Source organism: Sneathiella chungangensis (assembly GCF_009882935.1).
Classification (GTDB): domain Bacteria; phylum Pseudomonadota; class Alphaproteobacteria; order Sneathiellales; family Sneathiellaceae; genus Sneathiella; species Sneathiella chungangensis.
The window spans coordinates 1-229,007 of sequence record NZ_WTVA01000014.1 but is presented as its reverse complement, the minus strand read 5'-3'; the positions used below and the strand labels follow the sequence as shown (position 1 = coordinate 229,007).

220 protein-coding genes, 2 tRNA genes, 1 other RNA gene and 2 riboswitches (1 of these 225 running past the window's edge) are annotated in these 229,007 nt (G+C 54.3%); of the genes, 93 read left to right on the top strand and 130 right to left on the bottom strand.

Annotated elements, in window-relative coordinates; genetic code table 11:
- On the bottom strand, positions 1-386 hold the beginning of the coding sequence (locus GQF03_RS12825; RefSeq protein ID WP_161339677.1) for a TetR/AcrR family transcriptional regulator. The gene continues 436 nt to the left of window position 1, outside the view; 386 of the gene's 822 nt are visible here — the first part of the coding sequence; it begins with the start codon at positions 384-386; its stop codon lies beyond the left edge, outside the window.
- 382 nt (positions 387-768) lie between these two features.
- Here GQF03_RS12825 and GQF03_RS12820 point away from each other — a divergent pair, with 382 nt between their 5' ends.
- Together GQF03_RS12820 and GQF03_RS12815 are read left to right on the top strand one after the other, a co-directional pair.
- Positions 769-1,782 (top strand): phenylacetate--CoA ligase family protein, encoded by a 1,014-nt coding sequence (locus tag GQF03_RS12820; RefSeq protein WP_206376391.1) that lies wholly within the window; start codon positions 769-771, stop codon positions 1,780-1,782.
- On the top strand, positions 1,779-2,537 hold the full coding sequence (locus GQF03_RS12815) for an enoyl-CoA hydratase/isomerase family protein (protein ID WP_161339675.1): 759 nt from the start codon (positions 1,779-1,781) through the stop codon (positions 2,535-2,537). The genes GQF03_RS12820 and GQF03_RS12815 overlap by 4 nt, the downstream gene beginning before the upstream one ends.
- 94 nt (positions 2,538-2,631) lie before the next feature.
- Here the strand turns inward: GQF03_RS12815 and GQF03_RS12810 are convergent, their stop codons facing one another.
- Positions 2,632-4,071, bottom strand: a complete 1,440-nt coding sequence (locus GQF03_RS12810) for an amidase (RefSeq protein WP_161339674.1) — start codon at positions 4,069-4,071, stop codon at positions 2,632-2,634.
- 292 nt (positions 4,072-4,363) lie between these two features.
- On the opposite strand from GQF03_RS12810, the gene GQF03_RS12805 reads away from it, so the two are divergent.
- From GQF03_RS12805 to GQF03_RS12780, 6 genes are all read left to right on the top strand, one after another.
- The gene (locus GQF03_RS12805) at positions 4,364-5,551 is read left to right on the top strand and encodes a substrate-binding domain-containing protein (protein ID WP_161339673.1); all 1,188 of its coding nucleotides are present in this window, start codon (positions 4,364-4,366) and stop codon (positions 5,549-5,551) included.
- Between the two features lie 91 nt (positions 5,552-5,642).
- Positions 5,643-6,446: an ABC transporter ATP-binding protein gene (locus GQF03_RS12800; RefSeq protein ID WP_161339672.1), complete on the top strand. Its 804-nt coding sequence runs from the start codon at positions 5,643-5,645 to the stop codon at positions 6,444-6,446.
- Positions 6,443-7,162, top strand: coding sequence for an ABC transporter ATP-binding protein (locus tag GQF03_RS12795; protein WP_161339671.1), 720 nt, complete (start codon positions 6,443-6,445; stop codon positions 7,160-7,162). Before GQF03_RS12800 ends, GQF03_RS12795 begins: the two co-directional genes overlap by 4 nt.
- Positions 7,155-8,186: a branched-chain amino acid ABC transporter permease gene (locus GQF03_RS12790; RefSeq protein WP_161339670.1), complete on the top strand. Its 1,032-nt coding sequence runs from the start codon at positions 7,155-7,157 to the stop codon at positions 8,184-8,186. Before GQF03_RS12795 ends, GQF03_RS12790 begins: the two co-directional genes overlap by 8 nt.
- A gap of 11 nt (positions 8,187-8,197) precedes the next feature.
- The gene (locus tag GQF03_RS12785; protein WP_161339669.1) at positions 8,198-9,292 is read left to right on the top strand and encodes a branched-chain amino acid ABC transporter permease; all 1,095 of its coding nucleotides are present in this window, start codon (positions 8,198-8,200) and stop codon (positions 9,290-9,292) included.
- Positions 9,293-9,669: 377 nt separating this feature from the next.
- On the top strand, positions 9,670-10,527 hold the full coding sequence (locus tag GQF03_RS12780; RefSeq protein ID WP_161339668.1) for a fumarylacetoacetate hydrolase family protein: 858 nt from the start codon (positions 9,670-9,672) through the stop codon (positions 10,525-10,527).
- A gap of 47 nt (positions 10,528-10,574) precedes the next feature.
- On the opposite strand, the gene GQF03_RS12775 is transcribed toward GQF03_RS12780, so the two are convergent.
- Positions 10,575-11,291 (bottom strand): GntR family transcriptional regulator, encoded by a 717-nt coding sequence (locus GQF03_RS12775; RefSeq protein ID WP_161339667.1) that lies wholly within the window; start codon positions 11,289-11,291, stop codon positions 10,575-10,577.
- Between the two features lie 167 nt (positions 11,292-11,458).
- Between GQF03_RS12775 and GQF03_RS12770 the strand changes: the two genes are divergently transcribed.
- The 4 genes from GQF03_RS12770 (at position 11,459) to GQF03_RS12755 (ending at position 16,434) form a co-directional block, all read left to right on the top strand.
- On the top strand, positions 11,459-11,950 hold the full coding sequence (locus GQF03_RS12770) for a GlcG/HbpS family heme-binding protein (RefSeq protein WP_161339666.1): 492 nt from the start codon (positions 11,459-11,461) through the stop codon (positions 11,948-11,950).
- Positions 11,951-12,084: 134 nt separating this feature from the next.
- The gene (locus tag GQF03_RS12765; protein WP_338401313.1) at positions 12,085-13,992 is read left to right on the top strand and encodes a TRAP transporter permease; all 1,908 of its coding nucleotides are present in this window, start codon (positions 12,085-12,087) and stop codon (positions 13,990-13,992) included.
- A gap of 24 nt (positions 13,993-14,016) precedes the next feature.
- Positions 14,017-14,979 (top strand): TAXI family TRAP transporter solute-binding subunit, encoded by a 963-nt coding sequence (locus tag GQF03_RS12760; protein ID WP_161339664.1) that lies wholly within the window; start codon positions 14,017-14,019, stop codon positions 14,977-14,979.
- Between the two features lie 408 nt (positions 14,980-15,387).
- Positions 15,388-16,434: a TRAP transporter substrate-binding protein gene (locus GQF03_RS12755; RefSeq protein ID WP_161339663.1), complete on the top strand. Its 1,047-nt coding sequence runs from the start codon at positions 15,388-15,390 to the stop codon at positions 16,432-16,434.
- 89 nt (positions 16,435-16,523) lie between these two features.
- Here the strand turns inward: GQF03_RS12755 and GQF03_RS12750 are convergent, their stop codons facing one another.
- Complete coding sequence (locus GQF03_RS12750) at positions 16,524-17,318, bottom strand: IclR family transcriptional regulator (protein ID WP_161339662.1); 795 nt, start codon at positions 17,316-17,318, stop codon at positions 16,524-16,526.
- Positions 17,319-17,492: 174 nt separating this feature from the next.
- Here GQF03_RS12750 and GQF03_RS12745 point away from each other — a divergent pair, with 174 nt between their 5' ends.
- The 5 genes from GQF03_RS12745 (at position 17,493) to GQF03_RS12725 (ending at position 22,348) form a co-directional block, all read left to right on the top strand.
- A complete protein-coding gene (locus GQF03_RS12745; protein WP_161339661.1) occupies positions 17,493-18,401 on the top strand; it encodes a CoA transferase subunit A in 909 nt (302 codons plus the stop codon).
- Entirely contained in the window at positions 18,391-19,203 is an 813-nt protein-coding gene (locus GQF03_RS12740; protein ID WP_161339660.1) for a CoA-transferase subunit beta, read from the top strand. The genes GQF03_RS12745 and GQF03_RS12740 overlap by 11 nt, the downstream gene beginning before the upstream one ends.
- Positions 19,196-20,413, top strand: a complete 1,218-nt coding sequence (locus GQF03_RS12735) for a CaiB/BaiF CoA transferase family protein (protein WP_161339659.1) — start codon at positions 19,196-19,198, stop codon at positions 20,411-20,413. The genes GQF03_RS12740 and GQF03_RS12735 overlap by 8 nt, the downstream gene beginning before the upstream one ends.
- A 124-nt stretch (positions 20,414-20,537) precedes the next feature.
- Positions 20,538-21,074: a TRAP transporter small permease gene (locus GQF03_RS12730; RefSeq protein ID WP_161339658.1), complete on the top strand. Its 537-nt coding sequence runs from the start codon at positions 20,538-20,540 to the stop codon at positions 21,072-21,074.
- On the top strand, positions 21,071-22,348 hold the full coding sequence (locus GQF03_RS12725; protein WP_161339657.1) for a TRAP transporter large permease: 1,278 nt from the start codon (positions 21,071-21,073) through the stop codon (positions 22,346-22,348). The genes GQF03_RS12730 and GQF03_RS12725 overlap by 4 nt, the downstream gene beginning before the upstream one ends.
- A 244-nt stretch (positions 22,349-22,592) precedes the next feature.
- Here the strand turns inward: GQF03_RS12725 and phnE (GQF03_RS12720) are convergent, their stop codons facing one another.
- The 12 genes from phnE (GQF03_RS12720) to ehuA all read right to left on the bottom strand — a co-directional run bounded on the left by phnE (GQF03_RS12720) (position 22,593) and on the right by ehuA (position 35,153).
- Positions 22,593-23,351: a phosphonate ABC transporter, permease protein PhnE gene (gene phnE / locus GQF03_RS12720; RefSeq protein ID WP_380743729.1), complete on the bottom strand. Its 759-nt coding sequence runs from the start codon at positions 23,349-23,351 to the stop codon at positions 22,593-22,595.
- Between the two features lie 56 nt (positions 23,352-23,407).
- The gene (gene phnE / locus GQF03_RS12715; protein ID WP_161339733.1) at positions 23,408-24,196 is read right to left on the bottom strand and encodes a phosphonate ABC transporter, permease protein PhnE; all 789 of its coding nucleotides are present in this window, start codon (positions 24,194-24,196) and stop codon (positions 23,408-23,410) included.
- 2 nt (positions 24,197-24,198) lie between these two features.
- Positions 24,199-25,011, bottom strand: a complete 813-nt coding sequence (gene phnC / locus GQF03_RS12710; protein ID WP_161339656.1) for a phosphonate ABC transporter ATP-binding protein — start codon at positions 25,009-25,011, stop codon at positions 24,199-24,201.
- A gap of 20 nt (positions 25,012-25,031) precedes the next feature.
- Positions 25,032-26,078, bottom strand: coding sequence for a phosphate/phosphite/phosphonate ABC transporter substrate-binding protein (gene phnD, locus GQF03_RS12705; RefSeq protein WP_206376397.1), 1,047 nt, complete (start codon positions 26,076-26,078; stop codon positions 25,032-25,034).
- 472 nt (positions 26,079-26,550) lie between these two features.
- Complete coding sequence (locus GQF03_RS12700) at positions 26,551-27,285, bottom strand: maleate cis-trans isomerase family protein (protein ID WP_206376399.1); 735 nt, start codon at positions 27,283-27,285, stop codon at positions 26,551-26,553.
- 5 nt (positions 27,286-27,290) lie between these two features.
- Positions 27,291-28,460, bottom strand: coding sequence for a M24 family metallopeptidase (locus GQF03_RS12695; protein ID WP_161339654.1), 1,170 nt, complete (start codon positions 28,458-28,460; stop codon positions 27,291-27,293).
- 44 nt (positions 28,461-28,504) lie between these two features.
- Positions 28,505-30,817 (bottom strand): molybdopterin guanine dinucleotide-containing S/N-oxide reductase, encoded by a 2,313-nt coding sequence (locus GQF03_RS12690; protein WP_161339653.1) that lies wholly within the window; start codon positions 30,815-30,817, stop codon positions 28,505-28,507.
- A 4-nt stretch (positions 30,818-30,821) separates the two neighbouring features.
- Entirely contained in the window at positions 30,822-31,805 is a 984-nt protein-coding gene (locus GQF03_RS12685; RefSeq protein WP_206376402.1) for a diaminopropionate ammonia-lyase, read from the bottom strand.
- 228 nt (positions 31,806-32,033) lie between these two features.
- Positions 32,034-32,702 (bottom strand): ectoine/hydroxyectoine ABC transporter permease subunit EhuD, encoded by a 669-nt coding sequence (gene ehuD / locus GQF03_RS12680; RefSeq protein ID WP_161339651.1) that lies wholly within the window; start codon positions 32,700-32,702, stop codon positions 32,034-32,036.
- A gap of 3 nt (positions 32,703-32,705) precedes the next feature.
- Positions 32,706-33,374: an ectoine/hydroxyectoine ABC transporter permease subunit EhuC gene (gene ehuC / locus GQF03_RS12675; protein WP_161339650.1), complete on the bottom strand. Its 669-nt coding sequence runs from the start codon at positions 33,372-33,374 to the stop codon at positions 32,706-32,708.
- Between the two features lie 74 nt (positions 33,375-33,448).
- Positions 33,449-34,297 (bottom strand): ectoine/hydroxyectoine ABC transporter substrate-binding protein EhuB, encoded by an 849-nt coding sequence (gene ehuB / locus GQF03_RS12670; protein ID WP_161339649.1) that lies wholly within the window; start codon positions 34,295-34,297, stop codon positions 33,449-33,451.
- 79 nt (positions 34,298-34,376) lie between these two features.
- Complete coding sequence (ehuA, locus tag GQF03_RS12665) at positions 34,377-35,153, bottom strand: ectoine/hydroxyectoine ABC transporter ATP-binding protein EhuA (protein ID WP_161339648.1); 777 nt, start codon at positions 35,151-35,153, stop codon at positions 34,377-34,379.
- Positions 35,154-35,613: 460 nt separating this feature from the next.
- On the opposite strand from ehuA, the gene GQF03_RS12660 reads away from it, so the two are divergent.
- Positions 35,614-36,078: an Lrp/AsnC family transcriptional regulator gene (locus GQF03_RS12660; RefSeq protein WP_161339647.1), complete on the top strand. Its 465-nt coding sequence runs from the start codon at positions 35,614-35,616 to the stop codon at positions 36,076-36,078.
- Positions 36,079-36,181: 103 nt separating this feature from the next.
- Here GQF03_RS12660 and GQF03_RS12655 read toward each other — a convergent pair whose 3' ends face one another.
- The 5 genes from GQF03_RS12655 to GQF03_RS12635 all read right to left on the bottom strand — a co-directional run bounded on the left by GQF03_RS12655 (position 36,182) and on the right by GQF03_RS12635 (position 41,190).
- Positions 36,182-36,544, bottom strand: coding sequence for a diacylglycerol kinase (locus GQF03_RS12655; protein ID WP_161339646.1), 363 nt, complete (start codon positions 36,542-36,544; stop codon positions 36,182-36,184).
- Positions 36,517-37,239 carry a phosphatase PAP2 family protein gene (locus GQF03_RS12650; protein ID WP_161339645.1) on the bottom strand — a complete coding sequence of 241 codons (723 nt, stop codon included), beginning with the start codon at positions 37,237-37,239 and terminating at the stop codon, positions 36,517-36,519. The genes GQF03_RS12655 and GQF03_RS12650 overlap by 28 nt, the downstream gene beginning before the upstream one ends.
- Positions 37,170-39,053, bottom strand: coding sequence for an LTA synthase family protein (locus tag GQF03_RS12645; protein WP_161339644.1), 1,884 nt, complete (start codon positions 39,051-39,053; stop codon positions 37,170-37,172). The genes GQF03_RS12650 and GQF03_RS12645 overlap by 70 nt, the downstream gene beginning before the upstream one ends.
- A 99-nt stretch (positions 39,054-39,152) precedes the next feature.
- Entirely contained in the window at positions 39,153-40,523 is a 1,371-nt protein-coding gene (locus GQF03_RS12640) for a sensor histidine kinase (protein WP_161339643.1), read from the bottom strand.
- Positions 40,516-41,190: a winged helix-turn-helix domain-containing protein gene (locus GQF03_RS12635; RefSeq protein WP_161339642.1), complete on the bottom strand. Its 675-nt coding sequence runs from the start codon at positions 41,188-41,190 to the stop codon at positions 40,516-40,518. Before GQF03_RS12635 ends, GQF03_RS12640 begins: the two co-directional genes overlap by 8 nt.
- Before the next feature lie 283 nt (positions 41,191-41,473).
- Between GQF03_RS12635 and GQF03_RS12630 the strand changes: the two genes are divergently transcribed.
- The 9 genes from GQF03_RS12630 (at position 41,474) to GQF03_RS12590 (ending at position 51,504) form a co-directional block, all read left to right on the top strand.
- The gene (locus GQF03_RS12630; RefSeq protein WP_161339641.1) at positions 41,474-42,616 is read left to right on the top strand and encodes a CaiB/BaiF CoA transferase family protein; all 1,143 of its coding nucleotides are present in this window, start codon (positions 41,474-41,476) and stop codon (positions 42,614-42,616) included.
- Positions 42,617-42,696: 80 nt separating this feature from the next.
- A complete protein-coding gene (gene dctP / locus GQF03_RS12625; RefSeq protein ID WP_161339640.1) occupies positions 42,697-43,689 on the top strand; it encodes a TRAP transporter substrate-binding protein DctP in 993 nt (330 codons plus the stop codon).
- A 20-nt stretch (positions 43,690-43,709) separates the two neighbouring features.
- Positions 43,710-44,246, top strand: a complete 537-nt coding sequence (locus GQF03_RS12620) for a TRAP transporter small permease (protein ID WP_161339639.1) — start codon at positions 43,710-43,712, stop codon at positions 44,244-44,246.
- Complete coding sequence (locus tag GQF03_RS12615) at positions 44,246-45,532, top strand: TRAP transporter large permease (RefSeq protein ID WP_161339638.1); 1,287 nt, start codon at positions 44,246-44,248, stop codon at positions 45,530-45,532. Before GQF03_RS12620 ends, GQF03_RS12615 begins: the two co-directional genes overlap by 1 nt.
- Positions 45,533-45,663: 131 nt before the next feature.
- Positions 45,664-46,605 (top strand): DnaJ C-terminal domain-containing protein, encoded by a 942-nt coding sequence (locus GQF03_RS12610; protein ID WP_161339637.1) that lies wholly within the window; start codon positions 45,664-45,666, stop codon positions 46,603-46,605.
- Positions 46,605-46,949 (top strand): chaperone modulator CbpM, encoded by a 345-nt coding sequence (locus GQF03_RS12605; protein WP_161339636.1) that lies wholly within the window; start codon positions 46,605-46,607, stop codon positions 46,947-46,949. The genes GQF03_RS12610 and GQF03_RS12605 overlap by 1 nt, the downstream gene beginning before the upstream one ends.
- Positions 46,946-48,796: an ATP-dependent zinc metalloprotease FtsH gene (gene ftsH, locus GQF03_RS12600; RefSeq protein WP_161339635.1), complete on the top strand. Its 1,851-nt coding sequence runs from the start codon at positions 46,946-46,948 to the stop codon at positions 48,794-48,796. The genes GQF03_RS12605 and ftsH overlap by 4 nt, the downstream gene beginning before the upstream one ends.
- Positions 48,797-48,906: 110 nt before the next feature.
- On the top strand, positions 48,907-49,791 hold the full coding sequence (locus tag GQF03_RS12595) for an MBL fold metallo-hydrolase (RefSeq protein WP_161339634.1): 885 nt from the start codon (positions 48,907-48,909) through the stop codon (positions 49,789-49,791).
- A gap of 42 nt (positions 49,792-49,833) precedes the next feature.
- On the top strand, positions 49,834-51,504 hold the full coding sequence (locus GQF03_RS12590; protein WP_161339633.1) for a bifunctional protein tyrosine phosphatase family protein/NAD(P)/FAD-dependent oxidoreductase: 1,671 nt from the start codon (positions 49,834-49,836) through the stop codon (positions 51,502-51,504).
- Here GQF03_RS12590 and GQF03_RS12585 read toward each other — a convergent pair.
- The 6 genes from GQF03_RS12585 to rocF all read right to left on the bottom strand — a co-directional run bounded on the left by GQF03_RS12585 (position 51,501) and on the right by rocF (position 57,223).
- Positions 51,501-52,097, bottom strand: a complete 597-nt coding sequence (locus tag GQF03_RS12585) for a LysE family translocator (RefSeq protein WP_161339632.1) — start codon at positions 52,095-52,097, stop codon at positions 51,501-51,503. The genes GQF03_RS12590 and GQF03_RS12585 overlap by 4 nt on opposite strands.
- A gap of 53 nt (positions 52,098-52,150) precedes the next feature.
- Entirely contained in the window at positions 52,151-53,509 is a 1,359-nt protein-coding gene (locus GQF03_RS12580; RefSeq protein ID WP_161339631.1) for an MATE family efflux transporter, read from the bottom strand.
- 48 nt (positions 53,510-53,557) lie between these two features.
- The gene (locus GQF03_RS12575) at positions 53,558-54,004 is read right to left on the bottom strand and encodes a MarR family winged helix-turn-helix transcriptional regulator (RefSeq protein WP_161339630.1); all 447 of its coding nucleotides are present in this window, start codon (positions 54,002-54,004) and stop codon (positions 53,558-53,560) included.
- 55 nt (positions 54,005-54,059) lie between these two features.
- Positions 54,060-54,947, bottom strand: a complete 888-nt coding sequence (locus GQF03_RS12570) for a fatty acid desaturase (protein ID WP_161339629.1) — start codon at positions 54,945-54,947, stop codon at positions 54,060-54,062.
- 282 nt (positions 54,948-55,229) lie between these two features.
- The gene (locus tag GQF03_RS12565) at positions 55,230-56,288 is read right to left on the bottom strand and encodes an ornithine cyclodeaminase (protein WP_161339628.1); all 1,059 of its coding nucleotides are present in this window, start codon (positions 56,286-56,288) and stop codon (positions 55,230-55,232) included.
- 2 nt (positions 56,289-56,290) lie between these two features.
- Positions 56,291-57,223 carry an arginase gene (gene rocF, locus GQF03_RS12560; protein WP_161339627.1) on the bottom strand — a complete coding sequence of 311 codons (933 nt, stop codon included), beginning with the start codon at positions 57,221-57,223 and terminating at the stop codon, positions 56,291-56,293.
- A gap of 127 nt (positions 57,224-57,350) precedes the next feature.
- Between rocF and GQF03_RS12555 the strand changes: the two genes are divergently transcribed.
- Positions 57,351-57,815: an Lrp/AsnC family transcriptional regulator gene (locus GQF03_RS12555; protein ID WP_161339626.1), complete on the top strand. Its 465-nt coding sequence runs from the start codon at positions 57,351-57,353 to the stop codon at positions 57,813-57,815.
- Positions 57,815-58,807, top strand: a complete 993-nt coding sequence (locus GQF03_RS12550) for an LLM class flavin-dependent oxidoreductase (protein ID WP_161339625.1) — start codon at positions 57,815-57,817, stop codon at positions 58,805-58,807. Before GQF03_RS12555 ends, GQF03_RS12550 begins: the two co-directional genes overlap by 1 nt.
- 134 nt (positions 58,808-58,941) lie before the next feature.
- Here GQF03_RS12550 and GQF03_RS12545 read toward each other — a convergent pair whose 3' ends face one another.
- The 16 genes from GQF03_RS12545 to GQF03_RS12470 all read right to left on the bottom strand — a co-directional run bounded on the left by GQF03_RS12545 (position 58,942) and on the right by GQF03_RS12470 (position 77,921).
- Positions 58,942-60,507 carry a bifunctional aminoglycoside phosphotransferase/ATP-binding protein gene (locus tag GQF03_RS12545; protein WP_161339624.1) on the bottom strand — a complete coding sequence of 522 codons (1,566 nt, stop codon included), beginning with the start codon at positions 60,505-60,507 and terminating at the stop codon, positions 58,942-58,944.
- A complete protein-coding gene (locus GQF03_RS12540) occupies positions 60,507-62,234 on the bottom strand; it encodes a SulP family inorganic anion transporter (protein ID WP_161339623.1) in 1,728 nt (575 codons plus the stop codon). The genes GQF03_RS12545 and GQF03_RS12540 overlap by 1 nt, the downstream gene beginning before the upstream one ends.
- Positions 62,235-62,245: 11 nt before the next feature.
- Positions 62,246-63,436, bottom strand: a complete 1,191-nt coding sequence (locus tag GQF03_RS12535) for an acetate/propionate family kinase (RefSeq protein WP_161339622.1) — start codon at positions 63,434-63,436, stop codon at positions 62,246-62,248.
- On the bottom strand, positions 63,433-64,827 hold the full coding sequence (locus GQF03_RS12530) for a bifunctional enoyl-CoA hydratase/phosphate acetyltransferase (RefSeq protein ID WP_161339621.1): 1,395 nt from the start codon (positions 64,825-64,827) through the stop codon (positions 63,433-63,435). The genes GQF03_RS12535 and GQF03_RS12530 overlap by 4 nt, the downstream gene beginning before the upstream one ends.
- Positions 64,828-64,860: 33 nt before the next feature.
- The gene (locus GQF03_RS12525; protein ID WP_161339620.1) at positions 64,861-66,771 is read right to left on the bottom strand and encodes a PHA/PHB synthase family protein; all 1,911 of its coding nucleotides are present in this window, start codon (positions 66,769-66,771) and stop codon (positions 64,861-64,863) included.
- A 106-nt stretch (positions 66,772-66,877) separates the two neighbouring features.
- The gene (locus tag GQF03_RS12520; RefSeq protein ID WP_161339619.1) at positions 66,878-67,639 is read right to left on the bottom strand and encodes an ABC transporter ATP-binding protein; all 762 of its coding nucleotides are present in this window, start codon (positions 67,637-67,639) and stop codon (positions 66,878-66,880) included.
- Complete coding sequence (locus GQF03_RS12515) at positions 67,636-68,490, bottom strand: ABC transporter ATP-binding protein (protein WP_162858478.1); 855 nt, start codon at positions 68,488-68,490, stop codon at positions 67,636-67,638. The genes GQF03_RS12520 and GQF03_RS12515 overlap by 4 nt, the downstream gene beginning before the upstream one ends.
- Positions 68,487-69,422, bottom strand: coding sequence for a nickel transporter permease (gene nikC / locus GQF03_RS12510; protein ID WP_161339618.1), 936 nt, complete (start codon positions 69,420-69,422; stop codon positions 68,487-68,489). The genes GQF03_RS12515 and nikC overlap by 4 nt, the downstream gene beginning before the upstream one ends.
- Complete coding sequence (locus GQF03_RS12505) at positions 69,419-70,477, bottom strand: ABC transporter permease (RefSeq protein ID WP_161339617.1); 1,059 nt, start codon at positions 70,475-70,477, stop codon at positions 69,419-69,421. The genes nikC and GQF03_RS12505 overlap by 4 nt, the downstream gene beginning before the upstream one ends.
- Before the next feature lie 11 nt (positions 70,478-70,488).
- Positions 70,489-72,036, bottom strand: a complete 1,548-nt coding sequence (locus GQF03_RS12500) for an ABC transporter substrate-binding protein (RefSeq protein WP_380743725.1) — start codon at positions 72,034-72,036, stop codon at positions 70,489-70,491.
- Positions 72,037-72,236: 200 nt separating this feature from the next.
- Positions 72,237-73,199 (bottom strand): 2-hydroxyacid dehydrogenase, encoded by a 963-nt coding sequence (locus GQF03_RS12495; RefSeq protein WP_161339615.1) that lies wholly within the window; start codon positions 73,197-73,199, stop codon positions 72,237-72,239.
- A 1-nt stretch (position 73,200) separates the two neighbouring features.
- The gene (locus GQF03_RS12490; RefSeq protein WP_161339614.1) at positions 73,201-73,401 is read right to left on the bottom strand and encodes a hypothetical protein; all 201 of its coding nucleotides are present in this window, start codon (positions 73,399-73,401) and stop codon (positions 73,201-73,203) included.
- An 11-nt stretch (positions 73,402-73,412) separates the two neighbouring features.
- A complete protein-coding gene (locus GQF03_RS12485) occupies positions 73,413-74,756 on the bottom strand; it encodes an amidase (protein WP_240958743.1) in 1,344 nt (447 codons plus the stop codon).
- A 2-nt stretch (positions 74,757-74,758) separates the two neighbouring features.
- Positions 74,759-76,123, bottom strand: coding sequence for a TRAP transporter large permease (locus GQF03_RS12480; RefSeq protein WP_161339613.1), 1,365 nt, complete (start codon positions 76,121-76,123; stop codon positions 74,759-74,761).
- A 41-nt stretch (positions 76,124-76,164) separates the two neighbouring features.
- On the bottom strand, positions 76,165-76,752 hold the full coding sequence (locus tag GQF03_RS12475) for a TRAP transporter small permease subunit (RefSeq protein ID WP_162858477.1): 588 nt from the start codon (positions 76,750-76,752) through the stop codon (positions 76,165-76,167).
- A 59-nt stretch (positions 76,753-76,811) separates the two neighbouring features.
- A complete protein-coding gene (locus GQF03_RS12470; RefSeq protein ID WP_161339611.1) occupies positions 76,812-77,921 on the bottom strand; it encodes a TRAP transporter substrate-binding protein in 1,110 nt (369 codons plus the stop codon).
- Positions 77,922-78,265: 344 nt separating this feature from the next.
- Here GQF03_RS12470 and GQF03_RS12465 point away from each other — a divergent pair, with 344 nt between their 5' ends.
- From GQF03_RS12465 to GQF03_RS12455, 3 genes are all read left to right on the top strand, one after another.
- Positions 78,266-80,710 carry a Lon protease family protein gene (locus GQF03_RS12465; RefSeq protein ID WP_161339610.1) on the top strand — a complete coding sequence of 815 codons (2,445 nt, stop codon included), beginning with the start codon at positions 78,266-78,268 and terminating at the stop codon, positions 80,708-80,710.
- Positions 80,703-81,542: a hypothetical protein gene (locus tag GQF03_RS12460; RefSeq protein WP_161339609.1), complete on the top strand. Its 840-nt coding sequence runs from the start codon at positions 80,703-80,705 to the stop codon at positions 81,540-81,542. The genes GQF03_RS12465 and GQF03_RS12460 overlap by 8 nt, the downstream gene beginning before the upstream one ends.
- Before the next feature lie 73 nt (positions 81,543-81,615).
- Positions 81,616-82,839, top strand: a complete 1,224-nt coding sequence (locus tag GQF03_RS12455) for an amino acid permease (protein WP_206376405.1) — start codon at positions 81,616-81,618, stop codon at positions 82,837-82,839.
- 111 nt (positions 82,840-82,950) lie between these two features.
- On the opposite strand, the gene GQF03_RS12450 is transcribed toward GQF03_RS12455, so the two are convergent.
- Together GQF03_RS12450 and GQF03_RS12445 are read right to left on the bottom strand one after the other, a co-directional pair.
- Positions 82,951-83,757, bottom strand: a complete 807-nt coding sequence (locus GQF03_RS12450) for a glycosyltransferase family 25 protein (RefSeq protein ID WP_161339608.1) — start codon at positions 83,755-83,757, stop codon at positions 82,951-82,953.
- Between the two features lie 36 nt (positions 83,758-83,793).
- Positions 83,794-84,471 carry a gamma-glutamylcyclotransferase gene (locus GQF03_RS12445; RefSeq protein ID WP_161339607.1) on the bottom strand — a complete coding sequence of 226 codons (678 nt, stop codon included), beginning with the start codon at positions 84,469-84,471 and terminating at the stop codon, positions 83,794-83,796.
- An 87-nt stretch (positions 84,472-84,558) separates the two neighbouring features.
- On the opposite strand from GQF03_RS12445, the gene GQF03_RS12440 reads away from it, so the two are divergent.
- Positions 84,559-85,008, top strand: a complete 450-nt coding sequence (locus tag GQF03_RS12440; protein ID WP_277346487.1) for a DUF1499 domain-containing protein — start codon at positions 84,559-84,561, stop codon at positions 85,006-85,008.
- On the opposite strand, the gene GQF03_RS12435 is transcribed toward GQF03_RS12440, so the two are convergent.
- Together GQF03_RS12435 and GQF03_RS12430 are read right to left on the bottom strand one after the other, a co-directional pair.
- Positions 85,005-85,739, bottom strand: coding sequence for a sulfotransferase-like domain-containing protein (locus tag GQF03_RS12435; RefSeq protein WP_161339605.1), 735 nt, complete (start codon positions 85,737-85,739; stop codon positions 85,005-85,007). The genes GQF03_RS12440 and GQF03_RS12435 overlap by 4 nt on opposite strands.
- Before the next feature lie 54 nt (positions 85,740-85,793).
- Positions 85,794-86,999 carry an acyl-CoA dehydrogenase family protein gene (locus tag GQF03_RS12430; protein ID WP_161339604.1) on the bottom strand — a complete coding sequence of 402 codons (1,206 nt, stop codon included), beginning with the start codon at positions 86,997-86,999 and terminating at the stop codon, positions 85,794-85,796.
- A gap of 124 nt (positions 87,000-87,123) precedes the next feature.
- Between GQF03_RS12430 and GQF03_RS12425 the strand changes: the two genes are divergently transcribed.
- On the top strand, positions 87,124-87,528 hold the full coding sequence (locus GQF03_RS12425) for a rhodanese-like domain-containing protein (protein WP_161339728.1): 405 nt from the start codon (positions 87,124-87,126) through the stop codon (positions 87,526-87,528).
- Between the two features lie 44 nt (positions 87,529-87,572).
- Here the strand turns inward: GQF03_RS12425 and GQF03_RS12420 are convergent, their stop codons facing one another.
- Positions 87,573-89,573 (bottom strand): AsmA family protein, encoded by a 2,001-nt coding sequence (locus tag GQF03_RS12420; RefSeq protein WP_161339603.1) that lies wholly within the window; start codon positions 89,571-89,573, stop codon positions 87,573-87,575.
- Between the two features lie 146 nt (positions 89,574-89,719).
- Between GQF03_RS12420 and GQF03_RS12415 the strand changes: the two genes are divergently transcribed.
- A complete protein-coding gene (locus tag GQF03_RS12415; protein WP_161339602.1) occupies positions 89,720-90,418 on the top strand; it encodes a DUF1194 domain-containing protein in 699 nt (232 codons plus the stop codon).
- A gap of 19 nt (positions 90,419-90,437) precedes the next feature.
- Here GQF03_RS12415 and GQF03_RS12410 read toward each other — a convergent pair whose 3' ends face one another.
- The gene (locus tag GQF03_RS12410; RefSeq protein ID WP_161339601.1) at positions 90,438-91,052 is read right to left on the bottom strand and encodes a flavin reductase family protein; all 615 of its coding nucleotides are present in this window, start codon (positions 91,050-91,052) and stop codon (positions 90,438-90,440) included.
- Positions 91,053-91,353: 301 nt separating this feature from the next.
- On the opposite strand from GQF03_RS12410, the gene GQF03_RS12405 reads away from it, so the two are divergent.
- The gene (locus tag GQF03_RS12405) at positions 91,354-91,938 is read left to right on the top strand and encodes a GNAT family N-acetyltransferase (RefSeq protein WP_161339600.1); all 585 of its coding nucleotides are present in this window, start codon (positions 91,354-91,356) and stop codon (positions 91,936-91,938) included.
- Here the strand turns inward: GQF03_RS12405 and GQF03_RS12400 are convergent.
- From GQF03_RS12400 to GQF03_RS12385, 4 genes are read right to left on the bottom strand one after another with little or no spacing between them, the layout of a single operon-like run.
- Entirely contained in the window at positions 91,906-93,996 is a 2,091-nt protein-coding gene (locus tag GQF03_RS12400; protein WP_161339599.1) for a hypothetical protein, read from the bottom strand. The two genes, GQF03_RS12405 and GQF03_RS12400, sit on opposite strands and share 33 nt — an antisense overlap.
- Positions 93,993-96,761 (bottom strand): DUF4159 domain-containing protein, encoded by a 2,769-nt coding sequence (locus GQF03_RS12395; protein ID WP_161339598.1) that lies wholly within the window; start codon positions 96,759-96,761, stop codon positions 93,993-93,995. The genes GQF03_RS12400 and GQF03_RS12395 overlap by 4 nt, the downstream gene beginning before the upstream one ends.
- 4 nt (positions 96,762-96,765) lie before the next feature.
- Positions 96,766-97,665, bottom strand: a complete 900-nt coding sequence (locus tag GQF03_RS12390; protein ID WP_161339597.1) for a DUF58 domain-containing protein — start codon at positions 97,663-97,665, stop codon at positions 96,766-96,768.
- Between the two features lie 3 nt (positions 97,666-97,668).
- The gene (locus tag GQF03_RS12385; protein WP_161339596.1) at positions 97,669-98,667 is read right to left on the bottom strand and encodes an AAA family ATPase; all 999 of its coding nucleotides are present in this window, start codon (positions 98,665-98,667) and stop codon (positions 97,669-97,671) included.
- A 110-nt stretch (positions 98,668-98,777) separates the two neighbouring features.
- Between GQF03_RS12385 and GQF03_RS12380 the strand changes: the two genes are divergently transcribed.
- From GQF03_RS12380 to GQF03_RS12365, 4 genes are read left to right on the top strand one after another with little or no spacing between them, the layout of a single operon-like run.
- Positions 98,778-99,362 carry a DUF1285 domain-containing protein gene (locus tag GQF03_RS12380; RefSeq protein WP_161339595.1) on the top strand — a complete coding sequence of 195 codons (585 nt, stop codon included), beginning with the start codon at positions 98,778-98,780 and terminating at the stop codon, positions 99,360-99,362.
- Positions 99,343-99,996: a CoA pyrophosphatase gene (locus tag GQF03_RS12375; protein ID WP_161339594.1), complete on the top strand. Its 654-nt coding sequence runs from the start codon at positions 99,343-99,345 to the stop codon at positions 99,994-99,996. The genes GQF03_RS12380 and GQF03_RS12375 overlap by 20 nt, the downstream gene beginning before the upstream one ends.
- On the top strand, positions 99,993-100,274 hold the full coding sequence (locus GQF03_RS12370) for a DUF6111 family protein (protein ID WP_161339593.1): 282 nt from the start codon (positions 99,993-99,995) through the stop codon (positions 100,272-100,274). The genes GQF03_RS12375 and GQF03_RS12370 overlap by 4 nt, the downstream gene beginning before the upstream one ends.
- A 7-nt stretch (positions 100,275-100,281) precedes the next feature.
- Complete coding sequence (locus GQF03_RS12365) at positions 100,282-101,502, top strand: CCA tRNA nucleotidyltransferase (RefSeq protein WP_161339592.1); 1,221 nt, start codon at positions 100,282-100,284, stop codon at positions 101,500-101,502.
- Here the strand turns inward: GQF03_RS12365 and GQF03_RS12360 are convergent.
- Positions 101,488-102,348, bottom strand: coding sequence for a hypothetical protein (locus GQF03_RS12360; RefSeq protein WP_161339591.1), 861 nt, complete (start codon positions 102,346-102,348; stop codon positions 101,488-101,490). The two genes, GQF03_RS12365 and GQF03_RS12360, sit on opposite strands and share 15 nt — an antisense overlap.
- Positions 102,349-102,475: 127 nt before the next feature.
- On the opposite strand from GQF03_RS12360, the gene GQF03_RS12355 reads away from it, so the two are divergent.
- Together GQF03_RS12355 and GQF03_RS12350 are read left to right on the top strand one after the other, a co-directional pair.
- Positions 102,476-102,736: a hypothetical protein gene (locus tag GQF03_RS12355; protein WP_161339590.1), complete on the top strand. Its 261-nt coding sequence runs from the start codon at positions 102,476-102,478 to the stop codon at positions 102,734-102,736.
- Positions 102,737-102,829: 93 nt separating this feature from the next.
- Positions 102,830-103,888 carry a bifunctional transcriptional activator/DNA repair enzyme AdaA gene (locus tag GQF03_RS12350; protein ID WP_161339589.1) on the top strand — a complete coding sequence of 353 codons (1,059 nt, stop codon included), beginning with the start codon at positions 102,830-102,832 and terminating at the stop codon, positions 103,886-103,888.
- A gap of 6 nt (positions 103,889-103,894) precedes the next feature.
- Here GQF03_RS12350 and GQF03_RS12345 read toward each other — a convergent pair whose 3' ends face one another.
- Genes GQF03_RS12345 through GQF03_RS12335 form a run of 3 tightly spaced genes read right to left on the bottom strand, consistent with a single transcriptional unit; the run spans position 103,895 to position 106,050 of the window.
- On the bottom strand, positions 103,895-104,599 hold the full coding sequence (locus GQF03_RS12345) for a transglycosylase SLT domain-containing protein (RefSeq protein ID WP_161339588.1): 705 nt from the start codon (positions 104,597-104,599) through the stop codon (positions 103,895-103,897).
- Between the two features lie 48 nt (positions 104,600-104,647).
- Positions 104,648-105,169, bottom strand: a complete 522-nt coding sequence (locus tag GQF03_RS12340) for a GNAT family N-acetyltransferase (protein ID WP_161339587.1) — start codon at positions 105,167-105,169, stop codon at positions 104,648-104,650.
- A gap of 5 nt (positions 105,170-105,174) precedes the next feature.
- Positions 105,175-106,050, bottom strand: coding sequence for an N-formylglutamate amidohydrolase (locus tag GQF03_RS12335; RefSeq protein WP_161339586.1), 876 nt, complete (start codon positions 106,048-106,050; stop codon positions 105,175-105,177).
- A 124-nt stretch (positions 106,051-106,174) separates the two neighbouring features.
- Here GQF03_RS12335 and GQF03_RS12330 point away from each other — a divergent pair, with 124 nt between their 5' ends.
- On the top strand, positions 106,175-106,549 hold the full coding sequence (locus tag GQF03_RS12330; RefSeq protein ID WP_161339585.1) for a response regulator: 375 nt from the start codon (positions 106,175-106,177) through the stop codon (positions 106,547-106,549).
- A gap of 104 nt (positions 106,550-106,653) precedes the next feature.
- Positions 106,654-106,730 (top strand) — tRNA-Val (locus GQF03_RS12325).
- 74 nt (positions 106,731-106,804) lie between these two features.
- Here the strand turns inward: GQF03_RS12325 and GQF03_RS12320 are convergent.
- Positions 106,805-107,347: a hypothetical protein gene (locus GQF03_RS12320; RefSeq protein ID WP_161339584.1), complete on the bottom strand. Its 543-nt coding sequence runs from the start codon at positions 107,345-107,347 to the stop codon at positions 106,805-106,807.
- Positions 107,348-107,680: 333 nt separating this feature from the next.
- On the opposite strand from GQF03_RS12320, the gene GQF03_RS12315 reads away from it, so the two are divergent.
- Positions 107,681-108,304, top strand: coding sequence for a hypothetical protein (locus tag GQF03_RS12315; RefSeq protein WP_161339583.1), 624 nt, complete (start codon positions 107,681-107,683; stop codon positions 108,302-108,304).
- 14 nt (positions 108,305-108,318) lie between these two features.
- On the opposite strand, the gene GQF03_RS12310 is transcribed toward GQF03_RS12315, so the two are convergent.
- From GQF03_RS12310 to GQF03_RS12300, 3 genes are all read right to left on the bottom strand, one after another.
- The gene (locus GQF03_RS12310) at positions 108,319-108,780 is read right to left on the bottom strand and encodes a DUF3237 domain-containing protein (RefSeq protein ID WP_161339582.1); all 462 of its coding nucleotides are present in this window, start codon (positions 108,778-108,780) and stop codon (positions 108,319-108,321) included.
- Positions 108,781-109,047: 267 nt separating this feature from the next.
- Positions 109,048-109,920 carry a mechanosensitive ion channel family protein gene (locus tag GQF03_RS12305; RefSeq protein WP_161339581.1) on the bottom strand — a complete coding sequence of 291 codons (873 nt, stop codon included), beginning with the start codon at positions 109,918-109,920 and terminating at the stop codon, positions 109,048-109,050.
- Between the two features lie 27 nt (positions 109,921-109,947).
- On the bottom strand, positions 109,948-110,784 hold the full coding sequence (locus tag GQF03_RS12300) for an AsmA family protein (RefSeq protein ID WP_161339580.1): 837 nt from the start codon (positions 110,782-110,784) through the stop codon (positions 109,948-109,950).
- A gap of 173 nt (positions 110,785-110,957) precedes the next feature.
- On the opposite strand from GQF03_RS12300, the gene GQF03_RS12295 reads away from it, so the two are divergent.
- The 4 genes from GQF03_RS12295 (at position 110,958) to GQF03_RS12280 (ending at position 117,070) form a co-directional block, all read left to right on the top strand.
- Positions 110,958-112,124 (top strand): MFS transporter, encoded by a 1,167-nt coding sequence (locus GQF03_RS12295; RefSeq protein WP_161339579.1) that lies wholly within the window; start codon positions 110,958-110,960, stop codon positions 112,122-112,124.
- 74 nt (positions 112,125-112,198) lie between these two features.
- Positions 112,199-113,341 carry a CaiB/BaiF CoA transferase family protein gene (locus GQF03_RS12290; protein WP_161339578.1) on the top strand — a complete coding sequence of 381 codons (1,143 nt, stop codon included), beginning with the start codon at positions 112,199-112,201 and terminating at the stop codon, positions 113,339-113,341.
- 111 nt (positions 113,342-113,452) lie between these two features.
- Positions 113,453-116,686, top strand: coding sequence for a coiled-coil domain-containing protein (locus GQF03_RS12285; RefSeq protein WP_161339577.1), 3,234 nt, complete (start codon positions 113,453-113,455; stop codon positions 116,684-116,686).
- Positions 116,687-116,701: 15 nt separating this feature from the next.
- The gene (locus GQF03_RS12280) at positions 116,702-117,070 is read left to right on the top strand and encodes a DUF4870 family protein (RefSeq protein ID WP_206376406.1); all 369 of its coding nucleotides are present in this window, start codon (positions 116,702-116,704) and stop codon (positions 117,068-117,070) included.
- 31 nt (positions 117,071-117,101) lie between these two features.
- Here the strand turns inward: GQF03_RS12280 and GQF03_RS12275 are convergent, their stop codons facing one another.
- Together GQF03_RS12275 and typA are read right to left on the bottom strand one after the other, a co-directional pair.
- A complete protein-coding gene (locus tag GQF03_RS12275; RefSeq protein WP_161339576.1) occupies positions 117,102-117,323 on the bottom strand; it encodes an acyl-CoA carboxylase biotin carboxyl carrier protein subunit in 222 nt (73 codons plus the stop codon).
- A 113-nt stretch (positions 117,324-117,436) separates the two neighbouring features.
- On the bottom strand, positions 117,437-119,257 hold the full coding sequence (gene typA / locus GQF03_RS12270; RefSeq protein WP_161339575.1) for a translational GTPase TypA: 1,821 nt from the start codon (positions 119,255-119,257) through the stop codon (positions 117,437-117,439).
- Positions 119,258-119,498: 241 nt separating this feature from the next.
- Between typA and GQF03_RS12265 the strand changes: the two genes are divergently transcribed.
- Both GQF03_RS12265 and GQF03_RS12260 read left to right on the top strand, forming a co-directional pair.
- A complete protein-coding gene (locus tag GQF03_RS12265; protein ID WP_161339574.1) occupies positions 119,499-120,671 on the top strand; it encodes a M20 aminoacylase family protein in 1,173 nt (390 codons plus the stop codon).
- Positions 120,672-120,711: 40 nt separating this feature from the next.
- A complete protein-coding gene (locus tag GQF03_RS12260) occupies positions 120,712-121,503 on the top strand; it encodes an enoyl-CoA hydratase (protein ID WP_161339573.1) in 792 nt (263 codons plus the stop codon).
- 21 nt (positions 121,504-121,524) lie between these two features.
- Here the strand turns inward: GQF03_RS12260 and dgcA are convergent, their stop codons facing one another.
- The 5 genes from dgcA to GQF03_RS12235 all read right to left on the bottom strand — a co-directional run bounded on the left by dgcA (position 121,525) and on the right by GQF03_RS12235 (position 126,760).
- Complete coding sequence (gene dgcA / locus GQF03_RS12255; protein WP_161339572.1) at positions 121,525-122,511, bottom strand: N-acetyl-D-Glu racemase DgcA; 987 nt, start codon at positions 122,509-122,511, stop codon at positions 121,525-121,527.
- Positions 122,508-123,506 (bottom strand): N-acetyltransferase DgcN, encoded by a 999-nt coding sequence (gene dgcN, locus GQF03_RS12250; protein ID WP_161339726.1) that lies wholly within the window; start codon positions 123,504-123,506, stop codon positions 122,508-122,510. Before dgcN ends, dgcA begins: the two co-directional genes overlap by 4 nt.
- A gap of 37 nt (positions 123,507-123,543) precedes the next feature.
- Positions 123,544-124,134 carry a gamma carbonic anhydrase family protein gene (locus GQF03_RS12245; RefSeq protein WP_161339571.1) on the bottom strand — a complete coding sequence of 197 codons (591 nt, stop codon included), beginning with the start codon at positions 124,132-124,134 and terminating at the stop codon, positions 123,544-123,546.
- Between the two features lie 73 nt (positions 124,135-124,207).
- Positions 124,208-125,977, bottom strand: a complete 1,770-nt coding sequence (locus GQF03_RS12240) for a putative bifunctional diguanylate cyclase/phosphodiesterase (RefSeq protein ID WP_161339570.1) — start codon at positions 125,975-125,977, stop codon at positions 124,208-124,210.
- 402 nt (positions 125,978-126,379) lie between these two features.
- Complete coding sequence (locus tag GQF03_RS12235; RefSeq protein ID WP_161339569.1) at positions 126,380-126,760, bottom strand: c-type cytochrome; 381 nt, start codon at positions 126,758-126,760, stop codon at positions 126,380-126,382.
- Positions 126,761-127,118: 358 nt separating this feature from the next.
- On the opposite strand from GQF03_RS12235, the gene GQF03_RS12230 reads away from it, so the two are divergent.
- Complete coding sequence (locus GQF03_RS12230; protein ID WP_206376407.1) at positions 127,119-127,892, top strand: DUF6969 family protein; 774 nt, start codon at positions 127,119-127,121, stop codon at positions 127,890-127,892.
- Positions 127,893-127,954: 62 nt separating this feature from the next.
- A complete protein-coding gene (gene spbR / locus GQF03_RS12225) occupies positions 127,955-129,085 on the top strand; it encodes a SpbR family protein (RefSeq protein WP_161339568.1) in 1,131 nt (376 codons plus the stop codon).
- A 57-nt stretch (positions 129,086-129,142) separates the two neighbouring features.
- On the opposite strand, the gene GQF03_RS12220 is transcribed toward spbR, so the two are convergent.
- Positions 129,143-129,628, bottom strand: a complete 486-nt coding sequence (locus GQF03_RS12220; RefSeq protein WP_161339567.1) for a thioesterase family protein — start codon at positions 129,626-129,628, stop codon at positions 129,143-129,145.
- Positions 129,629-129,734: 106 nt separating this feature from the next.
- Here GQF03_RS12220 and GQF03_RS12215 point away from each other — a divergent pair, with 106 nt between their 5' ends.
- Positions 129,735-131,132, top strand: a complete 1,398-nt coding sequence (locus GQF03_RS12215; RefSeq protein ID WP_206376413.1) for an FAD-binding oxidoreductase — start codon at positions 129,735-129,737, stop codon at positions 131,130-131,132.
- A gap of 41 nt (positions 131,133-131,173) precedes the next feature.
- Positions 131,174-131,878, top strand: coding sequence for an HAD family hydrolase (locus GQF03_RS12210; protein WP_161339565.1), 705 nt, complete (start codon positions 131,174-131,176; stop codon positions 131,876-131,878).
- Positions 131,879-131,890: 12 nt separating this feature from the next.
- Here the strand turns inward: GQF03_RS12210 and GQF03_RS12205 are convergent, their stop codons facing one another.
- A complete protein-coding gene (locus GQF03_RS12205) occupies positions 131,891-132,700 on the bottom strand; it encodes a pentapeptide repeat-containing protein (RefSeq protein WP_161339564.1) in 810 nt (269 codons plus the stop codon).
- Positions 132,701-132,892: 192 nt separating this feature from the next.
- Here GQF03_RS12205 and GQF03_RS12200 point away from each other — a divergent pair, with 192 nt between their 5' ends.
- Entirely contained in the window at positions 132,893-133,534 is a 642-nt protein-coding gene (locus GQF03_RS12200; protein WP_161339563.1) for an HAD-IA family hydrolase, read from the top strand.
- A gap of 29 nt (positions 133,535-133,563) precedes the next feature.
- On the opposite strand, the gene GQF03_RS12195 is transcribed toward GQF03_RS12200, so the two are convergent.
- On the bottom strand, positions 133,564-135,810 hold the full coding sequence (locus GQF03_RS12195; protein WP_170078528.1) for a CHASE2 domain-containing protein: 2,247 nt from the start codon (positions 135,808-135,810) through the stop codon (positions 133,564-133,566).
- Positions 135,811-136,094: 284 nt separating this feature from the next.
- Here GQF03_RS12195 and GQF03_RS12190 point away from each other — a divergent pair, with 284 nt between their 5' ends.
- The gene (locus GQF03_RS12190; RefSeq protein ID WP_161339561.1) at positions 136,095-140,222 is read left to right on the top strand and encodes a T1SS-143 repeat domain-containing protein; all 4,128 of its coding nucleotides are present in this window, start codon (positions 136,095-136,097) and stop codon (positions 140,220-140,222) included.
- Here the strand turns inward: GQF03_RS12190 and GQF03_RS12185 are convergent.
- The 17 genes from GQF03_RS12185 to ygfZ form a co-directional block, all read right to left on the bottom strand.
- Complete coding sequence (locus GQF03_RS12185) at positions 140,219-141,082, bottom strand: adenylate/guanylate cyclase domain-containing protein (protein WP_161339560.1); 864 nt, start codon at positions 141,080-141,082, stop codon at positions 140,219-140,221. The genes GQF03_RS12190 and GQF03_RS12185 overlap by 4 nt on opposite strands.
- A gap of 33 nt (positions 141,083-141,115) precedes the next feature.
- Positions 141,116-141,454 carry an immunoglobulin domain-containing protein gene (locus tag GQF03_RS12180; protein ID WP_206376414.1) on the bottom strand — a complete coding sequence of 113 codons (339 nt, stop codon included), beginning with the start codon at positions 141,452-141,454 and terminating at the stop codon, positions 141,116-141,118.
- Positions 141,455-141,480: 26 nt separating this feature from the next.
- Entirely contained in the window at positions 141,481-142,359 is an 879-nt protein-coding gene (locus tag GQF03_RS12175) for a haloalkane dehalogenase (RefSeq protein WP_161339559.1), read from the bottom strand.
- Between the two features lie 140 nt (positions 142,360-142,499).
- Positions 142,500-142,658 (bottom strand): hypothetical protein, encoded by a 159-nt coding sequence (locus tag GQF03_RS12170; protein ID WP_161339558.1) that lies wholly within the window; start codon positions 142,656-142,658, stop codon positions 142,500-142,502.
- A gap of 113 nt (positions 142,659-142,771) precedes the next feature.
- On the bottom strand, positions 142,772-142,984 hold the full coding sequence (locus GQF03_RS12165; RefSeq protein ID WP_161339557.1) for a DUF4169 family protein: 213 nt from the start codon (positions 142,982-142,984) through the stop codon (positions 142,772-142,774).
- Positions 142,985-143,078: 94 nt separating this feature from the next.
- On the bottom strand, positions 143,079-143,330 hold the full coding sequence (locus GQF03_RS12160) for a ribbon-helix-helix domain-containing protein (protein ID WP_161339556.1): 252 nt from the start codon (positions 143,328-143,330) through the stop codon (positions 143,079-143,081).
- Positions 143,323-144,942: a fumarate hydratase gene (locus tag GQF03_RS12155; protein ID WP_161339555.1), complete on the bottom strand. Its 1,620-nt coding sequence runs from the start codon at positions 144,940-144,942 to the stop codon at positions 143,323-143,325. Before GQF03_RS12155 ends, GQF03_RS12160 begins: the two co-directional genes overlap by 8 nt.
- A gap of 54 nt (positions 144,943-144,996) precedes the next feature.
- A complete protein-coding gene (locus tag GQF03_RS12150) occupies positions 144,997-145,482 on the bottom strand; it encodes an SspB family protein (protein ID WP_161339554.1) in 486 nt (161 codons plus the stop codon).
- A gap of 96 nt (positions 145,483-145,578) precedes the next feature.
- Positions 145,579-145,913: a transfer-messenger RNA gene (gene ssrA / locus GQF03_RS12145) on the bottom strand.
- Between the two features lie 16 nt (positions 145,914-145,929).
- The gene (locus GQF03_RS12140) at positions 145,930-146,448 is read right to left on the bottom strand and encodes a dihydrofolate reductase (RefSeq protein ID WP_162858474.1); all 519 of its coding nucleotides are present in this window, start codon (positions 146,446-146,448) and stop codon (positions 145,930-145,932) included.
- Positions 146,449-146,453: 5 nt separating this feature from the next.
- On the bottom strand, positions 146,454-147,248 hold the full coding sequence (locus GQF03_RS12135) for a thymidylate synthase (RefSeq protein WP_161339553.1): 795 nt from the start codon (positions 147,246-147,248) through the stop codon (positions 146,454-146,456).
- Positions 147,249-147,355: 107 nt separating this feature from the next.
- The gene (locus tag GQF03_RS12130; protein ID WP_161339722.1) at positions 147,356-147,697 is read right to left on the bottom strand and encodes a DUF1491 family protein; all 342 of its coding nucleotides are present in this window, start codon (positions 147,695-147,697) and stop codon (positions 147,356-147,358) included.
- Between the two features lie 9 nt (positions 147,698-147,706).
- Positions 147,707-147,910, bottom strand: a complete 204-nt coding sequence (locus GQF03_RS12125; RefSeq protein ID WP_161339552.1) for a hypothetical protein — start codon at positions 147,908-147,910, stop codon at positions 147,707-147,709.
- Entirely contained in the window at positions 147,907-148,482 is a 576-nt protein-coding gene (locus GQF03_RS12120; RefSeq protein WP_161339551.1) for a DNA-3-methyladenine glycosylase I, read from the bottom strand. Before GQF03_RS12120 ends, GQF03_RS12125 begins: the two co-directional genes overlap by 4 nt.
- Positions 148,483-148,494: 12 nt before the next feature.
- The gene (locus GQF03_RS12115; protein WP_161339550.1) at positions 148,495-149,217 is read right to left on the bottom strand and encodes an MBL fold metallo-hydrolase; all 723 of its coding nucleotides are present in this window, start codon (positions 149,215-149,217) and stop codon (positions 148,495-148,497) included.
- 11 nt (positions 149,218-149,228) lie between these two features.
- Positions 149,229-149,600, bottom strand: coding sequence for a VOC family protein (locus tag GQF03_RS12110; RefSeq protein WP_161339549.1), 372 nt, complete (start codon positions 149,598-149,600; stop codon positions 149,229-149,231).
- 87 nt (positions 149,601-149,687) lie between these two features.
- The gene (ygfZ, locus tag GQF03_RS12105; protein WP_161339548.1) at positions 149,688-150,572 is read right to left on the bottom strand and encodes a CAF17-like 4Fe-4S cluster assembly/insertion protein YgfZ; all 885 of its coding nucleotides are present in this window, start codon (positions 150,570-150,572) and stop codon (positions 149,688-149,690) included.
- A gap of 133 nt (positions 150,573-150,705) precedes the next feature.
- On the opposite strand from ygfZ, the gene pyrC reads away from it, so the two are divergent.
- A complete protein-coding gene (gene pyrC, locus GQF03_RS12100) occupies positions 150,706-151,800 on the top strand; it encodes a dihydroorotase (protein WP_206376415.1) in 1,095 nt (364 codons plus the stop codon).
- Positions 151,801-151,853: 53 nt separating this feature from the next.
- Here pyrC and GQF03_RS12095 read toward each other — a convergent pair whose 3' ends face one another.
- Positions 151,854-152,243, bottom strand: a complete 390-nt coding sequence (locus tag GQF03_RS12095; protein ID WP_161339547.1) for a VOC family protein — start codon at positions 152,241-152,243, stop codon at positions 151,854-151,856.
- A 241-nt stretch (positions 152,244-152,484) separates the two neighbouring features.
- On the bottom strand, positions 152,485-152,748 hold the full coding sequence (locus GQF03_RS12090) for an usg protein (protein WP_161339546.1): 264 nt from the start codon (positions 152,746-152,748) through the stop codon (positions 152,485-152,487).
- Positions 152,749-152,915: 167 nt separating this feature from the next.
- Between GQF03_RS12090 and acuI the strand changes: the two genes are divergently transcribed.
- A complete protein-coding gene (gene acuI / locus GQF03_RS12085) occupies positions 152,916-153,905 on the top strand; it encodes an acrylyl-CoA reductase (NADPH) (RefSeq protein ID WP_161339545.1) in 990 nt (329 codons plus the stop codon).
- Positions 153,906-153,916: 11 nt separating this feature from the next.
- Here the strand turns inward: acuI and cysQ are convergent, their stop codons facing one another.
- Together cysQ and GQF03_RS12075 are read right to left on the bottom strand one after the other, a co-directional pair.
- A complete protein-coding gene (gene cysQ / locus GQF03_RS12080) occupies positions 153,917-154,687 on the bottom strand; it encodes a 3'(2'),5'-bisphosphate nucleotidase CysQ (RefSeq protein ID WP_161339544.1) in 771 nt (256 codons plus the stop codon).
- Between the two features lie 107 nt (positions 154,688-154,794).
- Entirely contained in the window at positions 154,795-155,841 is a 1,047-nt protein-coding gene (locus GQF03_RS12075) for an acyltransferase family protein (protein ID WP_161339543.1), read from the bottom strand.
- A gap of 127 nt (positions 155,842-155,968) precedes the next feature.
- Here GQF03_RS12075 and fdhD point away from each other — a divergent pair, with 127 nt between their 5' ends.
- Positions 155,969-156,838, top strand: coding sequence for a formate dehydrogenase accessory sulfurtransferase FdhD (gene fdhD / locus GQF03_RS12070; protein ID WP_161339542.1), 870 nt, complete (start codon positions 155,969-155,971; stop codon positions 156,836-156,838).
- Complete coding sequence (mobA, locus tag GQF03_RS12065; protein WP_161339541.1) at positions 156,831-157,460, top strand: molybdenum cofactor guanylyltransferase MobA; 630 nt, start codon at positions 156,831-156,833, stop codon at positions 157,458-157,460. Before fdhD ends, mobA begins: the two co-directional genes overlap by 8 nt.
- Here the strand turns inward: mobA and GQF03_RS12060 are convergent.
- Both GQF03_RS12060 and GQF03_RS12055 read right to left on the bottom strand, forming a co-directional pair.
- Entirely contained in the window at positions 157,457-158,377 is a 921-nt protein-coding gene (locus GQF03_RS12060; protein WP_206376416.1) for a DMT family transporter, read from the bottom strand. The two genes, mobA and GQF03_RS12060, sit on opposite strands and share 4 nt — an antisense overlap.
- Before the next feature lie 92 nt (positions 158,378-158,469).
- Positions 158,470-159,381, bottom strand: coding sequence for a LysR substrate-binding domain-containing protein (locus GQF03_RS12055; protein WP_206376417.1), 912 nt, complete (start codon positions 159,379-159,381; stop codon positions 158,470-158,472).
- 101 nt (positions 159,382-159,482) lie between these two features.
- Between GQF03_RS12055 and GQF03_RS12050 the strand changes: the two genes are divergently transcribed.
- The 5 genes from GQF03_RS12050 (at position 159,483) to GQF03_RS12030 (ending at position 164,448) form a co-directional block, all read left to right on the top strand.
- On the top strand, positions 159,483-160,976 hold the full coding sequence (locus tag GQF03_RS12050; protein ID WP_161339539.1) for a CoA-acylating methylmalonate-semialdehyde dehydrogenase: 1,494 nt from the start codon (positions 159,483-159,485) through the stop codon (positions 160,974-160,976).
- Between the two features lie 63 nt (positions 160,977-161,039).
- Complete coding sequence (mmsB, locus tag GQF03_RS12045) at positions 161,040-161,927, top strand: 3-hydroxyisobutyrate dehydrogenase (RefSeq protein ID WP_161339538.1); 888 nt, start codon at positions 161,040-161,042, stop codon at positions 161,925-161,927.
- Positions 161,924-162,727, top strand: coding sequence for an alpha/beta fold hydrolase (locus GQF03_RS12040; RefSeq protein ID WP_161339537.1), 804 nt, complete (start codon positions 161,924-161,926; stop codon positions 162,725-162,727). Before mmsB ends, GQF03_RS12040 begins: the two co-directional genes overlap by 4 nt.
- Before the next feature lie 62 nt (positions 162,728-162,789).
- A complete protein-coding gene (locus GQF03_RS12035; protein WP_161339536.1) occupies positions 162,790-163,707 on the top strand; it encodes a DMT family transporter in 918 nt (305 codons plus the stop codon).
- 3 nt (positions 163,708-163,710) lie between these two features.
- Positions 163,711-164,448: an enoyl-CoA hydratase/isomerase family protein gene (locus GQF03_RS12030; protein WP_161339535.1), complete on the top strand. Its 738-nt coding sequence runs from the start codon at positions 163,711-163,713 to the stop codon at positions 164,446-164,448.
- A 40-nt stretch (positions 164,449-164,488) separates the two neighbouring features.
- On the opposite strand, the gene GQF03_RS12025 is transcribed toward GQF03_RS12030, so the two are convergent.
- The 4 genes from GQF03_RS12025 to GQF03_RS12010 are packed head-to-tail and all read right to left on the bottom strand — an operon-like array spanning position 164,489 to position 169,868.
- Positions 164,489-165,202 carry a type 1 glutamine amidotransferase gene (locus GQF03_RS12025; RefSeq protein WP_161339534.1) on the bottom strand — a complete coding sequence of 238 codons (714 nt, stop codon included), beginning with the start codon at positions 165,200-165,202 and terminating at the stop codon, positions 164,489-164,491.
- Position 165,203: 1 nt separating this feature from the next.
- Positions 165,204-167,942 carry a formate dehydrogenase subunit alpha gene (gene fdhF / locus GQF03_RS12020; RefSeq protein ID WP_161339533.1) on the bottom strand — a complete coding sequence of 913 codons (2,739 nt, stop codon included), beginning with the start codon at positions 167,940-167,942 and terminating at the stop codon, positions 165,204-165,206.
- On the bottom strand, positions 167,939-169,648 hold the full coding sequence (locus GQF03_RS12015) for an NAD(P)H-dependent oxidoreductase subunit E (protein WP_161339532.1): 1,710 nt from the start codon (positions 169,646-169,648) through the stop codon (positions 167,939-167,941). The genes fdhF and GQF03_RS12015 overlap by 4 nt, the downstream gene beginning before the upstream one ends.
- 16 nt (positions 169,649-169,664) lie before the next feature.
- Entirely contained in the window at positions 169,665-169,868 is a 204-nt protein-coding gene (locus GQF03_RS12010) for a DUF3553 domain-containing protein (protein ID WP_161339531.1), read from the bottom strand.
- A gap of 121 nt (positions 169,869-169,989) precedes the next feature.
- Between GQF03_RS12010 and GQF03_RS12005 the strand changes: the two genes are divergently transcribed.
- The 6 genes from GQF03_RS12005 (at position 169,990) to GQF03_RS11980 (ending at position 176,422) form a co-directional block, all read left to right on the top strand.
- Complete coding sequence (locus GQF03_RS12005; protein WP_161339530.1) at positions 169,990-170,628, top strand: histidine phosphotransferase family protein; 639 nt, start codon at positions 169,990-169,992, stop codon at positions 170,626-170,628.
- 227 nt (positions 170,629-170,855) lie between these two features.
- The gene (locus GQF03_RS12000; protein WP_161339529.1) at positions 170,856-173,585 is read left to right on the top strand and encodes a hybrid sensor histidine kinase/response regulator; all 2,730 of its coding nucleotides are present in this window, start codon (positions 170,856-170,858) and stop codon (positions 173,583-173,585) included.
- A complete protein-coding gene (locus tag GQF03_RS11995) occupies positions 173,582-174,037 on the top strand; it encodes a chemotaxis protein CheW (RefSeq protein WP_161339528.1) in 456 nt (151 codons plus the stop codon). The genes GQF03_RS12000 and GQF03_RS11995 overlap by 4 nt, the downstream gene beginning before the upstream one ends.
- Before the next feature lie 19 nt (positions 174,038-174,056).
- On the top strand, positions 174,057-174,422 hold the full coding sequence (locus tag GQF03_RS11990; RefSeq protein ID WP_161339527.1) for a response regulator: 366 nt from the start codon (positions 174,057-174,059) through the stop codon (positions 174,420-174,422).
- Complete coding sequence (locus GQF03_RS11985) at positions 174,423-175,589, top strand: chemotaxis-specific protein-glutamate methyltransferase CheB (protein ID WP_206376418.1); 1,167 nt, start codon at positions 174,423-174,425, stop codon at positions 175,587-175,589.
- On the top strand, positions 175,586-176,422 hold the full coding sequence (locus GQF03_RS11980; protein ID WP_161339526.1) for a CheR family methyltransferase: 837 nt from the start codon (positions 175,586-175,588) through the stop codon (positions 176,420-176,422). Before GQF03_RS11985 ends, GQF03_RS11980 begins: the two co-directional genes overlap by 4 nt.
- A 132-nt stretch (positions 176,423-176,554) precedes the next feature.
- Here GQF03_RS11980 and ctrA read toward each other — a convergent pair whose 3' ends face one another.
- Positions 176,555-177,256, bottom strand: coding sequence for a response regulator transcription factor CtrA (gene ctrA / locus GQF03_RS11975; RefSeq protein ID WP_161339525.1), 702 nt, complete (start codon positions 177,254-177,256; stop codon positions 176,555-176,557).
- Between the two features lie 188 nt (positions 177,257-177,444).
- Between ctrA and fliI the strand changes: the two genes are divergently transcribed.
- A complete protein-coding gene (gene fliI, locus GQF03_RS11970) occupies positions 177,445-178,776 on the top strand; it encodes a flagellar protein export ATPase FliI (protein ID WP_161339524.1) in 1,332 nt (443 codons plus the stop codon).
- A gap of 35 nt (positions 178,777-178,811) precedes the next feature.
- A complete protein-coding gene (locus GQF03_RS11965; protein ID WP_161339523.1) occupies positions 178,812-179,234 on the top strand; it encodes a flagellar FliJ family protein in 423 nt (140 codons plus the stop codon).
- Positions 179,235-179,331: 97 nt separating this feature from the next.
- Here the strand turns inward: GQF03_RS11965 and trhO are convergent, their stop codons facing one another.
- The gene (gene trhO, locus GQF03_RS11960; protein WP_161339522.1) at positions 179,332-180,237 is read right to left on the bottom strand and encodes an oxygen-dependent tRNA uridine(34) hydroxylase TrhO; all 906 of its coding nucleotides are present in this window, start codon (positions 180,235-180,237) and stop codon (positions 179,332-179,334) included.
- A gap of 132 nt (positions 180,238-180,369) precedes the next feature.
- Here trhO and GQF03_RS11955 point away from each other — a divergent pair, with 132 nt between their 5' ends.
- Positions 180,370-180,723, top strand: coding sequence for an MmcQ/YjbR family DNA-binding protein (locus GQF03_RS11955; RefSeq protein WP_161339521.1), 354 nt, complete (start codon positions 180,370-180,372; stop codon positions 180,721-180,723).
- Here the strand turns inward: GQF03_RS11955 and GQF03_RS11950 are convergent.
- The 14 genes from GQF03_RS11950 to GQF03_RS11885 all read right to left on the bottom strand — a co-directional run bounded on the left by GQF03_RS11950 (position 180,720) and on the right by GQF03_RS11885 (position 197,001).
- The gene (locus GQF03_RS11950) at positions 180,720-182,513 is read right to left on the bottom strand and encodes a hypothetical protein (RefSeq protein WP_161339520.1); all 1,794 of its coding nucleotides are present in this window, start codon (positions 182,511-182,513) and stop codon (positions 180,720-180,722) included. The genes GQF03_RS11955 and GQF03_RS11950 overlap by 4 nt on opposite strands.
- Positions 182,514-182,530: 17 nt before the next feature.
- Positions 182,531-183,340 carry a MinD/ParA family protein gene (locus tag GQF03_RS11945; RefSeq protein ID WP_161339519.1) on the bottom strand — a complete coding sequence of 270 codons (810 nt, stop codon included), beginning with the start codon at positions 183,338-183,340 and terminating at the stop codon, positions 182,531-182,533.
- On the bottom strand, positions 183,337-184,449 hold the full coding sequence (locus tag GQF03_RS11940; RefSeq protein WP_161339518.1) for a flagellar biosynthesis protein FlhF: 1,113 nt from the start codon (positions 184,447-184,449) through the stop codon (positions 183,337-183,339). Before GQF03_RS11940 ends, GQF03_RS11945 begins: the two co-directional genes overlap by 4 nt.
- 12 nt (positions 184,450-184,461) lie before the next feature.
- Positions 184,462-186,576 (bottom strand): flagellar biosynthesis protein FlhA, encoded by a 2,115-nt coding sequence (gene flhA, locus GQF03_RS11935; RefSeq protein WP_161339517.1) that lies wholly within the window; start codon positions 186,574-186,576, stop codon positions 184,462-184,464.
- A gap of 36 nt (positions 186,577-186,612) precedes the next feature.
- Positions 186,613-187,983, bottom strand: coding sequence for a sigma-54-dependent transcriptional regulator FlbD (flbD, locus tag GQF03_RS11930; RefSeq protein WP_161339516.1), 1,371 nt, complete (start codon positions 187,981-187,983; stop codon positions 186,613-186,615).
- A 20-nt stretch (positions 187,984-188,003) separates the two neighbouring features.
- On the bottom strand, positions 188,004-188,780 hold the full coding sequence (locus tag GQF03_RS11925; protein ID WP_206376423.1) for a MotA/TolQ/ExbB proton channel family protein: 777 nt from the start codon (positions 188,778-188,780) through the stop codon (positions 188,004-188,006).
- 14 nt (positions 188,781-188,794) lie between these two features.
- Positions 188,795-189,184 (bottom strand): flagellar motor switch protein FliN, encoded by a 390-nt coding sequence (gene fliN, locus GQF03_RS19115; protein ID WP_174238731.1) that lies wholly within the window; start codon positions 189,182-189,184, stop codon positions 188,795-188,797.
- An 11-nt stretch (positions 189,185-189,195) separates the two neighbouring features.
- Entirely contained in the window at positions 189,196-189,882 is a 687-nt protein-coding gene (locus tag GQF03_RS11915; protein WP_161339515.1) for a FliH/SctL family protein, read from the bottom strand.
- Between the two features lie 13 nt (positions 189,883-189,895).
- Entirely contained in the window at positions 189,896-190,909 is a 1,014-nt protein-coding gene (gene fliG / locus GQF03_RS11910; protein WP_161339514.1) for a flagellar motor switch protein FliG, read from the bottom strand.
- Between the two features lie 14 nt (positions 190,910-190,923).
- Positions 190,924-192,621, bottom strand: coding sequence for a flagellar basal-body MS-ring/collar protein FliF (gene fliF, locus GQF03_RS11905; protein ID WP_161339513.1), 1,698 nt, complete (start codon positions 192,619-192,621; stop codon positions 190,924-190,926).
- A gap of 246 nt (positions 192,622-192,867) precedes the next feature.
- Positions 192,868-193,167: a CtrA inhibitor SciP gene (gene sciP, locus GQF03_RS11900; protein ID WP_161339512.1), complete on the bottom strand. Its 300-nt coding sequence runs from the start codon at positions 193,165-193,167 to the stop codon at positions 192,868-192,870.
- A gap of 151 nt (positions 193,168-193,318) precedes the next feature.
- A complete protein-coding gene (gene flgE, locus GQF03_RS11895) occupies positions 193,319-194,641 on the bottom strand; it encodes a flagellar hook protein FlgE (RefSeq protein ID WP_161339511.1) in 1,323 nt (440 codons plus the stop codon).
- A 62-nt stretch (positions 194,642-194,703) separates the two neighbouring features.
- Entirely contained in the window at positions 194,704-195,396 is a 693-nt protein-coding gene (locus GQF03_RS11890; RefSeq protein ID WP_161339510.1) for a flagellar hook assembly protein FlgD, read from the bottom strand.
- Between the two features lie 45 nt (positions 195,397-195,441).
- Positions 195,442-197,001 carry a flagellar hook-length control protein FliK gene (locus tag GQF03_RS11885; protein ID WP_161339509.1) on the bottom strand — a complete coding sequence of 520 codons (1,560 nt, stop codon included), beginning with the start codon at positions 196,999-197,001 and terminating at the stop codon, positions 195,442-195,444.
- A 521-nt stretch (positions 197,002-197,522) separates the two neighbouring features.
- On the opposite strand from GQF03_RS11885, the gene flgK reads away from it, so the two are divergent.
- The 7 genes from flgK (at position 197,523) to GQF03_RS11850 (ending at position 204,504) form a co-directional block, all read left to right on the top strand.
- Entirely contained in the window at positions 197,523-199,619 is a 2,097-nt protein-coding gene (gene flgK / locus GQF03_RS11880; RefSeq protein WP_161339508.1) for a flagellar hook-associated protein FlgK, read from the top strand.
- 10 nt (positions 199,620-199,629) lie between these two features.
- On the top strand, positions 199,630-200,589 hold the full coding sequence (locus GQF03_RS11875; protein WP_161339507.1) for a flagellin: 960 nt from the start codon (positions 199,630-199,632) through the stop codon (positions 200,587-200,589).
- Between the two features lie 58 nt (positions 200,590-200,647).
- Positions 200,648-201,796: a tRNA 2-thiouridine(34) synthase MnmA gene (gene mnmA / locus GQF03_RS11870; RefSeq protein ID WP_161339506.1), complete on the top strand. Its 1,149-nt coding sequence runs from the start codon at positions 200,648-200,650 to the stop codon at positions 201,794-201,796.
- 89 nt (positions 201,797-201,885) lie between these two features.
- Positions 201,886-201,962 (top strand) — tRNA-Met (locus GQF03_RS11865).
- A 165-nt stretch (positions 201,963-202,127) separates the two neighbouring features.
- Positions 202,128-203,300 carry a thiolase domain-containing protein gene (locus tag GQF03_RS11860; protein WP_161339505.1) on the top strand — a complete coding sequence of 391 codons (1,173 nt, stop codon included), beginning with the start codon at positions 202,128-202,130 and terminating at the stop codon, positions 203,298-203,300.
- Positions 203,300-203,695: a Zn-ribbon domain-containing OB-fold protein gene (locus GQF03_RS11855; protein ID WP_161339504.1), complete on the top strand. Its 396-nt coding sequence runs from the start codon at positions 203,300-203,302 to the stop codon at positions 203,693-203,695. Before GQF03_RS11860 ends, GQF03_RS11855 begins: the two co-directional genes overlap by 1 nt.
- A 35-nt stretch (positions 203,696-203,730) precedes the next feature.
- Positions 203,731-204,504, top strand: coding sequence for an SDR family NAD(P)-dependent oxidoreductase (locus GQF03_RS11850; protein WP_161339503.1), 774 nt, complete (start codon positions 203,731-203,733; stop codon positions 204,502-204,504).
- Positions 204,505-204,510: 6 nt separating this feature from the next.
- Here GQF03_RS11850 and GQF03_RS11845 read toward each other — a convergent pair whose 3' ends face one another.
- A complete protein-coding gene (locus GQF03_RS11845; RefSeq protein WP_161339502.1) occupies positions 204,511-206,580 on the bottom strand; it encodes a hypothetical protein in 2,070 nt (689 codons plus the stop codon).
- A gap of 10 nt (positions 206,581-206,590) precedes the next feature.
- Positions 206,591-206,905 carry a putative quinol monooxygenase gene (locus GQF03_RS11840; protein WP_161339501.1) on the bottom strand — a complete coding sequence of 105 codons (315 nt, stop codon included), beginning with the start codon at positions 206,903-206,905 and terminating at the stop codon, positions 206,591-206,593.
- 75 nt (positions 206,906-206,980) lie between these two features.
- On the opposite strand from GQF03_RS11840, the gene GQF03_RS11835 reads away from it, so the two are divergent.
- On the top strand, positions 206,981-207,358 hold the full coding sequence (locus GQF03_RS11835) for a hypothetical protein (RefSeq protein WP_161339500.1): 378 nt from the start codon (positions 206,981-206,983) through the stop codon (positions 207,356-207,358).
- Here GQF03_RS11835 and GQF03_RS11830 read toward each other — a convergent pair.
- The 5 genes from GQF03_RS11830 to GQF03_RS11810 form a co-directional block, all read right to left on the bottom strand.
- On the bottom strand, positions 207,355-207,882 hold the full coding sequence (locus GQF03_RS11830; protein WP_161339499.1) for a molybdopterin-guanine dinucleotide biosynthesis protein A: 528 nt from the start codon (positions 207,880-207,882) through the stop codon (positions 207,355-207,357). The two genes, GQF03_RS11835 and GQF03_RS11830, sit on opposite strands and share 4 nt — an antisense overlap.
- A 92-nt stretch (positions 207,883-207,974) precedes the next feature.
- Positions 207,975-208,460 (bottom strand): VOC family protein, encoded by a 486-nt coding sequence (locus tag GQF03_RS11825; protein WP_161339498.1) that lies wholly within the window; start codon positions 208,458-208,460, stop codon positions 207,975-207,977.
- A gap of 86 nt (positions 208,461-208,546) precedes the next feature.
- Positions 208,547-209,770, bottom strand: coding sequence for an MFS transporter (locus tag GQF03_RS11820; protein ID WP_161339497.1), 1,224 nt, complete (start codon positions 209,768-209,770; stop codon positions 208,547-208,549).
- 6 nt (positions 209,771-209,776) lie between these two features.
- Positions 209,777-211,330 carry a benzoate-CoA ligase family protein gene (locus tag GQF03_RS11815; RefSeq protein WP_161339496.1) on the bottom strand — a complete coding sequence of 518 codons (1,554 nt, stop codon included), beginning with the start codon at positions 211,328-211,330 and terminating at the stop codon, positions 209,777-209,779.
- Between the two features lie 105 nt (positions 211,331-211,435).
- Complete coding sequence (locus GQF03_RS11810) at positions 211,436-211,900, bottom strand: flavodoxin domain-containing protein (RefSeq protein WP_161339495.1); 465 nt, start codon at positions 211,898-211,900, stop codon at positions 211,436-211,438.
- 95 nt (positions 211,901-211,995) lie between these two features.
- Between GQF03_RS11810 and GQF03_RS11805 the strand changes: the two genes are divergently transcribed.
- The 3 genes from GQF03_RS11805 to boxB all read left to right on the top strand — a co-directional run bounded on the left by GQF03_RS11805 (position 211,996) and on the right by boxB (position 216,044).
- Entirely contained in the window at positions 211,996-212,913 is a 918-nt protein-coding gene (locus tag GQF03_RS11805; protein ID WP_161339494.1) for a helix-turn-helix transcriptional regulator, read from the top strand.
- A 61-nt stretch (positions 212,914-212,974) separates the two neighbouring features.
- Positions 212,975-214,618 carry a 2,3-epoxybenzoyl-CoA dihydrolase gene (boxC, locus tag GQF03_RS11800; RefSeq protein WP_161339493.1) on the top strand — a complete coding sequence of 548 codons (1,644 nt, stop codon included), beginning with the start codon at positions 212,975-212,977 and terminating at the stop codon, positions 214,616-214,618.
- Position 214,619: 1 nt separating this feature from the next.
- A complete protein-coding gene (boxB, locus tag GQF03_RS11795) occupies positions 214,620-216,044 on the top strand; it encodes a benzoyl-CoA 2,3-epoxidase subunit BoxB (protein ID WP_161339492.1) in 1,425 nt (474 codons plus the stop codon).
- Positions 216,045-216,065: 21 nt separating this feature from the next.
- On the opposite strand, the gene GQF03_RS11790 is transcribed toward boxB, so the two are convergent.
- A complete protein-coding gene (locus GQF03_RS11790; RefSeq protein WP_161339491.1) occupies positions 216,066-216,377 on the bottom strand; it encodes a cupin domain-containing protein in 312 nt (103 codons plus the stop codon).
- Between the two features lie 69 nt (positions 216,378-216,446).
- The gene (locus GQF03_RS11785; protein ID WP_161339490.1) at positions 216,447-217,103 is read right to left on the bottom strand and encodes a glutathione S-transferase family protein; all 657 of its coding nucleotides are present in this window, start codon (positions 217,101-217,103) and stop codon (positions 216,447-216,449) included.
- 161 nt (positions 217,104-217,264) lie between these two features.
- Between GQF03_RS11785 and speD the strand changes: the two genes are divergently transcribed.
- Positions 217,265-217,678: an adenosylmethionine decarboxylase gene (gene speD / locus GQF03_RS11780; protein WP_161339489.1), complete on the top strand. Its 414-nt coding sequence runs from the start codon at positions 217,265-217,267 to the stop codon at positions 217,676-217,678.
- Complete coding sequence (speE, locus tag GQF03_RS11775) at positions 217,678-218,529, top strand: polyamine aminopropyltransferase (protein ID WP_161339488.1); 852 nt, start codon at positions 217,678-217,680, stop codon at positions 218,527-218,529. Before speD ends, speE begins: the two co-directional genes overlap by 1 nt.
- Before the next feature lie 4 nt (positions 218,530-218,533).
- Here speE and GQF03_RS11770 read toward each other — a convergent pair whose 3' ends face one another.
- Together GQF03_RS11770 and GQF03_RS11765 are read right to left on the bottom strand one after the other, a co-directional pair.
- A complete protein-coding gene (locus GQF03_RS11770) occupies positions 218,534-219,970 on the bottom strand; it encodes an L-serine ammonia-lyase (protein ID WP_161339716.1) in 1,437 nt (478 codons plus the stop codon).
- Positions 219,971-220,062: 92 nt separating this feature from the next.
- Positions 220,063-220,155, bottom strand: a riboswitch (glycine riboswitch).
- Between the two features lie 3 nt (positions 220,156-220,158).
- Positions 220,159-220,245, bottom strand: a riboswitch (glycine riboswitch).
- A gap of 86 nt (positions 220,246-220,331) precedes the next feature.
- On the bottom strand, positions 220,332-220,694 hold the full coding sequence (locus GQF03_RS11765) for a hypothetical protein (protein WP_161339487.1): 363 nt from the start codon (positions 220,692-220,694) through the stop codon (positions 220,332-220,334).
- Between the two features lie 543 nt (positions 220,695-221,237).
- On the opposite strand from GQF03_RS11765, the gene GQF03_RS11760 reads away from it, so the two are divergent.
- On the top strand, positions 221,238-222,209 hold the full coding sequence (locus tag GQF03_RS11760; protein WP_161339486.1) for an NAD(P)H-dependent flavin oxidoreductase: 972 nt from the start codon (positions 221,238-221,240) through the stop codon (positions 222,207-222,209).
- Positions 222,210-222,291: 82 nt separating this feature from the next.
- Here the strand turns inward: GQF03_RS11760 and GQF03_RS19200 are convergent, their stop codons facing one another.
- The gene (locus GQF03_RS19200; RefSeq protein WP_161339485.1) at positions 222,292-222,483 is read right to left on the bottom strand and encodes a (2Fe-2S)-binding protein; all 192 of its coding nucleotides are present in this window, start codon (positions 222,481-222,483) and stop codon (positions 222,292-222,294) included.
- A 120-nt stretch (positions 222,484-222,603) separates the two neighbouring features.
- Positions 222,604-223,071: a bacterioferritin gene (bfr, locus tag GQF03_RS11750; protein ID WP_161339484.1), complete on the bottom strand. Its 468-nt coding sequence runs from the start codon at positions 223,069-223,071 to the stop codon at positions 222,604-222,606.
- 107 nt (positions 223,072-223,178) lie between these two features.
- On the opposite strand from bfr, the gene GQF03_RS11745 reads away from it, so the two are divergent.
- Complete coding sequence (locus GQF03_RS11745) at positions 223,179-223,664, top strand: MaoC family dehydratase (RefSeq protein ID WP_161339483.1); 486 nt, start codon at positions 223,179-223,181, stop codon at positions 223,662-223,664.
- A gap of 5 nt (positions 223,665-223,669) precedes the next feature.
- Here the strand turns inward: GQF03_RS11745 and GQF03_RS11740 are convergent, their stop codons facing one another.
- Both GQF03_RS11740 and GQF03_RS11735 read right to left on the bottom strand, forming a co-directional pair.
- On the bottom strand, positions 223,670-224,116 hold the full coding sequence (locus GQF03_RS11740; RefSeq protein ID WP_161339482.1) for a PaaI family thioesterase: 447 nt from the start codon (positions 224,114-224,116) through the stop codon (positions 223,670-223,672).
- Positions 224,106-225,317 (bottom strand): acyl-CoA dehydrogenase family protein, encoded by a 1,212-nt coding sequence (locus GQF03_RS11735; protein ID WP_161339481.1) that lies wholly within the window; start codon positions 225,315-225,317, stop codon positions 224,106-224,108. Before GQF03_RS11735 ends, GQF03_RS11740 begins: the two co-directional genes overlap by 11 nt.
- Positions 225,318-225,432: 115 nt before the next feature.
- Between GQF03_RS11735 and GQF03_RS11730 the strand changes: the two genes are divergently transcribed.
- From GQF03_RS11730 to GQF03_RS11720, 3 genes are all read left to right on the top strand, one after another.
- The gene (locus GQF03_RS11730; protein WP_161339480.1) at positions 225,433-226,320 is read left to right on the top strand and encodes a LysR family transcriptional regulator; all 888 of its coding nucleotides are present in this window, start codon (positions 225,433-225,435) and stop codon (positions 226,318-226,320) included.
- A gap of 55 nt (positions 226,321-226,375) precedes the next feature.
- Entirely contained in the window at positions 226,376-227,125 is a 750-nt protein-coding gene (gene rsmI, locus GQF03_RS11725; protein WP_161339479.1) for a 16S rRNA (cytidine(1402)-2'-O)-methyltransferase, read from the top strand.
- A 113-nt stretch (positions 227,126-227,238) separates the two neighbouring features.
- Entirely contained in the window at positions 227,239-227,670 is a 432-nt protein-coding gene (locus GQF03_RS11720) for a CBS domain-containing protein (protein ID WP_161339478.1), read from the top strand.
- A 6-nt stretch (positions 227,671-227,676) separates the two neighbouring features.
- Here the strand turns inward: GQF03_RS11720 and GQF03_RS11715 are convergent, their stop codons facing one another.
- Complete coding sequence (locus tag GQF03_RS11715; protein WP_161339477.1) at positions 227,677-228,585, bottom strand: patatin-like phospholipase family protein; 909 nt, start codon at positions 228,583-228,585, stop codon at positions 227,677-227,679.
- Between the last annotated feature and the right edge of the window lie 422 nt (positions 228,586-229,007).

The following is a 229,007-nucleotide window of genomic DNA, read 5'->3' as shown; positions in this document are numbered from 1 at the left end:
AGAGCCTGATATATATGGTGGACGAACTTCGAAAGGGTCGTGGTGGCGATATCCATTTTATCTTCGAAATAGAGGTAAAATGTCCCTTGAGAAACGCCTGATTCCTTGCATATGTCGACTATACGCAAATCGTGAAAAAACGTATCTTGAAGCAGCTTCGCTGTGGCAATCATCAGCCTGAGCTTTGTGCGCTCCCCTTTTTTTAAGCCGTCGTCCTTGGTTTGTTTTTCCAAAACCTTGTTGAAGGGAATATATTGTTGCATATTCTCGTTGCTCCCTGATGCATCGCCTTCTGTATATATCTTTTGTTGTGGAAATTGAACCGCGGAAAGAAACAGCACTTGCAAAAATGGCGATGCTTGCAATATAAATAAATATGATGTCATGTTTTGTAAATGTCAATATCAATCAGAATCCCGGTGATTGGTTTGAATTGATTTTCAAACAGATGATTTGATCAAAAAGGAATAAATTATGGCGTTAGTTGAGGGCGCAGATTTTGTCAAATTGGAGGAGCTTTCGGCCCTTCGCCAAAGTTCGTGGGAGCGACAGATTGAGTATGTGTCGAAGTGCTCTGCTTTCTTTCAGCAGCAATGGGAAGGGAGAACACCGCCTCGTTCCTTAAAAGACATTGCGGCGCTTCCGCTATGCGATAAGGGAATGTTGCGTATCTCTCAGGCAAATCATCCTCCCTTTGGAGACTACCTTGCGGCTCCGGATGAAAGCGTCAATCGCCTGCACAGAACATCCGGCACAACGGGGCAGGCGATGAACCTGGCTCTGTCTGCGCGGGATAGCCATGTCACGGCGGTTGTCGGCGGGCGCAGTCAACGGGCGGCGGGGCTCGGCCCCGGGCATCGCGTCGTTCACTGCCTGAATTATCAGATGTGGATGGGGGGGCTCACGGATCATATGACACTCGAGCAGACGGGCGCCCTCGTCGTGCCGTTTGGCGTTGGCAGTACGAAGCTCCTTATTCAGACGATCCTTGACCTCAAAATAACAGCCATTTCCTGCACGCCGTCCTATCCGGCTGTCTTGGAGCAGGTGATTGCAGAACACTTTCCCGACATAACGCCGCGTGATTTGGGGCTGAAGCTTGGATTGTTTGGCGGTGAAGCCGGTTTGGATAGCCCTGATTTGCGTCGCCGGCTGAAAGGGATCTGGGGAATGGAGCCTCGCAATGCAAATTACGGCGTATCGGATGTCTTCTGTAATTTTGCCAGCCAATGTGAACATGACACGGATCTCCATTTTCTCGGCGCTGACGTCCTGTATCCCGAATTGATCGATCCGGACACGGCGGAAGTGCTTCCGATTCAGCCCGGGATAAGCGGCGAACTCGTCCTTACGCATCTTGAAAGAGACTGTCAGCCACTGGTTCGTTTCAGGACGGGGGACGTGCTGAAGATAACCGCGACCGATCCCTGCAAATGCGGTCGCACCGGTTTCCGATTTCGGGTGATCGGACGGAGTGACGATATGGTTGTTGTTCGCGGCATCAATGTCTTTCCGACCATGGTTGCCGCCGTCATCAATGGAAACGACCGGCTATCGGGAGAATACCGCATACGTCTTAATGGCTCGGGTCCATATTCACAGCTCCCCCTGGAAGTGGAATTGGCCTCCAAGGCGGCATCCGGAGAAGAGCTGGCGGCCGAGGTTGAACGGCAGATTAAGGAAAAGCTTGGTGTGACCGCATCGGTGACACTGGTTGATCCAGGCGGGCTTCCCCGGACGTCGGGGAAAACAAAACGAGTAGTAAGAGAGGATTTGGCATGAATAACGCCGTGAAACTTCATGTCGAGGGCGGCGTGGCCGACATTCGACTTAATCGGCCGGAACGACTCAACGCGATAAATCCCGATCTTCTTCATGGTTTTGCCGATGCGCTTAAGGCGGCGCAGTCCGACCCGAAGGTTGGCGTTATCTTGATACGAGGCGAGGGCCGGGCCTTCTGCGCTGGTGATGACCTCAAGGAGTTTGGCCAGCAACGGGCAGGGGAACGCGAGACACGCCGATTTATCGAAGATATCCAGGTGATTACCGACTTGATAATGAACGGCGAGAAAATCGTCATTGGCGCGATACATGGTTGGGCCGTCGGTGGGGGTCTGGAATGGGTGATCAACTGCGACATGGCAATTATGTCTGAAAGCTGCAAATGCTTCTTTCCGGAAATTAACCTTGGGCTGTTCGTTACTGGGGGCGTGAGCTCCTTGTTGCCAAACCAGGTCGGGCTTCAAAAGGCAAAGGAGCTCATTTTGCTGGGAGAGCATATTACGGCGCAGCAGGCGCTCGACATGGGGCTCGTCTGCCGCGTTGTCCCGGATGCCGATCTGGAAAAGGCAGCTCGTGAACTTGCCGCCAAAATTGCGGCCCTTCCCAAAATTGCGCGGGAGAGTGTTAAAAAGGTTCTGAACCGGAGCTTCCAGCTCCCCATAAGTGAGGCGATGGCCCTCGAAACCAACGCAACAGTCAAATGCTTCCTCGATCCAGAAGCAATGACGCGTATCGAGGGAAAGCTGGATAAGTAAGTGATAATAAATTTCCCCTATGCCTACTAATATCTTTCAATAAAGAGGCATAGGGGGATCTTCTCTTAATCACAAGACAGATTTAATCCTCGCGCTACAAGGCTTTGGCAAGAGCTGGGAGGCGATCTCGCCAAGGTTGAGCGCGTTCAATCTGTCCGGCGAGTTGTAAGAGAATGTCTTCGCCGCCAAATCGTGCGGCAAACTGAACCCCTACAGGAAGACCTTGGCTTGTCCAGTGAAGAGGCAATGTTATTGCCGGTTGCCCTGTCACATTATAAAGCGGGGTATATGCTGAAAAATCCCAGACATGGTCTGTATATCCTTCGCCCGTTGTGTAATCGAAGGATGAGCGGGGTAAGGGCGGCTGAGACAGCGTTGGCGATAAAATAACATCGTATTTTTCATGAAACGAAGCAAGCCGTCGTCCAATCTCGTGGGTTTTTCGCGACGCAAGATAGAAATCTGCACCCGTCGCGTTAAGGCCAGCTTCCAGAAATGACCAGATTGCGGGCAGGAAATCAGATTCACGAACATCCGGGAGGCCTTTAAGCTTCGCTTTGGATTTGACATTCGCATACATTCCAACACCAAGAATTACAGTAGTTGCGTGCGCCAATCCATCTTCTTCCCAATGAATGCCAAGGTCCGTTTCTTCAACAATATGGCCCATTGATTCACATAATTTTGCCGCCTGGGTTGTCGCTGTGATGCATTCCGGATGTACATCCGTGTCGATTGGAGGACGGTTGCAAAGTGCTATTCTCAATTGCTTGGGGTCGCGTTTCGTCAATTCGAGATAACTGGCTGGCGCCGGGGGAGCCCAATAGGGGTCACCGTAGTCCGGCATTGCGGTCGCATCGAGCATGGCCGCGCTGTCGCGAACCGACCAAGTGCAGACATGTTGTGTGCTCATCCCGATTAATTCATCGCCGACATCCGGCCCATATGTGACACGGCCTTTTGACGGCTTTAGTCCAACCACTCCGCAGCAGGAGGAGGGGATCCGGATTGACCCCATGCCATCACTTCCATGGGCGGCGGGAACTATGCGAGCCGCGACGGCAGCAGCCGACCCGCCGCTGGAACCGCCTGATGTATGTTCTGGAGACCAGGGATTAGAAGTCGGGCCAAACAACGTATTATAGGTATCCGCAGCGAGGCCCATTTCGGGTACATTTGTTTTCCCGAACATGACCAATCCCGCTTTTTTATATCGGAGTGTTACTTCACTGTCGAAGTCCGGCGTGGTGGCCATGAATGCGTTGCCGGCCGTATTCTCCGTTCCCTTATAGGACGCGCGAAGATCTTTCAGGAGGAAAGGAACACCCTCAAATGGTCCATCGCCAACACCATTGCTAATCTGATCGCGGGCTAAGTCTTCAAACAAATTAATGACAGCGTTAATTTCTGGATTGATGCGTTCGAGGCGGCGAAGGGCGACATCCAGCAGTTCGGTAGGCGTCACTTCCTTGTTTTTGACAAGTTCACCGAGGCCAACGGCATCCGTATTAATGTAATCTGATTCGCTGATCATTTTGTTGTATCCCACTTCCAGAGAGCGTTGATGGTGGCGCATCCATTGAGTTTTTATCCTTACCAAATAGACGCAACGGCTTTATTCACGAAATTTTTCAAAAGCGAGTTAGGTGGTTGTTATTACATGAATGTCGCTTGAAGAATCTCCTCTTGAATAACTTTTCCACAAATAATTTTTGTTAGAAAAATTAACGGTTGTAAAAAACAAAAACTGATGTCATGTTTATCATTATGTTATTATTGCAGTCAACAGTCAATTGCGGCAGTCGCAGAAATCGGAGGAGATGTAGATGAAGCGCATTTTAGTAGCAGCAGCCATGCTGTTTGGGGTCACGATGCAGGCACATGCGGAGGATCCGATCAAAATTACTGTTATTCAGGATGTCACTGGTAGTGCCGTGCTGGAATCCTATGCCAATCAGGTCTATCGCGGATTTGATTTGGGTATTCAGTGGGCAACGGAAGGCACGGGAAAAGTTCTCGGTCGTGATATCGAGGTTATACGAAAAGATACAACGATCAAGCCGGATCGGGCGAGAGCGCTGTTGGCGGAAGCTTATGAAGACGGATCTGTCATCGTGGTCGGCTCGACGTCATCCGGTATCACGAAATCAATGTTGCCCGTGGCTCAGGATTATGAAAAAATCCTCCTTGTTGCGCCCGCTGTCGCCGATTCCATCACCGGCGAGGACTGGAACCGTTTTATTTTTAAATCTTCCCGAAACAACTCTTTCGATATGCAGGCCCAGGCAATTGCGATGCGCCTCGATGAAAATACATCCATAGGCATTATCGGTGAAGATTATGCCTTCGTGCGGGATGGTGCGGCCGCTTTGAAGGAAGCCGTCAAAAAGTATGGCGCAACTGTTGCGGCAGAAGAGTTTGTGGAAGTAAATGCGACCGATCTTACACCGGCACTGGAACGGATTGCGCAGAAGATGGAGAATGTGAAAGGCAGAAAAATCCTTTTTGCATATTTTGGGTTTTTGCCCAACTATATGGGCAAAATCATGAACTGGGGACCGGAGCGACATGACATTGAACCAACGTCTATTGTCACGACTTTGCCCACGCTTGAATCGTTCAAGTCGGTGCCGGGAATGGAAGGTGCCGCCTTCTATTATTACGATTTGGAAAATAATGAGATTAACGACTGGTTCGTCGCCGAGCATCAAAAACAATTTGGCACACCGCCGGATTTCTTCACTGTGGAGGGTTTTGCCGCCGCATCTGCTGTCGTGACGGCCTTGAAGAAAGCAAACTCGACGGAAACAGAGGACCTGATTGCAGCGATGGAAGGAATGGAATTTCCATCTGTTCGCGGGCCAAGAACCTTCCGTGCTGAGGATCATCAAGCGATGATGCCAATGTATCATGTGAAACTTGCCAATGAAGAAGGTGTTGCCTGGGCGGTACCAAAACTTGTTCGCAAGATTGAACCCGAAGAGTTCGATATTCCTATCCGCAACAAAAGATAGTGAGTGGCGCGCCGGGATGCTTTTTATGTTCCGGCGCGCAAATTTTTTAGTGATTAGTAGTTAGAAATTGTCGTTACAAAGGATCGCTTTTATGGTTTCCGCACCCAACATTGCTGACCATTGCCCAGTTATCGAAACCAAAAATCTTTCGGTCAGTTTCGGCGGGCATTTAGCGGTCAGTGATGTTTCCTGTTGTTTCGAAGAAGGGACATTGACGGCCATTGTTGGGCCGAATGGTGCGGGTAAAACGACTTATTTCAATCTTATTTCGGGTCAACTTAAATCGACGTCCGGACATGTCTTTCTTAACGGTGAGGAAATTACCCAATACCCGGTGGCCCGTCGGGCACAATGCGGCATCGGACGCGCCTTTCAGCTGACCAATCTGTTTCCGGAGCTAACCGTCCAGGAAAATATCCGCCTGGCGGTTCAGTCTATGGCGAAGACCCGGGACAGTTTTTTGACCCTTTGGAGTAGCCACACAGAACTAATCGAAAAGGCGGATCACTTCCTGGAGCTTGCCGGTCTTGGACAATATGCCAAGGCGAATGCCTCAACTCTGAGCCATGGCAATCAGCGTAAACTTGAGGTCGCCATACTGATGGCTCTCGAGCCTCGTGTTTATATGTTCGATGAACCAACAGCCGGGATGAGTGTTGATGAAGTGCCAATCGTTCTTGATTTAATCAAGCGCGTAAAGTCTGAGGGAAACAAGACGATACTGCTCGTGGAGCATAAACTTGATGTCATCCGTTCACTCGCTGATCGCATTGTCGTTTTGAACAATGGTGAAGTTGTGGCAGATGGGGATCCGACAACGGTTATGGCATCAGATATTGTTCGTGAAGCGTATCTCGGTCGGGCAAGGCAGGATAGAGTAGGAGCCGCCAAATGACGCAGCCAATTCTGCAGCTGGAAAACGTCCATACCTATATTGAACAGTATCACATTCTTCAGGGCATTACATTTGACGTGGCAGAGAATGGGTTCACTGTTATCGTCGGTCGCAATGGCGCCGGGAAAACAACGACGCTGCGGACAATCATTGGATTATGGCAGGCCAAATCTGGAACCGTGAAACTGCGCGGGCAGGAAATTCAGGGCCAGGCAACCTCTGAAATAGCGCGGGCAGGCGTCGCCTACGTCCCCGAGAATATGGGGATTTTCGGCGACCTTTCGGTTCGCGAAAATATGATCCTAGCGGCCCGGCGTGGAAAGTTCGATACGGATCGCCTTGAATGGATTTTCGGTTTGTTCCCACCGATAAAAAAATTCTGGAACCTCGCGGCGGGAAATCTGTCCGGGGGCCAAAAGCAAATGCTTGCAATCGCGCGCGCCATCATCGAGCCAAGTGATTTACTTCTCATTGACGAGCCGACCAAGGGCATCGCCCCGGCAATCATTGAAGACATGATCGATGCGTTTCTCGAATTAAAGCGCATGCAAACCACTATTCTCTTGGTTGAGCAGAATTTTTCCTTTGCCGCGGCGCTTGGTGATGATGTCGTTGTGATAGATGACGGCCAAGTGGTTCATCGAGGTGCTATGGACACTCTCTCAAGCAACCCGGATCTTCAGCAACAGTATCTCGGACTCGCACTCAATGAATAGACAAGATATCTCAGAAACCGCCATTTCCATTGGTTCTACGACAAACCTGTTGAAGCGAGACTGGCTCCCGATCATGATCGTCATCGCCGCCGCATTAATAGCGCTGGCCTTCGTTGGATCGCCGAGCATCTGGCTGACGTTGACGTTAGCGGGCCTGGCCATGGGAATGATGGTATTCATCGTTGCCTCCGGATTGACACTCATCTTTGGCCTGATGGACGTTTTGAATTTCGGTCATGGGGCATTTGTAACCGTTGGCGCATATCTCGCCTATGCCGTGCTGACAATGATGACCGGGTTGACGGTCGCCGACAATCTGCTTTTGAACGTCCTCGCGCTAATAGCCGTTGTCGTTGTTGCTGCCGTCGGGGCGGGCCTTCTTGGCTGGATATTCGAGCGGATAATTGTTCGACGCGTTTACGGGGATCACCTGAAGCAAATTCTGATCACCATGGGCGGCATGATCGTCATTGAACAGGTTGTCATGATGATATGGGGATCGCAGGAAAAACTCATTCAGTTGCCAACTTCCTTACGCGGCGCATTCGTCATGGGCGATGCGGTAGTCGAGAAATACAGATTGCTCGTCGTTGTATTTGGATCGGTACTGTTTCTGGCGATGTATTTTTCCCTTTCCCATACGCGGATAGGGCTGCTGATAAGGGCAGGCGTTGAAGATGCCGAAATGATACAGGCGCTCGGCTATCGCATTCGCAGGCTTTTTGTGGGTCTGTTTGTAGTGGGGTCCGGGCTTGCCGGGTTCGGCGGCGTGATGTGGGTGTTCTACCGCGGGACATTGACAGCGGATATCGGCGGCGAACTTATGATTTTGGCCTTTATCGTTATTATTATGGGGGGGTTGGGATCGATTACCGGATGCTTCATCAGCGCAATTCTTGTGTCCGTTGTCGCTAACTATGTGGCGTTTCTGGTTCCTGAGATGGCAATGACCTCCACAATTATATTACTTGTGGCCGTAATCAGCTGGCGGCCACGCGGACTATTCCCCCTGACGAAACGGTAATCGGTATTGGTATGATCAATTCACTTTTCTCAAAAGACTTGCCAAGAAGCCGTATTGTTACTTGCACGCTTCTATTGCTGCTGATGGCAATGCTGGTTGCGCCTATTGCTATTGGCGGACTGACAATAATGAGCGTCTTTGTAAAGGTCGCAATTTTTGTGGTTCTTGTCGGATCCTTTGATCTGCTGCTTGGCTATACGGGAATGATCTCATTTGCCCATACGATGTATTTCGGTATTGGGGCTTATGGTACTGGCATTGCATTGAAGTCTATGGGAGCCTCCTGGGAAGCCATTGCGATTGGTTTTCTGTCAGCGGCGTTGCTTTCATTTGTGATTGCGGTTGCCGTCGGCCTCTTCAGTATGCGAACTAAAACGATCTTTTTCGCGATGATTACACTGGCCGTAGCAAATGCGTTCGCCGTTCTTGTAAATCAGTTCTACACCATTACAGGGGGGCATGATGGCTTGATTTTTCAGATACCACGTATTCTGAAACCGGCCTTTGTAATAATCCCTAGAGATGTCTTTGGTGTCCCGATTAACGGAACGACGCTGAGCTATTACGGAATACTTCTGATTAGCGGCCTTCTCTTCCTTCTAATGCTGCGAATAGTCAATTCGCCATTTGGACGGGTGTTGCAGGCTATTCGCGAAAATGAGCTCAGGGCGGAAGCGCTCGGCTTCAATGTTCTCGGTCACCGTGTTGTTGTAAGTTGCATTGCGGCGGTTCTCGCCTGTGTCGCAGGTGCCTTGAATGCGCTATGGCTGAGATTTGTTGGGCCGGAAGTCACTCTTGATTTGCAGGTAATGCTGGATGTCTTGCTGATCGTGGTGATCGGCGGGATGGGAACTCTCTATGGCGCTGTAATTGGCGCCGGGGTCTTCGTTCTCGCCGAAACCTACTTACAAAGCGCGATTGCCTACATCGCCCCCATGATACAAGAAACCCCTATGCTTTCCGTAATCATACATCCTGACCGATGGGTATTCTGGCTGGGGATTCTTTTCGTCGTGAGTGTTTACTATTTCCCCGAAGGCATTGTCGGCCGCCTTCGTAATAGGGCAATAAAACGAGCCGCCACTAAAAAGTGGATGAGGTGGTGAAAAGAAGAAAATTACTTGTCGCTTGATCCGCCATTATTACCCACCGGGCATGACAAAAAATACCCTTTCAGCTTTCTTTATGAAATTCAGAAGATCTTGTTATTGAATCGGGGTATCGATATCAGTCACATGACGGCTCGACATAGTGGAGGAATTTTTGTGCCAATTTACGGCAGGCGGAGACGAGCTCCTGTAAGTATGGCTGCACTTTCATCGTTATCTGCAACGAAATAGGGATGAAGCAGGAACGAGAGAGATACCAAACCCAACAAGATAATTTTTCGATTTTTATATGGAAAAGCATTAAAAATCGATTTTAATTGACTTTTTTCCTGTTTGTGATTTTCTTTGGCAAATTCAAAAAAGGAAAATCACCAATGAGACTTGCCTCATTTCTTCACGACGGCGAAATAAAATTAGGTTTATTGAAGGCCGACGGTATCGTGGATATCAGATCGCAAATCCCCGGCCTTCCGGCGTCTATAAAAGAAATCTTGCGGCAAGATAAACTTTCAGAGATCAGAAAATCTCTTGGCGATTTAGAAGACTCCGAGGCTATTCGAATTGAAGATGTAACATTTCTGCCGCCCATATCCGATGCCGAGAAAATAATTTGCATTGGCCGAAACTATGCCGCTCATGCAAAGGAAGGCGGGGCTGAGACGCCGAGTTACCCCGAAATTTTTTTACGGACCAACCGGTCAATTCTCGGGCACGACCAACCGATCATACGGCCGAAATGCTCGGACAAACTCGACTACGAAGGGGAGTTGGTCGTCGTAATTGGCAAAACAGCCCGCCACGTAACAGAGAAAGACGCTCTCGACTACGTTGCAGGTTACTCTATCTTTAACGAAGCGACCTTGCGGGATTATCAAAGAAAAAGTACGCAATGGACAATCGGTAAGAACTTTGACAAGACGGGCGGGTTCGGTCCGTGTCTCGTGACACCGGAAAAGCTGCCACCGGGGGCAACCGGGCTTTCCATAAAGACCTTCCTCAACTGTAATTTAATGCAAGATGGCAATACAGGTGACCTTGTATTTCCAATTGCAAAACTCATCGCTCTACTCAGTGAATGCATGACATTGGTCCCGGGCGACGTCATCGTAACCGGCACGCCGTCGGGGGTCGGATATGCCAGAAATCCGCCCGTCTGGATGAAGCCGGGTGATATATGTCAGGTGAGTATTGAGGGCATTGGAACTTTATCCAATCCTATCGAGGATGAATGAGGCGAATAGCATCAGGACCCGCGGCTAACGGAGCGTTTTCCGGACGCTTACATATCAAAGGACAGATCTGATTCCTCGATAATTTTTGCTGTCTTCTGATAATGGTTCAACAGTAAATCCACGGCTTTATCGGCGTCGCGATCAATCGCGGCCAGGTAAATCGCTTCATGTTCGTCCATTGGGTCTCGGGCCGGATAGCTTGCGGCGACTGCAAGCTGGCGATAGCGATCGGATTGATCATGGAGCTGCTCGCAAAACCCCAGCAGCAGACGAGATCCGCAGGCGGCGATCAACGCCATATGAAACTCCCGATGCAATCTATCCCATTCGGCATTGCGCGCGGCGCTTTTCGGGTCAATGAGACGAGGAACGCGCGACAATCTGTGATGCGCCAGAACAAGCCGCTCCTCCCACTCACTGTCGCCATTTTCGATCGACTGACGAAGGGCGGTTTCTTCAAGCCAGCATCGCGTTTTTACGAGCTCCTGTAATTCAACTTTACTGATGGCGGCAACAGAAAACCCCCGCTGTTCTTCCCGAACGACGAACCCGTCGGAGGACAGGCGGTTGAGCGCTTCTCGAATTGGGCTGTTTCCGGCTTCATAGCGAAGACGCAATTCATCTGTCCTGAGCTTTTTACCGGGCTTCAGCGCGCCACTGACAATATCCATCCGGATGCGATCATAAACAGAAGTCGCGAGTGTCGAGACCTGGCCTGAGGAATGTTTCCCGTTTTCCTTTTCGTTGGTGAGCAATTTCGCCATCGTCCAAACTCCATATTTGCAGTTAATGTTTTAGCGGTAGCGCGAAATAAAATCCATGAGGAAAATAGAATTTCCATAAAAAGCATACTCATTGCATTATTTCGAAAATACGGCGATACAGGGGATGGAAGTCGGCAATTTCCATAGAGATCATTAAGGGGGTCAGCATGTCAGATTACTATGTCAAGCATTTGGTTGTTCCGCTGCCATTGGCGACGGCAACAAAGATAGTCGATTTTGCACTTGAATTTGGGAAGGCTGCCCAACTGCTGCCTTTAACGGTTGCCGTGTTGGATGTTGGCGGAAATCTGGTGGCTTTCAAGCGGGAAGACGGTTGCGGCATTCTGCGGGGGGATGTCGCCATTGGGAAGGCCTGGGGCGCGCTTGGTATGGGTATTTCAAGCCGGACCATCCGAGATCGTTTGTCTGATCGTCCGGCTTTTCAGGGAGCGCTCAGTGCGGCGTCCCAAGGCCGCTTTATTCCGGTTCCCGGCGGTGTCTTGATTTGCGGCGAAAATGACGACGTTATTGGCGCCGTCGGGATTAGTGGGGACGCATCGGATAAGGATGAATATTGTGCGATTATGGCCGTCCAAAAGGCGGGGCTAAAGCCGTCACCGGAAAAACCGGTCGAAAACTGGAATGAAGCGGGGCTGTAAAATTGAACAGCGGTAATTCACCCGGAGTAATCGGGATAGCTTGCCAATCGCAAATATACAATTTAATCTAGTAATTTCGAAAAAAAGTTATATGATCCGTAAAAATCGATTTAATCGAATGCTAGGGGAGGTGGATCATAATATTCCGGGAGAAGGGGACGTTCGGACGTCATTTACCACGCGTCTTAGAAATTGCGATTGCCGCGGCAATTCCGACATTGAGCATTCTTTGGGCGGTGCAGGCGCCGGTGCTGCTCGGCCTGGAGGTGGCACGGGAGCAGTTCCTTGCCTGTATTCTGGGCCTATCAATTGCGCTTGCATTCGTAGGTCAACGGAATAAGGACGCGTTTTCTCTATTTTCTCTGCTCGCGTCGCTCGTCAGCCTCTTCATCTTTTTCTTCATTGGCATTGATTACACGCGTTTCCAATTTGACTTTCCTTATCTGACACCGGAGATGCAAGCTTTAGGGACCGTTGCCGTGGCTTTCTCTGCCTATGCCCTCTGGCGAATAGGGGGCTGGGTGTTTTTGCTCATAATTGGCCTGCTTGGCGTCTATAGTCTGACCGGTCATCTATTGCCAACGCCACTTACTGCATCGCAGTCCACTCTCCCGGAAATTCTGGTATATCTCGCCTTTGATCCCAATGCGATGTTGGGAACGCCGCTCAGCGTTGTGGCGACGATTGTCGTGGTTTTCATCTTTTTTGGAAAATTGCTGGTAAAAACAGGTTGCGGTGAGTTCTTCATTGATCTTGCAATGTCTGCGATGGGCAAGCAGCGCGGAGGGGCGGCGAAAATATCTATCATCGCGTCGGCTCTCTTCGGATCTATCTCAGGAAGCGCTATTTCCAACGTCGTCACAACGGGCGTTATGACAATTCCGCTTATGAAAAGATCGGGCTATTCCTCGAGCCAGTCCGGCGCGATTGAGACCATAGCGTCTACGGGCGGTCAGTTGATGCCGCCCATAATGGGCGCGGCTGCTTTTCTGATGGCGCAATCATTGGAGATTCCCTATTCCGATGTGGTCATCGCCGCCATCGTGCCGGCACTGCTCTATTATGTTTCAGTCTTTATTCAGGTGGATCTTATTGCTGCACGCGATTCCATTTCGGCGGCGGAAAAGGAAGTGCGATCCGTCAAGACGGTGCTGAAAGAAGGCTGGCATCTGATAATACCGTTTGTCGTCTTATTGACGGCGATGTTCGAATTTCGTGCGTCGGCCGAGTTGGCGGCTCTATATGGCGGTGTCACCGCTATCGTATTAGGGAGTATCCGAGAATACCGGGGGAGCCGGCTTACCATTAGAGGGCTACTGGATTGTTTTCCAGAGACCGGCAAATCGCTGGTGGAACTTACACTTATCGTTGCAGGCGCAGGCTTTGTTATTGGTTTGCTGAATTTGTCCGGGGGCGGGTTCGTTCTTACGCTCGCTCTTGTCGAACTGGGGGGCACACACATCGCCGCCTTATTGCTGGTATCTGCCGGAATTTGTATTTTGCTCGGAATGGGCATGCCGACCTCCGGTGTCTATGTTCTTCTGGCGGCTCTCGTGGCGCCTTCTCTCATTGAAACGGGCATTGAGCCTTTGGCCGCGCATATGTTCATTCTGTATTTCGGAATGATGTCGATGATCACGCCCCCTATCGCGCTGGCAGCCTTCTCGGCGGCGACGATAAGCGGCGCGAGCCCCATGCGAACGGGTTTCGAGGCCATGAAAATGGGGTGGCTTGCCTATGTCGTTCCAGTTCTGTTTGTCTTCAGTCCCACCCTGCTAATGGAGGGCAAGGTTACGGAAATCCTGTGGAGTGGCGCAACAGCCCTTGTTGGCGTTTATTTCATTTCAATCGCCGTCGTCGGCTATTTTTCAAAGCGGCAAAGTTTGTTGGGACGGCTATTGCTTCTGCTTCTGGGAGTGATAGCCCTGATTCCGGTAAAAATCGCTTTTGGCGGCGTCGCGGTTGTAATGTCTGCTGTCATCTTCGGCAGTATCTATCTGACATGGACCCACATTTCCAATAAAGGCCAACTAATCCGATAAAAATAGGGAGCAAGGAGAAATAATATGAAAAGACTAATCGCGTTCGCAATCGGCATCGCATTGAGCTGCGCAACCGCCGGGGCTGTACAGGCGGAAACCTATTCAATGGGGACAAATCAACAGGGATCCCTGTTCTATTCCATGGGCGCCGCAATCTCCAAAGTGATGGTTGAGAAAACAGGGGAGCAGTACCGGGTTGCGCCCTATGCCGGCTCTTCAACCTATATCCCGCTTATCAATACCGGGAAACTCGCCTTCGGCTTTGCCAACGGCGGCGAGGCAGCGTTTGCCTATGAAGGTATCGGGAGCTTTGAGGGCCATGCCAATACCAATCTGCGGCTTGTCGGGGTTGCCATCGCAACGCAAACGTCCTTTGCGGTGCCGACAAATTCCCCTTTCAAAACAGTATCGGATTTAAAGGGCGCACGTCTTCCTTCGGGGTATAACTCCGGTCGCACATTTCATTACTACTCCAACGCCGCCCTTGCGACAGGGGGATTGACCATAGAGGATGCCAAAAAAGTCCCCATGCCGAATTTCGTCTCCGCGATTAATGCGATGGCAGATGGTAAGGTGGATGCGGCTCTCATACCCATGAATGCCGGCGTTGGTAAAAAGGCCATGGCGACCATGAAAGACGGCTGGCGCTATATTTCATTGGTCGACTCGCCGGAAGCGCGCGCCGCTGTCTCAAAAAATCTGCCGTCTGCCCGTATTGCCAGCATGGAGCCTGATAAGAGCAAAACAGGTGTTGTGGACAGCCCCACCTATATGATCGAGGTGGATTTTTATGTCCTGACGGGAGCTGATGTTTCTGACGATGTTGTCTACCAGCTGACCAAAACGATGTATGAAAATAAAAAGTCACTCGCTGAAGCATTTGGCGCCTTCAATCGTTTTCAGCCCGACAAGATGGTCCAGGAAAACCCGGTGCCCTATCATCCGGGTGCGGTGAAGTTTTATAAGGAAGTCGGCCAGATAAAGTAGCCGGGATAACGCTTTTAGAAGATCCTGAACAAATTCTGTCTATTTCCATGGCCGCATTATTTGCGGTCATGGAGTTTCTCTGCACATTCCTGGATCCACAGTATCGCGATATGTGGATGGCTTCCGTTCCAGAGAAAAGAGCGGGCGCCTGCGACGTTTGCAGCCGTCAGGCATCTGCCAATAATCTCTCCCATCTTAGACTCTCCTTACCTGACAGGGGTATGGCACTTTTTTACGTCATTTGATCTGGTGAGATCGCATGGCGACCACCCAGCCTATGCTGCTGGGCGGGTACTCACAAAAAATGGATGTAAGCCAGAAATCCCTAAAGAGTGGTGGACAAGATTATTATGATATGTTGTACTGAGAGAACATCGTTCTATATATAGAACAATAGGAGAGGGATGAATGATAAAAAAATTAAAGACAATGTCGCGGCTTTTTGTCTTGGGAACAGGATTTCTTGGTTGTTTGGCTTCTTCGGCTGCAATTGCCGAAGACAAGGTTATTTTCAAGGTTGCCGACATATTTCCGACTACTCATTACATTCTGCTTGAAGGCACCCAGAAATGGATGGACAAGGCAGTCGAGCTGAGTAACGGGCGCATTGAGTTCCAGTATTTTCCAGCGCAGCAACTGGGTAAAGCCAAAGATATCATGAGCCTCACGAGTGCCGGTGTCGCGGATATCGGAGTTATCATTCCAGCATATGTTCCGGAAAAACTACCGCTTTCCGCCGCAGGTGAACTGCCCGGTATGTTCAATACCGCGTGCTCCGGATCGCAGGCACTGGCGGATTTGACGAAACCCGGCGGAATTCTTTATGAGCAGGAGTTCAAGCCACAGGGCTTTCATGTGCTTTATACCAATATGTTGGCTCCTTATACCGTCATGACGTCTGAGAAAGAACTGAACTCCTATAAGGATCTCGCAGGGCTGAAGCTTTATGCGTCTGGAGATGCGAAGCATGAAACGCTGACAAAGCTGGGGGCAACGCCTATTCGGCTTAGCGGGCCTGAAATTTTTGAAGCGGTTCAGCGCGGAACACTGGATGGCGCCATGCTTGCCTATATCGGGCTGCCTCCATACAGTCTTGATGAACTTATGAAATATGGACTGACTGGTGTAAACCTGGGTAGCACAACAGTCACATATGGCATGACCTCAAAAAAATGGAACAGTTTGGATAAGGAAATCCAGGACGCGTTGACAGAGGCCGCTGCGTTTGCCGGAAATGCTCTGTGCAGCTACAGCGACAGAATGAACTCTGAAGCACTGGAGGCACTGAAAGGTGGCGGTGCCAAAATCCATGTGATTGAAGGTGAGGAAGCCGCAGCCCTAAACAAGGAGCTGGAACCGGTGATTACTAACTGGACGTCCGTTCTGGAAGAAAGAGGGAAACCGGCGAAGGAAGTCATTGAGCAGTTCCGTAGCGCTGTGTCTAAATACGAGTAATAAAAATTGGGGAACGGGCCGGTATACTGTCCCGTTCCCCATTATCAGAATCTGCGCCAAACAGGTCACTTGATTGTAGTACGCTCGCGCTAGCCCGGTTGCTTGCCGCCGAGCACGACGGAGATTTCATCTGCCGTACTGCGCAGCTTATTCCCGAAATGGTCAAGAGGGCCGTTGCTGAGTGTGGAGGATGTAGCCGCGCAGGCGACAACACCAATGGGCTCTCCCGTTACATCAAAAATCGGGGCGGCGATGGCGTCAATGCCCTCCAAATTTTCTCCATGTCCAACCGCGTATCCACGCGCACGAATATTTTTGAGATCATCCATAATATCTGCTGGATTGGTAATTGTTTTTGCCGTTAGCGGAATAACAGATACCGATTTGACGAGTTCCTCGGCTTCCTTGGAAGGCAGATAGGCGAGCAGCGCCCTTCCGGAGGCACTATGGGTTATCGGAATTCTTGTGCCTATCGAAATAATGACGCGCACATCATCCGCACAATCCTGCCTGTCAATCACCAGTAACCGGTTGAAATTTACACGCTGTTCAAGCACGACGCTTAAGCCCGTATTTTCCACAAATTTCTGTAGATGTGGTCGCGATACATGTATCAGGCTTAGGTCCTGTACAATAGTTCGGACAAACTCAAGGAAAATTGGTCCCAAGGAATACTTTTTTGAATCAGTATCAAATAGAACGAAACCATGAAGCTGAAGAGTTTTTAATATAGCGTAACAATTACTTCTGGTTAAATTGAGATCTTTCGCGATTTCTGCGCCGGATGCTCGCCGGTTTGCTTTCAGGTAATGAAAAATCCGGATTGTTCGTTCAACTGCCGGTACAGAATAACGTTTAGTCTCATCAGCTTCTTTGTACGACATACGTTTCTCCAGTAAGCCCAAGAATACGCATAACTTCCGCACGCTGCTTGAGCAACAAAATTATCGATGGATCAGTTGACGGCCTTCCCAGGCAGTGATATTTGTATTGTATATAGATCATAGTTCTATATATAGAACAAAAAGGCCAGATAAATTACCTCTTGGGAGAAATTTGTGGACACTCGCACTAGTAAAATAAGCTCAGTCGATTTGGCGCTCGAGGGGCTGGAAGACGGCCAGACTTTGATTATAGGCGGGTCATTATTTCATAATAAACCCATGTTCCTCGTGCGGGAGATTATCCGCCGGAAAGTAAAGGATCTTGTCGTCGTTTCCGTTCCACAGGCGTCGATCGATGTGGATTTGCTTATTTCCGCAGGCTGTGTCGCGGAAGTGAGAGTTCCGTATATGGGGTTTGAATATCTGGGGTTGGCCCCGGGCTTTCGGAAGGCGACGAGTGAGGGCAAAATCAGCGTATGGGAATGTGACGAGACGCATCTTCTCGCAGCTCTTGAGGCGGCGGCCAGAAAACTCCCGTCTGGCATTGCAAAAGCAGGTGTCGGTACCGACGTGCATAGATTAAATCCGGATATCAAACTGGTTAAGGATCATATCTCCGGCGAGCCGATGACGGCAGTTGCCGCATTGAAACCGGATTTGGCGATTCTTCACGCAGCTGCGGGCGACAAATATGGGAACCTCCGCTATGTGGGCTATTCATTTGCGGATTTGATGGTCGCGGAAGCAACGCGGCAAGGCGGCGGAAAAATAGTCGCCAGCGTCGACGAGGTGGTTCCAAATGCGAGTTTCACAAATGACCCTTTCCGCACCAACATATCCTGCATGTTGGTCGATCATGTGATCGAGGCGCCTTACGGGGCCTATCCCTGTTCTTCTCATGGAAGCTATCAGTTCAATGAAGCGGCAATCATCGATTACCTGAAAGCAGCGAAATCCGAAAATGGGATAGCAGACTATATAAACGATCACGTCCTATCAGTGCCAAGCCACCAACATTACCTGGATAAGCACGTAAATCTACAGTCGTTAATTGAAGCGAAGGCAAAAACCTATGTCGATTGAAAGTTCACCTGTGGCCTGGCCGGAACTTGCCGCGTACGTATTGAGCAAGGAACTGGGGGATGGAGAAATCGGGTCACCCGGAGGGGCGCGTAGTGAAATTCCCCTCGCGGCGGCGCGTCTCGCTCAATTAACGCATGCCCCGAACCTGATGATCATTACCAGCGCCGCCGGATTTGTGGCAAATAGCGTTGGGAAGGCGCCGGCGCCCCTATTTCATTCCACGATGGATTATAGAAATATATATGCCGGAACCGAGACGGTTTTGAATTTTATGTCTGTCTTCTACACGCCACGAGATTGGTTTTTCGCAGGTGGTCTGCAGGTCGATAGTTTCGGGAATCTGAACATGACCGCTATTGGGGACATAAAGGCGCCGAAGCTGAAGGGGCCGGGTGGTGCGGGCCTCTCCTATGCAAGCTCGGTCGCGCGGCGATATTTTATCTATATGCAGCAGCATTCCAAACTATCCTTTGTGAACAAGCTCGATTACGTCACGGCGATGGGATATGGCAGCGGGCCGGGCGATCGCGAAGCGCTTGGTCTTGTTGGCGGCGGGCCGGCGCTTGTATTCAGCCCGATGGCCGCAATGGATTTTTGTGCTACCACCAAACGGATGCGGTTGCGATCGGTGCATCCCGGGCACACCGTGGAAGAAGTGCTGGATAATACCGGTGCCGAAATCATTGTTCCGGAGGAGGTGCCGACGACCGCTCTGCCGGATGCGGAGACATTGGAGATCTTGCGTTCAAGAGTGGATCCGTCAGGCGTGTTGCGGAATCTAAAGGGAGCAAGAAATGATTGATGTGGCGCGACAACCGCTTCAGGGAGTCAAGGTCCTTGATTTAGGGCGGGCATTGGCCGGGCCACTTTGCTCTTTGATGCTCGGAGATCTTGGGGCGGATATCATAAAAATCGAGCCGCCAGGGCTGGGCGATGACAGCCGTGCCTGGCCGCCCTTTCAAAATGGAGAAAGTACCTATTTTGTAAGCGCCAACCGCAACAAGAGAAGCATCGTACTGGACCTCGGGAAAGAAGAGGGGCGTGATGTCTTCCGTAAAATGGTAACTTCCGCGGATGTTGTGGTCGAGAATTACCGGCATGGCGTGATGGACCGCTGGGGAATTGGATATGAAGCTCTCCGCGCAATTAATCCCAAGCTCATTTATTGCGCCATCACCGGATTTGGTCGGTCGGGGCCATATGCGACAAAACCGGCAACCGACATCTATATGCAGGCATTTGGCGGATTGATGAGCGTTACCGGAGAGGTTGACGGCGGGCCCGTTCGTACCGGCGTTAGTATCTGCGATTTGACGGCGGGTATGTTTGCCTCGCTCGGGATCATGGCCGCATTGCAGGCCCGCAATATAACCGGAACGGGGCAACTTGTTGATACCTCCCTGCTGGACGGGCAGGTGGCTTACCTTTCCTATCTTCTGACCGCATTTGGCGCGACAAATGACGTTCCAGGAAAGTCCGGCTCGGGACATCCGAGTGTCGTGCCCTATCAGGCATTTGAGGCCAGTGACGGTTGGGTCTCCCTCGCGGCATTTAACGACCGTATTTGGCAGCGGGCGGCGAAGGCAATGGGGCTGGAGAACCTGATTTCGAATCCTTTATACGCCACGAACGTGGATAGGGTGAAAAATCGCGGCACCTTGATTCCGATAATGCAGGAATGCTTCCTCACCAAATCCGTGCAGGAGTGGGTGACGATCATGGAAAAGAATGATGTCCCCCTCGCTCCCGTCAACACCGTAGAGGAGGTCATGAAACATCCTCAGGTGCGTCACCGGGAAATGATTCAGGAAATTGAGCATCCGTACGCGGGTACGTTTTCAGTATTCGGTTTTCCGATGAAACTTTCAGATACACCCTGCACGTACAGATACCCTCCTCCGGCGTTGGGTCAGCACAGTGAAGAGATACTTGAAGAATTCGGTTTTTCGGATCAAGAAATTGAGGAGCTAGGCAGAAAGGCAGTTGTTTCAGCTCCAGGCAAACAAGTCTGAAACAGGCGAAATGGAAAGAGTTAGCTATAGAAACTGGAACTAGGGTGGATTCCTCCCGTTGACGACAACGACAAGAAAAATCAAGAACAGCGGTTCGGCGGACTATCCGTGAAAAGGATGCGAAATGGGGCAGCTTAATAATTTCCTCTCTAATATAGAACGATTGTTGATGATCGGGGCCGCCATTTGCCTTGTCGCGATTATGATCGTGATGGTGTCTGATGTGGTCATGCGGTATCTGTTCAGTTCCCCGATTTCCTGGGCATTTGAGGTCTTGACCAGATATCTGATGCTTGGATCCTTTTTCTTCGCGGTTTCACATACCCTGGAGAAAAACGAACATCTCTATGTGGAAATTTTCCATCGAATGATGCCGGACCGTCTTGGTCAGCTCCTACTCGGTCTGGCCTACGCCTGTACAGCGGTTGTTTTGGCCGGGGCAAGCTGGATGAGCTATCTGGTTGTGCAGGAAAATCTGCGGAACAGCGAATATACCGCCGGGGGCATAAGCTGGCCGCTATGGACATCGACGATCATTATCTCAATCGGATTAACCCTGCTCACGGCCAGAATGCTTCTCGTTTCCATAATGCGGCTGTATGTGGCGTCCGGCGCGGATACAAAGAACAAGATCTCTGATCAACTCGGAGATGCGCAATGACGACAGCAATCACCATTGCATTACTGATTGTCCTCCTTGTCATCGGATTGCCTGTCGCATTCTCCTTACTTCTCTCCGCGGCCATTGGTCTGCTACTGATCGGCGGGCCAAACCTGGTGTTGGGTATTCTGCAAACCACTCCCGGCACGGCCGTTTCAAGTTATGAACTCATCACGATACCGATGTTTATTCTGATGGCGGAGTTCATGATTGTGAGCCGGGTTGCGGACGAGATGTTTGAGCTGATTGGCCGATGGGTTCGCCGCTTGCCAGGCGGACTTGCGATCGCAACCGCTATTTCCGGCGCGGCGTTTGGGGCGGTCTCCGGCTCCAGTACCGCTGCGGCCGCGACACTTTCCGCCAGCTCCGTGCCGACAATGATTAAGCATGGCTATGACGCGCGGTTCGCATCCGGCGTTGTCGCGATATCAGGTACTCTTGCGATGCTCATTCCGCCCAGCATTGCCTTGATCCTGTATGGCCTCCTCAGTGGGGAGAGTATTGCCGTCCTGCTGATTGCCGGTATTGTACCGGGGTTGTTGGTCCTTACGGTGATTATTCTGACCGTCTTCACATTGATATGGTTGCGTCCGTCCTGGGCGCCCAAAGTTGAAGACAAATTTTCCAAGGAAAGCCATTCCGTTGCCGCCCTCCTGTTCCTGCTGCTTTTCCTGATCGTCACGGGCGCCATCTATCTTGGCATTGCCACGCCCACGGAAGCCTCCGCCATCGGAGCATTCGGGGCGCTGCTTATCGCCGTGGGACGGGGTAACACGAATTTCGGGATGCTGACGCAGGCTGTTTACCGCGCGTTGCGCACAACCGCAATGATCGGCGCAATTATCATCGGGGCGCAGGTCTTTGGTTATTTCCTGACAATCACTCAGATACCCAATCTGATTATCAGCCAGATTGGCGGCCTGGACTTTCCCTCCTGGGTTATCCTGATCGGGATCATCTTTATTTATCTGGTACTGGGAATGTTTCTGGATCAGATTGCCATTCTGATACTGACTGTCCCGATCATGCTGCCCCTGATCGTTTATCTCGGATACGATCCGGTCTGGTTCGGTGTGTTGATTGTCGTCCTGGCCGAGATCGGCCTCGTGACGCCGCCGGTCGGGATTAATGCCTTTGTTGTCTCGCGATATACCAATGTCCCGCTGGAGGATGTGTTTATCGGCGTTATCCCTCACATTCTGGCGCATTTCCTTGTGGTGCTGTTGCTGGTTTTCTTTCCTGCGCTGGTTCTTTGGCTGCCAAACACCATGTAAATCAGCCCAACCGGCCGACCCCATGGTGCGGGAATATATTGATGCGTTCCGCGTCGGGAGTATCTTCGCTGTTTGTTTACTGTAGGAACCGAGATCAATTCCTGGTCGATAGACGTTGTCCTAGTATAAGCATCGCTTTGCTAAGCGAAAGAATTTCAAGCTTCGGCGTCTCTGGATAGCACTCTTCTAGAAAGATGAATTGGAGATGACATCGCAATCATCCAAGGACGTCGTATAGGCGCCCTTAGATGATGCGCTTGCGGATTTGTGTCACGACCAGTTCAGCGGCAATCACGACGGCGAAAATGCTGAGCAGAACCGTTGAGACCTTGTCCCAATAAAAGGTGTTCAGGGCATTATTCAGGGCGATACCGATACCACCGGCCCCCACCAGTCCGAGAACCGCCGATTCACGGACATTGATGTCCCAGCGAAACAGAGCAATTGACCACAAGGCCGGCTTGACCTGCGGCCAATATCCCTTGAGCAATACGCTGGTCGCCGGCGCGCCGGTTGCCTTCAGCGCCTCGACGGATCCCATATGCACTTCTTCCAACGCTTCACCCAACAGTTTTCCGACGAACCCAACGGACCGGAAGGCAATCGCCAACACGCCGGCCAAGGTTCCCGGACCGAACACGGCGACGAAAAGCAGCGCCCAGACCAGCGAGTTGACTGAACGCGAGGAGACAAGAACCAGTTTGGCGAAGACCAGCAAGATCGGATTGGACGTGATATTCCGGGCCGAGCACAACGCCACAGGCAATGCCAGGATCAGCGCGAGGATCGTTCCCAGGCTGGCGATATGCAATGTTTCCATGAGGGCTTCATGCACGCCTTGCTGATAATAAGAAAGGTCCGGCGGCCAGAGCCGGTTCAACAGATCAAGCATTTGAGACGGCGCGTCGGCAAGAAACTCAGGGATGATCTGCACGTGGCGGGTCGAGACGACGATTGCCGCCACGACAATCAGCAAAACTAGCCAGCGCGAAAACCGCTCCATCGGTGTAAACCGTTCGAGGCGCCGGTGTGTCATCTGCACGGGGTCGTTACCAGCTATCATTTGAAGACGCCCTTCACCCATGTGCTGAAATATTCGCCGGCCATGATCACGGCAATTAGCGAAATCAGGATCGCTGCAACGAAATCGTAGTCGAACCGCTGAAAGGCCGAAAATAATGTGCCGCCAATACCACCCGCGCCGACGATCCCAACCATCGTTGAATTGCGCAGATTGGAATCGACCTGATATGTCGAGAAGCCGACAAAGCGGGACAGCACCTGCGGAACGACACTGAAAATAATGACGTTCCCAAAAGACGCGCCACTCGCCCGAACGGCCTCGACCTGCTTCAGGGAAATTTCCTCAATTGCTTCGGCGAACAATTTTGCAATGAAACCCACCGACGCGACAATCAACGCCAAGATACCGGCAAGCGCGCCGAACCCCACCGCCTTGACAAAAATAATCGCGACGATCACGGGATGGAACGATCGGCAGACGGCAATAAGCGTCCGTGCAGGCCAGGAAACCCAGGGCGGCATCATGTTGCGGGCTGCAAAAAATCCGATTGGCAGGGATAAGGTGATGCCCACGGCTGATGCGAGGATTGCGATCTCAAGACTTTCCAGAAGGCCTTCGAGCAGCAGACTCCAACGTGAGAAATCAGGCGGGACCATGCGGCCCAACATGTCGGCACCGTGACCGAAGCCGGCGATCATGCGCTCACTACTTATATCGATCAGGCTGAGCGCATAGACAAGATAGGCCAGTAGAGCCACCCAGATAATCCGGGATGGCCAATTTACCGGAAACGGGTTGCGCTTTGCGTGGGAGGTAGACGGCATGGTCATTGCAGCCAGTCCTCACCACCATAAATTTCTTTGAGATGCGTATCCGTAAGGCCAGATGGCGCGCCGTCATAGACGATATTTCCCTCAGACATGCCGATTATGCGTTGTGCAAAGCGGGTGCCGAGTGCCACATCATGAATATTGACGATAACAGGAATATCGAGTTTCCCGGCAAGACTTGCCATCAGTTCCATGATTTCGACGGACGTCTTCGGGTCGAGCGACGACGTTGGTTCGTCGGCCAGAAGGATATGCGGGGCCTGCATCAATGCCCGCGCGATCCCGACACGTTGACGCTGTCCGCCGGAGAGATTGTCGGCCCTTTGATACGCCAAATCCCCGAGGCCAACTGTGTCCAACAACTCGAACGCACGGTCGATATCTTGGGACGGAAATTTTCTAAGCCATGCTTTAAGCGGTGAAATATAACCGAGCCGGCCACAAAGCAAATTCTCTATAACGCTAAGCCGCTCAACCAGGTTGTATTCCTGAAAGACCATGCCGATCTTCCGGCGCGCGCGTCTTAGGCCCGCGCGGCTCAATTTCGTAATATCCTCGCCCTCGAAAATGATTTCACCGCGGGTCGGTTCGACCAGACGGTTAATGCATCTAAGAAGCGTACTCTTGCCAGTCCCCGATGGCCCGATGATCGCCATTATCCCACGGCTATCTACATCGAGATCGAGTCCTTTAAGGACAGGGACGCCAGCCCGGTATTCCTTCACCAAGCCACGAATTTTTAGCGCTTTCGATGCGTCCCCTAAATGATCCGCGGGGCCTGAGCCCCGCGAATTTTCCGGCAATGTCATACCATCTCCGGCCACAGTCATCAGTCAGCCTTTTTCTTTTCGGCTGCTTTCTTGGCTGCCTTCTCGGCTTCCTTCTGGGCCATCTGATCAAGGCCCTTGCGGTCATATTCCTCGCCGATTGATTTGGCAATCTGGCGTATGACGCCCCAGTCCTCTTTATAGGTTATTTCGAAGAACCGATCGGCCCCGCCGAAGGTTTTCTGCATTTCCGGCGGGAACCGGAAATCACGGAATGCTTCGCGGATCTGCTGAATAAGTTCCGGCTTAAGGTCATAGGCGTAAGCAAACGACGAAGTCGGGAACTTGGGGCTCCGATAGATAATACGGAAATCATCTGCATTTACCACACCCCGCTCTGCCATTCGCGTAAACACGTCTGACGCAACAGGCGCCGCATCGTAGTCGCCGCTATTGACGCCGAGCACTGATTGGTCGTGCTTACCAGAGTAGAGCACTTCGTAATCCTCGCCCGGTATCAGACCCTGGTCCGGGAACAGCGCGCGCGGCGCCAGATTACCAGAGTTTGAAGACTGCGACGTATGCGCGACTTTCTTACCCTTCAAATCCGGAAGCGACTGGTACGGGCTGTCTTTTTTGACGATAACAATGAGATTATAGCCTTGAAATTCTTTTTCGGTACCCTTCACGGCAAGCGGAACTGCGCCGGCAAGGTTGACCGCAAAGCCCGTCGGCCCAGTCGAAAAACCGGCAATATGCAGTCGGCCAGACCGCATAGCCTCGATTTCAGCCGAATTCGACTGCACAGTGTAATAGATCACCTTCTTGCCGGTTTTCTCCTCCAGGTAATCCTGGAATGGCTTGAACGCATCACGGTACACCGCCGGGTCTTCAACGGGGGTATAGGTGAACACAAGTGTCGACGGATCACGGAACTTTGACGGGTCCTTAGGTGCGTCAGCAACCAGGTCTCCGTCTTCGTCGCAGAATATCACATCCAAAGAACCTCTGTTCTTACATTCGTCCGCAAGGCTTGGTGAAGTCCACGCTAAGTAAACAGCTGCCATCAGGCCAAGCCCGACGGTCATTTTTGTCAGTTTGAGTTTCATAGTCTACTCCCAAAAACTACAAATGAGCCCATTTGTTATTTTTTGAAACGCCGGTTATCGGAACGCTTCAGTTTTTCTTTGTTGACGATTTTATTCGCCCTTATGACCGGAGGTCTCGCTCGCTCCAAAATTTCCTGCGCGCCGATAGTTTCCTCGGCAAGCTTTTTTTGCGCCTCGGTATCCGGTGCATATCAAAACCATAATGCTTTTGCAATAAAATGAACAGCATTGTTTGCACCCGTCGGAACCACCCCTAACACGCCTAACCCCCGGTTCTGGTGGAAGAAATTCGCTTGTCATTCAACTCTCTGTTTCCGCCTTCCTGAATGACGAGCGATATCCCCGATTACTATTTCAAAATATCTTCTGGAATTATCAGATTTGCGGTAATGACCTGCGCCGGATTTCCAATTTCATTTCCCAATGCCTGATTTTTTAATCAGGGCATGAATATCAATCACGAAATCGTTCGTTATTGGTCGAACAGCTGTCCAAATCCATTCACTTTGCTTGAATTATTCATCAGCTTCAGGCAGTGCCAGACCAGCGCCTGGTTGCTTGTGACAACCGGCTTTCCAAGTTTTTGTTCCAATTCCGCCACCACCAGGGCGGACCGAATTGCCGTACAGGAGATAAAAAGCGCGTCCGCGTCTGGATCGCAAATCTGCACCGCCGCTTCAGCAATCGCCGAAAGCGGCATACCCGTCATCTCGATATCATCTTCAAGACCAAACCCGTCAATATTGAGGATATTAAAACCTTCCGCGCCAAAGCTATCCTTGATGGCGACATTTACATCCTCGGTATAGGGCGTGAGAATGGATATTTTCCGGGCGTTGAATGCGCGCAAGGCTTCACTCGCCGCCAGGATCGGATTGGTGCAGGGAACGCCGGGCTGGGCAATCTGGATCAGGCGTTGAAGCTCGTCCCCGCCGATTGCCGCGGTGCCGGAGGTGCAACCATAGATCACCACATCTACCCCGTAACCAGGAAGAAGACCGCTGGCCGCCCGGGTGATGTCGCCGCTCATTCCGCGCAAATTCTCGATGGTTACGGGGTTGGCATTCATCACGCGGTTGGTGAAGAGATCGACACCGTCGGGCAGGATGCGGCGCAGATCCGTCTCGCTGTTATAATCGGTTGCCAGCGCAACGAGGCCGATCCGGCCCCCCGGAGCAATATCATCGAAGCTGTAATCTATATCCATATCTCTCATCCTATAACAGGGAGTTCGGGCGCGGCGCGGCGGCTGAGCATCCGGGCGCCGTCTTCGGTAATGACGATATTTTCTTCATGGACCATCTGCTTGCCGGGGGCGAATTCCATACCGGGCTCCAGTGTCAGGACAACGCCCGGCTCCAGCGGTGTTTTGTCCTCCGGAGTGTTGGAGGGCCATTCCGTCAGTTCCATTCCAAGACCATGGCCGAGCCGGCCAACGGAGTTCCCGAGCGCGCCTCCCTTTTCCATAATGTCCCACATGGCCGCCCAGACATCGCTTGTCGTGGCGCCCGGGCGCGCCGCGGCGAAACCCGCATCTGTCGCCCTGAAAACCACCTCATAGGCGCGGCGCACATCATCATCCGCCGATCCAAAGGCGTAGTTACGGTCAAAATCACAGAAGTAGCCATCAAATGTCGTGCCGGTATCGATAATCAGGACATCGCCTGTTTCGATGATGCGGTCCGTTGGTCCCATGATGATGCTGTCGTACCCGCCGGGACCGGATCCGGAAATGAGATAAGGCGTCGTATCCGCACCGCGCTGCAGAAGGTCGATCCGCATGCGATGGCAGTTCTGCCGCTCACTTTCTCCGGCCTTAAGGCTGTTCGGCAGATGCTCGAATGCATCGGAGGTCAGATCGCAGATAAAGTGGATTTTCTCAATCTCCGCCGGGGATTTCAAATAGCGCAACTGATGAAGGAGAAGAGAAGCATCTGCTATGTCGAACGCACTGAGATCCGCCAGCAGCTTTTGATAGTCTCCTGCAGGCATGCGCAATAGGCTCTCATGACCAAGCGGAACGCCAAGGCGACCGAATTTCCGCGGGAGTTGAAGAATGATATCGCGTAAGAGCGTAATGCCGTCATCTTCTGGCCTCGGGGCGGGCCAGGTATGGATATCCTCGACCCAGGTTCCCGCCATTCCCGCGGCACCAATCTCCGGAATGACGGCAATCGGCTTGCCGTTCGCAGGAAGGACAATGAACCAGGGGCGCGTCGGACTTTCCCAGAACTGCGTAAAGAAACCGGTGAAGTAGCGCACATCCGGCTCCGTGGTGAGAAGGATCGCATCCATTTCCGCAACACGCATTCTTGCTTGTGCTTTTTGCAAGCGCCTCTCGAATTCAGCCCGTTCAAAGCCACGGCTTGGCTGAGGGATCATGACGTCAAAACCTCCTTCCTTCCACTCAACACCGCTTTTCGCATTTACGCAAGTGGCGGCGGTTCATGCGCTGTTACCCGAGGCGCTTCGTCGGCAAGTAACGCAATTTCTACAAGGCAGCTCAGGGCGGAGGGGCCGGCCGCGATTTCAGATGTGGGGTGATCCCGCGTCAAAACATTCGGATTGCCATGCTTGCACAGATCAGGATCGTTTTCCCAGTCTGGATCGTACCAGGCGCCCGTCGCCATCATGACAACACCCGGGCGGACATTCTCATCAATAAGGGCAGCGCTGATGCAGGCCCCGCGCTTGTTGTAAAGCCGCACCAGGTCTTTATTCTGTATGTTACGGCTCTTTGCGTCGTTGGGATTGAGACGACATGGTTCCCGCGCGTGGATTTTTCCGGCGCGGCTATGGGTGCTCTGATCGAGCTGGCTATGCAGTCGGCGATCAGGTTGATGGGTTATCAGGTGAAGCGGATATTTCCCGGCAAGCGATCCACCGAGCCATTCAGTTGGTGCCCGCCAGACAGGATGGCCCGGCAGATTGAAACTTTCGATTTTGGCGCTGAATATCTCGATTCGGCCCGAAGGGGTCGAAAGTGGCGCATCCAAGGGGTCCGCGCGAAACTTTTCAAGCATGACGCGTGGCTTTCTGGGAGGACCGAGACGCAGGGTGCCAAGCTCCAGAAAGTCTTCGAATTCCGGCAATATATGTCCGTAGTGTTTCCCTCGCTCCCGACTCTCTTCATAGAGCTTTTTGAGCCAGCCTTTTTCATCGAGTTCACCGGTAAACTCCGACGGTAAACTTTTTCTGCCCAAGCCCTTCCTGCTTAAATGAAATGCGATTTCCGCGAAAATATCATGGTCGTTCCGCGCCTCACCAAAGGGCTCTGCTACCTTCTGCATGGCAATAAGATAGTCATCCCGGGTACTTGCGGCCAGGTCATTCCGTTCCAATGCCACAGTGGTCGGCAGCACGATATCGGCATGGCGTGCGGTTGCCGTCCAGAAAGGCTCATGCACCACTACGGTTTCGACGTTTTGCCAGGCCCGGCGCAACCGGTTTATATCCTGATGGTGATGAAAAGGGTTGCCGCCGACCCAATAAACAAGGCGTATATCCGGGTATGTGTATATCTTGCCATCGTAGCGGAAAGAGGCGCCGGGATTGATGAGCATATCGGAGATACGCGAGACTGGAATAAATCGGTTGGCGGGATTTTTCCCCGTAGGAAGCGCCGCCCATGGTAGGTATCCCCGATCACTCCCGACACCGTTTACCGCGCCAAGCCCCAGTCCGAATCCGGTGCCGGGTTTGCCGATCCCGCCGAGAAGACAGGCAAGCACCACCAGCATCCAGATCGGCTGCTCCCCGTTTTCCTGCCGGGTGAGGGACCAGCTCCCATTGAGGAAGGTTGGATTTTCCACCATCGCTCGCGAAAGCTGAATTATCTCGGTTGCCTTGATCCCGCAAATATGCGCCGCCCATTCGGCCGATTTCGGTTGACCGTCTGTCTCGCCCATCAGGTAGGGCAGGAATTTTTCAAATCCCTGGCAATATTGAGCAAGGAACTCCCGGTCATGGCGGTCCTCGCTCACCACTGTATGGGCGAGGGCGAGCATCAGGGCGACATCCGTGTTGGGACGGATCGCGATCCAATCAGCGTTCAGCTCGTCCTCGACATCGGAATTGCACGGACCAATGTTTATAAATTTGATGCCTGCCGCTTTCGCGGCGCGCATCCCTTCACTCTGGCTGTGTCGACCGACGCCGCCCGCATTCATTTGCGAATTACGTAACGCCATGCCGCCAAACGCGATGACCAGTCCGCCCGCCTCCGCAATCGACCGCCAGGAAGTATGGGTTTCGATCAATTTTGCCATCGGCCCGACTATATGCGGCAGGATAACTTCCGCCGCCGCGTAGCTGTATGAATCGCGCGCGGTCGTGCAACCGCCAAACAGATTCATGAACCGGCGGAGCTGACTCTGTGCGTGATGAAATCGCCCTGCACTCGCCCAGCCGTAAGACCCGGCATAGATCGCCTCGTGACCGAAATCGTCCCGTATCCTGCCCAATTCACTGGCCACGAGATCAAGCGCGGTTTCCCAACTGACGGGAACAAAGGCCTCCTGGCCGCGCAGGGCGCGATCTGCATTAACGCTTTTTTCCAGATAGCTCCGCCGCACCATCGGCTGAGCGATCCGGCACGGCCCTGTCCGGGTATCGAGGATGGCGCTGCGAATAGGAGAGGGGGCGGGATCATCTTCGAACGGGGTGAGTTTAACTGGCTGTCCATTTTCCAGCTCGACCCGATAAATTCCCCAATGAGAAGATGTGAGTGGCCGTCCCATGAGATTACCCGGCCTCCAATCCCTCGGTTACGAAGATGAGGCAGCGGCTGCCCGGCGGTAGCGAGAGAGGCTCCAAGGCGGCGATGGGCGCGGCGCCGCTCGGCGTGGTTCGAATGTCATAATTTGCGAGTAAGCTGACCGCCGAGTTGGCCGCCGCATCGGAAACCTGGAGAAATCCGTCGGCATCCGTTCGCAGCGATTGAAAGGCGATCAGGGACGCATCTTTGCAATCAAGACGACCCATATTGGATTCTGGCCCCTCAACCCGCGTCAGCCGCCCGTTCTTAACGCTCATCATCAGGCAAGGCGCGGCCTCAGGTTCGATGATCAGGATTTCAGGCTGCTTCGGCCAATAGTCCCGAATATGCCCCGAAACCGCCGCGGCGAGACCGCCGACACCGGCCTGAACAAGAACATGGGTGGGCCAGATATCTTTCTTGGTAAATTCCATGCGGCATTCTTCGGCAAGCACCGTATAGCCTTCCATCACCAGTGCCGGGCGCTCCGTATAGCCGTCCCAGGAACCATCGGCGAGGAGTAACCAGTCATTTTCATCTGCCGCCTTGATTGCGGCGGAGACGCTATCTTCATATGACCCGGAAATCCGGACAACTTGAGCATCAAGAGCCCGAATACGGTTAGCGAAGCCCTCCGGAACGGCAGCGGCGAGATAGATGGCCGCCTTGGCGCCGAAAATCCGCGCACCGGCCGCAACTGACAATCCGTGATTGCCCGCACTTGCGGTAATAAAAGTCATACGGCTCACCAGCTTTCGTGCCGCATCACTATCAAGATCGGTCGTTCCGGCGGCATCGGAGATCATCTGCGCGACCGCAAATGCTCCGCCGAGCGCTTTAAAGCTTCCCAGTCGCATGCGGTGGGATTCGTCCTTGATGAAAAGGGATTCAAGGCCGAAATGCCGGGCAAGGTCGGCATGACCGAGGAGGGGCGTTGGCGCATATACAGGACATTGCTGTAGTAGCGTCATGGGGCGATCCGGCGCGGTCCGAAAAAGGCGGGAGCCGGCGGTCGTATTGGGGGATTTTTTTAAACTCATAGCCTTTATAAACTAGAAAATTTTTTGACTGCCGACCGGTCATATCCCGTCGATGAATGATTAAATTTATCAGGTTCCTCTTGCATTTGACCGGTCTTGAGCATTTGATTTTCACGCTCCCGATGAAGTCGAGGATGTGATGAAAAGTGTGGGACGTCATCACGGCATTCGGGAACTCCGTCGCTGATATTTTTTCTCCAGCCACATGGCAAAATAAGCCGACGGAACCGAGACGATCAGGAAGAAGACACCAACCAGGGTCATGGGCTCGAGATATTTATAATGGCTGTTGCTATAGATATTTGCGGCGTTGAAAAGCTCGACCACGGTAATCGCCGAGAGAAGCGGTGTTTCTTTGAACATGGTGATCAGATAGTTGGCGAGCGGCGGGATCATTGGCGGAATGGCCTGCGGCAAAATAACATAGCGCATGGTCTGATAGCGGGAGTAATTCAGGGATTTTGACGCTTCCCATTGGCCCTGCGGCACATTCTCGATCCCGGCACGGAATACTTCGGAGGTGTAGGTGCTGAAATGTAAACCGAGCCCGAGGATGCCCGCGGCCAGCGGTGAGAGGAAAACGCCAAGGTCCGGCAGGACATAGAAGAGAAAATAAAGCTGCACCAGCAGCGGGGTGCGCCGGATAAATTCCGAAGTCCAGTAGATGCTGAGGGAAATTACCCGTGATTTCGACATCCTGAGTATGGCAAGCGCGAGACCAAGGACGTAGGCGAGAAGGGCGCCGATAAAGGTGGCTTCAATCGTGATAACCAGGCCCTGCAGCATTTGCGGTAATACGTCATGGACAACCTGCCAGTTCCATTCCATGGCTTAGATCCCCTTCCTGACGGTTATGTTGCGGCCCTTGTTTATTTTCTTCGCAATGAAATCGACAATCCCGACGAGGCAGGACGCGATAATGAAATAGATGACCATGATGATGAGGAATGGTTCCAGAGTCAGGGCGGTTTGCACCCGGATAATCTGCGCCATGAAGGTCAGATCCGAAATAGTGATGAGTGAGGCAACGGCGGTCAGCTTTAGTAGCTCAATTAGAAGATTGCCGAAAGTCGGGATCATCACCGGGATTGCCTGCGGCAACAATACATAGCGGTACTTCTGGTAAGTCGTATAGTTGAGCGCGACGGCCGCTTCATGCTGGGCACGGGGAACGGACTGCACCGCGCCGCGCACAACTTCCGAGCCGTAGCTGCCAAGGTTGAAGCCGCAGGCAATAATCCCGGCGAGGAGCGGAGATAAGTGAACCCCGAGAAGCGGCAAGACATAAAACATGAAAAACATCTGCACGATGGCAGAGGTTCCCCGAAAGAACTCAAGATAGATGATGGCGGCGATGCGGACGGCCGCAAATCTGGAGAAGCGCGACAATCCGACAACGAAGGAGATGATCAGGGCCACAATCGCGCTGGCGACGGTCAGCTCTATGGTCGTGATCGTACCTTGAATGAGGATCGGGCTATATTCGAGGACTTGATCCATTTGGCCACTTTCTGAATGCTGCCCCCGAGGCGAGAGCAGCATTCATCTGGTACAATAACAGGACAGATCGGCGATCAGTTGCCTGGGCAGAAGTCGTCACGTTTTACCGCAAGAGTCGCCTCGGCAGAGAAGCCATAGGGCTCGATGATCTTGGCGAATTCGCCGCTTTCCTTGAGCTCGGCGAGCGCCGCGTCATAGGCATCGCGGAATTCTTTATCCTCCGGATTGAACGCGGCTCCTGCGCATCCCATCGGAACGCCTTTCACAGGCATGACCAGTTCAATATTTGGATCGTTGGTTTTCTTAAGCAAATCTGCGGTGCCCAGTCCGGAGAGGGCAAAAACATCAACGCGACCCTGCTGCAGCATTTTGATACCACTCGGCGGGTCGGTGAATACCTTGATCTGTTCTTTCTTGACGCCGCGCTCAAGCGCATAGGCCTCTTCCGCGCAACCGGCGCAGGTTGTCATCGTCAGTTCCGGGTTGGCGGCAATATCTTCATAGGTCAGAACCTTGTGCGGATTACCGGCCGCCACCGCGAAGGCTTCTGCGCCACAGAGGTCAGGCTGGGAGTAGATAATGGATTCGCAGCGCTTGGGTTTGATATAGAGACCCGAAGTTGCCATATCGACCCGCCGGGCAAGCAAGGCCGGGATCATCGAACCATAAGCAACGACGCTGGCTTTGAGCTCCGGGACACCCAGCTTGGCCATGACTGCCCGGGCGACATCCGGTGCCGCTCCGGTCACATAGCCGTCGCCCTTGATGTCGCTGTATGGCGGTTCGTTCGCCACCGCGACCGTTGCATAACCTTGCTTGCGCAAATCATCGAGCGTTCCAGCGGACCCGACGGCGGCGAACGCCGTCAGGGCGACAGCGCCGATCGCGGCCGCCTCTACTAATTTTCGAACAGTCTTTAACATGACACACATCCCTTTCTCTCTTGACTAAAGTCTCTGTGAAATTTGATTTTCCGTTTCTTTTTGGGGATTTCACTCCTGTTCAGGAAATCTCTCCGATAATCTGCTTCAGGAAGTTACGGGTACGCTCCTCTTTCGGATTCCGAAAGATTTCTTCTGGCGGGCCAGACTCCACAATCTGTCCTTTCTCAAAGAACAAGACCCGATCGGCAAAATCCCGGGCAAAATTCATCTCGTGAGTGACCGTCAGCATGGTGGTGTCAGAGGTTTCGGCGAGCACTCTCAAGACATTGAGAACCTCCTCGACCAATTCCGGATCGAGCGCAGAGGTAACCTCATCAAACAGCATGATTTTGGGATCCATGGCGAGCGCACGGGCAATCGCGACCCGTTGCTGCTGCCCGCCGGAAAGCTGGTGCGGATAATGGTTTTGTTTTTCTTCCAGCCCGACAAGCTTGAGAAGTTCCTGGGCTTTGTTGGTGGCGTCCGATTTGTCGACGCCCTTCACCAGTATCTGCGGTTGCTCGATATTGGCGATAGCAGTGAGGTGGGGAAAGAGATTGAATTGCTGGAAGACCATTCCGACATTTTCCCGCATCTTGCGAAGATGCTTCTCGCTCGCCGGGACGAGTTCACTATTGACCTTCTGATGCCAGAGGTAGTCCCCCTCAACCATGACATGGCCGCTGTTGATCGTTTCCAAGGTCATCAATATCCGCAAGATGGTCGTTTTACCCGACCCGCTCGGACCAATCAGGGCCAGCTTTTCGCCCGCCTCGACATGCATGTCGAGATTTCTGAGAACCTGCAGTTCTCCATATGATTTCGATACATTTTTAAATTCAATGATCGGGTTCATTTCTTCATGTCTCGACTAGCCTGCATTGCTCCATCCCGTTGAAAAACTTTCTAATTCTCTGATATTCGTTGAACAGAAATCTAAAAACAAATTTTAGAAAGTAGAAATATAGATAATCGAGAAGAAATTCGGTTTTGAAAAGTTTTCATAGTGTCACACCGTAAAAATCAGAGAATAATATCTCCAATTACAATAGCTTATATGCTGGAATTTAATAGTTCGATCAAAAACGACCGAAAATTGATATAATTTATCAAATTTCATTCATAGTTGACGTGATTTTATCATTTTTACATGGGATTTAACATATGATTGGTGAAAAATTGGAATTTTAGAGATGCTTTTCTCGTGCGTAACGTGTATTGTTGACGCAAATTCCTAGGAAATGAGCTCAAGCTCCTCGATAAACACCCGGATTGAGCGGGGCCGCGAGCAATATTTTTCGATTGTGGAAAGAAAAATGACTGAATTAACGCCAAATGATTTAACGATATTGCGGTTATTGCAGGAAAATGCCAGAGAAAAACTTGAAACCATGGCTTTTGAAACTGGCATTTCAGTTGCTACCATACAACGTCGCATTAAATATTTAAAAAAAACCGGAGTTATTACGAAAGAGACCGCTCTTATCTCACCAGACTCTGTCGGTTATTTGATGACCTTCCTGATTCTTGTTGAATTAGAACGGGAGCGCATTGATCAGGTTGACGCCTTCAGGCGGAAAGTCAAAGCGGAACCCTATATCCAGCAGTGCTACTATATCACGGGGGAGGCGGACTTCGCTCTGATTGCCCTTGCCAAAGATATCCAGGACTTCGAAAATCTCACTCGCCGATTGTTCTTTGCGGACGCCAATGTGAAGCGTTTCCGCACTTCGGTCGTTATGAACCGCACCAAGGTCGGCCTGACGGTTCCCCTTGTCTAAGATGCCCATTTCGCAAAGGACGGACCGCTTACGGAATTCACAGATCCGCAATGGATCACGGTTCGGGATGGCCCCATACATTTTCCGATTTAGCAGCAGGAACTCACAATAAGAAAATAAGCGCCCAGACAGTCAGGCAATAAACAAGGGAGAGCAGAACGGCGGCGCTGGCGACGTCTTTGCTGGCCTTGGAGAGATCGTGATAATCCGCCGAAATCCGGTCAATGGCGCATTCAATCGCAGTGTTGAGCAATTCGGTTATCAAGACGGCGAACAAGCCAGAAAGGAGGAGGGCAAGTTCCACCGCGGATTTACCTGAGAATATGGCGAGCGGTACCAAGATCAAAATACCGAACACCTCCTGCCGGATGGCTTCTTCACTTCTAAAAGCCGTGCGAAAACCCGAAATCGAATTTTCGAAGGCAGCAATCAGTCGCGCTAAACCTTTTTTGCTTGCGGGAACCATGAATTTTCGCTCGTTTGTCCGATTGTGAGATAGTGGGCGATCACGACGATGATCCAGGCAAGGAGCATGGTGACGATTGTGTGGGAGAGGAAATGCCGCCCGTTCAACATCTGGAAGCCGCCCATGATCCAGCTGGTTGCGAGTGCAAATATAAGGGCAGCGACACGTTGTTTTCCTGGCGCGGCGAGAGGGACAAGCAACAAGAGCGCAAAGCCGCCCGAGGCATGGCCCGCGGGAAAACAGGCGCCGCTTTTCGCGCCGCTGAAGTCGAAAATCGGACCGTCCGTGAAAAATCCGCCAAATTCCGCAAGCTGATAGGGGCAGTGGATATTGGTGAGCTTCTTTCCCACGCCGACGATCAACGGAACGAAGGCTGCGCAAAGGATTACAAAGAACTGTCGGCGCGAGCGGAATTGCCGCAGGCTTTTCATGAAAAATGACAGTGCGAAAAGCATGACCATACTTCCCGCAAAGCCGGCCAGCAGCCATTTCGGCAGAATGTAGAATATGAACCGAAGGGCAGGCTCCCGCGCATCCACTAGCCAACCGTTTCCGTCATAAAAGGAATGGGCAAGATAATAATCAAGCCCGCTCACCCGGACGAGGTAAGGGATTACGAGGATCGCTATTGTTGTAACGACGAGGTGACGGCCCCAATCAAGGTCGTCGCGAGTTTCTTGTGATTGCGTTTCCATTGCGAGGCGCTTTCATAACTTAAAACAACGTCGGTCAATGACTTCGGTTCGACCTCGGAGGCGGCCATAACGTCCCCGCTCGCCGTCTCGATCCCGTATTTCTTGACCGGCTCGACGAAAGTAACCTTATCGTCGGCAAGGATACCGAGTTTCTGATGGGTCGCGATAAAGGCCCGCTCAGCGAAGGCTTCGTCCAGAATGTCCTGACCATAGAATTCACTCTTGTAGGAAAAACCGAGCAGCGAGAGAAGGGTTACCGGCAGATCGATCTGACTGGCGACTTTCTCGACCTCTCGCGGGGCGATCATGCCGGGGGCATAGATCATCGCCGGGATATGATAGCGTCCGGGAGGCAGCGAGCTTTTGCCCGCCGCCCCTGCGGTGTGATCGGCGACGATGACAAAAACCGTGTTCTCGAACCACGGCTCCCTCTTCGCAGATTCGAAGAACTTTCCGATGGCGTAATCCGCGTATCGCACCCCCGCGATACGGCCGCCGCCTTCCGTCGGAATACCGGCATTATTTTCAGGGAATGTATAGGGGCGGTGATTGGACGTCGTCATGACCATATACATAAAGGGATTACCCGTTTGACTGTCGGCTCTCGCTTCCGTGATTACTTTGGCAAACAGATTCTCATCAGCGACACCCCAGACGTTGGAGAAGGTGATTTCGTCATCTGACATATCGACCCGGTCGACCACGTCAAAGCCGTTATTCTCGAAGAAATAGTTCATGTTGTCGAAATAGCCGTAGCCGCCATAAATGAACTTGTTGTGGTAATTGCGGTCGTGAAAAACCTCTCCCAAAGAGAACAGGTTTTCATTCCCCGGACGCTTGACGATCGACCGGCCCGGAGAGGAGGGAATGGAAAGCGTCAGGGCTTCGAGGCCGCGGACGGTGCGGGTGCCGGTCGCATACATGTTGCTGAAATTCAGGGACTGCACGGCGAGTGCGTCGAGATTGGGCGTAAAATCCGCATTCGATCTATACCGGTTCATATATGCCGCGCTCATCGATTCCATGACGATGAAAATCACATTTTTCCGCATTTCGGGGCGCGCCGCCCTGACCAGCCGCGGAGGGGTAGCAGGAAGGTCGGAATGGGTTATGTCCTCATAGGTGATATAAAATTTCTTGTAGGCGAGTTCGTTATTTCGAAAAGCGGAGAAAAGACTGTAAATGCCATTCGCGGCAATTTCATTGGCATAGTTGTTATCGGTTACATTTTTGAAATCGAGAGAGACGGCATAGAAGCCGCCGAAAGCCAGACAGAGAAACCCGACCAACACCGACGCCTTGGACTGTAACGTTATGTTCGGAACCTGCGTCGGCAGTAATGTGTCCTTAAAGAAATAATATGCAATACCAACCAGGGTCAGGATGCCGAGGGTCAGAGGAACGATAGGGTAGGATTCCCAGATGTTCCCAAGGACCTCTCGCGCGTAGACGAGATAATCGACTGCGATAAAATTGAAGCGGACGGCAAATTCCTGCCAGAAGGCATATTCCGACGCGATGTCAAAAATAACCATGCCGGCGAAGATAACAAAACAGATATGCGTCGCGATCCGGTCTAAACGCGTGTTGAGCCACCGTGTCGGAAGCACGAGCAGATAGGCAATATAGGGCAAGATGAAGAGCGAATAGGTCGCAAGATCGAAAACGATGCCGGTCGCATATGATTTGACGATATTTGCAAAACCGAGGTTTTGGAAGGTCCAGACCGTGAATATCAACCTGATGACAAACTGAACGAGGATGAAGACGACAAAACTCGGTGCGAGCCGTCTCGCAAAATACTGCAAAGCCATTTCAATCTCTGACATAGACTAGGAAAAGTCAGAAAATAGCGACGCTCTCCTTTCCTCCGCCATTCCGGATTTATACGGTTTCGTATATCTCGTCTTTATTCAGGGAATTTGCACGATTACGCGAAGCCCAGGTTCATTGCTTTCAAGGGAAATCTTGAATTCATGCAGATCTGCAATCGCCTTGACGAGACTGAGGCCAAGACCGCTGCCAGGGGTCGTCCGGCTTTTTTCAAGGCGATAGAGCCGCTCCATGACACGGGGACGCTCGTTCGCCGGGATACCGGGTCCGTTATCCGATATTTCGAGCGCCCGGTGGTCATCGCGCCCGGAAAGAGTGATGTTGATGACAATTCCCTCGTCGCAATGGTGGATCGCGTTCTCAACCAGATTGGTGATCATCTGCGTCAGCAGATCCGCATCACCCACGAGCGAGAAATCGCAGTCTTTATCAAATTGTAGCTCAAGGCGCTGGTTTTTGTCTTCGGCCACCGGCATAAAAATGTCGACGATCTTTTGGCAAATCAGCAATAAATCAACTTTTTTGAACTGGCTTTTCCGGCCGCCACCCTCTATCTGGCTGATCCGGAGCATTGCCTGAAAAATGTCGATGATGCCATTCGTTTCATCGATAATCAGATCGACGGAATCTTGTGCGCTGCCGTCCAAAGACTTGTTCTGAGAGAGGATTTCGAGTTTCTGGCGAAGCCGTTGAACCGGGGTCTTTAGCTCGTGAGCAATATCAACGGAAACCTGACGAAGGCTCTCGACAGTTGTCTCGAGACGGTCGAGCATCGCGTTGATACTTGCCGCGACCCGGGCGAGATCGTCATGTCTTCCCGGCGCACTTGCGATCCTGTCCGAAAAGTTGCCAGCCGCCGTCCGGGCAAGGGTTTTTTCAATCAAGAAAAGACGCCGGTTATTTTTGCGGGCAAGTACGATTGCTGTGGCGAAGGTCAGGGCCAGGGATACGACAAATCCGCCCAAGAGTGATTCCAGTATACCAAACCTCATCTCCTTGATTTCGGATTTGCTTCGTCCGATTATCAAATCGCCTTCGCTGAATTCAGTGCCATAAGACACAAAAGCGTCCGGCGGATGCCGGGGAGGATCAATCAGCATTATATCTGGCGCGGCAACATCACGCCATCCAACGAAAGTTTCCATCCGGGAGACATTTCCCGCGACGGGATTTTTTGTGGAATCCGTCAGATATAGAAGGGTTCTGCCTCCCTTTGCGCCGACAGACAAAATGTTTACCTGCTCTTTTAGACCCGCAAATCCCTGGCGCCGGTAAACATCCACCAGGGTCGCTTGCATTTCGAGGACGCTGCCCCGAAGCCCTTTGCCGAGATCTTCCTCCGTTTCGTAAAGGGCGATACCGAACATGAGAATTACGGACAGAAAGAAGACGCCGCAAAGACTCAGCGTCAACCGGATTGCAGATGAATTGAGGAGACTGGATTTAATCATCGCTCAATACATAACCGGTTCCGCGGATTGTATGGAGAAGTTTCGTCTCATACGGACCATCGATCTTGCTGCGAAGGCGGCTGATATGGGTTTCCACCACATTTGTTTTGGGGTCAAAATGAAAGTCCCAGACGGATTCCAGCAGCATGGTTTTTGTCACGACGCGACTGGCGTTCCGCATCAGATACTCAAGAAGCTGGAATTCTCGCGGTTGCAGGATGATGGCGTCGCTGCCCCTCGTGACCACCCGGCGGATCAGATCCATTCTGAGATCGCGAACGACCAGTTGAGTGACTTCCGATTGCAGCGGCGGACGGCGGAGCAGCGCTGCGCAACGGGCCGAAAGCTCGGCGAAGGAGAAAGGTTTGACAAGATAGTCGTCCGCCCCGGCATCGAGGCCTTGGACACGGTCATCAATTCCGCCCACCGCCGTCAGTATAAGGATCGGGATATCGATTTTGGCGCTTCTCAGGGATTTCACGATTGAAAGCCCGTCCAGTGCCGGCAGCATCCTGTCGGTAATTATCAGATTGTAGTTTTCAGATGCGCCCTGAACAACACCATCGCGTCCGTCAGCTACCCAATCGACCGTATACCCCTCCTGCAGCAGCCCCTTTTTGATGTAATTGGCTGTTTCGACATCATCTTCGATGAGGAGTATTTTCATGAATGCGCTCATATAAGTCATTGCGGCGGGCCGATTATACGCAAAACCCGTCCGGGGTGAGATTTTTTTATGCCGCGGTCGACAATAAGGGCCGGATCAAATATGCCTGTTTTCTTGCACCGAGACTCAGCGCGGTGGTGTCGATGGCAATCCCAATATCGCAGGCCTCGGAACCATTTGGATAAAAGCGTGGGGGAAACCCGTTGAGCTTTCCGGTCATTCATGCATAGATTGGCGAAACTTGAGGGTATTCCCTCGCGGCAGCAAAATAAGGACGAGAGAAATGACGGACGCCTTACCATTGGACGGTATCCGGGTGGTAGAGATGAGCCATATGGTCATGGGACCGGCTTGCGGGCTTATTCTCGCCCAACTGGGGGCCGAGGTGATCAAGGTTGAACCCCCGAAAGGTGACAAGACCCGGGATCTCAAGGGTATGGGCACGGCCTTCTTTCCTCTGTTCAATAGGGGAAAGCGCAGTCTGGTCGTGGATTTGTCGCTGGAAAGTGATCGTGAAACCCTTCACCGGTTGCTGGCGACGGCCGATGTTTTTCTTGAGAATTTCAAGGACGGGATGCTTGCCCGGCAGGGATTGGCCGCGGCGGAACTGGCGAAAAAATACCCATCCTTGATTATCGCCGGTCATAAAGGTTTTCTCTCGGGTCCCTATCAGCATCGGCCGGCGCTTGACGAAGTCGTGCAGATGATGTCTGGGCTTGCCATGATGACAGGTACACGGGAACGGCCCCTTCGCGTTGGATCGTCGGTGAACGATATCATGGGCGGCATGTTTGGCGTTATCGGGATTCTGGCGGCCCTGCGTGAGCGCGACAAGACGGCGCGTGGAAAGAATATCCGGATCGGGCTATTCGAAAACAGCCTGTTTTCCGTTGCCCAGCATATGGTTCAGTTCGAGATGACGGGCATCCCCTCGACCCCGATGCCGGAACGTACGCATGCCTGGCCCGTTTATGACGTCTTTGAAACCAGTGATCATCAGCGGATCTTCGTCGCGGTAGTGACGGACGGCCATTGGACGGCCTTTTGCAAAACCTATGACCTGGCAGAATTTCTCACAGACGACCGCCTCAAAACGGCGACGGACCGGATTGAGGCGCGCTCCTGGACAATTCCGCAGGTCGCTGAAAAAATGAAGCGCCACTCTGTCAAGGAGTTGACGGATAAGCTGGAAATGCTCAGCATACCTTTCGCGCCGATTAATGCTCCCGAAGACTTGTTCAACGATCCGCATGTCCAGCGCCCCGGCGGCCTCGTGCATTTTGATGATAGCGACGGGAAGACCTATTGCGCGCCGGCATTGCCACTAGAGCTTGACGGGGCCGCCCTCGGGGAGGGGCTGCATGTCCCGGCGCTCGGTGAAGATACGGAAGACATATTAAAAGAACTTGGCGTCAGCGGAGGGTGAAATTCGGGCTGCTTTTTGCGTCGCTATCGCGTAATAGTAATGAACCTGAGAAAAAATCAATAACCCTGTGGGAGGGAATTATGAGAAAAATCTTAACTTTGGCGGCGGGATTGTCACTGGCGCTTGGGGCGATTAACTGGGTGGGGGACGCCGCTGCGGCAACCGCAATGCGCTGCAGCCACCAGCTTCCGCCAAACCATCATATTGCAAAAGTCATTGATCGTTGGGCCGCTGAAATCGAAACCCTGTCGGATGGTGAGATCGACGTGCAGGTGTTTGGCGCCAATAGCCTGACCGGTGCAAAAGAGAATGCAACCGCTGTTGCCAAAGGGGACATCGATTGCGCTTTTTCAATCAATCCGCAATGGGGCAAAACGCTGCCGTTGATGAATGTGACGCTGGGCCCGTTCGCGGTCAGCAGTCTTGAGGCATTGCAGAAGTGGGACGGATCGAAGGCTGCAAACTTTCTCGAAGAGCAGCTGATGACGAAGGGCGTGAAGAATGTTGTCTGGCTTTTCACGACGCGGAGCACGGCAATCACGTCGAACGGCAAACCGCTGATCGCCCCGGATGATTTCAAGGGCGTCAAGATCCGGGGCCTTGGCCCGATTCCGGATGCCGGATTCGTTGCCATGGGGGCCGCGCCTTCCGCCATGTCCGGGAGCAAGGTTTACCAGGCCCTTTCAACGGGCGTCATCGATGCGGGCCTTACGGATATTTCTGCGGCTGTGTCCCGTAAGTATTACGAAGTGCAGGACCATGTCACCGTATTGCCGCTTTTCAGTATCTATTTCCATGGCTATGTCAATCCGGCCTGGTATGACGGGCTCTCCGACAAGGGCAAGAAAGCGGTCGATGAAGCTGGGCGAAAGGCCGCCGTTTGGGCGATTGAAGCCTCGGAAGAGTCCGCCGCGGGCGCTCCGGATGAATTGGCCGCGAAGGGCATGAAAGTCCATATCGCGACGGATGAGGAGATTGAGGCGCTTAAGGCGGTGATGGCTCCCGCATTTTATAAAGCGTTCAGCGAAGCATCCGGCGAAGATGGCAAGAAATTGCTTGATCTGCTGAACTAGCTGGTGGATTTCCGTCTCTTATGGACATGAAAGACGACCGGACGGAAGAGGTGTCTTTTTCCTCTTCCGTCCCTATCCGGATCATAGAGTATCTTTGTTTTGCCGCGGCCATTTTTAGTGCGGGCCTCGTCATCTTCACGCTTCTGATGACTGGCTATAGCGTGTTTCAACGCTATGTGCTTGGAACCCCACTTACCTGGACGGACGAGATGTCCGGTTTTCTGGTGGTGGCCATTGTTATGCTGGGTGCGGCCGAAACCCTCCGGCGGGGAGAGCATATCAGCGTTGATCTGTTGTCGTCGAAAGCCGCCGGGGGCGCGAAGAAGGCGCTGGGTATCTGGAGCTATCTCGCAACGGCATTTGTCGCCGCCGTCATTTTTATCAGCGGCTGGGAGGCCGTGAAGTTTTCCTATACAATCGGCGTGTTCTCAAACGGCTATCTTGAGGCGCCGCTCTGGATTCCGCAGTCTTTTCTTCTGGTGGGGTCCGCATTGCTGTTTGTCCTCTCCCTTGTACGCATGGGCCAAAGCCTTTTCAGGCGGGATGGCGAGACCTGATGACAACAATCCTTGTCTTGCTCCTCCTGGTTTTCCTGCTGCTTACCGGTATTCCGATCTTTGTCGGGCTGGGGCTGGCCTCTGTCATTATCATGCTCCTGACAGAGGGAAGTATTTCAAGTGTCGCTGATACTTTTTTTGCCAAGCTCGACAATGGATTGCTGACGGCTATCCCCATGTTTGCCTTCATGGCCCATGTGATGATCAAGTCGAAAGTGGTCGATGACCTTTATGATGCCGCGAATGCGTTGGTGGGGCATTTCAAGGGTGGCCTTGGCGTTGCAACCGTGCTTTCCTGCACGATATTTGCCGCAATATCCGGCTCCAGTGTCGCGACCGCGCTGACCATCGGGTCGAGCGCGATACCGCAGATGCGGCGTTTCGGCTATCGTGCCCGGGATGCCTACGGGGTGATCGTTGCCGGCGGCACGCTGGGTATTCTGATACCGCCGTCCGGGCCGCTGATCCTCTATGCCATTGTTTCGGAGACCTCGATCGGCGCATTGTTTATGGCCGGATTTATCCCGGGCATCCTGATGGCGCTGATTTTTGCCTGCTTTTGCATCTCCCAGGCCTATTTTCGCAACGATGCGGCAAGCAGTGAATGGGTCGGCTGGAAAAAAAGCCTAACCGCAATCCGGAGGTCCTTTTGGTCCCTCTCCATGCCGCCACTTGTCCTTGGAGGTATTTATCTCGGGATTTTCACGGCAAGCGAAGCCGCCTCTGTCGGCTGCATTTATGCGCTTCTTGTTGGCGCGCTGGTCTATCGAAATTTCGGGTTGAAAGAACTTGCCGAAACAGCGTTCGAGACAGTGCGAACGACGACGATGCTCTTCATGATCCTCGGGGGAGCGGCATTGTTCAGCCGTGCGGTGACCATAATTCGTCTTCCCATCGAACTCATGGAGGGGGTTGTCGCCCTTGGCTTGTCTCCTGTCGGCTTCCTGATCGTCGTCATGTTGGTGATCCTTGTTCTTGGCATGTTTTTGGAGACGATTTCCATCATTCTGATTACCACACCGATCGTTCTTCCGATCCTGCTGCAGCTTGACGTCAATTTGATCTGGTACGGTATCCTGCTCATGATTAATCTCGAGCTGGCGTTGATCACACCACCAGTGGGCATGAATCTGTTCGTCATAAAGGGAATTGCCAACGCCCCCCTTGTCGAGGTGATCAGGGGATCACTGCCATATGTGATCCTGATGCTGGCGGGACTAGTTCTGGTCATGCTCTTTCCGGAGCTCGCGCTCTGGCTTCCTGATCTTGCCGGCTTCGGTCGGTAACTCCATATTTCATCCAAGATAGGGTCGCACGGGATCGGGCGATTGACGCAAATCAATACAGGGCGCCCCCGTTCTGATAAGATGATCCTGCATTCGGCGCACAATTTGATGTTTGAAGGTGGTATCGGAAGGTGAGCAATAATCCATATGACCTGCTCGGGGTGAAATCTACTGCCACGGACAAGGAAATTAAGGCGGCCTATCGTAAGCTGGCCAAGGAACTGCATCCGGACCTGAACCCCGGAGATGCGAAAGCCGAGGAACGCTTCAAGGCGATCTCCGGGGCCTATGCAATTCTTGGTGACAAGGAACAGCGGGCCCGTTTCGATCGAGGCGAGATCGATGAGACGGGTAAAGAGAAGCCCGAGCAGCAATATTACCGCAACTATGCGGGAGCGGGCCCTGAAACCCATTACTATACCTCGGATGCGTTCGGCGATTTTGGCGACGAAAGCGATCTTTTTTCTGAACTTTTCCGTCGCGCCCGATCGAAAGAGAGTGCCCGCGGGAGAGGATTCAAGGGACCGATACGCGGACAGGACGTTCACTATCAGTTGAAAGTGGATTTTCTTGATGCGGCGCGTGGCGCCAAGAAGCGCATAACGATGCCCGACGGATCAACCCTAGATGTTTCTGTTCCGGCCGGCATCCGGGATGGGCAATCGATCCGCCTTAAGGGCAAGGGGTCGACCGGGTTCAACAATGGGCCAAATGGCGATGCTTATGTCAAAATCGAAATTTCGCCGCACCGTCTGTATCGCCGCGAAGGGCGGGATATTCTGATTGATCTGCCGATATCGCTGGATGAGGCGGTGCTGGGCGCCAAAATCTCCGTGCCGACCATACATGGCAAGGTCAATATGGCTATCCCGGCGGGTGCGAGCAGCGGGCAGACGCTGCGCCTCAAGGGCAAGGGTATTGCCGCAGGTAAATCAGGGACGGATGGTGACCAGCTTGTCCGAATAAAAGTTGTGCTGCCGAAGAAAATCGATCCTGAACTCAAGGAATTCATGGAGAAATGGCGCAGCGAGAATGCCTATTCGGTGCGTCAGGAGCTTGAGGGGGCGCTGTGATGATCAGTGAGAAGGAAGCGATACAACGTCTCAAGGGCGTCAGCCAGACCCGACTTCACCTGTGGGTTAAGCGCGGCTGGGTAACGCCGGCGGAAACGGACGCCGGTTTTCATTTTCGGGAAATAGATCTCGCGCGGCTGGAGTTGATCCGCCAGTTGAACACAGATATGTCGGTGAATAACGAGGCGATACCCATTGTTCTGTCCTTGATCGACCAGATTCACGGATTGCGCTACGAGTTGAAAACACTCGCCCGCGCGGTCGAGGCGCAGCATGAGGATATACAGGGCGCCATCCTGAGGGCCTGCGATGCCGTGCGGACCCTCTCGGAGGATGGCAAATGAAGCAAATTCCCAACTGGGCCTGGATCATTATCGTCGCGATCTTTGTCTTTACCTTCATACTGGTAAATCAGATCGCCCGGCCACCGGCCGTCAATTCCGTGGCCTATAGCGACTTTAAAAAGATGGTGGCTGAGGGCGACGTTGTCGAAGTCACCCTTACGGGCGAAAAGGTGGAGGCGAAGCTCAAGTCGCCAATCACACTCCCAGATCAGCCGTCTTCAACGGCGAACCTGGAGACGGTTATGCCGAGCGGCGGTGACCCCGATCTATTGCGTCTGTTTGAGGAAAAAGGCGTGACCGTCTGGAATCATCCGGTAGAAACCGGAAATAGCTGGCTTTTGAGCTTGCTCCCGTGGATAATATTCATTGGAATATACCTATATATCATGCGCCGGATGCAGGGAAACCTCATGGACCGCTTCGGCGGGCGGAGCAGCAGCGATTTTCTTACGGGTTCTGCAGAGAAGGAGGAAAAAGCCGGCCGCCGCGTGACCTTTGACGATGTCGCGGGACAGGAGCAGGCGAAAAAGGAAGTCGCCGAACTTGTCGAGTTTCTGAAACATCCGGAGGAGTTTAAAAAGCTTGGCGCCGAGGCACCGCGGGGCGTGCTGCTGGTGGGGCCTCCGGGCACCGGCAAGACGTTGCTTGCCCGGGCGCTTGCGGGGGAGGCAGGCGTTAACTTCTTCAATATTTCGGCGTCCGAATTTATCGAAATGTTCGTCGGAGTCGGCGCGTCCCGTGTCCGGAAAATGTTTGACGAGGCGAAGAAACGCGCGCCCAGCATAATCTTCATCGACGAGCTGGATGCCGTCGGACGGGTGCGGGGGACTGGCCTCGGCGGAGGAAATGACGAACGCGAGCAGACGCTGAACCAGATCCTGTCAGAGATGGACGGGTTCTCCGGCCGTGAAACCGTGATTGTTTTAGCGGCGACCAACCGGCCCGACGTGCTCGATCCGGCGTTGCTCCGACCCGGCCGTTTTGACCGCCATGTCACGCTGGAACTTCCTGACAAATTGGCGCGAAAAGCCATATTGGAGGTTCATACCCGGAAAGTGCCGGTCGCGAAAGATGTCGATCTTGATCTTGTTGCCGCTGGCTGCCCGGGCTTTTCCGGCGCTGATATTAAAAACCTTGTGAATGAGGCGGCGATCGCGGCGGCGCGGGAGCATGTGGACGAAGTCGCGATGCGTCATTTCGACGAATCGCGTGACAAGATTATCATGGGAACCGTCCGCACGCTTGCGATACAGCCCGAAGAGCATCATCGGCTGGCGGTTCATGAGGCGGGACATACGGCCGTAGCCTATTTCCTGCCCAATGCCGACCCTCTCTACAAAGTGACGATTATTCCGCGTGGCCGTGCACTTGGGGGGACACATCTTCTGCCGACCGAAGAACGTCATACGCTCGATGAAGATTACTTGCGCGATCGTCTCGCGGTTTCCCTTGCGGGACGCGGAGCGGAGGAATTCTTCCTAGGCAACGTCAGTTCCGGCGCCGATGACGATATCAAGAACGTAACGAAGCTCGCCCGCGCCATGGTGGCGCAATGGGGTATGTCCAAGGAAATTGGGCCGATCGATCTACGCCAGAGTGAGGACCATCCTTTTCTTGGCCGGGAAATTGCCCAGCCCCGTCATTTTAGCGAGGAGATGTCGAGCCGCGTTGATGAAGCGATCCTCAAGCTCATCCGGGAAGCGGAAAAGCGAGTTCTCGACATTCTCAATGAACATAAACCGCAGATTGAGAAACTGATCGAGAAACTTGAAAAGGAGGAAACGGTCAACTGGCCGGAGATTGACGCAATTCTCGGCAGGAAGACGACGAAGAAAGAAACCGCGTAATCCAATTGCCCCGGATTATCCGCTTGATCAGGATCAATGACGGATCTGTTTTTCCTTATAATAATTCCAACCTAATGTTGCAGAATACATCAGGTCGTGAGAGGAAAATCATGAGCCAATATCCCGTCGAAATGAATGTCAAACCGGACGTCAAAGCCTTCTTTGATGAAGATACCTTTACGATTAGCTATGTCGTCAAAGATCCGATGAGCAAGGCCTGCGCGGTAATCGATCCTGTCCTCGACATTGACTATGCCGCCGGTCGTATCACTCATGGCAGCGCCGATGCGGTAATCGATTATATCAAAAAGCATGATCTGGCTCTCGAATGGATCATCGAGACCCATGTGCATGCCGATCACCTGAGCTCTGCTCGGTACATCAAGGAGCAGGTTGGCGGAAAAATTGGGATTGGCGAACATGTTCTCGTCGTTCAGGAGACGTTCGGAAAGATTTATAACGAGGATGAGCGCTTCAAGCGCGACGGGTCGCAATTTGACCGGTTGTTCAAGAATGGCGATACCTACAAAATCGGAACGATGTCGGCATTCGCACTGCATACGCCGGGACATACGCCAGCTTGCATGGTCCATGTGATCGGGAATGCCGCGTTTGTCGGCGATACGCTGTTCATGCCGGATGGCGGGTCGGCGCGGGCGGATTTTCCGGGCGGAGATGCCGCGACGCTTTACGATTCCATCCAGAAGGTTTTGGCGCTTCCCGATGAAATGCGGCTTTTCATGTGCCATGACTATGGCCCGGATGGACGGCCCTATCGATGGGAGACGACCGTTGGGGAGGAAAAGCGCGACAACATCCATTTTGGGGAAGGCAAGACAAAGGCCGATTTCGTGAAACTGCGTAACGAACGCGACCCTACCCTTGGCATGCCGCGGCTGATCCTGCCGTCGCTTCAGGTCAATATGCGCGCAGGCGAAATTCCTGCCGATCATGATGGCAATCTGATGCTAAAGGTGCCTGTCAATGTCCTTTAGCCGGCTGTCGTAGACAGAAGGTGGTCATGAAAGGGAAGAAAAATGGAAGTTAAGAAGATCAGCGGCAATCTGTCGGTCAGTGCCCAGATCCTGCCAGAGGATATCGAAGAACTCGCGAAGCTTGGCTACAAGGCGATTATCTGCAACCGGCCGGACGGGGAAGGCGCGGATCAGCCAACATTTGCTGAGATAAAAAAGGTGGCTCACAAGGCGGGACTTGAGGCTGTTTATATCCCGATTGTGTCGGGCCGGGTTCAGGACAGTGACGCCAGGTCTTTCGGCGATGCGGTGACTTCGCTCCCCAATCCCGTGCTGGCTTATTGCCGGACGGGCACGCGTTCGGCAACGCTCTGGTCCCTTAACGAGGGCGCCAAGGGGCGGCCGCTTCCGGAAATTCTGCAGGCCACGAAGGACGCAGGGTATGATATGTCCGGTGTTGTCCGTCGAATTGCCAACGGCGGCCGGACACCAACAGATGTTGCGGATGCGACCCATGACATCGTGATAATCGGCGGTGGCGCGGCCGGAATTTCCGTCGCCTCCAGTCTGATGCATCGGAAAAAAGATCTCGATATCGCCATTATCGATCCGGCGGATGTTCATTATTATCAGCCGGGATGGACCATGGTCGGCGGCGGCATTTTCGATGCCGAAGAAACGGTGCGCACGATGGGCTCGCTCATTCCGGAAGGGGTTCATTGGATCAAGGCGGCGGTTTCCGCGTTTGAGCCTGACAAAAACGCCGTCATTCTCGATGGGTGCCGAGTAGTCAAGTACAACCGGCTTATTGTGGCGCCGGGCCTGAAACTCAATTGGAATGGTGTTGAAGGGCTGGTCGAGACTTTGGGCCGGAACGGAGTGACCTCCAATTACCGCTATGACCTTGCCCCCTACACCTGGCAGTTGGTCCGCGGCTTGAAACAGGGAAGGGCCCTGTTTACGCAGCCTCCGATGCCGATCAAATGCGCAGGCGCGCCACAGAAATCGCTCTATCTGTCGGCGGATCACTGGTATCGCAATGGCGTTCTCAACAATATCGAGATCGAGTTCTACAACGCGGGCGGTGTTCTATTCGGCGTGAAGGAATATGTCCCCGCGCTGATGAACTATATCGAGAAATACCATGCAGGCCTGAAGTTCACACATAATCTGATCCGGATCGATGGCCCTGCGAAAATAGCCTGGTTTAACAAGACGGATGCAGATGGCAACAGCGAGGTTGTCGAAACCCGTTTCGATATGATCCATGTGGTACCCCCGCAATGCGCCCCGGATTTTATCCGGGTCAGCCCGCTTGCGGATGCTGCCGGATGGGTGGATGTGGATCAGACCACGTTACGCCACAAGACGTTTGAAAACATCTGGGCGCTCGGCGATGTCATGAATGCACCGAATGCAAAGACGGCGGCCGCTGCGAGAAAACAGGCCCCCGTGGTCGCAAATAACCTTCTGACGGATATGGGGGTCGTCTCCGGGGTCGCGCATTATGATGGCTATGGGTCCTGCCCCCTGACGGTAGAGCGCGGCAAGATTGTTCTTGCTGAATTCGGCTATGGCGGAAAATTGCTTCCGAGCTTTCCGACCTGGTTGATCAACGGTCAGAAGCCGAGTCGCCTTGCCTGGTTGCTGAAGGAGAAAATACTCCCGCCGGTATATTGGAAAGCCATGTTGCGCGGCCGGGAATGGATGGCGCATCCGGAAATCACTGACTAGCCGCCGAGATTGGAAAAGAGGGCGAGGGCGACGACAGCAAGCATCGCCGCAGCCATCAGCAGATTGATACGGAACTGGATTCGCGGCGCAAGATCCAGGCGCTTGATCATGATCCCGGCGGTCAGCCACAGAAGGTGAACAGGAACCCAGATGATGTTCAGAATGGCAAACTTGATCATTGTCTCGAGCATCAGCGCGTCGGGCAGGAACGGAAAGCCCGTAAAAAAGGTAGTATTTACTGCATAAGCCTTGGGATTGATGAATTGAAGCATGATCCCTGCGACCAACCCGGGCTGGCTGCTGGACTCAACGAAGGCGATCTTGGCTCCGGCTGTTGCGATCCGGAACGCGAGATAAGCGAGATACATTACGGACGCGACCAGAAGTATATTCCGGATGACAGGGACTGCGAAGACTATCGCGGCAAGGCCCGATACCACGGCCAGCGCGACGAGATTATTGCCGATAAAAAGGCCGGTAACATATCTGAGACCGGCCGATTTCCCAAAGGCGGAGCCCACACCCGCCGTGGACAGAACGCCGGGCCCGGGCGTGATGATCAGAAAAAATACCGCCAGGAAAAATGAAATCATGAAAAACAGCCCTTATGCCGAACGGGCCGTATTTACGTTGCCCACTCCTTTACTTACCAGCGGGCAACATATACAGCAAGCGCGGTGCTGGCACCATAAATTGCCATTGCGCCGCCGATCAGGGCGAATATCATCCAGTCGGGTGCCGCATAAACGGTGAGTATCCAGCCACCCAGGGCGACGACAATTAGGCGAATTGTTCCGGCGATCACCGGGCCCAGAACCTTTCCAGCCCCTTGCGAGGAAAAATAAAGGCAGAGGCCAAGACCGAAAAGTCCGTAAAAGGGGCCGACCCAGGCAAAATACAATCCGGCGGAATAGAGGACAGCTGGTGAACCGGTGAACAGGCCCGACCAGTAATTCGGGAAGAAGGCGACGAACATACCAACAAATCCGATGAAAAGACCGGCCGTCAATCCGCCCGTCCAGGCGACTTGACGGGCTCTGGCGATATTTTTTGCACCAATCGCCATGCCGACCATGGGAACGCAGGCAACACCGATTGCGAAGGCGATCGGCACCAAAAGGAACTCGAGTCGGGCACCGATGCCGTATCCTGCAAGCGCTTCGATGCCGAATTCCGATACGAGGCGAGTGAGAATGAGCACCGTCAGGACCGTCTGCAACGGCGATATGCAAGAGATGGCGCCGACTTTCAGGATATCGCGGAACATCTCGGCTTTAAGGCGCATTCCTCTTACAGTCAGCGTCACGCGCGCGCGCCCTGACATCAGGTACAGGAACAGAAATAAGGCCGCGCAGCTGTAGGCGATCACCAGGCCGAGGGCAATGCCGGACATGCCGAAGGCCGGAACCGAGCCCCAACCAAGCCCGAAAAGCCCCGCCAGAAAGAACTGTGAAAGCGCGACCACCAGAAGCGTAACCGAGGGAACCTTCATGTCGCCGCCGCCGCGAATGATCGAGGCAAGTGTGTTGGTCAGCCAGACGCCGACGGTGCCGATGAAAACGATGTCGGAATAGGCGAGTGCTTCTTCCAGCACAGACCCGGACCCGCCGAGAAGCCTGTAGATTTCAGTCCCGAATGACAGGAAGAGAATAGTGAAAAACAGCCCGGTAGCTCCGCCGATTACCAGCGCATGAACCGCAAGCTGAGCGGCGCGGGCAGGGTTATCGGCGCCCAACGCCCGACTGATCGATGAGGAAACGCCGCCGCCCATGGCGCCGGCCGACATCATTTGCTGCAACATGACCATGGGAAAGACGAGGGCCAGTCCGGCAAGGGCGGAGGTTCCGAGCAGTCCGGCATAGGCCGTTTCTGCTATTGCAACGAGGGCAGTCGCAACCATTGCAATGACGTTCGGAACGCTGAGCCGCGCGAGCGTGCTCAGGATTGGCGCCGTCAATAGAGGGTTTGGCCTGGCACTTACGGCGGATTGGGGCGTCTCAGTCATCTGTCGGTCCTTTTTGCTGTATATGCAGCTATTTCATCAAAAAAATATCTAGTCGCGAAGATCCTCGATCATCCGATCGATGGTGACGGCCATCAGGGCGCTGTCGTCGGGCCCGAGCACGTCCGCAATTCTATCCTGGGCCGCCTGCCATCCCGGGCGCGCGGCGGCATGCTTTTTCCGACCGGCGTCCGTAAGGCACAATTTGCGGCTCCGACGGTCCTGGTCATCCTGGGTCAGGACCACATATCCCTGCCGCTCCAACGGACGCAGGTTGCGGGTCAGGGTGGTCGGATCCATTACCAGTTTCTCCGCAAGGGCGCCCACGCTGATGCCGTCGAAATGGCGCAAATGTCCGAGCAGCCCGTACTGAGTGATGGTTAGTCCGTAAGGCTCCAGCAACTGGTCATAAATCTGGGTGACGCGCCGCGCCGCCTTGCGAAAGCGAAGCGCGCTGCAGGTGGGTTTGAAATCAGAATAAACGGTTTCGTTCGCCATGCAGTCTATATAGCTGCATATGCAGACAAATTCAATGCAATATAGTTTTAGGAAGTCAAACGGTGGGTGATAGCTTGCGCAGGCCCTTGAAGGAAATCAGTTTTTGGGCGTTTTCGTCCCACAGGGCAAGCCGCAAACAGGCAAAGCTTTCGCGAAGGCCAATGCGGTTCAACGATTTAAGCGCCGGCATTTCCGCGAGGCAGGCCCCGAGTCGGTAATTGGGAATGCGGCAGGAAAGATGATGAATATGGTGTATACCAATATTGCCGGAGAACCAACGGAGCGGTTGCGGCAGGTCATAAAAGCTGCTTGCCATGATCGACGCTTCGTGAATATTCCAGTCTTCCTTGTTCCGCCAGTAGGTGGTTTCGAATTGATGCTGTACGTAAAACAGCCAGACACCCGCTGTTGAAGAAAGCAGCACGACAGGGATCTGAACCATAAAGACATCCAGAAACCCAAAACTGAATCCGAGTGTCATGATAACCGCTGCAATGGCGATATTCGTCCCCATGATACCAATGAGCAGCGCCGGACGCTGCCGTACCAGATCAAGCGGCAGGCGGTATTTTATCACGAAAAGATAAATTGGCCCGATGCCCAGTAAAACTGCCGGCATTCTGTAAATTCGATACCCTAGGCGCCCCCACCAGGAGAGTGACCGGTATTCCGCAACGGTAAGCAAGCTGACATCGCCGATGCCTCGCTTTTGCAAATGACCGCATGTCGCATGATGCGTGTTATGCGAACGGCGCCAGTACTCATGCGGGGTCAACGTAACCACGCCGATCACGCGGCCGACGAAATCATTGAGGCGGGGTGATTTAAAAAAGGAATGATGTCCGCAATCATGCTGGATGATAAACAGTCGCACGGTGAATGCCGCGGCCGGAATGGAAAGCAGCAAGGCGACCCAATAGGCGTCGTCCACAATGATAATCATGGCGGCCCATAGGGCAATAAGTGGAATGACAGTTGTCAGCAGTTGCAGAACGCTGTGTTTTGCATCCGGAGCGGCGAAAGAACGGGCTGTTTCAGTCCACTTCTTGTCGAATTTTCTGCTAGCGGCACTGTTGGAGAGTGATGCGTCGGTGGAGGGCGAAACCCGGTCCTGCCCTGTATAACTGGAAATAATTTGATCATCCTATAGAAATTATGGCCAGACACTAACGTTCTATCGCCCAAAATACAAGATTAATCGGGGGCGGCCGCCATCACTTTTGCGCTATGCGACGTCTTTCGCGCGGCGCAGCATGCCAAAAAGATCGCGCGGATCGTCGGGATCGGCCAGCATGTCGAGCTGATCGAAATAGACCGTTCCGGGAAGCTTGCTTCGGATATAGCGAAGGGCGGAGAAGTCTTCAGTCGCGAAACCCACCGAATCGAACAGGGTTGTCTGCCCGGCATCACGCCGCCCCGCCAATTCACCGGAAATGACGCGCCAAAGCTCGGTTACCGGATGATCTTTCGAAAGCTGCTGGATTTCGCCTTCTATGCGCGTCTGCGGCGGATACTCGACGAAGATGTCGGATCGCAACAGAATGTCTGGATGCAATTCAGTTTTACCGGGGCAGTCGCCGCCGACGGCATTGATATGGATGCCGGAGCCGACCATGTTGTCGGTCAGAATGGTGGCGTATTGTTTGTCGGCCGTAACCGTCGTGATGATATGCGCGCCCTCGACCGCCGCTTCCGCGGAGGTGCATCTGGAAATATCGAAACCCTGCCCTTCGAGGTTCCGCGCGCATTTGTCGGTCGCCGCCGGATCAATATCGTAGAGCCGCAGCCTGGTGACATTGAGGAGCGATTTGAAGGCCATTGCCTGAAATTCGGCCTGTGCCCCGTTTCCGATTATCGCCATGCAGTCCGCCCCCTCTGGCGCAAGATACTTTGCGGCCAACGCTGACGTAGCGGCCGTCCGAAGGGCCGTCAGGATCGTCATTTCGGACAGAAGAACAGGATAGCCGTTTTCGACATTCGACAGCATCCCGATGCCGGTGACCGTCTGAAGCCCTGTCCGCGTGTTCTTCGGGTGACCGTTGACATATTTGAAGCCATATATTTCCCCATCGCTTGTCGGCATCAGTTCGATCACGCCTTCCGCCGAGTGGGAGGCCACCCGCGGTGTCTTGTCGAACAATTCCCAGCGGCGGAAATCTTCCTCGATGAAGCCCGCGAGTTCCGAAAGGAAGGTTTCGATTCCTATGCTGAGGACAAGCTTCATCATGTTATCGACGCTAACGAACGGAACAATATTGATGTTTTTCGGGGGATGCACGGTCATGGTCAGATGCTCCTTCTATGGGTATCGAGGACGCGTTGCCCGAACAGGCTGGCGACAAGCTCGACGATGAGTTTGCTGGTCTTGCCCTGCTCGTCGAGAAACGGATTCAGCTCCGCAATATCGACGGAGGTCACAAGGCCACTGTCGTAAAGTATTTCCATGATCAAATGGGCTTCACGAAAACTGACGCCCCCCGGTACCGTCGTACCGACCGCCGGGGCGATTTCGGGACATAGAAAATCGACGTCGAGGCTGACATGGAGGCGGCCATTCGCCCGGTGGACACGATCTATAAAGCGGCGCAGCGGCGGCGCCACGCCGAATTCGTCGATTGCGCGCATGTCATGCACGTCTATTCCTGTAACGGCGATCCGTGCCTGTTCCGCCGGGTCGACCGAGCGGATGCCCATCATGCAGATATTCTCCGGTCTTATGGCCATGGCAGGTGCCGGGACATATCCGTCGAAACCCGGATCGCCGATGACGTAGGTGACAGGTGTCCCATGCAGATTGCCGGTATCGGTGCTTTCCAGCGTCTGGAAATCCGTATGGGCATCGAGCCAGAGCACGAATTGTTCCTGCCCTTCCGCCGCGCCCCTGCCGGCGAGGGCCGGAAGGATGCCGGCCGCTATGCAATGATCGCCGCCCATGAATACCGGAACCTGGTCGGTGTCGAGCTCAGTATTGCAAAACTGATCGAGCGCGGAAATTAGCGCCGCATAGTCGCCAAGATGATGGACACTATTGTTGGAATGCGCAACGTCGGGGGCCGCGTCCCAGCTTAGATTGCCGTAATCGGTAACCGGATACCCAAGACGGGAGAGCCGCTCGACCATGCCAGCTGTACGCAGTGCGTCGGGCCCCATAAGGCAGCCTCTTTTCCGGCTGCCTGTATCCGCCGGGACGCCGACAAGCAATATGGATTTATCCGTCATTTCAAGAGATCCCGTACGGGTTGATTTTCATAGTGATTATTTTCTGTGTTTAACCGGCGGAAACAATTCCAAAAAATGCAAAAAATGGTAATTGTATCTAACAATATGATATATAATATTTACCATTATGGATAAAACCGACCAAAAACTCATCGCGGCGCTCCGGCAGAATGCCCGGGCGTCGGTCTCTGAACTCGCCATGTCGCTTGGGCTTTCACGCGCGACGGTGCGAACACGGATGGATAAACTGATCGAGGAAGAAGAGATCATCGGTTTCACCGTGGTGCTGAAAGAAGACCTGGCCGAATTCCCGGTTCGCGGCATCACGCTTATCGAAATCGAAGGGAAGGGAAATGAACGGATTATTTCGCGCCTGCGCGGATTTCCCGAAATCCAGGCTATTCATTCGACAAATGGCCGGTGGGACCTTATCGTGGAGTTTGGTGCGGAAACACTGGCGGACCTTGACAAGGTCCTTCGGCAGTTGCGGCTGATTGACGGGATTAATGCGAGCGAGACGAACCTCTATCTTGCGACTCACCGGACCAGCCGTGTTGCGGGGATAATAAACAATAAAAATGGTGTGACCTGATGACCCGATTGTCCGTTCTTGACCTTGCGCCGATAACCGAAGGCGGTAGTGCGACGCAATCTTTCAAATACTCGGTCGAGATAGCACAGCTTGCCGAAAAGCTTGGCTACACCCGCTACTGGTTGGCGGAGCATCACAACATCCCGGGTATCGCGAGTGCGGCGACGGCCGTACTGCTTGCGCATGTCGGCGCCCATACCGAAAAGATACGTATTGGCTCGGGCGGGGTTATGCTTCCCAATCATGCCCCGCTGATCATCGCCGAGCAGTTCGGAACGCTTGCCTCTCTCTATCCGGACAGGGTCGATCTTGGTCTCGGCCGGGCTCCGGGGACGGACGGAGTGACGGCGCAGGCGCTGCGGCGGAATTTAACCGCGAGCGTCGACACATTTCCGCGCGATGTTCTGGAGCTTCAGCAGTATTTTGCCGACCCCGAACCCGGTCAACGAGTTCTGGCGGTTCCCGGTGCCGGATTGAAGGTTCCTCTCTGGATACTGGGCTCCAGCCTTTATGGCGCGGAGCTTGCCGCACATTTCGGTCTTCCCTACGCGTTCGCCTCCCATTTCGCACCGACGGATCTTCGGCAGGCGCTTTTCATTTACCGGCAGAATTTCCAACCATCAGCCCAACTCGACAGGCCTTATGTCATGGCGGCGATGAACTTGCAGGCGGCAGATACGAAAGAAGAAGCAGAAGTGATCGTTACATCGCTGATGCAAGCCGTGCTTGGGCTTGCCAGAGGGAGACCAATTAAACTGCCGCCGCCGGTTGCGGGTTTCGCCGAACATCTGGGGATGCAGGAGAAGGCGGCGATATCGCGCTTTATGACCTACACGGCGCTTGGGGATGCCGATGACGTTTCAAGGAAGCTGACTGAATTCAAGGACGAAACGGATGCGGACGAGATTATTCTAACGGCGCAGATTTATGATCATAGCGCGCGCCTCCGGGCAATCGAAATTGCCGCCGCCGCGATGAGCGCGCTTGCATAAGGAAACCGCCATCTACCTTATTGCCGGGAAAGTATGTCGGTAGTTTTCGATTTTCCGGACCACTTCACTTCCATTTCGTTCCTTTGGACTTTAGGGAAGTTTGTTCAGACGCGCCGTTGGAAAGCTTTGTGGCTCTAGTCGATTTTCGATAGCTCTAAAATCGAAAGAGCCTGTTGCAAACTGTCGAATTCCGTCCCGCTGGCATCAATCCGGTGCCAGTTGATGTCGCCGGCACCGCGATTTACCTGTTGGTGCACGACGGTGGGAGTCGCGTCTGAGGCGTCATTTTTACGCGCCGCGACACGTTCGGCGATCAGGGACTCTTTCGCCTCGAGCCATAGCCCGACGAACGGAATGCCAAACTCCTCCGCAAGCCGTTCGAATAAGGCGCGCTCCGATTCTTTTGAAAAGACCGCATCGACGATAACCCGCTGGCCGGATTTAAGGGCGATACGCGCCTTGTGATGCAGCCGCGCATAGACCTGGTCACTGGTTTCCTGCGTGTATCTTGTCGGCGCCAGCCGTTCTGTTTCCGGAACGTCGAAAAGCGATTTTCGCTCAAGGTCGGAACGCAAATGCAGAAATCCCGGCACATGTTCCAAAATCCCTGACAGCCGAGCGGCGAGGGTAGTTTTGCCCGTTCCGGAAAAGCCGCCAACGGCAATCAGGACGGGCTGCTTTGCCTTCAGATATTGATGCGCGGTTAAGAAATATTCCCGCGCGGCCGCCTGTTCCTTTTCGGCCGCTTTGCCGCTAACCTGCCGGGCATGGTCATTGGCGACCATTGCCCTGATCCCCGCGCGGATAGAGAGGAAAAGCGGCATCGCTGTCAGCCCGTAAATATCGTCCAGCGCGCCGGAAAGATACAGATAGCGATTGAGCAACTGGTTCGCGCTCGGGCTCATGCGGCGCTGGTCAAGATCCATCAGAAGAAAAGCGAGATCGTACAGAACGTCAGTGGTTGCCAGGTTCTCGTCAAATTCGAGGGCGTCAAACAGGACCGGCTTGCCATCCAACAGGACGATGTTGCGTAGATGCAAATCACCATGACAACGCCGGATAAAGCCCCGCCGCCCGCGGAATCGCAGGCAGTAATGGGCGTTCGCCAGATGTTGCATCGCGAGTTTGCCGAATTGTGCCACCTTCTTCTTCGAAAAGATATCCGGTGCGTCTTCGAAGCTTTCCATCAACTCGTCTATCAGGACTTTGACGCGGTAAGGACCGTCCGAAACATTCACTCGTTTCGCCGCTTGGTGATACTTGAAAACGACCCCTGCCAGTTTCGCGATCAGCGTCTTATCGGTCACCGCTTCATGCGGCAACTGGTCCAGCATGTTCTTTTGTTCAAACCGTTTCATGTGAACGGCCCATTCGACGGGTTGCCCTGCGCCATCGAAAGCGAGAGACCCATCCTTTTCCTGCGTAATCGCGACAACGCCAAGATATATTTCGGGCGCGGCCGGTTGATTGATATCAAGTTCCCGCGCGCAGAATTTACGCCGCAGATCAAGCGTCGAGAAATCCATATAGGGAAATTTCACGGCCTTCTTGATTTTGTAGGCATCTTCCCCCGCAAGGAAAACCAGGGCGCCGTGGGTATCGTGAACCTCTATTATTTCGGGATTGCAGGGATAGTTATCCGGATTTTTCAGGAAGGAGATAACCTCTTCCTGTGATATGGCCGCGTCCTTTTGCGTCATTACGCGCATTCCAGTTCTTTAAATGCGTCATGCGTGCTTAAAAACACCTTTCCGGGTTTCAAATGGTCCAGAAAATCCGTTCTTTCAAGCCGATCCATTACCGGACCCTTTACCTCCGCCAGATGGAAGGTGACGCCGGCGCTTTCAAGATCCGAGATGAGCTGTTCCAGGGACTCGAGGGCACTGCCGTCGATCGCGTTAATAGCGCTGCAGATGAATACGACATGCTTGACGTCGGGTTGGTCGACGACAGCGGAAAGGACGTAATTCTCGAAATAACGGGTATTGGCAAAAAACAGGCTTTCATCCACCCGAATGGCCAGCAAATGCGGACAGGTACGCACTGAATGGCGTTTGATATTGCGGAAATGCTCCGTGTTTCCGACACGCCCGACAATGGCGATATGCGGCTTGCTGCTGCGCCAGAGGAACAGGATCAGCGATATCACCACCCCGGCGACGATACCCAATTCGATACCCTCAGCCATCACGACGATAAAGGTAACAACCCAGGCTGCGGCATCGCTCTTGCTGTAACGCCAATTGACCTTGAGCGCTTTGAAATCAACAAGGCCAAGAACGGCAATTATGATGATGGCCGCCAACACGGACTGTGGCAAATAGTAGAAAAGCGGCGTGAAGAAAAGAACCGAAAGCGCAATCAGAAACGCGGTGATGATCGCCGCCAACTGGGTGTTGGCGCCGGCGGCAAAATTGACGACCGAGCGGCTGAATCCGCCGCAAACCGGACTGCCGCCTGAAAAGGCAGCGCCGATGTTCGCGACGCCGAGGCCAACGAGTTCCTGGTTCACGTCAATTTTCTGGCGACGCTTGCTCGCGAGAACGCGGGCGATCGCAACGCTTTCAACAAAGCTTACCAGTGCGATCAATGCCGCGGAAACCGCAAGCTCCCGCCAGAGCGCAATATCAAAGCTGGGGACAGTGAGCGGCGGAAGGCCCGCTGGGATGCTCCCGACGACCGCCAGTCCCGACGTTTCGTTCCAAAGCATGTTGGCCGAAAGAACGGTCATCATTACGACGACGAGCATGGGCCCGGCCTTCACGAGAGTATTGGCAATTCCTTCTGACAGGCCGAGTTTTATCAGCAATGGTCCAAGATACTGGCGAAGGCCGAACAGGAGCAGGAGGCTGGCAACACTGATGGAAACCGTCGTTGTGTTGGCTTCAGGGATATGCTGGAAAATATAAAGGACAGCTTCATCGATGCGCGCGCCACGCGGGATGTCGAGGCCGAGAAGGTGCTTTAACTGGCTGAAGGCGATAACGATTGCGGCCGCGCTGGTAAATCCGGACATCACGGGATGGCTCAGGAAGTTGGCGAGAAAGCCGAGCTTTGCAATGCCCATTATCAAAAGGAAGACGCCGATCAGGGCGGAAAGAACCAACGCCGCAACAATATAGTCGGCTGATCCCGGGAGTGCGAGGCTGCCAAGGGCGCTCGCCACCATCAGCGATGCGACGGCAACGGGCCCGACGGCCAGCGCCCGGCTGCTACCGAAGAACGCGTAAAGAATAGGCGGGACGATACTTGCGTATAGGCCGACTTCCGGCGGCAAGCCGGCCAGGATAGAATAGGCCATTGCCTGAGGAACGAGCAGGATCGCAGTAATGATGCCGGCGGTCAGGTCACCCGGAAATTCCCCTATGCGATAGGTTCTAAGCCACGCGACTGCCGGAATAATTCTTTCGATTTTCGATTCCGCCATGAGATGCCTCGCTAATTCCCCGCCAGGAATAATTTCCGCGTTGCTTTCGCAATGACACTTTCCTCATCGGTCGGGATAACGGAGACGGTTATTGCGGAGGAATCCGTACTGATAATTGTTTTGTTGGCGGCATTGGCGCGATCGTCAAGTGCGATATCGAGCCAATTAAGATTACGGCAGATTTCAGCGCGGATAGCCGGGGAATTCTCGCCAATGCCGGCGGTGAACACGATGGCATCGAGGCCCTGAAGCGGGACAATGAGGGAGGCAATTTCACTTGCGGCGCGATAACAGAAGAGATCGACTGCTTCCTTCGCTTCCGCCCGGTCGCTTTCCAGAAGAACCTGCATGTTATTGCTGATGCCCGACACGCCGAGAAGGCCGGATTCGTTGTAGAGAAGGTGCTGTATCTGATCGGCATTCATGCCGCGTTCCTGCATTAAATAGAGAACTACCCCGGGATCGAGCGTGCCGCAACGGCTCCCCATAACCAGCCCATCGAGAGCGGTGAAACCCATGCTGGTTGCCACGCTTTTCCGGTTCTCTATGGCGCAAAGGCTGGCGCCGTTTCCAAGATGCGCAACAATGATCCGTCCGCCCGCGTCGTCACCAAGATGCTTTGTGAGTGCGCCGGAAATATATTCATAGGACAGGCCGTGAAAACCGTAGCGGATAACACCCTCCTCCATGAATCGTCTCGGCAGTGCAAAGAGTTCCGCCAAATGCGTCTGTGTACGGTGAAATGACGTATCGAAACAGGCGACTTGAATGACATTCGCATCACGGGCGAACAGTGCCTCGATCGGGGCGAGGTTATTGGGTTGATGCAATGGTGCAAGGGAATTGAAACCCTTCAGCTTTTCCAGCACTTCACGGTTAATCTGGACTGGCGCCGAAAAATCACGGCCGCCATGGACGACGCGATGTCCGATTGCAACAACCTCGTGTCCGTCGTCATGTTGTTCGACCCAGTCGAGCAAGTGCGCGGTTAACTCGTGATGATCAGAGGAGACGTCTATGGATCCAAGCGATCCTTTGTCCAGCTCCTGCCCGTTCCTGTCCACGGCCTTGAAAACAGGCGCGCGTCGAATGCTTTCGATCTTGCCGCGCACATGCGGCATGCCCGCAATTTCCGCAAGGGAATACAGAGCGAATTTGATGCTGGACGATCCTGCATTCAGGACAAGGACTGCCTCGGTCATGGTTTCACTTGCAGGAGATGATGCGCAAAAAGCTGGGCAAGCGCCGAGGAAGCGAGGCGGGACAGGGTGCCGTCCGCCCGGCTGGTAAGTATGATCGGCACCCGCGCGCCGAGCACAATACCGGCAGATTCGGCGCCGGCCAGATAGATCAGCTGCTTGGCGACCATATTCCCGGCCTCAAGATCCGGCACAACCAATATGTCGGCATCGCCAGCCACCGCGGAGGTAATTCCCTTCGCTTCCGCCGCTGATTTCGAGATGGCATTGTCAAAGGCAAGAGGGCCGTCAAGCAAGCCACCGGTAATCTGGCCGCGGTCCGCCATTTTACAAAGCGCCGCCGCATCAACGGTGGAATTGATCTTGGGATAAACCGTTTCGATTGCCGAAAGAACGGCGACTTTTGGCATATCGATCCCAAGTGCATGGGCGAGCTCTATCGCATTCTGAATGATATCCCGCTTGTCATTCAGGTCCGGATATATATTTATCGCCGCATCGGTGATGAAAAGCGGTTTCGGATAATGCGGTACGTCGAGAACAAACACATGACTGATGCGCCGTTCCGTTTTGAGGCCAAACTCACGGTCGACGACGGCCTCCATAATTTCATCCGTATGCAGCTTGCCTTTCATCAATGCCATGACGGTTCCATCGCGGACCATATCGACGGCCTTGCGGGCGGCGGCATGGCTGTGTGGAACATCGATAATCTTGACTGATCCGAGTTCCCTGTTCGCTTCCTTCGCTGCGGCGAGAATTTTTGCCGTCGGTCCAATGAGATAAGGAATAATCAACCCTTCTTTTGCTGATTCCAGTGCGCCGATCAGGGAGAGGGTATCGCAGGGATGCACGACAGCCGTCGGGATGGGATCCAGATCGTGCGTCGCCGCAAGAAGCTGCCGATATTGTTCGCCGGTTTCATGCAGATGGACCTCTGGCAGAAGAACACGCGGTCGGCGGACCTTTTCCGTTGGCGCGATCACTTCTGCCTCACCGTCTATCACAACCTCACCTTTCTGATTGGTACAATCGCAGGCAAGTATAAGACGATGTGCTTCGTCTATTTTCTCCTTCACGGTGACCCGCACGGTTACCCGGTCCCCCAAACCGACGGGTTTTAGAAAGCTGAGAGATTGTTTCAGATATATTGTCCCCGGACCCGGAAGTTCGGTTCCGAGAACCGCCGAGATCAGGGAGCCACCCCACATGCCGTGGGCAATTACCTTATGGAACATGTCGGACTTGGCGAATTCGGTATCCACATGAGCCGGGTTCACGTCTCCGGACATCACCGCAAAGAGTTCGATGTCTTTCGCCCCCAGATCACGAACTAACGTTGCCGTATCGCCAACGGAAATTTCGTCATATGTCCTGTTTTCGATATATTGCATGATCGGCCCTAAAAGGTCTGTGAGTGAACCCGCTTATTCCAGAAACACATATATTCCCGGCGCGTTTCCAACGATGTTGTATCCCATTTCTGCGAGTCCCATGGGTGGCGGCGACACCGGATCACCAGAATGCGCTTTCAGCCAGGTGCTGAACTCGGGCCACCAGGATCCGTCCTGTTCCGGCATTTCACCATACCACTCTTCCGGATCCCTATACCGATCGTCAATTTTATGAGTGCCGACGCGGTAATGACGGCGCGGATGCCCGGGCTCCGAAACGATGCCCGCATTGTGCCCGCCGTTTGTCAGCAGGAAAGTGATCTCAGTGTCTGCCAGCATATGGAACTTGAAAACCGAGCGCCAAGGGGCGACATGGTCATGTTCCGTGCCAACCGCAAAGATCGGAACGCGAATATCTGAAACCGTCACAGGACGGCCCTCAACCATAAAGCGGCCTTCTGCAAGATCGTTATTGAGGAACAGTTGCCGCAAATATTCCGAATGCATCCGGTAGGGCATCCGCGTCGCATCGGCATTCCACGTCATCAGATCATTCAGGACCGGCGCATCGCCCATCAAGTAATCATGAACGGACCGAGACCAGATCAAATCGCTTGAGCGCAGCAGCTGGAACGCGCCGGCCATTTGCTTGGTGTCGAGGAACCCCTGTTCCCACATCATGTCTTCAAGGAAGGTGATCTGACTTTCGTTGATGAACAGCATCAACTCTCCCGCTTCCGTGAAATCGGCTTGCGCCGCGAAAAGGGACAGGGTTTGCAAACGGTCGTCATGATCACGGGACATGGCGGCGGCGGCAATGGTCAGTAAAGTGCCACCAAGGCAATAGCCAACGCCGTGGACTTTTTGTTCAGGAACAATATTCCCGATCACATCCAGGGCCGTCATTATGCCGAGCTGCCGGTAATCATCCATGGATAAATCCCGGTCGTCAGGGTCCGGATTCTTCCATGAAATCATGAAAACCGTGAATCCCTGCTCTGTCAGGTATTTGACGAGAGAATTTTCCGGCGAGAGATCCAGAATGTAATATTTCATGATCCAGGCCGGAACGATCAGAACCGGCTCCGGCCGGACCTTATCGGTCGTCGGTTCGTACTGGATGAGTTCGATAAGCCGATTGCGATAAACCACTTTTCCCGGTGTTATCGCCAGGTTACGGCCGACTTCGTATTTCTGTTCGTCGGTGCGTTTCCGCCCGCTTATGGCCGCTTCGAAGTCCGCGACGAAATTCTGATAGCCGCGCACCAGATTTTGACCGTTCTCATCGATCGTTTTCTGGATAACTTCAGGGTTCGTGAGAAAATAATTTGATGGCGAGAAAATGTCGAGGATCTGGCGCGTCGCGAATTCGACGACTCTTTCATGCTGTTTGGTGACGCCACGCACCCCCGTTGTCGCGTTGTGCCACCATTGCTGGTTCATCAGGAAGGTTTGATGCAGCAGGTTATAAGGGAATGTCTGCCAAGCGTCGCCCTTAAAACGGCTATCCTGCGGTAGCGGCTCTATGCAGGGCACTGCCGTCCCATGGCATTGATCATTTTGTGCGCATTGGGCTGCATAATTCATGAGCCGGATACTCTTTTTCGCCGCTTTCTCCACAAGCTGGATTTGTTTTCCCGGCGCTGTGGCGAGGTGAAGGGCCCAATCGGCATAGGCCCCCGCAAGGGCGCTCGGCGACAGGCCGCCGGTAAAGCGGGCCGCTGTGGCATGCATCGACCGGTCGAGAATTTCCTGAATCGACGTAGAAAAATAGGAATCGCGTTCAAAAGGAGATACGGTTCGGTAATGAGGCGAAACGCTTTTGCCTGATGCTTCTTTTTTCGCCGCAGCCGGCAATTCGACCGACGCCAGCTTGGCGGGAACAGCGCCATTTGGGCCGGTTCGCGATTTACCCTTATTATTGGAGCGTGATTTCTGTGCCATGACAACTTCCATTCTTACATCCGACTTAGGAAGTATTGAAACTTGATCAATATAACGCAATCTTTTGCATTGCAGCATTGATCAGGATCAATCTGCGGGTCGCCCCTTATCCTGTCCGGCGTTTATAGCCGAGCGAGCTTTCAAGAAGATGGCGGGAATAAGGGTGCTTCGGTTTCATTTCCCGCATTTCCTCGACTGTCATCACCTCGACAATTTCGCCAAGCTGCATGACGGCAATTTTCTCACACATATGGCTGACAACGGCCAGATCATGTGAAACCATAACATAGGTGAGATTATGTTCGTGTCGTAAATCGCTCAGCAAATTCAGTATCTCGGCCTGTACAGATACATCAAGCGCCGACGTCGGTTCGTCGAGCAGCAGGATTTCCGGCTCGGGCGCGAGTGCGCGGGCAATGGCGACGCGCTGGCGCTGGCCACCTGAGAGCTGATGAGGATACCGGAATCGAAAGGCCGGGCCAAGCCCGACATCGGCCAGCAATTTTTCAATTCTCTCATCAACATCTCCAGCGCCGTGGAGCTTCAGCGTTTCACCCAAGACCTGATCAACCGATTGCCGTGGATGGAGGGACGCATAGGGATCTTGAAATACCATCTGAACTTTTTTGTAGAAGGCGCGGTTGCGTTTTCGGCCAAGTTCTTCCCCGGCAACCGCCATTGCGCCCGACCATGTCGGAGTGAGACCCACAATCGCACGGAGGATGGTGGATTTACCCGACCCGCTCTCGCCAACAAGGCCGAAGCTTTCTCCCTGGTTGACGCGCAGGCTGACATTTTTCACGGCATCGACGCGGCCCTCATTGATATCGAACCAGACACTGAGATTGTCGATCGAGATATGGCTCATGTGATACCACTCACGCTTTCCGACTCGGCCCATGCGGGATCGCGGCTGAGCACTTCCAGCCTCCGGCGGGGCTCATCCAGCTGCGGCAGCGATTTCAGAAGGCCTCTCGTATAGGGATGGGTGGCCTCGTGGAGCTTGTCGGCGGCGCAGGCCTCGACAATCCTGCCCGCATACATGATCAGCACGCGGTCACAAAAGGAGGAAACCAGATTAAGATCATGGCTGATAAAAATCAGGCCCATGCCGCGATCCCGCACCAGTTTGTCCATGATGTCGAGAACCTGCATCTGAACCGACACGTCAAGAGCCGACGTCGGCTCGTCTGCAATCAGGATATCCGGATCGGGTATCAGCATCATGGCAATCATTATGCGTTGTCCCATGCCGCCGGAAAGTTCATGCGGATAGGCGTTGAAGACCCTCAAGGGGTCCCGGATCGCAACGGCGTCCAACATCTCCATCGCTTTATCTCGCGCCAGCGCCTTTGATCCCCGGCCTGAGGTCGCATAGGCTTCCATCATTTGCCGACCGACCGTCATAACGGGGTTCAGCGAGAATTTCGGATCCTGCATGATCATCGAAATGCGCCGCCCTCGAACCTGTCGCATCTCCCGTTCGCTTAGCTTCATAAGATTCTGGCCATCGAGTGTTATATGGTTTGCCGTGACCTGTCCGGGGGGTCTGATCAGTCGTAATATGGCTCGGCCGGTCATGGATTTTCCCGAACCACTTTCCCCGACAATGCCGAGCCGTTCCTCGCCCAGCGAGAAAGAAATGCCCCGAACCGCGTCGAAAATGCCGTTTCTGGTCGGGAATTTAACCCAGAGGTTATCGACTTCCAATCTGGTCATGATCCGCTGTCCTTGGGGTCCAGTACGTCGCGAAGCCCGTCGCCCAGAAGGTTGAAGGCGAGACTCACCAGGAAAATGGCGAGTCCGGGAACCGTTGCGACCCACCAGTGATCAAGGATGAATTTCCGGCCCTCGGAGATCATGGCGCCCCATTCCGGCGAGGGGGGTTGCGCCCCGAGACCGAGAAATCCAAGTCCGGCCGCCGCTAGAATTATCCCTGCCATATCCAGCGTCACCCGAACGATCAGCGATGAGATGCAGAGCGGCCAGATATGCCGGGTGATAATCCGGAACGGGCCCGCCCCCTGCAGTTTTATGGCGCTGATATAGTCTGTATTCCGGATGGTCAGGGTTTCGGCGCGGGCGATGCGGGCATAGGGTGGCCAGGCAGTGAGCGATATCGCAATTACCGCATTTTCAATGCCGGCGCCAAGGGCGGCAACAAAGGCAAGGGCGAGAACAAGGCGCGGGAAGGCAAGAAAGATATCGGTGATCCGCATGAGGATCGTGTCGATCCAACCTCCGGCATAGCCTGCGACCGTACCCACAAAAAGCCCGGCAATGGGGGCGATAAGGGCGACGAGAATAACGATATAGAGCGTAATCCGCGCACCGTGAATCAGGCGGCTCAGGATATCCCGCCCCAGCGAATCCGTTCCAAGAAGATGCGCGTCCGTTCCAAGCGGTTGCAAGCGGTTTGCAAGATCCTGAACGAGCGGGTCGTGTGGTGCGAGAAGCGGAGCAAAAATAGCGATAAGCACCATCAGGGCCAAAATCAGCAGGCCGAACATGGCCATTGGGTTGGTGCGAAAGGAAAGCCACCCCTGGTAGAACGACGCAATGCGGGCATGGTTTCGCGATGTCGGGGTATCCGTCAGGAGCCAGGCGCGCCAGCCAGCGGTGTACCTTTCGGGTGAATTGAAGATACTCATTTCGCCCTCGGGTCAAAGAATTTGTAGAGAAGGTCTGAAAAGACATTCAGGCAGACGAAAACAAGGCCGACGACGACCGTTCCACCGAGAACGGCATTCATGTCGGCGGACAGAAGCGCCGTCGTGATATAGGAGCCGATCCCCGGCCAGGCGAATATGATTTCAGTAAGGACCGAGCCTTCAAGAAGGCCGGCATAACTGAGTGCAATCACCGTAATAAGCTGGACCTTAATATTTCCGAAGGCGTGGTGCCAGATCACCGCCCATTCAGAGAGGCCTTTCACGCGGGCTGTCGTGATATATTCCGCATTCATTTGTTCCAGCATGAAGGAGCGCGTCATCCGGCTGATATAGGCAAGACTGTAATAACCAAGCAGGGAGGCCGGCAGGATAATATGGCTCATGGCGTCCTTGAAAACGGTCCAGTTGCCGTCAAGAAGGCTGTCGACCAGAATCATGCCAGTGACCGATGGCACGACATCGACATAGAAAATGCCCACCCGGCCCGGGCCGCCGACCCAGCCAAGAATCCCGTAAAAAATCAGAAGGCCGACGAGACCTAACCAGAAGATCGGCATGGAATAGCCGATCAGCGCAACCAGGCGGGCCAGTTGATCGATCCAGCTTCCCCGCCGGACCGCGGCGAGTACGCCCAGAGGAACGCCGATAACCACGCCGATTATCGTCCCGAGCGTCGCAAGCTCCAGTGTTGCCGGGAAGACGCGTTTTATATCTTCAGCCACCGGCCGCGCATTCAGAAGCGACTGGCCGAAATCGCCGGACAGGATGTCGCGAATGTAATAGAAGAACTGAACAATTACGGGCTTGTCGAGCCCCATGGCCCGGTAGGCCGCCTCATAGGTTTCCTTGCTCGCCCGTTCGCCGACAATGGAGATCACCGGGTCTATCGGCATCACCCGGCCGATAATGAAGGTTACGAACAACAGCCCCAGCATCGTCGCGAGGATGGTGCCCATCGTCTTCAGAACGGGGATGCCGATAGTGGACAAGGGCGACTTGTTTCGCCCGTTGTCCGCTTCCGAATTTAATGCCATCTATGGTCCGGTTATTTGGTGACCGGCCAATAGGCAACCGCCGTGATAGCGCCGCCGAGATTAAGATTCTTCACATTGCTCCTGCGGCCGGTCTGTTCGATTTTCTGGAACATGACGGCGAAGGGGGCTCTCGCCTGGAATTCGCGCTGGATTTCTTCATACATCTTCTTGCGGACATCGCGGTCCCCTTCGATGACGGCCGCTTCCGTCTTCGCGGTGAGATCGCCCGGATCCCAAGCGTTCCGCCAGGCAAGGAGGCCGGTCGCTTTCGCGTCGTCTGAATTGTCCGGGTTATAAGCGAAGGTACCCGCATTTGTCTGCGGATCCGGGTAGTCCGGTCCCCATGCGCCGACATAGACATCAAGGTCGCGGGCGCGATAGCGGGTCAGCGTCTGCTTGCCCGTTCCGATGGTGATATTCAGCTTGATCCCGGCCTGAGCGAAGGTGTTCTGGATAGACTGGGCGATTTCGATACGTTCCTGCGCTTCGCGAACGCCTGCTTCTACTTCGAGATTCTCGACGCCCGCTTCTTTTAACAGGGCCTTGGCTTTCTCGAGATCAAATTTGTACGGCTTGTCCTCAATCGCCCCGAGATAGGTTTTCGGCAGGAAGGATTGATGCACCGTATATTGGCCCTTCAGGAAACTGTCCTGCATGCCGGTGTAATCAATCAGATACTTGATCGCTTCGACCACCTTCGGTTTGGAAAGGACCGGATGTTTCTGGTTAAGGGAGATATACATCAGGCGACCGCGAAGTTCGCTGTCTACCGACAGACCGTCCTTGCCCGTAATTCCTGCGACGTCTTCGGGATTGAGGTTCCGGGCGACGTCAATGTCTCCCTTTTCAAGGAGAAGGCGCTGCGTCGCGCTTTCCTGGATATGACGGACGATGACCCGCTTCATGGCTGGGGCGCCGAGATAGAAATCCTCGTTCGATTGAAGGGTGACGGATTCGCTCGGCTTCCAGCTGACGACCTTATAGGCGCCGGAGCCCGCGGAATTGGTCTTTAGCCATTCGTTTCCGAGATCGCCATCCTTTTCATGCGCCATGACAAGCTTTTTGTCGACGATGCCGCCGATCGTCGCCGTCAGGCAATTCAACACGAAGGACGTTGCGTATTTCTTGTCCGTCGTGATGCGGACCGTATTCCCCTCGGCAACAATCGTCTCGTTGATATTTTCCGGCGTGAATCCGAACTGTGTCAGGATAAAGGACGGGGTTTTTGCAAGCAGGACCGCGCGGCGAAGGGAGAATTCCACGTCTTCTGCCGTAACCGGATTGCCGGAATGGAATTTCACGCCCTCACGCATGGTAAATGTGATGGTTTTCCCGTCTTCCGAAACCGTCCAGCTCGTGGCGAGGTCGGGCTCATAGCCCTTCTCAAGGTCAAGCGGGTCGAAATTGACCAGGCGGCCATATACATTGCGAATAACATCGCTGCCGGCAAATTCGAATGATTCCGCTGGGTCAAGCGTTGTGATGTCGTCAATCCGGTTGGCGATTACCAGCATGTCCGGCGGCGTTTCCGCCTGTGCCTCATAAGCCGGTATTGCCATCGTCGTCGTTAGAAGGGTGAATAAGGCGCCCGCCGCCAGTTTCTTGAGATGTTTCATCGAATTTGCCTCTCTGTCGTTACGAAATGCATTTGCTTCCCGCGACTGTGGTCTCTGCCTTTTTTTGCCGGACAGATAACCACAGAAAAAGGTTCGCACTTTCATTCCACACTGTCGAGGAGAAATTAGGACTGATCGGGGAACTACAATTTGTCCCTGGGCGCCTTGCCAGCGAAAAAGGCATCAAGGTTGTCAAGGGCACGAAATCCCATGGCATCGCGGGTTTCAACCGTTGCGCTGCCGATATGTGGGAGCATGAAGACATTGTCGAACTCGGCGAAGGCCGGATTGCCGCCGGGTTCATTAACAAAGCAATCGAGCCCCGCCGCGTAAATCTTGCCCGATTTCAAGGCGGCAATAAGAGCCGCTTCATCGATCAGGGCGCCCCGTGCCGTATTGACGATCACGGCGTCGTCCGGGAGCGTCGCAAGTCGCTCCGCGTTCAGGATACCCTTGGTTTGTGGCGTTGCCGGGCAGTGAAGCGAGAGGAAATCGGACACCCGGAGAAGGCTGTCAATGTCCTCATGATATTGTGCGCCAACCTCCCTTTCCTTCGGCAGGCGGCTGCGGTTGAAATAATGGATTTCCATATCGAAACCCCGCGCTTTTTTCGCCATGGCCTGGCCGACACGGCCCATTCCGACGATGCCGAGCCGCTGACCGGTGACCTGCTTGCCGACCATGAAGGACGGGCTCCAGAAATTCCAGCTTGCCGAACGGACCATGCGGTCGCCTTCGACGGCCCGCCGCGCGGCGCCCAACATGAGAAGGAAAGCGAGCTCGGCAGTGGCATCCGAAAGGACATCCGGAGTGTTGGTGATGGTAATCCCGCGTTGACGCAGAGCCTCCAGATTACAGTGATCGACACCGACGGAATGATTGGCGATGATCTTGAGGCGCGGATCAAGCCGGGCTGCGACTTCCTCCGTGAACAGCTCCGAATGACAGGGGAGGATGGCGTCCACCTTCGCACTCATGGCGATGATTTCATCGGCGCTGTGCAGCCCATCTTCGTAATTGATGATGGCGTCGTAGTCCCGTACCGCCCTCTCAAGTGTTTTGTCGGACAGTTTGCGGGTGATCCAAAGAGTCGGTTTTCCGGGCATCCTACTTTCTTTTCCGCAAGGCGTCTTCCCACAGGTTGAACAGCGCCAGTGACAAGACGAATATCGCAATTATCCAGAACGGCAGTCCTCCCCAGAATCCGGCGAAACCGCTGGAGATACTGCTTGCGAGACCCAGGACGAAGGCGAACATCAGGGCGGTACCGATCACCCCGAGGATTTTCTTTTGAATATCCGACAGCATGGCTTTTCTCCTTACGCTTCGCCGAGTTTATTCTGCAGCCAATTGGCGGTCCGAAGCAAGCGATCATCCTGCTCGGACTTGGCGACCAGCTGCACGCCGATTGGCAGGCTGTTTTCTCCGACCAGCAGCGGGAGGCTGACACAGGGAAGGCCGCATAATGTCCAGATGGTCGAGAAAATCGGATCCCCGGTCCCGTTTCCGAACTTTGGCGCCTCTCCCGGTGCGCTCGCCGTCAGGACGGCATCATAGTCGTTGAAAAAGACCTCAAAATACTCATTGGCCGAGGACATGAATTCCAATGCCTCTTCATATTGGGAATGGCTGATCTGTCTGCCGCGCTCGACAATCGCTTGGAGATCCGCACTGATTTGCGCCCAATGTTTGCTGAACATCTCGTGCAGATGATCGCAGATTTCGTATTCATGGATGACGCGCTGCGCGTCCACGAAACCGCCGAACGCGCTTGGCACGGCAATTTTCTCAATCCGGTCACCGAGAGCCATCATAACTTCCTCGAGCCCTTCGCGGGCATCCAACGCGAGGCGGTCGTCGAAAGGAAGCTCAAGCCAGACGAATTCGGGTTCGACCGGCGCTTCCGCTTGGCAACCGTTCAACATGTGCGGGCGCGGGCGGGGATAACTCAGGCTGTCCGCCGGATCATATCCTTTGATCACGTCTGCAAGAAGGGCGACGTCTTCCAAGGTGCGGCCGAAAACCCCGACCTGATCGAGGTTCTTCGAGGTTTGTAAAATTCCGCGCCGCGAAATTACGCCGCGTGTCGGTTTGAACCCGTAGGTCCCGCAAAAAGATGCCGGCCGAATGACGGACCCATTGGTCTGCGTGCCGATTGCGAGTGGCACCTGAAACGCGGCAACGGCGGCGGCCGACCCGCTGGAGGAGCCGCCGGGGGAATGGGCAAGGTTATGAGGATTCTTCGTCTCGGCGGCGTGAACGAACGCAAGCTCGGTGGTGACCGTTTTGCCAAGAATGATGGCCCCCTGATCCTTGAGCCGCTCAACAATGGCCGCATCTGCACTGGGTTGCCTGCCTTTGAACACCGGCGTTCCGCGTTCCGTCGGAAGGTTTTGCGTGTCGATAATATCTTTGAGGCTGACCGGGACACCGTGCAAGGCGCCCATAGGTTTGCCTGCACGCCGCAGCTTGTCCATCTCCTCCGCCTGTGCCAATGCGGCGTCACGATCGATGTGAACCCAGGCTCCTATCTCGTCATCGGTCTCGTCGATCCGGTCGAGGCATGCCTGCACCAAATCGACTGACCGTAAAGTTCCTTCATGAATTTTCCGGACGGCCTCGGTCGCAGAAAGAGTATTCGGCATTGACAAGCTTTCGGTCATCGTCACGGGACATATTTCCCGAACAGGAAGTCAGGCAGCCAAAGGGCGATGCCCGGGAACTGATACATCAGCACCATGCACAGGATAACAATACCGAGATAGGGGATGATACCCTTGAAAATCTGTACCAGCTGAATGGCGTTGCGCAGCACACCTTTCAGGTAATAGGCGGACATGGCCATTGGCGGCGTCAGGAACGAGGTTTGAAGATTCAGCGCAACCAGCATCGCGAAGAAATAGGGATTGACGCCGAACGTGTCCAGCATTGGCAGGAAGATGGGAACGAAGATGATCAGAATTTCCGACCATTCGAGAGGCCAGCCAAGCAGAAAAATAATGATCTGCGCCATGACAAGGAATTGCCAGGGCTCCAGATTCATGCCGATGACCCAGTCGCTGATCAAGTCATGCCCACCGAGATAGGAGAATACCGAGGCAAATGTCCACGACCCGACAAAAAGCCAGCAGACCATGGCCGTTGCCTTTGCGGTCAGGAAGACACTCTCCTTAACCTTTTGCCAGGTGAGGGAGCGGTAGAGTATCGCCAGCACGAGTCCGCCTAGCGCACCCATCGCCGCCGCTTCCGCCGGCGTGGCCAATCCCCCGAGAATAGAGCCAAGAACCAACATGATCAGGACGGTCAGCGGCACGAAGGAGACAAGCAGGTCGAGGTAGATTTTGCCAACCGGCGGAATATCCTCCCGGTTCGGTTTCGGCGCGATCGACGGCTTGATAAGGACGCGGACAATAACATACAGAACATACATGCCGGCGAGGATAAGGCCGGGGAAAACGGCAGCGGCGTAGAGCCGGAGCGGGGAAAGCTCGGCGATTGCCGCATAGACGATCAGCATGATCGACGGCGGGATCAGAATACCCAGTGTTCCGCCTGCGCAAATAACGCCCGAGGCAAACTCCTTGTCGTAATTCGCCTTCGCCATGGCCGGAAATGCAAGCAATCCCATCAGCGTGACAACAGCGCCGACAATGCCCGAAGCCGTAGAGAAAACGGCGCAGGTTATCAAAGCCGCGATGGCCATGGAGCCGGGAAGATTGCGTGCGGCCATCTGCAGGGAGAAAAACAGCCTGTCAACGATATTGGCCCGCTCCACAACATATCCCATGAACAGGAATAGCGGAATGGCGACCAATGTGTCGTTCTCCATCACCGAGTAGGTATTCTGGTTGAGAAGATAGAATATATTGTTGTTGTAAAGATCGGCGAAGGTTTCGATCCCGCCCTGATAGTAGGCATAGTAACCAAAGCCGACCCCCATCGCCAGAAGCGTGAAGGCAATGGGGAAGCCCAGCAACACCAGCACGATGAAGAGGCAAAGCATGAAAATGGCGACTTCAGGGTTTGTCATGGTCGATTCTCAACATAATTACCGGGGAATGAAGGCATCGATTATTTACGGGTTTCGGACATATGCATCAGCATGTCTTCCGTCTCCCGAACGTCCTCAAGACGGTCCATCCATTTGCCGTGCTTGATTGCTTTCCAGCAACGCATTATCTCGGCCAGGCCTTGTAACATCAAAAGAAAGCCCGCCACCGGTATGAGGGTTTTAAAGAAGTAAATCTGAATGCGTGCCGGACTGTTCCAGCTCACTTCCTTGTAACGCCAGCTGTCGGCGGCAATTTCCGCTCCAAACCAGAAAAGCGCCATCATGCCGGGGAAAAAGAAAAGAATATACAGAACGAAGTCAATTCGCGCCTGCCATTCGACGGGGAGCAGGCGATAAAGAACATCGCCGCGGACATGGGAGTCCTGCGCCAGCGCGTAAGGACCCGCCATTAGAAACAGCGCCCCGTACATCTGGACCATTACATCAAAAGCCCAAACCGTAGGGGAGTTCAAAACATATCGGACAAAGACTTCGTAGGACACCGACAGCGTCAGCAGCATGATGCACCAGCCGAACGCGCGACCCACCCAGAGGCTCAGTCCCTCAATCGCGTAGATGAACTTCGTCACCCGTACCTCCCGAAACATATCGGAGAAAAAACCGAGGACTGATTTGCAGTCCTCGGTACTTCATGCAGTTTTCAGCCTCAGGAGCCGAAATAATGCTTGTAGGCGAGCTTGTAATCGGGCTGATTGAGGTTCAGATAGCCCATCACATTCTTCGCATAGGCCATCTGTGAATCAATGACCTTGGCAAAGAACGGGTCCTCCCCGCTGATGCGTTTTATAACAACGTCCCAGCCTTTGAGCTGCTCCGCCATGACGTTGTCCGGTGTCCGGTATACATTGACACCCTGCTCATCGCGAAGCTTGTTGAGATCGTCAGCGTAGCGTTTCGTGTTATGCCAGTAGAAGTTCGAATTCTCTGCCTCCGACGCATATTTCAGGATAGACTGAAGCTCCGCCGGCAGGCTTTCGTACTTCTTCTTGTTGAAGGTAATTTCGAAAAATTCCTGCGACTGATGGAAAGAGGCGAGGTGGTAGAATTTCGAAACGTCCTGCATGCCGAAGTCCCGGTCCGAGGTCGGGTTGTTGAATTCGGCCGCATCGATCAGGCCGGCTTTCATCGCCGGTTGAATTTCACCGCCGGGAAGCTGAACAACCGACATACCCATTTCAAGAAGAACATCCGCGGCGAGGCCTACAGTGCGATACTTCAATCCCTTGAGTTGAGATACGTCCTTGATCTCTTCCTTGAACCATCCAAGCGGCTGTGCCGGCATCGGACTATTGAAGAAGGAAACAACATTCAGGCCGAGATTGCTCATGAGTTCGTCGAACAATTCCTGCCCGCCGCCGTAATTAACCCAGCCGAGCACTTCCTGGGATGACCAGCCGAAGCAGGGGCCGGTTCCGAAAAGCGAGGCGGTCGGTGATTTCGAATACCAGTAGGCCGGCACGTAATGTGCGGCGTCAAGAACGCCGCGGTGCACCGCGTCCTGCATCTGACTGGTTTTTACCACGGAGTCTACTGGCAACAGATCGATCTTGAGGTCGTTGCCTGCCATGGCGTGGACCCGGTTTACGTATGACTGGGCATTCTCAAGGAAAATACCGCCGCCCCAAGCCGCTTGCATTTTCAAAGTAATAGGTTCCGCACGAGCAATTGCCGGCGCCGCGACGGTGCCCGCTGTTACTGCGGCAGCTAGCGCACTGCCTTTTAAAAATTTTCTGCGACTAACGGATTCTTTGGTCATTTTTTACCTCCCTGCAAAAATGGCCATATTTGTATGTCTCAAATATTGGCAATAAAACTAGACCATATTTTCCTAATATTCCGCAAGTCGCGAATACGCGGAGACGTTCCACCATATGAAATTTACATGATATTCTGTGGATTTAATGCGCCGACCGAAGTTTCAGGCGCGAGTCACTAAAAAGATAGGCACGAAATACCGCCTGATCATCGTCGCCACCAAAGCAGCCAAATATATAAACGAACGGCGGGTCGCCCTGTTTTGCTTGCTCATTGATTTGGCTCATATTGAATGGCAGATATTATGCTAGAGTCAGATTGTTGAACAGAGGGAAGGGCTAAGTGATGGCTGAACACAAGGCGTTGTCGGCGTCTGAATTATGCCGCAAGTATGATCTTGCGGCGCTTGGGTTCAAGGACACCTCTGAACTTGAGGATCTGTGGGAGCCTCTCGGTCAGGACAGGGCCGTCGAGGCTATACGTTTTGGCATCGGCGTTCGCCATCAGGGCTTTAATTTGTTCGCGTTCGGCCCCGCCGGCGCCGGCAAGACCGAGACAATCCTGCGGTATCTGGAGCCCGAAGCGGCGGCGAAACCCGTTCCCGACGATTGGTGTTACGTCAATAATTTCGCCGAACCGGATCACCCAAAAATTTTGCGCCTGCCGGCTGGTCGCGCGAAGGAACTTGCAAGGCAGATGGAAAGCCTTGCCGAGGAAGTCCGGGTGGTGATCGCCGCCGCCTATGAGAGCGAGGACTACCGCACGCGGCTTGATGTCATAGTCGAGCAATTTAAACTGAAGCAGGAAGAGGCCTTTGAAGAGCTTCAGAAAAAGGCCGGTGAGAAAAATATTGCGCTTGTCCGCACACCGATGGGGCTGGCGCTTGCTCCCGCTCGCGGAGGGAAAGTCATCGATCCAGCCGTTTTCTCGAAGATGCCGGGCGAGGAGCAGGAGCAGATCAAGAAAGACATCAGCGAACTTGAAGGGGACCTCCAGACCGCCGTCCGCATGCTGCCGGAGTTGGAACGCGAACAGCGCCGGGAGATTATCAAGCTCAACCGGGAGGTGACGAGCTTTGCCGTTGATCATCTGATCGATGAAAATCGCGAGAAATGGAAAGACTGCACGGCAGTCGTCGAATTTCTGGATGAAGTCCGGGATTACGTTATCAATCACAGCGATGTTTTCCGGCTGAGTAAGGATGAGGCGGTTGAAACGGCCCCCGCTCAGGTGGCCGCGAATATCGCCATTCAGCAGGACCGGGTCATTGGCAACTGTCAGGTGAATGTCCTGGTCAGTCACGATGCCAAAGGCGGCGCCCCGATTGTTTATGAAGACAATCCGACGGTTGAGAATTTGCTGGGGCGGATTGAACACCGCTCCGAATTCGGCTCGCTTGTGACCGATTTCCGTCTGATCAAGGCGGGTGCCCTTCACCGCGCAAACGGGGGATATCTTATTCTCGATGCCCGCCGACTATTGTTTCAGCCCTATGCCTGGGAAACGCTAAAACGTGAATTGAGAAGCCGTGAAATCCGGATTGAATCGCTTACGCAGATGATGTCGCTCGGCAGTATGGTAAGCCTTCAGCCCGAGACAATTCCCCTGGACATCAAAGTCATTCTTATTGGCGATCCGGTTCTTTACTATCTGCTCAGCCAGAACGATCACGATTTTCACAATCTTTTCAAAGTCCCGGTTGATTTTGATGATCGGCTTCCCGTCACGGATGACGCGGTTACGCTTTACGCGCGATATGTTGCCACGGAAGCACGCAAGAAACAGCTGATGCCGCTCAAGCGCAATGCAGTGGAACAGGTCATGCAGCGCATGACGCGCCTTACCGGCGATACGGAACGCCTCTTGAGCCATACCCGCTCGCTTTCCGATCTTTTATCGGAAGCGGACTATTGGGCTTCCTCCCGCGGGGCAAAGCAGATAACCGGGGCGGACGTCGATCAGGCAGTCAAGGCGCATATTTACCGGTCGGACCGGTTGCGGGAACGCACGCAGGAGCAGTTCGAGCGCGGCACGATGATGCTGGACACCGATGGCACAAGGGTGGGGCAAATTAACGGCCTGTCTGTTCTCCAGCTTGGCGATTTTGCCTTTGGCCGACCGAGCAGAATTACAGCGCGGGTACATCTTGGTCGCGGCCGTGTGGTAGATATCGAGCGGGAAGTGGAGCTTGGCGGACCACTGCATTCGAAGGGCGTGCTGATCCTTTCGAATTTCCTCGCGGCCCGTTATACGGAAGACAAACCGCTGTCGTTGACGGCGAGTCTCGTTTTCGAGCAATCCTACGGCGGTGTCGATGGCGACAGCGCCTCGTCAACTGAGCTATATGCACTCCTCTCGGCCTTATCGAAAGTCCCGATAAAGCAATCTCTCGCGGTCACAGGGTCAGTCAACCAGTTTGGCGAGGTGCAGGCCATCGGCGGCGTAAATGAAAAGATCGAGGGATTCTTCGATTTATGTGATTTTCGCGGCCTGACCGGAGAGCAGGGCGTGCTTATCCCAAAAGCCAATGTCAAACACCTGATGCTTAAGGACGAGGTGGTCGCCGCGGCCGAAAAGGGACTTTTCCATATTTATGCGGTTGCCAGCATCGACGAAGGGATTGAAATTCTGACAGGAGAAAAAGCCGGTGAATTGAATGATTCCGGCAATTATCCGGTGGATTCCATTAACGGAAAGGTCAAGGCGCGGCTGGAGGCTTTCGCTGATGCCGCGCGACGCTATGTCAAATCCACGGAGGACGGGAAATCTGCGGGGCCGGAAAATGGCTGAGCTTGCGCCTCCGAAATATCGCCGGGTTTTGCTCCAGATCGACGCGGCGACGCATTGCCGGGAAACGATGGGAGCGGCCATTGAAATCGCGGCGCGCCTCGGCGGCGAGTTGCGGGGTATTTTTATCGAGGACAGCGATCTTTTCACGGTTGGCGAGCTGGATTTTATACGCGAGTTTCGCCTCTCGTCTCCCATTGCGCATCATCTTGACCGCTTAACCTTGGAGGCGCAGCTTCGCGCAATGGCGCGTAGCGTCCAGCGACAGTTGGAGCAGGCGGCGCGTCATCGCAAGATTACCGTCGGGTTTCGCGCCCTGCGCGGCGAGGGGTGGCGCGGTGACATAGGAGAGTGGGGCGACGCCGATCTGGTCATCCTGGAATGTACCGGGCGTCTTCATGCCCGAAATTTCCGGGGACGTCTCAGCAGTCGTGAGGCGATAACGGAATTGCTTCACCCGACCCTGTTGCTGAAGGGCGCCAAAAGCTTGCAAGCGGACGTCACGGTTATCTGCGATTCCCTTACTGCCGCAAAGCAGGGAATTCTGGCGTCCGTCACGCTCCTTGGTGCCCCGGCGGGGAAAATTACCCTTCTTCCCGTCGGATTGAACGATGAAGACTGTGCGGAACTTGCGACGATCGCCCAGCAATACAGCGGGGAAAAGCAGGGCACGCCTCGAGTGGCGCCTGTCATGACCGGAGGTCCAGAAGTTATTGAGGCCATTTCTCCGGTAGATTGCACTGTCGTGATGATGGTCGGCGGGGCATTTCTGGAAGATCCGGCATGTCAGGAGGCACTCCTTATAAGCCGTCATCCGTTGCTTTTCGTCCGGTGACCATGGCAGATAATTACATCCTTCAGTCAACCGTTTTAGGAACGGGGCAGTTGTGGAAAAAATGGAAAAGATCGTGACTGCGAAAGTCCCTGTCGAGCTCAAGCGAAAGCTCACCCTTCCGCTATTAACGCTTTATGGGTTGGGCGTCACAATTGGCGCCGGCATATATGTGTTGGTCGGGACAACGGCGGCGCGCGCGGGTATATACGCCCCCATCTCCTTTCTGATTGCGGCCGGCGTCGTTTCATTTACCGGGTTCGCTTACGCCGAACTTTCCACGCGACATCCAGTCAGCGCCGGCGAGGCCGCTTATGTAAGGGCTGGGTTTAATTCCTCGACCCTGACCCTTGTCGTCGGATTGCTGGTGGCCGCGTCGGGTATCGTATCGTCGGCGGCGGTCTCTATCGGTGCGGCGGCATATATTGGCGAGATCGTCCCTGTGCCGCCGACCGTGATCGCGGTGGCCGTTATCCTGATCGTTGGTGTGATGGCGGCCTGGGGAATCCTGGAATCGGTAATGATTGCGGCGATTTTCACCCTGATCGAGATGGGGGGGCTCATTCTCGTCATATATTATGGCGTCAGCGCCGATCCGGAAATTCTGTCAAGGACGGCGGAATTGCTGCCGCCTTTCGAGATTTCGACCTGGGGCGGTATTATTTCCGCGAGTCTGCTGGCGTTTTTTGCGTTTGTCGGGTTCGAGGATATGGCCAATGTCGCCGAAGAAGTTGTCGAACCGCATAAAACGCTGCCGCGCGGCATCTTTCTTACCCTTCTGATCGCCTCCATCCTGTATTTTCTCGTCGTTTCGGTCGTCGTGCTCGTCGTGCCGATGGCGGATCTTGCCGGCTCCGCCGCCCCGCTTGCGCTCGTCTTCGAAAAATCCGGGGACACGACAGGGGGCATTTTTCGGACGATTGCCATTGTCGCCACGACAAATGGCGTGCTTATCCAGATTATTATGGCGTCACGCGTGTTATACGGCCTGGCGATGCAAAAGAACCTCCCGTCGTTCCTTGCGTCGGTTAGCCCGGTCACGCGGACGCCGCTTGTCGCCACGGGCGTTGTCGTCGCCTTGGTCCTGGTTTTCGCGACGCTCTTGCCGATCGCCCGGCTGGCGGAGGCCACATCCACTATTGTTCTCATTGTCTTCTGTTTCGTGAATCTCGCGCTGATCCGGTTGAAGCGAACAAGCCCGTCGCCCTCAACATCCGTTTTCGTCGTACCAATTTGGGTGCCAGTGCTTGGACTACTTTTCAGTATCGCACTTTTATTGACCGGCTTCCTTCCTGTTTAGCGCGTCAGGCGGCCAAATCGAAGACGACGGCAATGATGCCGCCTTCTGCGCATCCAATGTATTGGCCTGTTATCCTTTCAGGGCTGCGATCGGTATTTCTGCCTGCCGGGATCACTTTGCGGTGTATTTTCGATCGCGGAACCAGCTCGTCAAATATAGCAGACGTTTGCCGGCGCCGTTGCTCAGCTTGTACCAGAAGCGGTAAAAGGGGTGGAGAAGCTTCGTCAGGCCCTTTATTTGCTTGGCTTTATCAAACCGCTCATCGCCGATTGTGGAGGGTCCCTCAAGATCCGGAACGACGGGCGAGGGATGAATAAGGAATGTCTCGAGCCCCGTCTGCCAACTGCGGCTATGGACGATGTCCACTGGCACCCAATTTTTCTGCATGAAGTAAAGCAGCCTCTTCGCGGCTTTCCGGGTCAGCAGATAGGCATAGGCGCCGCTTGGCGATGTTGGTACCCGGGTGATGCTATAGCCGTTACGGAGTTCGCAGAGACGTCGATAGCCGATATCGAATACTTTGCCGTGGCCAACAAAGCGGATCAGATCCCAGGGAAGACTGGTTTCCTGTATGTCCTCAAGAACGGATTTGACGTCGTCCGCCAAGAAGACATCATCTTCGAGCACGAGTGCTTGCGGAATATCTTCGGCCACCATTTTTTCGTAGATTCTCTTGTGTGAGAGGAGGCAGCCAATTTCCCCCGCTTTCAAATCCTTGCCGAAATAGCGCCGCCGTTTCTCACGGTCATACTCAGGGAGAGTGTCGACATCGAGTTGATATCCATCGACGGCTTCAAAGAAAATGGGTGTCACCCCGACTTTCGCGAGGCGTTCCGTCATATCGGTGCGGCGTTGGATATCTTTTGACCGGTTTATGACAAATACCGGCGGCAGACCGTTGGAAGGATCGGTTTTCATGAAGCTCGCATCTGTTCGTTGACCGCTGCCGGCTTGTTACGCCATATCCGTGCGACGATCAAGCTCGTGTATCTTTTGCTGAAGTTCGTGGAGGTAGCGGTCCTTCACTTTCATTTCATCGAGATGGGCTATCGTGTTGTTGAGATAGTCGCGGCAGGTTCCAAGATGCCCCTCGCCTGAAGAAACCAGCCGCGCCGTGTCTTCGATGTCCATTTCGGCGATATAGCGGGGATGCGCACGGTTGATAACAAAGGTCAGGCCGGTGACCGTCTCATGCGGAAGGCGTATCTTGATCAGGCGGGCGTTATAGGCGCCCGAGACCATCTCCCGCATCCACAGAATATCCGTCTCGCTCTCGATTTTGTCAGGCGCGATGTGAAAAGCCCGGCCGTTGCACGAGCCGCCATGATCAAGCGCGAGCATCAATCCCGGTTTTTCCGGGCTGCCCCGGCCGATGGAGGCTTGCAGACAGAAACGCCGCCGAAATCCGTGAAGCCGCGCCGGTTGCCACTCGGTAAAATGAAAGGCGGGGTTCCAGAGAAGCGACCCGTATCCGAAAACCCAAAGACCGTTGTCGTGGGAAATCTTGGCAAGAAATTCCCGGCGGGTTGCTTCACGTTCTTCGTGGGTTAGCGCATGGAAGGGCCCTTGGCGTTTCGCTTCGCGAATTAGCTCGTCTATCCGTTCCCGGTTAAATTGTTCGCGCAACAGCATGTTATTTATTTTAACTTTTTCATCATAATTGGCTAATCTGGATTATTAATCCGGGAATACAAGGTTTTCATTAAGCGGGTGCTGACAATGTTGAAGAATCTTTTGAAGAATGTCCAGAGGCCGGAGCTTGATTTTTCATCACTTAAAAGACCCCGCAAGCCAAACACGTACCTAATGTCGCCTCCGGATTACGCCCAGTATCCGCCAAAAACCATCAGCCCGATATTCGAATTTGATGCCCCGAAACTGGCGGCGCTTTTTGAAATGGTCGCCCTGGCCGAGCCGCGCGTGGAGAAACTTAACAGCCGTGAGATTGGCAAGGACCTGCAGGTGGATTATGTCCAATATTCGAAACTTATCGGATATCCCGATACGGTGACGGCGCGATTCATCGATCTTGGGCCAGGGAAATCGACCCTCGCTGTTTTTAGCCGCGCCCATTACGGCTATCGTGATTTCGGGGTGAATGAAGCGCGGATCAAGGACTGGATGCGCAAACTCGATCTCGCTGTCAAGAAGCAGGAAAACGGCTCCTAGATTTTGTGGGCGCGAAGAGCGTCGTAGTAGGGTTGTTGCTCGACCGCAAGTTCTTCGAGATTATCTGCAAGTGCAATCTTCCGCTCTTCAAAGGGTGCGAACCCTGTGGATGCTTCCACCGATGCGTACCAATGGGACGCCCAGACGCCATCTTCCGGATGCCGCCCGCTGGCCCATGACAGCATTTCCGCGCACCAGTCAATCCCGAGGGCAGCACAGAGCTTTGCGAGCATTTCTTCCGGTTTCTTCAGAATATCCTCGGCTTCAATGACAACGGGGGTCTTGCCGGTCAGTTGTGTGAGCGCATTGAAAATCTCCAACTGGCGCCTGATGCCGATGTCCTCCGTCGTGATACGGTCCCACTTCGCCGAATAGGAGGCGATCACACGGCGCGGGTCGCGTATGAGAAAGCAGTTGAGATGATTTCGAAACACGCCGAGATCGATTTCTTCCAACATATGGTGGGTCATATGCTTGATGTAGAGTAACCTGGCACTTAAAAGCGGCGCATTGAGGTTCTCCGCAACGAGGCGCCAGTCAGTCGGCTGGCTCGCTATCACCTCTTCAAACATCGGGTGGCGAAGACCTGTCCGGGCAAGATAGTAGGCGTAGAATGGTTCGTCTACGACCTTGCATCCGGGACGGCTGGCGAAGGATCGCATCATCGCCGTCGAAATATTGCGCGGGCCGGACCACATGGAAATGCGCACGGCTTCGGCATCTTCCGTCATGGGCCGCCCTTGCTCCGTTTCCTGTCGATGTCCGTCCGGGATCGTCCGGGCCGATCAGAGACCGAGGATCAGCTTCGCCATGATGTTGCGCTGTATCTCGTTTGATCCGCCATAGATGGACACCTTGCGGGCGTTGAAGTAACGCGGCGCAACACCACTTGCGTAATCCGCACCGATCGGTTCCTCGTTCTGGCCCGGATAAAGTGGCGTAAAGGGCATCGAATAGGTCCCGACGGCCTCAAGTGCGAGCTCGACAACCTCCTGATACAGGTCCGTTCCACGGCATTTCATCAGGGAGGATTCCGGCCCCATATTCTGGCCTGACGTCAGTTTGCTCAGAATGCGAAGCTCGGTCATTTCAAGCGCCTGTATGGCAATTTCCAGACGCGCGAGTTTGGCGTTGAACGCCGCATTACTGATGACCGGTTCCTGCCCGTCGACTTCCTTCGAGGCAATGGCCCGTACTTTTTCAAGGCCGCGCTTGAGGCGTCCGGCATAGGCGTTGCCGCGCTCGAATTCGAGAAGATACTTGGCGTAGGTCCAGCCCTTGTTGACCTCTCCGATCAGGTTCTCCTTCGGTACCTTCACATCGTTGAAGAAGACCTGGTTGACTTCCTGCGCGCCCTTGACCGGCAAATCCAGGGTCTGAATCGGATCAACGGTAATGCCGTCGGATTTCATATCAATCAGCAGGAAGGAGATTCCCTCCTGCGGCTTGCCGGATGTCGATGTTCTAACAAGGCAGAAAATCCAGTCGGCATATTGCGCCAGTGTCGTCCAGATTTTCGACCCGTTGCACAGAAAATGATCGCCCTTGTCTTCGGCCTTCATCTGGAGGCTGGCAAGGTCAGAACCGGAGCCCGGTTCGGAATAACCCTGACACCACCAGACCTTGTTCTCGCGAATGTCTGGGAGAAAACGCTGTTTCTGTTCTTCGGAGCCAAACTTCATGATCACCGGGGCGCACATGCTGATGCCGAAGGGCACGACACCCGGTGCATTGGCGTTCGCCATTTCCGTGTCGAAAACATATTTCTGTGTCGTCGTCCAGCCGGGACCGCCATGCTCAACCGGCCAGTTGGGTGTCAGCCAGCCTTTTTTCGCCAATGCATCCTGCCAGCGGACATGATCCGCCTTCGGCAGATAACTGTTTCTGTTTTCCGCCATTTTCTGTTTGAGATCGTCGTCAAATTCATCGGCCAGAAACTGACGTACCTCATCGCGGAAGGAATTGTCTTGTGCGGTGAACGAAAGATCCATTTTCTCTCTCTTTTTATTTTTTATCTCGACGGACGCTATGGGCGTCATGCTATGTTGGATAATAACATTATAACGGGAATGAAAGCCAAGCTTTTGTTTCCACGAATTCGTGTGATAAGGACCAATAAAAATGAAAAAAGGCATCAAGCAACTTGTCGAGGAAGCGACCCGGGAAATCGAAACACTAACCGTTGACGAGGCGCGGGCGCTGTATGGTCAGGACGGTGTAACGTTCGTGGACCTACGCGATATCCGCGAGCTGGAGCGCGAGGGGCAGGTTCCCGGGGCCGTCCATGCGCCACGCGGGATGTTGGAATTCTGGGTTGATCCGGAAAGCCCGTATCACCGGGATGTCTTCGCCAGCGGCAACCGTTTCGTTTTCTTTTGCGCCGCCGGCTGGCGATCCGCACTTGCGACCAAAGCAGTGCAGGATATGGGTTTGCCCAATGTTTGCCATATCGACGGGGGCTTCGGCGCCTGGAAGGAATCAGACGGCCCCATCGAGGAACGCAAGCCGCGAGCCAGCTAACATAGGAAATAATGGGGACGGGCTGATATCGTCAGCCCGTCGCCTTAGTCCTTTTTGCCGCCCAGCAGGCCACCCGCAGCATCGAGCAGGTTCTTGCCGCCGCCCGATTCTTTTTCCGTGACCCCCTTGAGAACATCTTTAACGCCATCGCCGGAACCCTTGGCGCCCTCGATGAGTTTTTTGACGCCTTCGGGATTCTTGAGAAGGCCGGCAAGGTCCGGCGCGTAGCTCAGGTTATCCCAGGACCCCGTGACAAGAATGGGAACCGCAACGCCCGCCGCCTGACCGCCGCCCTGGCCTTCTGTCGTGGCCACGAGTTTCGGCTCAATTCGGTAATTGACCGTTTGCGGTGGTAGCTCCACGGTGCCCGAACCGGACAGCCGGATGAACGGGTTGAGGAGCTTCAGGTCGTTGTTGGTCAGAATTCCGTTCTTGATGACATAGGTTCCCGAAATCTCCGCGAAATCTGTCTTTTGGGCGTCACCACCCTCGGTAAAGGCGCTTGTAATGTTTCGCGCCATGGCGGCGAGATTGACACCGGAAATCGATCCATCCTCAAACAGGATTTGTCCGTCGCCGTTGAGGGCGCTCACCATTTCGGCCTGTGATTTTCCGGTCGTGGAAATATTGGTCTGAAACAGTCCCTTGCCCTCCAGTTTGGTGAAGTCCGCCGCGTCGGTCAGCAGGGGTTTAAGCTGAATGTTCTCGATGGAGAGTGACTTGTTAATTTTCAGAACCGGGTCCTGGGCATTGACCCTGACCGTCGCGCGACCTACGCCGTCATAAAGATTCATCTCGTTAAGTGCGAGGTCGAGAATGCCGTTCTTCAGCGTTGTCGCGAGCGCGCTGGCGCCGATCTTGATTTTTCTCACCAGAATTTCCTGGACCGACAGATCGAACTTCGCATTTACTGTTTTCAGCGCAGACAAATCGATGGGGGTTGAATCCCACTTTTCGGAAGATACTTTCTGCGTTGGCGCCGTTGCGGAATTGCTTCCCTCGTCTCCTTCCAGTGGAAGATATGGGTTCACATCGAGAGTCTCGAGCGCGAGCTTGCCCACGACATCCGGAACCTTGCCGCCAAGATCGACACTGAAATCTCCGACTCCGTTGATTTCATCGAAGGAAATATTGGCCTTGGAGAAACTGTATTTGGTGCCGTTGACACCAAGTTCGCCGTCTATTTTCAGGGGACCGAAGCCGGTTCCAGCCATCTCAAGAGGTGATCCTGCCCAGGCGGCAAGCTCGCGGACCGAGGGAACGTCGAGGGTTGTCGTTCCGCCAAGGCTGAGGGGCTTGGTGCTTTTGACGGATCCGTCAAAACTGAGATTGAGATGTTTCGACTCAAGTTTGACCGATGTTGCGGTTTCCAGATTTTCGAGAATGGCGCGCAAGGCGGCCACATTGACGTCTAATTCAGCCTTCTCATCATTCCAGACGGCGCTTCCCTTGGCTTCGAAAGGCTGATCCAGGCCCAAAAGGACGAGCTGAAGGTTGATATCGCGAAGATTGAGTTCGGTTCCGGATTTCTGGTCAATGTAGTTCACCATTCCGTCGACAATCCGGACATCGCCGAGATTGAGATCCGAAATGCCAAGGCCTGATCCGCCACTTTCACCGTCCGCTGAGTCAGCCGGTTTTGATGCCTCGGTTTTACCTGTTTCGAAAATCCAGTTGCCATTGCCGTTTTTATCAACTTCGAGGTTAATGACGGGCTTCGTAAGGACGAATTCATCGACCTGCACATTTCCGCCCAGAAGCGGTAAAAGATTAAGCTTGATGGCCAGGCTTTCGATGGCGGCCATTCTTGTATTCTGGGCTCCGGCGGCGTTGGAAAACGTAACATCCGTCGCGCGTACGCCCAGCGTCGGAAAGAAGGAAAGTCCGAAATCGCCGTCAATCGCCAGTTCCCGCCCGGTGGCGTCCTTGGTCGCGACAATCAGTTCCTCTTTTATCCTCTCCGTCGGAGCGATGAAGGGAAGGGCCACGACCGCACCGATGAGCAGAACCACAACTATGACAATAGCGATGATGGCTTTTTTCATTCTTCCAGTCTCCGTTAATTTTACGATTATAATTCAATAATGCCACAAAAGGCGTGCCCGGTCATTGGTCTTCGGAAATATCGTCATACTTTTGCCGTGAATTGCGTTAGATTTGAGGCAGCGCCTCTTTATCACGGACGATTGGAATGGGAAACGCACTGAAATGGCCGCGGTGGGCAGTCGCCCTCTTTTTCGCGATGGTTCCGACTTGGGTGGCTATCGCGGATGAGGTCGATATGCAGCTCGTGCTGGCGATCGATGTTTCCTCCAGCGTAAACTACGACGAATATAATTTGCAGATGCGCGGCTTTGCCGAGGCGTTTCGCAGTGATCTTGTAATCGAGGCGATTACAGCGGGTCCGCGGGGCCGCATCAGTGTTGCCGCCACCCATTGGGCGGGCCTTAACGAGCAGGGCGTAATCCTGGACTGGCAGGTAATTGCCACGGCTGCGGACGCGCGGGCCTATGCGGACCTGCTCGATAACGTTCCCCGAACCTTTCCCTACGGCGGCACGGCAATCGCCGGAGCCTTGGAGCATGCCTACTCCCTTTTCAGCCGGGACAAGAATTTCTCCAACCGGCGGGTTATTGACATTTCCGGTGACGGGGTGGTTTCCATTGGCCGTCCGCCCGAAGTCGCTCGCGACATGATTGTCGGCAACGGCGTCATCATCAACGGTCTGCCAATCTTGAATGACGAGCCGGAACTTGACGTCTATTACCGTGATCGCGTGATCGGCGGGCTCGGCGCCTTTATCGAACGGGCAAACGGGTATGAAGACTTCGCCCGCGCGATCGCTGAAAAACTTGTCCGGGAAATACGTGGTACCTGGCAGGGCGTCTGACGCTAAATGCGGGCCGTCGCTATACTTTGGGCCGGTCCATCGCGAAGACATCCTGGACATGACAGTAATCCATATAACCTAGCCGGGCGAGCGGCCGGTATTTCGTCATGTCTATCATGCCGTCGTGGATTATATCGTCACTGATATGGATGCCGACAACTTCGCCGAGAACCATGGAATTGACCACATTTGGATTGTTCGACGGAAGGACGATGGTTTTGTAATGGATGCATTCCAGATGAGCCGGGCTTTCCTTTACCCGGGGCGGCTTCACCATCACAGAGGGTTCCTTGGTCAAGCCAGAATATTCGAATTCATCGATGGAGCGGGGGAGCATGGCAGAGCTCAGGTTCATTTTCTCCCGCAGATCGTATGTCACCATGTTGCAGACGAATTCCTTCGTCGCCGTGATGTTATCCAGCGTGTCTTTGGCGCCGCCTTCGCTATGGGTGCCGTTGATGCCCATTGCGACAATCGGCGGATTCTCGGCCATGGCGTTGAAAAAGCTGAACGGCGCGAGGTTGACTGTGCCGTCCGCGGCAAGGCTACTTATCCAGCCAATGGGGCGCGGGGCAACAATGGCTTTGAAGGGACCATGTTTCAGTCCATGCGGTTCGGAAGCTTTGTAAAACATGCGGGAAATCTCCGACGGTAGAGTAGGGTTGCGCGCCCGTGTTATTTCTTGTGCATCGAAGCCTAGTCTGTGCCTTTCCAAGGCGCAAGGGATGATTTATTTCTTTCCATAGGTCAAACCTTATGATATTTGCGCATTATGACCGACCAACTGACCATAGCTCGACGACGACAGGCTGCCGCCCTTAATTGCGCTGCCGCTTAATTAGCCTTTGCTTTGGTCATTTGAGATTTCATGACGGTTCGGGGCTTCTTTGAGAGGCGTTTTTTTCGTCAGACCCCGTTAGTAATGGAACCCCGTCATGCCCCAGATTATCCACGAACGGCCCGGAGATGCCCCCCTGATTGAACCGTTGCTCGACAGATGTTTCGGGCCGGATCGATTCAAGAAAACCGCCTATGAAGTCCGCAAAAACATCGAGCCGCTTCCGGAACTGAGTTTCGTAACGTTGGAAGGCGAAAGGCTGGTCGCAACGATCCGTTACTGGCCGATCACGATTGGCGGACGGACCCCGGCATTGCTGCTCGGCCCGATAGCGGTAGAGCCTGAATTGCAGGGTAAGGGGATTGGGGTCGCGCTTATACGCAAAAGCTTGACGGTAGCCGAAGATCTGGGTCATCGGCTCATCGTGCTTGTCGGAGATCCCGAGTATTACGGGCAGTTCGGCTTCAGGAATGCGGCCGTGCTCGGTTTTCAATTGCCCGGCCCGGTGGAGGAACGGCGTTTCCTTGTCAAGGAATGCGGTGAAGGAGCGCTTGAACAAGTGACCGGCACGATCGCCGGTGCGACGCTGGACACGGAATTTGCCGGTCGCATTGCCGGTGCCCGGGAAACAGAAAAGCTGGTTTCCAGCCTAGCGGCCTTCGCGCCACCAGCCGATGCATAGGAATGACAGCGCGAGAAATAAAGCAAGAAGCGGCGGCAGCATTGCCTGACGGTTGTATCCTGTTATTTCATAATTTTCATTCGCGCGGAGACCGAACCAGTAGTCTGCCGACTGACGGTTGTCAGGCCTCGTGCGCCGGAAATCAGGGATACCCTCTGTCTTGATCCAGCGGATGCCGCCGTCTGTTTTCTTCGCCGCGGCAGCGATCTTTTCCGTGGTGGCGCGGATCTCGTGCAGTTCTTTCGGGTTTAGCGCGCCCACAGCGATCAGCGATTTCCGTATTCCGTCATCAAGCGAATGAAGGCCGCTTGTCTGTATTGGAACGGAGCCGCTTTGGGCGCCGTCCTCTCCTTCCGACAGAACAAGCTGAGTGGTGTTGCCGTCGGGATCGGTCACGGTGACTGTTGCCGGCGCGGTATCGAGTGAGCGCCGGGTGATCTTCAGAAGGTTACCCGCGATAGTGCCTTTGAGTTGCTCCTCTTCCAGCTCAGGCTCCTTCATCAGCCAGTGGGATATGCGACGGAGCAATTCCGATTGTGGCCCGCCGCCCTCAAATCCCCGTCCCCACAACCAGGCATGATCGGAAAGCAGCTGCGCAACTCGGCCATCGCCGCTGCGTTCCAGGATCAGAAGAGGCTGCTGAGAAGGGCCAGTCATCAGCGTCTCTCCTCCCAGAGCCTCCGATTCGATCATCCGGAACCAGCGACCCCAGTCCTTGTCCGCATCGGCCTTGGCCTTGAGTAATCCGGTGACCGGATGTCGTTTGCCGATGGCACTCACGGTCGGTATATAGCCCTCAGTAAAGACATATCCTGTCGGGCGGGCGGGAAGAACCTCGGACAGGGGCGTCTGATAGAGGCTGAGCGGTGTCGCAAAGGCAGGGCCTGCGGCTTCAAGAAGAGCGCCGCCATTTTTTACGTAGTTGGCGATATTGTGCAAATAGCTGGAGGGTAATACGCCGCGGCGACGATACCGGTCGAAAATAATCAGGTCAAAGTCATTAAGCTTCTTCTCGAACAGATCGCGGATCGGAAATGGGATCAGGGACAGTTCCGTAATGGGCGTTCCATCCTGCTTTTCCGGCGGCCTGAGAATAGTGAAATGCACGAGATCCACGGATGGGTCGGACTTCAGAATATTCCGCCAGCCCCGCTCCCCCATATGCGGCTCGCCGGAAACCAGTAGGACCTGTAACCGGTCGCGAATGCCATTGATTGTAATATAGGCGCTGTTGTTTTTCTCCGTCAGTTCCCCGTCAAGCGGGTCCACTTTTATTTCGACGAAATTTGCGCCGCCATGGGTGAGGGTCAATTCAAGAGTCAGCTCGTCGCCGACGCGGGCCAAGCCTGCAGCAATCGGTTCTCCGTCGAGATTTACGGAAACCGCCGCCATCTCGACAGGCTCTTCGAGACCAAAATCTTCGACACTGACGACCAGCTGCAGAGGTTGGTCGACGATCCCGAATGCAGGCGCTTTAACGACACGGAGAACCCGGTCTTTCTCGTTCGGGTCTCCCGTCAGGAGAAAATGAAGCGGCCCCTCGTTCTCGTGGATTTCTGCGCCGTCAGGAACGTCATGTATCTGACCGTCGGTAATGAAAATCGTTGCGGCAACCCGGCCCGGCGAGATATTCCGAAGCGCTTCGCCCCGGTTGGCGAAGGCATGGGTGCCATCCTCTTCTCCGATCAGTGACGTGGTTTTGTTCCTGACAGTCATCGTTTCGACCTTCAGGTTTTCGATCGCTTCCAGCTTCGTCTTCAGTTCCTCGAAAGCGGCTAGAGCGGTTTCGCCGCGTTGACCGATTTTCTGGCTGTTCGTCTCGTCCAGCACGATGAGCGCAATATCGTCGAGAAACTTTCTCTTTTCTGTTAGCAGGACCGGATTGGCCAGCATCAGTATCAACAGCGCCATCAGCGCGCCCCGCAACAATGTACCTCGCCCGCGTCTCCAGAGAGAGAACAATGTAATGAGCGCGCAGATCGCGACAAGGGCGATCAACCAGTCGACCGGAAGATACGGGTTGAAGTCGAGTGCGGAGACAAAACTTTCTTCCGTCATTGCCCCAGTCTTTCAAGAATGGCCGGTATATGGACCTGATCCGATTTGTAGTTGCCGGTGAGCGTATACATCACGAGATTGATCCCGAAACGATAGGCAAGTTCGCGCTGGCGTTCATTTCCGGGAAGGGTAGCCGCCTGATAGCGGCCATCTGAGTCGATCGCCCAGGCCGCCGCCCAGTCATTGCTGCCGATGACGACGGATGCAACTCCGTCATTGCCCTGAATGCCGCTGGTATCCTCGATCCAGACATCGCCGCCGTCATAACGTCCGGGGAAAGTCTGCATAAGATAGAAGGCGCGGGTAAGAACGTGATCCGGTGGAACCTGCTGAACCCTTGGAATGTCGAGCCGCGATGTCAACTGGCGAAGCCGGGTGTTTTCCGGGCTATTGTATAAATCAATACCATACAGGCCGGCAGCATTCTGGTTGCGTGTATCGAAAAGAACCGTGCCGCCGCCCTTAAAATAATCGTTGAGCTTGAGGATGGCCTGTTCTGATAGGGGCGGAAAATCCGGGGTGATGGGCCAGTAGATGAAGGGGTAGAAAATCAATTCATCCTGCTCAATATCTATCGGAAGCGGATCCTCCGCCTCAACCGCGGTCCGGTTTCGCAGCTGGCGGCTGAGACCGGCAAGGCCATCGTGGCTCATCTGATCGACCGTGCGATCCTGCGTCAGGATATAGCCGAGCCGCGTATCCAGTGTTGCCGCGAGTATCTTCGCATCGCCGCCAAGATTTGCTTCCTGTGCAGGTGCTTCACCGGGGATCGATGATAGGCCGAAGGAGACAGCGAAAATGAAAATGGATGCCCGGGATACTTTCCCCAATGCGGGGAGCCTGCCTTGGAGATGAAGAGAGATAATTTGATCAATCATCACAAGCAAAAGCGCCGTCAGAAGTAGGGGAAGAAGTAAGTCGACGAGAGAAGATCTTTCGAAATACCGGAAAGTGGCGGCGAACTGCGTCATGTCCACCACGGAATATGCCGCGTCAAACTGACCGATGTTGATGGCGATACTGAAATTCTCGTTGCCGTAAAGGCCCGGCGGGTGCCTCTCGTTCAGCGAAAGGCTTCCGATATCTGCCGTATTCAGAGGGTCGACAACGCCCGTCTCCGTCGTGAGCCGTCCGAATCCGTTCAGCAGCTGGAAGGGGGGCAGGCTCTGTTGTTCCGCCAAATTCTGATTGACATACTGACCGAGGTTGCCGATCTCCCTGAGCATTTCAACAAATAAGCCGGAAAGCGCCAAATTCGACCAGTCAGGCGACGCCGTCGTATGAAACAGGACAATCCAACCGGCCCCGGATTTCGCCGCCGTAACAAGCGGCGTACCGTCTTCCAGTTGCGCCCATGTTTTATCGAGAAGATCAGGGGAAGGATTGGCGAGAACCTGCTTTGTAACGGTCACGTCTTTCGGAATACTGAGGCCGGTGAACGGGCTCTGGCGCGGTATAGGCCCGAGCGGTGCTGGCTGGTTCCAGGACATGGCGCCCTGCAGACTGCGATTACCCGAGCGTAACTCGACCGGGACGAGAGCGCCCGTCGAATTTGCGAGCTTCGGACCGGCAAAGCGGATCAACACGCCGCCCTTTGCGATCCAGTCGCCAAGCGTCCGCTCTACGCCTTCCGGCAGGTTCGCCGTATCCCCAAGCGCGATAAGCGACTGCTTTTCTTCAAGCAATTCTTCAATTGTACCGCCTGTAATGTCAAAGAACGGCTCCAGCGCCTTCCTAAGATAGTGGGTTTCGTTCAATAGTGGCTGGTCGACTTGCGAGGAATCGCTGGTCACCAGTCCCACCTGCCGCCGTTGCCACCTCTGGTCCAGCAGAAAAACGGCGCCGGCATTGTTGCTGTTGGCGATTTCAAGTCGCCGGATGTCATTGCGAATCCGGTTGGGAACATTAAGTGCGACAATCGCACTGTACTCACCCTCTGGAAAGGTGACAGGTGCGGATGCCAGGATCTGTCCGTTCCCTGCCCGCGCGGTTAAAACGCTGTCCGTATTCGTCGCGCCGGTTGGCAGAGATAGCGGTATGTTGAGCTTGTCACCGTCAAACTTGGGTGTTTCTATGATTGGCGCCGCAACGACGGTTTCTTGGCGGTATATCGTAACCGGCCCCATATCATTGAGTGCGGCGAGGAAATCCTGCAGGCCTGACAGGTCAGCGCTGCGCGATATGCCGCTTGATAACCAGATAAACTCAGGGTTATCAAGTGTTTCTAGGCGCGGCAGGAGCAGGGAAAGATCGCTATAATCCGAAGGCCAGGATTTAGGCTCCAATGATGCCGCGATACCGAGCGCTTCCTGGTCGGCAAGGGGTTGCAGCGATGGAATTGCACCGCCTCCGCGCCGTGACGTCGTGACGACAAAAATCTGGCGCCCTTGACGCGTACTGTCGTTAATCAGTTTGGTTAGGGTCGCCTTAAGCCCGTCCCATGATTGAGCAGAGGTCCAGCCGTCATCAACGATCAGGACCATCTCGCCCGACCGGTTTTGCTGCTCGGGCAGATTCAGCACCGGACGGGCGATGGCAAGAATAATCAATGCCGCAATCACCAGCCGTAACAGCAGGAGCCACCATGGCGTCGTCGCGGAGGATTGCTCATCCTTTTTAAGACCATAAAGAAACCGCATTGCCGGAAAAATTACAGACTTTGGCTGCGGCGGTACAATGCGCAGCAACCACCATATCAACGGAAGCGCGAGCAATGCCGTGAGAACCCAGGGATATAGGAACGACAGGGACATCAGCGCCGCCATATCCTTATTTCCCCCTTATATTGAGGGCGGCATAGAGGCGGGCAAACGCGTCGCCCGCCGGTTTGTCGGTGCGGTGAAACGCATAGTCCCAGGAGACATTTTCCGCCAGTTTGGCGATTGCCGATCGATGCGCTTCGAACAGCGTCTGATATTCCTCACGTACGGCCTCCACCCGACCAAGGGTGAGATTATCGTCATTCGCAACCGAGAGAAACCGGGTGCGGCCTTGATAGGGAAGATCAACCTCAACCGGATCGGCAATATGAAGAATAAATCCGTTGCATCCGAGGTTGACGAAATGACGAACGGTGGCTGTGATTTCTTCCAGATCAGAGAGAAAATCGCTGATCATGACGACCGTAGATTTGTTGGATAAGCGGTTGGCCGTATTGAGGCCGGCAAGGGGCGGGCCGTCCAGTTCTGTGATACGTCCGACAAATCTGTTGAAGGACGCCGGACCCGTTGACGCTTTTTCCGTTTGTCCCAACAGTCCGAATTTTTCCCCGCTTTTCGAGAGCGAAAGAGCCAGAGCAAGACTAATCAACGTCGCCCGTGCGAGTTTTGAGTCCTCCGTCCGGCCGGAAGTAAAATCCATTGTCGGGGAGCCGTCACGCCAAATCCAGACGGTTTCCGCCGTTTCCTGTTCTTTCTGGCGAATATAGACATGCTCTCGTTTGGCGCTCTGTCGCCAGTCTATGCTGGCCGCGGAATCGTCCGGACCATATCTCTTGAATTGCCAGAAATCCTCTCCCGTGCCGGCCCGCCGCCGGCCATGCACCCCCATGTCAAAAGCATTGACTATATGTTCCGCCGCCAGAATCAATGGTGGTAGCGTCTGCGCAAGCCTTTCGGCTCTATTCCGATCATCCAATTTCGAGGCGGTCACGCGACGCGGCTTGAACATACATTACTCCAAAGGGACAGTAAGCGAGTCGATGATATCCTCCATCGTTATATTTTCTGCGCGGGCGGCATAGGACAACGCCATGCGATGGCGCAGCACGGGTTTTGCCAGGTAAACAACATCATCGATTGACGGGCTCAATCTTTTTTCAAGGAGCGCGCGTGCCCGCACCGCCAGTATGAGGGCCTGGCTCGCGCGGGGGCCCGGTCCCCAAGAGACATACTTATTCACCAAATCATTCCCGCTGTCACCCGGTCGTCCCTCGCGTACCAACTTGAGGATGGCGTCAATAACTGCGTCGCTCACGGGCATTTCACGGACGAGATGCTGGGCCTCGATCAGTTCTGCCGGTGATAAAACCTGCGTCGGACGCGCTTCTTCATTAACGGTCGTCTCAAGCAGGATACGCCGCTCTGTTTCCCGGTCGGGATAGCCGACATTAATCTGCATCAGGAAGCGATCGAGCTGTGCCTCAGGCAGGGGGTAGGTTCCCTCCTGTTCAATGGGGTTTTGTGTTGCAAGAACATGGAAGGGTGTCGGGAGCGGATAGGTTTGACCCGCGACCGTGACCATTTCTTCCTGCATTGCCTGTAGCAGGGCGGACTGCGTACGCGGGCTCGCGCGGTTGATCTCGTCCGCCATCAGGATTTGCCCGAATATCGGGCCCTTGAGAAATTTGAAATGGCGGCTCCCATCTTCCGCCGTTTCCAGAATTTCCGATCCGAGGATATCAGCGGGCATCAGGTCCGGCGTGAACTGGACCCGCTTGTCATCAAGGCCGAGGACACCGCCGAGTGTTTCCACGAGTCGCGTCTTGGCGAGGCCCGGGACGCCGATCAGCAGCGCGTGGCCCTTTGCCAGCAAGGTAATCAACGTCAGTTCAACAACCTGGTCCTGGCCGAATATGAACTCGCCAATACCGGTTTTCAGGTCAGATAACTTTCCCGAGAGGCTGTCGACTTTTTCGAGGATTTGTCGTTCGGTGTTGCCAGTTTTGTCCATGTGAGCCTGTCATCCTCAGTGAAAAACGAGTAATCTCGACTGGCAACTTGGTAGCCAGTAACGACTAACCTAAATATAGTATCAAAAAATCACGAGTTTAGGCCAAAATTATGACAACAGCGAAGACGCAGGATGGCCTTGGAGCCATAATCAAACAGATTGAAGGGCAGAAGCATCCGCCCGTCCATCTTTGGAATCCCGAATTCTGCGGTGACCTGGATATGCGTATTGCGCGTGACGGCACCTGGTTCTATCTGGGATCGCCAATCGGTCGAAAGCCACTGGTTAAGCTGTTTTCCGGCGTTATTCGCTACGATGAGGATGGAAAATACTATCTCGTGACGCCCGTTGAAAAGATCGGGATCACGGTCGATGATGCGCCGTTCGTGGCCGTTGAAATGTTTGTCGAAGGCGAGGGGCGGGAGAGAGTTATCAGCTTTCGCACCAATGTTGACGATTTCGTGATCATGGATGCGGACCACCCGTTTCGCCTCGAAATCGATCCGGAAACGAAAGAACCGTCGCCCTATGTTCGTGTTCGCGCCAATCTGGACGCGCTGATCAACCGCCCCGTATTCTATGACCTTGTAAATCTGGCTGCGGAGGAGAATATAGAGGGGGAGGCTCGTTTTGGTTTCTGGAGCAGCGGCCAGTTTTTCGAACTCGGTTTAGTGGATGACATTTTTAATAAGTAAAGAAGACAATCTGGCGGAGCGATTGCGTCGGGGACTGGAGCCTGTCCCGAGGGAGTTGTCACCCGCGTTGGAGCTGGATGGGAAGATACGCGGGGACCATGACCTTAATCCGGCAAGTGCACCGCAACGCGATCTACCCTTTACGCCGGCAGCGGTTCTGGTGCCCATTGTGCTACGGCATGAAGGGCCAACTGTCATTCTCACGCGCCGCGCAACGCATCTTACCAAGCATGCAGGTCAAATCAGCTTCCCCGGCGGCCGTTCGGATGACGGCGATGAGAACGCAGTCGCGACCGCCCTTCGTGAAACACAGGAAGAGATCGCACTCGATCCGGGGTTAGTCGAAGTTGTGGGCTCGCTGACCACATATATCACGGTAACCCGTTATTCGGTGACGCCGGTCGTTGGGCTGGTCAAGCCCGACTTCACGCTACGGCCAGAAGAAGGGGAAGTCTCAGAGATTTTTGAGGTTCCCCTTGATTTTCTGATCGATCAATCAAATCGCAGGCAGCACAGTGGTTTTCACAACGGTGTGGAAAGGTTCTGGTATGCGATTCCCTTTGGCGACTATTATATCTGGGGTGCCACCGCCGGAATGATCAAGGATTTATCAGAACGGATAATGCTGAAATGATCAGAGCAATACTATTTCATGTCATTCCTCTCCTACTTCCGTTTGTTGTCTATGCTGTTTACCTGTATTTCAATGCTCGTGCCGGCGGCGACAAGAAATGGGGAAGGACCTCGCTCGCGATCTCGACGGTCACGGGTCTCGTCCTGATGGCGGCGAGCCTGATCGCTCTGGGGTTGGTGAGTGGCGAACCCAGCGAAGGGACGGTTTATGTGCCGCCGCGCTTCGAAGATGGCCGGATCATCGATTCGCAAGTCCTGCCTGCCGAAAATAAAGAGTAGTCGGAAAATGCCGAAGAGCGCGGGGCTTGTCGATATTTCCGATTGTCCTCCGCCATGGCGAAGCTGGCCGGAGACAAACGCGGTGATTTCCGCCTTGCAGGATGAAGGAGGAGTCGTGCGCTTTGTCGGTGGTTGCGTGCGCGATGCACTTCTCGGCATTGCAAGCGAGGATATCGATATCGCGACGGATTTATTGCCGGGCGCGGTCATGCAAGGGCTGGAGAGGGCCGGAATAGAAGCGCTTCCAACCGGGCTTGATCACGGTACGATAACTGCCGTTTGCGGCAAACGGCATTTCGAGATCACCACATTGCGGGTTGATCTTGTCGGCCATGGCCGGCATGCGGATATTGCCTTTACCCATGACTGGGAAGTCGATGCGGAACGCCGGGATTTCACCTTCAACGCGCTTTATCTTGATCCGACGGGAGAGTTGATCGATCCGGTGGGAGGTCTCGCCGATTTAAAGGCGCGCCACGTCCGCTTTATCGGAAATGCCGACGACCGAATTCGTGAGGACCGTCTTCGGGTATTGCGGTATTTTCGGTTTTTTGCGCGTTTTGGCGACGATAACCCGGATGCGGCCGCCCTGAAAGCCTGCGCAAAAGCGGCTGGGGATCTCGGGGCTCTCTCGGTCGAACGCGTGCAGAAGGAAATCCTTCTACTGCTGGCAACGGAAACTCCCTTGGCGGCGCTTGAGTTAATGAAAGAAACCGGCGTGCTTGAGGCAATTACCGGCGTCCCGGTAAATCTGTCGCGTATTGCCTCCCTGCTGTCGCTGCCTGTCGAAAGCGACGCGCTGTTGCGGTTCGCGGCGCTTTTGCATTGTGATAAAGATGAAGTATCGCGTCTGTCCGCAAAGCTCCGTTTTTCAAACAAGCACAAAGAACGCCTGACGCACATGTGCGGAAAAAATATCTCGCGGGAAATGGATGAACGAGATCAGGCAATAGCGCTCTATTGGCTGGGAAAGCAGACATTTGCCGATCAGGCAATTCTCCTTTGGGCGGAACTGACGCCGGAGTGTGATTTCCGGCAGTATCTCGACAGGGCGGAACGTTGGCAAAGACCGCCATTTCCCGTAACCGGGCGTGATTTGTTGACGCATGGCGTCGCAGAAGGCGCCGCGCTTGGGCAGTTGCTGAACGACATGGAAATACGCTGGGTGGAAAGTTCCTTCCGTCTCACGAAGGAGGAGCTGCTCCGCGAATTTTTACCTGACGCCTAAAATCCAGCCCTCTTCCAGCCGGCATTTTTGTTCTTCTTCCGTTGTGAGCCAGGCCGGCGCTGAGAACGCGGATTCCGCTAGGCCATTCTTCATTTTATCCAGCAGCCAGTCACGGCAGGCAAGTACCTGGCGTGCATCCTTTATAGGATGGTCGTATTCTGCCTCATGTCGAAGGCTCGGCCAGATTTCGGTGAGGATGATGCCGTCGAGATCTTTTTCCCATTGCGTCTCGAACGGCCAGAATTTCACACGGTGGGCAATACCGGGTTGCCGGGCAAGATTGCTCAATTCCCTGAGGCCGGTCAGCGCCTGGCTCCCAACGGACCCGGTCGTGTACAGCTTCCAGACACTGGAAATGGAATGCTGCTTTTTCTTGTCTTTCAAAAATTTTTCGACGATGCGCCATTCGGTGAACTTATCAAACGCAAAAGGCGGCTTTTTGGCCGTGAGATAAGTGGACTCCGAGGTGGCCGGACATCCCCAGAATGGCCCGACGCTGCCGGAAATAATCTTGTTCAAATCCGCCGCGACATCAAACCGGTTGTTCCGATCCCGATCATCCGAGGTAAGCTCAGCGGCAATTCGTACGGCGGCAGTGCGTCCGCCACCGAGACCACAACCGGCGGGATAGCCGAAGGGAAAATCGAACCCGACACAGGCGGCACCTTTGCAAGCCCGGAGCAATTCATGAATCCTCGCCATGCAGGCGGCACGTGTTCTAAAATACTCCGCCTCAGAGCATGCGGCGCCATCCGCCCAGGCAATCCAGCAACGATCCGGCGAGGGGGTGATCCGGCCCGGGGCGGACGCCGCCGACCAATCCACCATAATAACAAGATCAAACATTCCGGCTTCTCCCAAGCTTTCCCGATCGAGAGACAGACTTTATGTTATAATGCCCTCGTGAAAAAGCCCGCGAGTGACTACATAGTGGTGGACTTGGCTCCTAATTCGAGCACTGGAGGATGACGCAATGAAACAGATCATTTTGGTATCGATGGTGACTATTCTAGTCGGCCTTGCCCAACCCGCCCTTGCGGATGAGAAAAATGAAAACCCTGATGGTATGGCGATGGAGGGCATCACGAAATTGATGGATGCTCTCGGCGCATTTATTGCCTCGATCCCGCAATATGAGGCTCCGGTGTTGAATGAGAATGGCGATATCATTATCCGCCGAAAAAATCCGGAGAAAAAGCAGGAAGACCCAAAACTTGAAGAAACATCGACATGACGGCGATGGTTATTTTACCTCGGAAAACGGATAGGCGTTAAGATGCGTTGCTTCTAAATTGCGCCCATATCGAATTTGAAGTGGAATAATACAATGACGCAAGATGCAAAATTGAATGCCGTCATGGCCCGCGACAAGGATCAGGATGGCCAATTTGTTTACGGAGTGAAAACGACGGGTATTTACTGCCGTCCTTCCTGTCCCGCCCGTAATCCGAAGGCGGAAAACATCCGTTTCTTCGATCTTCCGGAAATAGCAGAGGCGGCTGGGTTTCGCGCCTGCCGCCGGTGCCGGCCGGACCTGGTGAAAATTGCCGACCCGAGCCTTTCCCTGACGCGGCAGATTTGCCGGATAATCGAACGGCATGTAAGCGAGCAATCCGGTGAACGGCTCTCTCTCGGCCAGATCGCCGAAGAAACCGGATATAGTGAGGACCATCTTTCCAGAAGCTTCAAGAAGGTGCTCGGAATATCGCCAATGGAATATTACGACAACCGGCGAACGGAGGTATTCAAGGATAATGTCAAAGCCGGCGAAAGCGTCTCCGCCGCGGCTTATGGCGCGGGGTTCGGTTCCACCTCGCGCCTCTATGAAAAGGCCCATGCGCGCCTTGGCATGACGCCTGCGTCCTATGCCAAAGGCGGGGCGGGGGCGGAAATCGCCTATGCCTTCGCGGACTGCTTTCTCGGTCAGATGCTGGTCGCCGGCACGCGTCACGGCGTCTGCGCGGTATATTTCGGTGACAACAAAAAGGATTTGATCCGGGAGCTGGAACAGGAATTTTACCGTGCGGAGATTGCGGCTGATGTCGGGCTACTGGCGGACTGGTCGAAAGCCATTGTCGATTTCCTGCAAGGCGCATCCGCCGCGTTGCCCGAAATACCGCTGGATATGTATGGCACCGCCTTTCAGCGAAGAGTCTGGCAGGCGCTTCTCGAAATCGGACCCGGGAGAACAAAGACCTACCGCCAGCTGGCCGAGGACTTGGGAGCGCCAAAATCCGCACGGGCGGTCGGGCGGGCCTGCGCGACCAATCCGGTCTCGCTTATCGTCCCGTGTCATCGGGTGATCGGCACGGACGGCAAGTTGCACGGCTATCGTTGGGGACTTGAACGCAAGGAGGCCTTGCGGAACTGGGAGACCGCCGACTGACCACACTCAGGAGGAGGGTTCGGCGGCCGCCAGCCTCTGCATGTTTTCCTTCGTAAAGCGGCGCTGGCTTGCCTCGCGGATACGCTCCGCCAGTTCTTCGCGTTTCAACCGGTAGGCCTCGCGGGAGGCGGCCATCCGCGCGTTAGTATCCTTGCGGCGCTCCTTTTGCCAGATTTTCAGGACTTTCTGGCGATAAGGCACATTATATTTGTGATTCCGGGAATGGTAATGGGCGATGGCGACATTCCATGAACGGCTTTCCTCCCGCAGGTTTTTGAGGAGCCTTGCGGCATATTGCGTATTTTGTTCGGGATCCAGTGCCGTCTCTAAATCCTCGAACGCGTCGGGGTGATAGTAGAGATTGATCTGCATACAGCCAACATCGATATTCTGGACGCCTTTGGCTTTCAACATTTTTACTTCATCGATCGCCGCCTCCTTGCTTGGGAAATATCGACCGCGGCCCTCGGCATAAACTGTCCAGGGCCAGGCAATCATTTCCTTCTTCTCTTTGTGCCAATGGCCGCTCTCCGTCAGCGATACGGCCGTCAGAAGTCGCTTCGGAAGGCGGTATTCACTCTCTGCGGCTGTTACCGCTTTTGCGCAGGTTTTGGCGTGTTCCGGGGCTTTTGCGATAACATTTCCGGCAATCGCCGGCGCTGTCGCCAATACACTAAAAGCCAAAGTCAGTAGTCCGATCAAAATTCGCATTCACTTCCTCCTGACATCAAGGAAGCAATATCCGCGCCAGTTTTCCGATTACTCGTCCAATGTCAGATTTTTCTGCATGATCACGGTATCCACCCACCGGTCGTGCTTGTAACCGACTTCCTCCAATATCCCGACAAGCCGGAAACCGCGAGATTTGTGCAAACCTATGGATCCGCGATTGCCGGAATCGCCGATGACGGCGACCATCTGCTTTTTCCCCGCTTCCCGGCATTTCTTTATTAATTCGTCGAGCAGAGCCTTACCGACGCCGCGCCCGCGCATATCTTCGCGAATATATACCGAATTCTCGACTGTATTCCGATAAGCCGGCCGCGGACGGTAGAGGCCGGCATAGGCGAAACCGACCACTTCGCCGTCGACTTCCACAACGATATAGGGAAGCTGCTGCTGCAAAATGGCATTGCGCCGCGCCGTCATTTCCATTTCATCGGGGGGGTCGATTTCGAATGTCCCGAGCCCCGTGAGGACGCTGGCGGCATATATTTCGGTAATGGTCGCCATGTCTTCCGGCGATGATGGGCGAACAATCGGCGAAATTTCCGTCGTCATTGGCTCTATGCCGTCAGTTGGGAACTATGGTCTTCGCTTATTTCCCGGATAAACCCGGCAATGTCATTCCTGAGCCGGGTGAAACCGGAGGTCGGCGCCAGCTTTTTCTGATCCATGTAGAGGCCCCGGTTAATTTCGATTTGAAGGGCGTGGATATTCTTGTCCGGTTTGCCGTAATGGGTCGTGATAAAGCCGCCGGCATAGGGTGTGTTTTGGCCGACGTGATAACCGTAGCTTTCAAACCGGGAGAGTGTCGCGTTGAAGAGCTGGGGACCGCAGGAGGTTCCGTACCGGTTGCCGAGAATAATGTCGGGCCGCTGCGTGCCGATTGCTCCGCGCCCACGTCTGCTTCCCGGTGCCTGCGACGGCATCGAATGGCAATCGATCAGGTAGATAAAACCGAATTTCTTCTGCCCTTCCTCCAGCAGTTGGCGGAGCGCATGGTGGTAGGGGAAATAGCATTCATTGATACGCTTTTGCGCGTCCTTGAAGTCCAGCTTGTCCCTGTAAATTTCCTGGCCGGCGCCCACCACCCGGGGGATCGTTCCGATCCCGCTCGCAAGTCGGGGGCTTGCCGTCATCACATAATCTGGGAGCGGCGTTTTATACATATGCGGATCGAGTTCGAAAGCTTCGCGGTTGGCATCGCAATAGGCGCGGGGAAATTCCGCACATAAAAGGGGGGCGCCGTTTTCCGTTGCGCTCGCGAAGAGCTCGTCAACAAGGAAATCCTCCGATTGGCGTAATTTTTCGAAGTCAAGTTTCGAGCACTGGACGAAATCCGCCGGATAGTTGCGTCCGCTGTGCGGGGACGAGAAAACGAAAGGAATAAGCCATTCCTTGGGCCAGATTATTTTCGCCGGAGACGTGAAGGCGGTCATGTTTCCTTTTTCTCTCTTCTTTCGCCGGTTCTGAAAAAATATCCGGTGCCATTTTGCCAGTTGCTTTTGAATAGTATAGTCTATTTCATGAACCTATTTGAATGACATTTGTGTAGATTTTGCCATGGCCCGTATTTTACTTGCTGAAGACGATGACAATTTGCGTCCGTTTCTGGCTCGAAGTCTGGAAAATGCCGGCCATGAAGTGCTCGCCTTCAGCGATGGTGAAGATGCGTTGCCGGCGTTCGGGAGCGGCCAGATTGACATCTTGATTTCCGATCTGGTTATGCCGGGAATGAACGGAATTGAACTCGCCCGCCATGCCCGTAAGCTTGAGCCGGATATTCCTGTCATTTTTATCACGGGATTCTCCGCGGTGGCGATGGAGGCGCTGGATACGGTAGACGGGGTGAGCAAGGTTCTCTCGAAGCCGTTTCACTTGAACTCGCTGGTCGATGCTGTGCGGAACGCGCTCGATGATCGCGCTATTTCCGGATAGAACGCGAATCTTTTAATATCGCCTTTGCCGCTTAGATAGGGCTTGCATTGAAAATCGCAGCGCTTTATAAGTCGCCAATTCCCGCCGCAAAATTGCGGATATGAGGGCGTATAGCTCAGTTGGTTAGAGCGCTGTGTTGACATCGCAGAGGTCACAAGTTCGAATCTTGTTACGCCCACCATTTTCCCGATAAACAGAATAAAAAACGACCAGGCGTTGCCGCCTGGCCGAGACGAAAACAGAATTATTTGCTGCTTACTGGGCGGCAGCGTTCTTGAGGAGTGTCGGACTGCCGACCGGGAATCGGACAAGTGTCTGTTCGCTGCCTTCCTGCTGGAGGACGATTTTCCATTCCATGACAAAGACGAAGGGCGCTTTCGGCGATGTCGCGATCAGCTCCCCTGTACTGATATTGAGATACATCAGTTTATGCGGCATCCGTCCGGACTTGATTGTCAGATAAGTCGCATCCGAGCTTTCAATAACGATACCCGGTGTCGGCCAGTACTCGATATCCGTCAGGATAGAGCTTTCGTTGATCATCGATCGGAATACCGGCTCCGACACTCGATAGGCGACCTTGGCGGCAAGATTTCTTTCTTCCATTAACCGCGGTAAATACGTCCTGTCCCTCTCCGAAGGCGTGAACGCGACGACATAATCTATTATTTCCGTATCGTTTTTGACGAAATACGTCTTGATACAGGGGTAAATTCTCTCGCCGATCTGCATATAAAACAGATCTCCATACCTGATGTCCGTCAAATAAGCGGGTTTTCCGATAAGATCTACGTTCATACTTACTCCGTTCTTAAATCGCCCCGAAAATTCTTGATTTCCGACCGGTGCCCGGATTTATGTTTTTTTTGACCTTCGACCAATGCCGCCGCCGCAGGTCATTTATTGGAATTTTTTTGGCGACCCTGATTTGCGTAGTTCGAGAATGAATTAAATTATTGGAAAATTATACCGAAACTTCTCGTGGAAGTAAAAGCAATTGGCGGATATGGTTAATTCGCGCGGGTCGCCAAGAAAAAAATTTCCATCAATTCCAGGCCAGTTGTTGATTGCGATTTGCCGTTGAACAATATTAGAAGGCTAATCCATCCGGAAACCCGTTGGAGACAGTTCATGAGGATAATAGCGACACTTATAGCCGTTCTGTTGCTGGCGGCTTGCACCAAGCCGACGGTGGAAGCCAACGTCACCGCATTTTTCACGCCGGATCTCGCTAATATCAGGGGGAAAAATATCATAATTCGTGCGCAGCCGACGTCAAAGGAATCCAGTCTTGAATTTCTCAACTACCGCCCGAAAATTGCGGACAAGCTCAGATTTGTCGGATTTGTTGTCCGGGAACACTTGCCGGATCCGGATTATGTCGCCTACGTTTCCTATGGCGTCGACGGCACGGAGCCGCGTTCGACAACTACCTCATCTCCGGTATTCGGATCTTTCGGGCTTGGTGTCTATGGCGGCGGAGGCCCGTTTTACGGAGGCTCTCTTGGGCGGACATACAACACCCAGACATGGGTGGAGTATAACCGATTCATTGCGATCGATATCGTAGAAGGCAAGACCGCCAAATCCGAAAATCCGGTCCGAATTTACGAAGGACGGGCGCAATCTGCCGGTCGGTGCCCGACATTGACCGGGGTTTTTGATGAAGTACTTGATGCGTTGTTCCAGGATTTCCCGGGTGTGAACGGAAAAACGGTATTCGTCACTATTCCGTGGGACGGGTCCTGCGAATAGACCGTCTGCGCCAGTTACTCGACTTTGAAGACGCTGTATTTCGGTCCCTCCGAATTACGCTCCCCGGTGCCGACGAATAGGTGCTTGTTGAGCCATAGATGCGACGCCGCCGACGTTTCGAAGCGTGGCAGAATGCGGAAATAAAAGAGAGAGGGGTCAACTGTTTCGCCCGCCGCCATTTTTGCCATTACATCTTGCGGTCCGTGACGGAGTCCTTCATAGCGAGCATAAATCAGGCCGCCGTCTTCCGCTTCGATTGTAATGCGTACGTCGAGCTGCATAACGTCATCTTCGCGTAACAGCAGCCAGTCGGCGCCGCCGGCGTGAACGCGCCCATTGAGCAGCGGGCCCGTAATCACACCGCCGGTCACTTCAGCAATCAGCCGCCCGCCTTGTGGTGTCTTTCCAAGATTGAGGACCGGAGATTTGACCGACAGCTGCATATCGAAGGCATGGGTAAGTTTAATGTCCGACATCTGGATATCCTTGTCCGTTATGGCCGCGGCCCGTTGCCCTGCTGGCAGCAGTCGGAATAGTCATAATTATAAACGCTATAGGGATTAGGATTATTTACGGAGAACCTGGATCCGCATCCTGCCGCAATCAGGGCTATGCCAAGTATCAATATATATCTCATTCGATCCGTTCCTAACTTGTATGACGTTGCGGTCTATTCTAAGCGTTCATTGATCGGATTGTTACCGTAATTTTGTGAAATGAAGAATTTTCGGCGGTGATGGAAACTACAGGACCGGTGGTGGAACGGCCGGTCCGTTTCCTTCGTTGAGCGGCGGCAATGCAAGGCTCACACCGCCAAATTTCATCAACTCGATGTTATTGTCCTTAAGCACCTTATAAATTGTATCGTTGATGTCATACCGGTCCTCAAAATATTTGAGCCCGGGGACCCAAACGCGGGTGCCAATGATAACGCCGCCATAGGTGAAATCCTGGATGCCGACTTGCGGTGGGGTCGGGGAGTCCTCGTTGATCAGTTTCGCGATCGCCTCCTGTATCAGTTTGATGACTCTCGCCGGGTCCGTGTCGGCGGAAATGCAGAAATTGCTCTCGACGATCCGCATTTCCATTGAATTGACGATGACCTGTCCGACGATCTCCTTGTTGGGAATGGCAATCTGCTCGCCATCCTCTCCGGTAAGGAAGGTGATGCCAAGCGTGATCCTGTCGACAACGCCGCTTACTCCCTGAACGGTGATGACATTACCGACGACGAAGGGCCGTGTCAGGATGATGGCGACGCCGGCGCCGAAGTTGGAGATCGGCCCCTGAAGGGCAAGGGTTGCGCCGAACGTTACCGCCCCTGCGAGCGCAATAAGCGGGGCGATACTGATCCCGAAATTGCCAAGCGTGATAATGATGAGCATGACGATGAGGATAAACTTCACCGCGCTTCCCATAAATCGGGAGAGGGTCACGTCGATATTGCGGGCAAGCGCCATATCGAGCAGCCGGTTACCGATCCAGTTGGCAACCAGCAGCCCGAACAAGAGGAATACCACAGCACCGAGTATCTGAAATCCGTACTCGATGGCAAATTCGGTGACGATATCGACCCATTTCGAGACCGTCTCGATATTTTCGTTTACTGCGTCCATGTTTTAATCGCGTTACTAATTAAGGGATTAATCGCCAAACAGTTTTTTGATGGATTTACCGGCGCCTTCCACCGCGCCGGTCGCGCCTTTGGCCGCCCCCGTCGCGGCTTCGCCCGCTTTTCCGGCGGCTTCCCCGACACCGGTCTTGTTGACCAGATCGCCCGCATTATCGAGCAGTGTCCCAATATTCTTGCCGATACCGAGCTGCGTGATCACGCCCATCGCTTTGCCGGTGATCTCCTCGATTATTTTCGCCGCGACCTCGCCAGGGCTCGCGCCACCTTCATCCTTGCCGATATTGACCATATGAATATTGGGAAGCCGGCCTTCGACCTTCTGGTTGGCGAGGATAGGCGCCTTGACGGAAACCTGTCCGCCCGTGACGTAGAGATTATCAATAATGACCTTCGGGCCATCTTCCGAGCTGGCTTCGTCCGATTTTTCGCCGCCCAATCCCTTTTCCTTCAGGAAGGCATCCACATTATTCTGTATTGCGGTCAGATTGTTGGTCGTCTGGTTGACTTCATAAATGATCGAAGGGTTCTCCACGCGGATTTCCCGGATGTGGATCAGCTTGTCGCTCGTATCCGCGATATCAACCTCCATTGCGACACTGTCGAATTTGATGGAATGGTCTTCTTCAAAGCCGTCAGGATTACCGACACTAAAGCCTTTCAGCGCGCCTTTCCCACTCGTCAGATCAAGGTCGACATCATTCAGCACAACGTCGGTTTTGGTGACGTCAGAGCCATAGCTTTCAACCGCGGCAATGATGACCTTATCTAGATTGAAATAGAAAACGCCAACAACGATGGCAATGATTACGATCAGACCGATGATAACGCCGCCAATGATTTTGCCCATTTACTTCATGCCCCTATGTCGCCTGAACCTTTCGTGAAATTCTTAAGGCGGATTAAGCCAGAGAATATCATGATAGGCAAATTTTTATGCTGTCGGGGGGCGCGGCAGCTTTACAGTCACACCTGTCTCCCCTAGAGATATCTGGTCCCAGACTGGCGGAAAGGCGCTCCCTCGTGGCACCCCTGATCACTTTTGACCAAAAGACCGCCATGCGTCTTGCGCCCTTTTACATGGCGTTGTTCCTTATCGTTGGCTTTCAGCTGCCGTTCTGGCCGGTCTGGCTTTCCTACAAGGGCCTCAGCGCAGACGAGATCGGTATCGTTCTTTCCGCGCCGGTTTGGGGAAAAATCATATTCACGCCGATGATTACGTCGATCGCCGATTATGTCGGACGACGGCGGGCGCCGCTTGTCGTCATGTCGGCAATTTGTCTCGGGCTTTTTCAATTTTACTTTTTCGCTGAAGGCTTCTGGCAGATCTTTGTTCTTGCGCTCTCCATCGGTCTATTTACGTCGTCTTTCACGGCGCTTGGCGACAACCTTGTACTTACCATCGGCCGGACGCAGCAAATCGATTATCCGCGCATAAGATTATGGGGGTCCATCTCATTCATTGGCGGCGCCTTTTTGGGCGGCCAGATGCTGGAGGGACGTTCGCCTGATTTTATACCGGTACTGTTGGCGCTGTCTTACCTGTTACTGTTTGTTTGCTGCCTGATTCTACCGGAAATCAATGTTGGCCGAAGCGAGACGGGGAAACGGGGGCTGCGACGCTTGATATCGAGCCCGGTATTCATGATCTTTCTATTGGCGGCCGGATTGATCCAGGGCAGCCACGCGGTTCTCTATACATCCGGTACCCTGCAATGGCAAAGGCAGGGTATCGAAGATGGCACCATCGGGTTCCTTTGGGCAGAGGGCGTCATCGTCGAAATTATTCTCTTCGCCTTCGCGCGTCGGTTCTTCAAATCCTTCAGTCCGATCCAGCTTATCCTTCTCGGCGGGGCGGCGGGATTGATCAGATGGGCGGTCATGGGGTTTGCGCCCGGAGTGCCAGTGCTTATTGTCAGCCAGATGCTGCATGGCGTAACTTTCGCGGCGGCTCATCTCGGCGCCATGCGGTATATCACCGACGAACTACCCATTGAGGTTTCGGCACGTGCGCAGGGATTATATTCAGCCATATCGCTCGGCCTTGTCATGGGAGGCTGCCTGTTCCTGTCGGGGTATTTATACGAATTTTTCGCCAGCCACGCCTATTTCGTCATGGCGGCGAATTGCGCGATCGCACTTGTCCTCTGCGGGTATTTATCGCGGCTGCCGCACCGGTCGTTACTTTAGGGGATGACAGTCCATTTGGGTTCGGTTTAGATTGAAAAGAAAATTCCGGGTCTTAACAAGAAAAGGAAAGAATAATGGGACCGTTAGCAGGATACAAAATTGTTGAAATGGGCGGGATTGGGCCCGGCCCCATGTGCGCCATGCTGCTGGCCGATCTTGGCGCCGATATCGTCCGCATAGACCGTTTGTCCGATCCCGGGCTCGGCAGTATGCCAAGCTCCCGCAACAGTCTGCTGATGCGAAGCCGCCGGTCAATCGCCGTCGATACAAAGACGGAAGCCGGGCGTGAGGTCGTCATGAAACTGATCGAACAGGCGGATGGGCTGATTGAGGGATTCCGCCCTGGCGTCATGGAGCGTATGGGACTTGGCCCGGAAGAGGCACTGAAGCGCAATCCGAAGCTGGTATATGGCCGGATGACCGGTTGGGGGCAGGAAGGGCCCATGGCATTGGCGGCCGGCCACGACATCAACTATATTGCGCTTGCCGGCGTGTTGCATGCCATTGGACGAAAGGACGAAGCGCCGGTCCCCCCGCTCAACCTTGTCGGTGATTTCGGCGGTGGCGCTCTCTATCTCGCGCTTGGTCTCGTTTGCGGTATTCTCGAGGCCCAGAAATCGGGCAAAGGGCAAGTTGTCGACACGGCAATGGTCGATGGCGCCGCGTCGCTGATGACAATGTTTTACGGCCTTATGGCGGCTGGGCACTGGAAAGACGAACGCGGCGTCAATATTCTCGACTCCGGCACTCATTACTATGACGTCTATGAGACGGCCGATGGAAAACATATCTCGCTCGGCTCGATCGAGACGAAATTCTACCAGGAGCTTCTCGAAAAGACGGGCCTCGATAAGGAGGACCTGCCGCCGCAAATGGATCCCAAAAGCTGGCCGGTGATCAAGGCGCGGTTGACCGAGATTTTCAAGACGAAAACCCGGGATGAATGGGACGAGATCATGTTGGGTTCGGACGTATGTTACGCCCCCGTTCTTTCGATCATGGAGGCGACACGGCATCCGCATAATACGCACAGGAAAACCTTCGTTGAATATGACGGTGTTGTTCAACCCGCACCGGCACCCCGTTTCAGCCGTACGGAACCCTCGATACAGCGTCCGCCCTGCCTGCCGGGAGAGCATACCGAGGAAGCGATGCGCGACTGGGGGTTTGCCGCAGACGCGATTGGCGATTTGCGCGCCGCCGGAGTTATCAAGTAGTCATAATATCAGGGTTTTTTTTCGTTACCGGCGATCACCCGGATTGATCAGAAAACTTGACGTCGCGCCGGATTTGCGGAACCCTTCTACCATAGTATGGTTAGGAGAGGGATGATGTTGCAAAAACATCAGAATGTGGAATTTCGCAGCGGTGAGAATAACGCTGCAGCGAAAGCAAAGGCTGTGCCGCAAAAAATGACGGAAAATAAGGGGTTATCGGGCGCTGCAAAGCTTTTTGGCGTCGGCGTTCTTCTAACGATTGCCTGGCTTGTCGCCGTTGGCGCCTATGCCTATGCGAGAATCGGCTGGCCGGAAATTTTGATGGTCGCACCGATCGATCTCGGAATCCTGCTCCTTGGCGCATTTGCGCCGCTTGCCTTTCTGTGGTTGCTTCTCGGGTATTTCCATCGCGGCCTGGAGGCCCGATTGAAAGGTAATGCGCTTGATCAGTTGATGGCAAATTTAGGCTATCCGAGCCCGGAAGCGGAAGCACGTGTTTCCCGCCTGACTGAGGCCCTCGAGCGGCAGTCGAAAAAAGTCCAGGAAGAGACGGAAAAAGCCGCAAGCCGGATTGAGGATGCGTCGAGCCGGCTCGAAAAACAGGGTGATTCGGCCAAGTCAGCGACCGACGGATTGTTGCAGACCTCTGATCGGATAAAGGGGGAGCTTGAAGCCCGTGAATCCCAGATCAGATCGCTTATCGATCAGATCAATGAACAGGGAGCGCGGCTGAATGATGCCATCACATTACAGACGAGTAGCCTTGAGGATGCGGCGGGAGAAACAGAAACTCGCAGCGTAGCGGTGCAGAACGCCATAGCCGCACAAATCAAGGCACTGGAAGATGCTATTCGTGTCGCCGATGAAAAGTCCCACGATGTTGCGCAGATTCTTGGTGAAACCAGCGAAAAGATTTTCACGAATGCCACCCAGACTCTCGAAAAAACAGCAGAGGCGAAAGACGCGCTCGGCGAGCAGATACGAAGCCTGCAAGAGGCCGCCGATCAGCTTCGTGAAAAACTCAATGACGGAACTGCGCAACTGACCGAGCGCGGCCAGGAAATTGCCGAGGTTTCGCGGGCTTCCTCGAGCGAGCTATCGAAGACCGCCGATGTTCTTCTGCAGAGTACGACCGATCTGAGTATTGCAAGCGATGAAGGCGTCACCCGTCTGAATGCCCTTCGGAATACGCTCGCCAGCAGCGTTGCTGAGGTTGACAAGGCGCTTGAGCGGCTTGAAAGCCGCGAAGGCGGATTAATCCAGGTCGCAAAAGATGCGGAAAGCGGCGCGCGAGAATCCGCGGAAAAACTGCATCAGAACACCCAGGAACTGGCTGTCAAGTCCAGTGAGATGACGGAGCAGCTGCTGCTCTCCAGCATGAAGCTGAAGGACGAGACCATCGCGCTTGACGACGTTTTGAAAGCGACCGGCCAAAGCCTGCAGGCGATTGACCAGAGCCTGCGTCAGGGACAGGAACTGCTTGATGCCGCGGGTGAAAAATCTCTGCGGAATGCGGATCAGCTGGGTGAAAAACTGGCCGGCCACGCGGCGAGCCTCAATGAGGCGTCCGAGACGGCGGGCGCGCGGACGACGCTCATTCAAGAGCAGCTTCGCAACCAGATTGCGATTTTCGAGCAGGCGTCACAACAGATACTGGAAATGTCGCGGGAAATCAGCGAGCGCCTCGGCAAAGACGTTGAATTGCTCAACAAGGCGGGTATTGAAACCAACAGCCGTATCATGGAAGTCGGCGGCAACCTGCAGCGTCAGGCGGAGGGCTTGAAGGAAACCTCCGATGCGCTGACCAGCCGGATGCGCGAAGCCGGCGAAGAGTTGCGCCGCGAAGGCTCTGATATCGAGGTTAGTGCCGACAAGGCGTCGCGCACGCTTGCCTCCGCCAGTGAAGCCCTTGTCAAACAGCAGAAAGAGATTGGCACGTCGGCCGATCATTCGAAGGGCAAGCTCGCTGCGGCGATTGAAGAAACTATCCGCCATCACCAGGACTTCATGGCGACGGCGGAGCGGGCGACGCTGCAAGCGCGGCAATCCGGCGAAGCGGCTTATTCGCAGACTGCCGAACTTGCCAAAACCGCGGAGCGGGCATCCGCAGAACTGCGGGCCATGGGCGATCAGGCCAATGATCACATTGAACAATTGAACAAGGCGGCGGCAAAGGCCGAGAGCCAGGGCGGCAGACTTGCCGAAGTAACCCGGTCATCGCTTACCAATATCAGCGAGGCCAGCGGATCCGCGAAGGTTCATATGGAAGATCTTGCCGAGATTTCCGTCCGCGCAAAGGATCACGCGGAGGCAATGGAGGAAATCCTTCAGCAGGAGACTCTGGCGCTGGCGGAGATTGCCCGACAGCTCACAGAGCAGGTGGAAACGGTGGAGAAGACCCTCTCCGAACGCTCCTACATGCTTGATCATTCCGTCGAGCAGGCGTCCGAGGCAACAGAGCGATTCCATCGCCGGTCAGTTGAACTTGCGAAGGCCAGCGAACTGATGATCAAAGGCATTCAATATGCGGATCAGGCCCTTGCGAAGCACAAGCTGGAAATCGATGAGACGCGCCGGCACATTCATGAAGATCTCGACCGGGTGACAGAGAAAATTTCCGAGGCGAGCAATCAGGTTAAATCGGCGGGGACCGGCGCGGTGGAGCTTTTCCACGGCCAGGCGGAGGACTTGATCCGCTTTACAACAAAGGCGAATGAAAGCGCCCGCACGCTCGGCCAGCAGTTCGAAAGTCAGCACCATCGCCTGACCTTGTCTGTGAAACAGGTGGAAGAAACGCTCAGTCATACTGCGGGTCTCCTGAAAAACGAAAGCGAAGCCTTCAAGAAGGCGGCGGAAAAAGCGGCGGAAGATGCGCTTACCTCCGGCCAGCGGATTGAAAAGCAGACCTTGGGGATAACCACGGCGGCGGCCAAGGCGAAACAGGAAGCGGACCGGCTCGCGGAGAAGAAAAGCAAACTGCGCAACGAACAGTTTATGAAATCGACCGCGTTTATTATGGAGAATCTGAATTCGCTCACCATCGACCTCAACCGGATCATGGACAGCAACCTGTCAGAAGAGCTCTGGCGTCGGTACCGGAAGGGCGAGAAGGGCATTTTTACCCGCAAGCTTCTCAAGACGAGGGATGCGGAGAAGATCCGGGCGCGCTACCGCGACAATGGCGATTTCCGGCGTTTTGCCGATCAATATGTGTCCGAATTCCGCGAAATAATGACGGAGGCCGGAACGGTCGATCATTCGGAATTGCTCTCGGACGCTTTTATCACGGCGGATGTGGGCAAGGTATACCTCCTACTGCAGGAGGCGTTGGAAGGTCAAGAATAGTGAGGGGGCAAATATATGAATGACGTAACCAAATCGGTCGAGGATACGGCGCGGATGAACGGCGCCGTAAAAATGGCGCAAATTATTTATTTCATCTATTTTGCGGGCCTGATCATTCCGATTGCACATATTGTCGGCGTCGTCATGGCTTACATAAATCGCGGCGACGGACCCGCGTGGCTGGAAACGCATTTCCGGTTCCAGATCCGAAGCTTCTGGATGTTTTTCCTCTATTGCCTGATCGGGTCTCTGCTGGCCGCCGTCGGCATCGGATTATTGATCATCCTTCTGGCATATATCTGGTATATCGTCCGCTGCGCGAAAGGATTGAAATTCCTGGCGCGTGAGGAAGAAATTCCCGATCCCGCGACCTGGCTCTGGTAGATAGGCTGCTTAAAAATTGTGATGGAAGTCTTCAGACTTCCATCCGGGCGACAACCTGATCCTCGGCGACGGCATCGCCTTCGCCCACCAGGATTTCCTTGAGCGTTCCGTCTTCCGGGGCGTCAACGGGAATTTCCATTTTCATGCTTTCCAGAATGAGAATTGTATCATCCTCGTCCAGCTGTTCTCCGATTTTGGCTTCAACCTTCCAGACTTTCCCGGCAACTTCTGCGGTCACATCAATCAACGCCATCTTTTCCTCATTTGGTTATTGTTGTTCTTAAGGTCGGCACATGTTTTCACAAGACGCGATTAATCGCCACCCATTTTTTAGGCGCGAAGAGAGCCGTCCGGTTTTTGATGGGCTTAGCTTGCAATCTTCTCGCGTGAGGCTTTCTTTCTCTCATGCGGGTCGAGATGACGCTTGCGCAGGCGAATATTGCTTGGCGTTACTTCCACCAGCTCATCGTCGTCGATATAGGCAATGGCCTGTTCCAAGCTTAATTTTCTCGGTGTGGTGAGACGAACAGCCTCATCCGTGCCAGCGGCGCGGATATTGGTCAGCTGTTTGGCTTTCAGCGGATTGACCTCAAGATCGTTCGGGCGGTTGTGTTCGCCCAGAATCATGCCCTCATAGACATCGACGCCGCTACCGATAAAGAAGAAACCACGCGCCTCGAGATTCCAGAGCGCAAATGCCACGGACTTGCCTGTGGAGTTCGAGATCAGAACGCCGTTGCGCCGACCGGGAATTTCTCCCTTATGGGGGACATAGGAATGGAAAAGCCGGTTCATGATGCCGGTACCACGCGTATCGGTCAGGAACTCCCCATGATATCCGATCAGTCCGCGGGTCGGGCAGAGGAACGTGATCCGGGTCTTGCCGCCGCCGGAGGGGCGCATGTCCGTCATCGTTCCCTTGCGCAGCGCGACCTTTTCGACCACAACGCCGGAGAATTCGTCATCGACATCAACGACAACCTCTTCAAGCGGTTCAAGTGTTTCGCCGTTTTCGCCTTGGCGATAGAGCACTTTGGGCCGGCTGATGGAAAGCTCGAATCCTTCGCGGCGCATCGTTTCGATCAGCACGCCAAGTTGCAGCTCACCCCGGCCTGACACGACATAGGAATCCGCTTCGGGGCTATCCTCCACGCGGATGGAGACATTACCCTCAATCTCCTTCATTAGGCGCGCGCGGATGACCCGGCTCTGCACCTTGTCGCCATCCCGTCCGGCAAGCGGGGATGAGTTGATGGCGAAGGTCATCGAGATCGTCGGCGGATCGATGGGCTGTGCATCAAGCGGCTCGGTCTCCTCCGGTGTGCCGAGCGTATCGGCAACAGTGGTTCTGACAAGACCCGCAACCGACACGATATCGCCCGCCCGCGCGGCGGTGATTGTTTCGCGTTCCAGCCCGCGGAAGGCCAGGATTTTAGTGGCGCGTGCATCTTCGATCTTGCCGCCCTTGCGACTGAGGCCCTTGATCGGATCGTTTGTCTTGAGAACGCCGCTTTCCACCCGACCCGTCAAAAGGCGGCCAAGATAGGGGTTGCTCTCAATTGTGGTGACGAGCATCCGGAATGGGGCGTTTTCATTGACCTCTGGCGCCTTCACATGGCGGACAATGAGATCGAAAAGCGGATGAAGATTTTCCTTCGGTTCGGACAAATCCGTAACCGCCCAGCCTTCCTTGGCGGATGCATAGAGCACCGGGAAATCGAGCTGCTCTTCATTGGCGTCCAATGCGACAAGCAAATCGAAGCATTCATCCAGCACTTCATTCGGCCGGGCATCGGGGCGGTCCGCCTTATTAATGACGATAATCGGCTTCAGGCCAAGGCCAAGCGCTTTTTGCGTCACGAACTTTGTTTGCGGCATTGGGCCTTCGGCGGCATCGACCAGCACGACAACACCGTCGACCATGCTGAGAATACGTTCCACTTCGCCGCCAAAGTCGGCATGACCTGGCGTGTCGACGATGTTGAGACGGTATCCGTCCCATTCGACAGAGGTGCATTTGGCAAGGATCGTGATCCCGCGTTCACGCTCAAGGTCGTTGCTGTCCATGGCCCGTTCGGCCACTTTCTGGTTGTCCCGGAACGTGCCGCTCTGTTTCAAGAGGCCATCCACAAGGGTCGTCTTCCCATGATCAACATGGGCGATAATCGCTACGTTCCGAATTTCCATGATTTATACTTCGTCTTTATCAAAAAGCGCGCGCAGTATAGCGTTGATCCTGCGATTAGCAAGCAATCCTTTCGCAGGCGCACACAAGTTTCCTCATATAGTGGGTCCGCAGAAAATTAAAAGATGGTAATGCAGAGAGGTGAAACCAATTTTTGCCACTCGATGCTCTCGCACGGATGTTGCCATTCCTTTTAAAGGGTGGCACGATGACGAACAATTAAACCAAGAATAAGGGGAAGGGATGCCCATCTATAACAGGATCGCCGAAACACATGATGATATGCAAGCCTGGCGGCGGGACCTTCATCAGCATCCGGAACTTTGTTTCGAAGAACGAAGGACAGCGGCGATTGTTGCGGAAAAACTCCGGAGCTGGGGAATCGAAGTACATGAAGGCATCGGCGTTACCGGCGTTGTCGGCGTGCTGAAAGGACAGGGATCCAGTGCACGGACCATCGGCCTCCGCGCAGACATGGATGCGCTGCCGATGCAGGAAGAAAATGATTTCGCCCATAAATCGACGATTGACGGGAAAATGCACGCCTGCGGTCATGACGGCCATACGGCGATACTGCTCGGCGCCGCCAAATATCTCGCCGAAACCCGTAATTTTGACGGGACTGTGCACTTTATCTTCCAGCCGGCGGAGGAGGGCGGCGGCGGTGGTGACGCGATGGTCAAGGACGGCCTGTTCGAGCGCTTTCCCTGCGACGGTGTCTATGGCCTGCATAACCAACCGAGCCTTCCTCGCGGCACATTCAATGTACGTTCGGGTCCAATTATGGCCTCCGCGGATACGGCGGTGATGAAAATCCGGGGCAAGGGCGGGCACGCGGCCTATCCCCATCTTACCAATGATCCGATTGCAGCGGGGGTACAGCTTTACACGGCGCTTCAGACCATCGTCGCCCGCAATGTCGGTCCGGTTGATAATGCCGTGGTCAGCGTCACCCAGTTTCAGGCGGGCACCGGCATTAATATAATTCCGCAAGAAGCGACGCTGAGCGCCTCGATCCGGGCAATGACGGCGCAGATCCGTGACTTGATCGAGGCACGGGTTCGGGAAATCTGCGACGGGGTCGCCGCGACACATGGGGTGGAAATCAAACTGGATTACCAGCGGCGCTACCCGAGCGTTGTCAATCACGAAAAGGAAACCCAGATTGCGGCTCGCGCTGCCACGGAAATCGTCGGGCATGAGAATGTGAATATGGAGACGCCGATCCGCATGGGAAGCGAGGATTTCGCCTTCATGCTTGAGGCCTGCCCCGGCTGCTACTTTTTCCTCGGCACCAATGACGAAACGCATTTTCACGCGGTGCATCATCCGGAATATGATTTCAATGACGAGGTGCTGTCGATTGGCGCCAGCATCTGGGCCCGCCTCGTCGAGCAGCAATTACCGCGCGAGTAGCGGCTTTTCTTCAGATAAACTCAAAATAAGGAAAATAAAAATGTCTGATGTACTTCTTGAAACGTTTGAAGACGGAATTGCGACGCTGACCATGAATCGGCCCGAGGCGCGCAATGCCTTTACCCGGGAAATGATGGACGGTTTGAGCGAGAAGCTGACCCGCCTGGCAAAGGATGGTTCGGTCCGTGCCGTCGTGCTAACAGGTGCGGGCGGTGCATTCTGTGCGGGTGGAGATGTGAAGGGTTTCGCCGCCAATGCCGGCGCCAAGGTCAATATCGACGAGCGGATACAGGACCTACGCGAACGGATGGAAGTAAGCCGTCTTCTTCATGAAATGCCGAAACCCACACTTGCCGTCATTCCGGGGCCGGCCGCGGGCGCGGGTTTTTCCCTCGCCATGGCGTGCGATATGCGCATCGCGGCGGACGATGCCAAGATCACCACTGCCTTTTCAAAGGTCGGCCTCTCGGGTGATTTCGGCGGGACCTATTTCCTGACCAAGCTGCTCGGTGAAGCCAAGGCGAAGGAACTTTATTTCACCGCTGACGTGATCCTCGGCAAGGAGGCCGAGGCAATCGGTATGGTGAACAAATCAGTTCCGGCGGACGAACTTCCGGCCGCGGCGGCCGCAATGGCGAAACGGCTGGCGGAGCTGCCGACGATTGCCATCGGCTACATGAAGAAGAATATCAATACAGCGTCCGAGGGAACCCTGAGCGAGGTCCTGGATTGGGAGGCCCACCAGATGATCCGGTCATTTGAGACGGAAGATCACCAGGGTGCGGCCGTTGCCTTCGTTGAAAAACGCGCGCCGGAATTCAAGGGGCGTTAGAACCAAAGGGGATGGCCTCTGCTATCCCCAAAGTTCCCTTGATGGCGGATGCATGACGCTGCCGTCAAAGCGGATGCCATTTTCCCTGTCTTTTTCAAGCAGAAGCGGCCCGTCGAGATCGACAAAACGCGCGAAGGAGGCGAGGTGCATGGCGGGGGCCATGCCAAGGCTGGTGCCGAGCATGCAGCCGACCATAACCCCGAGCCCGAACTCCCGGGCGGCTTCCGCGAGAAGCAGGGCCTCTGTCAGCCCCCCAGTCTTGTCGAGCTTGATATTGATGTAATCATAGAGCTCCGTCACGTCGTCGAGGGTGGCCGTATCATGAGCACTTTCATCGGCGCAAATCGGGACGGGCCTCTCCATCTCGCCAAGAATTGAATCTTCGCCGGCCGGCAATGGCTGCTCGATAAGTTCGACGCCGAGGTCCGCCATTTTGGGACAAAATTCGAGCATCATATCGGCGGTCCAGGCCTCGTTGGCATCGACAATGATACGCGTCTTTGGCGCTGCGTGACGAACTGCGGCCACCCGCTCGAGATCGCCCTCGCCCGCGAGTTTCAACTTGAACAGCGGGCGGTGGCTCTGCGCCTTCGCGGCGGTGCCCATATTTTCAGCGGTATTCAGAGAGAGCGTGTAAGCCGTTATCGTCGGTCCTGGTGCCGGAATCCTCGCAATTTCATATATGCCTTTGCCGCTCAACTTTGCTTCCAGATCCCAGAGCGCGCAATCAACGGCATTGCGCGCGGCCCCGGAGGGCATAACCGTCAGCAGCCCGTCGCGGGTCAGACCGTCGCGGATATAATCTCGAATGGAGGAAACCTGACCGAGGACCGAACGGACACTTTCGCCGTATCGCGCATACGGGACGCATTCCCCGCGTCCCGTTACGCCATTGTCGGAGATTTCGACAACAACAACCTCGGCGGCGGTTTTCGCTCCCCGGCTGATGCGGAAGCTTCCCCTGATCGGCCAGCTTTCGGCGCGCGCCTCGATTTCCCGCTTGCTCATTGCAGGTTGTCGACGATCGGCGCCGTGCCGTCTTTAAAAGGATCGACAGTTGGAAGCCCCAATTCCTTCTCGACTTTCGCGAGATATTCCTGACGTTCGCCTTCCTTGAGGCCAGAAGTGTTGATGGCGACACCGACAAATTCGGCATTTTTGTTGGTGAGCTGCGCGCAGGTCAGGTTGAGCTCCATGCAGGTTTTGAGATCGGGCAATGGCTGATGCGGTAGACCGCGCATGTGGGTCCGGGTCGGCTCGTGACAGAGGATGAGGGCATCGGCCTGCGCGCCATGCAAAAGCCCCAGGCTGACGCCCGCGAAGGAAGGATGAAAGAGAGAGCCCTGACCCTCAATAATGTCCCAGTGATCGGCATCATTTGGCGGTGAAAGCTCTTCAACCGCGCCGGAGATGAAATCGGCAACCACCGCATCGATGGAGATTCCCGATCCGGCGATAAATATCCCGGTTTGACCTGTCGCGCGGAAATCCGCTTTCATGCCGCGCTTGTGCATTTCCTTTTCGATAGCTAGCGCCGTGTACATCTTGCCGACGGAGCAATCGGTCCCGACGGCAAGCAGTCTTTTCCCCTGGCGCGGCGTTCCCTTGCCAGTCGGAATGTTGCGGGTCGGATGACGCACGTCAAACAGGGCACGCCCATTTCTTGCCGCAGCCTCCTTGATTTCAGGCATGTCTCCAAGGCGGATGTGCAGGCCGCTGGCGACGTCCATGCCTGCGTCCAATGCCTCGACAATGGCGGAAATCCAGTGCTCGGGCAGAAAACCACCTGAATTGACGATACCCACTACCATGGTCTTTGCTCCGCCGGCCACTGCTTCGGCGATGGTCATGTCCTTGATGCCGAGATCGGCGACGCAGCCGGCCAGCTTCAACTGGCCGAGACACCATTCGGGGCGCCAGTCGACAATCCCTTTCGCGGTTTTCGCGGCAAGCTGGTCTTCCACATCACCCAGGAACATGAGATAGGGGTTACGCATTTCAATCATGGAATTTCTCGATCCGTTCTTTCAGAGGTTGGTCCTAAGATTTGTTTTCTAGTGCCGCCTGCTCTTTCTGCAGCTTTGCAATTTCCACCTGCACTTCCTTCAGGCAATCGTCGGAAACCCATTCCCGATGGTCACCCCGGCTATAGGCGAGAGCATTGCGATAATACATGAACGCATTTAACCGGCAACGGGCATAATTATTCTGCGTGCGAACGACTTTCGCCGGCGTGCCCATCACGATTGAATTATCGGGAATAACCGTTCCTTCCTTGAGGAAACTATGCCCTGCAACGATGCAGTTGTTGCCTATGACACAGCCATCCATGATTGTCGTATTTATCCCGATCAGGCAGTTGTCGCCGATCGTGCAGCCGTGGATGGTGCAATGATGGGTGATTGAACAATGGGAGCCGATGAAGCTGCCGGTGGAAGCACCGACATGGATCATCACGAAATCCTGAATGTTTGTATATTCACCGACAACAACTTCTTCGGATTCTGCGCGGATCACCGTATAGGGCCAAAGAGACGCCCCTTTTTCGATGCGGGCCTTTCCGTAGATGAGGGCACTTGGGTGAAGATAGGCGGCATTGTTAATGGTGACGTCCGGACCAAATTCTGACATTCATGACTCCCCTGTTTTTGTTTATTTTCAGGGATATCAGGGTCCGCGTCAAACGGATGTTGTCGGAACCCGTCTATTTCAGTTCCTGTTTCCAGGGTTGCGTCACGATCCAGTCCTTGAAGGCTTCGACATCGATCGGGCGGCTCATGAAATAGCCCTGTGCGACATCGCAGCCAAGATCTTCCAGCATCCGCCAGGTTTCCGCATCCTCGACGCCTTCGGCGACGACGGAAAGGCCGAGATTCTTGGCTAGGTCGAGCAGGGTGCGGACAATAACTTCGTCATCGGCAACATGCGACATGTTCATGACAAAGCTCTTGTCAATCTTGATCTCGTCGACCGGCAGCTTGCGCAGATAGGCAAGAGACGTATAGCCGGTACCGAAATCGTCGATTGAAAGGCAGACGCCCATGTCATGCAATTGAGTCACAATTTCCGTCGCGCGATTTACATCGGAGATAATCGCGCTTTCAGTAATCTCCAGCTTGAGCAGATGTGCCGGAAAACTTGTTGTTTCGAGAAGCCGTGCCACCATCTGGGGGAAGGCCGGATTGTGCAAAATCAGCGCCGAAATATTGACGGAGACGGATATCCTGTCGCCCGCGGCCCGCCATAGACTGGCCTGAGAGATCGCGTCTTGTAATACCCATTCCGTAAGCGCCTCGATTGAACCAGACCCTTCGGCGAGAGGAATAAAGCTGTCCGGAAACAGAAGACCGTGCTTTGGATGTTGCCAGCGCACCAGCGCTTCCACGCCGATAACCTCCTGGTCATCGATGCGGACGATAGGTTGATAATGCAGGACCAGTTGATTGCTCGCGACGGCCTCGGGAAGATCTTGCGCAAGGCGCAGCTGTTGGCGCCTCTCGATATCGTCCTCATGGGTGTAAACCGTGAAGGGCTCCTTGTCCCGTTTCGCGGCATAGAGCGCTGAAATTGCCTTGTGGAGCAATCCATCGGCTGTGTCATGATCGTCCAGCAGTGCAAACCCCATTGTCGCGCTGACGTCGGTTTTCTGGCCCTCGATAACATAGGGTTTGCGAATTTCATGCATCAGCCGCGCCGCAAAATTATCGGAGGCGGCGGAAAAATCCTGATCAACCGCGAGGAGAGCGAATTCGTCATCGCCAAGACGGCCGACAATAGAGTTATAGGGCGCGAATTTGAACAGGCGCTTGGCGACGGTTTTGAGAATTTCATCGCCGAAATCGTGACCGCGGCTTTCGTTCAGTTCCTTGAAGCTGTTCAGATCGAGAATGATCAGGGAAACCGGTACTTTTGCGGCATGGGCCTTTTCAATCGCCTTGGCCATGCGCATACGAAACTTGCTTCGGCCCGGAAGGGCGGTAAGCGGGTCTTCCTCGATAAAGGCAGACAGCTCCATTTCCAGAATGGCCGTCCGATTGTTCAGCTTGCAGAGCCGATCCGCATTGAATAAAGCAGTTTCAAGGCGGTCGGCAGAAAGGTCGCCGCGCGCAATATTTTCCGACGCGCCGTTTCGCAGGAATTGGAGCGAGCCGTCTATAACAATCACCGGCAGAAACGGCGGTTTGCCGGATACTTCGTTCAGGATTTCCCGGTATGCATCGTCGCCGCGCGTACCGTCGATAATAATGCAGTTGTAGACACCTGCTGAGATATCTTTGGCGATGGTATCATTATAGGAGGTTTCCTGAGCCAGAACCGGAATATTGATACTCTGGCAGAATTCCAGGATGTGGGTGCCCGTCTCGAGAATTAGCAGCCTCAGCTTGCTATAATTCAGCCGTAGAACACGCTCGTCCGCCTCCCCGGATTCCTCTTTCCTGGAAATATCGCGACCTGCAGGCTGCTTGGATGCCAAACCTCTTGTATTCAATGGACTATTCTCTATCGAAATAAACTTCTGCAGCGGTAAATGCCGCGAAAATTAATGCCTCGTAAATAAGGTATAACTGCAGGATGTAAAGAAGGTCTTAATTTTTATAAAATGCTTGTGAATGGCGATGAGTATAGCCGCTTCAAGGAGAATGGCGGCAGTCTCGAAAAATACTCGAAGGTTGGCCGGGCATATTCCCGGCGATGAGCCACCGAAAGCGAGACGGGAAAACCCCCGATTTTTTGCGATCCCTGTTTATGAACACCATTAAGGGCCGCTGCCAATTGGGTCAGGCAGCGGCTGGTAAAAATCATACAATTGTCTCCCGCGCGGTGACTGTGCAGATGACGATGACGATCCGCACAAGTTACCGGGGAAGCGCTATGATTACTGGAATGTCTTCAAATAAGCGATCAGGTCTTCGCGTTCGCTTTCCTTCTTGAGGCCAGCGAAGCTCATTTTCGTGCCTTTTACGACCTTCTTTGGTTTTGTAAGATATTCGTCCAGGGTTTTTTCATCCCATGTCAGGTTCGCTTCCATCATCGCCGTTGAATATTTGTAGCCTTCAACATGACCGGATTTCGCGCCGAAAACACCAAACAAATTCGGCCCGATTTTATTTGCGCCGCCTTTTTCAATGGTGTGGCATGCCTTGCATTTTTTAAAGACTTTCTCGCCTTTTGCCGCGTCTCCGTCTGCGTATGCCGACGTTGCGGCGAGCGATACAACAACCGAGAGCCCAAATGCGGCAAGTTTCATCATTTTCATATTTCCCTCCATTCGCCAAACGGCGCGGCCATATGGCCGTGAAAACGGGATAACATAATTGTTGTCACGTAAACAGGGTCATAATGTCGCGCCCGTGCGGAAACTACACGATCAATCACCTTCGCGTGAAATACTATGTCGCCGGGCTGTGCGGCGTTTATATTGGGTGATGAGATTCACGTGGCTGACTTCGGACGGATTATCGATATTGGAAATGTCGGCGGACATGGCACTGCGGAATGAGAGTCGCATCAGGTTGTTGATGTTACGGTCAGATAATTTACTGTTGCAGGAGACCGGGTAGTCTCTTGCCAACAGCATCCAGAAACTGTTTCGTAGTCGTAGAACGGAAACTAAAATGAACGAAACTGCCGATATTGAAAACGGCGTGGCGCGCGATATGACGAATGATGCGCCGGAACTCCGCAATGTATTGAGAGCTCTCCCGCGCGAACGACTTGATCGTATGAATGCCGCGGCGGATGAAATTCTCGAATGCTATCGCGTCCTGAAAAAGGGCGGCGCCAATATCGTTGGTGAAATTCTCAAGGGGCAGGGGACTTTCTATGAATGGGATCATTACCCGGAAGGCGACGTCTATGACGATGAAACCCATGCCCAATATTATTATCATGCTCATCGTGAGGGCGAGCATGGACATTTTCACACCTTTTTACGCAAAAAAGGCATGCGCGAAGATATGTCCCCCGTTCCCTATGACGGTCCCGAAGTGTGGCCGGCAGAAGAGGACGAGATCATCTGTCATCTGATTGCCATTTCGATGGATAGTGCCGGTTTTCCGATTAGCCTGTTTACCACGAATCGGTGGGTCACGGGCGAGAACTGGTACGACAAGGCTGACGTGATAGATATGCTGGATAGCTTCATCATTGATCACAGCACCCCTTCCTGGCCAGCGAACCGCTGGCTGACGGCTATGTTGCAGCTGTTTCGTCCGCAAATTGAGCTGCTGATTATCCAGCGCGATGAAAAGATTGCAAAATGGCGGGAGAAAAAGCCGGATGTGGATGTCTTCGAGGATCGTGACCTTGAGATTACAAGCTCTCTCGATATCCGTGTCGAGGACCAGATAAGGGCCATCAAAGAAGTCATCCAAGGACGGCCGAATTAAGAATATATTAACATAATTTGGCGACAGTATCTGTTCCGAATAACTCAAATACTGGAGCCAATGTGTCAAATAACGGTTCTTTAAGCCCAGCCGACGTTGAACGGTTGCTGACGGATCGCTCGGCGACGGCCCGGGCCGAAACAGTAGAAAAGATCGCCGGCGGGATGACGGGCTCGGGATTTAGCGCGTCTGAACGCCGGGAGGCCGAAGAGATTTTCCGCCTTCTCGTGAATGATGCCGAGGTTCTGGTACGCCAGACATTGGCGGAGACCTTGAAATCGGTCCCCGACCTTCCCCGGGATATTGCGAAGACACTTGCCAATGATATCGCGGATGTCGCAACCCCGATGCTCAGTTTTTCAACAGTGCTGACCGATGAGGACTTGTTCGAGATCATCAGCTCCAAGTCTGAATTTCACCAGATGGCAGTCGCCAGCCGGGAAATTGTCTCCGAAGCGATTTCGGAGAAACTTGCGGAAACCGGATCGGAGGACGTTGTCGCGACGCTGATGCGCAATGAAGGGGCCGAAATTTCCGAAGCCGCATACGAAAAGGTTCTCGACCAGTTCGGCGACAGCGAAAAAATTCAGGAACCGATGGCCCATCGGAGCAAATTGCCGATCACCGTCACGGAACGTCTGGTAACCATGGTCTCTGACAAGCTTCGAGAGCATCTGGTGACGCATCACGAGATGTCACCGGGAATGGCGACAGATCTCATTCTGGAAAGCCGCGAGAAGACGATGATCGGTTTTATCAAGGATGGAGCGAGCCATTCTGAACTGGTCGAACTTATAGACCAGCTTCACGAAAATGGCCGCCTGACCCCGACGATTATCCTGCGGGCTCTTTGCGTCGGCGATGTTGATTTCTTCGAGACCGCAATGGCGAAATACTCGAATATCGCGGTGTCCAACGTCCATATACTGGTCAACGACGCTGGCGGCATGGGTTTGAAGCAGTTATGTGAAAAGTCGAACATCCCCGGAGGCCTTCAGGAGATAATGAGAGTTGGTCTTGACGTTGCCAATGAACTCGATTTTGACGGCACGCCCGGCGATCGTGAACGCTACCGCAATCAGGTGATCGAGCGGGTTCTCACGCATTTCCAGGATGAATTCGATGGTGAGAATGTCGATTATCTTATCGGTAAACTCGGCAACGGCGCCTCGACAAGTACTCAGGCCGCATAAGGCACAATAAGTCGACCTCTCAAGATAAGACGCCGCTCAGAGATGGGCGGCGTTTTTTTATGCCTTTCGGCGTATCCCTATGACGGCGCCCACTTGCGGGGGGATGTGGGCATCTTTGTCTTTGTCTCGGCGTTCCCGGAGCGCGCTTTGAAGGAAATCCGGCATTGCTTTCGCCCGAGGGCCCGATTTGTCGAGATGCATGATCATTTGCTCTGACGTCGCGGCGAGGAACCCCTTGTCCCGATGGCGCATTTCAAGAAAGAGATGCATGCGTTTTTCATCACAATCGAGTACGCGGACAAACATCGCTAGTGGATCGCCTTCAAGCACTTCCTGTATATAGGTCACGTGGGTCTCGAGAACATAAACCGTACAATTCGCAGATTCCCGATATTTTCGCGTGAGCCCGATTTCGTCGAGGAACACGTCCAGTGACTGATCGAAAATCAGGACATAATAGGCGACGTTCATATGTTCGTTGTGATCGATCCATTCCGGTAGAACGGTCTGTTCATGCAATGGCGTCAGGGTGGAGATGTTCATTTACGCTCCCTTATTCTTCTTCCATTAACCTGATGGTAGACTATATGATACTGTCAAACAAAGAAGCTGGCCACCCCGGTCGCTGGAGGATATGAGGAACTTTTCAATGACGAACAGACATCCGGAAATGGATCAGGTGATTGCAAAGCTGAAGGATCTTCTGGGATCGCGCTGCTCGACCGCGGCGGCGGTGCGTGAGCAGCATGGCAAGGACGAAAGCTGGCATTTTCCCAAGGCGCCGGATGTCGTGTGTTTTGTGCAAAACACCGAAGAAATTTCCGAAATCGTAAAAATCTGCGCGGCGCACAAAGTGCCGATCATTCCGTTTGCGGCCGGCACATCGCTTGAGGGCCATGTCAATGCGGTCTCAGGCGGTGTGTGCATCGATATGAATGAGATGAACCAGATTTTGCGGGTAAGTCCGGAAGATCTCGATTGCACTGTCCAGCCCGGTGTGCGTCGCAAGCAACTCAACGAATATCTGCGTGATACCGGCCTTTTCTTTCCGATCGATCCGGGCGCCGATGCTTCCATCGGCGGCATGGCATCAACGCGCGCTTCTGGCACCAATGCGGTCCGGTATGGGACCATTCGGGAAAACATTCTGAGCCTTAAGGTCGTCCTTCCGGACGGACGCGTTATTTCGACGGGACACCGTGCCAAGAAGAGCGCCGCAGGTTATGACCTCACGAAGCTCTATATCGGCTCCGAGGGGACGCTCGGTATCATTACCGAAATTACGCTTCGGCTTTATGGCATCCCGGAGGCGATATCGGCGGCAACCGTTTCGTTCCCCGATATCGAAGGCGCTATCCAGAGTGTGATCCTTACCATCCAGAGTGGGATCCCGGTTGCCCGCATAGAGCTGCTCGATGATGTGCAGGTGGATGCCGTAAACCGCTATTCAAATCTCGACTTGCCGGTGCAGCCGACGCTCTTCCTCGAATTTCATGGCAGCGACGCTTATGTAAAGGAGCAGGCGGAACAGGTAAGCGCCATTTGCGCTGAATTTGGAGCGGAAGGCTTCAAATGGACGACCCAGGCAGAGGAGCGCACCAAGCTGTGGCAGGCGAGGCATGACGCGGCCTATGCGGCAATGGCGCTTCGCAACGGCGCGCAAATCTGGGCGACAGATGTTTGCGTCCCGATATCGCGCCTGGCCGATTGCATTCTCGAGACAAAAAGGGACCTCGCCGACAGTTTCCTGATCGCCCCGCTGGTCGGCCATGTCGGGGACGGGAACTTCCATCTTTCATTCGTCATAAAGAAAGAAAACCCGGAAGAGCTGAAGGAAGCGGAACGGCTCAATGGCCGCCTTATCGAGCGGGCGCTCGCCATGGACGGCACTTGCACGGGGGAGCATGGGGTCGGGCTTGGCAAGATGAAATATATGTACATGGAGCACGGAGAGGCCGTCGATGTGATGGCGGCGGTGAAGCATGCGCTGGATCCCGATAATATCATGAACCCCGGCAAGATCATTCCGGCCCGTGCCGCCGAATAGGGGTAAATTACCGTTCCTTTTATTGATTGTGGGGCCGCGAAATGCCGTCTGATGCGTTAAAGGCCATCGGCTTCGATGCCGACGATACGCTTTGGCAGAACGAATATTTCTTCCGTATGACCGAGGAAAAATTCGCAAATCTTTTAAGTGACTTTGCCGAAAGCGATCATATCACGGAACGCCTGCTGGAAGCGGAGCGGCGGAACCTGCATTATTATGGTTACGGGATCAAGGGTTTCACTCTTTCAATGATAGAGACGGCCATAGAGATCACCGATGACAAGGTCCCGGCTTCCATCCTGCATGATATTTTGCGAACGGGGCGGGAGATGTTGCGCCACCCCGTCGAGACGCTGCCGCATGTGCGCGAAACGCTTGCCGATCTCAGCGGGCGGTATCGTCTGATCCTGATCACCAAAGGGGATCTCTTCGATCAGGAACGCAAGCTGGCGCAGTCCGGTTTGGGCGACTTGTTCGATGACGTGCAAATTGTAAGCGAGAAAACGCCGCAGATCTATCAACGGATTTTCAACAGCGCCGGCCTGAACCCGACGGCCAGCATGATGGTGGGAAACTCGCTCAAAAGCGATGTGATCCCGGCGATTGAGGTGGGGAGTCACGGGGTTTATGTTCCGCACAATCTCACATGGGTTCATGAACATGCGGAGCCGCCGACGGACGAACCCCGCTTTCACAACATAGAACATCTGGGTGAGTTGCCGGACCTGATCAGCCGGCTGGGCTGATCACCCGGTGATTCAGGCACCGCAATCCCTTATCGACAGGTTTTTGGGAAGCACGGTTTCTCTGGAGCCACAAGCGACGTCGAGTTGTTCCTGTTCCAGTCCATTGGCGTCCCTAAGATTGGCGCCCGAAAGATCGGCTCCCCAAAATGTCGCGTTGGAAAGGCGTGAGCCTGACAATACCGTATTTCTAAGATTGGCCCGGTAAAAATTCGTATGTCTTAGGTCGGCTTCGTCCAGCCGCGCGTCCGTCAGGTCGGCGCGGGTGAAATTCGCATTATTGAGTTCCGCTTTCGTCATGATCGCACCGATCATTGTCGCGCGTTTGAAATTTACGTCGGTGACCTTGGCGTCGCTGAAATTCGCCTGCGACAGATTGGCGCGTTTGAAGTTGGCTTTGCGGATATCCGCCTCCTGAAACTTTCCGCCCTCGACACTTGCGCTATCAAGATCGGCACCCCGCAAATCCGTGCGTCTTAAATTGGCGTTCGTCAACAACGCCTTTTCCAAATCCGCGTCCTGCAGAATGGCATATTCGAGATCGGCGGAGACGAGTGTGGCCTTTTCCAGATCGGATCGGCGCATGTCAGTTTCTATGAGGTTCGCGTCGCTGAGATTAATCTGCTTCAGCACAGAATCGCGCAAGTTCGCGCCCTTCAAATAGGCTTCTTTCAGATCCATTGACTGGAGTTTCGCGCCGCGAAGATCGCAGCCGCCACAACTACTATTGCTCGTCAGCTTCTCCAGATCCCTTGCGTCGAAGGCCGTCGCGCTGGATGTCGCTGCCAGGAAAAGGACTACGGCGCTTACTATTGACGCTCTCATACGGATACTCCCGCCTTTATAAAAATCTTTTTTTGCCTATTTGTTCTAAGTTAGACGATCACATCGCGAATTCAATCTATCTTGACATTTGACAGGATAATTTGCGCCTGTCACTATTTATCAAAAGTAAGAATAAACCCCGGTGCCTTGGCGCGCCCCTGACCAGATTGTCAAAAAGGATTTGTTTTCCAAATGATAAAAGCCATCCTATGGGATTTCGGCGGCGTTCTGACGACGAGCCCGTTCGAGGCCTTCACCCGGTTCGAGAAGGCAAAGGGTCTACCCGAAAATTTCATCCGGACGATCAATTCAACAAACCCGAACGAGAATGCCTGGGCAAAGTTCGAACGCAACGAAGTTACGCTGGAGGAGTTTGACAAGCTCTTTGAGTTAGAGAGTGCCGCCATGGGCCATGCGGTTCCAGGCACGGAGATCATCAAACTTCTGGCGGGGGATATTCGGCCGAATATGGTGAATGCATTGAAAATTTGCGGCACCCGATTTAACTGCACCTGCCTCACCAACAATGTTGCGGCGGGTAACGGTCCGGGCATGACCAGAGATGCCGCCGCCCAGGCGGAGGTCGAAAAGGTAATGGCCCTGTTCCGTCAGGTCATTGAATCAAGCAAGATCGGCCTTCGCAAGCCGGACCCCCGTATCTATGAATATGCCTGTGAGCAGATGGCAGTCGCGCCGGAGGAAGTTGTTTATCTTGATGATCTCGGTATCAATTTGAAACCGGCCGCGGCAATGGGGATGACAACGATCAAGGTGGTGAATGAAGGGCAGGCGCTTCGGGATTTGGCGGCGGCGTCGAACCTTTCGTTTTCATGAAAGCCCGAACCAGCTCGGAATATTAGTCGCTATTTTTCTGTCGCCCGGTAAACGCCATCCCAATCTTGTGGCGGCGGATTCAGTTTGAAACCGCGAATTCGCGCACGATAAAGATTTGCAAATTTCAGCAGACGACGATTGCGCTCTTCGACAATGTCGAGTTTTTTCAGCGCTTCATCCCAGCGTTGCGACAAATACAGCGAGAGAAATCCCTCCACCACCTCTTTTGCTGCAATAAATTCCGGATTTTTCGCATGAGTTTCGTTTCCAAGAAGTCCGTAAATTTTTACCGCCTCCTCCTTGCCCTTGACGGCGATAAGATCCAGTTCGATCATCGCATAATCGGGAATAGCCTGGGCGGTGCTTTCGCCAAGAATGATGCTGAAGCCATATTCCTTCGTCTGTCCTTCAAGGCGGGAAGCGAGATTGACCGGATCGCCCAGTACGGAATAGTCGAACCGCTGTTCCGATCCGAGATTTCCGACAATGCAGACACCGGTATTGAGGCCGATGCCGACCCGAAGCGCCTTGAACCGACGGTTCTGTAACTTGGCCTCGGTTTCAAGGGCGGCATTCAGCGCCGCGAGACGGACGATCATTTGCAAGGCGGCATCCGCCGCGTCTTTAGGATGCTGAGCGTTCTCCAACGGCGCATTCCAGAAGGCCATGATGGAATCGCCCATGTATTTGTCGATGGTCCCATTGTGGCTGAGGATTTCGTCGGTCATCGGCGTCAGGAAGCGATTGATCAGATGTGTCAGACCTTGCGGGTCATGCTTGTATCCTTCGGATATCACGGTAAATTCGCGGACGTCGCAAAACATGAACGTCATTTCCCGCTCTTCGCCACCAAGGACGAGGCTGTCGGGTGAGGCCGAAAGCCGTTTCACGAGTTCCGGAGAGAGATAATGCGCGAAGGCCGTTCGAATGCGCGTTCGTTCCTGCTCGGTACCGCGATAGTTGGAATAGACCATCGTAATATAAACGATGAGCGATACGGCGAGGGTATAGCTTACATCGATCAGTACGGAATTATAGACGAAGAAATATATCGAAGAACTGATCGCGGTGACGGAGATGAATATCAGGAGCCCGAGGGTTGTCCGCGCCCCTGCGAGCGGAACAAGCAGAATCAGGGTAAGTCCCGTCATCAATGTACCCAGCCACTCGAAAATTGCGATAAACTCGGGCCGGAAGAGATAGGTTTGCGTCCAGATATTTTCGAGGAGCTGTAGATGCATCTCGACGCCGGGAAGATTGGACGTGAGGGGGGAGGCGCGCAGGTCTTTCAGTCCTGCCGCGGAGGTGCCGACCAGGACCAGCTTACCTGCCAACACTCTTTCGTCGACATTTCCGTTGATGACATCAAGGGCGGAAATATAAAGCGATGGGTCATAATTTGCATATTTGACCCATATCCGTCCCCGCGTGTCCGTCGGGACAAGCGTTCCGGCGACCTTAAAGCCGAGAATTCCGTTTTCATTGGTTTGGATAATGACATTCCGACCGGTCGCCACGCGCAACATGTCAAGTGCGAGTGACGGAATGATCTGGCCGCCAATCCGATTGGCGAGCGGTATCCGGCGGACAATTCCATCGAAGTCCTGGTCGAGACTGATCATGCCTCGTCCGGCGGCGGCCTCGTCGAGTTCGTCGATATTACCGATCAGGGCCGGATAATTCTTCAAATATTTCTTTGGGTCCTGCCCCAGAAGGGCGAAGGAAGGGATACGGCTGAGACCCAGGTTATTTGCGCCTTCACTTTCGGGACTGACGGAAATGCCAAGTACCACGCGGCTTTGTTCAATGGCATCGGCAAAGACGGCGTCAAAGGAAGGGAGGGCGCTTAATTGCTCTTTCACTTCCGGCGGCAAGCCTTCTATATTCTGCGACATCTGGTTGGGCGACAACCGGTCTGATTCGGCAAAAAGCATATCGAATCCGATAACAATTGCACCTTTTTCGGTGAGATTTCTGACGAGTTTCGCAAGATATGTTCGCGGCCATGGCCATTGGCCGAGGTTTAAAAGACTGTTTTCATCAATGTCGACGACCACAACTGGGCGTGGATATTGGGCTTCACGCGGGCGGGACTGCTGGTAAACATCAAAAATGCGGTCCCGAAAACTGGTTAAAAAAGGTGGATCGTAAATTTGCAGGAACAAGGCCGCCAGCAGCAAAAGAAACGCGGGAATTCGCCCCCCCCTCACAAAGGAAAGCCACTTGAAGATCGGTTTGCTTTTTTTTGACCTTGTTGTTCCTGCTACATTCGCCATACGGGAATTGGCCCTAACTACCGCTCTGAGTTCAATCTTTCCCATTCTATAGGAAATTTGAGGATTAACTATATTTGAGAAAAATTTTATGAAATATGTCCGAAATGTGGCATACTCCCATCATTTACGCTACCTTACTTTACTGCTTGTCTCATAAGTGTTTTTTCGAATTCGACGATGGCCAGGACGACTATTTTTAGACTGATTTGATTGCTTGAAAGCCAGATTGATATTTTTGTCGGCCGGATGATAAATGCATATCTGCCGCCTTGAGGTTACTTTAGATGAAACAGAATATAAATTCAGACCTCTTTGGCAAATCACTTGCGGATTATCAGGCGCCGGATGACGGACCGATCCGACTGGGTGATGAAATCAAACCCCTCGTTGCCGAATTCGCACGCGATGGCGTGGACCTCACCCTCACCTCCGATACCGGCGATTACATAACGATCCACGGTTATTTTTCCTCCGGATCCGGCCCGGATATTATCAGTGCTGGCGGCGCGCGCTTGCCGTCGGATCTTGTCAGCAAGCTGGCAGGGCCGGGTCCTTTGGCACAATCTACGGGCACGCAGTCCGACGCGGGTGGGCCTATTGGTGAAATAACCGCAATGAACGGGACGGTAACGGCGCGTCATGCGGACGGGACGAGCGAAGAGATGGTGGAGCGCGCCGCCGTCTATCAGGGAGATGTGATCGAGACGGCCGCCGGGTCTTCCTTCACGATTGTTTTCGCGGACGACACACAATTCTCCATGGGGGAAAATGGCCGCACGGTTCTGGATGAAATGATCTATAACCCCTCGGCGGGAAGCGGCAAGTTCGGCGTGTCGTTGCTGCAGGGGGTTTTCTCGCTCGTCAGCGGACAGATCGCCAAGGACAACCCGGAAAATGTTGATGTGCGTACGCCGGTCGGCACGATTGGTATCCGCGGTACGAGCTGGTCTGGAAACGTCAAGAGCATTGGCGAAGACTCGATCTTCACGCTCTTTACCGGCGCGATTGTCGTCACCAACGAGGCCGGATCGCAAGTACTGGACATTCCAAATCAGTCGGTGATCGTCACCAGCTTCTCCACCTTACCGAGCGTTCCGTTTATTTTGACTGGCGAGCAGCTGTTCAATATCTATGGCGAAGCGCTCAGGCTGATTAATCCGGAATGGTTTGATAACGAGGACAACTTTGATCCGGATAAGATTTCTCCGGAATCCGGCCGAAGAGCGCATAATGGGGGCGGTGCGGGTTTCCAGAAGTTCAGCGATGGCGCGATAGATGGCGGCCTTTCGATTGGCGATCTTCTCAAGGCGGCGGGCCTTCTTGACGGAACGGATCTTGATCGTTTGAACCTGCTCAACGGTGAAGAATTGACCGGCCTCGGCCCGCAAACCAGTGTCAATGTCGTGTCGGTGTTCGATCAGGCGTCCGGCAATCTTCAAAGCTTCCAGGTCTTTATCAACCTGGACCAGCCAACCAATGTTCCTGTCACCATCACCTATGAAATTCGGGCTGGTTCGGCTTCGCAATCGGACGATGGAACCCCCGGTGGTGTGGACTTCGTTGTGAATGATGGCGGTAACGGAGTTATCGTCATTCCGGCCGGATCGACGCAGGCCTCCTTTTCCGTCTCGGTCGTGGACGATGACGTCATCGAGAATCTCGAATTTTTCATTGTCGCGCTGACGGGCGCAACGAATGCGGACATTGATGTGACGTCCAGCCAGGCGCTTGTCGTGATTTCGGATGATGATGTCGGTGTCGTGACGCTCTCTGATGTTACCATCGGTGGCGAGAGCGTCGGCGTTGGGGACGGCATTTCCGTTGATGAAGGCGCTGGAGTTCTCACCTTCGAACTGACTCTGGACAAGGCCGTGGCCCCCGGCGTGACCGTCAGTGTGAATTATGTCATCGGCGGTACGACGACGTCCGGCGCCGATTTTACCTCTGCGACGGTACAGACGGCAACTTTCTTCGGTGGCGCGGCGGGTCTGGCCCCCGGCGCGACAACGACAGTCACCATTTCCCTGATTGATGATCCGTTATTTGAGGGGGCGGAGACGCTCACCGTTGCCTTTGTCGGGGGATCAAGCAATGCGACGATCGCCGGCGGCTCTGAAGCAATAACGATTTCAGTTGAAGACAATGATGACCCGGTCATCGTTGATGAGGGAACGCCTGCGGACGTGGTGGAAGCCGAAGAGGGAGATAGTGTCGAAGGCGCGTCCCTCGGTATCGCGGGCGGCAGCGGCGCAATTTCTTCCTTGTCCTTTAATGCCGTGCAGACGGATTTCAATTCGGTGAACCTGACGTCTGGTGGTTCGCCTATCGTCCTTTCAGGCCTCGGAACAAATATGGTTACGGGGTCGGCGGCGGGGCAAACCATCTTCACGGTTACCCTGAATACCGACGGAACTTATGATTTTTCACTTCTGGGTCCAATCGATCATCTCGACGGCGGTGGGGAGAATATCGCGACCATTGCATTCAGTCTGGCGATTACCGTTGTTGACGTGAACAATTCCACGGCTTCCGGCGCCTTGACGGTCGAGGTGGATGACAGTGGCCCGGTCCTCGGCGTCGCAACGAATATCAGCGTTGATGAAGACGATTTGCCGAGCGGCAGTGACTTGACCCCGGAGTCGACGACGGTGACCGGGACGGCGGCAATCGATTTCGGCCTCGATGGTCCGGGGGCGGTCGCGCTCGATATCAGCGACCTGCCGGTGATAACTTCCGCTGGTGATCCTGTGACCTATTCGCTGACGACCCTTGGCGATGGCGTGACCCAGCATCTCACCGCGACGGCGGTTCCGACGGCCGGCGCGCCGCGTCCCGTTTTCGTGCTGGAATTCGGCCCCAATGGCAATGGTGACGACTATGGATATACATTGACCCTGAATGACGTGGTTGATCATCCTGGTGCCGGGGAAGATGCCTTGGTTCTGCCCTTCAGCTACAGCGTTACGGACCAGGATGGAACTGTCGCTACCGGCTCTTTCACCGCGTCAATCGTCGACGATGTGCCGATTGCCAGCCCGGATGCCGTGGAACTGCCCGCGCCCAGCCTGCCGACCTATAATCTTGTCTTTGTCTTGGATACGTCGGGGTCCATGAGCTCGGTCGTAACGGGAAGTTCGCAGACCCGAATCCAGGTTTTGCGGGAAGCGGTCAGCAACGTTCTCGGGGAATATCAGCAAGTTTCCAGCAATCTCAATATCACGATAATCGCTTTTGCGGCCGGCTCGTCGGTTGTGTTTGAAGGCTCGTCTGTGAGCGCGGCGCAGGACTTTGTCGAAGATACCGGCAATCTGGTCCCGAGTGGATTGACGAATTATGCGGCGGCGATTGCGGATACCGAGGATGGCGCGCAAGGTGTTATCAGCGAACAGCTTAATGATACCTCGCTCGACGGTTACGCGACGACCGTCTATTTCATCTCTGATGGCACTCCGAGCAGTGGTCTGGACGTTCCGACATCTCCGACCAACGCGTGGCAACAGTTTGTAGATAACAATAGCATAGAGGTCGTTGCTGTTGGCCTAGGAACGGGTGTCAGTACCACAGAGTTGGATAAGGTTGAAAATGCCGGGGATGATCCGACAATCCTTGTCGACCCGAATGATCTTGGTACCGTTCTGGTCGATTCCATTCCTGTCGTCGAGTCGGATAATGTGGTGAGTTCCGGTTCCGTTGACCGCCTTGGCGCGGACGGCGGTATGCTGACGTCTGTTATCCACGATGGTACCGAATATGACATTCCGCAAAATGGTGATCCGCTCATTATTGAAACCAGCCTCGGCGGCAGTCTGAGCATCGATGCGGCGGGTAATTATACCTATTCCGCGCCGGATCAAGTCGATCCCGGAGAAATGGAGAGCTTCGAGTATGTGATCACGGACGGGGATAACGATACCAGCAGCGCGAGCCTGACGTTCACTTTTGTCGAGGACGGTCTAGGCGGCTTTGCGGCCTTCGCTGCTTTCGCTCTCGTTCCGAATGTTATTGATGGAACCGGTCAGGGCGAGCAGCTCTTCGGGACTATCGGGAGTGAATTCATTTCCGGATTTGGCGGCGATGATTTCCTGCAGGGTAATGGCGGTAACGATACGCTATCGGGCGGAGAAGGTGCGGATGTCTACATGTTTACACCTGTCGATACCGGCGACGTGACAATCGTTGATTTCAACGTGGCGGAGGATAGCATCAATCTCGATCAGATTTTTGATGATCTCGGTATTTTTGTCGAGGATCGCGGCAGAGGTGAGGCCTGGGAGCTTTCCGATATCGGGGGCAAGGCCACGCTCACTCTCATGGTGGGGAACGGCCCGAGCATCGTCATCGATAACTATGTTAATCCTGATATCCAGGTGCTTGATGATATCGCAGCGAAAATTGTCGTCGACGAATCCTAACGGCCATTTCGGCGCTGGCGGGCTTTAAGCTCGTTTAATTTACGCTCCTCCCAATCCTCGGAGCGGTTTCCTTGTCCGAAAATCCGAATGGCGTCGACCGCCAGTATGAAGGCGAACGGGCCGGCAGGCCAAAGAAACCACCAGTAATCAGCTGACGTGGCCATGTTGATGATGAACAGAAAAAAGATTATCGTGCCAAACGTCATGGCGCGGCGGCGAAAAGACGCCTGTCTTTTGACATAAGCGCGAAGGCTTGCATCACTGTCCGTTTCTTCGCCCTTCTCTTCTTGGACGGTTTCCGGATGACGCGGCATTACGTGGCGCGTTTCCGGTGTTTCCGTCAAGGAGAGCGAGTACACCGGGATGGGCTCGGTGATATTTTTTACCTCTTTATTTCCTAGGAATTTAAATTCGCGAGGAAGTTTGTTTTTTACCTGCTCGAAAACAGAGCCGGAAATGCAAATCCCGCCAACCGGAGCCATGGCCTCGAGCCGGGCCGCCACATTGACGCCTTCGCCAAACAGGTCGTCGCCCTCAATAATCACATCGCCAAGATTGATGCCGATGCGATAAAGCATTTGCTCTTCATCTGCAAATGGAAGGTTATCCTGGTTGATCTTGTTTTGCACCTCGACGGCGCATTGTACCGCCTTGACGACGCTGGAAAATTCACTGACCAGTCCGTCGCCCGTCATATTGACGACGCGGCCGCCGTACTGATCGATCAAGTTACGGAAGACTTCCCGTGTGGTCTTGAGCCGATCGAGTGTTTTGCCCTCATCATGGTTCATTAACCTGCTGTAGCCCGACGCGTCTGCGCAGAGGATCGTCGTGAGTTTTCTGTTAACGTCAGCCTGCATAATTTTTTCTCTCCGCGGCGTCGGCAAGGACGATCAGTGGTCCGAGGCGGTCATGAAATTTTTCTCAAGGCCCGTGGAATATTCCAGGCCGGCCGCAGTCAGAATAATCTCGTTTTCCCAGGACTCCCGCACCAATCCCTTCCTGCTCAAGGCTATCCAAACGGACTTATTATTGAGGCCGCTCGCATCCCGGCTTGCCACGACAAAATCCCCCACATGCATGTGATTGCCATGTGCATGGGGAAGGCGCGTGATACGAATATCCCCGTTCTCGCCAGCCGGGCTACTGCTGTCCGGGTCTTTGGCCAGAATCTGAAGAAGCATCAGTGTCTTGCTCTGAAGTGCGTTTAACTTGATCCGCTTTTTTTCCACAATAATTCCTGTCGCAAGGGAGTAAATCAGATACGCGCAACGAACTCAGAAATTGCCCGGCCGATCTCATCCGGGCTGTCTTCCTGAATGAAATGCAGGCCCTTCACTGTAACTTCCGTCTGGTTGGGCCATGTGCGGCAAAATTCCCGTTGTTTGCCGATCAGGATCGATCCCGGATCCGCATTAATAAACAGCTTCGCCAGATCCGCCTGAGCAAGCCAGCGGGAATATTCATCGACGATGCCGACGACGTCTTCGGGTTCACCGGCAATCGGGATTTGACGGGGCCAGGTCAGGGTCGGACGTCTGTCTTCGCCAGCGTTTCGGAAGGGGCGGATATATTCGCGCATTTCCTCATCTTCAAGTTTGCGGATGATCGAGCCGGGCAGCACCCGTTCGACGAATATGTTTTTCTCGAGTATCAGTTCCTCGCCGGCGGGGCTGCGGAAGGCCTGAAAAATATTCCGTGCGGCTTCGGGCCAGTCGTCCCAACTGGCGATCGGGCGAACAATCGCCTCCATATAGGCGATACCTTTGATTGCTGTCTGGTTCTGATACGCCCAATCAAAACCGAGCGCCGACCCCCAGTCATGAAGGACAAGCGTCACATTCTTGTTCACATCGAGATAGGCGAGGAGGTCCTGGAGGAACGCCCGATGTTCCTTGAACGTATATTTATCGGGCCCGCTGTCCAGCAGCTTTTCGGAATCCCCCATGCCAATCAGATCAGGCGCGATCAGGCGTCCGCGTCCTTCCAGATGCGGCATGACATTGCGCCACAAATAGGACGATGTCGGATTTCCGTGCAGAAAGACAATCGGGTCACCCTCACCCTCTTCGATATAGGCCATTTTAAGGCCTCGTATCGTTGCCGATTTCTTCTTGTACTTGCTTGCTGCCGTCATGATTGGCCGTTCTCCCTGATTGCCCTTATTCGATGAGTGAGCAACAAAAGCGCCAGCCCGGATCATACCGCGTGCAAGCATTGTTGCACAACAAAAGAAGTCAGGGGGTCAGTTTGAAAGGCTGACATCCCTTTTCATGTTCATGATGAGGGAGTTTGGGATTTTTTCCGGTAGGTCTTGACGATTTTCTTAACGTCATCAACGGTTAGCCCGTCCCGCTTAAGCACCGCAAGCATGACTGGATCCGAAAGCAGATCGTTCAATGTCGGTTCTGGATATTTCTGTACACGGGCTTCCATTCGTACCTCCTCTTGCGCCTGATTTCGTCACGCGCCGTAACTCTCTAGAAGAAGGTTGAGTCATTTCTATGACGGTAATCTGAATTTTATAGACGGAATGTGTAAAGAAACGGCTAATTTTCCGTCGGCGTTTCATTTTCGCCTTCGTCTCGGCCTGTTAGTTTCTTCTGATCGAGCGCGATATCGTCCCGCTGCTTTTGATCTTTATCCAGGTTTTTCTGCTCGGAAGTCCGGCCATACCGCACACGATTGCCGCGCGCCGCATCCTCCGCCTTTTTGCGGTCCCGCTTTTTCCGAAATTTATTCAGATTGACAACGTCACCCATTCTGACGACAGCCTTGTTTTTATTTTCCTGCGCTTAAGGACTATATAGGGTTGCGTCAAACAAATCCCAAGATCTTCCTTAGAAGAAAATGACGTCAATCGCGGCTTTTTCCGATTAGCTCGTGCAGGACATAGAGCCGGATGGCGCTGGAGAGATTGCCCTGCCGCGTCCTGTCGATTTCAGAGACAAGTTCGTTGACGCTGAGGCCGCGCCGTTGAGCGCTCAACTGCAGAAGTTCCCAGAACTTGCTTTCAAGCGAAACGCTGGTCCGATGCCCGGCAATGCTTACGGAATGTTTGACGATTTGCTCCGGCGCGCGCTCTTCCGCCGCGTTGTCGTTATCCATCTTTCTTTCTGGCAAAGAAGTCATTCCCCTTGTCGTCCATGACGATAAAGGCCGGAAAATCCTCGACTTCAATGCGCCAAATTGCCTCCATTCCGAACTCTTCGAAGGCCTGAACCTCCACTTTTTTGATGTTGTTCTGCGCAAGGATGGCGGCCGGTCCGCCGATGGAGCCGAGATAGAATCCGCCATGTTTTTTGCAGGCATCGACAACGACCTTGCTCCGGTTGCCCTTGGCCAGCATCACCATGCTCGCGCCTTCGGCCATGAACTGATCGACATAACCATCCATGCGGCCGGCCGTGGTCGGACCGAAGGAGCCGGAGGCATAGCCCTGCGGCGTTTTGGCGGGTCCGGCATAGTAAATGATATGATCTTTGAAATATTGTGGAAGTCCCTCGCCGTTTTCGAGCATTTCCCGGAGTTTTCGGTGGGCGAGATCGCGCGCGACGATGATCGTTCCGCTCAGGCTGAGACGCGTCTTGATCGGATATTGCGAGAGAGTTGCGAGAATCTCTTTCATCGGGCGGTTGAGGTCGATTTTTACCACATGGTCATTGAGGTCGCTATCGGTTACCTCCGGCAGGTATTTCGCCGGGTTTGTCTCCAGTTGCTCAAGGAACACGCCGTCCTTGGTGATCTTCGCCTTCACCTGCCGGTCGGCGGAGCAGGAAACCCCGATCCCGATGGGAACGCTGGCGCCATGCCGCGGCATTCGGATAACGCGGACGTCATGGCAGAAATATTTGCCGCCGAACTGCGCGCCTATTCCAATTCCTTGGGCGATTTTCAGTATTTCTTTTTCCATCTCCAGGTCGCGGAACGCCCGGCCATATTCATTCCCGCTGGTCGGGAGGGTGTCATAATATTTGGTGGAGGCGAGTTTCACCGTTTTCATTGTGTCTTCAGCGGATGTACCGCCGATAACTACGGCGAGGTGATAGGGCGGACAGGCGGCCGTGCCGAGCGACATCATCATTTCTTCAATGAAGGGGACAAGCCTTTCCGGCGTTAGCACCCCCGGGACTGCTTGATGCAGGAAGGATTTATTGGCGGAACCGCCGCCTTTTGCGACGAACAGGAAATCATAGGAATTGCCGTTCACGGCATAGAGGTCGATCTGCGCCGGAAGGTTCGTGCCGGTGTTTTTTTCCTCGAACATGCTGATCGGCGCAAGCTGGGAATAGCGAAGGTTTGTCTCGGTGTAGGTTTTATAAACACCGCGAGAGAGCTGCTCCTTGTCCGTCCCATCGGTCCAGACATACTGCCCTTTCTTGCCCATGATAATGGCTGTTCCGGTGTCCTGACATCCGGGCAACACCATGCCGGCGGCAATATTGGCATTTTTTAGAAGTTCCGTGGCGACGAACTTGTCATTCTCCGAAGCCTCATCGTCTTTCAGGATATTCGCGAGTTGCTGCAAATGCTGGGGGCGCAATAGATGGGCCACTTCATGCATCGCCTCGGCGGCCAGCAAGCTTAGCGCCTCGGGTTCAATCTTGAGAATTTCCTGGCCATCGACCTCAATCGTCGACACGTGATCCGATGTCAGCTTGCGGTAGGGCGTCTCGTCTTTGCCAAGGGAAAACATTTCCTGATAATGAAATTCGGGCATGGGCGGGCTTCCAATAATGTGATTGCGTGGCGAAATTTGATGTCGGCAGATTAGCTATTTTTTGCGGAACGCATCAAGGGTAATTATCTCGCCTTGCTTTTCAGCCTCCTTGGCGGTTTCGCCGATCGGCTGTTTGTCACCGTTTTCCTCTTGCCCGTCGTCTCGTGACACGGCCTCCTCTTCTGACGGGGATGTTGAAAATTGCAGGCCGAACTGTACGGACGGATCGGCAAAAGCGGTCAAAGCCTCAAATGGGATCTTAAGCGTTTCGCGCTTGTGGTTGAAGCTGAGATCGACAGTGAAATACTCCTGTGTCACCACCACATTCCAGAACTGGTGCTGAAGGACGATGGTCATTTCATCCTTGTACCGTTCGGCAAGATGGGCCGGGACGGAGACGCCGGGATACCGGGTCTTGAAGGTAATGTAGAAATGCTGTTCCCCGGGCAGGCCATTTTCCGCGGCATGACGAAGGGCGCCCCTGACTACATCCAGCAGAGCTGTCTCAACCATTTTCGTATAATTGATTTCGTCATCCATGGTCTGAATAACCCCCTGCCTTCGCTGCAACGCAAATCCACTCGTCGTTATCTGCGGGATGACGTAAAATATTGCGCCCGAAATAACGTAAAAATAAGTGAAGGGGCTTCTGTTGCCAGGTGCCCCTCCGAACCCCGTGTAGTGCAATTAAGCAGCTACGGCAAATGCTTCGTCATTATCGTTAGCATTTATAGATTTGACCCCGTTATACGGTGGTATCATGCCGGGCAAAAATTACATCTTTACTGCGCGCGTCGAGCCTATTTCGCCCCCATCATAAAGACAGCCGACGTCTTGCGACTACTGTCTTTATGGTGGAGGCGCCGGGTACCGCCCCCGGGTCCGCAACGGTTATTCCATGCAACGTTTATCGCCATAGTTGGTTTCCCAACACTCTCAATATAATTCTTTTTAACGGGTTTTGAAAGGGGAGGGCGTCTAAAATTCCTAATGCCGCTTACGATCAAGCGTGATAAAGCTATGATCAAACATGTCTTTCTCCGATTTTTCGTGGAATTCCCGGGATTTTTCGATCCAGTCCACGGTATTGAATTCCGGAAGAAACGTATCCCCGTCGACAACGGCATGCACCTCGGTCAGATAGAGCCTGTCCAGCCTGTCAAGGCTTTGCCCGAATATGTCGGCGCCACCGATGATGACCATTTCATCTGCTCCGATTTCTCGGGCGGCGGCCTCGGCCTTGATCAGCGCGGCGTCAAGATCATGCGCAATGATCACCTCATCGGCCGCAAAGCCGGTATCCCGCGTTACCACAATATGCGGCCTGCCTGGCAACAGGCCAGGCAGGGACTGGAATGTTTTCCGACCCATGATCAGGGGCTTTCCCATAGTCGTTTTCTTGAACCATTTCAAATCGTTGGAAAGGCGCCAGGGCAAGCCGTTATTGACGCCGATGACACGATTTTGCGACAGGGCGAGCATGGCGGAAAGCTTGATGCGCGTCATCTTGCCTAAACAGCGACCTGGGCCGGAATATGCGCGGCGGCGTGATATCCTTCCAGATTGAAGTCATCGAAGGTAAAGGCGAAAATATCCCTGACGTCCGGATTGATCCGCATTATGGGCAGTCTTCCCGGAATACGTGAAAGCTGTAAATCCGCCTGTTCGAGGTGATTGGCATAGAGATGGGTATCGCCGAAACTGTGGACAAATTCGCCGGGTTCCATCTCGCATACCTGCGCGATCATCATGGTGAGCAACGCGTAAGAAGCGATATTGAAGGGCACACCGAGAAAAACATCGGCGCTGCGCTGGTAAAGCTGGCAGGAAAGCTTGTTGTTCGCGACATAAAACTGGAACAGGCAGTGACAGGGCGGCAACGCCATATCGTCCACCTGAGCTGGATTCCAGGCGCTGACAATCAGGCGCCGGGAATTCGGGTTGGTCCTGATCTGGTGGATGAGACTCGTGATCTGATCGATAGAGCTGCCATCGGGCTTCGGCCACGACCGCCACTGTGCGCCATATACCGGGCCGAGATCGCCTTTCTCATCCGCCCATTCATCCCAGATGCGCACGCCGTTTTCCCGGAGATAACGGATATTCGTGTCCCCGGAAAGAAACCAGAGCAGTTCATGGATGATTGATTTCAGGTGCAGTTTTTTGGTTGTGAGAACCGGAAATCCCTTCGATAGATCGAATCGCATTTGATGGCCGAAAATGCTGTAGGTGCCGACACCCGTGCGGTCCGGTTTAAAAGCGCCGTCGTGGCGTACAGTGCGAAGTAGATCAAGATATTGTTGCATCAGGCGGCATCCAGCCAAATATATTGGAAGATATTGACAGAGGATAAAACATTATCCCGCCATGTGTCAGTCAAAAACTTGCCGGGCGGCGAATTTGTTCGGCACCGTCACTCCTCGATTTTTTCATCGAGGAACGCACGGCCTTCCCGATCCTCTATTTCCAGCACCCACAGATCCGGATCGTTCTTCACCCGTCTTTCTATATAGGCGTCGGCATCGGCTTCCTCAACCCAGTCGCGGCCGGTACCCTTTAGCCAGAGACGGCCACCGTCGTCAAAATTCGTCGTCGGAGAGAGCACCATACAGCCGAGCCCCAGCCGGTTTATTTTCAAGAGAACCGTGCCCGCCGTCGCGTCACCGCGCCGCGTCACCATGACGGGAACATTCAGGGTGGCGCATTTACGGATATGGGCCTTGATCCAGAGTTCGGCTTTAAGGCGGGGTTCCAGTGTACTTTCCTATTCCGTTGCGTCCTGCATTTCAGACAGCAGGATTTCGTCGCGCAATCGTAGCAGCCGGTTGCGGCCATGCAAATCGGCATTGTCCTCGCAATATTGCGCTGCCTCTTCCAGTACGGTCATGGCCCGTTGTCCATATTTCGCCCGGTAATAGGCAGCAACCCGATCGGTCAGATCGTGAATTTCGCGAATCTCCCGCCTCATGTGAGCTTCTTCACCTCCGCATGGCGGGGGCAATCGACAATATGATCGTTGACCATGCCGACGGCCTGCATGAAGGCATAAACTATGGTGGGGCCGACAAATTTGAACCCGCGTTTCTTCAGATCCTTGGAGATGGCGCGGCTAAGCTCTGTCTCGGCGGGCACCTCCGCCATTGACCGCCAGCTGTTCTGCAACGGCTTGCCATCAAGATACCCCCAAAGCAAATTCGAAAATCCACCTGCCTCCTTCTCTTCAATATCGAGAAAGAGCTGAGCTCCGGTAATCGTCCCGAGAATTTTCGCCCGGTTTCGAATGATTCCGCTGTCCTGCATCAATGCTTCAATCTTCGCCTCTCCATAACCCGCGATGATTTCCGGATTGAAATTATCGAAGGCGGCCTTGAAATTCTCCCGCTTTCGTAAAATCGTGATCCAGGAAAGACCGGCCTGAAACCCGTCGAGAATCAGCTTTTCGTATAGCGCCCGACTGTCATATTCCGGAACGCCCCATTCCTCGTCGTGATAGGCTTTATAAAATGGATCCTCTCCATACCAGGTGCAACCGTCATTCATTCACGCTTCCTTTTACTCATGGCGCCGGAGCCAGTCCTCTATCAGGGATTTGAAACGCGCGCCGTCGAAACTTCCAAAATGCCCGCCATGCACGATACGCGGGGAGAGCGCATGCAGACGCAGCATGGAGGCGTAATAGTCCTCCGCGTTGGAATGGTAGGCATCCTCAACCAGCGGGCCGTCGTAAATCGTATCTCCCGAGAAGAGAATACCGCTTTCCTTTTCAAAGAATGCCAGGCCTCCCGGCGAATGACCAGGTAGATGCATAACGCTCAGTCGGCGATCACCGAGATCGATGACGTCGCCGTCCTCCAGAAAATCCGTCACCGGGGCGGCTGAGACCGTATATAGTTCCGATTTATACGGCTCCGGCGGAAGAGCCTCGAAAATTTCGTCGGTCACATAATCTGCGAGGGAATTGGCCCGCGTCGGATGGGCAAGAATATCGGCTTCCATCCGATGCGCCGCGCGCGTTTCAAATTCGTGATGACAACCGATATGATCGTAATGGCTGTGGCTGGCGATTGCCATAAGCGGTTTTTCGGTCACCATTGGAATGTGCCTTCGCAAACTGACGACGCCCATCCCGCTGTCAATCAGGGCATCGCGGTCGCGCCCGCGTATATGCCAAATATTGCAGCGGTAGAAGGGCTTGATAAAGGGTTCGTCGATCAGGGTCACCTCATCCCCGATCTTTTTTACCCGATACCAGTCCTGGGCGGCGATACGGTGCATCCAATACTTTCCTAATCCGGCTTGAAGCAAACAGCTTCAATCTTATTCCCGTCAGGATCAAGGACAAATGCCGCATAATAGTTTTCCTCATAGTCCCTTTTGCCGGGGCCACCATTATCGATACCGCCGTTGGCAAGTGCGGCGGCATGAAAGGCGTGAATAGAGGCCCTGTCCGGCGCGCGGAACGCACAATGAAATCCTTGGGACCTGCCAATATCCGCCTGCTCGACTAGCCAGAAAAACGGATCTTTCCGGGACGGGCCATAGGCGACAGTTTCGCCGTAATCAGCAACTTTCGTAAGGCCGATCGTGGACAACACCGCGTCATAAAAGGTCTTGGATTTCTGCCGGTCGGTAATGCCTATAGATACATGGTCCAGCATTTTATCTCCCCAATTATAAATGTTCATGTTTTGTTCTATTTTTATAGTGGAATTTACCGTTCAAGGCAAGATGGATTCCGTTCTCTATTAATTTATGGCGGGAAGATTGACGTAGTCGGGCTGTATCAGCTTGACACCCTTCGGTTCAAATTTGTCGGAATCGCCGGCCAACCCCTCCAGCCGGACCAGAGCAAGCCCTTGGCCGTCCGCGAATGACCGGACCTCTGCAATCTCTCGACCCTGATCGAAAATCTTGTCCCCTTCTTGAAGCTCGCCATCGAACTCAATCCGGAAAAGCCGCTTTTTGACCTTCCCGCGGTGCTTCGTGCGGGCTGTCAACTCCTGGCCGACATAGCAGCCTTTGGAGAAGCTGACACCATTCAATTCCTCGAAATTTCCTTCCAGAAGAAAGTTTTTCTCGGGCAGGATATCGCGTCCGCCCTCGGGGATTCCGAGGCTGCTGCGGTAAGTATCATAGGCGGATTCCGTGGCCGGAATGGCGGTTGCTAAGTTGATTGCGGTATTATCAACTGATTTTGAATATAGGCGAATGCCAAGCGCGAGGTGCCGCGGGTCCGCAAAATAAATGAGACCATTGTTCTCACTGACGGTACCTAGTTTTTCGGGAAGTTCAGCGGCGGCATGGGAACCGTCGCCAAAAAGCGCATAGACTTGCCGGGTTTCCTCACTGATGGTGACATCCGCGCGGAGCTTGTAGAGTGTCAGACGGCGGATCAAATCATCCTTTCTCGCGGCCGCGCAGTCGAGTAGGTAGCTGTCCCCAGATTTCAGGATAAAAAAATCATGGAGGAATTTCCCCTGGGCGGTCAGGAGCGCGGCGTAGATACCCTGCGTGTCGCTGACTTTCTTCATGTCATTGGTGATCAGATTTTGCAGGAAGGTCCAGACGTCTTTCCCGTTGAGGACAAGGACGGAACGGCTTTCCAGCGGTGCAATAGTCAGTTTCGCCATTTGTCTTTCCAAACCAAGGGTTATTCCGCAGCCGATAATAATAGGTAAGACAGGAACGCGCGCTTGGCAAGTGGAGGCTCGCGTATTATGAAGAAACCGGCAATCTCCATTGTTCTTTAAAACGGACCCATTTATGAGCCAGACTGATTCCGGAATGACGACCTTCTCTCAGGCACCCGGGCAAGCGCCCATAACGCTTAGACGGCCCGACGACTGGCATGTCCATCTGCGGGATGGAGACATGTTGAACGTTGTCGCCGCTTACACGGCGCGCCAGTTTGCAAGGGCGATAGTAATGCCGAATCTGACGCCGCCCATAACGACGGTGAAGTATGCCAAGAGCTACCGGGATAGAATACGCGCCGCGTTGCCCGCGGACGCAGATTTCTCGCCATTGATGACCTGTTATCTGACCGACAGCATCGACCCCAAAGAGGTCGAGAGTGGGCATCAGGCCGGCGTTTTCACCGCCGCCAAACTTTATCCGGCCAATGCAACAACGAACTCGAGCCATGGCGTTACCGATATCCGAAAGATATATCAGGTGCTCGAGGTAATGCAGCGCATCAAAATGCCGCTGCTGGTGCATGGGGAAGTGACAGCGTCGGACGTTGATATCTTCGACCGGGAAGCTGTTTTTGTCGAGCGAGTCATGACGGGCCTGCTGAAAGATTTCCCCGATCTAAAAGTGGTGTTCGAACATATCACGACCGCGGAGGCCGCCGCATTCGTTTTAGAAAGCGGGCCCAATATCGCCGCGACGATTACGCCGCACCACCTCAGTTTCAATCGAAATGCGATCTTCAAAGGCGGCATCCGGCCGCATTACTACTGCCTGCCAATCGCCAAGCGGGAAAGACATCGTCTCGCGCTGCGAAAGGCGGCGACATCCGGCTCGCCGAAATTCTTCCTCGGCACGGACAGCGCGCCACACCTGGTTAAGGATAAGGAATCGGCCTGCGGCTGCGCCGGTCTGTTCAACGCGCCCTATGCGCTGGAAAGCTACGCCACCGTTTTTGAGGAGGAGGGCGCCCTTGGCAGGCTGGAGGCATTTGCGTCGGAATTCGGTCCGCGCTTCTACGGCCTTCCGCTCAATGAGGGGCGGATTGTTCTCGAACCAGTCGAGACGACAGCGGAGGAGATAGTCAAAACGCCAAATGGCGACGTTGTTCCGTTTCTTGCGGGGGAAATAGTCGGTTGGCGGTTTGCCGGCGTACTCACGTCATAAAAAAGTCATGCGATCGGAAAAACTGGCCGTGATCTCCGCAAGCCTTTTCTCCGTCAGACAGCGTGTCCCGCCGTTTCGGGGCCTGTGAAATCGACATGAATATGATTGCCGTCCGGATCGAAAATATTGACCTGAAGGATGTCAAATTCCGGCACACGCCCCATTCGATAGCCAACCTGTCGCTCCTCAAGGGTTTGAAGAAAAGATGTAAGACCACTTGCCGAAAAGGCGAAATGTTCAAGGCGCGGATCGTCTCCTGACGCCGGATTATCCACGCCGATCAGATGCACGGCCGCCTGGTCGCCGGTATAGAGCCAGGCACCCGGAAATCCGAACGGGGGACGTTTTCCAACAGTCATTCCGAGAACGCCGCAGTACCAGTCGATCATGTTCTCAAGGTTGGCGGTGCGAATATTGACGTGGTCCAGGGGGCCCAGCTTCATGCGCTTGTTCCTCTCGTAGTCGGAATGCGAATTGTAGGCCAATTATACGCCGGAACCAATTTTCACTTATTTTTATTTTAGGGGGCGCAAACATGGCGGCTGGGCGACAGCTACCGGGATTATCAAAATCCATGCGGGCGTGTTCGCCTGCTGGCCCCGAGTTCGGGGACGCCTTGCCTTTAAGTCGCGGTCAAACACGTTGTGGCGCGGGGCGGTTATTAAGAATTTGTCTGTTGCGACGTCAATGCACTTTATATTGCTCGTCGGCGAAGCGGAGTTCGTTCGGATAAATCAGCTTGTTTGATGCAAACCGCACCGAATGCAGACGGCCGTCGAGTTCTTTTTCCCAAAAATCAAGAAATTTCCGAAGCGTCGGATATTTCGGGGCCAAATCATATTCCTGCCAGATATAGGTCTGCAGAAACTCCGGGTAATCGGGAAGATGGTACAGAATTTCAGCAGTTGTCAGGACATATCCTTTTAATTTTCTCTCCATTTCTAACATGTGCAACTCCAGTTCCTTTAAAGCGACAAAGAGGAGCCATAGTGCTCAGGTTAACAATTGTAGAAGATACACATTAAAAAACAATTGCTTATGAAATTTGAGTTTCATTGACGCGGTGGAACAGGCTATAACAGGGGAAATTTCGATAAAAAATAAAGGAAAATGGCATGACGGACAGCTTCAGGGCACTGGTCATCGAAGAGCATGACGGAAAACAGCGGGCAAATTTCAAGAATCTGACGATTGCGGATCTTCCCGATGAGGATGTCCTTGTCGAGATTTCCTATTCGACCTTGAACTACAAGGATGGCCTTGCGGTTTCCGGCAAGGGGATCGCGCGGCGCCTTCCCATGGTTGGTGGTATCGATCTTGCGGGCACTGTGCTGGAAAGCAAATCGGCGGAATTCAAGCCCGGTGACAAGGTCATTGTGAACGGGTACGGCCTGTCGGAACTGCATTGGGGCGGGTATAGCCAGAAGCAAAAACTGAAATCCGAATGGCTGATCAAGCTGCCGGATTCTTTCTCGATGCAGGACGCCATGGCGATCGGCACGGCCGGCTATACTTCGATGCTTTGCGTATTGGCTCTTGAGAAGGCGGGAATTACACCGGACAAGGGCGAAATTCTCGTCACAGGTGCGGCGGGCGGTGTCGGCTCCGTCGCTATTGCGATCCTCTCCAAGCTCGGATATCGCGTTATCGCATCAAGCGGACGGGAAGAAACGCATGAATATCTGAAAAAACTTGGCGCAGCTGAGGTCATCAGCCGGGAAGAGACCATGGGCAAAGGCCGGCCGTTTGACAAGGAGCGCTGGGCTGGCGCAGTCGATTGCGTCGGCAGCAAGATCCTGGCGGCGGTCATTGCACAGCTGAATTACGGCGGCGCGGTCGCCGCATGTGGTCTTGCGGGCGGCAATGATCTGCCGACGTCGGTGCTTCCGTTTATTTTGCGCGGTGTTTCTCTGCTTGGCGTCGATAGCGTCATGGCGCCGCGGGAGAAACGCATCGAAGCCTGGTCACGCCTTGCGACCGATCTAGATAAATCTCTGTTTGCAGATATGACCCGGGTTGAGCCGATGAGCAATCTTCCAACGCTTGCCGGCGAAATCCTGAAAGGTCAGATCAAAGGCCGGGTGGTCATCGACGTCAACGCCTGAGGTGAACGGTCTTAAGGGCAGCCCTTGGCAATGAAGTAAGGATTGTCATGGCCGTCTTTCCCGTAGCGGAGCGGTGCGCCGTCGAGAGTTTCGACAACGCCGCCCGCCGCCTCAAGAATTGCCTGCCCGGCGCCGATATCCCATTCCATTGTCCGTCCGAAGCGCGGGTAAAGGTCCGCCTTACCTTCGGCCACCAGGCAGAGCTTGAGGGATGAGCCGGCAGAGATCAGCTCTTTGACTTTGAACTTTGCGATATAATCGTCGGTTTCGGGTGTCCGGTGGGAACGGCTGGCGACAACAGTCAAGCCATCGCCGGGCGCTTTGCGCGCGGCAATCGAGATGGGGGCCGTCTCGCCCTCCTGCCGCCAGACCTTGCCCGGACCTTCCGCGAAATAGGTTATGTTCCGCGCCGGGATGTGAATGACACCCATCGTCGGCTTGCCCTGTTCGACGAGGGCGATGTTGACGGTAAATTCACCGCGTTTGTGGATGAATTCCCGCGTTCCATCGAGTGGATCGACCAGCCAGAACAGTCCGCCTGACAAATCCGGTGCTTTTCCGGCGGCATGACTTTCCTCGGCCAATACCGGGATGTCGGGCGTGAGCGCGTGCAGTCCCTCCAGAATTATTTTTTCCGCCGCAACATCGGCTTCGGTCACAGGTGATTCATCCGTCTTGGATTTCACGTCGAAATCACCTTCATAGATTGTCATGATCCGGTCGCCGGCTTCCCGGGCGATTTTAACGATTGATTTAACCAATGTTGGACGGTCAAGCGCCATTATCTGGTCCTACATAAAACGAAACGGATTGAGCGCGTAACATATCGATAAAATACGCGATGTCACTCCCGAAACCGGTCGAGGGAAATAAATTTACCTTTCTATAACTATGCGACCTGTCGCCGTTTGAATTTTTTGGCGACGGCAAGCGACGGCTTTTCAATGAAGATCCAGGACAGGACCGCACAGGTCAGGGTAAGCGGAAAGGCCAATAGAATATTCAGGAACGGGTTGGTAACGCCCGTATAGGCAACCAGCTGCTGTATAGGAAAAGCGTAGATATAGATACCGTAAGAGTAGTCGCCTAATCTGTTGTAGTTACGGATGCGACCTCGCGGAAGGTAGGCGACAAGAAAAATGTTATATGCCAGCGAGAAAATGAATATCTCGCGAAAAAGGAACGTGCCGTGGAGCAATAGCGAGAGCAGAACAAAGCCGCCGCCGAGCATCCAGTTTAACGGCAACCAATGCCGACAGACAAAAAACAGGACGCCGATCATGAACGGATAGGCGAGCTTGGAGAGCGCGACCAAACGTTGCTGGGGCTCAAAATACAGGATGAGCGCGTAAGCCGTGATGAAGGCAAGCAATATAAAAAGCATGCGCCGCGGATTTTTCAAAATCCCGGCCATTCCCAGGATCATGACGGAAAAGTAACAGGTCAATTCGTGGCTTAATGTCCATAGCGGAATATTTGTCGACCCGCCGACGGGGTTTTCCTTGAATACGCCGGGAAGTCGCTGCTCAAGTGAGAAAAGCGTAAAATTCCGGATAATATATTCAGGTGCGGCGCGCAAAACCGCGTTGACTTCCGAAATGGTGACAAGCGGCGCCAATATCAGCGCCGTAATCATCAGGACGACAAGCAATGCCGGGAAGATGCGCATGATGCGGGAGAGCCAGAAACGCTTCAGGTCCGGATCACGATCATAGCTCTGCGCAATAAGATATCCCGAAATGGCAAAAAAGATGAAAACACTGATCATCCCAAGATCAATGCCGTTCAAAATGTCGGCGAGCGGCTGGCGGTTGATATCGCCTGTCGAGACCGGCCAGGCATGGGAGATCAGGACACCCGTAGCCGCCAGCATCCTGATCAGGTTCAGGTTGTTGTCACGCCCGGTCTCGATGTCAGCCAAAACGCTGGATTTCATGAATAAACGCCCTATCCGATGCGTATAATGATCTGCTATCGGAAATGACAGGCGTACTGCAGCCTGCTAAACTGGTATTTTAACACGAAACAAGAAACAAAGAAATTCCCCGGTTTTACGGTATCTTATGAAGGAATTTACGATCACTCCCGATCCCAAGGCAGCGGGTCTCAGTGAACCGTTGGACGGTATCGACCAGAACGGAGCCGAGGTACGGCTGCCCGTCGTCGTCGAAAAGCCGCTGACGTTGTTTTTGAATGGTCAGGAGATCGTGACGATGATGACGATCGGTGACTATCCGGAATATCTTGCGCTTGGATACCTGTTGAACCAGAACATGCTGCGCACTGAGGATGACGTAACCGGGATAGATTACGACGATGATCTTGGCGTCGTCGTGGTGCGGACCGGGCATGAGACCGATTTCGAAGAAAAGCTGAAGAAGAAAACGCAGACCTCGGGTTGCGCGCAAGGGACGGTTTTCGGCGATGTTATGGAGAAGTTCGAAGAGATTGTTCTTGATCCGGATGCCGTATTGAAGACCTCCTGGATCTACGGTCTTTCACGCAAGATCAATCAGCAACCGTCGCTTTATCTGGAGGCGGGCGCCATTCATGGCTGCGTTCTTTGTGAAGAAGATCGGCCACTTATCTATATGGAGGATGTCGGCCGACATAACGCTATCGACAAGATTGCCGGTTACATGTGGCGCCATGGCATTTCTCCGAAATCCAAGATTTTCTACACTACGGGCCGTTTGACGTCGGAGATGGTTATCAAAACCGTACAGATGCAAATTCCGATTGTTATTTCGCGCTCCGGCTTTACGGCTTGGGGCGTTGATCTGGCGCGCCAGGCGGGCCTGACGCTGATCGGCCGCGCCAAGGGGAAGCGGTTCGTCTGCCTGTCCGGGGCGAACCGTCTGATTTATGATGCCGACCCGTCCGCAATTCCGGATGAGCCGAGGAAGTATCGCCGCAAGGCCGCCAATGACTAAATATCCCGAGAAATTTCCCTGCCTGTTGCTTGCAGGCGGATTGTCCCGGCGCATGGGAGGCGGGGCAAAATTCCTTCAGGAACTCGGCGGTCAAAGCCTGTTGCACCGAATTATTGATACGTTGCGGCCGCAAGTTGGTGAAATGGTGCTCAATATGAATATGCGGGTGGATGATCTGGGCCCACCAGAGCTACCCATATTGCCCGACAGCGTCGGTGGCTTTGCGGGCCCGCTTGCCGGAATATTGACGGGGCTGGAACATTTCAATGCAAAGGGGTTGACGGCCAGCCATATGCTCAGCGTTCCGACCGACGCCCCGTTTATTCCGCCCGATCTCGTTGCCCGCCTGACGGCCCCGCTCGGTGATAATGGCGAGACAATCGTCATGGCAAGATCCGTTGGCCGCGTGCATCCGGTCGTTGCGCTTTGGCCACTCTCGCTTGCGGCCGACCTTCGCAGGGCACTTGTTGAGGAGGATTTGCGAAAGATCCTTGTATTCGCCGAACGCTATAATCGGATCGAGGTTGAATGGCACGACAGTGACGGAGATCCTTTCTTCAATATCAATCGTCCGGAAGATCTGGAGGTTGCCCGCGGCCGCTTGGAGAAGGGGCGGCTTTAGCGTTGCTTCGCCGGTATGTTGATGAGCGCGACACCAAGAATTGAGATGACGACACCCATTGCGACAATTAGGGAAAGCTGCTCGCCAAATATGACGAGGCCAAGCATCACACCAATACCCATCCGGAGATAGCTCTGGCTCGCTGTATTCAGGGACCCCAGCGTATTGATCAGCCGGAAATACAGAAGCAGGGCAACGGCGGTCCCGAAGGTGCCAAGCGTGGCGATTGCTGTCAGTGATTTAAGGGAGGGAGACAAGGTCCATGGCTGATCGATCACGATGCTGGCCGGGATCAGGACGACGGACGCAAAGATCATCACACCGGCGGCCGTGACCGTCGATGGAAGATGGGAAAATTTCTGGCCACGAATGGCCGCGTAGCCATAGAGCATGGCGCTAAACAGGATTGCCAACTGCGCGACAACTTCCTGACCGAGACTTTGCAATGCGTCGACCCCGATAATCAGTACTATCCCCATCAAGCCGATAATTGCTCCCGTAATCTTGCGAAGACTGACCGCCTCATGTTTCGTTACCAGCCAGGTCAGCAGGAAAACGAAAATTGGCGAGGTTGAATTCAGCACCGTCGCCAGCCCGCTTTCGACATATTGCTGTCCCCAGGCGAGCAATGTCCATGCACCAAAGCTGTTGAGAAAAGACTGGATGGCAAAGTTCTTCCAGCTGTCGAGGTCCGTCGGCAGACGATATCCCTGCCGCCATATGACTACCAGGAGAACAAGCGAGGCGACCGTTACCCGCATCGCCACAAGCGTTGTTGGCGGCAGAGTCTCGAGGCCCATGCGAATAAACATGTAGGAAGATCCCCAAAGGCTCGCCAGAAGGATAAGCAGCAGATATTCTTTTGGGCGGCTGACGGGTACTGGAGTAATGGGCCTAACCTCTGTCCAATGTCTCAAGAAGGAGCTTGAGAATATCCATTGATTGATGTTGTTGCTTCGATCGTGGTCGAACTGTGCTCAAGAAGTCGGGCGCTCGTCAACTGGAAAGCCTAACCGTCTTTTTCTCCCATGAGCTTGTTCCTCCGCCGCTGGACAACGTCACTCAGAAAGTCGCTGACGGCTTTGATCCGTGCGAGATCGTGGATGTCTTCAGGCGTATTCAGCCAGTAGCTCCGATCGATACTGATTTCCTCTGGAAGAAGCGGAACCAGCTCGGGATATTCATCAGCGGCGAAGCAATGCAGAATACTGACGCCGGCCCCGGCGAGTGTGGCCTGAAACTGAAAGACGATGCTCGAACTCTTTAAATTGACATTGGGGTTGCCGATAACGTCGCTCAGGTAAAGAAGTTGCGGGTCCGGCACCAGCTCTTCGATATAGGAGATAAAGTTGTGATGACGCAAATCCTCCCGCCTGCGTATCGGCTTGTGCTGCTTGAGATAGTCCCGCGTTGCATAGAGGCGGAGGCGGTAATCGGTGAGTTTGCGGGAAATCAGTCGGCCCGATTTCGGTCGGCCGAGGGTGATGGATAAATCTGCTTCCCGTTTGGACAGGCTGACAAACCGGTCATTCGCGACGAATTCCAGCTCGATTTTGGGATGCAGTTTCTGAAAGGCAGGCAATTCACCGGACAAAAACTGGCTGCCGAATCCCTCCGGTACGCCAAGACGCACGGTCCCGGTCAGGGTCTGGTTCTCTCCGCCGACCATATCCTGAATAGTCGCCGAGGCACTTTCCATCTGCTCCGCCTGGGGCAAGAGCCGTTCTCCGGCCTCTGTGAGGACGAATCCGCGTGAGGTCGCCTCGAATAATTTCGCATCGAGCTTCTCTTCAAGAGCCAGCACGCGCCGGCTCACCGTCGTATGATCAACTTTCAGCGCTTTAGCCACTTCCGTCAGGCGGCCTTTACGGCTAAGCTCAAGAAAGAAACGGACGTCGTTCCAGTCAAAAATGATAATCACCTATGTGCATTTTTACACAGGGAATGTGCAATCTTCTCTAATTACTTTGCATTTTTACCTATGTAAAGTCGACGAATAAGAATCCTTTGGGAGTAGATCACATGACAGAGCAATTGAAGCATTTTATCGGCGGTCAGTATGTCGCCGGCAAGTCTGGCCGTTTCGGCCCCGTTTATAATCCGAGCACCGGTGAGCATAAGGCCGATGTACCACTCGCTTCCGAGGCGGAAGTGGGCGATGCCGTTGCCAACAGCCTGGCGGCATTTCCCGAATGGGCGGCGACGTCGCCGATCACCCGCGCGCGCGTCATGTTCAAATTCAAGCAACTGGTCGAGGATAACATCGATGAGCTTGCCGCTCTGCTTGCGAGTGAGCATGGCAAGGTGCATTCGGACGCCAAGGGCTCTATTATCCGCGGTCTCGAAGTCGTCGAGTTCGCTTGCGGTATTCCGCATCTGCTGAAAGGCGAATTCTCCGACAATGTCTCGTCGGGCATTGATATGTATTCCATGCGTAAGCCACTCGGTGTGGTTGCCGGTATCACGCCCTTCAACTTTCCGGCAATGGTGCCGATGTGGATGTTCGCTGTCGCGATCGCCTGCGGAAACACCTTTGTTCTGAAACCATCTGAAAAAGATCCGTCTCTCCCCATGAAACTGGGCGAATTGATGGTTAAAGCGGGTGCACCCAAGGGCGTACTTAACGTTGTGAATGGCGACAAGCTAGCCGTTGACACGATACTGGACGATCCGCGCATCAAGGCGGTCAGCTTCGTCGGCTCCACGCCGATTGCGAAGTATGTCTATTCCCGCGCCGCTGCGGCCGGCAAGCGCGTTCAGGCCATGGGCGGTGCAAAGAACCATATGCTGGTGATGCCCGACGCTGACATGGACAAGGCCGTCGATGCGCTGATCGGCGCAGGTTACGGCTCGGCCGGCGAACGCTGCATGGCGATCTCGGTCGCGGTTGCCGTTGGTGATGCCGGGGACGAACTGGTCGAAAGGCTGGCGCCGAAAGTGCGCGGCCTGAAGGTCGGGCCGAGTGCTGCCGACGGCGACATGGGGCCGCTGGTGACCAAAGAGCATCTGGAAAAGGTCAAGGGCTATGTGGACCTCGGCATCCAGGAAGGCGCCGACCTTGTGGTGGATGGCCGCGATCTGTCCCTTCAGGGCTATGAAAGCGGCTTTTACATGGGCGGTTGTCTGTTCGATAATGTGAAAACCGACATGCGGATTTACAAGGAAGAGATTTTCGGCCCGGTTCTGTCTGTTGTCCGGGCGCCGACTTTCAATGAGGCCATCGAAATGGTCGACAAGCATGAGTTCGGTAATGGTACGTCAATTTTTACGCGCAATGGTGACGTCGCGCGCGCCTTTTCCAATAATGTCGAGGTCGGCATGGTAGGTGTCAATGTTCCGATCCCGGTGCCGCTCGCGTTCCACAGCTTCGGCGGCTGGAAGAATTCGGCCTTTGGCGATCATAACCAACATGGTCCGGAAGGCGTTCGTTTCTATACCAAGGTGAAGACGGTAACGTCGCGCTGGCCCGACAGCATCAAGGCCGGCGCCGAATTCATCATGCCAACCCATAAATAAAAAACTACGAAGGGAGCGGTCTTTGGCGTTTCCGGTCAAGACCGCCCCTAAAAGGAGAAGGATATGGCCAGAATTGGTTTTATTGGGGTCGGGAATATGGGCGGGCCGATGGCCCGCAATCTCCTGAAGGCCGGTCATTCGGTCAAGGTTTTCGATTTATCTGAAAAGGCTGTTGCGGACTGCGTGTCGGAAGGGGCGAGCGCCGCGCCAAGTGCGGCGGAGGCTGCCTCAAATGTCGGTGTCGTTGTGACGATGCTTCCCAAGGGCGATCATGTCCGCGCCGTCTATCTCGGCGATCAGGGAATTTTGAGCGCCGCGGATCAGGGAACGCTGTTTATCGATTGTTCGACGATTGATGTCTCGACATCACGCGAGGTGGAAAAGGCAGCTGCTGCGGCGGGAATGAGTATGGTGGACGCCCCTGTCAGTGGCGGTGTCGGCGGTGCGGCCGCGGGCACACTGACGTTCATGGTTGGCGGGAATTCCGGCGCGTTTGAGGCGGCAAAGCCAATCCTTGAGGCGATGGGGAAAAACATCGTGCATACCGGCGGACCTGGAAACGGGCAGGCGGCGAAGATCTGTAACAATATGATCCTCGGCATTTCCATGATCGGCGTTTGCGAGGCGTTTGTTCTCGCCGAAAAACTCGGTCTTGAGCATCAGACCATGTTTGATATCGTCTCGACCGCATCGGGCCAGTGCTGGTCGCTGACCAGCTATTGCCCGGTCCCGGGTCCCGTGCCGACGAGCCCTGCGAATAACGGCTACAAGCCCGGCTTCTCTGCGGAGAATATGCTGAAGGACCTGCATCTCAGTCAGGATGCCGCCGGCGATTTCGGCGCGTCGACAAAACTCGGCAGGGCGGCGATGGACCTCTATGAGGCCTATGTCGGGGGCGAGGGCCAGGCGGCAGACTTCTCCGGGATCGTCAATATGATCCGGAAATCGTGACGGCGGCACCTGACGTCAGGATAGCGGAAATTGCCGGTACGCGGATCGAGTATCGATCAATCGATGTTCTTGATCCGCGAAAACCGGTTCTTGTTTTTTTACATGAAGGCCTCGGATGCACGGCGTTGTGGCGGGACTTCCCTGATCGTCTCTGCCAGTCTACGGGCTGCGCAGGATTGATTTATAGCCGAGCCGGCTATGGTGGTTCGGCTGCCTGCGAACTGCCGCGTCCGCTCGATTACATGGAACAGGAGGCCGCGGATTTCCTTCCAAGGCTTCTATCGCATTTTGGCATCGAGAAACCTGTCCTTGTCGGCCATTCCGATGGTGCATCGATTGCTTTGATCTATGCGGGCTTGCCGGATATTGCGCAACCGCTTGCCGTCGTCGCAATGGCGCCGCATGTATTTTGCGAAGACATTTCCATCGCGGGAATTGAGGCGGCGAAGTGCGAATATGAAGAGTTCGGGCTGCGGAAGAAGCTAGAAAAATTCCATGGAATAAACACCGATGTTGCTTTTCGCGGCTGGAATGACGCCTGGCTCGATCCCAGGTTTAAAAAATGGAATATCGAAAAATTCCTTCCCGGTATCGCGGCGCCGGTGCTGGCCATCCAGGGGCGCGACGATGCTTATGGAACATTGGCCCAGATCGACGCGATCGAGGCGCTGGTTTGCGGTGCCTTCAAGAGGCTCATTCTCGACAATTGCGGCCATAATCCCTGGCAGGAAAAGGGCGGCGAAGTATTGGCGCGTACAACAGAATTCATTTCACGCGCAGTCAAGCGGGATCAGCGATAAATTCTTTATCACCGGTGCGAAAATTGCTTGCGGTTTGCCGCCTTTTAACTGACTAATGACCAATGAGCGTTCAAATCTCCGACAATATGCGCGGGGCGGCCTTCATGTCGATCAGCATGGCCGCCTTTGTTATCAATGACACGACCATGAAGCTTGTTGCAGAGCATCTAAGCATCTTTCAGGCGATGTTTTTGCGTGGCGTTTTTACAAGCATTTTGCTGGCCGGATTTTGTCTGTTGAAGGGCGTGCTCACCCTTCGCATCCCGAAGGGAGATCGACTGGCCGTCAGTCTTCGGCTTGTCGGTGAGGTCGGCGGCGCGGTTTTTTACCTCACCGCGCTTTTTCACATGCCGATCGCCAACGCCACAGCGATCCTGCAGGCGCTGCCGCTTGCCGTTACGCTGGCAGGGGCGATCTTTCTTTCCGAGGCAGTTGGGTGGCGCCGATACCTTGCGATTTCTGCCGGTTTCATTGGTGTGATTATGGTTGTAAGGCCCGGGTCCGATGGGTTTAACGAGTTTTCCGTCTACGCCATTATCGCCGTTCTTTTCATCGTGCTGCGCGATTTGTCGACCCGCCGCCTGTCTGCGGCCGTGCCGTCCCTGTTCGTCTCGCTACTTACGTCGATTTCCGTGATGGTCGTCGGCGCAATTTTGTCCTTCACGACAGAATGGCGGCCGGTAACGGCGGAAGGGATCAGCCTGCTGGCGCTCGCGTCCCTCTTTGTGATTTTCGGATATCAGTTCAGCATCATGGCGATGCGTGTCGGCGATATCAGTTTTTCCTCCCCCTTCCGCTATACAATCCTGATCTGGGCCATCATCCTCGGCTTTGTCGTTTTTGGCGATATCCCGGACAGTTGGACAATCCTGGGCAGCCTAATTATTGTTGGAAGCGGCGTTTACACTTTTTACCGGGAACGATACGTAATTCGAAAAATGCAAAAGGACCTGGTCGCCAACTCAATTGAAAGGACCTGATCGATGGCGCTGGTTACACGAAATGATATTGACGGGATCGCGATATTAAGCCTGAACCGGCCGGAGGCGCTTAACGCTCTCAGTCCGTCCCTGTTTGTTGAATTGCAGGCGCATGTGAAAACGCTTGCAGAACAGCAGGAGGAAATCGGCTGCGTTATTTTGCGGGGGGAAGGCCGGTCATTTTCGGCCGGTAACGATCTCAAGGCGATGCAGGCCGGGGAGCAGGCGCCCCATCCGCTGTTTCAGGTCGAAACCGTCGAGATGATCGAGGATCTGCCGCAGCCGGTGATCGCAGAGGTCCAGGGGCATTGCTATACGGGAGCTTTGGAACTGGTGCTCGCGTGCGATTTGATGATCTGCAGTGAAAGCGCGAAATTTGCCGATACTCATGGTAAATGGGCTTTGACGCCGCTTTGGGGCATGAGCCAGCGGCTGCCGCGCCGCATCGGCGTTCTGAATGCAAAGGAAATGATGTTTACCGGTCGTGTTGTGGGCGGCGCTGAGGCCTTCGAGATCGGCCTCGTGAATAAATGCGTCGCCGATTCCAGGCTCTCTGATGAGGCGCTAAAGTTGGCCCGCAGCATTGTCGAGAATTCCTGGCATACTCTTCGTGCCGACAAGATGCTGGTGAACAAGGGACAGGATTACGGCCTGAAAGACGGTCTTGAATTTGAGCGTAAAAATAGTCCGGGGCGCGCCAGCGGCGAAGAGGAACGGCTATCGGGATTTAAGAAAAGCTGATTGGATCCCGAAGCGTGCCGGGACAAGTGGAGAGGCGATATTATATCCGCCTCTCTCCCTTCAATACTTCGGCCATCCACTGGCCATATTGTTCCTGGTCATTCGGTCCCGCGAGGGAGGAGAGGGCCTGATCCGCAAGTTCGACGGAAAGCTGCACACCACGCCGCTGATTGATCAGATCCACCATAAACGGCAGCGTATGCTCGGGATGTGGCTGCAAGGAAAAACACGCCGGTGAATATTTCAGTCCGGCGAACAGACAGAAGTCGGATGTGAGAATAAGGTCCGCGCTTTCCGGCGGATCGGTTACCTGATCCTGGTGAAAGGAAAGAAGCCGCGCTTCGCTGCTACTGGTGAGGTCCGTGTAGGTCATCCGCCCGACGCCCCATCCGCCGGAGAATTTTTCGACCCGGCCGCCCATGGCCTTTGCCATAATCTGATGCCCGAAACATATACCTATGGTTGGCTGGCCGCTCGCGATCAGCTTGCGCACGCAATTCTCAAGCGGCGCAATCCAGTCGAAATCCTCGTACACCCCATGCTTCGACCCCGTGATGACCCAAGCGTCGCATTCAAGCGGATGCTTGGGCAGCTTTTTGTCTATGGCGGGGTAGGTGACGTAGTCGAAAGGTTCGTCCTTGAACAGCGCCATGAACATATCCGGATACTCACCGTACTTGACGCCAAGCGACCCGCCTACACGTCCCGTCTGGATAATTCCGACAGTTGTTCTTCTCTTCAGATCGTCGGACATTTCAGGCGGACTTCCTTTCGACATTTACGGCGCAGAATTTAACTTCCGCGATTTTTCCGAAAGGGTCAAGCGCGTCGTTTGTCAGCAGGTTAACGGCCGCTTCGGCATAGCAGAAGGGGATAAAAATCATGCCGTTCTGCACCGCGCCGTCGGCCCGTACGCGTATGTCGATTTCACCACGACGGGAGCGGACGGTCACCAGATCGCCGGCTTTCGCGCCCAGCTCCTCGATCATGACGGGCGGCATATGGACGATGGGTTCGGGCTCTACCGCATCCAGGACTTGCGAGCGGCGGGTCATCGAACCCGTATGCCAATGTTCCAACAATCGACCGGTCGTCAGGACAACCGGGAATTCCGCATCCGGTATCTCATCCGGTGAGATCAGGCTCGCCGGTACGAATTTCCCAAGGCCGTTCGCGGTCGGAAAATCCTTCGTGAAGATCAGCGGCTGACCCGGATCTCCCGGGCTTTCGCAGGGATAGATGACGGCATCTTCGGCCTCCAGCCGATCCCAACTGATGCCGCGGATGCTGTGCATTGCCTGCGTCATCTCCGCGAATACATCTTTCGGGTGACTGTAGTTCCAGTTGAGGCCGAGTCGCCGGGCAATTTCCTGTATGATCCAGAGATCCTGACGCGCCTCTCCCGGCATTGGAACGGCCGCGCGGCCCATCTGCACCTGCCGGTTGGTATTGGTGACGGTGCCGTCTTTTTCAGGCCAGGCGGAGGCGGGCAGGACCACATCGGCATAGGCGGCCGTTTCCGTGAGGAACAGGTCCTGCACCACCAGATGGTCGAGCATCGAGAGCGCTTCGCGGGCATGGTTGACATTGGGATCCGACATCGCCGGGTTCTCGCCCATGATATACATGGCGTTGATCTCACCCTTATGGATGGCCTCGGTAATCTCGACCACGGTAAGGCCCTTCTTCGGGTCAAGCGACGCGCCCCAGAATTTCTCGAATTTTTCGCGAATAACCGGATCTTCCACCGATTGGTAATCGGGCAAAAACATCGGGATCAGCGCGACGTCGGAGGCACCCTGCACATTGTTCTGCCCACGCAAGGGATGAAGGCCCGTGCCCGGTCGTCCGACCTGTCCTGTCATCAGAGAGAGGCTGATCAGACAGCGCGAATTATCGGTGCCATGCACATGCTGGCTGATGCCCATGCCCCAGAAGATAATCGCGGCCTTCGCTTTGGCGAAAACATGGGCAACCTCCCGGATGATTGCGGGGTCGATGCCCGTGACAGCTTCCATGGCTTCGGGGCTGAAGTCCTTCAGGTGAGCGCACAGCGCGTTAAAATTTTCCGTATGTTCCTTAATGTAGGTCTCATCCGTTAATCCGTCCGCGACGATCACATGCATGATGGAATTGAGCAGCGCAACATCGGTGCCGGGCTTTTCCTGCAGCATATAGGTGGCGTGGCGGGAAAGCGCCTGTCCGCGCGGATCGACAATGATCAGCTTGGCCCCCTTCTTGGCGGCATTCTTGAAAAACGTGGCGGCGACCGGATGATTAACGGTGGGGTTGGAGCCGATGACCATGATGACGTCGGCGTTTTCGGCCTCGTTAAATGGTGCCGAGACCGCGCCCGAGCCAACGGTCTCGAGGAGTGCCGCGACGGAAGACGCGTGACAGAGCCGCGTGCAGTGATCCACGTTATTGGTGCCGAAGCCGGTCCGCACCAGTTTCTGAAAGAGATAGGCTTCCTCGTTCGAGCCTTTGGCAGAGCCGAAGCCGGCCAAAGCGTTACCGCCTTTTGTGTCCCGTACTTTCTTCAACCCGTTTGCGGCGACGTCCAGCGCCTCTTCCCAGCTTGCTTCACGGAAGTGGGTGTAGGGATTGGCGGGGTCGAGGTTGGCCACATCGGCCTTTGCCACACCTTCCTTGCGGATAAGCGGTACCGTCAAGCGATCCGGATTATGGATATAATCGAAGCCGAAACGTCCCTTGATACAGAGCCGTTCTTCATTGGCGGGACCATTGCGGCCATCGGCAAAGAGGATTTTATCGTCACGTATCTTGAAGGTAAGCTGGCAGCCGACGCCGCAGAAGGGGCAAACACTGTTGACCTCGCGATCTATTCGGTGATCACCCAGAACCGACTTTTCAAGCAATGCGCCGGTTGGGCAGGCCTGAACGCATTCACCGCAGCCGACACAGGTGCTATTTCCCATGGGATCATCAAAATCAAAGACGATTTTGGAATGCGCGCCGCGGCCCGCCATGCCGATGACGTCGTTAACCTGCACATCCCGACAGGCGCGGACGCAAAGATTGCAGTTGATGCAGGCGTCGAGATTGACCGCCATGGCAGGATGGGAAAGATCCTCCGCCGGCATTTCGCGGGACGGGAAGCGGCTCGGTGCAATATGCTGCTGATCCGCCATTTTCCAGAAATGACTGTCTTTATCGTAGGACGTGGCGCGATCAGGTTGATCGGCAATCAGCAGCTCCATCACCATCTTGCGGGATTTTTCGGCACGCTCCGTCGCGGTGCGTACCTTCATGCCGTCGGTCGGTTGACGAATGCAACTGGCGGCGAGAACGCGCTCGCCCTCGATTTCGACCATGCAGGCCCGGCAATTTCCGTCCGCTTCAAAGCCGATACGGTCCGAATGACAGAGATGAGGGATCAAGGTACCTTCGCGTTTGGCGACATCCCAAATGGATTGCCCGGCCTCTGCCGTGACCGTCTTGCCATCCAGCTCGAAAGTGACGTGATCGCTCATTGCACCTCCTCCGGAAAATGTTTGAGGATCGACATCAGGCCATTGGGCGCTGCCTGACCAAGACCGCAGATCGAGGCATCGCGCATCACCGTACTGAGCTCGGTCAGCAATTCACGATCCCAATGCTCCGCCTCCATCAGCTTGAGCGCTTTCTCCGTGCCTGCCCGGCAGGGGGTACATTGACCGCAGCTTTCATCTTCGAAGAAGCGCATCAGGTTGCGGGCGACCATTTTGAGGTCATTCTTGTCCGAAATGACAATGACGGCAGCCGAGCCGATGAAACAGCCATGCTTCTCGAGCGTGCCGAAATCAAGCGGGATATCCGCCATCGACGCGGGGAGCAGTCCACCGGACGCGCCGCCCGGCAGATACGCGCGGAATTTATGGCCGTCTTTCATGCCGCCGCCAAACTCGTCGATCAGTTCCTGGGCAGTAATCCCGGCAGGCGTGATATAAACGCCCGGTTTCTTCACGTGACCCGAAAGGGAGAAACTTCTGAAGCCCTTGCTCCCGTGACGACCGCCTTTTTTGAACCATTCCGGTCCTTTGTGGATAATCTCCGGCAGCCAGTAAAGGGTTTCGACATTATTGATGAGGGTTGGCTGTCCAAAAAGCCCGACATGAGCCGGGAAGGGCGGCTTGTGACGGGGGAGCCCTCGCTTGCCCTCGATGCTTTCCAGCATCGCGCTTTCCTCGCCGCAGATATAGGCGCCAGCACCCCGACGAAGAAAGATTTGCCGGCCGCCATCGAGCTTTTCGATTTTCAGTTTTTCGATGGCGTCAGCAAGAATTCTCGCCGTTTCAGGATATTCATCGCGAAGGAAAATATAAATTTTCTCTGCTTCGACGATTTCCGCCGCAATCAGCATCCCTTCCAGAAACTGGTAGGGATTTCTGTTCATGAAATACCGATCCTTGAAAGTGCCCGGTTCGCTCTCATCGGCATTGACCGCCATATAGCGCGGGCTCGGAACCGATAACACGGAGTTGAGCTTTAGGGCGTGCGGAAAGCCTGCGCCACCAAGCCCGCGATGACTACCCTCGTTCAATGCGTCGATGATTGTATCGGAGACCAGATCGCCGGCGCGCAGTCTGGCATGGACGGCAAAACCCCCGGCCGCCTTGTAGTCATCAAACGATGTATAGTCAGGGATAGGAACAGGGGCGTCTTTCTTTACGGCTTCAATCATGTCATCTACGGCGCCGACGGTCGCATCACCGACATAGTGATCCTTGAGGCGAACAACTGGCGCTTCCGCGCAGCGGCCCATGCAGGCGCCGTGAGTGACATGGACGGTGGCGCCATATTTTCCCGCCAGTTCCTGTTTCAGCTTCATTGCACCGGCCAATTCGCAACTCAGGCTATCGCAGACCTTGATGGTTATTGCCGCCGGGGCTGCGTCGCCTTCCTTCACAACTGTGAAATTGTGATAAAAAGTCGCCACTTCATAGACTTCCGCCAAGGCCATCCGCATTTCAGCGGCAAGGGCGGTCAGATGCGGGGCGGATAAATATCCGTATGTATCCTGGATAAGGTGCAAATGCTCGATCAACAGATCCTTTTGCCGGGATCGGTCCCCCAGTAAGGCCGTGATTTCCCGTGCGGCGGCCGGATCGACCTGACGTCCTTTTTTCTGGTAGCGCGCCCTGCGCCCACCCTTGCCTGGCGCTTTTGGAACAGCAAATAGCGTTTTCCCTGCTGACATCCTATGGTCCTCCAGCCTAATTCCGGCGATCTTGATCCCGCTGCGCCTCTTCGTCGCTTATGACCACGAGATCAACCACGCTGACGATTATCATTTGCTTGCCGGCATGCGTAAAATTCACCGTGACGCGGTCCGCGACCGACGACTGAACCTGTCCGATGCCCCAGTCCGGCTCCTGCGGATGACGGACATACTGACCGGGTGAAAACCGAGCTAGCATGATTTTTCTCTTAACATGGCAGACAAGATTGTTGCATATTCACTCTATCAAATTGTTGTGCATCCGACAAAGGTTGTTCCATTTTTGTAGCGTACCGCAAACCGCGGATTTTGGAGAGAAGATGATTGACCTGAAACTTGCCTCGATGATGAGCTCTAAACTCTGCCATGATGTTATCGGTCCCATCGGCGCGGTTTGTAACGGTATAGAACTCGTCAGCGATGATGGCAATGAGGATATGCGCGCCGAGGCGCTGAAGCTTGTCAGCGAAAGTGCAGGTGAGGCTTCGGCGCGGCTGCAATTCTATCGTCTCGCGTTCGGGCTCGCAGGCGGCATGGGTCAGGAAGTGTCCATTCGGGACGCACGAAGCCTCAGCCGAGATCTGATGTCCTATGGGAAAGTCAGGCTGGATTGGCCGGACAGTGCGGGCGGCGCGGAACTTCTGCCAAAAGACGTTATCAAGATACTCTGTAACCTGCTTGTTGTTGCCGCCGGCGCGCTTCCGCGTGGGGGGGAGATTACGGTGGCGGGTGATATATCGGACACAGGCTGGACCTTCGTTTTTCGCGCAGAAGGACCGCGTGCCGTGCTGCGAGAGGATGTCACAGAAATACTCCAGAATGGATATAGCGAGGAAGCACTGACGGCGCAGAATGTTGGCGTGCAGTATCTAATGGCGCTTTGTGCAAACAATGATGCGGCTCTCGAAATTCGGGAGGTGGAAGAAAACCGGGTCGTCCTCGCCGTGCGCTCAAAATAATCCAGAATTGAAATTGATTTAATTTTGAATCCCTATTTAATTGATTATTCCTGCATTGAATATCGATATTTAAAATTTTAGAAATTGTGATTTTAGGCTAAAAAAAACGGCTTAAACCGCGTAATCCGTAACCGCTTGTTAACCTATATCCTGCATTCTGTATCTGAAAATTTCAGGGATATTGCCTTCCTGAATCTCATCTAAAGATACTGAAAGTGCGCGGGGAAATGGACGATCTTCTAAGTGAATTTCTTACGGAAACCAACGAAAGCATAGGCATAGTTGACGCGTCTCTCGTTGTTCTGGAGCAGGATCCGAGCGACGAAAGCCAAATCGACAATATTTTTCGCCTTGTTCATACGATAAAGGGCACTTGCGGCTTTCTCGGTCTTCCGCGGCTCGAGGCGGTCGCGCATGCCGGCGAAAACGTCCTTGGCAAGATCCGCGACAAGGAACTGACGGTGACTGCCGACGTCGTGACGATCATCCTGGAAGCCATGGATGTCATCAAGGATATTCTGGCGACGATCGAAGAGACGGAAGAAGAACCGGCCGGTAACGATGCCGACCTGATCGCCCGCCTAAATGATGTTGCCTTCGGAACCTCTTCCGCCGAGGCAGCGCCTGTTGCGAAAACAGAAGAAGATATTCCTGCGGGGAAGGTATCCGAAGAAGAATTGGAAGCCGCATTCCAGGCTGCTGAAGGGCCGGATGAAGAGCTGCGTCCTGGCGAAGTATCTCTTGAAGAACTTGAAGCCGCTTTCCAGGCCGCCGAAGGACCGGACGAATTGCCGGAGCCCGCGGTTGAAAAGAAAGAAGACGATGCATCGGAAACGGCAAAGCCGGCAGCCGAGCGCGCGGCGAAGGAATCGAGCATCGCCAATCAGAGTATTCGCGTGAACGTGCAGATGCTGGAAAATCTGATGACAATGGTCAGTGAACTTGTCCTGACCCGAAACCAGCTCCTTCAGATGGTCCGCGGGATGGACGACAACGAGTTTACTGTCCCCTTGCAGCGGCTCAGCCACGTAACGACGGAACTGCAGGAAGGGTTGATGAAAACCCGCATGCAGCCGATCGGTAATGCATGGTCGAAACTACCGCGTATCGTTCGTGATCTCGGCCATGAACTGGGCAAGAAAATTGACCTGGTCATGCATGGCGCGGAGACGGAACTCGACCGGCAGGTCCTTGAGCTGATTAAGGACCCGCTTACTCATATGGTTCGCAATTCGGCCGACCATGGGCTGGAAATGCCGAAGGACCGCACCGCGTCAGGCAAGCCGGAAACCGGCAAGATCATTCTTGAGGCGTTTCACGAGGGCGGCCACATCATCATCAAGATATCCGATGACGGCCGTGGCCTTAACAGTGAGAAAATCAAGAAGAAGGTCATCGAGAATGGCCTTGCGAGTGAATCCGAACTTGAAGGGATGAGCAAGCAGCAGATCCAGAACTTCATCATGCGTGCCGGTTTCTCGACCGCTGAGAAGATCACAAATGTTTCCGGGCGCGGCGTCGGTATGGATGTTGTCCGGTCGAACATCGAAAAGATCGGCGGCACGATTGCGCTTACCTCTGAAGAGGGGCACGGCTCGACGTTCACAATCAAGATTCCGCTTACCCTTGCGATCGTATCAGCGCTGATTGTCGAATGTTGCGGCGAGCGCTTCGCAATCCCGCAGACCAGTGTTCTCGAGCTGGTTCGGGCATCAACGAACAACAGCAGCGATCATACAATTGAGATGATCAACGATTCTCCGGTTCTGCGCCTGCGCGATCATCTGCTGCCACTGGTTCATCTGAATGAAATCATGCGGCTTGAGACGGCGGCCGACGAAGTGGCCGACCAGAGTGAAGTAAAGGGCGCCGAGGAGTTTATTGTTGTCATCCAGGTGGCCAGCTTTGTCTTTGGCATCGTTGTCGACCGGGTATTTGATACCGAGGAAATCGTCGTTAAGCCCATTGCGCCAATACTCAAGAATCTCTCGATTTTCTCAGGCAACACTATCCTGGGCGACGGAAGTGTGATCATGATCCTCGATCCGAACGGTATAGCCGCCGTCTCCGGCGATGCGGTCGTGAACTCCGATAGCAGCCGGGAAAAAGAGGAGACCAACCAGACACTCAAGCAGGAAGACAAAATTGCGCTTCTCGTCTTCCGGGCCGGTGGCAAGGATCCCAAAGCCGTGCCGCTCTCGCTTGTCGCCCGTCTTGAAGAAATTGATGTCGCGTCCATTGAAGAAGCAAACGGCAAGAAAGTGGTCCAGTATCGTGGCCAGCTTATGCCACTGACGACCATCGATGACAACGTCACGATCGTTGAAGAAGGCCGCCAGCCGGTACTTGTGTTCAGCGATCACGACCGCACGATGGGCCTCGTTGTAGATGAGATTGTCGATATCGTTGAAGACTATCTCGATGTTGAAATGATTTCGGAGCGGGACGGCTTCGTCGGCAGCGCCGTCATCCGTGGTAAGGCGACCGATATCGTCGATGTCGGGTACTGTCTGCAGAAATGTTTCGGCAACTGGTTCGGCGGCAACGAAACCCGACCTTTCGGTCAGGGCAGCGACAAACAGAAAATCCTTCTAGTCGACGACAGCCCCTTTTTCCGAAATATGCTTGTCCCGCTCCTGAAAACCGCCGGATATGACGTATCAACGGCGGAAAATGGTGTCGATGCATTGAAGAAGAGGGATTCCGGTGAGAATTTCGACATCATCATCAGCGATATCGAGATGCCGGGAATGGACGGGTTCACCTTCGCGGAGGAGATCAAAGGCGATGACCGGTGGAATGAAACTCCGATTGTCGCGCTCTCGTCCCACACGTCCCCGGATGATTTTGATCGTGGCCGCGCCGTGGGCTTCTCTGACTATGTCGCTAAATTCGATCGGGACTCTTTGATGTCCGCGCTGACGCAGACCCTTAAAGCAAGTGGAAGTTCAAAATGACGCCCAGCAACATGCAAGATTATGTAACGATTTTGATCGCGGATCAGCTTTTCGGAATTCCGGTACTTGAGGTCCATGACGTTCTTCGCGGTCTCAAACTGACGAAAATTCCACTTGCACCGGCGGAAGTTGCCGGCGCGCTTAACCTGCGCGGACGCATTGTAACCGCCATCGACGTGCGCAAACGGCTTGGGCTTCCGGAGCTAGAAAATGACGAAGACGGCATGAGCATCGTCGTTGAGCATCAGGGGGAACCGTATAGCCTCATGATCGATAATGTGGGAGAGGTGCTCAGCCTCGATATGAATGAGTTACAACCGACGCCCGTAACCCTGGATTCCTGCTGGAAGGAAATATCCGGCGGCGTCTATCGCCTCGAGAAAAAGCTGCTAGTGGTTCTGCAGATAGAACGCTTGCTGGATTTCGCTGGCAATTCAACCATCGCAGCATAAGAAAAAACGGAGAAGTTTAATGCCATCATGTCTGATTGTTGATGATTCCAAAGTCGTCCGCATGGTTGCCCGGCGGATATTGGAGGATCTGAGCTTTGGAATTCTGGAAGCCGAAGATGGAAAGGGAGCATTGACGACCTGTCAGGAGAAGATGCCCGACGTCATCTTGCTCGACTGGAATATGCCGGTAATGAACGGAATTGACTTTCTCAGGACTCTTCGCAGCTCGGAAAATGGCGACCAGCCGGTCGTTATCTTCTGCACGACGGAAAATGATATGGCGCATATCCGTGAAGCGATTTCTGCGGGCGCCAACGAATATATTATGAAACCCTTCGACAGGGCGATTATCGAGGCCAAATTCTCTCAGGTAGGAGTTCTCTAGGTGATCCAGGCTGATACCATAGTGACACGGCCGGAAAGGGCGGTCAGCAATCCCTACAGGGTGATGATCGTCGATGATTCCGCGGTTATCCGCGGCTTCCTCTCCAGATGGTTGGAGGCGGAAAAAGAGATTGAGGTTGTTGCAATCGCCAGCAATGGCGTCATGGCGCTGCGGGAGTTCGAACGCGCGCGACCGGAGCTGGTTATCCTCGATATCGAAATGCCTGAAATGGACGGGCTGACGGCCTTGCCGAGATTGGTCAAGCTGGATCCCGATGTACAGATAATTATGGCATCCACCCTGACGCGGCGAAATGCCGATGTCAGCTTGAAGGCGCTTTCCATGGGCGCCGCAGATTACATCGCCAAACCGGAATCGACGCGCGTCGTGGACGAGAAGGAAATTTTCCAGCGAGGACTGGTTGAGAAAATCAAGGCCCTTGGCGCGACGCGGCGAACGCGGGATCGGGCCGCCGGTAAGGTTGCCGCCCGTCCGGCCTTGAAGCCGGTCCAAACGGAACGTAAGCCGCGGGTGGTCATCGGCGCGAAAGCTCCCATTGTCCTGCGCCCCTTCAAGACAATTCCGTCGCCCAAGGTGATCGCCATCGGCGCCTCCACCGGGGGGCCACAGGCGCTTTTCAAGCTGTTCGAGGCGCTTAAAGGAAAAACGACCCTGCCAGTTTTTATCACGCAGCATATGCCGGGAACTTTTACGGCTATCCTGGCTGAGCATCTGAACAAGATATATGACAAGGACTGTATGGAAGCGAAAGATGGCGAAAAAGTTCTTGATAATCGTGTCTATGTCGCACCTGGTGATTGGCATATGACTGTTGTTAATGAAGGCGCGGTGCCTGTTATTAGGCTTAATCAGGAACCGCCGGAGAATTATTGCCGCCCTTCCGTTGATCCTATGCTGCGAAGCCTGCAGGCCGTCTTCGGCGCGCATGTGTTGACAGTGATACTGACGGGTATGGGGCATGATGGGCTGGATGGATGCAGAAAACTTGCGGAGTCAGGAGCAGTGGTGATTGGTCAGGATGAAGAAACAAGTGTGGTTTGGGGAATGCCGGGGGCGGTTGCGTCCGCAGGCCTGTGCAACAAGGTGTTGCCCTTGCAGGACATTACCGGCGCGATCGAAAATGTAATTATGGGGAGGCCCGCATGAACAGCCAGGACTTCCAGCTTTTCGGAGAAATCGTCAAGTCGCGTTCCGGTCTCGTTCTGACCGAGGAAAAAGTTTATCTGCTCGAAAGCCGACTGGTGCCATTGGCCCGCCGTCGCGGACTTGAGAGTCTGGAGGCGCTTGCCGACGAAGTGCGCCGCACGCAGGACGAGCGGTTGCTCAACGAAATCACCGAAGCGATGACGACAAATGAGACATTCTTCTTCCGTGATACGAAGCCGTTTGATATTTTCCGTGATGTGGTGCTGCCGCAGCTTCTGAAAGCGCGCGCGGCCAAGAAATCCCTTCGGATCTGGACTGCGGCCTGTTCGACTGGGCAGGAACCTTACTCAATCGCCATGCTGCTCAAGGAAGAGGCGGCCAAAATGGCCGGCTGGCGTGTCGAAATTCTGGCAACCGACATCTCTACAGAAGTGCTCGAGAAGGCGAAGGCGGGGCTGTATTCCCAGTTTGAGGTACAGCGCGGCCTGCCAATTCAACTGCTGATGAAACATTTCCAGCAGGTCGGCGAGATGTGGCAGATCGACAGCTCGATCCGCGCGATGGTGAAATTTGCGCCCAAAAACCTTCTTGAGGACCTTGGAGGCATGGGGCAGTTCGATGTTGTTTTCTGCCGCAACGTATTGATCTATTTCGACCAGCCGACAAAAGGCAAGGTGCTCGATCAGGTGCATAACATTCTGGCGGAAGACGGGGCGTTGTTCCTCGGCGGCGCCGAGACCGTTCTCGGTATCTGCGACAGCTTTAAACCAGTCGACGGACAGCGCGGCGTTTATACCTCCGTCAAGGGCGGCCTGATGGCAGCAGCCAGTTAAGGCGCCAGTCGTCGGATGCGATTTCGCATTTGATTGCGGTTAAGATAGTCGAACCTGAGAAAATTGAACCCCGCGGAATTTGATGTTCCGCGGGGTTTAATTTGTCTTCTATTTTTTCTCGCTGAGCGATGCCTAGCTTGCTTTGGCCTGCAGGCTTTCATCAGGGTCGCGCAGGACATAACCGCGGCCCCAGACCGTTTCGATATAGTTGTCTCCGGCGGTTGCCGCCGCAAGCTTTTTGCGAAGTTTACAGACGAAAACGTCGATAATCTTGAGTTCCGGCTCGTCCATACCCCCATAGAGGTGGTTGAGGAACATTTCCTTCGTGAGTGTCGTTCCCTTGCGCAGGCTGAGAAGTTCCAGCATGCCGTATTCCTTGCCGGTCAGATGCAGTCTCTGGCCGCTGACCTCGACAGATTTGGAATCCAGGTTGACGGTAAGTTTACCGGTCTGGATCGTCGATTGCGCATGTCCTTTTGACCGACGAACGATTGCATGAATACGTGCAACAAGTTCATCTTTATTAAAAGGCTTGGTCAGGTAATCATCCGCGCCGAAGCCCAATCCTTTAACCTTATCATCAGGTTCGGACATTCCGGACAGGATGAGAATGGGCGTTGATACCTTAGCCGTACGAAGCTTTTTCAAGACGTCGTAACCTGACATGTCAGGCAGGCCCAAATCCAGTATAATAATGTCGTAGTCGTAGAGTTTACCGAGATCCACGCCCTCTTCACCGAGGTCGGTCGTGTAAACATTAAGGCCCTCTGCGCTCAGCATCAATTCGATGCCACGAGCCATAGAGCTATCGTCTTCTATCAATAGTACCCGCATATATTGTACCTCCTGAACGCAACTATTATTAATAACTTAACTTAACAATTAGTTAAAACAAAAGATAAAAATTAACTATCTTTATTAACTTCGGTTTACGGCATTTACGAAACATTAAATTGTATCGGGCACAATGGCTTAACCAACGATTTCTTGGTTAGTATAAAAGGACCGGCGGAGCGTCATTCGTGCAAAATATAATTTCAGAAATTAACCGGGTTCCAACGTCTCAATATTATGGCCGTGTGGCCGCAATTCAGGGCTTGCTGGTCGAAATCGGTGGGATCCAGAGACATTTGAGTATCGGCAGCCGGGTTAATCTCCGCGCCCGTGATGGCGGCCGTGTTAAATGCGAGGTCGTGGGATTTCGTGACGAGCGTGCCTTGTTGATGCCCTTTGGCGCGCTGGAAGGCATCGGCATCGGCTGCAAGGCGGAAATTGCCGAGCGGGATCCCGTCGTTTATCCGAATGCAAGCTGGCTGGGGCGTGTCGTAAACGCCATGGGCGAACCTATTGATGGTGGGCCGCCCCTCACCGCCGGGAGTGAGCCCGTTCCATTTCGGAATGCGCCGCCACCCGCGCATGCGCGTCAGCGGGTGGGAGAGAAGATTGATCTCGGCGTCAGGGCATTGAACGCATTTATAACGTGCTGCCGTGGCCAGCGCATGGGCATTTTCGCCGGATCAGGTGTTGGAAAGTCCGTTCTTTTTTCGATGTTGGCCCGGAATACCGCGGCGGACATCAATGTGATCGGCCTGATCGGCGAACGCGGTCGCGAGGTTCAGGAATTTATCAAGGACGACCTTGGTGTAGAAGGATTGAAAAAAAGCATCGTTGTTGTGGCAACGTCGGATGAATCCGCGCTGATGCGCCGGCAGGCGGCTTATCTTACGCTATCTCTCGCTGAATATTTTCGCGACCGGGAAAATGACGTTCTCTGTCTTATGGACAGCGTCACACGCTTTGCAATGGCGCAACGGGATATTGGTCTGTCCGGCGGAGAGCCGCCAACAAGCAAGGGCTATACGCCTACTGTCTTCAGCGAATTGCCGAAACTGCTTGAGCGCGCAGGGCCGGGGGCCGGAAAAGGAAGCATTACCGGTCTTTTCACCGTGCTTGTCGAAGGCGACGACCATAATGAGCCTGTGGCGGATGCAGTTCGCGGCATTTTGGATGGTCATATCGTGATGGAGCGGCAAATCGCCGAGCGCGGCCGCTATCCCGCTATCAATGTGCTCAAGTCCATCTCACGGACGATGCCCGGATGCAATACTGACGAAGAGAACGCGATTATTACGAAAGCGAAGCAATATCTGGCAACCTATGAGGATATGGCCGAGATGATCCGACTTGGCGCCTACCGGCGCGGGACCGATCCGCTGGTGGATGAGGCTATACATTTTTTCCCCATGCTGGAGGAATTCATGAGCCAGGGGAAGCAGGAAAGAACCAGCCTTCCAGAGTGCTTTGCGGCGCTATCCGAGATTCTGGAGCGGCATCCGGAACTTGAAACCGCGTGATGCTGCATGCCTGACGCAACAACGGCAGAAAGAAAATGAAGGGATTACAAAATCTAATCCGGGTCCATAAATGGAAGCTCGATGAAAAGCGGCGCGAACTTGCCGATTTCGAAAGTCTGCGGGCGGAATTCGTCAAACAGCTTCGGACGTTGGAAGAGGAGCAGAAAAAAGAGCAGGAAGTGGCGGGGAGCAATCCTGAGGTCGGATTTTCATTCGCAAATTATGCCGCGGCAGCCAAGCAAAAACGGGACAATATAAGGGCCAGCATTGAGGAGGTGGATAGCAAGATTGCCGAACTTAATGATGAGGTGTCGGATTGCTATCAGGAACTCAAGAAATATCAGGTCGCATTAGATGCACGCGGGGTTCGGGAGAAATACGAGCGTAACCGGATCGAACAGATGGGCCTGGATGAAATCGCCATCGAGCTGCATCGGCGAAAAAGCGGCATGAAATAGCTCTTTCGGCTATTTTCTTTACATCCGATCCATTTGCCCTGCGCCCCTTAAAGAAACTGATCAGGTCAGCATCCCCATAACCGCGGCGCAGGGGCTGTTACTTGCTGCCGATATGGATTTCGTTGCGCTCTTTCGCGAGCCTGATCTGTTTCTGACGATCTGCAAACCGCTTTTTCTGATCCGGGCTCAGGCTGTCATGGCAACGCGGGCAAGACACGCCCTCGATATAAAGCGGCGAGGCCTTTTCCTCTTCGGTAATTGGGTAGCGGCAGGCGTAGCATTGATCATAAGACCCTTTTTCAAGGTCGTGATTGACGGTCACCCGCTGGTCAAAGACGAAGCATTCGCCTTCCCAACTGCTGTTCTTTTTCGGAACTTCTTCAAGATACTGCAGGATGCCGCCTTCCAGGTGATAGACATTCTCGAACCCTTTCGAGAGGAGGTAGGATGTCGATTTTTCACAGCGAATGCCACCTGTGCAAAACATGGCGATTTTCTTGTCGCGAACCGGATCGAGTTTTTCCTCGACAAATTTCTTGAACTCGCGAAAGGTTTTGGTCTCCGGATTGATGGCGCCCCTGAAGGTCCCGACTTCCACTTCATAGTCGTTGCGCGTATCGATCAACAAGATGTCCGGCTCACTGATAAGGCTGTCCCAGTCTTTCGGTTTGACATAGGTGCCGACGGCCTCACGCGGATTGAGTCCCGGTGCCCCGAGGGTCACGATCTCTTTCTTTAGGCGGACCTTCATCCGGTAAAATGGCTGCTTTTCGTAGAGCGCTTCCTTGTGCTGCAGGTCTTTGAAACGGGTATCGGCCTTGAGAAATCCGAGGAGCGCGTCAATCGCCTCGCGCGTTCCGGAGACTGTGCCGTTGATACCCTCTTCGGCAAGTAGAAGTGTTCCTTGAATGCCATTTCGCTGGCAGAGGTCGAGCAGCTTGCCCTGCAGTTCCTCGTAGTCGGGCAGGGCTACAAATTTATAGAGCGCGGCGACGACAAACATTTTCTGATTTCCAATAGTTTCGAATTTGCTCGCGAATATGGCGTAGCGGCCGCGATCTATCAAGATCGAATGTTGAGTGGCGAAAGATGAATTTATCTGCAAAATGCTCTGCAGGGGGAGGAAAAGTGAATTATGACCCGGACTGAATTTGATAGTTTTTGCGAAACCCTCCCGGCGGCCACAAATGTTGTGCAATGGGGGAATGCGTCCGTCTGGAAGATCGGAGGGAAGATTTTCGCTATATGCTCGCATTGGGGAGCGGGAGAGACGGAAAAAATCAGCTTTAAATGCAGCGATCTGGCCTATGCCATTCTTGTCGAGCAGGAGGGGATCATTCCCGCACCCTATCTTGCCCGCGCCAAATGGGTTCAAATCACCTCGGCGGACGCCATGACCGACGAAGATATCAAGCTGTATATCAGGGAGGCATATACGATTATCAGCGCCAAGCTGACAAAGGCTGTGCGGAAGGAGCTTGGTATTTAGGCCTGACTTTCAGGCTCATTCCCCCTTTCCCATTCGGCGAGAGGATCAATGGGGAAGGGGGTTGTCGTCTTGAAGATGAGCTGCCCTTTCAGGCCGGAAATTTCCATATGTTCATTGAACAACTTGCCGATATGAAGCCGCATGTCCTCCGGGACATCTTTATGGCTCCGGATCGCCAGATTAAACTGTTGTCTTTTGAACAGACCGTCAAGCTGCATCTGACCCGATTTTGAAAGATTGAGTTCAATGACGAAACGGGTCGTTTCCTCGCCTGCGACCATGTCGTCGTTACCTTGGCGCTGACGATAGAACATGCGCACCTGACGAAGGTTCGAGCCGTCGAAGAAAGGAAAGTTGAGGCTCTTCCAATCCTGTCCGCCCGCCTCGTTTTGCAACCTGGAAAATGTCGAGAAATCGTCATCGAGAGCTTGCAGTAACGGCGTGCGGCCGGCCGCCCGCAGCGCCTGCGTAAATTCCTGGCCCAGCCATTTCTCGATCGAGCCGAGATTGAGGGCCGCCATAAAGAAGAGAAGGGCATTTGACAGCTGCGCATTTGCCTGCGGCATCATCTGGCTAATGACGGTCTGGGCCACGATAGGATCTTGCCGCGCGACCAAATTTAACGCCTCGCGCAGATTATGCCATTCGCCCATAAGCGCGAGCTTTGGCTGGTGCGCACCGGGCTGCTGGATTTCCGATCCCGGTAGGGGAAAAACGGCAATCTCGTCGGCGATGGCGAACTGAACATTTGTTCCGGCCGTCGGCGGTGCCGACGTGTTGTACGAAATCATACCCATCGGCGTTTGCAGTGTAACCCGCGAAAAGCCGTTACTATTCGGCATCCTTGCGAGTGCGATGACGGTTCCCTGAAATATATCCCCGCGTGGCTGCAATGTGCCGCCCGATTGTTGTGGGCGGACGATAAGGTTGATTTTTTCGCCCGAAGCGAGCGAGATTCGATCTGTTGCGTTCCCGGCGGATTCCCTTGCCCGCGCGCTGAATATCTCTGCTTCAAATATTTGGTTTGGTGCCGCGGCCGGTCCCTGTCCTGTCGCCGGAGAGCCGGTAGTATGACCCTTAGCTGGCGTCAGAGACGGGCTATGATACCGCTGATAAACGGCAAGTCCTTGCGGATTTGCGCGAGGCGCACTATCCGCCTGAACGCCGGTCGCGCCATTCGGCGCAACGAGAGTCGCATTTTTGGGCGACGGAGGAAGCGTAGCCGCCGAAGACGTGGTCTGTGCCGGCGTGCCTTGGGCTGTCGGTTCCGGGCCGCTTTTCACGCCGGGAGAAATAGCCGCAGTCAGATTTTGCAATCCCGATTTCAGCTCGGCCGGATGCAGTTGCCCCGCCTTAATATAACCCTCAGCGGTAGAGAGCGCTTTTTCGACGGTTGGCAAAAGCCGTACTTCCAGAGGCGGCGCAAGGTCTTTGCCATTCAAGACAAGCAGCCGAGCCATTATGATATCCTGCAGCTCCGTCACTTCAAAAACGATATGGCTGCCGACGGTCAGCGGCGTTGGCGTGGTAATTCGGAAGTTGCCGAACGCGGTGTGCAAAATCACATTTTCACTTGTCGACTTTGCCATGACGATGGCGTTGACAAGCATGTCTTCGCTGAGCACCGGCGCGGCGGCCTTCGGGGGCGCGGTTCCGGCCGGCAATCCGCTCTCCTGTCCTGCCGGAGTCGCGGGACTTGCCGGGGCGACAGGTCCCTGACCGCTGGACGGTGATGTCGCCGTTCCGGCCAGAGCCGGCGGGACGCCAGAAGTTGAGCGCAAACCACTCATGTCATGCTACTGCATTGCTATGCAGTCTCCTTGATAATGTATCGGGCGAGATCATCGACGGAGCCCGCGGCGCGGCTGTTCGGATATCGCGTCATAAGCCCGGCCTGCGCGCGGATCGCGCTTGAAACTTTTTCATCAATTTCAACAATCCCCGCAAGCGGCGGTTCTATATGAAGGAAGTTCCGGCAGGCGCTCAACAGCTTGTCATAGATTTTCTGTCCTTCGGCCATCGATTTGGCCATGTTGACAAGAATGCGCAAATCGGCACCAGGCGATAGCTGGGAGGTGACTTTTATATAGGCATAGGCATCGGTAAGGGACGTCGGATCGCCGGTCGTCACCACCAGTTTCGGTCCCAACCCGTTGGACAGGGTCCTGACAGCATCGTCGATGCCGGCGCCGAGATCGAGAATGATGTAGTCGTAGCTTTCGCCAAGGGCCGCGAGATCTTCTCGAATTTTTTTGAGGTCCGGAACGGACAGGGCGCCGAGCGAACCGGAACCGGAACGTCCGGCGATCAGATCGAACCCGCCTTCCGCGCAGTCAAAAATAACGTCCTTCAGCGCCATTTCGCCGGTTACCACCGTCGCAAGGTCGCGCTCGGGCATGATGCCGAGTTGTATGTCGACATTGGCAAGACCCACATCGCCATCAAAAAGCAGAACTTTCTTTCCGGCTTTTGCAAGCGCCTGGGTGAGGCTGACCGCGAGAACGGTCTTGCCGACGCCGCCCTTGCCCGAGGCAATCGTGATCAGATTATTTCCGGCTTCCTTTGTGGCGGGATGCCTCTGTGGCCGGTTGCGAAGGGGGGTTTCAGTCTGGATCATGATTTTACCTTGTCAAATTCCTTGCCGACTTCGGATCTGGTCGGGTCTCTGAGCAGAAGCCGGGCCAGGTTTACCGGATTGATTGTGTGAAGTCCGGTGGCGACGGATGAAGATACGCTTGCATAGGAGAAGCTGAGTTTGGCGGTATGCGCCGCCGTGAAAACCCCGCCGTAACGGCGTGTGGTGTCAAGCCGCGTTATAATCATGCGCCGTGCGCCAAGTGTTGCGAAACCTTCTGCGGTATCGCTCATTTCCGCCGTATCAGTACCGGCTGCGAGAACGGCGACCGGCTCTGCTTTTGCGGCCACAATATTCCGTGTGAGACTGGTAATCTCATCTTCGTCGTAAACATTGACACCGCCTGAGTCGATCAGGATATCCGCGCCATCCGGCAGTTTATCTTGACGCAAGAGCGACTTAAGCTGCTCAGGTGTTTCCGCCACATTAAGCTCGAACCCGAGAATATCCGTATAGGCCTTAAGCTGCTCAACCGCGCCGGCACGGCTGGTATCCGTCGTGATGATATGGACGCGGCGGCCCTCCATTTTCGCGGTGGCGGCAAATTTCGCGATTGTGATGGTCTTGCCGACGCCGGGCGGTCCGACCAGCATCATGGGTGCCGTGCGATCCGAAATGCGGGATGAGTATTTGAAATGGCTGTCCAGGGCGGCCGCGAGCGCCATTTCGGTATCCTCCGTCTCAACGGCGAGAGCCGATCGACAGAGTTTTTCGGCAAGCCGCGTCGGGATCCCGTGATAGGCCATGGACTGCACAAGGGATTCCATTTTCGGTGTGATCTTTATCTCCGCGGGTTTTGCTGCATGAGGAGAGGTCGGCATGTCGACCACGACATTACCGTTTGACCCGCTTTTGAGATTTTTCTGCTCCGGTCGGCTTGCTTCGATCTTCCAGTCCCTGTCCCAGTCCGCCGCCCAGCTATTGACGTTCGACGGCGCGCGGGTCTCAATCTGTTCGATCGCCGCCGTAAGCTGAACTTCTCCGGTTTCGGTGTTCTGGCTCGAAAGAATGATGGCTTCAGGTCCCATTTCCAAGCGCAGCTTGCTGATGGCCTTTTCCATGGTTTGGGCTGTATAGGTTTTTATCCGCATCTATTGCCGCCCTCAAACCTGCGCCAGAGTTTTGAGTCTGGCCTTGGGATGAATTTCATTCTGCGACATCACGACTGTTGACGGGCGGAACCGTTCGATAATCGACCGCACATAGGGACGGATCGCCGGGCTAGTCAGCATGACCGGATTATGCCCCTGATTAGCCAGGGTATCGAACACGTCTCTCACCCTAGCAATAAATTCCTGAAGCTGGCTTGGCGCCATGGAAAGCTGACGGTCATCGCCCTGACCAATAATGGCGTTGGCAAAATTCTGCTCCCATTGCGGAGACAGGGTGATGAGCGGGATATAGCCATCGTCGGCGGTATTGACAGCAGAAATCTGCCGGGACAGCCGCGCGCGAACATGTTCCGTAATGATGTTGATATTTTGCGAATATCCGGTTGCCTCCGAAATGCCTTCCAGAATTGTCGGAAGGTCGCGGATGGAGACGCGCTCGGAAAGCAGATTCTGCAAGATACGCTGAACACCGCTTACCGAGATATGGCTCGGGATCAAATCGGCGATAAGCTTTTGGTTGACGCTTGGCAGGTCGTCGAGCAGTTTCTGCGTTTCGGCGTAGGAGAGCAGGTCCGGCATGTGATCCTTCAGGATCTCGGTCAGATGCGTCGTGATCACAGTTGCCGGATCAACGATCGTGTAACCGCGGAACGATGCCTCTTCGCGCTGGCCCGTATCGACCCAGACCGCCGGCAGACCGAATGTCGGCTCTACCGTTTCCTCGCCCGGCAGATCGATATGCTGTCCTTGCGGATCCATAATCAGGAGATTGTTGGGCCGCACGTCACCGGCGCCAGCCTCGACCTCCTTGACGCGAACCAGGTAGTTGTTCGCCGGCAGCTGCATGTTATCGAGGATGCGCACGCTCGGCATGACGAAACCCATCTCGCTTGCGATCTGGCGGCGCAGCGCCTTTATCTGGTCGGTCAGGCGATACCCCTCCGTATCATTGATCAGCGAGAGAAGTCCGTAGCCGAGTTCGAGGCGCAGATCGTCGATGGCAAGCGCAGAGGAAATTGGCTCTTCTGCCGGCACCGCGGCTTTCTTGCTCTCCAGTTTCAGCTGTTCTTCCTCAACCAGTTTGGTTTCCTGCCGTCGATTGAGAACGAAGGCGGAATAGCCGATGCCACCAGCCAGGATCATGAAGGGGATCATGGGAACGCCAGGCAGCAACGACAGGCCGACGAGCAGGAAGGAGCTGACGCCGAGGGCACGGGGATAACCGCCAAGTTGGCCAAGCAGCGCTTTGTCCGTCGTTCCGATGACACCGCCGCGCGACACCAGCAGGCCGGCGGCGACAGAAACGATCAGGGCCGGAACCTGGCTGACGAGACCGTCACCGACGGTGAGCAGCGTATAGCTGTCGGCGGCGGCGGCGAAGGTCATGCCTTCCTGGGCGACGCCGATAATGATGCCGCCGATAATATTGATGAAGGTAATCAGCAGGCCGGCGATGGCGTCGCCGCGGACGAACTTGGATGCACCGTCCATTGCGCCGAAGAAACCGCTCTCATCCTCGAGGTCCTTGCGCCGCTTGCGGGCCGTATCTTCATTGATCATTCCGGCGGACAGGTCGGCATCGATTGCCATTTGCTTGCCGGGCATGGCATCCAGTGAGAAGCGGGCCGCGACTTCGGCGATACGTCCGGAACCCTTGGTGATGACTACGAAATTCACGAGCACCAGGATCGAGAATACGATAATGCCGATCACGAAATTTCCGCCCATCACGAAGCTGCCGAAGGCTTCGATCACATGGCCAGCCGCTTCGGGACCGGTATGTCCTTCGGAAAGGATCAATCGTGTAGAGGCGAGGTTGAGCGCGAGACGCAACATCGTCGCAATCAGCAGAACGGTCGGGAAGGAGCTGAAATCCAGTGGCTTCGAGATAAACAGGCAGGTCATCAGGATCACCACCGAGAAGGTGATGGAAATGGCCAGGCTGAAATCCAGCAGCCAGCTGGGCATCGGCAGGATCAGAACAATCAGGATGCAGACAACACCGAGTGCAAGACCGATATCGCTTCTTCCGACAATTTGCGTGAACCTATGCAGAAGTTCGTTGCCTCCCCGCGAGGCTTCTGCTGTTGATTGGGTTTCACTCATTTACGACGACTTTCCAAGGTTTGATGCTACTGTAATTCAGGCGCGTGCCTGATACCGGTTTTCACCGGCCGCCGCCGGCACGTCTACGCCGTCATCGGAATAGAGTTTCAACTTGTTGCGCAGAGTGCGTATGGAAATGCCGAGAATGTTGGCGGCATGGGTCCGGTTGCCAAAGCAGTGATCCAGCGTATTCAAAATGAGATCCTTTTCCACATCCGCGACCTTACGGCCCACAAGTGCCCCGGTTGCGGCGGCGCCGTTGATCGCAATATTTGCTGTGGCCCCGGCTTGTCCGGATGGGGTTGCCGATCCGTCGGGCATCAAGATTGCATCGCCGGTGATCACATCGCCCTGACAGAGAAGAACCGCACGATGTATCGTGTTTTCAAGTTCCCGCACGTTACCCCTCCATGGATTGGCTTTCAGTTTGGCCATGGCAGTCTCATCGATTTTGCGTTCGCTGAGTCCGTTCGACTCGGAGTATTTCTTCGCGAAATGACGGGACAGGACATCAATGTCAACCGGTCGCTCGCGAAGAGGAGGGATTTTGAGCGTCACGACGTTCAACCGGAAGAGCAGGTCTTCGCGGAAAGTTTTCTCGGCAACGGCCTCCGCAAGATCGCGGTTGGATGTTGCTATGATGCGGATGTCGACGGGTACCGGCTTCGTGCCGCCAACACGGTCGATCATTTTTTCCTGGATGGCGCGCAGCAGTTTCGCCTGAAGCTGGATGTCCATTTCGCTGATTTCGTCCAGAAGAAGCGTGCCGCCGTTCGCTTCCTCAAACTTGCCGACGCGGCGTGCGATTGCGCCGGTAAAGGCTCCCTTTTCGTGGCCGAACAGCTCGGATTCGAGGAGGTTTTCCGGAATTGCAGCGCAGTTGACGCAGACGAAGGGCTTATCCGCACGGTTGCTGTGCGTATGTAGATAACTTGCCATCACTTCCTTGCCGGTTCCCGTTTCGCCATTTATCAAAACAGACGCCGATGAGGGGGCAATCTGTTCGGCAAGGGAAACGACGTCTTTCATCGTCGGATCGGCAAAGACAAGTTTGTTGTTTTCCTGCGATACCGCTTCAAGAACGGCGGCAATCAGTTCCGGATCGGGGGGCAGCGGCAGAAATTCTTTGGCGCCGGCCCGGATCGCGTTCGCGGCCGCTGTGGCATCCGTATTCACGCCGCAGGCAATCACGGGAAGATTGATCCGCTCGCTGGCGAGCATGGAGACCAAGTTCCGAATAGGCAGGTTGACATCGATCATAGCCATATCCGCGCCTTTGCCCGCACGCAAGGATGCCATCGCCATCTCGATATCGTCCACTTGGCTGACCTTGGCGCCACGCGACATTGCGATCTGGCTGGCGGCGCCAATTTGACCATTCAGGGAACCAATTATAAGCAACCTCATCGACTTACTCTCCTAAAGACTTAACTGTAGTACTGCACGCGGCTTGCGGGCGGCAGCAGGGTATTTAACAACATTTCAAGGCGGCGCGGATTTTCCTGCCGTCCGATTGACGCGGCACCAAGCATGAACACCCGGTTCAGCAACACCTCTTCGGCGGAGTTGCGTTCGAGCTTCGATGCCAGCGGGTTGAAGAACATATTGGCAAGGACTGCGCCGTAAAAGGTGGTGAGCAACGCCACGGCCATTGCGGGGCCAATGCTAGAAGGATCATTCAGATTGCCGAGCATTTGAACCAGGCCGACAAGCGTTCCGATAAGACCCATGGCCGGCGCAACCTCGGCGGCCTTGCGAAGGACGCCGGAGCAGGAATTATGTCGCGCAATCATACCATTCAGGTCATTTTGCAAGATGCGGTTTACCTCTTCCGCCGGGAGACCGTCGACCACGAGTTGCAGAGATTTCCGCTGGAAGCTTTCGGCCTCGAGAGATTGCAGGTAATTCTGCAAATGCAATACACCCTTGCCGCGACATTTGTCGGCAAGATCGAGCATGGAATAGGCGGCGAAATCCGGCGTCATGTTGCGCGTGAACAGAGTGTTCAAAATCAGCTTTTGCGCCCGGATAACATCGTTCAGAGAAAAGCTGATGGTCGTCACAAGGAAGGTTCCGCCGAGCACCAGCAGAACCGACGGCAAATTGAAGAATGAGCCGATCGAGCCGCCAAGCAGCACGGCGCCGGTAACCAGCGTAAAGCTGCCGAACAGACCCAGAACCGTTGCTAAATCAATTTTACTCACTGCGATATCCGTTTCTAGCGGCGATCCGCCTTGATGATTTCCGTCATGGTCACGCCCAAGCGGTCTTCCACGACAACGACTTCACCACGGGCAACCAGCCGGTTGTTGACATAAATATCGATGGCCTCGCCGACCTTGCGGTCAAGTTCAATCACGGCGCCACGACCAAGCTTGAGAAGCTGGCTGACACGCATCCGCGACTTGCCGAGTACGGCGGTAACATGAACCGGAATATCGAAGACGGCCTCAAGGTCGGCCGCCGTGCGGGCGATCTCGGTATCCTCCTCCGCGTTGAAGCTGCCGACGACGTTGTCGTCCGCGCCGTCATCCGCGATTGCTACATCCGTTTCCGGTGCCGGTGTTTTGCCAAGATCCTCTAGATCGAGTTCTTCATCATCTGCCACGTTCTTACTCCTTAAACCTGATCAGCTATCGGCTGATCCAAATGATCCGCTGTGTTTTTCTGCTGTGGGCCGGCGGAACGGATGAAGCGGGAAATCACTTCGTCGAGACGATGCTGAATATCGCTCAGGCGCCGTTCCGTCCCGCCATCAGCCCATTCAACCCGGCAATCGCCGGCGGCCGCCTCGTCATCGGGCAGCAGAATAATATTTCCCTGGAAGCCGGCCCGGCTCGTGATGTCATCTATTTTTTCTGCAATTCGCTGACAGATGTCGTCATTTGCCCGGATGACGATACGCGGTTCGTCATGCAGATCGGCAAGGCATTCTTCAATCAGCTTTCGCACTTCCATGTCAGGCGCCAGTTCTATCAGCGCCGGTGCAAGCTTTGACGCCAACACCAATGCCAGGCTTGCGGCTTCCTGTTTGAGAGTGTTGATTTTTGCGTCATGGGTGTCGAGAAGCTGCTTGAGCTGATGACTGATCGTGCCCATGGTGCCGGCAATGGCGGTTTCAATGCCTTCGAGAGACCGACCCTGTCCTTCGCGAACGCCGTTCTCAAAAGCCTCAGCCTTGAGCGCGGCGATGTCACTTTCCGTGAAAACGGCTTCTTCGCGCTCGACAGGCTTCGCCGCCGCCTTTCGGGAGGCGCTTTCGGAACCGAATTCGGTATCGAACAGAAATCTGTTGGTTACTGCCATTTGGGATTGCATCCTAGTAAATAAGTTCGTCTTCGCCGCCACTGTCAGCGAGCATGATTTCGCCGTTGTCGGCGAGTTCCTTGGCAATGTTGACGATCTCCATCTGCGCCTCATCGACATCCCTCAGGCGAACCGGGCCCATTGCCTCCATGTCCTCGCGCAGGATCTTGGCGGCACGTTCCGACATATTGGTGAAGAAGAGATCGCGCAGGCTTTCCGACGCGCCTTTAAGGCAGATGCCCAGGCGTTCCTTGTCGACGTTGCGAAGCAGGGTCTGCACGCCCGCCGGATCGAGCTTGAGAAGGTCTTCGAAGGTGAACATCAATGCCTTGATTTTCTCAGCTGAATCCCGGTTCCGCTCTTCCAGGGCAGAAATAAACCGCCCTTCGGTATTGCGGTCGAAATTGTTGAAAATTTCCGCCATCATTTCGTGGCTGTCGCGCTTGTTGGTTTTCGCAAGATTGCTCATGAATTCGCTGCGAAGAGTGTCCTCGATCTTGTCGAGAACTTCCTTTTGCACCGATTCCATCTGCAGCATCCGGTTGACCACCTCAAGGGAGAAATCTTCCGGCAGGGTGGAAAGAACCTTGGCCGCATGGCCCGGATTGATTTTACTCATCACCACGGCGACAGTCTGCGGATATTCATTCTTGAGATAATTGGCGAGGACCTGCTCGTTCACATTTGCGAGCTTGTCCCACATGGTGCGGCCGGCGGGGCCACGGATTTCCTCCATAATGCCTTCGACCCGGTCGCCGGACAGCGCTTTCATCAGCAGGCGTTCTGTCGCCTCATAGCTGCCGACGATGTTTCCCGTCGAGGAAATCTTGCTCGCGAATTCCACGAACAGGGCCTCCATGACACTGGAAGAAACCGAACCGAGATTGGACATCGCCTGGGAAATCTCCTTGATTTCCTCTTCATCAAGGCGCGTCCAAAGCTCCTTGGTATGCTCGTCGCCGAGCGCCAGCATCATGATGGCGGCCTTGTCGGGTCCGTTTAGATATTTTGCATCATTGATAACCATGGAATGACGTTCCCTTATGCGTCGTGATAGAGCCAGCTTCGAAGAATGGAAATTGCTTCATCCGGATGCTTGTCGACAATTTCACTGACCTTGTTCAAGGCGGAGGTTTTGACCTGACCGTCGACCTTGTCGATGTCGATCAGACTATCAACTTCGTTGAGGGTTTCGGATCTGGGCGCGCCCTCGCCTCCGGCGGCCTGGCTTTGACTATGTCCGATTGCTGGTACAGCGCCCCCACCGGGAAGGGCGGCAGCGGTTGCTGCGCCGCCACCGGGGGCGGCAAGCGCCGGTGTTGCGCCGCCCACGGCAAGCGCGCGGTTTAATAGCGGCCGTACAACCAGGAGCAACGCCAGGATCGCAACAATGACCAGAACGCCCATTTCGCCCATTTTGAAGAGGTCCGACTTGGTCAGACCCATGAAGATCTCGTCGGTGATGATTTCCTCGTCAGAGAAACTGTCGATGACTTCGACGAATGGCATGTTGACGACTTCGACGACATCGCCACGTTCCTCATCGAAGCCGATGGTAGATTTTACAAGGCGGCTGACCTGGGCGAGAGCGGCGTCATCGAGAGACTGGTAACTCCGTGTTCCGTCTGCGGCGACTTCGGTGCGGCCATTCACCAGGACCGCGACAGTCAGGCGCCGCACAGGCCCGCTTTCGCGTACCTCTGTCGTCACCGTTTTGGAAATCTCGTAGTTGACGGTTTCTTCCGTACGGGACGCCGCGTTTTTGGAGCTTGAACCGGCGCCGTTGTCGGCTCCCGCCTCGGGTAGATTATTCGCGACCGATACGGCCGGATCGTTGGAAATTCCCTCGTTCGAGGTGCTGTTCTCTTCCACCAGTTGCGAGGACCGAACGACCTGGCTGTCAGGGTCGTAGGTTTCCGATTGTATTGTACGCTGATCGAAATCCATGACGGCACTGACCTCGGCCCGGACATTTCCGGTACCCAGCGATTTCTCAAGGAGCTGCTCGATCTGTTCCTTCAGGCGGCTTTCATAGGCAATCCGCTTGAAATCATTTTGTGAGCTGAAGCCGGTGCCCGGTGTTTCCTTGCCATCACCCCGCGCCAACAGGTTGCCGTTTTCATCAACGATGGAGATATGCGATGGTGACAAGGAAGGAACGGCGGAGGCGGTCATATGCTGGATGGCGGCAATCTGGTCGTCTGTCAGACGCCCGCGGCCGTTTAGCTTCAGGACAATGGACGCGCTTGCCTCTCTCTTGTCGCGGCTGAAAACCTCGCGCTTGGGCAGAACCAGATGCACGCGTGCCGCAGAGACGTTATTCAATGCGCGGATGGTGCGGGCAAGTTCCCCTTCGAGGGCGCGGACGAAATTAACATTCTGAACGAAGCTGGTCGTGCCGAAGGTGTCAGAATTGTCGAAGATTTCATAGCCGACGGAGCCGCCTGTCGGCAGACCGGCTTCCGCCATCTTCAGGCGAACCAGAGCCACCTGCTCATCCGGGATAAGGACGTCGCGTCCGTTGGCGGAAACCTGGAAAGGGATATTGTCGGCCTCAAGCTTTGAAACGATCGCCGCCGAGTCCGCTGGCTCCAGTCCGCCGTAAAGCAATGCGTAATCCGGGCTGCTGATGCGGGTGGCCATCAACATGATCAAAGCAATCAGTCCAACCGCAACGCCACCAAGTATGATGACCCTTACTGTTCCCAAACTCTGAAGAAGCTGGCTTAATCCGTTCACGGGGTGCCCCACTCAATTAAAATATGCGTAAAATTTATTCCACTTCATGAAAGATACTGGGAGGAGATAAACAACTGGTTAACGGCAGGCAAAATTTGCCGGGTAGGTGGAAATTTTTGCCTACCCCATTTTTGCGGCATTTTCGAAACTGCGCCGCTAACTCGTCAACGTCCGGGGCTTTGGGTAAAAAATAAAAGCCCGGTACAAGGCCGGGCTTTTTTGAAAAGGGCTTAATGAGTGACTTAACTAGTCATTTTTATAAACGGACTCATTGGGACGGTAATCCTGTATCCGGGTAGTCCGAAGACCCGGCAGGCCATGTTTGTCGATCGCTTTCTGCCAGGACAGGAATTCTTCCACAGAGAGCGTATAACGCCGGCAAGCATCGTCCAGACTGATAAGCCCGCCACGAACAGCGGCGACAACTTCAGCCTTCCGCCGGATCACCCATCTCTTGGTGTCCTTTGGCGGCAGATCATGAATCGTCATTGGCTGACCATCCAGACCAATTATCCGATTTACCTTGCGGTCCATTTGCGACTGCATCTGCACACTACCTCATACTTACGTTTTGTCTTGAACTGAGATCATATGCTCTTCGATTTAACAAACAGCTAATGAGGTTGGTTAATTTTATCTTCATGGCAAGAAAGGGAAATTTCCGGCCATGAAGATAATTATCCAGACCTAGTTTTTACTATCGCTTCAAGCGGATCAGCTCTTCCAGCATTTCATCTGCAGTTGTGATGATCTTGCCCGCCGCCGAATAGGAACGCTGCGTGATGATCATACGGGTGAATTCCTCCGCGATATCGACCGTAGAGGCTTCAGTAGCGGACGAGATAATCTTGCCGGCGCCGCCTAATGTTGCTTCACGCAGAGTGAAGGTTCCGGATTCTGGCGTTTCGTCATAGGCGTTGCCGTCGCGGTTCGTCAGCCCATTCGGATTGGCGAAAGTAGCGACCGGAATTTTGTAGATCTCCTTCGACGTACCATTATCGAATTTCGCGATCACCGTGCCTTCTTCATCGATGAACACCGAATTAAAGGCACCGAACAGCGCGCCGTTCACTTCCGAGGAAACGAGCTCGGAGTTGGAGGCAAACTGGGTGAAGCCGTCTGACTGACCATCTGTACCAAAGTTCAACGTAATCGCCTGCGGGGTATCAATGCCCAGGGCAGCGGTCCAGGGGATCGTGACCGTGTTTGAAAGGGTTGTTGAACCCGCATCCAATGATCCATCTGAGTTAAAAGCGACGATATCCGAAGACAGCATGTCCTCATTACCGTCACCATCAATGTCCGACGTAATTTCGACCGTCCATTCATTCGGCGTCCCGCCTGACCCCGTCCGGAGGAAGTTAAAGGTGATGCTGTGAGCAGATCCCATGCTGTCATAAACCTGGAAGGAGCGAACAAAATGTGGGTCGACGGTTCCATTGGTCATGTCACCGGCGACATAGCCCGCGCCGTATGTGGTCTGGTCGGACGAAAGGTTGGCCTTCAGGTTAATAGTCGAAGTGGCTTCGGCGTTACCGGTAAGTCCCGTGATATTAACCGGAGACAGCGCCGCCAGGTCTGACTGGTTGGCGGGAATATTGCCATCCGGGTCTATTTCCCAGCCTTGCAGATAGTATCCTTGCGCGTTGCGCAGCAGGCCTGTTGCATCCGGCTCGAAGGTGCCCGCGCGTGTATAGACATAGTTGCCGCCCGAAGAGGTCGGATCGGCGGTTGTCGACACAACGAAGAAACCATCACCGGCAATCGCCATATGGGTTGTTGAATCAGATGCCGTGATCAGGCCCTGCTGATCAATCTGCGCACGCGGATGAACGAGAACACCGCCCGCGGAATAGGTGGTGTCGGTCGCGCTCTCCGTCACGAGGGTCGAGAAGATCGCATTGGTGCCTTTGTAACCAATCGTGTTCGTATTCGAAATATTATCCGAGATGGTCGCCATCGCCGTAGATTGCGCGGCCAGTCCCGAGACACCGGAAAACATTGCTGCTGTTAAACTCATTTTCTCTCTCCTATATTACCGCCCGCCTTATGCGTGGCGAAGGCGTATTGGGTTGGCCGCGGTCAAGCGGACGGTTCTGTTGTCTTCGGTTGTGTTACGGAAATGATGTAGCCAAGGCCGATCGGCACATCGCCGACCTTCATGACGGGTTCGCCATTGACAGTTTCGACGCTTGTCGCAATGCCTTCGAAGCTGTAGCCGACGCTGACATCATTGCCGCCAGCGGTTTCCGCCGTCACGACGAGATAATAAGCGCCATCGTCCGCCGGAGTGCCATTCGACTTGACGCCGTCCCAGTGATACTGCTGTTCGCCCGACGGGGCGCCTTCCGTCGTTTCGGAATAGACGATCGAGCCATCCTGACTATAAATATCATACTTCACGGTGGCTGCCGCGCTGCCAAGATCGATGTTCCAGGTCGCCTCGCCATCGCTTAGCGCGGACACATTCAGATTGGTGCCGATAGACTTGCCGAGATAATTGATCATTGTCGCGCCCATCAAATTCTGCTGCGACATCTGCTCGAGTTTAACAAGCGCTTCCAGATTCTGGTTGGTTGCGATCGACTGCTCGACGTTCGTGAAATTCACCAATTGGTTGGTAAATTCGGTCGAGTCCGTTGGGTTGAGCGGATCCTGATGGGTCAGCTGTGTCGTCAGCAACGTCAGGAAGTCATCGAAATTGCTGGCCAGGTTCGTTTGCGCCGTCGCGGCGGCGCTCTGTTGAAGCTGGGACGTGGAGGTTATTTCCGTCATGATTCTATACTCACTTTCTGGAAATCAATTCATTCTATTAATTATCTAAACCTGGATATCGAGGCCGCCGTCGGTATTTGACCTGTTTCCGATTGCCTGCAACGGCATATCGGACATCACGCCGTTGTCGCCGTTGTCGTCAGCCGGAAGACCGTAATTTGCAAAGTTCCGTCCCTCACCTTGGCTGTCCTGCCCGTTTTGGCGAAGACCGAAGTTGAGGCTATTGGAGCCTGTGTCAAAACCGGCATCCTGAAGCGCCCGCTCCAGGCTGCGTGCATCGCGCTGCAACAGATCGAGTGTCTCCTGCTTGTCGACTGAGACAACCGCAAGAACGCGTCCGTCATGACCGATATCGAGCTTGACTTCAACGCGCCCAAGTTCGGATGGATGCAAACTGATCTTAATCCGATCATGCCCTTCCTTGATGGCGGCGCTGATATGGGTGGAAATCTGTTCGGCAACCGGCAAATGGGCAGTAGTGCGCGCTGCATTGGCGGCTTGGCTGGCATTATTTGCCGCGGTCGCATCGACGCCCTGAACTGAGCCGGTAGGCACGGCCGGCATCGACGGATTTGTACCGTCAGCCGAAACGCCATGCGCACCAGTGGAAATGCCCTGCATTGCCTGTGGCGTCGCGGTCTCAACGTCCGCCGACGCGAAGGACGCAGCATTCACGCCCGAAGATGCCGGATTATTTGTCATGGAGGCGGTCACCAGGTTGGTGCTGCTGGCGAGGGCTGACTGGAAACTTTGCTGCTGCTTTGTTGCGGTCAGGCTGATCTTGCCTTTACCATCCTGAAGCATTTCCGCAATTTTCGCCGACAGGATGTCCTTCTCACTCATCTTTGCGGCGGCTTCCGCCCGGACAACGTCAAGGGCCTTTGTCGGCGCCACGGCCGTTTGTGTTTCTGATGAGGCCGTGACCGCTGCTTTCTCATTGCCGGCTGTTGGCGATGCGGTAGTCGTCTTGGATGATTTTGCCGGTTCGGTCTGATTTGACGCCGCAGGCGCCAGGCCGGAATTCGTCACGGCGGCTTCCGCCTTCTTCGTCTCACTTCCAGCGGTCTCGGGCTTCTTGACCGACTCTGTTGCGGCTCCGTTGGCTTTCGCTGCCTCGACCGAGTTAGGAACGTCTTCACCCGTGCCCGCGCCATACAGCTGGCCCTGTGCTGCCGTGGCGACCGGGTTTGCCGTAGCGGCAGGTGCGTTGTTGTTCGCAGATGTTGCCGCCGCCGCCGGAGGTGTCGGCAGGACCGACGCGTCAGTAGCGGCCACAGAGGAGGTTTCAGCGGTGCCCTTCGTCGTGGAGGAGGGGTCTTGCGTCTTTGTAGAGTCCGCAGGAGACGCTGCATCGGTTGTCTTGCCGGTCTCGGTGGAGGCTTCTTTATGCGTCGGCTTTTCGGCCGCGGAATTATGATTATCGGACGACTCCTTCGCCGGCGTTTCGGCAGGTGCAGGATCGGCCGCGTCCTTTCTCGCGGGAGGATCGTTTTTCGCTGCGGGCTCGTTCAGGAAATTTGCAAATTCCTCGCCGTCGTCCCGGCGCGTCTCGTTGTCGCGGCGCGGCGGCTCTGTCGTCGTTCCCAGTATCTGCCCAACATCCATGGCTCGTCTCTCGTTCTGTTATTGTGTTGCCGCAAGGCGCGGCTTGCTCGCTGTAAAATAAGCAAAGAACGGGCCAGTTTTACAAAATATGAAAAACATATATAAAACAATAGTTTATAAATATCGGATTATCACCGACGGGGAAAAATTATCCGGTTTGCGCGGCGGCTTTCCACCCAGGTAAGACAAAATTGCCGCCTTCAATGTTTACGGGGGATGGCTCCATCACCTACGCAATTCGTTCATGGCGTCCATCGATATATAAAGAGTGGGAGGAATGAGCCAATCCAAGTTGGCACCATAATTGCTTCTATATAAGGCGAAATTAGAATTTGGTGACAAAACGGTTTATCCGGACATCAAGAGAATATGAGAAAAAGTACTGAAAAACAAAAGGTTATGCGAGATTTCCGAAACGGCTCTGCTGTCAATCGGGAAATTTCGCTCGGAATGTTTTGCCATGCTGAGGGCGATTTTTCCGTATCGACCCCCACGACCCTTCCTGCTTTGGAGCAACTGTCATGAGCCTGAATGCAATCTTGAACTCCGGTATCAGTGCAATGCTGGCGCACCAGACAGCACTCAATGTCACATCAACGAACATCGCCAATGTCCAGACGGAAGGCTATGCGCGGAAAACTGTTGAATACAGCGCCATTGCGCTGAACGGAATAGGGACCGGTGTTGAAATTTCCGAAGTGCGGCGCATTACGGATGAATTCATTGCCAAGGAGCTTCGGCTGGCGACCGCCGGATCTGAACAGTACAAGGCGATGTCACAGATCTATAACCAACTGCAGTCTTTGCTAGGTGATCCGGCGGAAAACAACTCCTTGACTGGCAAGCTGGACAGCCTCAATTCCGCCTTCGCGGCGCTTACGATTGATCCGACGATGGCTGTATCGCGCACAGCCGCGCTGGACGAGATCGCCAATTTCGGTATTGAGACGGATCGCCTCCTGACGAAGATACAGTCCCTTCGTAAGGAAGCGGACAACCATATCGCCAAGGAGATCGAAACGGTCAATGACGCCATATTGCGTATTCACGAACTGAATCTTGAAATCAAATCCGGTGTCCAGAGCAATCAGCCCGTCGGCGAACTCCTGGATCAGCGGGATCAGGCGCTCTCGGAAATCTCCAAGGTCATCGACATCAAAACCTATGCCATGTCCGACGGGGCGATCGCGGTCGTTACCGATGCCGGGCAGCAGCTTCTCGATTTTCAGCCGCGCCAGCTCGTTTATTCGCCGGCCGCGCAGGTCACGAGCGAGACGGTTTTCGGTCAAGTGACACTGAATGTTTACGACACGGAAAGCAAAACGATAGCGGCCACGGGCCTTCCTCTCGATCCTGAGCTGCAAAGCGGGTCGCTGCGTGGTTGGCTCGACATGCGCAATATGGAATTGCCGAACCTTGCCGCGCAGATCGGCGCGTTGGCTGCGGGCGTCGCGGAACAGTTCAATGCCGTTCATAATGCCAATATTTCCGTTCCGCCGCCGTCCGTAATGACGGGTGGCAATACGGGCGTCTTGGCGACGGATGCGCATGGATTTACCGGTCAGGCGACCTTCTACAGCTTCGATGCCAACAACAATATTGTCGCATCCTACACCGTCGATTTCGATAACCCCGGGACGACGACGATGGCCGATGTGATTGCCGAAGTGAATGGCGCGCTGGGTGCCGGAACGCTTACGCTGACCAACGGCGCTCTGACCATGACCGCGCAAGGGGGTGCGGCGGGTATCGGAATCGGCCAGGAAACGGCCAATCCGTCTGAGAGAGGCGGCCGTGGATTTGCCCATTTCTTCGGTATGAACAATCTGGTCAGCACGAAGATCAATTCGTCATATGACACCGGACTTGCGGCGGGCGATGCTCATGGGTTCACCGGGACGGCCATGCTTGAATTCATTGGTCCGAATGGAGAGCAGCCGATTTCGATGACGCTGGATTTCGGGGCGATCGGCGGAACGATGACCGATGTCGTCAATGCTATTAATGGCGGCATTGGCCCCTATACGACAGCATCTCTGGATGCCAACGGCGCGCTTGTTCTCAACAATGCGTCCGGGTTTGGAAATTACAAGATCAATGTTCTTTCCGATACGTCGGACCGTGGCGCGACTGGTGTGAGTTTTTCGGAAATGTTTGGCGTCGGTCTTAAATATCCCTCCGACGCGGGTCTTGAATTTATGGTGGACCCGGCAATCAACGGAAATCCGCAGCAGCTCGCAACCGCCATGATCGATCCGTCCGGTACGCCGGCGTTGACGTCCGCCGACAACCGGGGAGCGCTCGCTTTTCAGAATCTTGCAACGCAATCCGTCGCGTTCGATACCATCGGCGGACTGACGGGATCAACTGTATCTCTTGGCGATTACGCGGCGCAGATCCTCGCCAAATCCGGTCTGGATGCCGCCCGGGCGGAGAGCCTGCAGAGCGACCGCGCCGCGTTGACCAATGAATTTCAAAACCGGATGCAGGAAGTTTCCGGAGTTAATATGGATGAGGAACTGTCCAATCTCATCGTCTATCAGAACGCCTATAACGCCTCCGCGCGGATTATTACGACCGCGCGAGAGATGTATGACGTCCTGATCAATCTCGTTTAGGAGAAGAGCCATGACACGCATTTCGACGTTTCAGCAGAGCCAAACACTCATCAATGAAATGCTGAGGAGCCAGTCGAAGCTGGCAGACGCTCAGCGCCAAGTTTCCACCGGCCATGTCGCGGAGTATTACAAAGACATCCATATGGATGTTTCCAACCTTGCGGGTGCAAAGTCACTGCTTTCCCGACTGGAGCAGCATGAAGCGAATAATGGCAAGGTGATGAGCCGCCTTGCTCAGTATGACCAGGCGCTGGCCGGAATGGAAAATGCGGGCGGCGATGTCCTGTCCGCGGTGATGTCGACGATCAATACGGCGTCACCCCAGGGTCTTTACGGCACGATCGAAGGGGCGTTCGAGACAATCCTGAACTTCCTCAACAGCCAGAATACGGAAGGGTATCTGTTCGCCGGCTCAAACAGCGATGTTCCGCCGGTGGGCATCACGTCGATAAATGACCTGATGGCGGCGGCGGAACCGCCAACGGATATTTTCCAGAACAATGATCTCAAGGCGTCCGTCCGCATCGATGAAAACCGGACGCTTGAAGTCGGTGTGCTCGCCGATGACATTGGTCTGGAAATCATGACCTCGCTGCAGCGACTTGCCCTTTGGGCCAATGGCACGGTTCCGACGACTGCGCCTTTACCGACAGGCCCGTCAAACAGCTTCGGATCGCCGCTTACTCAGGAAGATCAGGATTTTCTTGTGGGTGAGATTGCAAGCCTCGAAACTATGCTGGATAGCATCGCCGGATTCCGCGGTGCCAATGGTCTTAACCAGCGCACCATGGAAGATGCGACCGAGGTGTTGACGCAGCAGATCAACCAGACGAAGGTTTTCATCAGCGATATTCAGGATGTCGATGCGGCCGAAGCCATATCCAACCTCAATCAGCGGGAATTCGCATTGGAAACGTCCTATAGCGTCCTCAGCGCAATCAACCGGATGAGCCTGCTCAACTTCCTCTAGGGTCGCCGTGCGTATAAGCGCGCTTGCATATTAGGCGGCGCACTCTATATTGCCCGCCATGAATTCACTTGGATTTGACGCAGCACCCGAGGATACGCGCATTGTCGTTGCCATGTCTGGCGGCGTCGACAGCTCGGTCACGGCTGCGCTATTGAAGGATCAGGGCTACGACGTGGTTGGCATCACGTTGCAGCTTTACGACCACGGCGCCGCGATCCAGAAAAAAGGCGCCTGCTGCGCCGGTCAGGATATTCACGATGCCCGCCGGGTGGCCGAAGCGATCGGTATTCCGCATTATGTCCTCGACTACGAAAGCCGTTTCCGGGACAGCGTAATGGACGAATTCGCCGACAGTTATCTTCGCGGGGAAACACCTGTGCCCTGCGTCCGCTGTAACCAGACGGTCAAATTCCGCGACCTCCTCGAAACCGCGCAGGATCTGGGTGCGTCCGCCCTGGCGACCGGCCATTACTTGCGCCGTGACGAGGCAGGCGGCAAAGCGCTGCTTTTCCGCGGCCGGAATGCCGTTAAGGACCAGAGCTATTTTCTGTTTGCGACGACGCAGGAACAGGCGGATTTTTTACGCTTCCCGCTTGGCGATCTGACCAAGGATGAAACACGCGCCCTGGCCGAAAAATATAATCTTGCCGTTGCGGCAAAGCCCGAAAGCCAGGATATCTGCTTCGTTCCGAATGGCGACTACGCGAAAGTCATCGAACGCCTGCGTCCCGGCTCGGCCGTGCCGGGCGATATCGTCGATCTTGATGGCAGTATCCTTGGACGGCATTCAGGAATTATCAATTATACCATTGGGCAGCGCCGCGGGCTTGGCATCGCCACGGGAAGCCCGCTTTATGTCGTGCGCATTGATCCGGATCGTAACCGTGTCGTTGTTGGCCCCCAGGAAGCCTTGCTTGTCTCTAAACTCACCTTGCGGGAGGTGAACTGGATTGGCGACCTTCCGCTGGGTCTGGACGGGGCGGACGTATTCGTTAAGATCCGTTCAACTGCCGAACCTGTGGCGGCGACTGTGTTTGGCGCGTTGGATGGCTGGGCGGAAGTTCATCTGCAGATGCCGGAGCCCGGCGTTTCCGCGGGACAGGCCTGTGTCATGTATAAAGGGGACCGGCTTCTCGGCGGTGGCTGGATTGCCGGGACTGAAGCCCCGCTAAAGTTGACGGAAACCGCGTTTCAACAGGCGTTATAATTGTCATTTCCCCGCTTGACAGGACATTCTAAAAAACCTAAAAACCGGGCTTCGGCGCGCCGTTGGCGACAGCCGTATCAGTCTGTTCCGGCTCCTTAGCTCAGTTGGTTAGAGCGGTGGAATCATAATCCATGTGTCCCCAGTTCGAGTCTGGGAGGAGCCACCATTTTAAAGCCGGGGTAGAGACATTGTTTCCCCCGGCTTTTTCTATCCCCGGGACATGACGCCCGGCCTTCATATTATATCGTTGAATGTGCGTCCGCGCTTTGCTACGCTTGCCGCCCAAACATGCCGCAAAGGTGTGGATAATAATAACAAAGGTAAATTTCTCATGACCCTCAAGGGAAAGGCCTATATCGCCGGAGCATATGAGCATCCGACGCGAAAGGCGGCTGACAAATCACTTGCACAACTTCATGCTGAGGTGGCCAAAGGAGCGCTGGAAGACGCCGGTCTGACGAAAGACGACGTCGACGGATATTTCTGCGCGGGCGATGCGCCCGGCCTCGGCGGACTTTCCATGATCGATTACATGGGGTTGAAGCTTCGCCATATCGATACGACGGAAACCGGCGGCTCCTCCTACGTCATTCATGTCGCCCATGCGGCGCAGGCGATTGCGGAAGGTAAATGCAAGATCGCGCTCATCACATTGGCGGGCAAGCCCCGCTCCTCCGGCGAGGCGACGGGCACCAAACCGCGCAACTACGGAAATGATTCGCCGGACGTGGCGTTCGAATTGCCGTTTGGACCGACCATCGTCAATAACTACGCCATGTGTGCCCATCGCCACATGTACGAATTCGGCACCACCAGCGAGCAGCTTGCCTGGATCAAGGTGGCCGCGTCTCATCACGCGCAGCATAATCCAAATGCCATGCTGCAAAAGGTTGTTACGGTCGAAGATGTGATTGGGTCACCCGTGATCGCCGATCCGCTTCACCGGTTGGATTGCTGCGTTATCAGCGACGGCGGTGGCGCGCTTGTTGTTGTTGCGCCGGAAATTGCCGCGAAACTTGATCGGCCGAAAGTCAGGATTATCGGCGCGGGCGAGGCGCCCAAGCATCAGATGGGTGGCCGTGTCGACCTGACCTATTCAGCGGCGGCAGCCTCCGGACCCGCGGCTTTCGCGGAAGCCGGCGTGAGGCCGTCCGATATCAAATATGCGTCCATCTATGACAGCTTCACAATCACCGTCTTGATCCAGCTTGAAGATCTCGGCTTCTGCGCCAAGGGCGAGGGCGGAAAATTTGTCTCTGATGGAAATCTTATTTCCGGTGTTGGCAAGCTTCCCTTCAATACGGATGGCGGCGGCCTGTGCAACAATCATCCGGGTAATCGCGGTGGCATCACGAAAGTAATCGAGGCGGTCCGGCAACTGCGGGGGGAAGCTCATCCTGCCGTGCAGGTCGCAAATTGCGATCTGGCACTCGCTCATGGTACCGGCGGCTCTCTTGGGACCCGGCATGCGGCAGGCACAGTGATTCTGGAAAGGGTAGAATAATGTCAGACAAAAGAACCATACCCGCCCCGCATGTCGAAGAGGAAACGCGCCCTTATTGGGAGGGCCTCCGTGACGGAAAACTTCTCGTGAAACACTGCCGCACATGCGAGGCGGCACATCACTACCCGCGGTCTTTCTGCCCTCATTGCGGCAGTGATGATACCTACTTCAAGGAAAGTGACGGCCGCGGAAAAATCTATTCCTATAGTGTGTTCCGGGCGGTGCCTGAGCCCTATGCGATTGCTTATGTCACGCTCGCGGGGACCGATATCTCGATGATGACCAATATCGTCAATTGTGATCTGGACCGCCTGGCGATCGGGCAGGAGGTAAAACTTTGCATCGTCGATACTGAAGGCGATGGACCGCCGGTGCCGATGTTCGAACCCGTCTGATTTTTAATACCAATTTTAAGAACAAGAGGAATGTTATGATTAATCCTATGTCGTTAGAGGGGCGCAATATCATTGTCACCGGCGCGGGGCAGGGCGTCGGCGAGGCGGCGGCGAAACTAATCGTCGATCTTGGAGGGCGCGCCATTCTCGTAGATCTGCAAGGCGACAAACTTGAAGCCGTTGCCGACAAGCTCGGAGCGGGAAATGCCGAAATCTATGTCGGCAGTGTCGCCGACCCCGGATTTGTGCAGGACATGGTTGCCAAATCCGTCGCATCGAATGGAGCTGTCCATGGATTGATAAACAATGCCGGTATTGTCCGGGCCGCAATGATCAACAAGATGCCGGTCGAGACCTGGCAGCAGGTTATTGATGTCAATCTTAGCGGTGTTTTTTACTGCTTGCAGGCTGTCGGTCGGCATATGATCGAGCGTGTAAAGGACGGCGAAGAGAATCCCGGGGCGATCGTCAATATTTCGTCCGTTGCCGGTCGCCGGGGCACCGTCGGGCAGATCAACTATGGCGCGGCGAAATCAGGGGTTCTGGGCATCACCATGAGTGCGGCGAAGGAATGGGGACGTCATAATATTCGGGTCAACAGTGTCTGTTTCGGTGTCGTCGAGACGGAAATGACGGAAACAATCCGGTCCGACAAGTTCCGTGATACCTACATGGCGCAAGTGGTGCTGCAACGTTTCTCGACGCCGGAAGAGGTCGTGAAAGGCGTTTGTTTCCTGCTCTCGGATGCGTCAAGCTACATCACCGGGCAGCATCTTTCCATCGATGGTGGTTCCCATATCGGATTCTAACCGACCTTATTTCGGGCGCGACGAGCCGATCCGGTCTGTCGCGTCCATATATCCATATTGAAGGAATTGGTTCGTTCCTTGCGGTTCCATCACCGGAAGACCCTCGCTGTCCTTCGCAACAGCATATCTCATGATTTCCGCGACAACGGGCCGTCCGTAGGCGTCCCGCTCCGAAATCCTTGCGCCATCACGTGTAAATTCCTCTGAACTGCCACCGATGCTCCGTCGCCAGCCCAGAAGATTTCCGTCAATGTCATAGCGATATTCGTCCTTCCAGTTGCGGCGTACAAAAATCTGCGGATCGGCGTAGCGTGACTGGATTGCAGGATCATTGTGATCAATCAGGACAATCTGGTTATTCGCGTTATATTCGCGACGTTGATTGGCGGGAAAGAGGAAATTGATAAATGCGGGCGCCGAATAATGGTGGCCATTATGCACGAATGCGCCGATTTCTACCCGGCTGGATTTGATATCCGGTCGCTCTGGCGCATAAAACGGATCATGCCATGGAACCGTGATTTCAACGATGCTTCCGGTCTCGTTTTTCGGCGAAATGGTTATTATCTCCGCATCGCCGCGCAGAACGACCCAGTGGTAGGTAAGCGTCTGACCCTCAGGCATCTTGGTTTTTTCCGCGCTGATCGTTATAGCCTTCCCATAGGCGGTCGAGCGGATCGCCCGGGTAATCGCGCCCGGTGTATCGTGCAATGTTTCCGCGCGGAAACTGCTGAAGTCGTCAATACCCTTCCGGGGTTCGCTCTCGCCAATTACCTCGAGCTCGACCATCGGTGGAATATTGGGGATTTCGAGATTCTGGGCGATCTCGATCATCTTGAAAAGATCGATATTGAGACTGCTGAAAACCGGCGGATGCGCCGTGTAGGTAAGATAATCCTCTGCGCCATGAACCGGTTTCTGGCCAGCACGAAAGATCATCTGGACTGTCGGCGCAATCAGGTTCTGCGCTTTCAGGTAGTCTTTTACGTCCGGCCTGAATGCCGCGAGGATGCTGGCAATGGCGTTTAAAAATGGCAGGTCAGACCCGGATTTTCCGTCAGAAATAATTACGTAGGGTGTATTTGCCGTCAGTACATCGCCATGCGTTTCTCCGTAATCCGTCACTGCGGGATAGATGTAAAGATGATTGCGAATATACTGCAGGAACAGCTTTCCAATACCGGATGGCTGGGTAAGCCCGAGTCTGGCCTGACTGCGCCAAAACGGGCCCATTGTTATGGCGGTGGATGAATTGCCGAACGTGACGGCATTATAGAGGATGACGTCGTTCAGCCCATAATCGATCGAGGACCGCATGGCCTCTTCGCCGTATCGGATGAAGCTCAACTGGGGGTAGTCGTCCGGCCATAGAGTTGAATGCTGGCGGTCCCGGTTATCGTAAAGGTCTCCTGAATTCCCGGCCGCCTTCCCTTGTTGGAACCAGACATTTAGCTGCTCAGTCACGGGACTGTTGCCGATTTGAACCTTCGCGCTCCTCGGCTCTTGCCGGTCGACGTCGAAGCGGCTCAGCAATATATGAAATCTCGGGACCCATAATGTGTTGTCGAGGCTGACAAGTGCCGTTCCATCCCGCAGGGGTGATGGCGCCGTCCGATGTCCGTCCCCCCGCGGTGCCGTAGCCTGCTTCTGGATAATTTTCTCAGCCAGTTCCTGAAAGGCCGGGTCCGCCCGTGCCGCTTTCAAATTGGGATCTTTCTGGAGCATTCCGGCATTTCCAAACCCCTTGTCGATCGCGAGGGAAAGTGCTTCGAGAGAACCCTTGATGTTATTGCGTGTCGAGAGAATGGTCGCGAGTAAGTAGTAATTCTGTGGCTGATCCGGATAACGGCCGATAATCTCGCGCATTCCTTGTTCGGCGTCTTCAAAGCGTCCGGCGCCGAGCGAGCTGAACACCACGCTCAGCATTCGGGACAAGGCGGGCGCGTCAAAGACAGTGAATGCTGGTTGCGCGGCGGACGGCGAAGTTTTCTTTTCCTCCGCCGCCCCCGAAATAGGGAGGGTTAAAGCCGTTGCGCAGAGCGCCGCTTGGATCAGTATTTTTGTCCGGCGACGCATGTGATCCCGGTCAGGCCGGCGTTAAAACATGGATTGTCCGGCTCTCCAACATATCCTTTGTTTTGGCGCCGTAGGCTTTCATATGATCGGAAACGGCATGCGCCATCAGGGCGTCCATGCTTTCCCATTTCTCGATCACCGCGAAACTGTTCTCCCCGAGTTTTGCCTGAAATCCCCCGATGCCTTCCATATCAATGACGGCATTATATTCGATACAGCCTTTTTCCGCATGAACAGCCGGAACATTGTCCTTGAAGGCGGCAAGCACGGCATCCCGCTTACCGGGTTTTGCGGTGATAATGGCGATCACATTGACTGGTTGCATGTTTTTTCCTTTTTTATGGTTGTTGCATTCTGGTGAATTCTACAGCATAGCTTGGGACAAAGGCCATGATTAATCGTGCGAAAAACCGTCGAAATGAGGCAAAAGGAGCCGCGGCAAATGAAAATGAAGATGCTTCTTTTTATCGGATTTCTGGTGGCCACGACAAACTCCGTCCAATTGGCGTTCGCGGAAGACTGGCGCGAAACCGGCTGTGCCGGGGTTGTCGAAAAAGAGCTTGAGAAGCTTGATATTGAAGCACTTGGGGCTGCGCGGGTCACCTATATTGTCACCAGTCAGGGGTCTGCGGCGACCGAAGGATCTGAAGAGCTCAACGGCTGGGTGAGTTTTAAAAAATGCCGGGGCAATCTGACCGTGCGGTTGCCTGAGAGTTGCGCCATCGCGTCGATGTACACAAGCGGCGAATGCCGCATCCCAGGAATTCCGCATTATTAATCAAGGGGTTGCGGCACGCATTTATCCGCCGTCTGTTGGCGCATTTCAATCTGATGCGTGAAACTGTCGCCGTCACTAACGGTTATGCTCTCGAACCCGAGCAGCGTGAGTAGGTCCAGAAAAGTCAAATTCTCCAAAGCGCCGCTTTCTTCAAAGATCGGGGTCGTTCGGGCGCTGTTAGTGAGATCCGCGAGAAGTGCCCGGACCCTGTAAATGGTCTTAAGATGTCCATCTGTTTTGGCAACGATGATCAATTTTCGGGAATCGCCGCCCTTCGCGAAGACGGCATAGGCTGACTCATATGGTTTTGCCACCATTCCTTCTTTTATGCCGATAACGAACCCCACGCGGCGGCGCTTGTCAATATTCGGCAGCGGCGGGACCCGGGCACAATAAATTTCAATCTCTGTCGGAGCAGGATAGTAATAGCCTACGTACTTGTCCTGCTTCGCGGAAGCGGTCGCAGTCGCAGCCATAAAGATGCCGACAGATAGTCCAAGAATACCGAGCCGCCCAAACCGCATAAATCTCTCCTCAGGGTCAGATTGTCCCCGACGCACAATTTATTTGTAAAACGGAGCGTCGGACAACCTTAAATGCGGTCAAACAGATTATTTTACGCGGCGGCGTGTTCCGAATTCCATTTCTTCAGCAGTTCATGAGCCTTTGCGGCGGCAGTTTCCGGATCCGGCGTTTTTTCGGGAATTTTTGCGGTCAGTTCGATCACATAGCCGTTCGGATCGCGGAAGTAAATCGAATGGATCGATTTGTGATCGGAGATGCCGCGGGTTTCGATGCCCATTTCCTTGCCTTTGGCGAACATCTTGTGAAGGCTGTCCATATCCACCTCCAGCGCGATGTGGAGGTCATAGTCGTGCTGATCCTTGAATTCGAATTCCTGATCAGGCGCTTCGAAGAAAGCAAGAAACGATCCGTCGTCCATGCGGTAGAATGTGTGGAGAACATCCGTCCGTCGACCTGTCTTCGATTCGCTGATCGAAAGGGCGTCGGCAAGGGGAAGGCCCAGAAAATCCTCATAGAATTTTCGCGTTTCTTCAGAGTTCCGGCACCGGTAGGCGTTGTGATGAAGTCCCTTGATCATGATATTCCCCTAAAAATGCGCGCCCGTTAACACTGTTGTATTTGGCTTTCTTCACGTCAAAATCAACCCTGCTGCCGTCAACGGGTTTATCGATGGCCATTTGCCAGGGACATCGCCTCCGGCTGGGCACGGAGTTTCGCCATCGCGATAACCCCGAGCAGCGGGCCAATAGCAAGCGGAGCAAAGGCATAGTGCCAGCTTAGCAAATCGATAAAAAGCGGGATCAGATGAATGGTCGCCAGGCTGATCAGAAAGCCGATGCATGTCTGGATGGTCAGCATGGTGCCAATCATGTTTCTCGGGCTGAGTTCGATTATGCAGGTTGAAAATTGCGCGGAGTCGGCGACGATCGATATCCCCCAGATGAGGCAAACGAGGATCAGCAGGAGGGGGGAGCCGCCGAAGAGGAAACCGACGGCCACCGAACATGTCCCGCTGAACGCCATGGCGGTGATCGTGACTGTTGTCCGACCGAAGCGATCTGCTGCGAGGCCGGCAATCAGGCTCCCCAGTCCGCCAGCAGCGATCGTCGCGAATGTGCCGAGGTTGGCAAAGAATTGGCCGTTTTCCAGGTTGCTGATGCGGAAGCTTTCGAACAGAAAAAGGCCGATCCACGCCCACATGGCATAGAGTTCCCACATATGGCCGAAATAACCGAAATTGGCGAGACGGAGAGGTTTGTATGTCCAGGCATAAAAGGCGAGGGAAGGGTCAAACGGCGGTGCTTTCGGCATGTCGCTTCCAAGAGTGACGAAGGCGATTAGGCCGCTTGCGCCCACCGCAAGAAGACTGCTCGTCATCAGGGTCAGTTTCCAGTCAAGGCCGCTGGTATCAAGGAGATTAAGAATATGCGGAAAGGCGCTGCCGATCGTGAGCGCGCCGACCAGAAGGCCAACGAGAAGGCCGGTATCCCGCTTTGCCCAGGTTGAGACCATTTTCATCCCGACCGGATAAATGCCCGCCATGCAGACGCCAGTGATAAAGCGAAAGACAACGACAATTGCGGAGGTAGGGTCGAAAAAGATAATTGCGAGATTTGCACTCGCCGCGATCAGAGCCGCGGACGCAAAGAAGGTTCTGGGGGGAATGCGATCGGCGAGGCTCAGGACTGCGCTGACCAGGGTGCCGCTCACAAACCCGATAGCAACCGCGCTTGAAAATAAAGACGCCTGCAGGCCGCTCAATCCATATTGCGATTTCAGGATCGGAATGACGGCGGTCGCCGAAAACCAGAGCGAGAGAGCCATGACTTGGCATAACGCAAGCAGAAGCACGGAACGCCATTTCTGCCCCGCTGTCCAGTTCGTCATTGCGGTCTATTCCGGTTCACGAAGTTTGAACCGCTGGATTTTCCCGGTCGCTGTTTTGGGGAGTTCATCGACAAATTCGATCCATCGCGGATATTTAAACGCGGCGAGCCGATCTTTCACGAATTGTTTCAGTTCCATGCCCAAGGCATCCGCGTCGAAATTTTTCTCCTTGGCCACAATTACCGCTTTCGGTTTGATCAGCTTGTCGGCGTCGGCCTTGCCGACGACAGCGGCTTCCAAAACTGCCTCATGTTCGATGAGGGCGGCCTCGACCTCGAAGGGCGAGACATAGATGCCACCGACTTTCAGCATATCGTCTGTACGGCCGCAATAAATGTAATAGCCGTCTTCATCCTGCCTGTATTTATCTCCGGCGCGGGTCCAGGGGCCCTGAAAAGTTTCGAGGCTTTTTTCGCGCCGGTTCCAGTACATCAGGCCGCTCGACGGCCCGGAAATTTCAAGCGCGCCCATCTCGCCGGGTTTGACGGGATGTCCATCATCGTCGGTGAGCCGGATATCATATCCTTTCACAGGCTTGCCGGTAGAGCCCGGCCGGACATCGCCCGGCCTGTTCGAAAGAAAGATATGCAGCATTTCCGTGCTGCCGATGCCGTCCAGGATATCGACGCCGACCTGCTCTTGCCAGCGCGCGAGAAGTTCTGCAGGCAGGGCCTCTCCCGCTGACGTGCAAAAGCGCAGGCGATGCTCCCCCGGTTTTGGCAAAAGACCACTTGCGAGCAACATTCCGAAAAGCGTCGGCACCCCGTAAAAAATTGTCGGTGCCTGATTTCTAAGTATGTTGCATACGGCGTCGGGCGTCGGCGGTCCGTCGAGAAGAATGGCGGTCGCGCCCACTGAAAAGGGAAAGCTGAGGCCATTGCCGAGACCGTAAGCAAAGAATAGTTTCGCTGCCGAGAATGTCACGTCATCCTCCCGGATGCCGACGGTTTCCTTCGCATAAAGTTCGGCCGTCGCGCGCATGCTCCCGTGCAAGTGAACGGTCCCCTTGGGCATTCCCGTCGTGCCGGATGTATAGAGCCAGAAACACATGGCGTCCCGCATCGTTCTGGCCGGTTCGAATTCCGGCTTTTGCCCTGCAATCATATCCGAAAGGGAGTCATGTCCTGCGCTATTGCTACCGGAGACGATGACATGCCTGAGAGCGGGATGGGATTTCAGATGGCTCTCGAATCCGGCAAGCAGGTCGTCCGAAACAATAAGGGCAACAGCACTGCTGTCGTCGAGAATAAATGCATAGTCTTTTGCGGTGAAACGCGTGTTTATGGGTACCGGAATAATGCCCGCTTTGATCGCACCCAGAAAGCAGATGGGAAAATCGACCGTGTCATTGAGGCAGAGGATAATGCGTTGTTCCTGTTGGATGCCGAGCTGCTTCAATGCGTTGGCAAATCGATTGATGTTGTCGCTCAGTTCCTGATAGCTGTGCGCGCCCGATCTATCGATAACGGCGGGCTTCTGTCCGCGCCCTGCCGTCAGATTATGGTCGATTAGGTCGACGGCTGCATTGAATTCTCCCGCCGCGTCGGTTCCGATGGCCATCCCATTCCTCCCAAGAATACCGGCGCCAACGTGTTGTTGTTTTTTGCGCGCCGGAATAGTTTATATTTTTATCGGGCTCTTCGGCAAGCATGTCCTGCCGCGATCCTACGCTGTTGCCACGAGCTCCTCGAGCCATTCCTCCGCCCACTCGGCGGCGCAATCTTCCGGTAGTTCTCCTGAAGAGGCATCATGGCGCATGATTTGCCCGATGCGCTGTGCGCCGAATTTCTGAAAGGCCGCGTCAAACAAATTGCCCGCGTTGCAGAATGTCTGATGATAGGTCAGGTCTCCGAGCGCGAAAACACCGTATTTAATGCCTGAAAGATCGGGGGCCAGAGAATTCAGGTTCTCCATGAAGGCTTGTCCGTTGTCCGGCACGTCGCCCTGCCCGTAAGTCGAGGTGCATATTATAAAAGCGGAGCCGTTTGCCAGAACTTCGGCATCAAGATCATCCATCAGCAAAATTTCGGATTTCTGCCCTTTGGCCGTAAACGCGTCGGCAATTTCTTCAGCCACAAGCTCTGCGGTTCCCGTCATCGTGCTAACGAGGATTTTAATTTGATCCGGCAAATCGCTTTTCTCCAAAAACAACTACTCAAATGACGAAATAGGAAATATAATGCATTTTGTCCAGCAGATAATGATCAAATGGCGGTGAGAAACAAATGAGCAAGGTGTCACTTGAGAGCTCGCGACGGGAGAGTGGTCAGGCTGGCGATTTTCTTTCGGAGCTGGGAGCTCATGTCCGGGCGGCCAGAGCCAAGCGGGGCATGACGCGCCGAATACTTGCCCGCGACTCCGGGGTGTCGGAGCGATATCTCGCCAAGTTGGAATCGGGTGAGGGAAATGCCTCCATGTTGGTCCTCCGGCAGATTGCCGCCGCGATGGACATGACGTTGATCGACCTCGTCGCCGTCGGTGATCAGCTCAGCCCGGAAATGAGGGGGCTCTATCAGCTCGCGAAGCGGCTGCCGTCGGATCAGCTGGCCATCGCAATCGGCGTTATTCGCGAGCGGCTGGCGAAGTCCGAAGATGCGGCGAAGGGTCGCCGGATTGCCCTGATCGGTCTTCGCGGGGCCGGAAAATCGACACTTGGCGCGCGTCTCGCCGAGAAGTTGGGATATGGCTTTATTGAACTCAATAAACGGATCGAAAAAGAATTCGGTGCCGGCCTTGATGAAATTTTCTCGCTTGCCGGGCAGCCCTCCTTCAGGCGGCTGGAGCACCGCTGCCTTACGGATATCGTCACCAATCAGGACGAGGTGGTGATCGCCACCGGCGGAAGTATTGTCGCTGACGAGCAGACTTTCTCCCTTCTCTTGCGGCGCACGCATGTGATCTGGCTGTGCGCGCGGCCGGAAGAGCATATGTCCCGGGTTGTCGCCCAGGGCGACATGCGCCCGATGGTCGGTAATCGCGAGGCGATGGCGGATCTTAAGCAGATCCTCTCCGCAAGGACGCCCCTGTACAGCCGGGCCGACGCCACTTGCAATACGTCGGGCCGGACGGTCGAGGAGAGCTTGGAGGATTTGAGGCAAGTGGTGGGAGGTCTACTCAAGTTGAACGAGCGGCAAACTGCTTGACATGAATTAAAGTGCATATTAGGTAGGATAACTATATTTCATAAAATTGGATCGCGCACCCATGATTACGTTTGACCGGCATCCAGACAACTATCGCCATTGGCGCCTGTCTGTCGACGGCCCCGTTGCGACACTCACGCTGGCCGTTGACGAAGACGGCGGGCTCGTCCCCGGTTATCAGCTCAAGCTCAACTCCTATGACCTTGGCGTTGACATTGAGTTGCATGATGCGCTCCAGCGCATTCGCTTCGAGCATCCGACGGTTCGTACCGTCGTTATCACCAGTGGACTGGAGAAAATGTTCTGCGCTGGCGCGAATATTTACATGCTTGGGACATCGTCTCACGGATGGAAGGTCAATTTTTGCAAATTCACGAATGAAACCCGCAATAGTATCGAGGATTCGAGCCGTTATTCCGGCATCAGGTTCCTTGCCGCCTGCAACGGGACTACAGCCGGCGGCGGCTATGAGCTTGCGCTTGCCTGCGATGAAATCTTCCTGATTGACGACCGGTCCAGCGCGGTGAGCCTGCCGGAAGTTCCGCTCCTTGGCGTTCTTCCAGGGACGGGAGGGCTTACGCGTCTCACCGACAAACGAAAAGTCCGCCATGACCTTGCCGATGTTTTCTGCACCAATCCCGATGGCGTGCGGGGGCGCCGGGCGAAAGACTGGCGACTGGTTGACGAAGTCGTGCCGCGCAACTCCTTCGATGAGAAGGTAAAGAAACGCGCAAGGGAACTGGCGGCCGACAGTCGCCGGCCAGAGCAGGCAGAGGGTATTATCCTCCCGCCGCTGGCCAGAAAGATTGACGATCTTGGATATCATTACCGTCATGTCGATGTCACGCTTGACGCGACGCTTGGTTGCGCGACCTTGACGGTTTCTGCGCCGGACAACAACATGGCCGATACCCTCAAGACGATCCATGAGGAAGGTGCGAACTGGTGGCCTCTGGCCATGGCGCGCGAGCTGGATGATGCCATCCTGATGCTGCGCGCGAATAACGAGGATATCGGAACGATCCTTTTGAAGACACGGGGTGATATCGATAATGTTCTGCGGGTCGATGCGATCCTCGCCGAGCAGCAGGAAGATTGGTTGGTCCGAGAGGTGATTGGCATGTTGCGACGCACGCTAGCGCGCCTCGATGTTTCTTCTCGCAGTCTGTTCGCGCTTGTCGAGGAAGGCTCCTGTTTCGCAGGAACGCTGTATGAGCTTGCGCTTGCCGCCGATCGAATTTACATGCTCGACATCGCTGAAGAAGACGGCAATCCCCCGCATATTGCCTTGAGTCCGATGAATTTCGGAGCCTATGTGGCAGTGAACAGCATGTCCCGCCTGGCCCGCCGCTTTTATGAAGAAGAGACTGTCCTTAATGTTCTAAAGCAACAGGTTGCCGAGAAGATCGGGGCGATCGAGGCCGAAGAAAAGGGATTGGTGACCTTCATTCCCGATGACATCGACTGGGAGGAGGAAATCCGTCTTCTCATAGAAGAGCGGGCGAGCCTGTCTCCAGATGCGCTCACCGGGCTTGAGGCCAACCTGAGATTTGGCGGTCGCGAGACAGCTGAAACCAAAATATTCGGGCGGCTTTCCGCCTGGCAGAACTGGATTTTTAACCGTCCCAACGCAGTTGGTGAGAAAGGTGCTCTCAAACTGTTCGGCAGTGGCACAAAAGCGGAATTTGACAAAAGGAGAGTATAGGATGGCGATCAATTATCAGGAGCGAATCCCCAATAATGTCGATCTTGGCAATGACCGCCGCCTGCAGCGTGCGCTGGAGCATTGGCAGCCCCGTTTTCTGGACTGGTGGCAGGAACTGGGGCCGGAGGGATTTCAGACCAGCGACGTATATCTTCGCACCGCGACCTCCGTCGATGCCAAGGGGTGGGCGACTTTCGGCGCGGTGAAGATGCCGGATTATCGTTGGGGCATCTTCCTTGCCGATCAGGAGAAAGACCGCACCATCGGTTTTGGCGATGATTTCGGCAAACCGGTCTGGCAGCAGGTTCCGGGCGAGTACCGGTCTATCCTTCGCCGGCTGATCGTGACGCAGGGCGATACGGAACCTGCCTCCGTCGAACAACAAAGATTGCTTGGGCAAACCTGCCCGTCGCTTTTCGATTTGCGAAACCTGTTCCAGGTCAATGTGGAGGAGGGACGCCATCTCTGGGCGATGGTATATCTTCTGCACGCCTATTTTGGCCGCGACGGCCGGGAGGAGGCGGAGGATCTCCTGATGCGCCATTCGGGAAGCGAGGACAACCCGCGTATTCTAGGCACCTTTAACGAGCCGATCAGCGAGTGGCTTTCTTTCTTCATGTTCACCTATTTCACGGACCGAGACGGGAAGTACCAGCTGAAATGCCTAGCCGAATCGTCTTTTGACCCCCTCGCACGCACCTGTCAGTTCATGCTGACGGAGGAGGCCCATCACATGTATGTGGGCGAGACAGGGATCAGCCGGATCATCAGGCGAACCCTGGAGATTATGAACGAACTTAAAACGGATGATCCGGCCGTATTACGGAAGGCGGGGGTCATTGATTTGCCAACTTTGAAGCGCTTTGTAAATTTCTGGTTCTCCTCCTGCATGGATCTGTTCGGTGCGGAAATTTCCTCGAATGCGGCCATTACCTTCGCCAATGGGATCAAGGGGCGGCCGGACGAGCGAGGATATGAAGACCATATCGCGCGTGATTCGGTTATGAACATAGAAGTGCCGGATGAAAAAGGCGGCGTCCGTATTGAGGAGGTTGCCGTTCGCAGTGCAATCAACGATCAGGTGCGCAACGCCTATATCAAGGATTGCATGGTCGGCGTCACGCGTTGGAACCGGATGATCAAGAAGTCAGGTATCGACTTTGTGATTGAATTACCCTCAAGCCGGTTTCGCCGCAATATTGGCGCCTGGGCTGGCGTGCCGACCGCACCGAATGGCGAGATCATTTCAGAGGCGGAATTCAACCGCCGTCACGACGAGTTCCTCCCGTCAGAAAGCGACCGGGCATATATTCATAGCTTGATGCAGCAGGTAACCGAACCCGGGAAAATGGCGGGCTGGATCGCCGCCCCCGATCGCGGCATCAACAATTTGCCTGTCGAATATGAATATGTGCATTTGCAATAAGCGCAATTCTGATACCGGGAGTTAAATACTCCCTTCAGTCTCGATCACCAGAATACGGGCCAGCGTAAGCGGGACAGCTTTATGCTCATCGCCGGCTTCCGCATGGAAAATATCGCCGGGAGAAAGCGATAGAATTTTTTCCTGACCGTCCTCTCTTACATGCATATCGACCCTGCCATCCAACAGGACGAAGACTTCTGCACCATCATTCACATGCCAAATATAGGGTTGGTCTGTCCAGTGAAGGCGAACTGTGGCGTTCGCTATCTTTTCGATATCCAGTGCGTCCCAGGGATTTTCACCTTCAAAATCAGTTGGCTTGATGAGACGCATGTCGAATTCCTACCTGTAAAAATTCCTCAATCAAAATCGAGCCTATCTTCAACTTTTGCATCTGGATGTCTACGCCTTTGCGGATAGTAAAACCGGTCTTGTAGAAATGGTGCTGGGCCGCTCCTTTACCCCATCCCACCATAAGGTCAGTTTTGGATAGTTGTTGAACATGGCGGCGCCTTCCGGGGCCATCACAAAATAATCGATCATCGGGATGACATGCGCATCGGCGAGTGAATAGTGCGCCGCCGCCATATATCCCAGATCGCATACCAGATTTTCAAGAGCGGCCAATACCGGTGCGCTTTCTTCCAAGCCCTTGCACAAAATGGCTTCATTTGTTTCTTCGTCGAACGCCGGTTTGAAGACGCGTTCTGAAAAGACTTTTCGCACGAGCGGGATGTAGCCATAACTGTCAATAATAGAAATGATCTGCCGCATTTTGGCCCGTTCGGTCGCGTTGTCTGGCTGCATCGACGGCCCGCAAAAAGTCTCGTCGAGATACTGCGTAATCGCGTTTGTCTCATAAAGAATGAATTCCCCATGCCGGAGTGCGGGGACTCTTTTGAAGGGATGTATCGAGAGGTAGTTGCGCGGCAAATCGTCAGCGAAGGGATTGACCGGATGGGTGTCATACGCGATTCTCTTTTCCGCCAGAATGATTTTGACTATTCGGCCATAAACACTGAATTCGAAGTTGAAGAGTTCAATGGTTTTGCCGGGCATTTCTGTAGCCTCTTCATATCCTGCGCATCGCATGGCTCATCTTGCGCCGATCCGCCTTTGAAACTCAAGCCGGGTTACCAAATTTTTCTTGCGCTTGCAGGCTGTCTCGGCGATAACGCGGCACCTTATGGTATGGCACTGAAGGAGGCATTCGCGGGAAAATGCTCGAGAATGACGGTAAGATGATCGCAGCAGAACAAGACAGGCTTGATTACTTCGTCCATAAGGATGGACTTACCTTCGCCGGAACTCATTTGATTATCGATCTGTGGGGCGGTGACGGCTTCAACGATCCGGTATTGATCGAGACAACGTTGCGGCACGCTATCGATGAAGCCGGCGCGACATTGCTGCATTTTCACATTCATGCTTTCGAGCCCAATGGCCTTTCAGGGGTCGCGGTGCTCGCCGAGAGCCACATCAGTTTTCACAGCTGGCCGGAGCGGGGCTATATGGCGCTGGATATCTTTATGTGCGGAAAAACGGATCCCTACAAGGCTGTCGCCGTGTTGCAGGAGGCGTTCAAGCCGGAAACCCTGCAACTGAACGAAATCAAAAGGGGGATCGTCAATTGATGCGACTGTTTGACGAGGGACTGCATTCCGGCGTTAATCTTGCGCTCAAGGTCGACGAGGTGATTTATCGCGAGCAGACTGAGCTGCAGGACCTGATGATTTTCGAAAACAAGCAGTTTGGCCGTGTCATGTCCCTCGACGGGGCTATCCAGACGACGGAGAAGGATGAATTCATCTATCATGAGATGTTTGTCCATGTTCCGATGTTGGCGCATGGGCGGGTACGCCGGGCATTGATCATCGGTGGTGGCGACGGCGGCGCGGCCCGCCAGTTCATGAAATATCAGAATATCGAAGTTACTATGGTCGATATTGATCGGTCGGTCGTCGAGCTTAGCAAGAAGTATATGCCGTCGGTCTCCGGCGGGGCATTTGACGATCCGAGGTTAGAGCTCGTCATTGCGGATGGCTGCAAATACGTCAAGGATGCCAAGCAGCGTTGGGATGTGATCATCATCGACAGCACAGATCCGCATGGGCCTGGCGAGGTTCTCTATTCGGAGGAATTCTACCGGGACTGCAAGTCCTGCCTGACGGCGGGCGGTATCATCATTACCCAGAACGGCGTTCCTTACGTGCAGGAAAGCGAGCTCCGGACAAGCTATGACCGGCTGGGCGGTCTGTTCAGGGATGTCAGCTTTTACCTTGCGGCAATCCCGAGTTACGTCGGTGGCGTTATGGCTTTCGGTTGGGCGACGGATGATACGGACCACCGGAAAGTAAGTCTGTCAAAGCTTGCTGAACGTTATATGGAATCCGGAATCACGACGGACTATTATACGCCGGAAGTTCATCTCGCCGCCTTCGCCCTGCCGCTTCATATCCAGAAGATGCTAACGCGTCAGGACTGAAGGTTCAGCATTCGACGACATTCACCGCGAGGCCTCCCTGCGAGGTTTCCTTGTACTTGCTGAGCATGTCGACGCCCGTCTGGCGCATGGTTTCAATCACTTCATCAAGCGAAACGACATGTGTGCCGTCGCCGGAGAGCGCAAGCCGGCAGGCATTGATCGCCTTCATGGCGCCCATGGTGTTGCGTTCGATACAGGGGATCTGTACGAGCCCGCCGATAGGATCGCAGGTGAGGCCGAGATTATGTTCCATGCCGATTTCCGCCGCGTTTTCCACCTGCTCGTTGGTGCCGCCCAGGACCGCGGTAAGGGCCCCGGCCGCCATCGAGCAGGCAACGCCCACTTCCCCCTGACAGCCCATTTCGGCGGCGGAAATTGAGGCTCTTTTCTTGTAAATGGCGCCGATTGCCGCCGCGGTCAGCAGAAAATTCCGCGTGCCTTCCTTGGTCACGCCCGGACAGAAGCGCTGGTAATATTTGAGGACCGCCGGAATGACGCCCGCCGCGCCATTTGTCGGCGCGGTAACGACCCGCCCGCCTGCTGCATTCTCCTCATTGACGGCCAGCGCATAAAGGTTCACCCAGTCGAGCACGGTCAGAGGATCCCGCGACGCTTTTTCGGGGTTTTCCATGAGTTCACGGTAAAGCGCATTCGCGCGGCGCTTTACCTTCAAGCCGCCCGGTAAAATGCCTTTTCCTTCGCATCCGCGTTTGATGCTGCCAATCATCGCGTCATTCACCTGGTCGAGAAAGCTGAAGGTCTCCTCCTCCGATCGCCAGCTTGCCTCATTGGCGAGCATCATTTCGGCAATGCTCAGTCCGCTTTCCTTTCCCATGGCGAGTAACTCCTTCGCCGATGTAAAAGGGTAGGGAAGCGTGATGTTATGCCCACGGGTCTCCGCCCGGTCACCTTCGTTGTGGGAGACGACATAGCCGCCTCCTACCGAAAAATAATCCCGGCAGAACAATTCTTCCCCGTCGGAGCTATAGGCGTAAAACCGCATGCCGTTTGAATGTTCGGGAAGGAGCTGATCTTTCAGGAAATGCAGGTTCTGGTCTTCATAAAAGGGTATTTCGTGAAGACAGTTTAGGAGGATTCTGCCGCTATCTCTTATCTGCGCTACCAATGGCTGAACCTCTTCCGGGTCGATTGTCGACGGCCGCTTGCCGCTCAATCCGAGAAGAATGGCAATGTCCGACGCGTGGCCATGGCCGGTAAGCGCCAGTGATCCGTATAGTTCGATGAGCAAACGGCCGGTTGATGCAAGCAGCCCTTCTGTTTCCAGTCGATCGACAAATCGCTTCGCCGCGCGCATCGGTCCGACCGTGTGGGAGCTCGAGGGGCCGATGCCAATCGTGTAGAGATCGGTGACACTGATATTGACGTCGAGTTGGGACGTGGGGTCGGATGGCGCCGCAGGTCTGGACGGCACGACGGGCATGACATTGCCGAGACCGGAATTGGAGATTTTCGTCATATCAAGGCACCCTTTCTCACTTTGGCATGGTTGCCAATGCGTTAGATAGATGCCCCCTCTGTCCCTATACCTGAAAGATTACGCCAAACCAATTCCGGCTTACCTCTTCGGTGATGCGTCCGACCGCAGCCGCCGCATTCTCTCCAGAGCCCTCTTTCCCGACGGTACATGTGCCTGAGAGTTTCCGGGGCGGTTGCTCCTTCGGCGCCGGCCAGGCCGGTCTCTCCCATCAGGATAATCAAGGAATACCGGTCATAACCGGATTTCCGATCAACCTTAGGTATTGCAAGGCGGTCTTGTCAAGCGCATGATGTTGGCGCCCGGTCTAACGTGCGCCGTATTTCAATACCCAAAGTGGCAAAAGCGCAGCGACATCGGCACTTTTTTCGTCGAGTTCGATCGCCGTGGTCATCTTGCTTTCGTCCAGCCGCACAATACGTCCGCCAAATCGACACATTTCCGGCGAGCCGACGGGGCCGATAATACCTTCAACAGGCGTATCCAGTTTGACATGTTCGGGAACACCATTGAGCAGTAGTCCGTCCAGCGACCAGTTCTCCGTTGAGAAGCGGGCACCATCAATCTCGACGCTCAGGACAGGATTAGAGACGCGAAACGCCCCGCGCTTTTCGAATCTGTTCGCAACCGATTGCTCCAAAATTTCAGCTTGCAGCACAACAATCTCCATTTAAAGTAAACTCTTGAACCCTCTTGCAGTCTTTGTGCCAAAAAGCTCCGCCGCGAAAAGTCCTTAAAATTCTGCGGCTTTGAAGATATTGCCCTGGAATGATTGAGGTGGTCGGTATATCCGGGAGGCAAGATTGTCTCGATGGCCGGAATAAATTACCAGTCGTCGGAACTTCGCGGAGGTGTGCGATGAATCACCGTGCAAAAGAGAATCAAATATATCTAATTTGTGCGTTGGCAGGCGAATTTAGAGCCGAAATGGCAAATGGAAACCGAAGGTGTAAATTTTTTTCATATTCACCCGAAAGTAATAATATTCTGTTTTTTAAAGATTTTTCGCAATAATGCTGCAGTTGCGAAGAAAAAAAATGAAATTTTGTCAATAATGACAATTTGTCATTATTGAAAAAGCCTGCTACATAATTCCTCGAGCCGGGTAAATGGGCGGAAGATCCAAGCCAGGCTAAACTAATTGAAGCCAGGTAACTGGGCGCAAGATCCAGGCCTGGCTAAATTTTCAAATCATTCGGGAGTTTGTCTCCAAATGTCAATGCCGGCCATTCTGGAAGGGCGTTTATCTCTTCCGGTTATTGCATCTCCGATGTTTATCGTTTCCGGGCCGGAATTGGTGATTGCCCAATGCAAAGAGGGAATTGTCGGATCCTTCCCTGCGCTTAATGCGCGCCCCATTTCCCAGCTTGACGAATGGCTTTACCAAATCAAACAGGAACTCGCGGATTATGCGGCGGCGAACCTGGACAAGAAAGTCGCGCCATTCGCAGTCAACCAGATAGTTCATGTGTCGAACTCTCGGCTGGAGGAGGATGTGGCCCTGTGCGTCAAGCATGAAGTGCCCATCATCATTACCAGCTTAAGGGCGCCGAACGAGATCGTTGATGCGATTCACTCTTACGGCGGCATTATTTTACATGACGTGACGACAATCCGGCATGCCCAGAAGGCGCTGGAGGCTGGTGTCGATGGCCTCATTCTCGTATGCGCGGGCGCGGGCGGTCACGCGGGTCGACTCAGCCCTTTTGCGCTGGTCTCGGAGGTGCGTCAGTTTTTTGATGGACCCATCGCCCTTTCCGGCGCGATCGCTAATGGTCGTTCAATCCTGTCGGCGCAGGCCATGGGCGCGGACCTTGCCTATATGGGCAGCGCCTTCATCGCGACCAAGGAAGCGAATGCCGTCGAAGAATACAAGAACATGATCGTTGAGAGCACCGGCGAAGACATTATGTATACGAATACCTTCACGGGCGTTCATGGAAATTATCTGCGTCCGAGCGTTGTAAAGGCCGGGCTCGATCCGGAAAACCTGCCGGGTGCCGACAAGAGCCGCATGAATTTCGGCAGCGGTGGCACCGGAAAATCGAAGGCCTGGAAGGATATTTGGGGATCCGGACAGGGGATCGGAAGCGTCAACGACGTGCCGAGCGTAAAAGAATATGTGGATCGTTTAAAAGAACAGTATGCCCAGGCCAAGGCTGAAATTAATAATAAGGCCATGTAGACTGAATATATCCCCACCCCATCGGGGTGGGGGTAATTTCTTCGCTTTTTCCTGAAAATTCAGTGATGGACGGACCGTTGAATTACCGACGGGCAGCTGTGCCCATACCGGTTTGCGCAGTTTCGCGGATGATTTCCCGAATATGGACCGTACATTTGGCGCATTGCGGGGCCGCCCCAAGCAACTCATAGACATTGGCACAGCGCTGAGCGCCCGAGGCAACGGCGCTTTTAACATCCCGATCCGTAAATCCGTTACAGAGACAAATATACATTTAGCCCACGCTCATTTTTAAAAATGCCAATCATTCCTAATAAATAGGAAATATGCGAATAATTGTCAATAGCAATGCAAGCCAATGGCGCGGGAATGAGAATCTTATGTGAAAGATCCGTCAGGAAGTTTGTGACTGTATGTAATTCTGCAGGCCCATCTTCTCGATCAGGCCCAATTGTGTTTCCAGCCAGTCGATATGTTCCTCTTCCGATTCGAGAATATCAACCAGTAGATCGCGGGAGACATAATCCTGTTTGCTTTCGCAATCCTTGATCGCCGTCTTGAGATCAGTATGGGCGACCCGTTCCATTTTTAGGTCGCATTCGATGATCTCTTTCACATCTTCGCCGATAAGAAGTTTCCCAAGGTCTTGGAGGTTGGGAAGGCCTTCCAGAAAAAGGATGCGTTTGACGAGCTTGTCTGCGTGTTTCATCTCGTCGATGGATTCGCCGTATTCTTTCTCGCCAAGTTCCTTGAGGCCCCAGTCTTCCAGCATGCGCGCATGCAGAAAATATTGGTTGATGGCTGTCAATTCGTTTTTCAAGATGATGTTTAGATGCTTGATAATTGACGTATCGCCCTTCATGAATAGGTCCTTGCGCTAGAATGGGATGTCCCGTAACTATAGCGAAGAGGCGATGTGAAATAAATGCCAATATAAAAAGAAGACTTGATCAACAAGCGAGGCGAGGAATGTCAGACGAGCAATTTAACCCGGAAAATCACAAGTTTGCCGAAGCAAGCTACTTTGAAGACCTGTCCATTGGTCAGAAATTCTACATTCCCTCCCGCACGCTGAGGGATGCCAATTTCGCGGCCTTTCAGGCGGCCTCCGGCGACAATCATCCCATCCATTATGATGTCGAATACTGCAAATCCCAGGGACATCCGGAATTGCTGGCCCATGGATTTCAGGTGCTTATTCAGACGGCGTCGGGGGCGGGTATTTTTCCGCATGTCATCGGCGAATCCCTGATTGCCTTTATCGATCAGTCATCGAAATTTCTGGGACCGGTCTATTATGGCGATACGGTCTATCCGGAACTGGTGATTACCGCGCTCAAAGAGCAACGCACGACCGGCGTCGTGACTGTTCGTTCAACAATTCATAACCAGCGGCGCGAATTGGTTCTGGAGGGAGAGCAGCGGTATCTCGTCCGTCGGCGGTCCGCGGCGTAATTGCGCTACAGGCGAAAGTTCCGCGTAGAGGCAATCACCGTGCCACAGAGTTTCTCCTCCTCCTCTGAGATGCAATAGATATCTGCCGCGCCGACGGAAAGTGTGCGGCCGTTCTGAAGTACGCGGCCGCGTGCAATCAGCTTTTCCCCCCTGGCCTGGCCCGTCATCTTGACGGTGAAGTCGAGTGTTGCGCAGGCCCATCCTTTGGGAAGAAGGGAGTGACAGGAACTCACGGCCGCAATGTCGCCGATTGTGCCGACGACGGATGCCGGAAAGAGATCTGGCGGCGTCGAAAGCGCTTCCTGAAACGGTGCCTCGATGACAATATGGCCGGGACTGTCGTCCAGCAGACGCACCCCATGAGTTTTGACGAAGGGCAGGGACGGAAGAAAATCGGAGGGCCGTGCCAGACCCGCCGATTTTTCATCTTTTTCAGGATGGTCAGGCTGCATAGCGGCCAACAATCTGCTTGCCGAGGGACGACATATGGACCTGGTCGGGCCCATCGGCGAGGCGAACGGTGCGCGCATAGGCGAAGGCTTCGGCAAGGAACGTGTCCTGAGATAATCCCATCGCTCCATGGATCTGGATGGCCCGGTCAATTACGGTTTGCGCCATGGTCGGGGCGACGATCTTGATCATGGCGATGAGGTCGCGCGCTTCTTTGTAGGAGACGTCATCCATGCGAGAGGCTGCTTTCAGTGTCAGGAGCCGCGCCTGCTCAATCTCGCAAATGGATTTGGCGATGTCTTCGCGGACAGAGCCTTGCTCGCTCAGTTTTTTGCCGAAGGCTACTCGATTTTCGGCGCGTGCGCACATCAACTCCAAGGCCCGCTGGGCGCAGCCGATCAGCCGCATACAATGGTGAATTCGGCCCGGCCCCAACCGCCCCTGGGCGATGGCAAAGCCTTCACCTTCGCCGCCGATCAGGTTGGAAACCGGGACGCGCACATTCTCGAACAGGACTTCTGCATGACCGTGCGGCGCATCATCGGAGCCAAATACCTTGAGCGGCCGGACAATAGTAACACCCTTGGTATCCACCGGGACCAGTATCTGCGATTGCTGGGAATGGCGTGGTGCTTTCACATCGGTTTTTCCCATGACGATCATGATCTTGCAGCGCGGGTCGGGCGCCCCGGATGTCCACCATTTCCTTCCGTTGATGACATATTCATCGCCCTGCTTATCGATCGTGCATTGGACGTTCGTTGCGTCCGAGGAGGCGACAGCGGGTTCCGTCATGGCAAATGCGGAACGAATTTCGCCGTTGAGCAGCGGCACCAGCCATTCATCACGCTGCGCCTGGGTGCCGTAGCGAGCCAGCACTTCCATGTTTCCCGTGTCCGGCGCACTACAGTTGAAGACTTCAGACCCGATCAATGACCGTCCCATAATTTCGGCCAGCGGCGCATATTCCAGATTAGTCAATCCCGCGCCGTAATCCTCGAATTCCGCGAGGAAGAGGTTCCAGAGGCCTTCTGCTTTCGCTTTCTTCTTGAGGTCCTCCATCACCGGGGGGATGACCCAGCGATTGGCGGAGTTTTCGATGTAATTCGAATATTCTTCTTCCGCCGGATAGACATTGGCGTTCATGAAGTTTTCGACACGACCCGCAAGCTCGTCGACTTTCTCGGTGAAGGTAAATTTCATCTCTGTGATCCCTCTTGAAATAAAGATGTTTCTGCCCACAAGATAATCCCAATATAGAAATCACAAAAATTTATTTACATGATGAAAAACTATTCATATTAGTTATAATATAAGAATGCAGCTAAGCCATCTCGATCTCAATCTTTTCCTGACTTTCGAGGCGATATACACGCACGGAAACCTGACGCTTGCCGCGCGCACGCTGAATGTCACGCAACCGGCGGTCAGTAATGCATTGGCGCGGTTGCGGGACCGGCTGGACGATCCATTGTTCATTCATGCGGGCAAAAGGATGAATCCGACGCCGATGGCGCAAAGAATGATAGGACCGGTGCGGCAGGCGCTTCGGCTGCTGCAATCCGGGATAAGCGCCGCGGAAGAATTCGATCCCGCGCTCAGCGACAAGACAGTTCGCATCGCTATCGGCGATATCGGTGAGACAATATTGTTGCCGCGGCTTGTTGAAAGGCTGCGCCGCCTTGCGCCGGTGATGAAGATTCAGGCTTTCAATGTTCCGCGCCGGTCGATACCCCGCAAGTTGTCGCTGGGTGAAATTGATTTCGCGGTTGATATCCCTCTGCTCGCCAATACGCAACTGATGTATGACAAGCTGATGTCCGACGATCAGGTTTGTGCTGTTGGCCGACACCATCCGTTGGCTACGCAACACACACTCACGATCGACGATTATCTGGCGATGAGCCATATTCTCGTCTCCTCCCGGTCGCGCGGTGGGGGATTGGTTGATATTGAACTCGATAGAAAAGGGATGTCCCGACAGATCTCCGTTCGATTGCAGCATTACCAGGCGGCTTTTCATATGATCAAGGAGATTGATCTCGCCGTCACGGCCCCGCTGCAGCTGACACGAATGTATGATTGCCGGACCTTTCCACTACCCCTAGAAGTTCCCAAGCTCGATCTGTATCTCTACTGGCATATTTCGGCGGATCAGACAGCGGTGAACCGATGGCTCCGCCAGCAGATATTTGCGGCGCTGTAACAGTTATTCGACTTGGGAAGTTGCGCCGCGCCCCGGAATATGGTTAGTCCGGCATATGGCAGATCAATCAGACGACAGCGTTCCGACCCTATACCTGATCCCGACCCCGATCGGCAATCTTGAGGATATTTCGCTGCGGGCGCTCAGGATTCTCCAGTCGGTGGATGCGCTTGCGTGCGAGGATACGCGTCACACCCGGAAAATCTATGAGCGGCATTCGCTGGCAAGCCCATCAATCATTTTCGCCTGTCATGCCCATAACGAGGATCGGGCCGTCGGCCGAATCCTGTCGCTCCTCCGCGACGGGAAATCGGTCGGGCTGACATCCGATGCCGGCGCGCCGGGAATCAGTGACCCCGGGCAGCGCGCCGCCGCGGCGGTAATCGAGGCTGGATATGACGTCGTGGCTCTGCCCGGGCCGAGCGCTGTTATTACCGCGCTCACTGTCTCCGGAATTCCGATTCCCGCTTTTTCCTTTCTCGGATTCCTGCCGCGCCGGCCGGGCCGCCAACGGAAATTGTTTGCCGCATTTGCGGAAACTCCCTCTGCGCTGGTGTTTTTCGAATCCCCTTTTCGCGTGGGCAAAATTCTCAAAATTGCCCATGAAGTGCTCGGCGAACGGCAGGCGGCGGTCTGTATCGAGTTGACCAAGAAATTCGAAAATATCCATCGCGGCGCGCTTGGCGAGCTTGCCGATGGATTCGCCGATCAGAAGATTAAAGGCGAGGTGACGATCGTGATCGGCCCTCCTGCGCGCGCCGAGACTGGCCGAGATGAAGACGATGGTCTGGGATTATTTCCCTAAGTGCCTAATTTTTACGGTAATATTTGAGTCGCAGCGCCCCATCTGATACATTAGAAATACCGAAAGTATTTCTATTGGCGGATGCCCTTCGGCAGGCCAGAAGGAGGATCGCTATGAACGTAGCGGGTATTCTGAAAGTAAAGGGGAATAACGTCATTACGGCCGACCCCTCCGACAGCATTTCGGCTGTATCGAAAATTCTTGGTGAGAAGCGGATCGGCGCGGTGCTGATTGTCGATGGTTCCGGAAAATTATGCGGGGTTCTTTCCGAGCGGGACATCGTGCGCGGTCTCTGTGAAAGCGGGGATGGCTGCCTGAAACTTCAGGCTCGGGATCTGATGACGGCCGATCTTGTGACGACGAAACCGTCCGAGACGATTGACAATGTCATGGCACTGATGACGGAGAAGCGCATTCGCCATTTGCCGGTGCTGGACGACGGGAGTCTTGCCGGATTTATCTCGATCGGTGATGTGGTGAAAAGTCGGATGGACGAGGTCGAGAGAGAAGCGGCGGCCCTGCGGGACTATATCGCCACCGGATGAAACTCGTCAGGAAAGAACATTCAGTGCATGTTTCAGGAAGGTGAGGGAGCGTTCGGTCGCGGCCTCTCCTTCGACGATCATTTCCGCGGCCTTGTTGAATTCCAGTAATCCATGGCGCGCGAGACGGGGCGCGATCGTGATGTCGGGCGGATCGCCGGCGAGGCGGGATCGGCTCAAACGGTCCTGAACAATATTCAATGATGACATCATGACGCCAAAAATACTGGGCTCGGTGCCTGTTTTGTCGAAGAATCGGTGCTTCATCAAATTAAGGGGGGAGCGCGCATGAAACACCCGCATTTTCTTGCCGTTATCGTCCACAACGAAATCGCCTTCATTTTCCCCGATATTCGTCATGCCGAAAACATCGGCATTCAGGTTGACGGCGATTACCAGCCGTGCGCCGAGGGCGCGGCAGACAGAAACAGGAACCGGATTCGTAAGCGCGCCGTCAATAAGCCATCGGTCGTCGATCTTTTGGGGCGAGAATAATCCCGGCAGTGCATAGGAGGCCGTGATGGCCTGGGCGAGATTTCCTTCCCGGATCCAGATTTCGTGGCCGGTTCCAAGTTCGGTGGTAACGGCGGCGAAGGGAATGGGCAAATCCTCGATTCTCGTATCTCCGATTGTATCTTCGAGGAGGGTGAACAGCTTGGATCCGGAAATCAGCCCGCCTCCGGTAAGGCGGATGTCAAGCAGGCGAAACAGGCCGGATTTGCCGAGACCTCTTGCCCATTCTTCCAGGTCATCGAGTTTTCCGGCGAGATACATGCCGCCAATGAGGGCGCCGATGGAGGTGCCGCAGATATAGTCGGGCTTGAACCCCTCTTTCTCGAGGCGGCGAAGAACGCCGATATGCGCCCAGCCGCGCGCGACACCACTGCCGAGCGCCAGTCCGATTTTCGGCCGTATCATTACTGCATCGCCTTGTGTGTTACTGTTTTCTCTCTGTTTATGCCTTAACAGATAAATCTTTCCAACTCCAAATTCTCATAATTAGTCGATCATTCTGGATCGACCTGTCCGCCGTGCGGCCTGCTGAGCCGGGCGTAACGACGAATCCATTGCCCGTTTCTTCTATTAGATAAGAGTTGTATTAAGGGGGTGTTAAAGATATAATCCTGTCTTCATTTTTTTGTAAAATTACCTGTTGACGGCGTTGCCCGGATATCTATATAAGATGGGCAACGACGCAGTCGGATACGCCTGATGAAGGTCAGGATAAGTTCGGCGGCGTTTTTTTTGTCCGGTCTTTTTGTCTGTGACGGTTATTGATTGACATTGTATATTTGTTGAGAAGGGATGCCTGGGCGGCGGGGTTGTTGAATGACGACTTT

Coding starts and splice junctions, on each gene's coding strand:
- GQF03_RS12820 (WP_206376391.1), top strand. CDS start 769: ATGAACCTGGCTCTGTCTGCGCGGGATAGCCATGTCACGGCGGTTGTC.
- GQF03_RS12815 (WP_161339675.1), top strand. CDS start 1,779: ATGAATAACGCCGTGAAACTTCATGTCGAGGGCGGCGTGGCCGACATT.
- GQF03_RS12810 (WP_161339674.1), bottom strand. CDS start 4,071: ATGATCAGCGAATCAGATTACATTAATACGGATGCCGTTGGCCTCGGT.
- GQF03_RS12805 (WP_161339673.1), top strand. CDS start 4,364: ATGAAGCGCATTTTAGTAGCAGCAGCCATGCTGTTTGGGGTCACGATG.
- GQF03_RS12800 (WP_161339672.1), top strand. CDS start 5,643: ATGGTTTCCGCACCCAACATTGCTGACCATTGCCCAGTTATCGAAACC.
- GQF03_RS12795 (WP_161339671.1), top strand. CDS start 6,443: ATGACGCAGCCAATTCTGCAGCTGGAAAACGTCCATACCTATATTGAA.
- GQF03_RS12790 (WP_161339670.1), top strand. CDS start 7,155: ATGAATAGACAAGATATCTCAGAAACCGCCATTTCCATTGGTTCTACG.
- GQF03_RS12785 (WP_161339669.1), top strand. CDS start 8,198: ATGATCAATTCACTTTTCTCAAAAGACTTGCCAAGAAGCCGTATTGTT.
- GQF03_RS12780 (WP_161339668.1), top strand. CDS start 9,670: ATGAGACTTGCCTCATTTCTTCACGACGGCGAAATAAAATTAGGTTTA.
- GQF03_RS12775 (WP_161339667.1), bottom strand. CDS start 11,291: ATGGCGAAATTGCTCACCAACGAAAAGGAAAACGGGAAACATTCCTCA.
- GQF03_RS12770 (WP_161339666.1), top strand. CDS start 11,459: ATGTCAGATTACTATGTCAAGCATTTGGTTGTTCCGCTGCCATTGGCG.
- GQF03_RS12760 (WP_161339664.1), top strand. CDS start 14,017: ATGAAAAGACTAATCGCGTTCGCAATCGGCATCGCATTGAGCTGCGCA.
- GQF03_RS12755 (WP_161339663.1), top strand. CDS start 15,388: ATGATAAAAAAATTAAAGACAATGTCGCGGCTTTTTGTCTTGGGAACA.
- GQF03_RS12750 (WP_161339662.1), bottom strand. CDS start 17,318: ATGTCGTACAAAGAAGCTGATGAGACTAAACGTTATTCTGTACCGGCA.
- GQF03_RS12740 (WP_161339660.1), top strand. CDS start 18,391: ATGTCGATTGAAAGTTCACCTGTGGCCTGGCCGGAACTTGCCGCGTAC.
- GQF03_RS12735 (WP_161339659.1), top strand. CDS start 19,196: ATGATTGATGTGGCGCGACAACCGCTTCAGGGAGTCAAGGTCCTTGAT.
- GQF03_RS12730 (WP_161339658.1), top strand. CDS start 20,538: ATGGGGCAGCTTAATAATTTCCTCTCTAATATAGAACGATTGTTGATG.
- GQF03_RS12725 (WP_161339657.1), top strand. CDS start 21,071: ATGACGACAGCAATCACCATTGCATTACTGATTGTCCTCCTTGTCATC.
- phnE (WP_380743729.1), bottom strand. CDS start 23,351: ATGGAGCGGTTTTCGCGCTGGCTAGTTTTGCTGATTGTCGTGGCGGCA.
- phnE (WP_161339733.1), bottom strand. CDS start 24,196: ATGCCGTCTACCTCCCACGCAAAGCGCAACCCGTTTCCGGTAAATTGG.
- phnC (WP_161339656.1), bottom strand. CDS start 25,011: ATGACATTGCCGGAAAATTCGCGGGGCTCAGGCCCCGCGGATCATTTA.
- phnD (WP_206376397.1), bottom strand. CDS start 26,078: ATGAAACTCAAACTGACAAAAATGACCGTCGGGCTTGGCCTGATGGCA.
- GQF03_RS12700 (WP_206376399.1), bottom strand. CDS start 27,285: ATGGATATAGATTACAGCTTCGATGATATTGCTCCGGGGGGCCGGATC.
- GQF03_RS12695 (WP_161339654.1), bottom strand. CDS start 28,460: ATGATCCCTCAGCCAAGCCGTGGCTTTGAACGGGCTGAATTCGAGAGG.
- GQF03_RS12690 (WP_161339653.1), bottom strand. CDS start 30,817: ATGGGACGGCCACTCACATCTTCTCATTGGGGAATTTATCGGGTCGAG.
- GQF03_RS12685 (WP_206376402.1), bottom strand. CDS start 31,805: ATGACGCTACTACAGCAATGTCCTGTATATGCGCCAACGCCCCTCCTC.
- ehuD (WP_161339651.1), bottom strand. CDS start 32,702: ATGGAATGGAACTGGCAGGTTGTCCATGACGTATTACCGCAAATGCTG.
- ehuC (WP_161339650.1), bottom strand. CDS start 33,374: ATGGATCAAGTCCTCGAATATAGCCCGATCCTCATTCAAGGTACGATC.
- ehuB (WP_161339649.1), bottom strand. CDS start 34,297: ATGTTAAAGACTGTTCGAAAATTAGTAGAGGCGGCCGCGATCGGCGCT.
- ehuA (WP_161339648.1), bottom strand. CDS start 35,153: ATGAACCCGATCATTGAATTTAAAAATGTATCGAAATCATATGGAGAA.
- GQF03_RS12660 (WP_161339647.1), top strand. CDS start 35,614: ATGACTGAATTAACGCCAAATGATTTAACGATATTGCGGTTATTGCAG.
- GQF03_RS12655 (WP_161339646.1), bottom strand. CDS start 36,544: ATGGTTCCCGCAAGCAAAAAAGGTTTAGCGCGACTGATTGCTGCCTTC.
- GQF03_RS12650 (WP_161339645.1), bottom strand. CDS start 37,239: ATGGAAACGCAATCACAAGAAACTCGCGACGACCTTGATTGGGGCCGT.
- GQF03_RS12645 (WP_161339644.1), bottom strand. CDS start 39,053: ATGGCTTTGCAGTATTTTGCGAGACGGCTCGCACCGAGTTTTGTCGTC.
- GQF03_RS12640 (WP_161339643.1), bottom strand. CDS start 40,523: ATGATTAAATCCAGTCTCCTCAATTCATCTGCAATCCGGTTGACGCTG.
- GQF03_RS12635 (WP_161339642.1), bottom strand. CDS start 41,190: ATGAAAATACTCCTCATCGAAGATGATGTCGAAACAGCCAATTACATC.
- GQF03_RS12630 (WP_161339641.1), top strand. CDS start 41,474: ATGACGGACGCCTTACCATTGGACGGTATCCGGGTGGTAGAGATGAGC.
- dctP (WP_161339640.1), top strand. CDS start 42,697: ATGAGAAAAATCTTAACTTTGGCGGCGGGATTGTCACTGGCGCTTGGG.
- GQF03_RS12620 (WP_161339639.1), top strand. CDS start 43,710: ATGGACATGAAAGACGACCGGACGGAAGAGGTGTCTTTTTCCTCTTCC.
- GQF03_RS12615 (WP_161339638.1), top strand. CDS start 44,246: ATGACAACAATCCTTGTCTTGCTCCTCCTGGTTTTCCTGCTGCTTACC.
- GQF03_RS12605 (WP_161339636.1), top strand. CDS start 46,605: ATGATCAGTGAGAAGGAAGCGATACAACGTCTCAAGGGCGTCAGCCAG.
- ftsH (WP_161339635.1), top strand. CDS start 46,946: ATGAAGCAAATTCCCAACTGGGCCTGGATCATTATCGTCGCGATCTTT.
- GQF03_RS12595 (WP_161339634.1), top strand. CDS start 48,907: ATGAGCCAATATCCCGTCGAAATGAATGTCAAACCGGACGTCAAAGCC.
- GQF03_RS12590 (WP_161339633.1), top strand. CDS start 49,834: ATGGAAGTTAAGAAGATCAGCGGCAATCTGTCGGTCAGTGCCCAGATC.
- GQF03_RS12585 (WP_161339632.1), bottom strand. CDS start 52,097: ATGATTTCATTTTTCCTGGCGGTATTTTTTCTGATCATCACGCCCGGG.
- GQF03_RS12580 (WP_161339631.1), bottom strand. CDS start 53,509: ATGACTGAGACGCCCCAATCCGCCGTAAGTGCCAGGCCAAACCCTCTA.
- GQF03_RS12575 (WP_161339630.1), bottom strand. CDS start 54,004: ATGGCGAACGAAACCGTTTATTCTGATTTCAAACCCACCTGCAGCGCG.
- GQF03_RS12570 (WP_161339629.1), bottom strand. CDS start 54,947: ATGATTATCATTGTGGACGACGCCTATTGGGTCGCCTTGCTGCTTTCC.
- GQF03_RS12565 (WP_161339628.1), bottom strand. CDS start 56,288: ATGACCGTGCATCCCCCGAAAAACATCAATATTGTTCCGTTCGTTAGC.
- rocF (WP_161339627.1), bottom strand. CDS start 57,223: ATGACGGATAAATCCATATTGCTTGTCGGCGTCCCGGCGGATACAGGC.
- GQF03_RS12555 (WP_161339626.1), top strand. CDS start 57,351: ATGGATAAAACCGACCAAAAACTCATCGCGGCGCTCCGGCAGAATGCC.
- GQF03_RS12550 (WP_161339625.1), top strand. CDS start 57,815: ATGACCCGATTGTCCGTTCTTGACCTTGCGCCGATAACCGAAGGCGGT.
- GQF03_RS12545 (WP_161339624.1), bottom strand. CDS start 60,507: ATGACGCAAAAGGACGCGGCCATATCACAGGAAGAGGTTATCTCCTTC.
- GQF03_RS12540 (WP_161339623.1), bottom strand. CDS start 62,234: ATGGCGGAATCGAAAATCGAAAGAATTATTCCGGCAGTCGCGTGGCTT.
- GQF03_RS12535 (WP_161339622.1), bottom strand. CDS start 63,436: ATGACCGAGGCAGTCCTTGTCCTGAATGCAGGATCGTCCAGCATCAAA.
- GQF03_RS12530 (WP_161339621.1), bottom strand. CDS start 64,827: ATGCAATATATCGAAAACAGGACATATGACGAAATTTCCGTTGGCGAT.
- GQF03_RS12525 (WP_161339620.1), bottom strand. CDS start 66,771: ATGGCACAGAAATCACGCTCCAATAATAAGGGTAAATCGCGAACCGGC.
- GQF03_RS12520 (WP_161339619.1), bottom strand. CDS start 67,639: ATGAGCCATATCTCGATCGACAATCTCAGTGTCTGGTTCGATATCAAT.
- GQF03_RS12515 (WP_162858478.1), bottom strand. CDS start 68,490: ATGACCAGATTGGAAGTCGATAACCTCTGGGTTAAATTCCCGACCAGA.
- nikC (WP_161339618.1), bottom strand. CDS start 69,422: ATGAGTATCTTCAATTCACCCGAAAGGTACACCGCTGGCTGGCGCGCC.
- GQF03_RS12505 (WP_161339617.1), bottom strand. CDS start 70,477: ATGGCATTAAATTCGGAAGCGGACAACGGGCGAAACAAGTCGCCCTTG.
- GQF03_RS12500 (WP_380743725.1), bottom strand. CDS start 72,036: ATGGCAATACCGGCTTATGAGGCACAGGCGGAAACGCCGCCGGACATG.
- GQF03_RS12495 (WP_161339615.1), bottom strand. CDS start 73,199: ATGCCCGGAAAACCGACTCTTTGGATCACCCGCAAACTGTCCGACAAA.
- GQF03_RS12490 (WP_161339614.1), bottom strand. CDS start 73,401: ATGCTGTCGGATATTCAAAAGAAAATCCTCGGGGTGATCGGTACCGCC.
- GQF03_RS12485 (WP_240958743.1), bottom strand. CDS start 74,756: ATGACCGAAAGCTTGTCAATGCCGAATACTCTTTCTGCGACCGAGGCC.
- GQF03_RS12480 (WP_161339613.1), bottom strand. CDS start 76,123: ATGACAAACCCTGAAGTCGCCATTTTCATGCTTTGCCTCTTCATCGTG.
- GQF03_RS12475 (WP_162858477.1), bottom strand. CDS start 76,752: ATGTTTCGGGAGGTACGGGTGACGAAGTTCATCTACGCGATTGAGGGA.
- GQF03_RS12470 (WP_161339611.1), bottom strand. CDS start 77,921: ATGACCAAAGAATCCGTTAGTCGCAGAAAATTTTTAAAAGGCAGTGCG.
- GQF03_RS12465 (WP_161339610.1), top strand. CDS start 78,266: ATGGCTGAACACAAGGCGTTGTCGGCGTCTGAATTATGCCGCAAGTAT.
- GQF03_RS12460 (WP_161339609.1), top strand. CDS start 80,703: ATGGCTGAGCTTGCGCCTCCGAAATATCGCCGGGTTTTGCTCCAGATC.
- GQF03_RS12450 (WP_161339608.1), bottom strand. CDS start 83,757: ATGAAAACCGATCCTTCCAACGGTCTGCCGCCGGTATTTGTCATAAAC.
- GQF03_RS12445 (WP_161339607.1), bottom strand. CDS start 84,471: ATGCTGTTGCGCGAACAATTTAACCGGGAACGGATAGACGAGCTAATT.
- GQF03_RS12440 (WP_277346487.1), top strand. CDS start 84,559: ATGTTGAAGAATCTTTTGAAGAATGTCCAGAGGCCGGAGCTTGATTTT.
- GQF03_RS12435 (WP_161339605.1), bottom strand. CDS start 85,739: ATGACGGAAGATGCCGAAGCCGTGCGCATTTCCATGTGGTCCGGCCCG.
- GQF03_RS12430 (WP_161339604.1), bottom strand. CDS start 86,999: ATGGATCTTTCGTTCACCGCACAAGACAATTCCTTCCGCGATGAGGTA.
- GQF03_RS12420 (WP_161339603.1), bottom strand. CDS start 89,573: ATGAAAAAAGCCATCATCGCTATTGTCATAGTTGTGGTTCTGCTCATC.
- GQF03_RS12415 (WP_161339602.1), top strand. CDS start 89,720: ATGGGAAACGCACTGAAATGGCCGCGGTGGGCAGTCGCCCTCTTTTTC.
- GQF03_RS12410 (WP_161339601.1), bottom strand. CDS start 91,052: ATGTTTTACAAAGCTTCCGAACCGCATGGACTGAAACATGGTCCCTTC.
- GQF03_RS12405 (WP_161339600.1), top strand. CDS start 91,354: ATGCCCCAGATTATCCACGAACGGCCCGGAGATGCCCCCCTGATTGAA.
- GQF03_RS12400 (WP_161339599.1), bottom strand. CDS start 93,996: ATGACGGAAGAAAGTTTTGTCTCCGCACTCGACTTCAACCCGTATCTT.
- GQF03_RS12395 (WP_161339598.1), bottom strand. CDS start 96,761: ATGGCGGCGCTGATGTCCCTGTCGTTCCTATATCCCTGGGTTCTCACG.
- GQF03_RS12390 (WP_161339597.1), bottom strand. CDS start 97,665: ATGTTCAAGCCGCGTCGCGTGACCGCCTCGAAATTGGATGATCGGAAT.
- GQF03_RS12385 (WP_161339596.1), bottom strand. CDS start 98,667: ATGGACAAAACTGGCAACACCGAACGACAAATCCTCGAAAAAGTCGAC.
- GQF03_RS12380 (WP_161339595.1), top strand. CDS start 98,778: ATGACAACAGCGAAGACGCAGGATGGCCTTGGAGCCATAATCAAACAG.
- GQF03_RS12375 (WP_161339594.1), top strand. CDS start 99,343: ATGACATTTTTAATAAGTAAAGAAGACAATCTGGCGGAGCGATTGCGT.
- GQF03_RS12370 (WP_161339593.1), top strand. CDS start 99,993: ATGATCAGAGCAATACTATTTCATGTCATTCCTCTCCTACTTCCGTTT.
- GQF03_RS12365 (WP_161339592.1), top strand. CDS start 100,282: ATGCCGAAGAGCGCGGGGCTTGTCGATATTTCCGATTGTCCTCCGCCA.
- GQF03_RS12360 (WP_161339591.1), bottom strand. CDS start 102,348: ATGTTTGATCTTGTTATTATGGTGGATTGGTCGGCGGCGTCCGCCCCG.
- GQF03_RS12355 (WP_161339590.1), top strand. CDS start 102,476: ATGAAACAGATCATTTTGGTATCGATGGTGACTATTCTAGTCGGCCTT.
- GQF03_RS12350 (WP_161339589.1), top strand. CDS start 102,830: ATGACGCAAGATGCAAAATTGAATGCCGTCATGGCCCGCGACAAGGAT.
- GQF03_RS12345 (WP_161339588.1), bottom strand. CDS start 104,599: ATGCGAATTTTGATCGGACTACTGACTTTGGCTTTTAGTGTATTGGCG.
- GQF03_RS12340 (WP_161339587.1), bottom strand. CDS start 105,169: ATGACGACGGAAATTTCGCCGATTGTTCGCCCATCATCGCCGGAAGAC.
- GQF03_RS12335 (WP_161339586.1), bottom strand. CDS start 106,050: ATGACCGCCTTCACGTCTCCGGCGAAAATAATCTGGCCCAAGGAATGG.
- GQF03_RS12330 (WP_161339585.1), top strand. CDS start 106,175: ATGGCCCGTATTTTACTTGCTGAAGACGATGACAATTTGCGTCCGTTT.
- GQF03_RS12320 (WP_161339584.1), bottom strand. CDS start 107,347: ATGAACGTAGATCTTATCGGAAAACCCGCTTATTTGACGGACATCAGG.
- GQF03_RS12315 (WP_161339583.1), top strand. CDS start 107,681: ATGAGGATAATAGCGACACTTATAGCCGTTCTGTTGCTGGCGGCTTGC.
- GQF03_RS12310 (WP_161339582.1), bottom strand. CDS start 108,780: ATGTCGGACATTAAACTTACCCATGCCTTCGATATGCAGCTGTCGGTC.
- GQF03_RS12305 (WP_161339581.1), bottom strand. CDS start 109,920: ATGGACGCAGTAAACGAAAATATCGAGACGGTCTCGAAATGGGTCGAT.
- GQF03_RS12300 (WP_161339580.1), bottom strand. CDS start 110,784: ATGGGCAAAATCATTGGCGGCGTTATCATCGGTCTGATCGTAATCATT.
- GQF03_RS12290 (WP_161339578.1), top strand. CDS start 112,199: ATGGGACCGTTAGCAGGATACAAAATTGTTGAAATGGGCGGGATTGGG.
- GQF03_RS12285 (WP_161339577.1), top strand. CDS start 113,453: ATGATGTTGCAAAAACATCAGAATGTGGAATTTCGCAGCGGTGAGAAT.
- GQF03_RS12280 (WP_206376406.1), top strand. CDS start 116,702: ATGAATGACGTAACCAAATCGGTCGAGGATACGGCGCGGATGAACGGC.
- GQF03_RS12275 (WP_161339576.1), bottom strand. CDS start 117,323: ATGGCGTTGATTGATGTGACCGCAGAAGTTGCCGGGAAAGTCTGGAAG.
- typA (WP_161339575.1), bottom strand. CDS start 119,257: ATGGAAATTCGGAACGTAGCGATTATCGCCCATGTTGATCATGGGAAG.
- GQF03_RS12265 (WP_161339574.1), top strand. CDS start 119,499: ATGCCCATCTATAACAGGATCGCCGAAACACATGATGATATGCAAGCC.
- GQF03_RS12260 (WP_161339573.1), top strand. CDS start 120,712: ATGTCTGATGTACTTCTTGAAACGTTTGAAGACGGAATTGCGACGCTG.
- dgcA (WP_161339572.1), bottom strand. CDS start 122,511: ATGAGCAAGCGGGAAATCGAGGCGCGCGCCGAAAGCTGGCCGATCAGG.
- GQF03_RS12245 (WP_161339571.1), bottom strand. CDS start 124,134: ATGTCAGAATTTGGTCCGGACGTCACCATTAACAATGCCGCCTATCTT.
- GQF03_RS12235 (WP_161339569.1), bottom strand. CDS start 126,760: ATGAAAATGATGAAACTTGCCGCATTTGGGCTCTCGGTTGTTGTATCG.
- GQF03_RS12230 (WP_206376407.1), top strand. CDS start 127,119: ATGAACGAAACTGCCGATATTGAAAACGGCGTGGCGCGCGATATGACG.
- GQF03_RS12220 (WP_161339567.1), bottom strand. CDS start 129,628: ATGAACATCTCCACCCTGACGCCATTGCATGAACAGACCGTTCTACCG.
- GQF03_RS12215 (WP_206376413.1), top strand. CDS start 129,735: ATGACGAACAGACATCCGGAAATGGATCAGGTGATTGCAAAGCTGAAG.
- GQF03_RS12210 (WP_161339565.1), top strand. CDS start 131,174: ATGCCGTCTGATGCGTTAAAGGCCATCGGCTTCGATGCCGACGATACG.
- GQF03_RS12205 (WP_161339564.1), bottom strand. CDS start 132,700: ATGAGAGCGTCAATAGTAAGCGCCGTAGTCCTTTTCCTGGCAGCGACA.
- GQF03_RS12200 (WP_161339563.1), top strand. CDS start 132,893: ATGATAAAAGCCATCCTATGGGATTTCGGCGGCGTTCTGACGACGAGC.
- GQF03_RS12195 (WP_170078528.1), bottom strand. CDS start 135,810: ATGGCGAATGTAGCAGGAACAACAAGGTCAAAAAAAAGCAAACCGATC.
- GQF03_RS12190 (WP_161339561.1), top strand. CDS start 136,095: ATGAAACAGAATATAAATTCAGACCTCTTTGGCAAATCACTTGCGGAT.
- GQF03_RS12185 (WP_161339560.1), bottom strand. CDS start 141,082: ATGCAGGCTGACGTTAACAGAAAACTCACGACGATCCTCTGCGCAGAC.
- GQF03_RS12175 (WP_161339559.1), bottom strand. CDS start 142,359: ATGACGGCAGCAAGCAAGTACAAGAAGAAATCGGCAACGATACGAGGC.
- GQF03_RS12170 (WP_161339558.1), bottom strand. CDS start 142,658: ATGGAAGCCCGTGTACAGAAATATCCAGAACCGACATTGAACGATCTG.
- GQF03_RS12165 (WP_161339557.1), bottom strand. CDS start 142,984: ATGGGTGACGTTGTCAATCTGAATAAATTTCGGAAAAAGCGGGACCGC.
- GQF03_RS12160 (WP_161339556.1), bottom strand. CDS start 143,330: ATGGATAACGACAACGCGGCGGAAGAGCGCGCGCCGGAGCAAATCGTC.
- GQF03_RS12155 (WP_161339555.1), bottom strand. CDS start 144,942: ATGCCCGAATTTCATTATCAGGAAATGTTTTCCCTTGGCAAAGACGAG.
- GQF03_RS12150 (WP_161339554.1), bottom strand. CDS start 145,482: ATGGATGACGAAATCAATTATACGAAAATGGTTGAGACAGCTCTGCTG.
- GQF03_RS12140 (WP_162858474.1), bottom strand. CDS start 146,448: ATGACGCGCATCAAGCTTTCCGCCATGCTCGCCCTGTCGCAAAATCGT.
- GQF03_RS12135 (WP_161339553.1), bottom strand. CDS start 147,248: ATGCAACAATATCTTGATCTACTTCGCACTGTACGCCACGACGGCGCT.
- GQF03_RS12125 (WP_161339552.1), bottom strand. CDS start 147,910: ATGAGGCGGGAGATTCGCGAAATTCACGATCTGACCGATCGGGTTGCT.
- GQF03_RS12120 (WP_161339551.1), bottom strand. CDS start 148,482: ATGAATGACGGTTGCACCTGGTATGGAGAGGATCCATTTTATAAAGCC.
- GQF03_RS12115 (WP_161339550.1), bottom strand. CDS start 149,217: ATGCACCGTATCGCCGCCCAGGACTGGTATCGGGTAAAAAAGATCGGG.
- GQF03_RS12110 (WP_161339549.1), bottom strand. CDS start 149,600: ATGCTGGACCATGTATCTATAGGCATTACCGACCGGCAGAAATCCAAG.
- ygfZ (WP_161339548.1), bottom strand. CDS start 150,572: ATGGCGAAACTGACTATTGCACCGCTGGAAAGCCGTTCCGTCCTTGTC.
- pyrC (WP_206376415.1), top strand. CDS start 150,706: ATGAGCCAGACTGATTCCGGAATGACGACCTTCTCTCAGGCACCCGGG.
- GQF03_RS12095 (WP_161339547.1), bottom strand. CDS start 152,243: ATGAAGCTGGGCCCCCTGGACCACGTCAATATTCGCACCGCCAACCTT.
- GQF03_RS12090 (WP_161339546.1), bottom strand. CDS start 152,748: ATGTTAGAAATGGAGAGAAAATTAAAAGGATATGTCCTGACAACTGCT.
- acuI (WP_161339545.1), top strand. CDS start 152,916: ATGACGGACAGCTTCAGGGCACTGGTCATCGAAGAGCATGACGGAAAA.
- cysQ (WP_161339544.1), bottom strand. CDS start 154,687: ATGGCGCTTGACCGTCCAACATTGGTTAAATCAATCGTTAAAATCGCC.
- GQF03_RS12075 (WP_161339543.1), bottom strand. CDS start 155,841: ATGAAATCCAGCGTTTTGGCTGACATCGAGACCGGGCGTGACAACAAC.
- fdhD (WP_161339542.1), top strand. CDS start 155,969: ATGAAGGAATTTACGATCACTCCCGATCCCAAGGCAGCGGGTCTCAGT.
- mobA (WP_161339541.1), top strand. CDS start 156,831: ATGACTAAATATCCCGAGAAATTTCCCTGCCTGTTGCTTGCAGGCGGA.
- GQF03_RS12050 (WP_161339539.1), top strand. CDS start 159,483: ATGACAGAGCAATTGAAGCATTTTATCGGCGGTCAGTATGTCGCCGGC.
- mmsB (WP_161339538.1), top strand. CDS start 161,040: ATGGCCAGAATTGGTTTTATTGGGGTCGGGAATATGGGCGGGCCGATG.
- GQF03_RS12035 (WP_161339536.1), top strand. CDS start 162,790: ATGAGCGTTCAAATCTCCGACAATATGCGCGGGGCGGCCTTCATGTCG.
- GQF03_RS12030 (WP_161339535.1), top strand. CDS start 163,711: ATGGCGCTGGTTACACGAAATGATATTGACGGGATCGCGATATTAAGC.
- GQF03_RS12025 (WP_161339534.1), bottom strand. CDS start 165,202: ATGTCCGACGATCTGAAGAGAAGAACAACTGTCGGAATTATCCAGACG.
- fdhF (WP_161339533.1), bottom strand. CDS start 167,942: ATGAGCGATCACGTCACTTTCGAGCTGGATGGCAAGACGGTCACGGCA.
- GQF03_RS12015 (WP_161339532.1), bottom strand. CDS start 169,648: ATGTCAGCAGGGAAAACGCTATTTGCTGTTCCAAAAGCGCCAGGCAAG.
- GQF03_RS12010 (WP_161339531.1), bottom strand. CDS start 169,868: ATGCTAGCTCGGTTTTCACCCGGTCAGTATGTCCGTCATCCGCAGGAG.
- GQF03_RS12005 (WP_161339530.1), top strand. CDS start 169,990: ATGATTGACCTGAAACTTGCCTCGATGATGAGCTCTAAACTCTGCCAT.
- GQF03_RS12000 (WP_161339529.1), top strand. CDS start 170,856: ATGGACGATCTTCTAAGTGAATTTCTTACGGAAACCAACGAAAGCATA.
- GQF03_RS11995 (WP_161339528.1), top strand. CDS start 173,582: ATGACGCCCAGCAACATGCAAGATTATGTAACGATTTTGATCGCGGAT.
- GQF03_RS11990 (WP_161339527.1), top strand. CDS start 174,057: ATGCCATCATGTCTGATTGTTGATGATTCCAAAGTCGTCCGCATGGTT.
- GQF03_RS11980 (WP_161339526.1), top strand. CDS start 175,586: ATGAACAGCCAGGACTTCCAGCTTTTCGGAGAAATCGTCAAGTCGCGT.
- ctrA (WP_161339525.1), bottom strand. CDS start 177,256: ATGCGGGTACTATTGATAGAAGACGATAGCTCTATGGCTCGTGGCATC.
- GQF03_RS11965 (WP_161339523.1), top strand. CDS start 178,812: ATGAAGGGATTACAAAATCTAATCCGGGTCCATAAATGGAAGCTCGAT.
- trhO (WP_161339522.1), bottom strand. CDS start 180,237: ATGTTTGTCGTCGCCGCGCTCTATAAATTTGTAGCCCTGCCCGACTAC.
- GQF03_RS11955 (WP_161339521.1), top strand. CDS start 180,370: ATGACCCGGACTGAATTTGATAGTTTTTGCGAAACCCTCCCGGCGGCC.
- GQF03_RS11950 (WP_161339520.1), bottom strand. CDS start 182,513: ATGAGTGGTTTGCGCTCAACTTCTGGCGTCCCGCCGGCTCTGGCCGGA.
- GQF03_RS11945 (WP_161339519.1), bottom strand. CDS start 183,340: ATGATCCAGACTGAAACCCCCCTTCGCAACCGGCCACAGAGGCATCCC.
- GQF03_RS11940 (WP_161339518.1), bottom strand. CDS start 184,449: ATGCGGATAAAAACCTATACAGCCCAAACCATGGAAAAGGCCATCAGC.
- flhA (WP_161339517.1), bottom strand. CDS start 186,576: ATGAGTGAAACCCAATCAACAGCAGAAGCCTCGCGGGGAGGCAACGAA.
- flbD (WP_161339516.1), bottom strand. CDS start 187,983: ATGAGGTTGCTTATAATTGGTTCCCTGAATGGTCAAATTGGCGCCGCC.
- GQF03_RS11915 (WP_161339515.1), bottom strand. CDS start 189,882: ATGGCAGTAACCAACAGATTTCTGTTCGATACCGAATTCGGTTCCGAA.
- fliG (WP_161339514.1), bottom strand. CDS start 190,909: ATGGTTATCAATGATGCAAAATATCTAAACGGACCCGACAAGGCCGCC.
- sciP (WP_161339512.1), bottom strand. CDS start 193,167: ATGCAGTCGCAAATGGACCGCAAGGTAAATCGGATAATTGGTCTGGAT.
- flgE (WP_161339511.1), bottom strand. CDS start 194,641: ATGAGTTTAACAGCAGCAATGTTTTCCGGTGTCTCGGGACTGGCCGCG.
- GQF03_RS11890 (WP_161339510.1), bottom strand. CDS start 195,396: ATGACGGAAATAACCTCCACGTCCCAGCTTCAACAGAGCGCCGCCGCG.
- GQF03_RS11885 (WP_161339509.1), bottom strand. CDS start 197,001: ATGGATGTTGGGCAGATACTGGGAACGACGACAGAGCCGCCGCGCCGC.
- flgK (WP_161339508.1), top strand. CDS start 197,523: ATGAGCCTGAATGCAATCTTGAACTCCGGTATCAGTGCAATGCTGGCG.
- GQF03_RS11875 (WP_161339507.1), top strand. CDS start 199,630: ATGACACGCATTTCGACGTTTCAGCAGAGCCAAACACTCATCAATGAA.
- mnmA (WP_161339506.1), top strand. CDS start 200,648: ATGAATTCACTTGGATTTGACGCAGCACCCGAGGATACGCGCATTGTC.
- GQF03_RS11860 (WP_161339505.1), top strand. CDS start 202,128: ATGACCCTCAAGGGAAAGGCCTATATCGCCGGAGCATATGAGCATCCG.
- GQF03_RS11855 (WP_161339504.1), top strand. CDS start 203,300: ATGTCAGACAAAAGAACCATACCCGCCCCGCATGTCGAAGAGGAAACG.
- GQF03_RS11850 (WP_161339503.1), top strand. CDS start 203,731: ATGATTAATCCTATGTCGTTAGAGGGGCGCAATATCATTGTCACCGGC.
- GQF03_RS11845 (WP_161339502.1), bottom strand. CDS start 206,580: ATGCGTCGCCGGACAAAAATACTGATCCAAGCGGCGCTCTGCGCAACG.
- GQF03_RS11840 (WP_161339501.1), bottom strand. CDS start 206,905: ATGCAACCAGTCAATGTGATCGCCATTATCACCGCAAAACCCGGTAAG.
- GQF03_RS11830 (WP_161339499.1), bottom strand. CDS start 207,882: ATGCGGTTTGGGCGGCTCGGTATTCTTGGACTATCTGTCGGCATCTTT.
- GQF03_RS11825 (WP_161339498.1), bottom strand. CDS start 208,460: ATGATCAAGGGACTTCATCACAACGCCTACCGGTGCCGGAACTCTGAA.
- GQF03_RS11820 (WP_161339497.1), bottom strand. CDS start 209,770: ATGACGAACTGGACAGCGGGGCAGAAATGGCGTTCCGTGCTTCTGCTT.
- GQF03_RS11815 (WP_161339496.1), bottom strand. CDS start 211,330: ATGGCCATCGGAACCGACGCGGCGGGAGAATTCAATGCAGCCGTCGAC.
- GQF03_RS11805 (WP_161339494.1), top strand. CDS start 211,996: ATGAGCAAGGTGTCACTTGAGAGCTCGCGACGGGAGAGTGGTCAGGCT.
- boxC (WP_161339493.1), top strand. CDS start 212,975: ATGATTACGTTTGACCGGCATCCAGACAACTATCGCCATTGGCGCCTG.
- boxB (WP_161339492.1), top strand. CDS start 214,620: ATGGCGATCAATTATCAGGAGCGAATCCCCAATAATGTCGATCTTGGC.
- GQF03_RS11790 (WP_161339491.1), bottom strand. CDS start 216,377: ATGCGTCTCATCAAGCCAACTGATTTTGAAGGTGAAAATCCCTGGGAC.
- GQF03_RS11785 (WP_161339490.1), bottom strand. CDS start 217,103: ATGCCCGGCAAAACCATTGAACTCTTCAACTTCGAATTCAGTGTTTAT.
- speD (WP_161339489.1), top strand. CDS start 217,265: ATGCTCGAGAATGACGGTAAGATGATCGCAGCAGAACAAGACAGGCTT.
- speE (WP_161339488.1), top strand. CDS start 217,678: ATGCGACTGTTTGACGAGGGACTGCATTCCGGCGTTAATCTTGCGCTC.
- GQF03_RS11770 (WP_161339716.1), bottom strand. CDS start 219,970: ATGCCCGTCGTGCCGTCCAGACCTGCGGCGCCATCCGACCCCACGTCC.
- GQF03_RS11765 (WP_161339487.1), bottom strand. CDS start 220,694: ATGGAGATTGTTGTGCTGCAAGCTGAAATTTTGGAGCAATCGGTTGCG.
- GQF03_RS11760 (WP_161339486.1), top strand. CDS start 221,238: ATGTCAATGCCGGCCATTCTGGAAGGGCGTTTATCTCTTCCGGTTATT.
- GQF03_RS19200 (WP_161339485.1), bottom strand. CDS start 222,483: ATGTATATTTGTCTCTGTAACGGATTTACGGATCGGGATGTTAAAAGC.
- bfr (WP_161339484.1), bottom strand. CDS start 223,071: ATGAAGGGCGATACGTCAATTATCAAGCATCTAAACATCATCTTGAAA.
- GQF03_RS11745 (WP_161339483.1), top strand. CDS start 223,179: ATGTCAGACGAGCAATTTAACCCGGAAAATCACAAGTTTGCCGAAGCA.
- GQF03_RS11740 (WP_161339482.1), bottom strand. CDS start 224,116: ATGCAGCCTGACCATCCTGAAAAAGATGAAAAATCGGCGGGTCTGGCA.
- GQF03_RS11735 (WP_161339481.1), bottom strand. CDS start 225,317: ATGAAATTTACCTTCACCGAGAAAGTCGACGAGCTTGCGGGTCGTGTC.
- GQF03_RS11730 (WP_161339480.1), top strand. CDS start 225,433: ATGCAGCTAAGCCATCTCGATCTCAATCTTTTCCTGACTTTCGAGGCG.
- rsmI (WP_161339479.1), top strand. CDS start 226,376: ATGGCAGATCAATCAGACGACAGCGTTCCGACCCTATACCTGATCCCG.
- GQF03_RS11720 (WP_161339478.1), top strand. CDS start 227,239: ATGAACGTAGCGGGTATTCTGAAAGTAAAGGGGAATAACGTCATTACG.
- GQF03_RS11715 (WP_161339477.1), bottom strand. CDS start 228,585: ATGATACGGCCGAAAATCGGACTGGCGCTCGGCAGTGGTGTCGCGCGC.